Annotated in this window: 204 protein-coding genes, 17 tRNA genes, 1 pseudogene, 2 riboswitches and 4 other annotated features (2 of these 228 running past the window's edge); of the genes and pseudogenes, 197 read left to right on the top strand and 25 right to left on the bottom strand. The window is 39.1% G+C overall.

Translation table 11 applies throughout. The features are described 5' to 3' along the window. The 4 genes from TSYNT_RS02730 to TSYNT_RS02715 form a co-directional block, all read left to right on the top strand. On the top strand, window positions 1-917 hold the 3' portion of the coding sequence (locus tag TSYNT_RS02730; protein WP_059031602.1) for a glucose-6-phosphate isomerase. Its footprint begins 388 nt before the window's first position; 917 of the gene's 1,305 nt are visible here — the last part of the coding sequence; the start codon falls outside the window, past its left edge; its stop codon occupies window positions 915-917. 28 nt (window positions 918-945) lie between these two features. Then, window positions 946-1,137, top strand: a complete 192-nt coding sequence (gene dmpI / locus TSYNT_RS02725) for a 4-oxalocrotonate tautomerase DmpI (RefSeq protein ID WP_059031601.1) — start codon at window positions 946-948, stop codon at window positions 1,135-1,137. 118 nt (window positions 1,138-1,255) lie between these two features. Then, the gene (locus TSYNT_RS02720; protein ID WP_059031600.1) at window positions 1,256-1,783 is read left to right on the top strand and encodes an O-acetyl-ADP-ribose deacetylase; all 528 of its coding nucleotides are present in this window, start codon (window positions 1,256-1,258) and stop codon (window positions 1,781-1,783) included. Then, complete coding sequence (locus tag TSYNT_RS02715) at window positions 1,780-2,859, top strand: mannose-1-phosphate guanylyltransferase (protein ID WP_059031599.1); 1,080 nt, start codon at window positions 1,780-1,782, stop codon at window positions 2,857-2,859. The genes TSYNT_RS02720 and TSYNT_RS02715 overlap by 4 nt, the downstream gene beginning before the upstream one ends. Here TSYNT_RS02715 and TSYNT_RS02710 read toward each other — a convergent pair. Together TSYNT_RS02710 and TSYNT_RS02705 are read right to left on the bottom strand one after the other, a co-directional pair. After that, entirely contained in the window at window positions 2,856-3,812 is a 957-nt protein-coding gene (locus tag TSYNT_RS02710) for a PucR family transcriptional regulator (protein ID WP_059031598.1), read from the bottom strand. The two genes, TSYNT_RS02715 and TSYNT_RS02710, sit on opposite strands and share 4 nt — an antisense overlap. Beyond that, on the bottom strand, window positions 3,809-4,918 hold the full coding sequence (locus TSYNT_RS02705; RefSeq protein WP_059031597.1) for an ABC transporter ATP-binding protein: 1,110 nt from the start codon (window positions 4,916-4,918) through the stop codon (window positions 3,809-3,811). Before TSYNT_RS02705 ends, TSYNT_RS02710 begins: the two co-directional genes overlap by 4 nt. A 179-nt stretch (window positions 4,919-5,097) precedes the next feature. Between TSYNT_RS02705 and TSYNT_RS02700 the strand changes: the two genes are divergently transcribed. The 7 genes and pseudogenes from TSYNT_RS02700 to TSYNT_RS02670 form a co-directional block, all read left to right on the top strand. Next, on the top strand, window positions 5,098-6,297 hold the full coding sequence (locus tag TSYNT_RS02700; RefSeq protein WP_059031596.1) for a CapA family protein: 1,200 nt from the start codon (window positions 5,098-5,100) through the stop codon (window positions 6,295-6,297). A 113-nt stretch (window positions 6,298-6,410) separates the two neighbouring features. Beyond that, window positions 6,411-6,935 carry a signal peptidase I gene (lepB, locus tag TSYNT_RS02695; RefSeq protein ID WP_059031595.1) on the top strand — a complete coding sequence of 175 codons (525 nt, stop codon included), beginning with the start codon at window positions 6,411-6,413 and terminating at the stop codon, window positions 6,933-6,935. 644 nt (window positions 6,936-7,579) lie between these two features. After that, window positions 7,580-8,017, top strand: a complete 438-nt coding sequence (locus TSYNT_RS02690; protein ID WP_059031703.1) for a hypothetical protein — start codon at window positions 7,580-7,582, stop codon at window positions 8,015-8,017. Window positions 8,018-8,219: 202 nt separating this feature from the next. Next, the gene (locus TSYNT_RS02685; RefSeq protein WP_059031594.1) at window positions 8,220-9,236 is read left to right on the top strand and encodes an Rpn family recombination-promoting nuclease/putative transposase; all 1,017 of its coding nucleotides are present in this window, start codon (window positions 8,220-8,222) and stop codon (window positions 9,234-9,236) included. A gap of 307 nt (window positions 9,237-9,543) precedes the next feature. Further along, window positions 9,544-9,858, top strand: coding sequence for a DUF4258 domain-containing protein (locus tag TSYNT_RS02680; protein WP_059031593.1), 315 nt, complete (start codon window positions 9,544-9,546; stop codon window positions 9,856-9,858). A 5-nt stretch (window positions 9,859-9,863) separates the two neighbouring features. Further along, the gene (locus TSYNT_RS02675; RefSeq protein WP_059031592.1) at window positions 9,864-10,094 is read left to right on the top strand and encodes a type II toxin-antitoxin system MqsA family antitoxin; all 231 of its coding nucleotides are present in this window, start codon (window positions 9,864-9,866) and stop codon (window positions 10,092-10,094) included. 27 nt (window positions 10,095-10,121) lie between these two features. After that, window positions 10,122-10,340 (top strand): annotated as a pseudogene (locus TSYNT_RS02670) (Rpn family recombination-promoting nuclease/putative transposase); the annotation flags it as partial. A gap of 50 nt (window positions 10,341-10,390) precedes the next feature. Here the strand turns inward: TSYNT_RS02670 and TSYNT_RS02665 are convergent. The 3 genes from TSYNT_RS02665 to TSYNT_RS02655 all read right to left on the bottom strand — a co-directional run bounded on the left by TSYNT_RS02665 (window position 10,391) and on the right by TSYNT_RS02655 (window position 10,724). Beyond that, a tRNA-Ala gene (locus tag TSYNT_RS02665) sits at window positions 10,391-10,466 on the bottom strand. A gap of 102 nt (window positions 10,467-10,568) precedes the next feature. Next, window positions 10,569-10,643 (bottom strand) — tRNA-Val (locus tag TSYNT_RS02660). 5 nt (window positions 10,644-10,648) lie between these two features. Next, a tRNA-Ala gene (locus tag TSYNT_RS02655) sits at window positions 10,649-10,724 on the bottom strand. Between the two features lie 157 nt (window positions 10,725-10,881). On the opposite strand from TSYNT_RS02655, the gene TSYNT_RS02650 reads away from it, so the two are divergent. The 41 genes from TSYNT_RS02650 (at window position 10,882) to iolO (ending at window position 48,121) form a co-directional block, all read left to right on the top strand. Then, the gene (locus tag TSYNT_RS02650; protein ID WP_059031591.1) at window positions 10,882-11,358 is read left to right on the top strand and encodes an aspartate/glutamate racemase family protein; all 477 of its coding nucleotides are present in this window, start codon (window positions 10,882-10,884) and stop codon (window positions 11,356-11,358) included. A 21-nt stretch (window positions 11,359-11,379) separates the two neighbouring features. Beyond that, the gene (ychF, locus tag TSYNT_RS02645) at window positions 11,380-12,459 is read left to right on the top strand and encodes a redox-regulated ATPase YchF (RefSeq protein ID WP_059031590.1); all 1,080 of its coding nucleotides are present in this window, start codon (window positions 11,380-11,382) and stop codon (window positions 12,457-12,459) included. Between the two features lie 63 nt (window positions 12,460-12,522). Continuing rightward, window positions 12,523-13,215 (top strand): redox-sensing transcriptional repressor Rex, encoded by a 693-nt coding sequence (locus TSYNT_RS02640; RefSeq protein ID WP_059031589.1) that lies wholly within the window; start codon window positions 12,523-12,525, stop codon window positions 13,213-13,215. Window positions 13,216-13,275: 60 nt separating this feature from the next. Next, entirely contained in the window at window positions 13,276-14,208 is a 933-nt protein-coding gene (locus tag TSYNT_RS02635) for a GerMN domain-containing protein (RefSeq protein ID WP_059031588.1), read from the top strand. Window positions 14,209-14,403: 195 nt separating this feature from the next. Continuing rightward, window positions 14,404-16,347, top strand: coding sequence for an N-acetylmuramoyl-L-alanine amidase family protein (locus TSYNT_RS02630; protein WP_059031587.1), 1,944 nt, complete (start codon window positions 14,404-14,406; stop codon window positions 16,345-16,347). 57 nt (window positions 16,348-16,404) lie between these two features. Beyond that, the gene (locus TSYNT_RS02625; RefSeq protein WP_059031586.1) at window positions 16,405-16,926 is read left to right on the top strand and encodes a DUF2179 domain-containing protein; all 522 of its coding nucleotides are present in this window, start codon (window positions 16,405-16,407) and stop codon (window positions 16,924-16,926) included. A gap of 34 nt (window positions 16,927-16,960) precedes the next feature. After that, entirely contained in the window at window positions 16,961-17,677 is a 717-nt protein-coding gene (rph, locus tag TSYNT_RS02620; RefSeq protein WP_059031585.1) for a ribonuclease PH, read from the top strand. 11 nt (window positions 17,678-17,688) lie between these two features. After that, a complete protein-coding gene (locus TSYNT_RS02615; RefSeq protein ID WP_059031584.1) occupies window positions 17,689-18,291 on the top strand; it encodes an XTP/dITP diphosphatase in 603 nt (200 codons plus the stop codon). Next, window positions 18,288-18,773 (top strand): metallophosphoesterase family protein, encoded by a 486-nt coding sequence (locus TSYNT_RS02610; RefSeq protein ID WP_059031583.1) that lies wholly within the window; start codon window positions 18,288-18,290, stop codon window positions 18,771-18,773. Before TSYNT_RS02615 ends, TSYNT_RS02610 begins: the two co-directional genes overlap by 4 nt. A gap of 87 nt (window positions 18,774-18,860) precedes the next feature. Further along, window positions 18,861-18,937: transfer RNA gene (locus TSYNT_RS02605), tRNA-Pro, on the top strand. Window position 18,938: 1 nt separating this feature from the next. Continuing rightward, window positions 18,939-19,015, top strand: a tRNA-Gly gene (locus TSYNT_RS02600). Window positions 19,016-19,025: 10 nt separating this feature from the next. Then, window positions 19,026-19,102: transfer RNA gene (locus TSYNT_RS02595), tRNA-Arg, on the top strand. 5 nt (window positions 19,103-19,107) lie between these two features. After that, window positions 19,108-19,185: transfer RNA gene (locus TSYNT_RS02590), tRNA-His, on the top strand. A 36-nt stretch (window positions 19,186-19,221) separates the two neighbouring features. Next, a tRNA-Gln gene (locus TSYNT_RS02585) sits at window positions 19,222-19,295 on the top strand. Between the two features lies 1 nt (window position 19,296). Further along, window positions 19,297-19,372: transfer RNA gene (locus TSYNT_RS02580), tRNA-Lys, on the top strand. A gap of 1 nt (window position 19,373) precedes the next feature. Further along, window positions 19,374-19,459: transfer RNA gene (locus tag TSYNT_RS02575), tRNA-Leu, on the top strand. 173 nt (window positions 19,460-19,632) lie between these two features. After that, a complete protein-coding gene (gene tig / locus TSYNT_RS02570; protein ID WP_059031582.1) occupies window positions 19,633-21,051 on the top strand; it encodes a trigger factor in 1,419 nt (472 codons plus the stop codon). A gap of 15 nt (window positions 21,052-21,066) precedes the next feature. After that, window positions 21,067-21,651: an ATP-dependent Clp endopeptidase proteolytic subunit ClpP gene (clpP, locus tag TSYNT_RS02565; protein WP_083497612.1), complete on the top strand. Its 585-nt coding sequence runs from the start codon at window positions 21,067-21,069 to the stop codon at window positions 21,649-21,651. Between the two features lie 24 nt (window positions 21,652-21,675). Further along, window positions 21,676-22,941, top strand: coding sequence for an ATP-dependent Clp protease ATP-binding subunit ClpX (gene clpX, locus TSYNT_RS02560; protein WP_059031580.1), 1,266 nt, complete (start codon window positions 21,676-21,678; stop codon window positions 22,939-22,941). 120 nt (window positions 22,942-23,061) lie between these two features. Continuing rightward, window positions 23,062-23,475, top strand: a complete 414-nt coding sequence (locus TSYNT_RS02555) for an adenine nucleotide alpha hydrolase family protein (RefSeq protein WP_059031579.1) — start codon at window positions 23,062-23,064, stop codon at window positions 23,473-23,475. Between the two features lie 127 nt (window positions 23,476-23,602). After that, window positions 23,603-24,982: a dipeptidase PepV gene (gene pepV, locus TSYNT_RS02550; RefSeq protein WP_059031578.1), complete on the top strand. Its 1,380-nt coding sequence runs from the start codon at window positions 23,603-23,605 to the stop codon at window positions 24,980-24,982. Between the two features lie 40 nt (window positions 24,983-25,022). Continuing rightward, the gene (locus tag TSYNT_RS02545; protein ID WP_059031577.1) at window positions 25,023-25,331 is read left to right on the top strand and encodes a YerC/YecD family TrpR-related protein; all 309 of its coding nucleotides are present in this window, start codon (window positions 25,023-25,025) and stop codon (window positions 25,329-25,331) included. A gap of 38 nt (window positions 25,332-25,369) precedes the next feature. After that, window positions 25,370-27,523 carry a DNA helicase PcrA gene (gene pcrA, locus TSYNT_RS02540; protein ID WP_059031576.1) on the top strand — a complete coding sequence of 718 codons (2,154 nt, stop codon included), beginning with the start codon at window positions 25,370-25,372 and terminating at the stop codon, window positions 27,521-27,523. Between the two features lie 25 nt (window positions 27,524-27,548). Next, a complete protein-coding gene (gene ligA / locus TSYNT_RS02535) occupies window positions 27,549-29,558 on the top strand; it encodes an NAD-dependent DNA ligase LigA (RefSeq protein ID WP_059031575.1) in 2,010 nt (669 codons plus the stop codon). A 21-nt stretch (window positions 29,559-29,579) separates the two neighbouring features. Beyond that, complete coding sequence (locus TSYNT_RS02530) at window positions 29,580-30,203, top strand: class II aldolase/adducin family protein (RefSeq protein ID WP_059031574.1); 624 nt, start codon at window positions 29,580-29,582, stop codon at window positions 30,201-30,203. A 252-nt stretch (window positions 30,204-30,455) separates the two neighbouring features. Continuing rightward, window positions 30,456-33,428, top strand: a complete 2,973-nt coding sequence (locus TSYNT_RS02525; protein ID WP_059031573.1) for a sigma 54-interacting transcriptional regulator — start codon at window positions 30,456-30,458, stop codon at window positions 33,426-33,428. Window positions 33,429-33,550: 122 nt separating this feature from the next. After that, complete coding sequence (locus tag TSYNT_RS02520; RefSeq protein WP_059031572.1) at window positions 33,551-34,054, top strand: PTS sugar transporter subunit IIA; 504 nt, start codon at window positions 33,551-33,553, stop codon at window positions 34,052-34,054. Between the two features lie 10 nt (window positions 34,055-34,064). Then, entirely contained in the window at window positions 34,065-34,349 is a 285-nt protein-coding gene (locus TSYNT_RS02515) for a PTS sugar transporter subunit IIB (RefSeq protein WP_059031571.1), read from the top strand. Window positions 34,350-34,422: 73 nt separating this feature from the next. Then, the gene (locus tag TSYNT_RS02510; RefSeq protein ID WP_059031570.1) at window positions 34,423-35,673 is read left to right on the top strand and encodes a PTS galactitol transporter subunit IIC; all 1,251 of its coding nucleotides are present in this window, start codon (window positions 34,423-34,425) and stop codon (window positions 35,671-35,673) included. 278 nt (window positions 35,674-35,951) lie between these two features. Next, entirely contained in the window at window positions 35,952-36,911 is a 960-nt protein-coding gene (locus TSYNT_RS02505) for a sugar-binding transcriptional regulator (RefSeq protein ID WP_059031569.1), read from the top strand. Beyond that, window positions 36,901-37,293 carry a transcriptional regulator GutM gene (locus tag TSYNT_RS02500; RefSeq protein ID WP_059031568.1) on the top strand — a complete coding sequence of 131 codons (393 nt, stop codon included), beginning with the start codon at window positions 36,901-36,903 and terminating at the stop codon, window positions 37,291-37,293. The genes TSYNT_RS02505 and TSYNT_RS02500 overlap by 11 nt, the downstream gene beginning before the upstream one ends. A gap of 54 nt (window positions 37,294-37,347) precedes the next feature. Then, window positions 37,348-37,875, top strand: a complete 528-nt coding sequence (gene srlA, locus TSYNT_RS11965; RefSeq protein ID WP_059031567.1) for a PTS glucitol/sorbitol transporter subunit IIC — start codon at window positions 37,348-37,350, stop codon at window positions 37,873-37,875. Between the two features lie 15 nt (window positions 37,876-37,890). Further along, entirely contained in the window at window positions 37,891-38,886 is a 996-nt protein-coding gene (gene srlE / locus TSYNT_RS11960) for a PTS glucitol/sorbitol transporter subunit IIB (protein WP_059031566.1), read from the top strand. A gap of 80 nt (window positions 38,887-38,966) precedes the next feature. Beyond that, window positions 38,967-39,338 carry a PTS glucitol/sorbitol transporter subunit IIA gene (locus TSYNT_RS02485; protein ID WP_059031565.1) on the top strand — a complete coding sequence of 124 codons (372 nt, stop codon included), beginning with the start codon at window positions 38,967-38,969 and terminating at the stop codon, window positions 39,336-39,338. Between the two features lie 44 nt (window positions 39,339-39,382). Continuing rightward, on the top strand, window positions 39,383-40,672 hold the full coding sequence (locus TSYNT_RS02480; protein WP_059031564.1) for an NAD(P)H-dependent oxidoreductase: 1,290 nt from the start codon (window positions 39,383-39,385) through the stop codon (window positions 40,670-40,672). A 115-nt stretch (window positions 40,673-40,787) separates the two neighbouring features. Continuing rightward, window positions 40,788-41,747 carry a thiamine pyrophosphate-dependent dehydrogenase E1 component subunit alpha gene (locus tag TSYNT_RS02475; protein ID WP_059031563.1) on the top strand — a complete coding sequence of 320 codons (960 nt, stop codon included), beginning with the start codon at window positions 40,788-40,790 and terminating at the stop codon, window positions 41,745-41,747. 32 nt (window positions 41,748-41,779) lie between these two features. Further along, window positions 41,780-42,757, top strand: a complete 978-nt coding sequence (locus TSYNT_RS02470; RefSeq protein ID WP_059031562.1) for an alpha-ketoacid dehydrogenase subunit beta — start codon at window positions 41,780-41,782, stop codon at window positions 42,755-42,757. 12 nt (window positions 42,758-42,769) lie between these two features. After that, window positions 42,770-44,023, top strand: coding sequence for a dihydrolipoamide acetyltransferase family protein (locus tag TSYNT_RS02465; RefSeq protein WP_059031561.1), 1,254 nt, complete (start codon window positions 42,770-42,772; stop codon window positions 44,021-44,023). Between the two features lie 217 nt (window positions 44,024-44,240). Further along, complete coding sequence (aspA, locus tag TSYNT_RS02460; protein ID WP_059031560.1) at window positions 44,241-45,641, top strand: aspartate ammonia-lyase; 1,401 nt, start codon at window positions 44,241-44,243, stop codon at window positions 45,639-45,641. A gap of 278 nt (window positions 45,642-45,919) precedes the next feature. Next, window positions 45,920-47,308 (top strand): glycine--tRNA ligase, encoded by a 1,389-nt coding sequence (locus tag TSYNT_RS02455; RefSeq protein WP_059031559.1) that lies wholly within the window; start codon window positions 45,920-45,922, stop codon window positions 47,306-47,308. A 6-nt stretch (window positions 47,309-47,314) separates the two neighbouring features. Then, complete coding sequence (gene iolO, locus TSYNT_RS02450; protein ID WP_059031558.1) at window positions 47,315-48,121, top strand: 5-keto-L-gluconate epimerase; 807 nt, start codon at window positions 47,315-47,317, stop codon at window positions 48,119-48,121. Between the two features lie 165 nt (window positions 48,122-48,286). On the opposite strand, the gene TSYNT_RS02445 is transcribed toward iolO, so the two are convergent. Then, window positions 48,287-49,645, bottom strand: a complete 1,359-nt coding sequence (locus tag TSYNT_RS02445) for a phosphomannomutase/phosphoglucomutase (RefSeq protein WP_059031557.1) — start codon at window positions 49,643-49,645, stop codon at window positions 48,287-48,289. A gap of 149 nt (window positions 49,646-49,794) precedes the next feature. Between TSYNT_RS02445 and hisZ the strand changes: the two genes are divergently transcribed. From hisZ to TSYNT_RS02300, 28 genes are all read left to right on the top strand, one after another. Further along, window positions 49,795-50,901: an ATP phosphoribosyltransferase regulatory subunit gene (gene hisZ / locus TSYNT_RS02440; protein ID WP_059031556.1), complete on the top strand. Its 1,107-nt coding sequence runs from the start codon at window positions 49,795-49,797 to the stop codon at window positions 50,899-50,901. 28 nt (window positions 50,902-50,929) lie between these two features. Then, on the top strand, window positions 50,930-51,550 hold the full coding sequence (gene hisG / locus TSYNT_RS02435) for an ATP phosphoribosyltransferase (protein WP_059031555.1): 621 nt from the start codon (window positions 50,930-50,932) through the stop codon (window positions 51,548-51,550). Window positions 51,551-51,595: 45 nt separating this feature from the next. Further along, the gene (hisC, locus tag TSYNT_RS02430; RefSeq protein ID WP_059031554.1) at window positions 51,596-52,717 is read left to right on the top strand and encodes a histidinol-phosphate transaminase; all 1,122 of its coding nucleotides are present in this window, start codon (window positions 51,596-51,598) and stop codon (window positions 52,715-52,717) included. A 15-nt stretch (window positions 52,718-52,732) separates the two neighbouring features. Continuing rightward, complete coding sequence (gene hisB, locus TSYNT_RS02425; RefSeq protein ID WP_059031553.1) at window positions 52,733-53,317, top strand: imidazoleglycerol-phosphate dehydratase HisB; 585 nt, start codon at window positions 52,733-52,735, stop codon at window positions 53,315-53,317. Window positions 53,318-53,345: 28 nt separating this feature from the next. Then, window positions 53,346-54,098: a 1-(5-phosphoribosyl)-5-[(5-phosphoribosylamino)methylideneamino]imidazole-4-carboxamide isomerase gene (gene hisA / locus TSYNT_RS02420; RefSeq protein WP_059031552.1), complete on the top strand. Its 753-nt coding sequence runs from the start codon at window positions 53,346-53,348 to the stop codon at window positions 54,096-54,098. Further along, window positions 54,091-54,840, top strand: coding sequence for an imidazole glycerol phosphate synthase subunit HisF (gene hisF / locus TSYNT_RS02415; protein WP_059031551.1), 750 nt, complete (start codon window positions 54,091-54,093; stop codon window positions 54,838-54,840). The genes hisA and hisF overlap by 8 nt, the downstream gene beginning before the upstream one ends. Window positions 54,841-54,842: 2 nt before the next feature. Then, window positions 54,843-55,487 carry a bifunctional phosphoribosyl-AMP cyclohydrolase/phosphoribosyl-ATP diphosphatase HisIE gene (gene hisIE, locus TSYNT_RS02410; RefSeq protein WP_059031550.1) on the top strand — a complete coding sequence of 215 codons (645 nt, stop codon included), beginning with the start codon at window positions 54,843-54,845 and terminating at the stop codon, window positions 55,485-55,487. A 197-nt stretch (window positions 55,488-55,684) separates the two neighbouring features. Further along, window positions 55,685-55,760: transfer RNA gene (locus TSYNT_RS02405), tRNA-Val, on the top strand. A 7-nt stretch (window positions 55,761-55,767) separates the two neighbouring features. Then, a tRNA-Asp gene (locus TSYNT_RS02400) sits at window positions 55,768-55,845 on the top strand. 8 nt (window positions 55,846-55,853) lie between these two features. Further along, window positions 55,854-55,929, top strand: a tRNA-Phe gene (locus tag TSYNT_RS02395). A gap of 7 nt (window positions 55,930-55,936) precedes the next feature. Then, window positions 55,937-56,011, top strand: a tRNA-Gly gene (locus TSYNT_RS02390). A 42-nt stretch (window positions 56,012-56,053) separates the two neighbouring features. Continuing rightward, a tRNA-Cys gene (locus TSYNT_RS02385) sits at window positions 56,054-56,127 on the top strand. Window positions 56,128-56,138: 11 nt separating this feature from the next. Next, window positions 56,139-56,227: transfer RNA gene (locus TSYNT_RS02380), tRNA-Leu, on the top strand. Between the two features lie 29 nt (window positions 56,228-56,256). After that, window positions 56,257-56,331: transfer RNA gene (locus tag TSYNT_RS02375), tRNA-Val, on the top strand. Between the two features lie 206 nt (window positions 56,332-56,537). Continuing rightward, window positions 56,538-57,146, top strand: a complete 609-nt coding sequence (locus TSYNT_RS02370) for a DUF445 domain-containing protein (RefSeq protein ID WP_059031702.1) — start codon at window positions 56,538-56,540, stop codon at window positions 57,144-57,146. Window positions 57,147-57,472: 326 nt separating this feature from the next. Beyond that, window positions 57,473-59,374 carry a threonine--tRNA ligase gene (gene thrS, locus TSYNT_RS02365; RefSeq protein ID WP_059031701.1) on the top strand — a complete coding sequence of 634 codons (1,902 nt, stop codon included), beginning with the start codon at window positions 57,473-57,475 and terminating at the stop codon, window positions 59,372-59,374. A gap of 199 nt (window positions 59,375-59,573) precedes the next feature. Beyond that, entirely contained in the window at window positions 59,574-60,086 is a 513-nt protein-coding gene (gene infC, locus TSYNT_RS02360) for a translation initiation factor IF-3 (protein ID WP_059031700.1), read from the top strand. Window positions 60,087-60,091: 5 nt separating this feature from the next. Continuing rightward, window positions 60,092-60,289, top strand: a complete 198-nt coding sequence (gene rpmI, locus TSYNT_RS02355; protein WP_059031549.1) for a 50S ribosomal protein L35 — start codon at window positions 60,092-60,094, stop codon at window positions 60,287-60,289. Window positions 60,290-60,310: 21 nt separating this feature from the next. Next, complete coding sequence (gene rplT / locus TSYNT_RS02350; protein ID WP_059031548.1) at window positions 60,311-60,667, top strand: 50S ribosomal protein L20; 357 nt, start codon at window positions 60,311-60,313, stop codon at window positions 60,665-60,667. A gap of 53 nt (window positions 60,668-60,720) precedes the next feature. Further along, a complete protein-coding gene (locus TSYNT_RS02345; RefSeq protein WP_174221075.1) occupies window positions 60,721-62,058 on the top strand; it encodes a TrkH family potassium uptake protein in 1,338 nt (445 codons plus the stop codon). Window positions 62,059-62,075: 17 nt separating this feature from the next. Beyond that, on the top strand, window positions 62,076-62,726 hold the full coding sequence (locus TSYNT_RS02340; protein WP_059031546.1) for a potassium channel family protein: 651 nt from the start codon (window positions 62,076-62,078) through the stop codon (window positions 62,724-62,726). An 18-nt stretch (window positions 62,727-62,744) separates the two neighbouring features. Beyond that, the gene (locus TSYNT_RS02335; RefSeq protein WP_059031545.1) at window positions 62,745-63,542 is read left to right on the top strand and encodes a TrmH family RNA methyltransferase; all 798 of its coding nucleotides are present in this window, start codon (window positions 62,745-62,747) and stop codon (window positions 63,540-63,542) included. Window positions 63,543-63,701: 159 nt separating this feature from the next. After that, window positions 63,702-63,914 (top strand) — a binding site (T-box leader). A 48-nt stretch (window positions 63,915-63,962) separates the two neighbouring features. Next, window positions 63,963-64,979 carry a phenylalanine--tRNA ligase subunit alpha gene (gene pheS, locus TSYNT_RS02325; RefSeq protein ID WP_059031544.1) on the top strand — a complete coding sequence of 339 codons (1,017 nt, stop codon included), beginning with the start codon at window positions 63,963-63,965 and terminating at the stop codon, window positions 64,977-64,979. 15 nt (window positions 64,980-64,994) lie between these two features. Further along, a complete protein-coding gene (gene pheT, locus TSYNT_RS02320) occupies window positions 64,995-67,391 on the top strand; it encodes a phenylalanine--tRNA ligase subunit beta (RefSeq protein WP_059031543.1) in 2,397 nt (798 codons plus the stop codon). Between the two features lie 84 nt (window positions 67,392-67,475). After that, on the top strand, window positions 67,476-67,748 hold the full coding sequence (locus TSYNT_RS02315; protein ID WP_059031542.1) for a cell division protein ZapA: 273 nt from the start codon (window positions 67,476-67,478) through the stop codon (window positions 67,746-67,748). Between the two features lie 6 nt (window positions 67,749-67,754). Next, entirely contained in the window at window positions 67,755-69,476 is a 1,722-nt protein-coding gene (gene polX, locus TSYNT_RS02310; protein WP_059031541.1) for a DNA polymerase/3'-5' exonuclease PolX, read from the top strand. Continuing rightward, window positions 69,473-71,836 carry an endonuclease MutS2 gene (locus tag TSYNT_RS02305; protein ID WP_059031540.1) on the top strand — a complete coding sequence of 788 codons (2,364 nt, stop codon included), beginning with the start codon at window positions 69,473-69,475 and terminating at the stop codon, window positions 71,834-71,836. The genes polX and TSYNT_RS02305 overlap by 4 nt, the downstream gene beginning before the upstream one ends. Window positions 71,837-71,838: 2 nt before the next feature. Then, window positions 71,839-72,303 (top strand): 2-thiouracil desulfurase family protein, encoded by a 465-nt coding sequence (locus tag TSYNT_RS02300; protein ID WP_174221066.1) that lies wholly within the window; start codon window positions 71,839-71,841, stop codon window positions 72,301-72,303. A 254-nt stretch (window positions 72,304-72,557) separates the two neighbouring features. On the opposite strand, the gene TSYNT_RS02295 is transcribed toward TSYNT_RS02300, so the two are convergent. After that, window positions 72,558-74,993: a transglycosylase domain-containing protein gene (locus TSYNT_RS02295; protein ID WP_083497610.1), complete on the bottom strand. Its 2,436-nt coding sequence runs from the start codon at window positions 74,991-74,993 to the stop codon at window positions 72,558-72,560. Between the two features lie 252 nt (window positions 74,994-75,245). Beyond that, window positions 75,246-75,469 (top strand) — a binding site (T-box leader). Between the two features lie 65 nt (window positions 75,470-75,534). Between TSYNT_RS02295 and ileS the strand changes: the two genes are divergently transcribed. The 21 genes from ileS to mgtE (TSYNT_RS02195) all read left to right on the top strand — a co-directional run bounded on the left by ileS (window position 75,535) and on the right by mgtE (TSYNT_RS02195) (window position 100,979). Next, on the top strand, window positions 75,535-78,672 hold the full coding sequence (ileS, locus tag TSYNT_RS02290; protein ID WP_059031538.1) for an isoleucine--tRNA ligase: 3,138 nt from the start codon (window positions 75,535-75,537) through the stop codon (window positions 78,670-78,672). Window positions 78,673-78,691: 19 nt separating this feature from the next. After that, a complete protein-coding gene (locus tag TSYNT_RS02285; protein ID WP_059031699.1) occupies window positions 78,692-79,192 on the top strand; it encodes a nitroreductase family protein in 501 nt (166 codons plus the stop codon). Next, window positions 79,177-80,079, top strand: a complete 903-nt coding sequence (locus TSYNT_RS02280; RefSeq protein ID WP_238142620.1) for a DNA-3-methyladenine glycosylase family protein — start codon at window positions 79,177-79,179, stop codon at window positions 80,077-80,079. The genes TSYNT_RS02285 and TSYNT_RS02280 overlap by 16 nt, the downstream gene beginning before the upstream one ends. 105 nt (window positions 80,080-80,184) lie before the next feature. Beyond that, window positions 80,185-80,358 carry a hypothetical protein gene (locus TSYNT_RS11860; RefSeq protein ID WP_174221065.1) on the top strand — a complete coding sequence of 58 codons (174 nt, stop codon included), beginning with the start codon at window positions 80,185-80,187 and terminating at the stop codon, window positions 80,356-80,358. Between the two features lie 236 nt (window positions 80,359-80,594). Beyond that, the gene (locus TSYNT_RS02275) at window positions 80,595-81,611 is read left to right on the top strand and encodes an ABC transporter ATP-binding protein (RefSeq protein ID WP_114272584.1); all 1,017 of its coding nucleotides are present in this window, start codon (window positions 80,595-80,597) and stop codon (window positions 81,609-81,611) included. Next, window positions 81,574-82,563, top strand: a complete 990-nt coding sequence (locus tag TSYNT_RS02270) for an ABC transporter ATP-binding protein (RefSeq protein WP_059031537.1) — start codon at window positions 81,574-81,576, stop codon at window positions 82,561-82,563. Before TSYNT_RS02275 ends, TSYNT_RS02270 begins: the two co-directional genes overlap by 38 nt. Continuing rightward, window positions 82,563-83,525: an ABC transporter permease gene (locus TSYNT_RS02265; protein ID WP_059031536.1), complete on the top strand. Its 963-nt coding sequence runs from the start codon at window positions 82,563-82,565 to the stop codon at window positions 83,523-83,525. Before TSYNT_RS02270 ends, TSYNT_RS02265 begins: the two co-directional genes overlap by 1 nt. Window positions 83,526-83,530: 5 nt before the next feature. Then, the gene (locus tag TSYNT_RS02260) at window positions 83,531-84,379 is read left to right on the top strand and encodes an ABC transporter permease (protein ID WP_059031535.1); all 849 of its coding nucleotides are present in this window, start codon (window positions 83,531-83,533) and stop codon (window positions 84,377-84,379) included. A 16-nt stretch (window positions 84,380-84,395) separates the two neighbouring features. Further along, window positions 84,396-86,006, top strand: coding sequence for an N-acyl-D-amino-acid deacylase family protein (locus TSYNT_RS02255; RefSeq protein ID WP_059031534.1), 1,611 nt, complete (start codon window positions 84,396-84,398; stop codon window positions 86,004-86,006). Between the two features lie 22 nt (window positions 86,007-86,028). Then, window positions 86,029-87,669 carry an ABC transporter substrate-binding protein gene (locus TSYNT_RS02250; RefSeq protein WP_059031533.1) on the top strand — a complete coding sequence of 547 codons (1,641 nt, stop codon included), beginning with the start codon at window positions 86,029-86,031 and terminating at the stop codon, window positions 87,667-87,669. Window positions 87,670-87,692: 23 nt separating this feature from the next. Next, complete coding sequence (locus TSYNT_RS02245; RefSeq protein WP_059031696.1) at window positions 87,693-88,889, top strand: dipeptidase; 1,197 nt, start codon at window positions 87,693-87,695, stop codon at window positions 88,887-88,889. Window positions 88,890-89,009: 120 nt separating this feature from the next. Next, window positions 89,010-89,990 (top strand): 3'-5' exoribonuclease YhaM family protein, encoded by a 981-nt coding sequence (locus TSYNT_RS02240; protein WP_059031532.1) that lies wholly within the window; start codon window positions 89,010-89,012, stop codon window positions 89,988-89,990. Between the two features lie 43 nt (window positions 89,991-90,033). Then, the gene (gene hprK / locus TSYNT_RS02235; protein WP_059031531.1) at window positions 90,034-90,975 is read left to right on the top strand and encodes an HPr(Ser) kinase/phosphatase; all 942 of its coding nucleotides are present in this window, start codon (window positions 90,034-90,036) and stop codon (window positions 90,973-90,975) included. Window positions 90,976-90,997: 22 nt separating this feature from the next. Then, window positions 90,998-92,053 carry a bifunctional phosphoglucose/phosphomannose isomerase gene (locus TSYNT_RS02230; RefSeq protein WP_059031530.1) on the top strand — a complete coding sequence of 352 codons (1,056 nt, stop codon included), beginning with the start codon at window positions 90,998-91,000 and terminating at the stop codon, window positions 92,051-92,053. A gap of 24 nt (window positions 92,054-92,077) precedes the next feature. Next, window positions 92,078-92,806 carry a phosphatase gene (locus TSYNT_RS02225; protein WP_059031529.1) on the top strand — a complete coding sequence of 243 codons (729 nt, stop codon included), beginning with the start codon at window positions 92,078-92,080 and terminating at the stop codon, window positions 92,804-92,806. A gap of 51 nt (window positions 92,807-92,857) precedes the next feature. Then, on the top strand, window positions 92,858-93,712 hold the full coding sequence (gene dat, locus TSYNT_RS02220) for a D-amino-acid transaminase (RefSeq protein ID WP_059031528.1): 855 nt from the start codon (window positions 92,858-92,860) through the stop codon (window positions 93,710-93,712). A 211-nt stretch (window positions 93,713-93,923) separates the two neighbouring features. Beyond that, window positions 93,924-94,847: a UDP-N-acetylmuramate dehydrogenase gene (gene murB / locus TSYNT_RS02215; RefSeq protein WP_059031695.1), complete on the top strand. Its 924-nt coding sequence runs from the start codon at window positions 93,924-93,926 to the stop codon at window positions 94,845-94,847. Window positions 94,848-94,861: 14 nt separating this feature from the next. Then, window positions 94,862-96,535, top strand: coding sequence for a hydantoinase/oxoprolinase family protein (locus tag TSYNT_RS02210; protein ID WP_059031527.1), 1,674 nt, complete (start codon window positions 94,862-94,864; stop codon window positions 96,533-96,535). Then, window positions 96,528-97,844: a histone deacetylase family protein gene (locus TSYNT_RS02205; protein WP_059031526.1), complete on the top strand. Its 1,317-nt coding sequence runs from the start codon at window positions 96,528-96,530 to the stop codon at window positions 97,842-97,844. The genes TSYNT_RS02210 and TSYNT_RS02205 overlap by 8 nt, the downstream gene beginning before the upstream one ends. 69 nt (window positions 97,845-97,913) lie before the next feature. After that, window positions 97,914-98,082, top strand: a riboswitch (M-box (ykoK) riboswitch). A 171-nt stretch (window positions 98,083-98,253) separates the two neighbouring features. Then, window positions 98,254-99,642: a magnesium transporter gene (gene mgtE / locus TSYNT_RS02200; RefSeq protein ID WP_059031525.1), complete on the top strand. Its 1,389-nt coding sequence runs from the start codon at window positions 98,254-98,256 to the stop codon at window positions 99,640-99,642. Beyond that, on the top strand, window positions 99,639-100,979 hold the full coding sequence (gene mgtE / locus TSYNT_RS02195; RefSeq protein ID WP_059031524.1) for a magnesium transporter: 1,341 nt from the start codon (window positions 99,639-99,641) through the stop codon (window positions 100,977-100,979). The genes mgtE (TSYNT_RS02200) and mgtE (TSYNT_RS02195) overlap by 4 nt, the downstream gene beginning before the upstream one ends. Window positions 100,980-101,043: 64 nt before the next feature. Here mgtE (TSYNT_RS02195) and TSYNT_RS02190 read toward each other — a convergent pair whose 3' ends face one another. Beyond that, complete coding sequence (locus TSYNT_RS02190) at window positions 101,044-101,388, bottom strand: YlbF/YmcA family competence regulator (protein ID WP_059031523.1); 345 nt, start codon at window positions 101,386-101,388, stop codon at window positions 101,044-101,046. A 145-nt stretch (window positions 101,389-101,533) separates the two neighbouring features. Between TSYNT_RS02190 and rapZ the strand changes: the two genes are divergently transcribed. From rapZ to ilvE, 19 genes are all read left to right on the top strand, one after another. Next, window positions 101,534-102,382: an RNase adapter RapZ gene (rapZ, locus tag TSYNT_RS02185; RefSeq protein ID WP_059031694.1), complete on the top strand. Its 849-nt coding sequence runs from the start codon at window positions 101,534-101,536 to the stop codon at window positions 102,380-102,382. A gap of 26 nt (window positions 102,383-102,408) precedes the next feature. Continuing rightward, the gene (locus tag TSYNT_RS02180; RefSeq protein WP_059031522.1) at window positions 102,409-103,365 is read left to right on the top strand and encodes a gluconeogenesis factor YvcK family protein; all 957 of its coding nucleotides are present in this window, start codon (window positions 102,409-102,411) and stop codon (window positions 103,363-103,365) included. A 46-nt stretch (window positions 103,366-103,411) separates the two neighbouring features. Further along, window positions 103,412-104,350, top strand: a complete 939-nt coding sequence (gene whiA / locus TSYNT_RS02175) for a DNA-binding protein WhiA (RefSeq protein ID WP_059031521.1) — start codon at window positions 103,412-103,414, stop codon at window positions 104,348-104,350. 4 nt (window positions 104,351-104,354) lie between these two features. After that, on the top strand, window positions 104,355-104,621 hold the full coding sequence (locus TSYNT_RS02170; protein ID WP_059031520.1) for an HPr family phosphocarrier protein: 267 nt from the start codon (window positions 104,355-104,357) through the stop codon (window positions 104,619-104,621). Window positions 104,622-104,679: 58 nt separating this feature from the next. Continuing rightward, a complete protein-coding gene (locus TSYNT_RS02165; protein WP_059031519.1) occupies window positions 104,680-105,978 on the top strand; it encodes a DRTGG domain-containing protein in 1,299 nt (432 codons plus the stop codon). Window positions 105,979-105,987: 9 nt separating this feature from the next. Further along, a complete protein-coding gene (locus TSYNT_RS02160; protein ID WP_059031518.1) occupies window positions 105,988-109,422 on the top strand; it encodes a DNA polymerase III subunit alpha in 3,435 nt (1,144 codons plus the stop codon). Between the two features lie 41 nt (window positions 109,423-109,463). Continuing rightward, entirely contained in the window at window positions 109,464-109,658 is a 195-nt protein-coding gene (locus TSYNT_RS02155) for a hypothetical protein (RefSeq protein ID WP_059031517.1), read from the top strand. 18 nt (window positions 109,659-109,676) lie between these two features. Further along, window positions 109,677-110,636 carry a 6-phosphofructokinase gene (pfkA, locus tag TSYNT_RS02150; RefSeq protein ID WP_059031516.1) on the top strand — a complete coding sequence of 320 codons (960 nt, stop codon included), beginning with the start codon at window positions 109,677-109,679 and terminating at the stop codon, window positions 110,634-110,636. A gap of 12 nt (window positions 110,637-110,648) precedes the next feature. Continuing rightward, window positions 110,649-112,091 carry a pyruvate kinase gene (gene pyk / locus TSYNT_RS02145; RefSeq protein WP_059031515.1) on the top strand — a complete coding sequence of 481 codons (1,443 nt, stop codon included), beginning with the start codon at window positions 110,649-110,651 and terminating at the stop codon, window positions 112,089-112,091. Between the two features lie 77 nt (window positions 112,092-112,168). After that, window positions 112,169-112,401 (top strand) — a binding site (T-box leader). A 59-nt stretch (window positions 112,402-112,460) separates the two neighbouring features. Then, window positions 112,461-114,128, top strand: a complete 1,668-nt coding sequence (gene ilvB / locus TSYNT_RS02140; protein ID WP_059031514.1) for a biosynthetic-type acetolactate synthase large subunit — start codon at window positions 112,461-112,463, stop codon at window positions 114,126-114,128. A 4-nt stretch (window positions 114,129-114,132) separates the two neighbouring features. After that, window positions 114,133-114,636: an acetolactate synthase small subunit gene (gene ilvN, locus TSYNT_RS02135; RefSeq protein ID WP_059031513.1), complete on the top strand. Its 504-nt coding sequence runs from the start codon at window positions 114,133-114,135 to the stop codon at window positions 114,634-114,636. A gap of 2 nt (window positions 114,637-114,638) precedes the next feature. Further along, window positions 114,639-115,637: a ketol-acid reductoisomerase gene (gene ilvC / locus TSYNT_RS02130; protein WP_059031512.1), complete on the top strand. Its 999-nt coding sequence runs from the start codon at window positions 114,639-114,641 to the stop codon at window positions 115,635-115,637. A 112-nt stretch (window positions 115,638-115,749) separates the two neighbouring features. Further along, on the top strand, window positions 115,750-117,276 hold the full coding sequence (locus TSYNT_RS02125) for a 2-isopropylmalate synthase (RefSeq protein ID WP_059031511.1): 1,527 nt from the start codon (window positions 115,750-115,752) through the stop codon (window positions 117,274-117,276). 15 nt (window positions 117,277-117,291) lie between these two features. Beyond that, entirely contained in the window at window positions 117,292-118,566 is a 1,275-nt protein-coding gene (gene leuC, locus TSYNT_RS02120; RefSeq protein WP_059031510.1) for a 3-isopropylmalate dehydratase large subunit, read from the top strand. Then, complete coding sequence (gene leuD / locus TSYNT_RS02115; protein WP_059031509.1) at window positions 118,556-119,047, top strand: 3-isopropylmalate dehydratase small subunit; 492 nt, start codon at window positions 118,556-118,558, stop codon at window positions 119,045-119,047. The genes leuC and leuD overlap by 11 nt, the downstream gene beginning before the upstream one ends. Next, window positions 119,044-120,117 (top strand): 3-isopropylmalate dehydrogenase, encoded by a 1,074-nt coding sequence (gene leuB, locus TSYNT_RS02110; protein ID WP_059031508.1) that lies wholly within the window; start codon window positions 119,044-119,046, stop codon window positions 120,115-120,117. The genes leuD and leuB overlap by 4 nt, the downstream gene beginning before the upstream one ends. Before the next feature lie 303 nt (window positions 120,118-120,420). Next, a complete protein-coding gene (locus TSYNT_RS02105) occupies window positions 120,421-122,355 on the top strand; it encodes an oxidoreductase (RefSeq protein WP_059031507.1) in 1,935 nt (644 codons plus the stop codon). 163 nt (window positions 122,356-122,518) lie between these two features. Continuing rightward, window positions 122,519-122,782: a binding site (T-box leader), on the top strand. A 97-nt stretch (window positions 122,783-122,879) separates the two neighbouring features. After that, the gene (gene ilvB, locus TSYNT_RS02100; protein WP_083497607.1) at window positions 122,880-124,562 is read left to right on the top strand and encodes a biosynthetic-type acetolactate synthase large subunit; all 1,683 of its coding nucleotides are present in this window, start codon (window positions 122,880-122,882) and stop codon (window positions 124,560-124,562) included. Between the two features lie 111 nt (window positions 124,563-124,673). After that, window positions 124,674-125,552 carry a branched-chain-amino-acid transaminase gene (gene ilvE, locus TSYNT_RS02095; protein ID WP_059031505.1) on the top strand — a complete coding sequence of 293 codons (879 nt, stop codon included), beginning with the start codon at window positions 124,674-124,676 and terminating at the stop codon, window positions 125,550-125,552. Window positions 125,553-125,704: 152 nt separating this feature from the next. Here ilvE and TSYNT_RS02090 read toward each other — a convergent pair whose 3' ends face one another. From TSYNT_RS02090 to steA, 5 genes are read right to left on the bottom strand one after another with little or no spacing between them, the layout of a single operon-like run. Then, entirely contained in the window at window positions 125,705-126,778 is a 1,074-nt protein-coding gene (locus tag TSYNT_RS02090; RefSeq protein WP_059031504.1) for a DUF3866 family protein, read from the bottom strand. Window positions 126,779-126,790: 12 nt separating this feature from the next. After that, on the bottom strand, window positions 126,791-127,618 hold the full coding sequence (locus tag TSYNT_RS02085; protein ID WP_083497606.1) for an MraY family glycosyltransferase: 828 nt from the start codon (window positions 127,616-127,618) through the stop codon (window positions 126,791-126,793). Continuing rightward, window positions 127,618-128,310: a glycosyltransferase family 2 protein gene (locus TSYNT_RS02080; protein WP_059031503.1), complete on the bottom strand. Its 693-nt coding sequence runs from the start codon at window positions 128,308-128,310 to the stop codon at window positions 127,618-127,620. Before TSYNT_RS02080 ends, TSYNT_RS02085 begins: the two co-directional genes overlap by 1 nt. Beyond that, a complete protein-coding gene (locus TSYNT_RS02075; protein ID WP_059031502.1) occupies window positions 128,307-129,197 on the bottom strand; it encodes a copper transporter in 891 nt (296 codons plus the stop codon). The genes TSYNT_RS02080 and TSYNT_RS02075 overlap by 4 nt, the downstream gene beginning before the upstream one ends. A 12-nt stretch (window positions 129,198-129,209) precedes the next feature. Then, a complete protein-coding gene (gene steA, locus TSYNT_RS02070; RefSeq protein WP_059031501.1) occupies window positions 129,210-130,334 on the bottom strand; it encodes a putative cytokinetic ring protein SteA in 1,125 nt (374 codons plus the stop codon). A 178-nt stretch (window positions 130,335-130,512) separates the two neighbouring features. On the opposite strand from steA, the gene TSYNT_RS02065 reads away from it, so the two are divergent. After that, window positions 130,513-132,723: an alkaline phosphatase family protein gene (locus tag TSYNT_RS02065; protein ID WP_059031500.1), complete on the top strand. Its 2,211-nt coding sequence runs from the start codon at window positions 130,513-130,515 to the stop codon at window positions 132,721-132,723. Between the two features lie 2 nt (window positions 132,724-132,725). Further along, on the top strand, window positions 132,726-134,063 hold the full coding sequence (gene hisS / locus TSYNT_RS02060) for a histidine--tRNA ligase (protein WP_059031499.1): 1,338 nt from the start codon (window positions 132,726-132,728) through the stop codon (window positions 134,061-134,063). Between the two features lie 114 nt (window positions 134,064-134,177). Here hisS and TSYNT_RS02055 read toward each other — a convergent pair whose 3' ends face one another. Further along, window positions 134,178-135,893 (bottom strand): ABC transporter ATP-binding protein, encoded by a 1,716-nt coding sequence (locus tag TSYNT_RS02055; RefSeq protein ID WP_059031692.1) that lies wholly within the window; start codon window positions 135,891-135,893, stop codon window positions 134,178-134,180. A gap of 169 nt (window positions 135,894-136,062) precedes the next feature. On the opposite strand from TSYNT_RS02055, the gene TSYNT_RS02050 reads away from it, so the two are divergent. The 10 genes from TSYNT_RS02050 to TSYNT_RS02005 all read left to right on the top strand — a co-directional run bounded on the left by TSYNT_RS02050 (window position 136,063) and on the right by TSYNT_RS02005 (window position 145,785). Then, window positions 136,063-137,349, top strand: a complete 1,287-nt coding sequence (locus tag TSYNT_RS02050) for an amidohydrolase (RefSeq protein ID WP_059031498.1) — start codon at window positions 136,063-136,065, stop codon at window positions 137,347-137,349. Window positions 137,350-137,371: 22 nt separating this feature from the next. After that, window positions 137,372-138,142: an MTAP family purine nucleoside phosphorylase gene (locus tag TSYNT_RS02045; protein WP_059031497.1), complete on the top strand. Its 771-nt coding sequence runs from the start codon at window positions 137,372-137,374 to the stop codon at window positions 138,140-138,142. A gap of 41 nt (window positions 138,143-138,183) precedes the next feature. Further along, the gene (locus tag TSYNT_RS02040; protein WP_083497605.1) at window positions 138,184-139,371 is read left to right on the top strand and encodes a trans-sulfuration enzyme family protein; all 1,188 of its coding nucleotides are present in this window, start codon (window positions 138,184-138,186) and stop codon (window positions 139,369-139,371) included. 24 nt (window positions 139,372-139,395) lie between these two features. Beyond that, complete coding sequence (locus TSYNT_RS02035) at window positions 139,396-140,211, top strand: sugar phosphate isomerase/epimerase family protein (protein ID WP_059031495.1); 816 nt, start codon at window positions 139,396-139,398, stop codon at window positions 140,209-140,211. After that, complete coding sequence (pcrB, locus tag TSYNT_RS02030; protein ID WP_059031494.1) at window positions 140,201-140,908, top strand: heptaprenylglyceryl phosphate synthase; 708 nt, start codon at window positions 140,201-140,203, stop codon at window positions 140,906-140,908. Before TSYNT_RS02035 ends, pcrB begins: the two co-directional genes overlap by 11 nt. Window positions 140,909-140,981: 73 nt before the next feature. Next, entirely contained in the window at window positions 140,982-141,287 is a 306-nt protein-coding gene (locus TSYNT_RS02025) for a hypothetical protein (RefSeq protein ID WP_059031493.1), read from the top strand. 150 nt (window positions 141,288-141,437) lie between these two features. Continuing rightward, the gene (locus TSYNT_RS02020; protein WP_059031492.1) at window positions 141,438-142,328 is read left to right on the top strand and encodes an MBL fold metallo-hydrolase; all 891 of its coding nucleotides are present in this window, start codon (window positions 141,438-141,440) and stop codon (window positions 142,326-142,328) included. Window positions 142,329-142,352: 24 nt separating this feature from the next. Continuing rightward, on the top strand, window positions 142,353-144,185 hold the full coding sequence (gene typA, locus TSYNT_RS02015; RefSeq protein ID WP_059031491.1) for a translational GTPase TypA: 1,833 nt from the start codon (window positions 142,353-142,355) through the stop codon (window positions 144,183-144,185). Window positions 144,186-144,257: 72 nt separating this feature from the next. Further along, window positions 144,258-144,698 carry an OsmC family protein gene (locus TSYNT_RS02010; protein WP_059031490.1) on the top strand — a complete coding sequence of 147 codons (441 nt, stop codon included), beginning with the start codon at window positions 144,258-144,260 and terminating at the stop codon, window positions 144,696-144,698. A gap of 133 nt (window positions 144,699-144,831) precedes the next feature. Further along, window positions 144,832-145,785 (top strand): biotin--[acetyl-CoA-carboxylase] ligase, encoded by a 954-nt coding sequence (locus TSYNT_RS02005; protein WP_174221074.1) that lies wholly within the window; start codon window positions 144,832-144,834, stop codon window positions 145,783-145,785. Here TSYNT_RS02005 and TSYNT_RS02000 read toward each other — a convergent pair. Further along, the gene (locus tag TSYNT_RS02000; RefSeq protein ID WP_059031488.1) at window positions 145,782-147,107 is read right to left on the bottom strand and encodes a CCA tRNA nucleotidyltransferase; all 1,326 of its coding nucleotides are present in this window, start codon (window positions 147,105-147,107) and stop codon (window positions 145,782-145,784) included. The two genes, TSYNT_RS02005 and TSYNT_RS02000, sit on opposite strands and share 4 nt — an antisense overlap. A 286-nt stretch (window positions 147,108-147,393) precedes the next feature. Between TSYNT_RS02000 and TSYNT_RS01995 the strand changes: the two genes are divergently transcribed. Genes TSYNT_RS01995 through TSYNT_RS01985 form a run of 3 tightly spaced genes read left to right on the top strand, consistent with a single transcriptional unit; the run spans window position 147,394 to window position 149,273 of the window. Continuing rightward, complete coding sequence (locus tag TSYNT_RS01995; RefSeq protein ID WP_059031487.1) at window positions 147,394-147,771, top strand: GntR family transcriptional regulator; 378 nt, start codon at window positions 147,394-147,396, stop codon at window positions 147,769-147,771. Continuing rightward, the gene (locus TSYNT_RS01990) at window positions 147,771-148,631 is read left to right on the top strand and encodes an ABC transporter ATP-binding protein (protein ID WP_059031486.1); all 861 of its coding nucleotides are present in this window, start codon (window positions 147,771-147,773) and stop codon (window positions 148,629-148,631) included. Before TSYNT_RS01995 ends, TSYNT_RS01990 begins: the two co-directional genes overlap by 1 nt. A gap of 3 nt (window positions 148,632-148,634) precedes the next feature. Next, window positions 148,635-149,273: an ABC-2 transporter permease gene (locus tag TSYNT_RS01985; protein ID WP_059031485.1), complete on the top strand. Its 639-nt coding sequence runs from the start codon at window positions 148,635-148,637 to the stop codon at window positions 149,271-149,273. A gap of 208 nt (window positions 149,274-149,481) precedes the next feature. On the opposite strand, the gene hcp is transcribed toward TSYNT_RS01985, so the two are convergent. After that, a complete protein-coding gene (gene hcp, locus TSYNT_RS01980) occupies window positions 149,482-151,038 on the bottom strand; it encodes a hydroxylamine reductase (protein ID WP_059031484.1) in 1,557 nt (518 codons plus the stop codon). Window positions 151,039-151,275: 237 nt separating this feature from the next. Between hcp and TSYNT_RS01975 the strand changes: the two genes are divergently transcribed. The 5 genes from TSYNT_RS01975 to TSYNT_RS01955 all read left to right on the top strand — a co-directional run bounded on the left by TSYNT_RS01975 (window position 151,276) and on the right by TSYNT_RS01955 (window position 156,219). After that, entirely contained in the window at window positions 151,276-152,250 is a 975-nt protein-coding gene (locus TSYNT_RS01975) for an SIS domain-containing protein (protein WP_059031483.1), read from the top strand. A 27-nt stretch (window positions 152,251-152,277) separates the two neighbouring features. Next, window positions 152,278-153,573 carry an ABC transporter substrate-binding protein gene (locus TSYNT_RS01970; RefSeq protein ID WP_059031482.1) on the top strand — a complete coding sequence of 432 codons (1,296 nt, stop codon included), beginning with the start codon at window positions 152,278-152,280 and terminating at the stop codon, window positions 153,571-153,573. A 69-nt stretch (window positions 153,574-153,642) separates the two neighbouring features. Then, window positions 153,643-154,530 (top strand): carbohydrate ABC transporter permease, encoded by an 888-nt coding sequence (locus TSYNT_RS01965; protein WP_059031481.1) that lies wholly within the window; start codon window positions 153,643-153,645, stop codon window positions 154,528-154,530. Between the two features lie 3 nt (window positions 154,531-154,533). Continuing rightward, window positions 154,534-155,388, top strand: coding sequence for a carbohydrate ABC transporter permease (locus TSYNT_RS01960; RefSeq protein WP_059031480.1), 855 nt, complete (start codon window positions 154,534-154,536; stop codon window positions 155,386-155,388). A gap of 6 nt (window positions 155,389-155,394) precedes the next feature. Further along, complete coding sequence (locus TSYNT_RS01955) at window positions 155,395-156,219, top strand: PfkB family carbohydrate kinase (RefSeq protein WP_059031479.1); 825 nt, start codon at window positions 155,395-155,397, stop codon at window positions 156,217-156,219. A gap of 6 nt (window positions 156,220-156,225) precedes the next feature. On the opposite strand, the gene TSYNT_RS01950 is transcribed toward TSYNT_RS01955, so the two are convergent. Next, window positions 156,226-156,996, bottom strand: coding sequence for a GntR family transcriptional regulator (locus tag TSYNT_RS01950; protein ID WP_059031478.1), 771 nt, complete (start codon window positions 156,994-156,996; stop codon window positions 156,226-156,228). Window positions 156,997-157,084: 88 nt separating this feature from the next. Beyond that, the gene (gene cysK / locus TSYNT_RS01945) at window positions 157,085-158,020 is read right to left on the bottom strand and encodes a cysteine synthase A (RefSeq protein ID WP_059031477.1); all 936 of its coding nucleotides are present in this window, start codon (window positions 158,018-158,020) and stop codon (window positions 157,085-157,087) included. Between the two features lie 321 nt (window positions 158,021-158,341). On the opposite strand from cysK, the gene hutH reads away from it, so the two are divergent. From hutH to TSYNT_RS01725, 45 genes are all read left to right on the top strand, one after another. Continuing rightward, entirely contained in the window at window positions 158,342-159,850 is a 1,509-nt protein-coding gene (hutH, locus tag TSYNT_RS01940; protein WP_174221064.1) for a histidine ammonia-lyase, read from the top strand. A gap of 81 nt (window positions 159,851-159,931) precedes the next feature. After that, window positions 159,932-161,266 carry an APC family permease gene (locus TSYNT_RS01935; protein ID WP_059031475.1) on the top strand — a complete coding sequence of 445 codons (1,335 nt, stop codon included), beginning with the start codon at window positions 159,932-159,934 and terminating at the stop codon, window positions 161,264-161,266. A gap of 58 nt (window positions 161,267-161,324) precedes the next feature. After that, window positions 161,325-163,280, top strand: coding sequence for an oxidoreductase (locus TSYNT_RS01930; RefSeq protein ID WP_059031474.1), 1,956 nt, complete (start codon window positions 161,325-161,327; stop codon window positions 163,278-163,280). A 151-nt stretch (window positions 163,281-163,431) separates the two neighbouring features. Beyond that, window positions 163,432-164,664, top strand: coding sequence for a helix-turn-helix domain-containing protein (locus TSYNT_RS01925; protein WP_059031473.1), 1,233 nt, complete (start codon window positions 163,432-163,434; stop codon window positions 164,662-164,664). A 56-nt stretch (window positions 164,665-164,720) separates the two neighbouring features. Beyond that, window positions 164,721-166,742: a urocanate hydratase gene (locus TSYNT_RS01920; RefSeq protein WP_059031472.1), complete on the top strand. Its 2,022-nt coding sequence runs from the start codon at window positions 164,721-164,723 to the stop codon at window positions 166,740-166,742. A gap of 12 nt (window positions 166,743-166,754) precedes the next feature. Beyond that, window positions 166,755-167,654: a glutamate formimidoyltransferase gene (ftcD, locus tag TSYNT_RS01915; RefSeq protein ID WP_059031471.1), complete on the top strand. Its 900-nt coding sequence runs from the start codon at window positions 166,755-166,757 to the stop codon at window positions 167,652-167,654. 101 nt (window positions 167,655-167,755) lie between these two features. Then, window positions 167,756-169,024, top strand: a complete 1,269-nt coding sequence (gene hutI, locus TSYNT_RS01910) for an imidazolonepropionase (RefSeq protein ID WP_059031691.1) — start codon at window positions 167,756-167,758, stop codon at window positions 169,022-169,024. A gap of 5 nt (window positions 169,025-169,029) precedes the next feature. After that, complete coding sequence (locus tag TSYNT_RS01905) at window positions 169,030-170,703, top strand: formate--tetrahydrofolate ligase (RefSeq protein ID WP_059031470.1); 1,674 nt, start codon at window positions 169,030-169,032, stop codon at window positions 170,701-170,703. 38 nt (window positions 170,704-170,741) lie between these two features. After that, entirely contained in the window at window positions 170,742-171,368 is a 627-nt protein-coding gene (locus TSYNT_RS01900; RefSeq protein ID WP_083497603.1) for a cyclodeaminase/cyclohydrolase family protein, read from the top strand. Between the two features lie 95 nt (window positions 171,369-171,463). Further along, window positions 171,464-171,558, top strand: a riboswitch (THF riboswitch). Between the two features lie 80 nt (window positions 171,559-171,638). Further along, a complete protein-coding gene (locus TSYNT_RS01895; protein ID WP_059031468.1) occupies window positions 171,639-172,175 on the top strand; it encodes a folate family ECF transporter S component in 537 nt (178 codons plus the stop codon). A gap of 90 nt (window positions 172,176-172,265) precedes the next feature. Then, window positions 172,266-173,354 carry a dipeptide epimerase gene (locus TSYNT_RS01890; RefSeq protein ID WP_059031467.1) on the top strand — a complete coding sequence of 363 codons (1,089 nt, stop codon included), beginning with the start codon at window positions 172,266-172,268 and terminating at the stop codon, window positions 173,352-173,354. A 19-nt stretch (window positions 173,355-173,373) separates the two neighbouring features. Next, a complete protein-coding gene (locus tag TSYNT_RS01885) occupies window positions 173,374-175,227 on the top strand; it encodes a sigma-54 interaction domain-containing protein (RefSeq protein ID WP_059031466.1) in 1,854 nt (617 codons plus the stop codon). Window positions 175,228-175,582: 355 nt separating this feature from the next. Further along, window positions 175,583-177,364, top strand: coding sequence for a peptide ABC transporter substrate-binding protein (locus TSYNT_RS01880; protein ID WP_083497602.1), 1,782 nt, complete (start codon window positions 175,583-175,585; stop codon window positions 177,362-177,364). A gap of 125 nt (window positions 177,365-177,489) precedes the next feature. Beyond that, window positions 177,490-178,434: an ABC transporter permease gene (locus tag TSYNT_RS01875; protein WP_059031465.1), complete on the top strand. Its 945-nt coding sequence runs from the start codon at window positions 177,490-177,492 to the stop codon at window positions 178,432-178,434. Further along, window positions 178,434-179,399, top strand: coding sequence for an ABC transporter permease (locus TSYNT_RS01870; RefSeq protein ID WP_059031464.1), 966 nt, complete (start codon window positions 178,434-178,436; stop codon window positions 179,397-179,399). Before TSYNT_RS01875 ends, TSYNT_RS01870 begins: the two co-directional genes overlap by 1 nt. Window positions 179,400-179,410: 11 nt before the next feature. Next, complete coding sequence (locus tag TSYNT_RS01865) at window positions 179,411-180,460, top strand: ABC transporter ATP-binding protein (protein ID WP_059031463.1); 1,050 nt, start codon at window positions 179,411-179,413, stop codon at window positions 180,458-180,460. Next, the gene (locus TSYNT_RS01860; protein ID WP_059031462.1) at window positions 180,453-181,394 is read left to right on the top strand and encodes an ATP-binding cassette domain-containing protein; all 942 of its coding nucleotides are present in this window, start codon (window positions 180,453-180,455) and stop codon (window positions 181,392-181,394) included. The genes TSYNT_RS01865 and TSYNT_RS01860 overlap by 8 nt, the downstream gene beginning before the upstream one ends. A gap of 13 nt (window positions 181,395-181,407) precedes the next feature. Further along, complete coding sequence (locus TSYNT_RS01855) at window positions 181,408-182,223, top strand: C40 family peptidase (protein WP_059031461.1); 816 nt, start codon at window positions 181,408-181,410, stop codon at window positions 182,221-182,223. A gap of 126 nt (window positions 182,224-182,349) precedes the next feature. Then, window positions 182,350-182,928 (top strand): LemA family protein, encoded by a 579-nt coding sequence (locus tag TSYNT_RS01850; protein WP_059031460.1) that lies wholly within the window; start codon window positions 182,350-182,352, stop codon window positions 182,926-182,928. A 39-nt stretch (window positions 182,929-182,967) separates the two neighbouring features. After that, on the top strand, window positions 182,968-183,786 hold the full coding sequence (locus TSYNT_RS01845) for a TPM domain-containing protein (RefSeq protein WP_059031459.1): 819 nt from the start codon (window positions 182,968-182,970) through the stop codon (window positions 183,784-183,786). 33 nt (window positions 183,787-183,819) lie between these two features. Then, window positions 183,820-185,472, top strand: a complete 1,653-nt coding sequence (locus tag TSYNT_RS01840) for a nucleoside kinase (protein ID WP_059031458.1) — start codon at window positions 183,820-183,822, stop codon at window positions 185,470-185,472. A gap of 110 nt (window positions 185,473-185,582) precedes the next feature. Then, window positions 185,583-185,783, top strand: a complete 201-nt coding sequence (locus TSYNT_RS01835; RefSeq protein ID WP_059031457.1) for a cold-shock protein — start codon at window positions 185,583-185,585, stop codon at window positions 185,781-185,783. A gap of 182 nt (window positions 185,784-185,965) precedes the next feature. Beyond that, a complete protein-coding gene (hpf, locus tag TSYNT_RS01830) occupies window positions 185,966-186,508 on the top strand; it encodes a ribosome hibernation-promoting factor, HPF/YfiA family (protein WP_059031456.1) in 543 nt (180 codons plus the stop codon). 72 nt (window positions 186,509-186,580) lie between these two features. Then, window positions 186,581-187,324: a hypothetical protein gene (locus tag TSYNT_RS01825; protein ID WP_238142619.1), complete on the top strand. Its 744-nt coding sequence runs from the start codon at window positions 186,581-186,583 to the stop codon at window positions 187,322-187,324. 87 nt (window positions 187,325-187,411) lie between these two features. Next, window positions 187,412-189,922 (top strand): preprotein translocase subunit SecA, encoded by a 2,511-nt coding sequence (gene secA / locus TSYNT_RS01820; protein ID WP_059031455.1) that lies wholly within the window; start codon window positions 187,412-187,414, stop codon window positions 189,920-189,922. 25 nt (window positions 189,923-189,947) lie between these two features. Beyond that, a protein-coding gene (prfB, locus tag TSYNT_RS01815) for a peptide chain release factor 2 (protein WP_114272590.1) occupies window positions 189,948-191,046 on the top strand; the annotation gives its coding sequence in 2 pieces (ribosomal slippage) (window positions 189,948-190,016 and window positions 190,018-191,046; 1,098 coding nt in all). A 141-nt stretch (window positions 191,047-191,187) separates the two neighbouring features. Continuing rightward, window positions 191,188-191,931 (top strand): ZIP family metal transporter, encoded by a 744-nt coding sequence (locus TSYNT_RS01810; protein WP_059031453.1) that lies wholly within the window; start codon window positions 191,188-191,190, stop codon window positions 191,929-191,931. A gap of 89 nt (window positions 191,932-192,020) precedes the next feature. Beyond that, window positions 192,021-192,737 (top strand): ComF family protein, encoded by a 717-nt coding sequence (locus TSYNT_RS01805; RefSeq protein ID WP_083497600.1) that lies wholly within the window; start codon window positions 192,021-192,023, stop codon window positions 192,735-192,737. Between the two features lie 64 nt (window positions 192,738-192,801). Beyond that, window positions 192,802-193,215 carry a TIGR03826 family flagellar region protein gene (locus tag TSYNT_RS01800; protein ID WP_059031451.1) on the top strand — a complete coding sequence of 138 codons (414 nt, stop codon included), beginning with the start codon at window positions 192,802-192,804 and terminating at the stop codon, window positions 193,213-193,215. A 150-nt stretch (window positions 193,216-193,365) separates the two neighbouring features. Continuing rightward, the gene (gene flgM / locus TSYNT_RS01795; RefSeq protein WP_059031450.1) at window positions 193,366-193,662 is read left to right on the top strand and encodes a flagellar biosynthesis anti-sigma factor FlgM; all 297 of its coding nucleotides are present in this window, start codon (window positions 193,366-193,368) and stop codon (window positions 193,660-193,662) included. Window positions 193,663-193,688: 26 nt separating this feature from the next. Further along, a complete protein-coding gene (locus TSYNT_RS01790; RefSeq protein ID WP_059031449.1) occupies window positions 193,689-194,189 on the top strand; it encodes a flagellar protein FlgN in 501 nt (166 codons plus the stop codon). Between the two features lie 12 nt (window positions 194,190-194,201). Further along, window positions 194,202-195,581 carry a flagellar hook-associated protein FlgK gene (gene flgK / locus TSYNT_RS01785; RefSeq protein ID WP_059031448.1) on the top strand — a complete coding sequence of 460 codons (1,380 nt, stop codon included), beginning with the start codon at window positions 194,202-194,204 and terminating at the stop codon, window positions 195,579-195,581. An 18-nt stretch (window positions 195,582-195,599) separates the two neighbouring features. Continuing rightward, window positions 195,600-196,490, top strand: a complete 891-nt coding sequence (gene flgL, locus TSYNT_RS01780; protein ID WP_059031447.1) for a flagellar hook-associated protein FlgL — start codon at window positions 195,600-195,602, stop codon at window positions 196,488-196,490. Window positions 196,491-196,512: 22 nt separating this feature from the next. Further along, the gene (locus TSYNT_RS01775; protein WP_187694950.1) at window positions 196,513-196,905 is read left to right on the top strand and encodes a DUF6470 family protein; all 393 of its coding nucleotides are present in this window, start codon (window positions 196,513-196,515) and stop codon (window positions 196,903-196,905) included. A 14-nt stretch (window positions 196,906-196,919) separates the two neighbouring features. Next, the gene (gene fliW / locus TSYNT_RS01770; protein ID WP_059031446.1) at window positions 196,920-197,369 is read left to right on the top strand and encodes a flagellar assembly protein FliW; all 450 of its coding nucleotides are present in this window, start codon (window positions 196,920-196,922) and stop codon (window positions 197,367-197,369) included. Continuing rightward, complete coding sequence (csrA, locus tag TSYNT_RS01765; RefSeq protein ID WP_059031445.1) at window positions 197,363-197,608, top strand: carbon storage regulator CsrA; 246 nt, start codon at window positions 197,363-197,365, stop codon at window positions 197,606-197,608. The genes fliW and csrA overlap by 7 nt, the downstream gene beginning before the upstream one ends. A gap of 109 nt (window positions 197,609-197,717) precedes the next feature. Continuing rightward, window positions 197,718-198,944, top strand: coding sequence for a DNA methyltransferase (locus tag TSYNT_RS01760; protein ID WP_059031444.1), 1,227 nt, complete (start codon window positions 197,718-197,720; stop codon window positions 198,942-198,944). Window positions 198,945-198,965: 21 nt separating this feature from the next. Continuing rightward, window positions 198,966-200,504: a site-specific DNA-methyltransferase gene (locus TSYNT_RS11855; protein WP_059031443.1), complete on the top strand. Its 1,539-nt coding sequence runs from the start codon at window positions 198,966-198,968 to the stop codon at window positions 200,502-200,504. Window positions 200,505-200,582: 78 nt separating this feature from the next. Further along, on the top strand, window positions 200,583-203,831 hold the full coding sequence (locus tag TSYNT_RS01755; RefSeq protein WP_059031442.1) for a helicase-related protein: 3,249 nt from the start codon (window positions 200,583-200,585) through the stop codon (window positions 203,829-203,831). A gap of 4 nt (window positions 203,832-203,835) precedes the next feature. Continuing rightward, the gene (locus TSYNT_RS01750) at window positions 203,836-204,507 is read left to right on the top strand and encodes a DUF4391 domain-containing protein (protein WP_059031441.1); all 672 of its coding nucleotides are present in this window, start codon (window positions 203,836-203,838) and stop codon (window positions 204,505-204,507) included. Further along, complete coding sequence (locus tag TSYNT_RS01745) at window positions 204,504-206,366, top strand: site-specific DNA-methyltransferase (protein WP_059031440.1); 1,863 nt, start codon at window positions 204,504-204,506, stop codon at window positions 206,364-206,366. Before TSYNT_RS01750 ends, TSYNT_RS01745 begins: the two co-directional genes overlap by 4 nt. Before the next feature lie 11 nt (window positions 206,367-206,377). After that, window positions 206,378-209,416 carry a type III restriction-modification system endonuclease gene (locus tag TSYNT_RS01740; protein WP_059031689.1) on the top strand — a complete coding sequence of 1,013 codons (3,039 nt, stop codon included), beginning with the start codon at window positions 206,378-206,380 and terminating at the stop codon, window positions 209,414-209,416. Between the two features lie 318 nt (window positions 209,417-209,734). After that, window positions 209,735-210,697: a DNA adenine methylase gene (locus TSYNT_RS01735; protein ID WP_059031439.1), complete on the top strand. Its 963-nt coding sequence runs from the start codon at window positions 209,735-209,737 to the stop codon at window positions 210,695-210,697. Window positions 210,698-210,713: 16 nt separating this feature from the next. Beyond that, the gene (locus TSYNT_RS01730) at window positions 210,714-211,637 is read left to right on the top strand and encodes a type II restriction endonuclease (protein ID WP_059031438.1); all 924 of its coding nucleotides are present in this window, start codon (window positions 210,714-210,716) and stop codon (window positions 211,635-211,637) included. Beyond that, window positions 211,625-212,404 (top strand): TRM11 family SAM-dependent methyltransferase, encoded by a 780-nt coding sequence (locus TSYNT_RS01725; protein WP_059031437.1) that lies wholly within the window; start codon window positions 211,625-211,627, stop codon window positions 212,402-212,404. Before TSYNT_RS01730 ends, TSYNT_RS01725 begins: the two co-directional genes overlap by 13 nt. 27 nt (window positions 212,405-212,431) lie before the next feature. Here the strand turns inward: TSYNT_RS01725 and TSYNT_RS01720 are convergent, their stop codons facing one another. From TSYNT_RS01720 to TSYNT_RS01695, 6 genes are all read right to left on the bottom strand, one after another. Then, window positions 212,432-212,659, bottom strand: coding sequence for a type II toxin-antitoxin system HicA family toxin (locus TSYNT_RS01720; protein WP_059031436.1), 228 nt, complete (start codon window positions 212,657-212,659; stop codon window positions 212,432-212,434). Then, the gene (locus TSYNT_RS01715; RefSeq protein ID WP_059031435.1) at window positions 212,656-212,880 is read right to left on the bottom strand and encodes a type II toxin-antitoxin system HicB family antitoxin; all 225 of its coding nucleotides are present in this window, start codon (window positions 212,878-212,880) and stop codon (window positions 212,656-212,658) included. The genes TSYNT_RS01720 and TSYNT_RS01715 overlap by 4 nt, the downstream gene beginning before the upstream one ends. 112 nt (window positions 212,881-212,992) lie before the next feature. Then, complete coding sequence (locus tag TSYNT_RS01710) at window positions 212,993-215,776, bottom strand: DEAD/DEAH box helicase (protein ID WP_059031434.1); 2,784 nt, start codon at window positions 215,774-215,776, stop codon at window positions 212,993-212,995. Beyond that, window positions 215,757-217,007 (bottom strand): hypothetical protein, encoded by a 1,251-nt coding sequence (locus tag TSYNT_RS01705; protein WP_059031433.1) that lies wholly within the window; start codon window positions 217,005-217,007, stop codon window positions 215,757-215,759. Before TSYNT_RS01705 ends, TSYNT_RS01710 begins: the two co-directional genes overlap by 20 nt. Further along, entirely contained in the window at window positions 217,004-217,693 is a 690-nt protein-coding gene (locus tag TSYNT_RS01700; protein WP_059031432.1) for an OmpA family protein, read from the bottom strand. The genes TSYNT_RS01705 and TSYNT_RS01700 overlap by 4 nt, the downstream gene beginning before the upstream one ends. Before the next feature lie 11 nt (window positions 217,694-217,704). After that, a complete protein-coding gene (locus TSYNT_RS01695; protein WP_059031431.1) occupies window positions 217,705-219,318 on the bottom strand; it encodes a hypothetical protein in 1,614 nt (537 codons plus the stop codon). A 288-nt stretch (window positions 219,319-219,606) separates the two neighbouring features. Here TSYNT_RS01695 and TSYNT_RS11820 point away from each other — a divergent pair, with 288 nt between their 5' ends. Beyond that, window positions 219,607-219,762 carry a hypothetical protein gene (locus TSYNT_RS11820; protein ID WP_162780979.1) on the top strand — a complete coding sequence of 52 codons (156 nt, stop codon included), beginning with the start codon at window positions 219,607-219,609 and terminating at the stop codon, window positions 219,760-219,762. A gap of 277 nt (window positions 219,763-220,039) precedes the next feature. Here TSYNT_RS11820 and TSYNT_RS01690 read toward each other — a convergent pair whose 3' ends face one another. Next, on the bottom strand, window positions 220,040-221,803 hold the full coding sequence (locus tag TSYNT_RS01690; RefSeq protein ID WP_059031430.1) for a GmrSD restriction endonuclease domain-containing protein: 1,764 nt from the start codon (window positions 221,801-221,803) through the stop codon (window positions 220,040-220,042). A 377-nt stretch (window positions 221,804-222,180) separates the two neighbouring features. On the opposite strand from TSYNT_RS01690, the gene TSYNT_RS01685 reads away from it, so the two are divergent. From TSYNT_RS01685 to TSYNT_RS01635, 11 genes are all read left to right on the top strand, one after another. Beyond that, a complete protein-coding gene (locus TSYNT_RS01685) occupies window positions 222,181-222,537 on the top strand; it encodes a hypothetical protein (RefSeq protein ID WP_059031429.1) in 357 nt (118 codons plus the stop codon). After that, complete coding sequence (locus tag TSYNT_RS12145) at window positions 222,440-222,769, top strand: DUF1998 domain-containing protein (RefSeq protein WP_337589716.1); 330 nt, start codon at window positions 222,440-222,442, stop codon at window positions 222,767-222,769. Before TSYNT_RS01685 ends, TSYNT_RS12145 begins: the two co-directional genes overlap by 98 nt. A gap of 80 nt (window positions 222,770-222,849) precedes the next feature. Next, complete coding sequence (locus tag TSYNT_RS01675) at window positions 222,850-223,035, top strand: glycosyltransferase (protein ID WP_059031427.1); 186 nt, start codon at window positions 222,850-222,852, stop codon at window positions 223,033-223,035. Between the two features lie 41 nt (window positions 223,036-223,076). After that, the gene (locus TSYNT_RS01670) at window positions 223,077-225,056 is read left to right on the top strand and encodes a tetratricopeptide repeat-containing glycosyltransferase family 2 protein (protein ID WP_059031426.1); all 1,980 of its coding nucleotides are present in this window, start codon (window positions 223,077-223,079) and stop codon (window positions 225,054-225,056) included. 238 nt (window positions 225,057-225,294) lie between these two features. After that, window positions 225,295-226,803: a flagellin N-terminal helical domain-containing protein gene (locus TSYNT_RS12030; protein WP_059031425.1), complete on the top strand. Its 1,509-nt coding sequence runs from the start codon at window positions 225,295-225,297 to the stop codon at window positions 226,801-226,803. Window positions 226,804-226,877: 74 nt separating this feature from the next. Next, entirely contained in the window at window positions 226,878-227,204 is a 327-nt protein-coding gene (locus TSYNT_RS01660) for a flagellar protein FlaG (RefSeq protein WP_238142618.1), read from the top strand. Window positions 227,205-227,226: 22 nt separating this feature from the next. Further along, window positions 227,227-229,098 (top strand): flagellar filament capping protein FliD, encoded by a 1,872-nt coding sequence (fliD, locus tag TSYNT_RS01655; protein WP_059031424.1) that lies wholly within the window; start codon window positions 227,227-227,229, stop codon window positions 229,096-229,098. Between the two features lie 31 nt (window positions 229,099-229,129). Then, on the top strand, window positions 229,130-229,510 hold the full coding sequence (gene fliS, locus TSYNT_RS01650; RefSeq protein ID WP_059031423.1) for a flagellar export chaperone FliS: 381 nt from the start codon (window positions 229,130-229,132) through the stop codon (window positions 229,508-229,510). 30 nt (window positions 229,511-229,540) lie between these two features. After that, a complete protein-coding gene (gene flgN / locus TSYNT_RS01645; protein WP_059031422.1) occupies window positions 229,541-229,987 on the top strand; it encodes a flagellar export chaperone FlgN in 447 nt (148 codons plus the stop codon). Between the two features lie 222 nt (window positions 229,988-230,209). Beyond that, window positions 230,210-230,518, top strand: a complete 309-nt coding sequence (locus TSYNT_RS01640; protein ID WP_059031688.1) for a zinc-ribbon domain containing protein — start codon at window positions 230,210-230,212, stop codon at window positions 230,516-230,518. Window positions 230,519-230,594: 76 nt separating this feature from the next. Then, on the top strand, window positions 230,595-230,686 hold the start of the coding sequence (locus tag TSYNT_RS01635) for a sigma 54-interacting transcriptional regulator (RefSeq protein ID WP_059031421.1). Its footprint extends 1,471 nt past the window's final position; only the first 92 of its 1,563 coding nucleotides appear in the window; the start codon lies at window positions 230,595-230,597; its stop codon lies beyond the right edge, outside the window.

The raw sequence follows: 230,686 nt of genomic DNA, 5'->3' as shown, positions 1-230,686 counted from the left end.
GGAAAGATATTTCAGTAAATGTTATATCAAAATCCGGAACTACCACAGAGCCTGCCATAGCTTTTAGGGTTTTTAAAGAGTATATGGAAGAAAAATACGGCAGAGAAGAAGCCTCAAAGCGGATATATGCGACAACGGACAAAAACAAAGGCGCATTAAAATCCCTTGCAGAAAGCCAAGGCTACGAAAGCTTCGTAATCCCGGATGATGTAGGCGGAAGATACTCAGTGCTGACACCGGTGGGCCTTTTCCCCATGGCAGCGGGAGGTATTGATATAGACAAGGTAATGGAAGGGGCAAGGGATGCGGCAGAGGATTTAAAATCAGAAAGCCTAAAAGACAACTTCTCCTACCAATATGCCGCTATAAGGAATATAATGTATCTTAAAGGGAAACTCATAGAAATAATGGTAAATTACGAGCCGAGCCTTTTTTACTTCGGAGAGTGGTACAAGCAGCTTTTCGGAGAATCCGAAGGAAAGGATATGAAAGGAATATTTCCCACGGCATTAAATTTCACCACAGACCTGCACTCAATGGGCCAGTATATTCAAGAGGGAAGAAAGCATATATTCGAAACAGTGCTTAACGTAGAAAAGCCTGCCTGGGAAATTACAATAAAACCCGACAAAGACGACCTGGACGGCCTTAACTACATAAGCGGCAAAACAATAGACTATGTAAACAAGATGGCCATGGAAGGCAGCATAGAGGCACATGTGGACGGAGGGGTGCCCAACCTTATAGTCAACATCCCCGAGATTTCGCCTTATTACTTTGGCTACATGGCCTACTTTTTCGAAAAGGCCTGCGGCATGAGCGGGTATCTTTTGGGAGTAAACCCCTTCGATCAGCCGGGCGTTGAAGCTTACAAGACAAATATGTTCAAACTCCTGGGGAAACCGGGATATAAATAATAATTTTTAAAGGAAGGGAAGGATTTTTATGCCGGTTATAACGATAGACGGAGGCAAAATGACAAAAGAGCAAAAAGCCGCCTTAGTAAAGGAGCTGGTGTCTGCTGCAAGCAAAATACTTGAAATCCCTGAACAAGCCTTTACAACGATTATAAGAGAAAATGATTTTGACAACATAGGAAGCGGCAAGACGCTGCTTTCAGAAAAACACAATAAATAACTTAAAATGCTCCGGAACCCCGGAGCTGTTTTTGTATACAACGAAAATTTTATGCTATAATTATGAATAGAAGGTCTATTTTAACCAGAATATCAAATAAAATCAGGAGGCGGTGACAGTGGATAGAATCGAAATTGTCCAAGGGGACATTACCAAGATGGAAACAGATGCCATAGTAAATGCCGCAAACAACACACTTCTCGGCGGAGGAGGAGTGGACGGCGCCATACATCGGGCGGCAGGACCGGGACTTTTGGAGGAGTGCAGGAAACTTGGAGGCTGCGAGACAGGCGGGGCAAAGATTACAAAAGGCTATAATCTGCCTGCAAAATATGTCATACACACAGTAGGACCGGTGTGGCATGGAGGAGTAACAGGAGAAGACGAGCTTCTTGCATCCTGCTACAAAAACTCCCTAAAACTTGCAGTAGAGCACGGCATAAAAACCATCGCCTTTCCATCGATAAGCACAGGAGCATATAGGTTTCCGGTAGACAGGGCGGCAAGGATTGCGGTAAGGGAGATAGTAAATTTTCTAAAAAACGACGGCAACATCGAAAAAGTCTATATAGTTTGCTTTGACAAAAGAACCAGGGAGGCATACGAAAAAGCCCTGGAAGAAATCGAAAAAGGGGGGATTATATGAGATACGGAGTAATAATGGCAGGCGGCGGAGGAACAAGATTTTGGCCGCTGAGCAGAATTAATACGCCTAAGCAGTTTTTGCACATAGCAGGCGAAGACACAATGATAAACAACACTATAAAGAGAATCAAAGAAATCGTGCCGGTGGATAACATAATGATAGTTGCCAACAAGGCCCAAGAAAATACACTGCAGGAGGCGGTTTCAGAGGAGATAAAAGACGAGAACATACTGCTGGAGCCGGTGGGGCGAAATACTGCGGCATGTATAGGATATGCGGCAATGACTATCAAAAAGCGGCATGGAGATGCTGTGATGGGCGTATTTCCCTCGGATCACTATATAAAGAATGTGACTGAATTTAGAAGGATTTTAGAGGCGGCTTACGAAATTGCCGAAAGCACGGATAAACTGGTGACGATAGGCATAAAACCTACATTTGCATCTACCGGATACGGCTATATCAGATATAATAGGGATAACTTTATATCCAGCGATGGAAGACTTGCCTACGAGGTAGTGGATTTTGTAGAAAAACCGCCTTTTTCAAAGGCTAAACAATACCTTGAAAGCGGAAATTACCTTTGGAACAGCGGTATGTTTATATGGAAGGTATCAGTTATATTAAAAAGTTTCGAAAGATTTTTACCAAAGCTTTACAGAAGCTTAATGGAATTGGAGCCCTATATTGACACAGAAGAAGAATGGAGCCAAATAGAAAAAATATATCCTACAATGCAGAGCATATCCATAGACTACGGAATAATGGAAAGATCCGATGAGGTAGTGGTGATACCGGGGGATTTCGGATGGAGCGACGTGGGATCATGGGATTCACTGGGAGAAGTGTTCCCGCCTGATGAAAACGGAAACATCATGAGGGGCGATATAATAGAGATAGATACCCGCAACTCTGTCATATATACGAACAGCCACCTGGTGGCGGCGGTAGGCTTGGAAAACATGATTGTTGTAGAGACCGCTGATGCGCTTTTAGTATGTGCAAAAGAAAGAGCCCAAGACGTAAAGCGGGTTGTGGACAAACTAAAGGAAATGGGCAGGAAAGAACTTCTCTAGAAAAATTCATGAAGTATAAGATAGATTTTCATCTTTAGCGCATCATTAAAATCCCTTAAATCAAGGCCTGTCATGGCGCAAATTTTGTCAAGACGATAAATCAGGGTATTCCTGTGAATATAAAGCTTTCTGGCTGCTTCTGCAATGTGCAGGTTGCAGTCTAAGAAGACCCGGATAGTGCTGAGCGTATCTATATCAAAACTTTCAAAATCTATCTCGTTTTTATACTCGCTTCGTATTTCAGGAGAAAGTTGGGAAATAATGAGCTCCAAAGGCATTTCGGCATAGGACATCACCCCGAACCTCTTGCCGCAGGCAAACTCCAAGGCCTTTTGGGCGTTGACAAAAGCTCTGCAGAGCTCAGCTTGAGAACCTGCTATACCCCCCAGACTGATGGCGGTTTTTTCCGATACTTCCTCTGCCAGAGTCTGATAAAGGGCCTCTGCCGCCTCCCGAAGCTCATTCCTGTCTTCTGTGGGCAGAATAAGTGCCAGAATATTGTCTATATGTACAACAATGCCTTCCTCAAAGGCTTCTTCAACAAATTCCCTGGTCTTATCCGTAAGATTACTGTTTACAGCTACATCGCCGCCCTGAAAACTGCTGTCATTTGGAGTGCAGCAGAAAACCTCATTTTGTATAAGAATAAGGCCTGAAGGAAAAGGAAAATCCGATACAAGAGAAGGCTTGCCGCGGATAAAAGCGGCAAGCTCCATATCATATCTTGACTTTACGATGCTTTCAATAAAAAAACAAAAATCCTCTAGCCGCTCCTTTGAAAGAGCAGCTTTTAATGTATAGCTTTTTCCTGCCAGCAAAATGCTTTTCTCATTGGCATTTTTACCAAAAGACTCCCTACCGAAAACCATCTCTCCATTTTCGTCAAACAGCACAAAATCAGCCCTTATATTAGCATTTATTTCAGATAAAACTTGTATTAGCAAATCATTCATTCCAGAATCCTCTTTGTTGTTTCTTTATCAAAAAGATGAAGTTTGTTCATATCAAAGCCGATCTTGATATTATCTCCCACCTTGGCGGTGCTGCGGGGATCCACTCTTGCAATAAGAGAATACTGGCCTAAGGTAAGATATAAGAAGGTTTCAGAACCTAAAAGCTCAATAATATCCACCAAAACACTAAAGCAGTAATCGGGGAAATAGTCCAAAAATGCCGGCTCATCGTGGATATCCTCCGGCCGTATGCCTAAGACTACCTCTTTGCCTACATAAGAAAGATCTAGTTTTTTAGCTACTCCGTCAGGTATTGGCAGCTTTATCCCTTCAAAGGCAACATAAATAGTGTCACCTTCCCTTGTAAGAGCCGCATCTATAAAGTTCATCTGAGGGCTGCCGATAAATCCTGCCACAAAAGTGTTTGCAGGATGATCATATATATTTTGCGGAGTATCCACTTGCTGAATATAGCCGTCTTTCATAACAACTATCCTGCTGCCCATAGTCATTGCCTCAGTCTGATCGTGGGTGACATAGATAAACGTGGTCTGAAGCCTGTCGTGGAGCTTTGCGATTTCAGTACGCATCTTTACGCGAAGTTTTGCATCAAGGTTTGACAAAGGCTCGTCCATTAAGAATACCTGAGGCTCCCGGACTATGGCTCTTCCCAAAGCCACACGCTGCCTCTGACCTCCGGACAGCGCCTTAGGCTTTCTGTCCAACAGGTTTTCGATACCCAGTATATTGGCAGCTTCCTTCACACGCCTGTCGATTTCCGACTTTGGAATTTTCCTAAGCTTAAGGCCGAAAGCCATGTTGTCATACACATTCATATGAGGATAGAGGGCATAGTTCTGAAAAACCATAGCAATATCCCTGTCTTTTGGAGATACGTCATTTACCAATTTATCCCCGATATAAAGCTCGCCTGAGGAAATTTCCTCAAGCCCTGCCACCATTCGAAGAGTTGTAGACTTGCCACAGCCGGAAGGACCTACCAAGACCACAAACTCCTTGTCCTTAATTTCCATATCAAAATCTACAACAGCCTTCACCCCGCCGGGGTAAACCTTATTTATGTGTTTGAATATTACTCCTGCCATTAAGATCTTCTCCTTCGATTATATAATATATTAATTCCAAAATCATTATATCCATTGTAATATATTTGCCGATTTTATTGAATTGAAAAAATAACAGAAGATTGCGCTGTAACTTCTACATTTTAAACAAAAATTATATGGTATAATATTTCTATAATACCTTGAAGAAAGGACCTTATATGGCGAAAAAACTGTTTAAAGCGGCGCTTGTATTTGCTATTTGCAGTATCTTAATAGGAGCGGTGTTTTATCATACTGCCACCCGGCCGGCTGTTTTAAAGGAAGCGAGTGGAGAGAGCAGGGATTTCCTCGATGAGGAAGCGGTAAAAAGCGAAAGGGGAGCAAATACTTTTGCCACTTTTCTTGCGGTAGGAGATGTGATGATGCATGAAGGACAAATATGGGCCGGCTATAATGACGCAGCGGGTAGTTTTGATTACTCGGAGTTTTTTCATGTAGTAAAAGACCAGATCTCCGGGGCGGATATAGCCATGGCAGACCTTGAGACAACCCTTGGCGGAAAAGAAAAAGAGTATACCGGTTACCCTATGTTCAACAGCCCTGACGAAATTGCAGATGCACTGCGGGATGCAGGCTTTGACATAATAGTGACGTCCAACAACCACAGCCTTGACAGGGGCGCGGAGGGGGCGCTTAGGACTATAAGGGTCTTAAAAGAAAAAGGACTTATTCCTATAGGGACATATGAGTCAGAGGAAGCCAGAAACCAAATTGCCGTAGAGAATGTAAATGGAATCAATATGGCGTTTTTGTCCTACACCTATGGCACAAACGGCATACCGATACCAAAGGGCAAAGAATATCTGGTAAACCTTATAGATAAAGATTTGATAGCAGGAGACCTTCAAAAAGCAAGACAGATGGCAGATGTAGTAATAGTGTATCTGCATTTTGGGGAGGAATACCAAAGGATGCCGTCGAGTGCCCAAAGAGAGCTGGCCCATTTCGTGCTGGAAAACGGGGCGGATGTGATAGTGGCAAGCCATCCCCATGTGACACAGCCCAGCCAGTGGGTAGAGGTCAGCGATTCTGACGAAGAAAATGAGATCCCCGGCACAGAGCAGTCAAGTCCGACAGAATCCGGCAGCACTGATAGCGGCAACACCGGAGAATCGGTTTTCCCCGGCACAGCTCAGCCCGGCCGAAAGTATATCATATATTCTATGGGCAACTTTATATCGGCACAAAGATTTCCTCATACAGAAGAAGGGCTTATGATAAAGGTAACTTTTGAAAAAGATGCAGAAAGCGGCAAAACCCATATATTAGATGTAAAAGAAATTGATACATGGGTGGACAAATTTGTAAGAGACGGCAGAATGAGGTATGTAGTAAGATATGGCAAAAAGCCGGCGTAAAGATAGAGCAAAGGTAGTAGTTTGCCAAAAATATAGGACCGGGTACTTTGCGGCAAATTTTATGATATAATAACGAAAGTAAATAAATTGATTAAGGTTCGGTGAGGACATATATGCCAAAAGAGATGAAGTCTGAGATAAAAGAGTGGATTAAGGCTATCGGGTTTGCGCTGATTCTTGCTCTGCTTGTGCGGGGCTTTATTTTTGAACCCATGATAGTGCCAACAGGTTCTATGATACCTACTATTCAAATAAACGACAGGATTCTTGTAAATAAGTTTATTTATAGATTTCAAGAGTCGCAGTATAATGATATTGTGGTTTTCAGGTATCCCGACGACCACCGGCAGATTTTTGTAAAGCGGTTGATAGGCAAGGGTGGGGATACTATAGAGATAAAGAACGGCGTGCTTTACAGAAACGACATACCCCTAGATGAGCCTTACATAAAAGAGGCGATGTGGGGGGATTTTGAAAAACACACAGTGCCGGAAGGGCATTATTTTATGATGGGAGACAACCGAAACAACTCTAAAGACAGCAGATTTTGGAACAACAGCTACGTTTCCAGAAAAGAAATCATCGGCAAAGCCACCTACAGAATCTGGCCCCTAAACCGCGCCGGCCGCCTAGAATAAGGAGAACACATGGGGACGGTTCTTTTGTGTTCTTTTGTGTTGCTTTCACGCTGTTTGGGAGGATAACACAAGGGGTCAGTCCCTCTGGGAGAACACATGGGGACGGTTCTTTTGTGTTGTTCCTTTTGGGAGAACACATGGGGACGGTTCTTTTGTGTTATTGCGCACCACCACGGGAGAACACGCGGAGGAACACGCAACACAAGGGGTCAGTCCCTCTGTGCTACCTCCGTGCTCTGCGAAGCCCTATGTTCCGTTGCGGCAAAAAGGCGGTCAGCGGCTTCAGGAGAACACGCGGGGACGGTTCTTTTGTGTTCTTTTGTGTTGCTTTCACGCTGTTTGGGAATGACGAGCTGCTGACAACACAAGGGGTCAGTCCCTCTGTGCTATTACGCGCCGCCATGCCAGCAGAACACAAGGGGTCAGTCCCTCTGCGTTATTCGTACCACCGTCAGCATAAAAGGCTGCCTTCCCGAGGGCCCATTCTGTTTACCCCACCCGCCACTTCTTGACACGTCATGCTAAATTTTCTTTATATCTAAACCATGAGTCGGTTTTAAAAAGCAGAAAAACGGAGGTTTTATGGAAAATTGCGGTTATTCATGGTATACTTGTCTTAAGCAAGAGGAGGGAAGGTGACGGATATGGCGGAAAAGGAAATTAATGCCGGAGGCACAGGAAACGACGGACAAAACACAAAAGGGCCTGTTGAGCCAAAAATATATGAATCCGGATATTTTTATCTGTCACAGCAAATAAACGATTTGAGAAATCATATGGATGCAAAATTTGACAGATTAGATGCAAAGTTTGAGTCCATGAAAAAAGAAATGGATTCAAGATTTGATAAAGTAGATGCAAAGTTTGATATGGTCCATAAGGAAATAAAAGATTTATCCGATAAAATCGATGCAAAGTTTGAAGCAGTCCATAAAGAAATTAAAGATTTATCCGGCAAAACCGATGCTAGGTTTGATAGAATAGAGGATAAGGTTGATAATTCCAATAAATGGGCTATTGGTTCTGTAATAGCAGTACTTATCGGGACTATTAGTGTAATTGTAACTTTACTGTTGAAATAGCCTTAAAGGTGGGAGCTGTCCCACCTTATTTATATAGGTAAACCATAGGAAACCCTCGAAATTTCATTCCATGGAGGAAAGCGTATGCTACGCAGCACAAGGGGTCAGTCCCTCTGCGCTCATCCGTCCTACTTGTTTCTTAAAATCTTAACCCTACTATCTTCTTAAATTATAAGGTATAATAAGGTAAAGAGGTGATAAAATGGGAATACAAAACCCCCATGACAAATTCTTTAAAGAAATATTCGGCAATGTAGAAGTAGCAGAGGACTTTTTTACTAACTACTTGCCTCAAAGCGTATTAGATATTATAGACCTTAAAACTATTGAACTTCAAAAAGACAGCTTTATCAACAAGGACTTAGAAGAAAGCTTTTCAGATCTTTTATTTAAAGTAAACATAAATAATACACAAGGCTATATCTACTTTCTCTTTGAACATAAAAGCTATCCATCAAAGGACATAGCATTTCAACTCTTAAAGTATATGATAGAAATCTGGGAATCAAAGGTTAGAAAGGAACAGCTAAATAAACTTCCAATAATAATACCTCTTGTAATATACCACGGAAAAGAAAGATGGAAAGCAAGCACCGCTCTTAAAGAGATGATAACCGGATATGATAAGCTTCCCGAAGATGTAAAGATATACATACCAAACTATGAATATTTACTTTATGATATATCAAGATTTACAGATGAAGAAATAAAAGGAAAAGCGCAACTTAAAATATTCTTTACCACAGTAAGAGACATATTTACTAAAAGCGGTAAAGGAGCATGGGATTCTATTGATAGAGCAATAGCATATCTAAAAGAACTTGAAGACAAACAAACAGCAACCGAATACTTTGAAACACTTATGCGCTATATATTCAGTGTAGACAAGAGCTTAACAAGCTCGGATGTTAGCAAGATAGTTAAGAAAATCGAAACTACTTACCCCGAAGGGAGTGAAGTTGTGATGACACTTGCTGAAAAACTTAGAGAAGAAGGTTTAAAAGAAGGCCTAGAAAAAGGACTTGAAGAAGGGCTGGAAAAAGGTCAAGTAACAGCTCTTGCGAAAACTGCACTAAAACTACTTAGCAGAAAGTTCGGCCCTTTGCCGGAAGAACTTAAATCCAAGATATCAAAATTAGATGCAGTTACCCTAGAAGTTATAATTGATGGCATCTTTGACTATGAAAGCTTAGATGATGTGAAAAAGTATATAAAATAAAGGCGTCAAGCACTCACTTATACACTTATTAAGTAACTGATACACAAGAGAACTGACCTTAGCTGGTTGGTTCTTCTTTTTTTAACCAGCCAATTAGGTAGGCTTAAAAAGTATTAGCTTACCTGGAGGCGTCTTTCTTATCATTATATCGTTATTTTTATCTACTCTCGGGAAACGTAGTATTTTTAAATGCTCTGAAGATGTCCTTTTTGTGCCTTAAATCAAACATGGTATATTATTATTGTTTACTGTATAATATAATTAAAAGCAATCTAAGCAGTAAAAGGATAGGCGCACGGAGGTAAATATGGCATTTAATATGGATAGCATTAAAGAGGCTTTGAAAAAAGATAAGATAAAGTGGAGTGGACATATTTTAACTAGAATGCAGCAAAGAGGAATAAAGATTAAAGATATTATAAATTGCCTTTCAAACGGAGAAATTATAGAGTATTATGAAGATGACTATCCTTATCCAAGTTGCCTTATACTAGGCAATACAGTTGATAATAAAAGTATTCATGTGGTATGTGCCTTGGAAGAGGACAATATTTGGATGATAACGGCATACTACCCGAGTAAAAGCGAATGGTTAGATGATTTAAAAACTAGAAGGAGGTAGGTACCATGAATTGCATTATTTGCAAAGCTAATTTGACAGAGGGAAAAGTAAATCACATTGTTGATTTTGGAGAAGGAATAATAATTATAAAAAATGTGCCTGCAAATATCTGCAAGCAGTGTGGAGAGTATTATCTAGATACCAAAACAGCCTTAAAATTAGAATCCATTGTGGAAGAAATAAAGAAAAACAAAGCAGAAGTATTTATTGTAAACTACAGTGAAATGGTAGCTTAATAATGGCATCAGGCACTCACTTATGCACTTATTAGCAAGACACGGCACATTAAAAGAAGAATTGATCTTAATCGGTTGGTTCTTCTTTTTTTTTTAGAAATCTGGGAATCAAAGGTTAGAAAGGAACAGCTAAATAAACTTCCAATAATAATACCTCTTGTAATATACCACGGAAAAGAAAGATGGAAAGCAAGCGCCGCTCTTAAAGAGATGAAACAGCACAGAGGGACTGACTCCTTGTGTTAAATACAAAAAACCCTTGCGAGTTTAATCACAAGGGTTTTAGATTTCTTATTTGGTGGAGATAAGGGGATTCGAACCCCTGGCCTCTTGAATGCCATTCAAGCGCTCTCCCAGCTGAGCTATATCCCCGGAAACTTTTACAGACGCTTATCAGTATACCACTTTTGCAGGATATGTCAAGACAAAAAACCAAGTAGTCAGTTCTTGCTGAACGCCTTGATATATATGGTATGGTGGGCGCGGCAGGTTTCGAACCTGCGACCTCTTGAATGTGAGTCAAGCGCTCTCCCCCTGAGCTACGTGCCCATATATGGTGGAGATAAGGGGGATCGAACCCCTGACCTTCTGATTGCGAACCAGACGCTCTCCCAGCTGAGCTATATCCCCAATTTCCAAAATTTAAGTGCGACAGCAAATTTATTATAATATAAAACGTGACAAAATTCAAGAGCCGCAATTTCCCATTTTAGCGGCGAGATTTTATTGAGTTTTGCTCGCCTCTTTGTTATATTGATGGTAAGGCAAATAATAGGAGATGAATTTCGTGAAATTCAAAGGCGGATATACTAATTACGGCCAAACTATTGGTATACTAATGCTTGACACGATTTTCCCAAGGCTCCCGGGCGATATAGGAAACGCTGAAACATTTGATTTTCCGGTGAAATACAAAATAGTTAAAGGCGCCCAGCCAAACAAAATAATGGGAATAGGTGTGGGATGGTCTTCTTACGATATTCCTGTTATAATAAAGGGGATGAAAGAAGACGCGATATTTCCGTCGGTTTTTATAGGGAACAAGCCTGACCTAGATTTGGAAATATTAAATTATGAAATCAAGGAAATGACAGAAGAATTTATCACCGAAAATCCCGACGCCGGAGCTATTATTTTGGAATGCACTAACATGTGTCCTTTTACCCGGATGATACATGATATATCAGGCCTTCCTGTTTTTGACATAAACAATCTTGTAAACTTCATTCATTATTCAGTAAAGCCAAGAAAATATATTATTTAAATAATGGAGGCGAATGTTAAAGTGAAAGTTGGGTTAATTGGTTTACCTACAGTGGGGAAGACCACTTTTTTTAATTTACTTACACATGCAGGAATTGAGACCAGCGCTTTCCAAAGCGGAAAACTGGATGCGAATTTTGGCCTTGCAAAAGTTCCGGACGAAAGGGTGGATTTTCTAGCCGAAATCTACAAGCCGAAAAAGGTTACATATGCACAGATAGAAGTTACAGACATACCGGGCCTTACAAGAGGAGAAGGGAAAGGCGGCAACCAGTTTCTGGATAATATAAGGAAGGTGGACTGCCTGGTTCACATAGTAAGGGCATTCAAGGACGAAAATGTAATACACCCGGAAGGCTCCATAGATGTTTTAAGGGATATAGAAAATATTAATTTGGAACTTCTTTTAGCAGACCTGCAGCTTGTGGAAACAAGGCTTGAACGAATAAATACCAGTAAAAAGATTACCAAAGAGGCCGAAGCCGAAAGAGAAATCTTGAAAAAACTTCGGGAGCCACTGGAAAATGAGATAGGAGTTTCTGATATAGAACTTTCCGATGAAGAGAAAAAAATGATAGAACATCTGGATTTTTTTACTGCAAAACCGATGATAATAGTGGTAAATATTGACGAAGACCAGCTGGTAAACGGGTGGGAGCAAAGAGAAGAAGTACTCAGATACTGTAAAGAGAAAAATCTTCCGGTGCTTGAAATAAGCGCAAAGACAGAGGTAGAGCTCAGCGAGCTTGACGAAGGAGACAGGGCTGAGTTTATGAAGGAACTGAATATTAAGGAGTCTGGAATAGATATGCTGGCAAAGGCTATTTACGAGAAATTGGATCTCATATCCTTTTTGACTGCCGGCGAAGATGAGGTCAAAGCATGGACAATAAAGAAAGGAACAAATGCGAAGGCTGCTGCAGGCAAGATCCATTCTGATATAGAGCGGGGATTTATAAGGGCAGAGGTAATCAACTTTAAGGATTTTAAAGAATGCGGCGGAAGTATGGCAAAAGCTCGGGAACTTGGAAAACTCAGGCTTGAAGGCAAAGAATATATCGTTCAGGACGGCGACATTATCAATTTCCGATTTAATGTTTGATTTGACTGAAAAAATCCCTTGTGATATATTTATGACAAAGCAAACTCAAACGGGGTGATATTTTTGGACCAACCCGATGAAATAAAAAGGGTTTCAGTAGCTGTTATAAAGCGGCTTCCTAAATACTATGAGTGCTTGGGGAATTTGTTAAAGAACAACGTGGAGCGGGTTTCATCCCAAGAACTTAGTAAAATTTTAGGTTTTACCGCATCCCAAATAAGACAGGATTTAAACAATTTCGGCGAATTTGGCCAGCAAGGCTATGGCTACAATGTTCAACAGCTTTATCTTGAAATATCTAAAATTTTAGGTTTAGATACAGTGCATAAGATGGTTCTTATAGGAGCGGGGAATCTTGGCCAGGCTTTGGTAAATTATGGCGAGTTTAGAACCCATGGCTTTGATATAGTGGCGGTTTTTGATACAAATCCTGCTTTGATAGGCCGTAAAATTAATAATGTCCCTATATATTCGACAGAAGAGATTGAATATTTTATTAAAGAGAACGAGATAGATATTGCGGTAATGACAGTGCCAAAAGGCGAAGCTGAAAAAGTCGCAGGTATCCTTGAAAAAACTCGCATTCGAGGCATTTGGAATTTTACACCGGTAGAAATCAAACTTGAAAATGAAGATATTCTTATAGAAAATGTGCATTTAATCGACAGCCTCTTTACTTTAAGCTATCGAATAAACGAAAATAAGCTTCAGAAAAGGCTTTTAAAGCAAAAACGAAAAATCTTTCCAAGGCCGTAGATAAACAGCCGCTTATGTGATAGAATAAAGTTAATATGAAGCATAAAGAAGGTAATGGGCTTGAAAAAAACACTCAACCTCATATTAATTTTATTTATGATTTTTGTGCTTGCAGGCTGCAGCGGCAATTCACCGGGAGCAGAGCCTTTAGGTCAAGCTGCAGAGCCTCCTGCGGAAAATATGGCTTTTATATATTATATAAAGTCGGGCTTTCTTGTGCCGGTAAGCTATAATATCGATGTAAATTCAGACAATTATATAGAAAAGGTCAGCACTACCATTAATTTGCTGTTTTCAGGCGATGTGCCGGAAGGATTTGAAAGCGGCGTATCAGATGTAAAGATAAATAGTTTGAATATAAATCAGGATATTGTATCAGTGGATGTTTCCAGGGAATTAACTGAACTTGCAGTAAAACAAATCGTCTATACCCTTACAGAGTGTGACAATATCCTTCATATAAATATCAGCGTAAATGGCAAACCTTTTGCGAGCATGCTGGAAAGACCTAAGTTCATAAACCCGGTAAACCCGGAGCAATACGCACAAGACAAGGACAATCCGGCAGAACTTAGTAAATACATTACTGTCTATTATACCGATAGTAACAAAAAATATTTAATTCCTTTGACTATCAAGACCGATAAAACATCGGCGGAAGACAGGGCAAAAGAAGCACTAAGATATTTGTCAGAAGGTATAGAGGGAATAGAGGGCATAAGTGTTTTTCCAAACAAAATGAAAATCAGGGAATTTCAAATAAAAGACGGAACAGCGGAGATTGACCTGGATTTAGATGCGCTTTTTGCATTTAATGATGAAGTTCAGTATGCCGAAATTGCAATAGATTCTGTAGTGCGAACCCTTACTTCTATCGACGGCATTGACCAGGTTCAGCTTTTAGTAAATGGCAAGAAGCTAGATTACGTTACGAGCAATATGAGCATTAAAGACCCGATCAAACCTGAAAAATGGTATAATAAGGTAAAATAGGAAATTCAGCGCCTTGAGAGGAAGGCTGTTTTGAGCGGTAAAGCTTTAAACAGTCTTTATTTGTCTTTTTCATATTTTACAATTTGATTACACTTATTTTTTTATAGAGGATTTTAAGCTATAGAGTCGAAGTTATTAATATGTGATTTATTATTACTAGACTAACTGCAGCTATCATAGGAGGTTTTCAAAGACATGCTAAAGAAAATATTTGCCGCAGCCGCAATCTTTCTTTTATTTATAGGCCTTCCCGCATACGCTCTTGCAGATGCAAAGCCTATCGAAATTTACATAAATGGACAAAAAGTTGATTCCGATGTGCCGCCGGTTATAGTAAATGATCGGACACTGGCACCTGTGCGAGTTATTTCTGAAAACCTGGGGGCACAGGTTGCCTGGGACAATACAAACAGGCTGGTGAAAGTTGCCACAGCTTCCAAAAATATTACACTAAAGATTGATGATAAAAAAGCAGTAGTAGATGGGCAAGAAATCACCCTTGACGCCCCTGCCACAATAGTAAACGACAGGACGCTGGTACCCCTGCGATTTTTAAGCGAATCCCTAGGAGCTGATGTAACTTGGGACAATGATCAGCGCAGAGTCGTAATAAACAGCGGCAAAACTAAGATAACGGGTTTTTCCTATGAAGTAGTGGATGGCAAACCTGCAGTTGTAATTATGGGAGACGGACCGCTGAACTACAGTGAAGTAAATACTGATATTGAGGGTAAGTTTGCAATCGACGTTGAGGCGAACCTTGGAACAAAGGAAAACGTTTTTGATGTGGACAGTGAATTTTTAGATAAGGCAATTGCAGGGGAAATATCAGTGGATCCTCCTACTGCACGAATTGTTTTAAATCTAAAATCTGCAGCTAGTCCTAAAATAAGCAGCTCATCAGATAAAAAGAACTTGTATTTGACTTTTGATACCGTTTTAAAAGATGTGACGGCAAAGAAAGACGACGGAGATTTAAAGGTAAATATAGAAGCAGCAGACAGCTGTACCATAAATTATTTTCTCCTTTCAAACCCCGACAGACTGGTGCTTGATATCAAAAATATCAAACTGGGAGAGAAAACCTCGGTGGATACACCGGACAACGATTTCGTAGAAAATATAAGGCTGGGGCAATTTTCCGATGATACCGTGCGCGTAGTTTTTGACTTAAAGAAGGACGCTGCTTATCAAGTAAGTCAAAACAGCAGCGATATATCGGTTGTTTTTTCTAAAATTGATACCATCACGAATATTGAGGTTACAAATCAAGGTGGAGTAGCATTTATAGATATTGATGCTGACGGCAAAATCAATTATGAATTTACCGAAGGAAAAAATAAGAAGAAGTTTAAACTTACTGCGTATAATGCAGGACTTGGAGAAGATTTGGCAAACAGCGGAACAATAAATGTAAACAATGGAGTAATAGACAGGATAGAGTTTTCAAAGATAAAAGACGGAAATGCCAGCAATCTTGAAATCACATTCTATGCTGCTTCTTACTCTACGGGGCAGCTGCTGTCAAATTCTCCATCATCCCTTATAAGGCTTGAAATGTACCCATCACAAACAGCTGCCGAAGGCCTGCTTACAGGAAAGAAAATAGTAGTGGACCCCGGCCATGGCGGCAGCGAGTGCGGAGCTTTGGCAAATGGCGTGCAGGAAAAGGACATTAATCTGGGAATTGGCCTTAAGCTTGCAAAAGTTCTTGAAGATAACGGCGCCGAAGTCTATATGACAAGAGATGATGATACATACGTGGGCTTGTATGAAAGAGCGAATATGGCAAATGATTTAAACGCCGACCTGTTTATAAGCATACACAGTAATGCCACAACCGGTTCCACTCCTTCCGGAACCGAAACCCTATATTATCCCACGGCAGAAAAGAAACTTCTTGCCCAGGCGGTGCAAAAAGCTTTGATAAGTGCCATAAATTTAAACAATAGAGGAATAGTAGAGCGCCCGGGCCTTGTAGTCACCAGAGAGACAAAGATGCCCTCAGTACTGGTGGAAGTCGGCTTCATGACAAATCCTAACGATTTTGCGCTTTTAATGGATGACAGCTTCAGACAAAGAGCCGCCGAAGGGATATGCCAGGGGATAATCGACTATTTCAGCCAAAAGACTGATTGACACCAAAATTAGGGTCTGATATGATATGTTTGATTTTTACATGTGGGGGGAGATGCTTTGTTAGCTTCAATCGGCGGGTATCTGCTGATCTTTCTTGCTCGTGTGTCTGATGTTTCCCTGTCAACCGTCAGAACACTGATGATTGTCAGAGGAAAGGGAGTCATAGCAGGCTGCATAGGATTTTGCGAAGTTATCATATACATAACCGCGCTTAACAAAGTGGTAAATAGCCTGGACAATCCTTTAAACCTTCTGGCTTATGCATTGGGTTTTGCGACAGGAAATGTGGTAGGAAGTTTTATCGAAGAAAAACTGGCAATAGGCTTGATGACAGTTCAGGTTATTACAGAACGCGAGGATCTTTGTTTACTGATTCGAAATATGAATTTTGGTGTTACAGTTTTGGAAGGCAAAGGAAAAGAAGGGCCAAAAAAGGTCCTTATTGTATCTTTACCGAGGAAGGACCTTGACAGCCTTTTGAAGGTCATAGAGGAAAATGACAATTCCGCCTTTGTTACCGTTATGGATACCAGAGCGACAAAAGGCGGATATTTTAGGCGTACCATCAAAGAAAAATAGGACTGTTGAAAGATTTAGAGAGGATGATATTTTTTTGCAAAGAGCAGATGGAAGGGCTTATGACGAAATAAGGCCCATAACTATAACAAGACATTTTAACAAATATGCAGAGGGTTCAGTGCTTATCGAAGCCGGAGATACGAAAGTAGTCTGCACAGCTACGGTAGAGGATAAAGTTCCTCATTTTCTCAGAGGAAAGGGGCAAGGCTGGATAACTGCCGAGTACTCTATGCTTCCCAGGGCCACAGGTGTTCGAAATGTGCGGGAGACACTAAGACCCAGCGGCAGAACTATGGAAATCCAAAGACTTATAGGCAGGGCACTGCGGTCAGTAGTTGATCTTACTGCATTAGGCGAAAGAACTATATGGCTTGATTGCGATGTACTTCAAGCTGACGGAGGTACGCGAACGCTTTCAATAACCGGGGCGTTTATTGCTATGGCAGATGCCGTAAAGACCTTGATTGACAGTAAAACAATTGAGGCAAGTCCCATCAGAAGCCATGTGGCGGCTATTAGTGCCGGCATTGTAAATGGCTATAAGATGCTTGATTTGAATTTTGAAGAGGATTCATGCGCCCAAGTAGATATGAACATGGTTATGACCGATAAGGGGCAGATAGTAGAGATACAGGGAACGGGAGAGGCATTTCCTTTTACTAGGGAAGAATTAAATGATCTGATGGATCTTTCATTTAAAGGCATCTCTGAACTTATAAGGATACAAAAACGGATACTGGAGGATATTTAGAGAAAAGGCCTATGGAACTGGTGATTGCTACAAAAAACAAAGGCAAATTTTTAGAGTTTCAAAGAATGCTGGAGGATATTCCTGTAAAGCTCATGTCGCTGGAGGATTTTCCGGAGATTGAAATTACCGAAGATGGCGCAACTTTTGAGGAAAACGCCCTTTTAAAAGCTAAAATAACTTGCACAAAAACCGGGATGCCGGCATTGGGAGATGATTCCGGCCTTAGAGTGCAAGCACTTTCGGGAAGGCCCGGGGTTTTTACGGCCCGGTATGCGGGGCAGGGGGCCTCTGACAAAGATAATATTGAAAAACTCCTTAACGAACTTAAGGATGTACCTTTCGAAAAAAGGCAAGCTGAATTTGTATGCGTGCTGGCTCTTGTGCTGCCTGATGGAGGGACCTTTATTGAGGAAGGAAAGTTGGAAGGATACATAGCTTTGGAGCCTGCAGGGTGCGACGGATTTGGTTATGATCCGATTTTCTTTGTCCCACAGTTGGAGAAAACCCTTGCTGAAGCAGGACCTCAAGCAAAGGATGCAATTAGTCATAGGGCAAAGGCCATAAAGAAAATGAAGACACACCTTATAAATATATCTCAAGGAGGCAAAGCTTGAAAATAGGAGTGCTTAGCGACACTCATGGCATGAAGAACGCTACACAAAAAGTCTTGGAATACATGAGTGAAACGAATAAAGAAATTGATACCATAATTCATGCAGGCGATTTAGTATCTGATGCAAAATTTATTGAAAGATTGGGATACAAGGTATACTGTGTTGCGGGAAATTGCGATCCCATAGGTATAGCACCTGCTGAAAGACTTATAGAAATTGAAGGAAAAAAGATTTTTCTGGCTCATGGCCATACTTATCAGGTAAAATATGGCGTAAATAAGCTTTTGGAGCGAGCAAAGAATCTTTCAGCCGAAATCGTTATATTTGGCCATACTCATATTCCCGAAAACTTAAAAGTTGCCGGAGTGCTGCTGTTTAACCCCGGCAGCGTAACTTTGCCAAAGCAAGGCGGACCGGGGACTTTCGGGATTTTGGAAATTGCCAGAAAAGATGTTTTTGCGCACCATGTGCAGGTCAAATAACGGGTTTGAAATACCGGAGAAATTATGTTAAAATTATCTTGACGCAAAAAGTTATTTAATGTATACTATAGATTGTCTCAAAGATGACGGGGCATAGCGCAGTTTGGTAGCGCACATGGTTTGGGACCATGGAGTCGGGGGTTCAAATCCCTCTGCCCCGACCATGCGGGAATAGCTCAGCTGGCTAGAGCGTCAGCCTTCCAAGCTGAATGTCGCGGGTTCGAATCCCGTTTCCCGCTCCATCTTATCAATGCGCCCGTAGCTCAGCTGGATAGAGCAACGGACTTCTAATCCGTGGGTCGGAGGTTCGAATCCTCTCGGGTGCGCCATTGTGGTGGGTATAGCTCAGCTTGGTTAGAGCGCCAGATTGTGGCTCTGGAGGCCGTGGGTTCGAATCCCACTATCCACCCCATAATTTTATCGCAAGTTATTAAATTTTATTTTTTAATGGGGCGTAGCCAAGCGGTAAGGCACAGGACTTTGGCTCCTGCATCGTAGGTTCGAATCCTGCCGCCCCAGCCAAGGGTCATTAGCTCAGGCGGCAGAGCACCTGACTTTTAATCAGGGTGTCGGAGGTTCGAGTCCTCCATGACCCACCATGCGGGCATGGCGGAACTGGCAGACGCGCCAGACTTAGGATCTGGTGGATTTATCCCATGGAGGTTCAAATCCTCTTGCCCGCACCATTTTATTACATTTTAAAATTTGCGGGTTTAATACCTCGGTTTTCAAACGCCGAGGTGTTGTTTTATTAAAAATTGTTCTTGGAATGCACAATTTTTTTATGCTATAATATAGCTAATTGCACAAATGAAAGATAAAATCTTATATTTTTTTGGCGATCGCAAGGAGGAGCATAATGAAGGTTAATCTGGAAAAGATAGAAAAAAATACTGCTTACTTGAGCTTTGAAGTAGATGCAGACAAACTTGAAGAGGCAATCGAGCAAGCATATCGAAAGAATGCTAAGCGTTTTGCAGTTCCCGGTTTTAGAAAGGGAAAGGCTCCAAGAAAGCTTATCGAAAGACACTATGGCGTAGAAGTGTTTTATGAAGATGCACTACAAATTCTACTGCCTAAAGCTTACGAAAAAGGCATTGAGGAATACAACCTTGAGCCGGTAGACGAGCCCAAGTTCGATGTTCAGCAGATCGAAGCCGGAAAGCCGGTGCTTGCTACGGCAGAAGTTGTGGTAAAGCCGGAAGCCAAGGTTAATAAATACAAAGGCCTTGAAGTAGAAAAGACTGTTTACGAAGTAACCGAGGAAGAAGTGGAAGAACGGCTCAAAATGATGCAGGAACAAAATGCACGTCTTGTGGCTGTTGAAGACAGACCGGCTCAAGATGGAGATATAGTTACTATAGACTTTAAAGGTTATATAGACAATGAGCCTTTTGAAGGCGGAAGTGCGGAAAACTATGTTCTAAAATTAGGTTCCGGTTCATTTATTAAGGGTTTTGAGGAACAAATCATCGGAATGAAGCCCGGCGAAACCAAAGACATAACCGTTACATTTCCTGAGGATTACGGCTCAAAAGAACTTGCCGGCAAAGAGGCAGTTTTTAATGTAACCTTAAAAGAAATAAAAGTAAAAGAACTTCTTCCGCTAGACGATGATTTTGCAAGTGATGTCAGCGAATTTGATACATTAGAAGAACTGAAAGAAGACATCAAAAAGAAACTTCAAGAGGATGCAAAATCCAAAGAAGAAAGATCCCTTAGAACCTCTATTATAGATAAACTAATAGAAGAAACAGAAGTTGAGATTCCTGACGTAATGATAGACCATGAAACTGACAATATTATTTTAAGGCTTGCAATAAACTTAAGGGATACCTTCGGATATGACCTTTCCACATATCTTGAGTCTACAGGCATGAGCCTTGAAGACTTAAGAGAACGTTACAGAGATGCGGCAGTGCGCAATGTAAAAACATCTCTGATATTTGAAGAAATAAGAAAAGCAGAAAATATTACTGTAAGCGATGAAGAGTTGGAAGAGAAAATAAAGGAATTTGCTGAGTCTTCCAAGACGCCTGTGGAAGAATATAAGAAGTCGCTAACTCCTCAGGGCATCGCACAGATAAAGGATATGATTTTAACAGATAAGATTTTCGATCTAGTTATAGAAAACGCTGTTATAACTGAAAAAGTGGAAGATAAAATAAAAAATGATATAATAGAATCAGAAGAAGTAAAAGATGAAGTAAATACTGAAGATGAAAATGCAGCAGCCGAAACTGAAAATGAAAGCATCCCGGAGAAGACGGAAGAATAAAGGAGGTTGGTTAAATTGAGTTTAGTACCTATGGTTGTTGAGCAAACAAGTCGCGGCGAAAGAGCTTACGATATCTATTCACGGCTTTTAAAAGAGAGAATTATATTCTTAGGGTCAGCAATTGATGATACAGTGGCCAGCCTTACCATAGCCCAGCTATTGTATTTGGAATCAGAAGACCCGGATAAGGATGTGCGCCTTTACATTAACAGCCCCGGCGGTTCTGTAACGGCAGGACTTGCTATTTATGATACAATGCAGTATATTAAACCTGATGTGTCTACTATCTGTATGGGACTTGCCGCCAGTATGGGAGCAGTGCTGCTTGCGGCAGGAGCTGAAGGCAAGCGCTTTGCACTGCCTAATTCAAGAATCATGATTCACCAGCCCTGGGGCGGAGTCGAAGGGAAGGCGGTTGATATAGAAACACATGCAAGGGAAATTTTGCGCTTAAGAGAATTACTAAACGAAATCCTTGCAAAACATACGAAACAGAGCATTGAAAAAATTCAAAGTGATACAGACAGAGACTATTTTATGTCGTCAAGTGAAGCTCTTGATTACGGCTTAATTGACGAGGTGATTAGTAAGAGGAGTTAAAAGCCGGAAAGGAGTGAACAGATTATGTTTAAATTTACCGATGAGAAAGGGCAGCTTAAATGCTCGTTTTGCGGCAAAACCCAAGATCAGGTAAGAAAGTTAGTAGCAGGTCCCGGTGTATATATTTGTGATGAATGCATCGAACTTTGCAATGAAATAATCGAAGAGGAATTTGGCGAGGAGACCGAGATAAATTTTACAGATGTTCCTAAACCTCATGAAATCAAAAGCATCCTGGACCAATATGTAATAGGGCAGGAGCAGGCGAAAAAGACGCTTTCCGTAGCAGTATACAACCACTATAAGAGGATAAACTATCAGAACAAGACGGATGATGTGGAACTTCAAAAAAGCAATATAGTGATGTTGGGACCTACCGGAAGCGGCAAAACCCTTCTGGCCCAGACCCTTGCAAAAATACTAAATGTGCCTTTTGCCATAGCTGACGCTACAACTCTCACAGAGGCAGGCTATGTAGGCGAAGATGTGGAAAATATCCTCTTAAAGTTGATTCAAGCAGCGGACTACGACGTAGAAAGAGCAGAAAGGGGCATCGTCTATATTGACGAGATAGATAAGATAGCGCGCAAATCCGAGAATCCCTCTATAACCCGGGATGTATCCGGGGAAGGCGTGCAGCAGGCCCTACTAAAGATATTGGAAGGTACGGTAGCCAGCGTTCCGCCTCAGGGAGGACGCAAACATCCGCACCAGGAATTTATCCAAATAGATACTACCAATATATTGTTCATATGCGGCGGTGCCTTTGAGGGTATCACCGATATTATTCAAAACAGAACAGGTAAGAAGTCTATGGGATTTGGAGCTGAGATTCACAGCAAGAAGGATATGGAGGTAGGAGAAATCCTGCAGCAGATAATGCCGGAAGACTTGCTGAAATACGGCATGATACCTGAGTTTGTAGGTAGGCTTCCCATAATTGTGACACTTTCCGCCCTTGATGAAGCTGCGCTTATAAAGATACTGACAGAACCAAAGAACGCACTTGTCAAACAGTATCAAAAACTTTTTGAAATGGATAACTCGCAGTTAGAATTTACTGATGAAGCCTTAGAAGTTATAGCAAAAGAAGCCATAAGAAGAAAAACAGGAGCAAGAGGCCTAAGAGCAATACTTGAAGAAGTTATGATGGATGTTATGTATGAACTTCCATCGAGAAGCGATATTGCAAAATGCGTCATAACTAAAGAAGTAATACTCAATAGAGATGAACCTATTATTGTTACATCAGATAGAAAAAAGGGCAAAAAGAAAGAAGTAACGGCATAAGTGAATAGAACCTAAAGGGGCGGGCAAATGCTGTCGCCCCTATTTTATTGCGAAAATTTGCCGTTTCAGTTATAATAAAATTAAAAGAATAGAGAGCAAGGGTGAGAGAGGAGATTTGCCATGATGGTCGTTTTTGACCCTGAGATAGAGCACAGGGTTATGGTCTGCGTAACGCCCCAAAAAAGTTGTGAAAGATTGATAAAGCGAGGCGCTGAAAGGGCGCGTGAGTGCAACGGCCAATTCGTAGTAATATATGTAAATAAAAAACAAGCCCTCAATAAAGACTTGAAAGATCATAAGATTTTACTGGAGCTTTTTGAGCTTGCAAAAAAGCTGGGAGGCACAGTTTCCATCCTCACCGGCGAAGAAGTATATACAACACTTGCAAACTTTTCGAAAGAAAATAAAATCACACATATAATCGTGGGTAAATCCTTAGGATCTGCTTTTGATGCGCAAAAAAGCGGTGAAGTCATAAATCCGCTGCGCAGCGCTGTTGAAAAAAATGGAATTACGGTAGAAGTCGTAGACTGAGTTTTTGGCGAATATTCAGGCACACCTTGTTTATTCGCTTATTTTTTTACATTAAAAGAGGATTTAGCAGTTCGAAGTTGAAATAATATATACTAGATTACTCGATTTTGCGACAGGAGGATATGAAATGGATGATTTTATAAAAGCTAACGAAGAGGAACTTGTAAAAGCTGTTTGCAATATCATAAAAATAAAAAGCGTAAAAGAAGAGCCAAAAGAAGGCATGCCCTTTGGAGAGGGTCCGGCAAAAGCTTTACAGTATGCCTTAGGTCTTGCGGAAGGCTTCGGCCTTGAGACTAAAAATCTTGACAACTATGCAGGATGGGCGCAGCTGGGAAGCGGAGACGAAATAGTTGGGGTACTGGTGCATCTTGACGTAGTGCCAGAAGGCAGCGGTTGGTCCTATCCCCCTTACGGCGGCGAAATATGTGATGGTAAAATATATGGAAGAGGCGCCATCGATAACAAAGGGCCTACCATGACAGCGCTTTTTGCTTTAAAAACACTTAAAGATGCCGGAGTAATCCTTAATAAAAGGGTTCGCGTAATTTTTGGCACTGATGAAGAAAGCGATTTTGAATGCATGAAATACTATAAAACTCATGACGAACCTATAACCATGGGATTTTCGCCAGATGCTTCCTATCCTATAATAAACGGTGAAAAAGGCATTTTAACGTTTTCTTTTGCCGCATCCCTTGAAAGCAAAGAAGAGGGTGACGGCATAAAAATACTTTCAATAAAAGGCGGAACCAGACCTAATATGGTGCCGGATTATGCAGAAGCCGTGATATTAGGCGATATAGATGAAGTCAAAAATGCTATCGATACTATAGGTAAACAAATAGGAGGAAACTTTGAGGTAGCCCAGGAAGGCGACAAGATAATCATAAACTCCTATGGCATCTCTGCCCATGCCAGCAGACCCGAAACCGGCAAAAACGCCATTATGCTGCTTGTAAGGCTTCTTGGAAGTATGAATATATGCGGTCCAAAGGCCCCTTTTGTAAGATTTTTAGATGATAAAATAGGTCTTGACACCACAGGATGCGGTTTAGGTGTAGATTTTAAGGACGAAATCTCAGGTCCCCTTACACTAAATGTGGGCATCGCTGATATAGGGGCAGAAAATGCCGCAGTCACCATAAATATTCGCTATCCTATTAAATATACCGGCGATATGGTAATCAGTGAAATTAGAGAACATACTCCGGAGCCTATACAAATTACCGATATTCACAACAAAGAGCCCCATTACGTGCCGGAAGACAACATATTAATACAAAAGCTGAAAAAGGCTTATGAGAAAGTTACCGGGGAAAAGGCCTACTGCTTTACTATAGGCGGGGGCACATATGCCAGGATGTTTGACAACTGCGTGGCATTTGGTCCCAGCTTTCCAGATGATGAGGATTTAGCACACCAGAAGGACGAATACATAAAAATAGACACATTATTTAAAAACTTACGTATTTACACATATGTGTTAAAAGAGCTTGCCGAATAAGGCGGCGGGCAGGCTCCTATGCGCAAGGAGGCATATAAAAATGAAAGTAAGGAAAGTAGACGACCCATATATCGACCAACTTTTTGAGGCCATATTGCTTTTGGAAGACAAAGACGAATGCTACCGATTTTTTCAGGATATATGCACGGTAGGAGAACTGCAGGCCATGGCCCAGAGGCTGCAGGTTGCAATCATGCTCAAAGAGGGCCGCACATATACCGATATTGCCGAAGCCACAGGAGCCAGCACTGCCACTATAAGCCGCGTAAAGCGTTTTTTGCACTATGGTTCGGACGGCTACAATCTTGTACTCGAAAGACTTGAAAAGTCGCGTAAGCAAGAAAATTAACGTGGTCGTCACGTTTCTTTTTTATCAGGAGGTTTTCAATGAATTTTTTAGATAATTTAAATCCGCAGCAGAAAAAAGCGGTTACACATACAGGAGGGCCTCTCTTGGTTCTTGCAGGAGCAGGCAGCGGCAAGACTAGAGTTCTTACTTACAGGATAGTTTATCTTGTAAATAATCTTGGCGCAGACCCCAAAAACATAATTGCTATAACCTTTACAAACAAGGCTGCTCAAGAAATGAAAGAAAGAGTAAATTCAATGCTTCCCCAAAGCGATGACATACTAATTAGCACATTTCACTCCGCTTGTGTGCGGTTTTTGCGCGGGGATATCGATAAGCTGGGTTACAAAAGAAACTTTATAATTTTTGATACTCAAGACCAGCAGGCACTTATGAAACAATGCCTTAAAGCACTGAATATCGACGACAAAAAATTTCCGCCTTCCGCAGTCCTAAACTATATAGGAAGGGCAAAGGATCGCCTAATGGAACCTGCAAAATGCGTAGACAAGGCAGAAAACTTTCGTGAAAGCACCATGGCAAAAATATATATGCTCTATCAAAAAAAGCTCCAGGAAAACAATGCCTTAGATTTTGACGATATCATAATGAAGACCGTAGAGCTTTTTAGGACATTTCCACAAGTACTTGATTACTACCAGAATCGATTCAAATATATCTTGGTCGATGAGTATCAGGATACAAACATGGCTCAGTATGAGCTGATAAAACTAATGGCGGCAAAGCACAGAAATCTTTGTGTTGTAGGCGATGATGACCAGAGTATATACAGCTTTCGAGGAGCCGATATTAGAAATATATTAGAATTTGAAAAAGACTTTCCCGATGCGACAGTAATAAGGCTTGAGCAAAACTACCGGTCAACCCAAACCATCCTGGATGCGGCAAACGAAGTTATAGATCACAATTACAGCAGAAAAAAGAAGAAGCTTTGGACACAAAACAACAAAGGCGAAAAAATCACCCTGGCAGAACTTGATAATGAGCTTGAAGAAGCGTATTTCGTTGCTTCAAAGATCAAAGAACTGACATTTGAAAGCGGCATGAACTTTAAAGATATAGCGGTGCTTTATAGGACTAACGCTCAATCTCGAGTTTTGGAAGATGCTTTTGTGAAAACCGGTATTCCTTATAAGATAATCGGTGGATTAAAGTTCTATCAGCGAAAAGAAGTAAAGGATATCTTGGCATATGTAAGACTTGCAGCAAATCCCTCTGATGATGTAAGCCTTACAAGAATAATAAATGTCCCGAAGCGAGGAATAGGAGAGGCTACAGTTGCAAAAGTGAGAGCTGTGGCAGAAGAAAATGGAATGAGCATATTTGATGCCATAAAGAATATAGATGAGCTGCCGATTTCGGCATCTATTAAATCCAAGCTTTCTAAATTCCTTGCAATGATAGAAGACTTTATAAACACCTCAAAGGAAATGAGTATAGCAGGGCTAATGGAATATATTCTAGAGAAAACCGGCTATATGAAAGAATTAGAAAACGAAAACACACCTGATGCAATAAGCCGTGTAGAAAACCTTCAAGAAATGATAGGCGCCGCAAGAGAGTTCGAAGAAAGAATGCCTGATGCTCATCTGGAAGATTTTCTAGCAGAGCTTGCACTGGTATCTGATGTGGATAATATGCAAGATGAAGAAAATACAGTAGTCTTGATGACGCTGCATAGTGCAAAGGGGCTAGAATTTCCTGTGGTTTTTCTAACAGGAATGGATGAAGGCATATTTCCCCATTCCAGGTCACTTACAGAAAGCAGCCAGTTGGAAGAAGAGCGCAGGCTTTGCTATGTAGGTATTACCAGAGCAAAACAAAAGCTTTATATAACAAGGGCATGGAGCCGAAATCTCTACGGCAACACCTCTTATTACATGGCATCAAGGTTTTTAAAGGAAATTTCACCGGAGTATTTAGATACCGGTGAAAGCAAAGAAGAAGAGAGCAAACCTGCCAAATCTTATTTTAAATCTGGCGAAGTTTACGAAAAGCCCAAGCCTGTGGGAACATTAAAACCGGGCGATAAGGTAAAGCATGCAAAATGGGGAGAAGGCGTAGTTGTTGATATAGAAGGCATGGATGAGGATGCAGAGGTTTTCATTAATTTTCCTGATATAGGCGAAAAGCACCTTATTTTAAAGTATGCGCCGATAACCAAGGCGTAAATCGGAAAAAGGAAGGGTGAATCTTTTGGACATAAAAGAGGCCGAAAAACGGATAAAGGAACTGAGAGAGCAAATCAACTACCACAACTACCGCTATTATGTGTTGGATAGTCCTGAAATTACCGATGCCGAATATGATAAACTCATGAGAGAGCTAATTGCCTTAGAAAAAAAGTTTCCTGAACTTATAACCCCTGACTCACCTTCTCAGCGAGTGGGCGGCGAGCCCCTGCCTTATTTTGAACGTGTAACCCACAGGGAGCCCATGATAAGCCTTGCCGATGCTTTTGACGAAGGAGAGCTTCGGGATTTTCACAGGCGGGTTACGGAAACAGTAGGCGATAATGTAGAATATGTAGTTGAACTTAAAATTGACGGCCTTGCAATTTCCCTTACCTACGAAAATGGCCTTCTTGCGACGGCAGCCACCAGGGGAGACGGCATAGTAGGTGAAAATGTAACTCAAAATGTAAAGACAATAAAAAGCGTGCCTCTTCGGCTTCGGGTGCCGCCGGAGAAGACGCCTGCCATAATAGAGGTTCGAGGCGAAGTTTATCTTTCAAAAGAAGGCTTTAAAAAGCTTAATGAGGAAAGAGAGGAAGCAGGACTTGCGCCCTTTGCAAACCCCCGCAATGCGGCAGCAGGTTCCATACGGCAGCTTGACCCGAAAATTACTGCTCAAAGACCCCTTTCTACCTTTATGTACGCCCTGGGATATGTAGAGGGAATAGAATTTACCACACATCTTGAGGTACTGGAATATTATAAGGAGTGCGGTTTTAGAGTAAATGAACATATAAGGCTTTTTAATAATTTTGATGATGTAGTAAACTATTGTATGAGCTGGCAGGAAAAGCGGCATTCACTGCCCTATGAAATAGATGGTATGGTGATCAAGGTAAATTCCTTAGAATTCCAAAGGATACTTGGATCTACCGCCAAAACACCCCGTTGGGCCATAGCCTATAAATTTCCAGCGGAACAAAAGGAATCTGTAATCAAGGATATCATTGTAACAGTTGGAAGAACGGGAGTTCTAACACCTAACGCAGTGCTGACTCCTGTGCGGATAGCAGGCTCTACCGTCAGCAAAGCTACATTGCACAATGAAGACTATATAAAGGAAAAAGATATACGGATAGGCGATCATGTCATAGTTCAAAAGGCAGGAGACATCATTCCGGAGGTCGTGGCAGTAATTAAAGAAAAGCGAACAGGAAATGAAAAGGAATTTAAAATGCCGACACATTGCCCGGAGTGCGGAGCTGAAGTTATAAGGCTACCGGATGAAGTTGCATATAGATGTACCGGCGTTGCCTGCCCTGCCCAGATACGCCGGCGAATTATACATTTTGCATCAAGGGATGCCATGGATATCCGAGGACTGGGGCCTGCCATTGTTTCACTTCTTCTTTCTGCAAATCTTATAAAAGACCCCTCTGACTTATATTTTCTAAAGAAAGAAGATTTGGTTTCGCTGGAGCGGATGGGCGAGAAATCCGCAAGCAATCTTATTGAAGCGATTCAAAACAGCAAAAAGCAGCCCTTGAACCGGCTTATATATGCACTGGGTATACCCCTTATCGGCTCAAAAGCAAGCCTTACACTGGCACAGGAATTTAAAACGATGGACAGACTTCAAAATGCCACTCACGAAGAGCTGACACAAATTCCTGAAATCGGGGACAAAATGGCTCAGAGCATAATTGCTTTTTTTGCGCAAGAGCAGACAAAGCGAATGATACAGCGGCTAAAAGAGGCCGGTGTAAATATGACGTATGAAGAAAAAGCCGGTCCAAAGCCTCTTGAAAACCTTACATTTGTCTTAACCGGAGCCCTTGAAAAATACAGCCGCGCCGAAGCCCAGGCCATTATTGAAAGTCTTGGAGGCAATGTGACAAGCAGTGTCAGCAAGAAAACAGATTATGTAGTAGTTGGAAAAGACCCCGGATCAAAATATACCAAAGCATTGGAACTAGGAGTTAAAATATTAAATGAAGAGGAATTTGAAGAATTAATTTCGAAGGCTAAATAAAAATTGCGGGAGGGCGAAGCTATGAAAGAAATAGAACTTAAAGAAGAAGTTGTCCGCACTGCCAAGAAAGCGGAAGAAATCGGTTTGTTCAAACATAAATCCGGCAATGTCAGTGCGATTGACAGGGAAAAAGGAGTAGTCTACATAACTCCTTCAGGGATATCAAGGCAGGAGCTCAGAAGCGATATGATTGCAGCAGTAGATTTGGAGGGGAATATAATCGATGCCCCTTATAAGCCGTCTATCGAAACTCAAATGCATGTTAGGGCATATAAGATTAAAGAAAAGGCATCAGGAATCGTCCATTCGCATTCCCGGTACGCCACGCTTTTTGCCTGTATGCCAAAAGAAATCCTGCCTGTTACTGTTGAGGCGATTCACTACGGCGGAAATATAGTAGAAGTAGCGGAGTATGCCCCGCCGGGCACTTGCGATCTTGCTGAGTGCATGGAAGATGTTATGAAGGATTCCGATGTGTGCCTTTTAAAATACCACGGGGTATTAGCCGTAGGCCAAACCCTGGAAAAAGCTTTACTCAATGCCATGTATGTGGAAGAAGTTGCGTTTTTATATTATCATATGCTGGCACTTGGACAAACAGAGTTCATGCCAATAAATCTACTGGAAAACCTTAAAAATGGCTAGGCACAATACCAAGTAGTTCACTTAAAACATTAAGACCTTATACAGTCAGCTCGAAAAAAGCGACTGCATAAGGTCTTTTGTTTTATAATGCTATATTCAAATGGTAGGTTTTGTGGTATATAATGTTGAATAGAGATATTGGAAAATTAGGTAAAGCAGGTGTGATATGCAACAACAAAATCTTCAAATAATTTGGTACAAGAATTGCATAAAATGTGTTAAGAGAGAAGAAAATTGAAAGGTGGTGAATTTGTGGAGGATAAAATTAGAAAACTTATTGAATCGGAAGACAAGAAAAACCCCTATACTGATGAACAACTGGCCGATATGCTTAGTATGCGAAGAGATGCGGTAACTACGCTGCGAAGCGAACTTAATATTCCGGATTCTAGGGAACGGCGCAAGCCTTATCTGGTGCAGGAGATAAAGGAGATCTTATCAAAAAACAAAGATATATCTAACCGGCAGCTTACCAAAATTATTCAAGAACGAGGATTTGAAGTATCAAGATTTCTTGTGTCTTCTACAAGAGAAGAAATTGAAAAAGAGTCGAGTGATTTTGACAGGAAAGAAGAAATGACGGAACAAGGTCAGGAGGAAAATCTTCAGAATACGCAAAAATCGCGATATCCTGAAGAATCAACAGCCTTTAAAAACATAGTGGGTTCTGAAGGCAGCTTAAAACCCCAGATTCAGCAGGCTAAGGCCGCAATTCTCTATCCGCCCCATGGGCTTCATACATTAATTTTAGGACCCAGCGGAGTAGGGAAAAGCAACTTGGCAGAGGCTATGTATGATTATGCGGTAGAGGTAGGCGTTCTTCCTGACGGCGCTCCTTTTATCATTTTCAACTGCGCAGATTATGCGGAGAACCCCCAGCTTCTCTTATCTCAACTTTTCGGCCATGCGAAGGGCGCATATACCGGGGCGGTAGGTCCGAAAGAAGGTTTAGTGGAAAAAGCCGATGGAGGTATTTTGTTTTTGGATGAGGTCCACCGTCTTCCTCCTGAAGGCCAGGAGCTTCTTTATTACCTTATGGATAAAGGAAAATTTAGGCGGATGGGCGAAACCGATGCCGAGCGAAGTGCAAATGTGCTGATAATTGCAGCAACTACCGAAGATATTGAATCTGTTCTCCTTTTGACTTTTAGGCGAAGAATACCGATGATTATTGAACTTCCGCCGCTTTCAGCAAGACCTCTTGATGAAAGATACGAGATTATCAGAAATTTTTTTAGCCAGGAAGCAAACAGGATAGATGTCAGGATAAAGGTGACCCAGGAAGCACTGAGAGCTTTACTTCTATACGATTGCCCGGGAAATATCGGACAGCTTAGAAGCGATATTCAGGTGGCGTGCGCCAGAAGTTTTTTGACATATGTAGGCGACCAAAAAGACTATTTAAAGGTTGATTTAATTGATTTGCCGGCACATGTTCGAAGAGGACTGCTGAAAATAGAAAGCCGAAAGCCTGAAGTGGAGAGCTTTTTAAGAGGGGATTTACTGGTAGTGCCGGGCAAGATCGATATTAAGGCAGGGCCTAAAGACGACCTATATGAATTACCCCGCGAAATATACCAATACATCGAGGAAAGATTTCAGGAACTTGAAAAGCAAGGCTTAAAACAGGATGTAATAAACAGGGTAATTGGTGGGGAGCTTGAGATAAAATTTCAGCAATTAATAAGACAGGTTGAAACCAGCCATCAAACCCTTGCAAAACAGGATTTGGTAGGAATAGTCGGACAAAAAGTAGTAGATATGGCTGAGGAAATTACAAAAATTGCGGAAAAACGATTAGGCAAAGCTGATGAGCATTTGTTTTACTGTTTGGCTATTCATTTAAGCGCAACTCTTGAAAGAATTGAGATGGGAAAACCCATTGTAAATCCACAGCTTGAGAAAATTAGGAATGAATACAAACTGGAATACAGCATAGCCGAAGAAATGGTAAAGCGTGTAGAGATATTATCAGGATACAAACTGCCGCCTGACGAAATCGGATTTGTAGCAATGTATATCAGGACTGTTACAAAGCCTATGGATATGAAGAGGGGACGGGTAGGCGTGGTAGTTTTATCCCATGGCAGGGTGGCCCAAGGAATGGCTGATGTTGCCAACCGGCTTTTAGGCGTAAATCACGCAGTAGGTATAGAGATGTCCCTTGATGAAAAACCTGAGTCAGCACTTGAAAGAACTATTGAAACGGTGAAAAAGGCAGATGAAGGAAAAGGCGTGCTTTTGTTAGTGGACATGGGATCTTTGATAACATTTGGAGAAATAATCACTAAAAGAACCGGAATTCCCACAAAAACAGTGGGCAGAGTTGATACAGTTATGGTTTTGGAGGCAACGCGCAGAGCGATTCTACCGGATGCTCAGCTGGACGAAATTGTTGAAATAATCGATAAAGACAAGACGGGGCTGGGGAGATTTGTGCCGCAAGATTCAGAGCCAAAAGAAAAAAGAGCTATTATAACATTGTGTATAACGGGAGAGGGAACTGCGGTAAGGATAAAAAGACTTATAGAAAAAATGCTGCCGGGTATTGAGGAAAAAGCGGAAATCATCCCTGTTGGCATCGCGGGAGATGAGGATGTCTTGGAGAAGATCAAGAAATTAAAATCGGAATACGATGTGGCTGCAATTGTTGGAAGTATAAACCCTCATGATAATTCAACACCGTTTATTTCATTGGAGGAAGTAGTGGATGGCAGTGCCGCGAAAAAATTACAAAATATTCTTGGAGGCAATTTGCCGCTAAAAAATATACCGGCCGATGTTAAAATCCATTCTCCCCTTGCAGATGTTATACATGAGGAACTTATTTTGGTGGAACCTGATTACAGCAGCAAGAATGAAGTTTTAGATGGCCTTGCTGATCTTCTCACAAAAGGCGGATATGTTAAAAATGGATTTCTCCTGGATATATACAAAAGGGAAATCATGGGACCGACCCTTATAGAAGGAAAATACGCCATTCCCCACGGAAACCCTGAAAACGTCATAAAGCCTGCCATAGCCATAGCAATATTAAAGGAACCCATAGATTGGTGGGAGAAAAATGCGGTAGATTTAGTTTTCATGCTGGCATTAAATGAGGAGTCAAAGGAAATGGTTTTAGAGCTTTATGATTTATTTAAAAAACCCGACTTCATCGCAAAGCTAAGAAATTCAAAGACTCCAGCGGATGTAAAAGGCATAATGCTAGAACTTCTCCTATAAAAAACATAAACTTCCAAAATGTTGGCACGGAACTTGCGAGAATAGAAACCAGAAGTCCAATTGAAATTTCAGATTAAATATAATATAAGATTTATACGAGAACAAGAAATAGGAGGAAAATTATGCAGGAAGTAAAATTAATCGATCCATCGCTTATTATGCTAAACGTTGAAGCAACTGAAAAAGAAGAAGTAATAACATTAATGGCAAAAAAGCTTATTTCAGAAGGATATGTAAAAAGCAGTTATTTAAACGCTATTTTGCAAAGAGAAAAAGAATACCCCACAGGACTGCCAACTAATGGAGTAGGCGTAGCTATTCCACATACCGATATAGAACATGTAATAAAACCAGGAATTGCAGTTGCGACCTTAAAGAACCCGGTAAAATTTAATGTAATGGGAAATCCAGACGAAGAAGTTGATGTAAAGCTTATTTTTATGCTAGCAATTACTGATCCAAACACCCAAATTAATTTACTTAAAAAATTAGTAGATATTTTTCAAAAAAAACGATTTTTGATTAAACTAATAAGCATTGAAAATAAAGAAGAATTTGCCAAAGAATTGAATTCTGCAATTAGCAATGCAACAGATGAGTTAAATAATAATATAAATTCTATATAGAGGTGGACTTATGAAAAGTAAAAAGATAGTAATTGCGTGTGGCACAGGGATAGCTACATCTACAGTAGTTGCTGAAAAAGTTGAAGAGGCATGTAGAAAGGAGGGAATTAAGGCAGATATATCGCAATGTAAAGTTACAGAATTAAACAGTTATTCTAATGGAGCAGATCTTATAATATCAACAACATTTGTAAGCGGTAATTATGATGTTCCTGTCATTAGTGGTTTGCCTTTTATAACAGGGGTAGGAGAAGAAGAAACTATAAAAAAAATTATAGACGAACTAAAAAAGTAAAAACACCTAAACCTAGACATGTTATTAATTGCAAAATATACAAATTAATTAGAAATGAAGGGAGAGTGTAAATTTGTCTATTATAAATGCAATATTAGATTTAGGCGCTGTTGTTATGCTACCGATATTAATTTTTATATTAAGCTTAATTTTTGGAGAAAAGCCAGGAAGGGCTTTGAGATCAGGCATCATAATCGGAATAGGTTTTATAGGCATAAATCTGGTAATTGGTTTACTGTCTAATAATCTTGGTCCTGCCGCTGAAGCATTAGTAAAGAACAGTGGACTTAAGTTAGATGTTATCGACGTGGGTTGGCCTGCTGCTGCGGCAATTGCTTTCGCATCAAAGGTTGGTGCATTTGTTATACCTATAGGACTTGTAGTCAATGTAATTATGTTAGTAACGAGAACTACAAAAACTGTTAATGTGGACTTGTGGAACTATTGGCATTTCGCATTTACCGGGGCTTTAGTTTCAGCAGCTACAAATAACTTAACACTCGGCATGATTGCAGCCGCTATAAATGCTGCTATAGTCTTGAAACTTGCAGATTGGACAGCGCCCATAGTCCAAGAATTTTACGGTTTACCAGGTATTTCATTGCCTCATGGATTTTCACTGGCATATGTTCCTGTTGCAATACCATTAAATAAAATTTTTGATAAAATCCCAGGTATTAATAAAATAGATATAAATCCAGATAGTATAAGTAAAAGATTTGGTGTGCTTGGCGAACCTATGATGGTTGGCCTGATTTTGGGAATTGTCTTAGGCCTAATCGCGAAATATGATATCAAGGATTCTTTAAATCTTGGCATGTCAATGGCAGGAGTTATGTTTTTGATGCCTAGAATGGTTCGCATACTTATGGAAGGTCTGATACCGGTATCTGAAGCAGCAAAGAAGTTTATGCAGAAAAGATTTGCAGGAAACGAATTCTATATAGGTTTGGATTCGGCTGTGGCTATAGGACATCCCGCAGCTATCGCAACGGCTCTAATATTAGTTCCGGTTACTATTTTATTAGCTTTAGTGGTCCCTGGAAACAGGGTTCTACCCTTCGGAGATCTTGCTACAATACCTTTTATGGTAGCTATGATAGCCCCAATATGCAGAGGCAATGTTTTTAGATCTGTTATAATCGGGACGTTAGTAATAGCTGTAGGATTATTGATAGCCACAAACGTATCTCCTCTCCATACTCAAGCAGCGATTGATGCAGCCTTCCAGTTCCCGGAGGGGGCGACTACAATTTCGAGTATATGTGATGGGGCTAACCCGCTAACATGGATTATTCTTAAAGTTATGCAATTATTTGGCTAGCCTTCGCTGATCTTAATCAACTATATGCAAATAAGGTCTTTAGTTAACTAAAGACCTTATTTGCATATAGTTGATTAATGTCTACAAAAAACTTATACTTAAATACTTTGGAAAACTAACATTTACAAGAATGACTTTATATTGATAAAGTACCGGATAAAACAAACGAATTTATTGATAAATGTTAGACAATTATTGACAAACCAAAAAATCTAAGTTAAACTACAATTGAACAAAAGATTATTGTGTGAACAAATGTTCAAAGCGGAGAGATAAAAATGGCGAGTAATGATAAGAGAATCCTGACAAAGGTAGCTCACATGTACTATGATGAGAGTATGACACAGCAAGAAATTGCGAATAAGTTAGGGATTTCACGTCCTTCTGTATCAAGATTGCTTCAAAGAGCAAGAGATGAAGGTATTGTAGAAATAAAAATTCGCTATGAAGGAAGTTATGCAAAGCTGGAAAATATATTGGAAAAAACTTTTGGGCTGCGGGAGGTTATAGTTACTCCGCCTGAAGAAGGAGAGGGGCTAAAGCACAGGTTAGCTGAAGCTACTGCAGAATACTTAGAAAGGACAATAAAAGAAGGAGATATTGTCGGTGTTTCGTGGGGTACTACGCTTGTTCATATTCCTAAATACATTGATACTAAAGTAAAAAATGTAACATTTGTGCCTCTAGTGGGCGGGGCGGGACAAACAAAATTAGATATACATTCAAATGCAATTGTTATAAATTTTGCCAGGGCTTTTGGAGGAAAAGGACGCCTTTTACATGCTCCGGTTACCGTCAGCAGCATTGAAGTAAGAGAATCTTTAGTATCTGACAGAAGTATAAAGCAAATTTTAGACCTTGCCGCAAAATCTACTATTGCAGTAGTAGGTATCGGCTCACCGACGGACCCGGAGTCAACCATAAGGCAAACCGGCTACTATAGTGGATCGGAGTTAAATCATCTGAAAGAGGCAGGGGCTGTATGCGATATTTCTTGGATATTCTTAGATAAAGAAGGAAATTTATGTCCAATAGAACTCAACGAACGAGTGATAGGAATATCTATAGAAGACCTAGATAAAATACCGACCGTGGTTGGAGTGGCAGGTGGAAAAGCAAAGCATGAAGCCGTCTTGGCAGCTGTTAAAGGACGCCATCTTGATATACTTGTTACAGATGAAGAAACTGCCGAATTTTTATTAAAAAATTCTGAGAGGATAGAAGTTTATGGGATTTGAAATAGCCATTATCGTTTTTGCGCTTTGGATTGTGCAGGGAATTTTATCCTACTTTCAAATAAAAAACTTCAACGGCAAACTTGCAAAGTTTAAAAATTATCATAAATATGGCATTGGGCAGGTTAAAGGTTGGCTCGGAAAAGGCGCAATCGCTATTTTAGGGATCGATTCATACAACAATATTGTTGATGCAGAAATAATGTCAGGCATAAGCGTATTTGCAAGATTTCGGTCACTAGATCTTTTAAAAGGCAAGAATATACAAGAGATAGATTCAATACTTGACGGAATAGACAAACCTGTGAAAACCGCTATATTAAAAGCCGCAGAATCGGCGCAGCAGGTAAAAAAGTCAGAAAAGGAGGTTGAAAGCTCCATGTAATTATTAAATTATTTTTTTTATTAATAGAATAAAAAAATAGGAGGGAAATTGTAGATGGATGCATTAGCAAGTTTTGCACAAACCTTTATCGGGTTATTTCAAGAAGGCGGCAAACAATTTCTAGGTTTGGCAGGCGGAATTTTACCCACACTTATATGTTTAATGACGGCAATAAATGCTTTAATCAAATTTATAGGTCAAGAAAATATTGATAGAGTTGCACAATCTGCAGCAAAATATACTATTCTGCGCTATACTGTAATGCCGGTTATGGCTGTGTTTTTCTTGACAAATCCTATGGCTTATACTTTTGGAAGATTTTTACCTGAAAAGTATAAACCGGCATTTTATGATGCGGCCGTTTCCTTTGTACACCCTATAGTAGGATTATTTCCTCATGCAAATCCTGCGGAGCTTTTTGTTTACATGGGAATTGCCCAAGGCATTGAGCAGCTCGGATTACCTCTGGGACAACTGGCAATACGGTATTTTCTAGTTGGTGTAATAGTTATTTTTATAAGAGGTATCGTTACAGAAAGATTAACCCTAAGAATGATGAGACAAAGAGATCTTGCGATCTAATAGGGAGGGTGAAAAATGGGATATAGAGCAGTTAAAGTTGAAAAAGGACCCAGCGGCTGGGGAGGACCTTTGATAATAAAACCCGAAGAAGGCAAAGATAAAATAGTTTCAATTACCGGTGGCGGCATAGATGCAGTAACCCGTAAGATTGCAGAAATGACAGGCGGAACACCGGTTGACGGTTTCAAAACTTCTGTGCCGGATGATCAAATATGCTGCGTAGTTATTGATTGCGGAGGGACTGCAAGGTGCGGCGTTTATCCTAAAAAGCGAATTCCCACAATAAATTTGACTCCGGTTGGTCAGGTGGGACCACTGGCGAAATACATCGAGGCAGATATATATGTTTCCGGCGTAAAGCCTGAAAATATCCATTTTGTATCTGAAGAAGAGGCGGCAAGCTATGCCGGAACAGAAGGAATATCAAAAGACATAGAAACTCAAGATGTCAAAACCGCAAAAATTGAATATGAAAGAAAACCCGGTATTATCGAAAAAATTGGCAGAGGAATGGGCGGAGTCGTAGGTATATTTTATCAATCCGGCCGCGAAACTATTGATCAAGTTATAAAGAATGTGCTTCCGTTTATAGCATTTGTGGCAACGCTAATAGGTATTATCTTAAAATCTGGTGTAGGTGATTGGATAGCAAATATAATTGCTCCCCTTGCCGGAACATTGCCGGGACTTCTACTTATTTCAATAGTATGCGCAATACCTGTTTTATCGCCGCTTTTGGGACCGGGAGCTGTTATAGCTCAAGTCGTAGGTGTTTTGGTAGGCGTTGAAATTGGTAAGGGCAATATACCTCCACAATTTGCTTTACCTGCACTCTTTGCTATCAATCCGCAAGTAGGATGCGACTTTATTCCGGTGGGTCTAAGCCTTGGAGAAGCAAAACCTGAGACGGTGGAAATCGGCGTAGGTGCGATTCTTATTTCGAGACTAATAACAGGACCGATTGCTGTTCTAATAGCTTATCTTTTTAGTATCGGATTATATGCAGGTTAACATTTAAATTAAAGAAAAGCGCTGCCGCAATGGGCTATTGCGGCAGACGCATTTCGAACTGTATCCGAAGGAGTGGAAATATGACAAAGTACGAAGCTGCGATCATTGAAATAGGTGTAATGGTAGACGAACTGCTGCGTCAAGGAATACTTATATTGTTTGACAAAACAGCGCCGCCGGAGCTTCAAGAAATATCTGTTGTGCATACAGGTGCCAGCCTTGAAGAGGATGTTGAGGTTGGGGATTTGGTAGTTCTTGGAGATTTTTCATACAAAGTTACGGCTGTAGGAGAAATAGCAAATAGAAACTTAAGAAACATTGGTCACGCGTGTCTTAAATTCGATGGCAGAAACTTGCCTGAATTACCGGGGGATATTCACCTACATGGAGATGAACTTCCTTTCTCTTTAAAAAAAGGAGACATAATAATTATTAAAGATGAGAAAAAATAGTATTTTTATTGCTATTTTATAAATTAATTGGGAGATGAAGATAGATGTTAAATTTAAACACAAAACTTAAAGAGCTTGATGAGCAAGGAAAGAAGATAAGGGCCGGTATAGTAGGTGCAGGACAGATGGGGCGAGGCATGGTAAGCCAGATGTTTTGCATGAAAGGTATTTTGCCTGCGATAATTTCGGATATAGACATAGAAAGAGCAAAGAATGCATATCTTTTAGCAGGCATAAGCAGTGATGACATTGCAGTTGCAAATAAGGCTGTAGAAGCAGAGACTGCTATACAAAAGGGCAAATATGTAATAACAGAGGACTTTAACGTAATTACAAGCACGCTTCCTATCGATGTAGTTTTAGATCTTACCGGAGTGCCTGATGTTGGCGCACGCATAGCTTTTGATTCTATTTATAACGGCAAAAATATAGTGATGCTTAATGTAGAAACCGATGTTACAGTAGGACCGCTACTTAAGAAGATGGCAGACAGTGCCGGCGTCGTATACACAGTATCAGCAGGCGATGAACCCGGAGCCGTAAAAGAACTTTATGATTTTGCAGATGCTATGGGCTTTAAGATACTTGTGGCAGGAAAAGGCAAAAACAATCCTTTAGACATCGAAGCTAATCCTGATACCGTTAGGGAAAAAGCTCAGGCAAGTAATATGAATCCCAAAATGCTTGCTTCCTTTGTCGATGGGACCAAAACTATGGTCGAAATGACATGTGTTTCAAACGCAACCGGTTTCGTACCAACAAAAAGAGGAATGATTGGACCTGAGTCTACAGTTAAAGAGCTTCCAAAGCTTTTAAGCTTAAAGGAGCAGGGAGGAATTCTAGACAGATATCAAGTGGTAGAATTTGTTAAAGGAATAGCCCCGGGAGTTTTTGTCATAATAACTACAGATCTTCCGGCGGTAAAAGAAGAAATGGCATATCTTTCTATGGGTGAAGGTCCTAACTATATTTTGTATAGACCATACCATCTTACAAGCATCGAAACACCTTTGTCTGCAGCAAGGGCTTGCATATATCATGAGCCAACAATAGTGCCAAAAGGAGCTCCGGTTTCTGAGACAGTAGCGGTAGCCAAGAAAGACTTGAAGGCGGGAGAATACCTTGATAGCATTGGAGGTTATACAGTATACGGAGTAATTGACACCTTTGAAAATGCCAAAAAAGATAACGCTCTTCCGATAGGATTGGTAAGCCCTAAAGTAAAAGTTAAAACTGATATTAAAAAAGGAGAAACCTTAACATATGATGCAGTAGAACTAGACGAGAATTCGTTTATCTTACAGTTGCGCAAATTACAAGATATGACTTTTTAGTTTGGTTTGAATCATGTAACACAAAATATTCCATAGAAACTGGTGTTAAGTATAAAAATAAAGAGCATTAGAATTTGTTAAAATTCTTGAGTCATTATCCAAAGGAGCTGGTTTAATGAATTTGACCAAGGATAAGAAATTGTGGATGTATCAAAAGATGTGTGAAATAAGGAATTTTGAGTTGGAAGTGGATAGGCTTTTTAAGGCAAATCTTATATGGGGAACCTGCCATCTTTCGGTGGGAGAAGAGGCATCGGCGGTGGGATCAATAGCCGCCTTAGAAAAAGATGACATGATTACAAGCACCCATAGAGGCCATGGCCACTGCATAGCAAAAGGCGGCAAACTTCCTCAAATGTTTGCCGAACTTTTAGGAAAAGAGACAGGATACTGCAGGGGACGCGGCGGTTCTATGCACATAGCGGACCTTACAATGGGAAACTTAGGTGCAAACGGGATAGTAGGCGGCGGCATACCAATAGCAACCGGTGCTGCCCTTGCTTCTAAATTGAGAAATGACGGAAAAGTGACGCTGTGCTTTTTTGGAGATGGAGCTACAAATCAGGGAGCATTTCATGAAGCAGTAAATTTTGGTGCAGTTAAAAAATTGCCGGTAGTATATCTTTGTGAAAACAATCTATATGGAATGTCTGTTCCTTTCGAAAAGGCAAGTGCCGCAAAGGACGTGGCAGACAGGGCAGCAGCATACAATATACCGGGCGTTATAGTCGACGGTAATGACGTAGAGGCGGTATACGAGGTGACAAAAGCAGCAGTAGAACGAGCAAGACAAGGTCAGGGCCCATCTATTATAGAAGCTAAAACCTATCGTTGGCTAGGGCATTCAAAAAGCGACCCGAGAGTTTACAGGACAAGAGAAGAAGAAGAGGCATGGAAACAAAAATGCCCCATAAAAAGATATCGACAGAAATTAATAAGTGAAGGCGTTGCTACAGAAGAAGAACTTGACCAAATAGAAAAATCAGTAGAAAAAGCTATTCAAGAAGCCTTAGAGTATGCAAAAAACAGTCCCGAGCCCAAAGTCGAAGAAATTATGGAAGGCGTATATGCATGAAAACAAGGAAAATGGAATCGGAGGCGATATAATTGGCTGAAAAACTTTATATTGAGGCCTTGAGAGAAGGGCTGCGGGAAGAACTTATAAGGGACAAAAATGTTTTTATTTTAGGAGAAGACGTAGGACTTTATGGCGGTGCATTTGGAGTTACCAAGGGGCTTTTTGAGGAATTTGGCGAAGACAGGATAATTGACACGCCTATATCTGAAGCTGCAATAGCCGGGGCTTCAGTAGGAGCGGCACTGTGCGGTATGCGGCCGGTAGCGGAGATCATGTTCTTTGACTTTTTTACAATCGCCATGGACCAACTAGTAAACCAAGGCGCGAAGATAAGGTACATGTTTGGCGGAAAAGCACAAGTGCCTATGGTTATTCGAGGACCTATGGGTTGTGGCACAGGAGCTGCTGCTCAGCACTCTCAAAGCTTTCCGGCTGTATTTGCCCATTTTCCCGGTCTAAAGGTGGTAATGCCATCAACGGCATATGACGCAAAAGGTCTAATAAAAGCTTCCATAAGAGATAACAATCCTGTGGTTTTTGCCGAACATAAATTACTTTATTGGACAAAAGGAGAGGTGCCGGAGGAAGATTACATCGTGCCGATAGGAAAGGCCGATATAAAACGGCAGGGTAAAGACATTACCGTAGTTGCAGGTTCCATAATGGTGCAAAGAGCTTTAGAAGCCGCTAAGGAACTAGAAAAAGAAGGAATAGATATAGAAGTAGTAGATCCCAGAACTTTAAAGCCCTTAGATCTTCCAACCATAGCAAATTCAGTCAAAAAAACCGGCAGGGTAATGATAGTTGAAGATGATCCCATATACTATGGCTGGGGAGCGGAAATAGCTGCTCAGATTGCAGGAAGCGAAGCATTTGACTACCTCGATGCGCCGATAAAGCGATTGGCGGGACTTGATATACCAATTCCCTATAATCCGAATCTTGAAAGACATGCAGTACCTCAAGTAGAAAACATTATCCAGGGCGTAAAAGAAGTGCTGGCGTAAAGGAGGATACCCATGGCTACCATAGTTACCATGCCAAAACTTGGCACTACAATGACCGAAGGGTCAATTACAAAATGGCTGAAAAAAGAAGGCGACCCTATTCAAGAAGGCGAGGTATATGCAGAAATTCAAACAGACAAAGTAAATATCGAAGATGAAGCACCGGCCTCTGGAATACTTAGAAAAATTCTCGTAAAAGAAGGAGAAATCGTTCATATCGGGGAGCCTATAGCCATAATAGCAGATAAAAACGAAGATATTTCCCAATACCTTAGCGGACAAAAGGAAAAAATCGAAGCAAAGGAAACGGAGCAGAAAAAACAAGAAGAAAAACCTTCTGCTGAAGAGACCGGACCTTTGAGAAAAATTAAAGCATCTCCTGCCGCAAGAAGAATTGCAAAAGAAAACAACATAGATTTATCTAAACTGATAGGCACAGGTCCCGGAGGCAGGATAGTAGAAAAAGATGTAACGTCTTATATTGAAAGAACCAAATCTGAATCTGCTCCGCCTGAAAGAGAAGTAGAGCAAGCAAAGCAAATAGATAAGCAGCTTAAACCTGCTGAGTTTACTATAAAAAGAACAATTCCCGTAACAGGTATGAGAAAAATAATCGCAGAAAAAATGGCTGCCAGCAAAAAACTTGCACCTCACATTTATCTATCTTTAGATGCTGATATGACAAAAGTTATAGAACTTAGGGAAAAATTACTTCCATCTGTTATAGAAAAGCACAATGTTAAGCTCTCGTATAACGATATATTAATTAAAGCTGCGGCAGTGGCACTAAAGCAAAACCCGATAATAAATTCTAGTTTCACAGAAGAAGAGATAATTTTAAAAGAAGAAATAAATATAGGTCTTGCAGTAGCATTAGATGATGGTTTAATCGTTCCTGTAATCAAGAATGCCGACAAAAAAGGTCTGATAGAAATAGCAAAAGAAACTTCAGAACTTATCGCAAAGGCGAGGGATAGAAAATTACTGCCTGACGATTATTATGGAGGTACATTTACCATATCTAATCTGGGCATGTATGATATAGAAAACTTTAGCGCAATAATCAATCAACCTGAAACAGCCATACTTGCAGTAGGAAAGATGATGAAAAAACCGGTGGCAGCGGAAAACGATGAAATTGTCGTAAAACCCATGATGAACCTGACGCTTTCCTGTGATCATCGAGTGATAGACGGCGCAGCAGGAGCAAAATTCCTTCAGAACCTAAAGCAAATTCTTGAGGAACCTATTAATATGATACTTTAAAATTTAATTCTAATATTTAAAAACTCACAGGTTAAATAATGAAACACTTACCCAATCCCAATAAGGCAAATCTTTCTAAAGAGAGATGCTGCAGGGATTGGGTTTTTATTTGCAAGAGTTATTGTGCATAAAACTTAAGTATGATAAAATATGTATACAATACACAGAATACAACTTTAAGCTCTTTTAAAGATTTTAAAAAGGAGAAGGATAATAAATGAGCGGATTTAGGATTGAGCATGATTTATTGGGAGACAAAGAAGTTCCAAAGGATGCTTATTACGGAATACAAACCCTGCGGGCCGTAGAAAACTTCAATATAACGGGGCATAAGCCTCATCCGGAACTGTTTTTAGCAGTTGCCATGGTAAAAAAAGCGGCGGCAATGGCGAATATGGAACTTGGCCTTTTAGATGAAAGAAAAGGCAAGGCTATTATTTACGCTGCTGACGAAATACTAGCCGGAAAACTTGCCGACCAATTTGTGGTTGATGCAATTCAAGGCGGGGCAGGCACCTCTATAAACATGAATGTAAATGAAGTCATAGCTAACCGGGCAATCGAAATTTTAGGCGGCGAAAAAGGGGATTACACGATAATTTCACCAAATACAGATGTAAATATGTCGCAGTCGACAAATGATGTGTTTCCCACAGCTATACGCATTGCAACGATAAAACTTACAAAAAATCTTCTTGATGAAATAAAATTACTACAAAATGCCTTACTAAAAAAGGCTAAAGAATTAGATGATGTAGTAAAAATAGGCCGCACCCATCTGCAGGATGCTGTTCCTATTAGAATGGGGCAAGAATTCGAGGCATATTCAAGAGCAATCGGACGAGATGTAAATAGAATAAAAACTTCACTTAAAGCTCTTCATGAGATAAATTTAGGAGCAACTGCCGTAGGCACAGGTCTTAACGCAAAGGTGGAGTATATAGAGCTTGCTGTAAAATATCTTAAAGACATCTCAGGCCTTCCCTTAAAAAAGACAGAAAGCTTAGTTGACGCTACTCAAAATACAGATGCTCTGGCAGACTTTTCGTCGACGCTGAAGATATTAGCTTTGAATTTATCAAAAATCGCTAATGATTTACGCCTAATGGCTTCAGGGCCAAGAGCCGGTATTGCGGAAATCAAGCTTCCTCCGATGCAGCCGGGTTCTTCCATAATGCCAGGCAAAGTAAATCCCGTAATCCCTGAGGTTGTAAACCAAGTCGCATTTCAGGTAATGGGCAATGATCATACAATAAGCCTTGCAGCCGGTGCAGGCCAACTGGAGTTAAATGTAATGGAACCTGTCATCGTTTATAATCTGCTTCAATCTGTAGAGATTTTAACAAATGCTATAAGGACATTTAGAGAAAAATGTATAGTTGGAATAACAGCCAACAAGGAACACTGCAGGGAAATGGTAGAAAAAAGCATCGGCATAATAACAGCTTTACTTCCTCATATCGGATATGAAAAAGCATCGCAAATTGCAAAAGAGCTATCAGAAAGCGATGAAACAGTTCAGGAAATACTTTTGAGAAAAAAGATTTTACCCGAAGACATAATAGAAGAAATTCTCTCACCAAAGGCCATGACAGAACCCGGCATTTTATGTGAATAAAGAGTCTTGACTTGGCATAAACAATAGTATATATTTTATCTAAGCGTCTGGTGACCTTTTTCAATGCCTTAAAGCGAGCAGAGGATGGTGCAAGCTCTGCGTTAAAAAGGGTCTGGCAACAGAATGCGGTAGTTTAAAAACTTATAGTAAGTTCCAAAAAGTGGCAGGAGATTCCTGCAACTAGGGTGGAACCGTCCGGCAACAAAGGACCCCTAGACCATTAAAGTGGTTTAGGGGTTTTAGTATTTTAACTATTATTTAACGGGAGGAAATTTGTAATGATTAAGGATACTGAAAAAAATATGAACAAGATAGTTTCACTTTGTAAGAAGAGAGGATTCATTTTCCAAAGTTCGGCTATATACGGAGGGCTTGCCAATACTTGGGATTATGGACCACTAGGAACAGAACTTAAAAGAAATGTGAAGAATTTTTGGTGGAAAAAAGTAGTTCATGAAAGAGATGACGTAGTAGGTCTGGATAGTGCAATTTTGATGCACCCTAAGGTTTGGGAGGCCTCCGGCCATGTGGCAGGCTTTAATGATGCTTTAATAGATTGCAAGCAGTGCAAATCCAGATTTCGAGCGGATCATCTTATAGAAGATGCACTTGATATGCATGTTGAGGGTAAAAAAGTTGACGAACTTACAAAAATAATTCATGAAAACAACATAAAATGCCCAGTATGCGGCAGCGTAGCATGGACAGAAGCCAGGGTATTTAACTTAATGTTTAAAACATATCAAGGGGTTACAGAGGATTCAAGCTCGGTAGTTTACCTTCGTCCCGAAACAGCCCAAGGCATATTTGTAAACTTCAAAAATGTTTTGGACTCTTGCCGCATGAAACTGCCATTTGGCATTGCTCAGATAGGAAAATCTTTTAGAAATGAAATAACACCAGGTAATTTTATCTTTAGAACAAGGGAATTCGAGCAGATGGAGTTGGAGTTTTTCGTAAAACCCGGAGATGACCAAGAATGGTTCGAATACTGGCGCAAGTTTACAATGGAATTTTTTACATTGCTCGGAGTAAGGAAGGAAAATTTGAGACTAAGAGATCACTCACCTGAAGAACTTTCACATTATTCTAAAGCCACAACCGATCTTGAATATAAATTCCCCTTTGGTTGGGGTGAATTGTGGGGCGTTGCAAACAGAACCGATTATGACTTAACACGCCATATGGAATATTCAGGTAAATCTCTAACATATTTTGATCCTGTAGAAAATAAACAAATAGTTCCATATGTAATTGAGCCTTCAGTTGGAGTAGACAGAACAATTTTAGCTGTTTTGTGCGATGCATATGACGAAGAAGAAGTCGAAGGCGAAACTCGAGTAGTGCTTCACCTAAAGCCAAGTCTTGCACCTATCAAGTGCGCCGTGCTTCCGCTTTTAAGGAAAGAACCGCTGGAAGAACTTGCATTAAAAATTTATCATGACCTAAAAAAACATTACAATGTTGAGTATGATAACACAGGCAGTATAGGTAAACGCTACCGCAGACAGGATGAAATCGGGACCCCCTTTGCTATTACCATAGACTTTGACAGCTTGGAAGATAATAAAGTTACAATAAGAGACAGAGATACCATGCAGCAGGACAGGGTAGAAATAGAAAAAGTGAAGGATTACTTAAAAGAAAAACTAAATCTTGAGCGGTGACCACAAATGAAACTCAGTATTACAATAGTAGAGTCAGCAGCTGAAAATGCGCCGATTGTTTTAAGAGGAAGCTATACCGAAAATATCCAAAAAGCGGCACAGATGGGATATGATGCGGTAGAAATCCATGTAAAAGACCCAAATACGTTAGATATCAAGGAGATACAAAAGGCATGTGATAAAAACAATATTGCAGTTTCTACTATCGGAACAGGTATGGGTTATGGGATCGATGGATTAAGTTTTACAGATCCGGATGATGATGTAAGAGAAAGAGCCGTAAAAAGAATATTTGATCATATTTCTGCTGCAAAAAAGCTTAACGCGAAGGTAATAATAGGTTCAATGAGAGGCACTATTATAAATACAAATGACCGCAAAAAATACGAAAATTATGCTCTTGAATGTTTCTATAAGGTAATTAATTTTGCAGAAAAAAACAATGTCACTATCTTAAATGAGGCAATAAATAGGTACGAAACAAATTTCATTAACAATGTTGAAGAAAGCCTGAAGTTTATCAAAAAAATAAATTCACCGCATCTTAAAATACATCTAGACACGTTTCATATGAATATAGAAGAACCCGATATGAGAAAAAGCATACTTAAAGCAAGAGAATTCTTAGGACATTTTCATTTTGCCGACAGCGATAGATGGTATCCCGGCCATGGCCATATTGACTTTAGAAGTATCATCGAAGCATTAAAAGATATAAAGTATGATGGTTTCATAGCTTTTGAATGTCTGCCATTTCCTACACCTGATGTGGCTGCAGAAAAATCAATAAAAAACATCAAACCTTTATTATAAGCAAATTTAAAGCTTATTTTGTATGTCTGGAATGGGCGTCATTCTAAGCGGGAACAGCAGAAAAAGTGCGATTAGAATTAGATTTATTGCGAAAAATTAGTAGAGAAATACGATAGAAGGCTACTTATAGTTAAGTAGCCTTCTATACATATAGAAATTCACTAATCACTCAAATACTTTTAAAGGTGCCAGGGCTTCCTGAATTTCCTTTTTGATTTTCTCCAAACCCTCAGGTGTTTTTGATTCACATCTTACTATAAGCTCGGGGCCGGTATTTGAACTTCTAACAAGTCCCCAGCCGTCAGGAAAAACTATTCTTGCTCCGTCTACATCGATTATGGGGTATTTGTCTTTGAAGAAGTTTTTTACGGCCTCCACTTTACCCAACTTTTCTTCATCAGGACACGGGACCCGAATTTCCGGTGTGGAATAGTATTTAGGAACATCAGCCAGCAGCTCAGAAAGTTTTTTGTCGGCGTTGGATAAAATCCTCAGCAGTCTTGCTGCGGCATAAAACGCATCGTCAAAACCATAGTATTCATCTGCAAAAAACATATGCCCGGACATTTCACCGGTAAATATAGCTCCAACTTCCCGCATTTTTGCCTTTATCAGTGAATGACCTGTTTTATAGAACATAGGCTTGCCGCCTAGTTTTTTTATTTCATCTACCAAAGCTTGAGAACATTTTACCTCTACAATTGCTATGGCACCGGGGTATTTTGGCATTATCTCCCGCCAAAATAATATCATCAGCATATCGCCGTAAATTATATTTCCTTTATCATCTACAACGCCGATTCTGTCACCGTCACCGTCGAATCCAATACCTACATCCAGTTTTTCTTTCAAAACTAATTCTTTAAGATCTGCTAAATTTTCGGGTTTAACCGGATCGGGAAAGTGATTTGGAAAAGTAGGATCAGATTCGCAGTATAAAGGATATACATCGACACCTAAACGAGTAAAAAGCTTTTCAGCAAAAAGAGATGCAGTGCCGTTTCCACAATCTATGCCGACCCTTAGACTTTTTGAAAGCTTTACTTTTTCACAAATCATATTTATGTAATCTTCGCAAGGATCTTTGCAGCTCAAAGAGCCGTTTCCTGAAATAAAGTCATCCTTTTCCATCATTACCCTAAGCCTTTGAATATCATCTCCATAAAGCGTCGCCGGGCCGTATGCCACCTTAAAGCCATTAAACTCCGGAGGGTTATGACTTGCAGTTACCATAATACCCGGATTTATATCATAATGCACACGCGCAAAATAAAATATTGGAGTCGTAACCGTCCCTATGTCTACCACATCGCATCCTGAAGAAAGCAGCCCTTCAATGACAGCTTTTTTGAGTGCCGGCGAAGATTCTCGGTTATCACATCCTACAATTGCGCAGTGATGGCCTCCTCTTTGCGCAAATGTTCCAAAGGCCCGGCCCAGCCCCCTTGCAAATTCTTCATCCAGTTCCTTTCCTACAATACCTCTGATATCGTACTGCCGGAATACATATGGATTCAGCTTCATAATATTGCCCCCTTAACCCTAAACCATACTTGTGTCTAAAGTTGTTATAATCTTTTTGTAATATAAATTATAACATATTCCTATTGATTATTCCAAATTGTTATGTTAATATTCCTTTAACGATTTAATATACTAAAGGATGTGCAGCAATGCCAAGATATTTCAGAAAACCGGCAGGGGTAAAAGATTACTTGCCTCCCCAAGTCCGCAAAAAAAATCGCATCGAAAGCGCAGCTGCTGAAATTTTAAACAGTTGGGGTTATGAAGAGATAACAGCACCTTCTTTTGAATACTTAGAGACATTTGCGCGGAGCGGTCAGCATGGCTTTGCCGAAAAGGTGTTTAAATTTTTTGACAGACAAGGCAGCGTTATGGCGCTAAGACCGGATATTACCACATCTATTGCAAGAATGGTGGCAACTCACTACAGCGATCACAACTTGCCTTTAAGATTTTGCTATATGTCTAACGTTTTTAGATTCCAGGAGATGCAAAAAGGAAAAGACCAGGAGTTTTATCAAATAGGCGCTGAGCTGATAGGTATCCCGGGTATTGAGGCTGATATTGAAATTATACTTCTTGCATCTTCAATCTTAGAGAAAGCGGGAATAAGTGACTTTATAATAAATGTTGGACACACGAAGTTTTTAGAAGGCCTTTTAGATGAAGTAGAAGGAGACTCTTCTTTAAAAGATAATATAGCATGGGCGATTAAAAATAAAAATTTTGTTCTGTTAAAAGAACTAGTTGAATCTAATGAGCTTGAGACTTCGGCGAAGGAAATATTTTTATCTCTTCCGTATTTCTATGGAGGCCCAAAAATATTGCAGGAGATTAGAAAGTTTTCTCTTAATGATAAATGTAAAATGGCAATATATGAGCTTGAGGAGCTTTGGAAGATAGTAAGAAAATTTGACAACATAAGTATAACCTTTGACCCGGGGCTTGCCCGAGGAATGGATTACTATACCGGAATAGTGTTTGAAATATATTCACCGGAAGCCGGATTTCCATTAGGGGGAGGCGGCAGGTACGATAATCTTTTGGACAAGTTTAACGGCTCAAGGCCTGCTACTGGTTTTGCCCTTTCAGAAAACAGTATTCTTACTATAATTGACAAAAAAGTTGAAGATGATTATAAACCTTTCTATCTTTTCTATATGCCGGAAAAATTTGCCGATGCCCTAAATAAAGCAGAAGAAATGAGAAATCAGGGCATGATAGTTAAAATGGTCTCTGTAGAAAAAGATCACTGAAATATTAATTTAGTAAGGAGAGTTTTCTTTGGAACTACTTAAAATCGCATTTTCAAAAGGGAGAATTTTAGAAGAAAGCCTGGAGCTCTTTAAAAAGATACAAATGAACTTAGAGGAGATTAGCGAAAGCTCGCGGCGGCTGTTTTTTGATTTTGAAGATTATGGGCTAAGGATAATCTTAGCAAAACCGTCAGATGTTTCTACGTATGTAGAACACGGCGTAGCCGACGTGGGAATTGCCGGCAAAGACATACTATTGGAAAACAAAAATGAGGTATTCGAGCTCCTAGATTTAAATATAGGAAAGTGCCGGATGGTAGTAGCAGCTCCGTCCGATATGCCAGAAGGTGCGCCGATTTACCGAGTTGCCACAAGCTACCCGAACATAGCAGAAGAACATTTTATAAAGCAAGGATTTCCGGTAGAAATAATAAAGCTTCACGGCTCTGTTGAGCTTGGACCGATATTGGGACTTTCTGACGCTATTGTGGATATTGTTTCAACAGGGATGACACTTAAAAAAAATAATTTGAAAATAGTTGAAGAAATATGTCCGATAAGCAGCAGACTTATTGCAAATCAGGTTAGCTTTAGGATAAAATCTGATATGATATTGAGCTTAATGGAGAAATTGAACAAGATTGCATGATTTTACAGTAGAATATTAGTCTTCAAAGGTGTATAATTATGCAATATGGAAACTGTTAAGGAGGAGATTACTATTACAGCACAAATTACGCGTTTTGTGCGCGAAGATATATTAAATCTTGTTCCGTATATGCCGTCAAATGAACCCTGCAAGATAAAACTTGACGCAAATGAAAGTCCATATGACGTGCCTCTTGAAATAAAAGAACGGATATGGAAAAGGCTTATGGATGAGCACTTTAATTACTATTATGATCCCACCTGTGACGAAGTCAGAGAAAACCTTTCAAAATATACAGGTGCAAAGTTTGATCAAATATTTGTAGGCAGTGGTGGCGACGAGGTAATCTATGACATAATTATGGCCTTTGCAGGCCCCGGTCGCGATGTTATAATTCCATTTCCTACATTTTCAAGCTATGAAATCTTTTCAACAATTGCCGGATCCAATGTCATCAAAGTTCCCCTATTAAAAAAACAAGAAAAGGGTAAATGCTTTTGGGATATCCCAATTGATGATATAAAAAAGCATTTCACAAAAGATAAACCTCAATTGATGTTTTTGTGTCATCCCAACAACCCGACGGGTGATTATTTCGATGACGACAAATTAGAAGACCTGATAAGAGATTTTAACGGAATAGTGGCAATAGACGAAGCTTATTTTGAATTTGGGGGCAAGACATTTGCCGACAGTATTTCAAAATATCCAAACATCATAGTCATTCGCACGTTCTCCAAGATATTTTCCTTGGCAGGGCTGCGAGTAGGATACGCTATAGGCCATGAGGATGCGATAGCTCAGCTGTTTAAGGTAAAAATGCCTTACAATGTCAGTCTTTTTTCGCAAATTGCAGCAGTAGAAATGTTAAGGCAAACCGATTGGCTTAAAAAAGTGCAGCAAGAATTTATAAAAGAAAGAGAGCGGCTGCAAAATGGCTTAGAAAAGATTGACGGTGTAACGGTATATCCGAGTTCCGCAAACTTTTTCTTATGCGAGCTTAAAAAACCCAGGGATATGGTATATGAGGAACTACTAAAGAAAGGCATACTTACTCGCCGCTTTGGCGATGATGTGCTTAAAGATTGTCTGCGCTTTTGCATAGGTACCCCTGAGCAAAATGATTTGCTTTTAGCATCCTTGAAAGAAATAATGAGCTCTAAGTAAAAAGGTGGGTTTTAGATGCGAATTGCTGAAAGTATAAGAAATACAAAGGAAACACAAATAAAACTTAAGATAAACTTAGACGGAGAAGGAAAAAGCTCTATTCAAACACCGGCCTTTTTTCTAAATCACATGCTGACGCTTTTTTCACGTCATTCTCTTTTTGACTTGGATATTGAAGCTAAAGGCGATGTGGAAGTAGATTTTCATCACATAACAGAAGATATTGGAATAGTGTTGGGAGAGACTTTTGCTAAAGCATTAGGGAAAAAAGAAGGCATTGGCCGATATGGAAGCTTTTATGTGCCCATGGATGAAGCCCTGGCTTTTTGTGCTGTGGATATTAGCGGCAGGCCGTTTTTATTTTTTAATGCAGATTTTAGCAAAGATAAAGTAGGAGATTTTGATGTGGAGCTTGTAGAGGAGTTTTTCAGAGCTTTTGCAAGTAGTGCCTGTATTACCCTTCATTTAGATGCGATAAGAGGCCAAAACACCCATCATATAATCGAAGCCCTTTTTAAGGCATTTGGAAGAGCATTAAAAGATGCAGTGCGTGTCGATCCAAGAGAAAAGGGAGTCCCGTCTACTAAAGGCGTCCTTTAAAAAACCGTGAATTTTGCGAGGTGAACCGATGAACATATACCCGGCCGTAGATATTATGGGAGGCAAGTGCGTAAGACTTGCCCAAGGTGATTTTTCAAAGGAAACCGTTTATTTCGAGAATCCCGTTGATGCTGCAAAGCACTGGCAAAGCCAAGGAGCGCAGTGGATTCATATAGTAGACTTAGATGGTGCAAAAACCGCTTGTCCTGTTAATTTTGATATAATAGAAAAAATACGCAAAGATGTTTGCATAAATATTCAACTTGGCGGCGGCATAAGACATAAAGAAACAGTTGAAAGATATTTAAACCTCGGAATAAACCGCCTGGTTTTCGGGACCTCAGCCGTTAATAATCTAAAGCTTATAGAAGAAACTATATCAGAATCTGGGCCTGATAAAGTGGCAGTTGGCATAGATGCGCGAGGCGATGAAGTAGCTGTTGAGGGCTGGATAAAGGATTCCGGCATAAAGGTGGAAGAATTACTTAAAACCCTTAAAAATATTGGTGTAAAAACCATTATTTATACTGATATTTCCAGAGATGGCATGATGCGGGGACCGAATATTGCGGCCATCGAAAAAATTTTGGACTTTGGTGGTTTTTCTGTAATTGCCTCCGGAGGTATTTCCTCTATAAAAGATTTAGAAAAGCTTGCAAAATTAGAAGGGCATGGCCTGGATGGGGCGATTATAGGAAGGGCACTGTATGATGGCACTCTGGATTTAAAGTCAGTATTAAAGAAGTTTTATTTTAAAAAGGGAGTGTGCCAAAATGAGTAAGAAAAAAATCATTGCCTGCCTTGACATGAAAGATGGAAGAGTAGTAAAAGGTATCAATTTTGAAAATGTGGAGGATATGGGAGACCCTGTAGAAATGGCAGCCTTTTATGATAAAGAAGGTGCCGATGAAATAGTATTTTTGGATATATCGGCAACAGTGGAAGGCAGAAAAACCATGGTTGATTTGGCAAGGAAAGTTGCAGAGAAAGTAAATGTGCCCTTTACAGTAGGCGGTGGGATATCTACACTAGAAGATATTGAAAAATTACTGGAAGCAGGAGTTACAAAGGTTTCTATAGGAACTGCAGCAGTTAGGAATCCTCAACTTATAAGTGAAAGCGCTAAGAAATTTGGAAGTGAACATATCGTTTTGGCATGTGACGCAAAAAAGAATAATGGAGGCTGGGAAGTTTACATATATGGAGGAAAAGAGCCAACAGGGCTTGATGCAGTCGAGTGGTGCAAAAAAGCTGCAGAACTTGGAGCAGGAGAAATTCTTCTTACAAGCATAGATGCAGACGGTGCTCAAAATGGTTATGACATACCACTGACTCGGGCAGTAGCAGAGGCGGTAAACGTGCCGGTCGTAGCTTCCGGAGGGGCCGGGAAGCTGGAGCATTTTAAAGATGTGTTAGTAGAGGGTAAAGCGGCAGGAGCTTTAGGGGCATCAGTTTTTCATAAGGGAATCCTAAAGATTAGCGAAATCAAAGAATATTTAAGGTCTCAAGGAGTAGATGTGTAGAAATGATCGATATAAAGTACGGCGAGAATGGTCTTGTGCCTGCGATAGTCCAGGATTACAAAACAAAAGAAGTGCTGATGCTGGCATACATGAATGAGGAATCGCTGATGAAGACTTTAGAAACAGGAACGGCTTGGTTTTACAGCCGCAAGAGAAAAAGCCTTTGGCAAAAAGGCGAGACCAGCGGTAATTTTCTCTATGTAAAAAGTATTTTTTATGACTGCGACGAGGATGCTCTTCTTCTAAAAGTAGATGCAGCCGGACCAGCCTGTCATACAGGAAATGTTTCTTGCTTTTACCGGAGCTTAAAGGATGCAAAAGAAGCTGAAGAAACTGAAGAAGAAAACTCTTCCGGCACGCTGGAATTCTTAGATGAGCTTGCCGAAATAATAGACTCGAGATTTTCCGAAAAGCCTGAGGCATCTTATGTAGCGAAGCTTTACAAAGGCGGCAGAGAGAGAATATTAAAAAAGGTAGGGGAAGAGGCAGCGGAGGTAATTATAGCTTCTATGAGTCAAAAGAAAGATGATATAGTATATGAATCAGCCGACTTAATTTTTCACTTGCTTGTTGCACTGCGCTATGACGGGATATCATTAGAAGAAATTGCAGATGAGCTTGAGAAGCGGCACAAGCAGCGTTCTTGACAAAAAGCCTAAAAATTTGTATAATAAAAACAGTCGACGAAGCTTACAAGGCTGATGGTTTCAGAAATACAGGAGATATAGTAGATAAACATAGCAAGCGAGAGATACAACTCGCAAGAAAGAAAAAACATTTAATAATCACTGTTCCTGGTTTTTGACACCAAATTGATTCTCAGGTATACTAAATATTGTCTTTAGGGCGGATAGCTCAGCTGGGAGAGCACGTGCCTTACACGCACGGGGTCACAGGTTCGAGCCCTGTTTCGCCCACCAAATATGCGGCCCAGTAGTTCAGTTGGTTTAGAACGCCAGCCTGTCACGTTGGAGGTCGTGGGTTCGAATCCCATCTGGGTCGCCATTATATTAGCCTTGGTAGCTCAGTCGGTAGAGCAGAGGACTGAAAATCCTCGTGTCGGTGGTTCGATTCCGCCCCAAGGCACCATAGATGTGCGGAAGTGGCTCAGTGGTAGAGCATCGCCTTGCCAAGGCGAGGGTCGCGGGTTCAAATCCCGTCTTCCGCTCCATTTTTCTATTATAATTGTATAATTGTTTTAAGGATTTACTTTGGCGGCATAGCCAAGTGGTAAGGCAGAGGTCTGCAAAACCTTTACCCCCAGTTCGAATCTGGGTGCCGCCTCCAAAATAGATTACGCCGGGGTGGCGGAACAGGCAGACGCACAGGACTTAAAATCCTGCGGGAGTTAAACCCCGTACCGGTTCGATTCCGGTCCCCGGCACCATTCGAAATCATAATATTATCAGATAATTTGGGCGCTTAGCTCAGTGGGAGAGCACTTCCTTGACGCGGAAGGGGTCGTAAGTTCAATCCTTACAGCGCCCACCATTGATTTAAATAATTTCATATAAGTTTTGACAGATATCGGCGCGGAGTATTTTGGACTTTTTGCGGCGGTTTTTTTATTCTACAATAAGCCTTCTCTCTTGAAGGAAAGGTGTATATATGCTATCATATTAGCGATGGACTAATTTAATATATAAATGAGCTTAATTACACAAATTTAACAAAAAGGAGAAACGGTGATAAGTTCTATGAGCCAATATGTTCAACTGGCATTAATGCCTTTAATCGGAGCGCTTATAGGATGGGGCACTAATCTTTTTGCAGTAAAGCTTATTTTTAGGCCGCTAAACCCTATCAAAGTTCCCGTTTTTGGTATCGAGATTCAGGGCTTGATTCCAAAACGCAGGCTCGATATATCAAAAAGCATTGGTGAAGCCCTGGAAAAAGAAATCATATCCACAGAAGAAATTATAGAAAATCTTGCCTCTGAAAAAAACAAAACTGAGTTTATGGAGTATATTAAAAATCTGATAGCAGCAAAAATCACAGCTAAACTTCCGGCTATTATACCTACAGGGTTGCGAAATTCCATAGCAACACATATAAGTAGTGTCATAGGGCAAAATGGGAATGATATTTTCGAGGAAATAAAATCTAATCTTGTTACTAAAGCAAAAGAAGAACTAAATTTGAAAGAAATGGTAGAAGAGAAGATTAACTCTTTTGATTTAAAGGAATTAGAAGATCTTATTATCCAACTTGCAAACAGAGAGCTAAGGCAGATTGAAGTACTTGGCGGAGTGATGGGGTTTTTAGTAGGCATTTTTCAAGCAGGTATTACCTATGTCCTGATGTAAGAATAATGCTTTATACCTTGACAATATAAGCTTTTAAGATTTATAATTATGAAAATCACTAGACAAGCAAACCAAATAATTGATTGTGAAGCAATGACGAGAAGAGTAAGTTTGCAAAGTTCCAAAGAGAGGGGCCGGCAGCTGGAAAGGTCCTGGAAACAGCAAGCTGAAAACCAACTCTGAGCCTTTCACGGCACAGGCCTTATAAAAATGAGTTTAAATTAGGGTGGAACCGCGGGAAAACCTCTCGTCCTTAAACGGATAGAGAGGTTTTTATTTTTCACTGCTCAAAAGATAAAAGAAAGGACAGTTGTGTAATGGATGAAATTAAAGTAACTTTAAAAGGCGGAGTTGAAAAACTCTACAAAAAAGGCATTTCGCTTTTGGAAATTGCCCAGGATATAAGCCCGAGACTTGCTAAAGAGGCCCTGATAGCAAAAGTCGACGGCAAAGCAAAGGATCTTAGCGTGAAAGTAGACGAAGATTGTAATGTCGAGATACTAACATTTGAAGATGAGGAGGGCCGAAAGGCTTTCTGGCACAGCACTTCACATGTTATGGCGCAAGCCGTAAAAAGGCTTTTCCCCGAAACTAAGCTTGCTATAGGTCCGGCCATCGATGAGGGATTTTACTATGATTTCGATAGAGATGAAAGCTTTACACCTTCGGATCTTGAAAAAATAGAAAACGAGATGGCGAAAATAGTCGCCGAAGATTACCCCTTTTGCCGCATAGATGTTACAAAAGAAGAAGCTTTATCGGAATTTAAAAAGATGGGTGAGCCTTATAAGGTAGAACTCATTGAGGCACTGCCGGAAGATGCGCCGATAAGCTTTTATCAGCAGGGAGAGTTTAAGGATTTATGCGCAGGTCCCCATATTCCATCTACCGGCAAGATAAAGGCATTTAAGCTTACAAGTCTTGCAGGGGCATACTGGAGAGGCGATGAGCGCAATAAAATGCTTCAGCGTATTTATGGCATTTCTTTCCCCAAAAAATCTATGCTGGATGAATACCTAAAAAGAATAGAAGAGGCAAAAAAGCGAGACCACAGAAAACTAGGAAGAGAATTAGACATTTTTAGTCTTCATGAAGAGGGTCCGGGGTTTCCCTTCTTTCATCCGAATGGTATGGTGATTTGGAATCTGCTTACGGATTTTTGGCGCAAAGAGCATACAAAAAGAGGCTATAAAGAGATAAAAACGCCTATAATATTAAACGAAGAGCTTTGGAGGAGATCCGGCCACTGGGATCACTACAAGGAAAATATGTATTTTACTCAAATAGATGGAGAAAATTATGCCGTAAAGCCGATGAATTGCCCGGGAGGCATTCTTATGTACAAGACAGATTCTCACAGCTACAGAGACCTGCCGATAAGGCTGGGAGAGCTGGGGTTAGTGCATCGGCATGAACTATCAGGGGTACTTCATGGCCTTATGAGGGTCAGATGTTTTACCCAGGATGATGCTCATATATTCATGACGCCTTCCCAGATTGAAGATGAAATAATCGGTGTTATAGATTTGGTAGACTATTTCTATCAAATATTTGGTTTTGAATATAATGTAGAACTTTCCACAAGACCGGAAAATTCCATGGGGTCAGATGAACTGTGGGAGCAGGCAACCTCAGCGCTTCAAGGAGCTCTTGAGAAAAAAGGGATGCCTTATAAGATTAACGAAGGGGACGGAGCATTTTACGGCCCAAAAATCGATTTTCACTTAAAAGACAGCTTAGGCAGGACATGGCAGTGTGGCACTATTCAATTAGATTTTCAAATGCCGGAGCGTTTTGATTTGACATATATCGGACAAGATGGCGAAAAACATAGACCGGTTATGATTCACCGTGTGATATTCGGAAGCATTGAGCGTTTTATAGGAATTTTAATCGAGCACTATGGAGGAGCTTTCCCTGTTTGGCTTGCTCCCGTTCAGGCAAAAATTCTTCCTATAAGTGAAAAACATTTAGATTACGCCTATAAAGTGAAAAAGCAACTGGATGCAGCCGGCATTCGAGCCGAAGTTGATGAGAGAAATGAAAAGATAGGCTATAAGGTAAGAGATGCCCAGATGAAAAGGATTCCTTTTATGCTGGTTACAGGTGATAAAGAAGCCAGTGAAAATACAGTTTCTGTCAGAACCAGAGAAAAAGGGGATACAGGCTCAAAGTCTATTGAAGAATTTATAAATGAAGTTAATGAACTTGTTTCAAAATTTAATTGACTATAAATGTAACATGTGATATATTTACGAAGGTAACAAAATAAAAACTTTTGCAAAGTAGAAGAGACTTCTCACCTTGTGGCGAAAGCTTACAAGGTTGCTATCCGTAAGATTATTATTTCTTGGGGCGAGAAGATTCTTCTTGCCCCTTTAGTTTTAAAAATTTTTGGAGGTGAATAGTATTAGCAAAGACAAAGAAATTCAGGTGAACCACGATATAAGAGATCGAGAAGTGAGAGTGATTGCGCCTGATGGCAAGCAGCTTGGAGTCATGTCAACAAAAGATGCGTTGCGCTATGCTCAGGAAGCACAGTTGGATTTAGTAAAAATTGCGCCGGATGCGAAACCGCCCGTGTGCAAGATTATGGACTTTGGTAAGTATAAATATGAGCAGAGTAAGCGGGATAAAGAGGCCCGTAAGAAACAAAAAATAATAAACATAAAAGAAATCAGAATGAATCCGACCATAGATGAACATGATTTTCAAGTCAGACTAAAAAACGCTATTAAGTTTTTACAAGATGGTGACAAAGTAAAAGTAAGCATCAAATTCCGCGGCAGACAGATGACTCACACAAAATTAGGTGAAGAAGTTTTGAATAAGTTTGTCGAAGGAGTAAAAGATTATGGTTTTGCCGAAAAAGAACCAAAAATGGAAGGCCGAAATATGGTGGTTGTAATTTCGCCTAAGGAAACAACTGAAAAGGAGTGATTTTGGTGCCAAAGGTTAAAACACACAGAGGCGCGGCTAAGAGATTTAAAGTTACAAAGACAGGGAAAATAAAAAGATTTAAGGCTTACAAAAGCCATATACTTACCAAAAAAAGCTCAAAGAGAAAGAGACATTTGAGAAAGCCTGCTATTTTGACAAAAGCTGATCACAAGAGAATAAAACAGGTAATACCATACATGTAATACCATCAGAGGAGGATGATTATGGCACGAGTGAAAAGAGGAGTTACAGCTCGCCACAGACATAAAAAAATTATTAAATTAGCAAAGGGTTATAAAGGATCTTTGAGCAGACTTTACAGACCTGCAAATCAAGCAGTTTTAAAAGCCCAGGCCCATGCTTATACAGGAAGAAAGCTCAAAAAGAGAGATTTTAGGAAACTTTGGATTGCAAGAATCAATGCGGCAGCAAGGGCAAATGGTCTTTCTTACAGCAAACTTATATACGGTCTGAAAAAAGCAGGCGTGCAAATTAACCGTAAAATGCTGTCGGAAATGGCGATAAATGATGGAAACGGTTTTGCACAATTAGTTGACATTGCTAAAGCAAACGTGAAATAAAAGCGGCATATACAGTCGCTTTTTTAGACTTTTCGGGGGCGGTTAAAATTAAGATACTTGACGTAGGACTTAGGAGGTTAAAGCCGACCCAAATTTTGGCTGTCGGCTTTGCTTTGCTAATACTTACAGGTGCGGTTTTATTGACATTGCCAATATCGGCAAGTGATGGTAAAAGCGTAGGTTTTTTAGATGCTTTATTTACCTCCACATCTGCTGTATGCGTGACAGGACTTGTGGTTGTAGATACCGGTACACGATATTCGCTTTTCGGACAAATAGTAATTATGTGTCTGATTCAAATGGGCGGCCTAGGCATAATGACTATGACTACAACGGTCTTTTTACTGCTGGGGAAAAAGATAACACTTAGAGAGCGCATGGTGATGCAGGAGGCCCTTAATCAATCGACACTATCCGGGCTTGTAAAACTTTCTCGTAATATACTTATTACGACTTTAATATTTGAGGGGACAGGCGCTGCTCTTTTGGCTCTTCGATTTTCTCAGATATATGGTCCGACAAGAGGAATATATTACGGTATATTCCACGCTGTTTCGGCATTTAACAATGCCGGTTTTGATGTTATAGGAAACTTTAAAAGCTTAACGCAATTTGCCGAAGATCCTTTAATAAACTGTGTTATAATGGGATTAATAATATTTGGCGGATTGGGTTTTTCAGTAATTCAGGATATAATTGCACGGAAAAAGTTTAAGCATTTTTCTTTGCATTCAAAGGTTGTCATTGTTACAACGCTATTGCTTTTGGTTTCCGGATTTTTGGCATTTTACGCTATTGAAAGGTCAAACCCTTATACACTAGGCGGTCTTTCGAGAAAGGGTAAAATTCTAGCGGCTGCCTTCCAGTCCGTTACACCGAGAACGGCAGGTTTTAACACAATTAGTATTACGGATTTAAAGATGCCTTCAAAATATCTCACAATTCTTTTGATGTATATTGGCGCGTCACCGGCTTCTACCGGCGGCGGTATAAAAACATCTACTTTTGCTGTTATTATCATGATGATATATACGATACTTGTTTCAAAAGAAGATGTAGAAATTTCGGGCAGGAGAATTCCGTATGATAATATATTTAAAGCGGCAGTTATTGGAGTTATAGCTTTACTATTGATTTTTACAAGTTCCTTTATTTTAACCATAACAGAAAATACGGATTTCATGTCTATTCTATTTGAAACCACATCGGCCTTTGGCACTGTGGGTTTAAGCTTGGGACTGACGCCAAATCTTACGGATATTGGCAAAGTAGTGATAATATTAACCATGTTTGCCGGCCGAGTAGGGCCTTTGACCCTTGCAATGGCGCTTGGGGGACGGACAAACAAAGCAATGATTAGATTTCCAGAAGAAAGAGTTCTTGTCGGATAATATCGGAGGCGATTTTGATGAAACAGTTTGTTGTAATAGGCCTTGGCCGTTTTGGATTTAGTCTGGCTAAGACATTGTATGAATTAGGTCATGATGTACTAGGGATTGATAACGATGAGGAAATTGTTCAAAGCGTAGCTGAAAGTATAACACACGCGGTCAAGGCAGATGCAACAGATGAAAACGCCCTCAAAGCGTTAGGCGTTAGAAACTTTGATGTGGCGGTAGTCAGTATAGGAAATGATATTCAATCTAGTATACTGGTAACCCTTATACTCAAAGAAATGGGTATAAAATATGTAGTTGCAAAAGCAAACAGTGAACTGCACGGCAGAGTACTGAAAAAGATAGGCGCAGATAGAATAGTTTTTCCTGAACGAGATATGGGAATCAGAGTTGCGCATAACCTGACACTGTCCAATATACTAGAGTATATTGAACTTTCACCTGAATACTCTATCATAGAAATAAGTGCACTGCCGGCTTGGTATGATAAGAGCTTAAGACAGCTCAATATGCGCACTAAATACGGGCTAAATGTCATTGCGATAAAGCGCAACGGCAATATTATAATATCCCCTAACGGCGATGATATGATTTTAAGAGGAGACATATTAGCTGTGGTGGGTCATAAGGACGATATTGAAAATATAGAAAAGCACTTTTAGAAACGGATGAATACTGATATGCCGGATGAACTTTCCAAAAACCAGCAGCGGCTAATTAAAAACCTTATTCAATCCAAGAAGGCAAGGATAAAAAATCGCTGTTTTATTGTAGAAGGCACAAGAAATGTTGGTGAACTTTTAAATTCAGATTATACAATAAAGCTTGTAGCAATTACAAAAGAGTTTTTAGTATCAAATCCCGATTTTATAAAGCTACTTTATAAAAAGGTTCCACAGGGCAGTATTTACCAACTCAAAACCGATGAGCTTGATAAACTAACTGATACTGTTACACCTCAGGGCATATTGGCAGTAGCAGAGTTTAAGAAAACTGATTTAAAAGATGTAATCCATGGTGATTTTTTAGTAATTGCACTAGATAAAGTTAAAGATCCGGGCAATACAGGTACAATTATAAGGATAGCTGATGCAGCGGCTGCAGATGCAGTGATAGTCGGCAAGGGGTGTGTTGACATTTATAACCCAAAGGTTGTGCGGGCTGCTATGGGATCCATTTTTCATGTGCCGGTAATAGAAAGCGAAGATCTTGCCAAGACACTGAAAGATTTACAGGCGGCAGGAGCTGCTATAGTAACAACCTATCTTGGGGCAACAAGATTTTATTTTGATGTAAATTATAAAAGAGCGTCAGTGATTATAATGGGCTCAGAAGACGAAGGAGTCTCAAAGGATATAGTTGGGATTTCAGACGAAATAGTCAAAATCCCAATGCCGGGTAAAGCCGAGTCCTTGAATGTAGCTGTTTCCTGCGGAGTAATAGTTTTCGAAGCAGTAAAACAGCGGATCAACTCGTGACAAGTCAGTTGTAAAAAGCCCTAGGCTGTGCTATAATATTGGTGTGTAAACCTTAGGAAAGGGTGGAGCACGATGCCTGAGGCGGAACTTTTTTGGAACATTTTTGAGACTACCGGTTCTATTGTAGCTTATCTTATTTATAGACAATTTTTAACTTCGTAAAATGCTATGAAAGAGAGAGTAGACGGACGTACCTTTTCAGGGAACACAGGCCACGGACTGCAAGCCTTTGTATGGGAAGCCGTTGAAGTTCACTCTGAAGCTGAGAGGTTGAAATTGAAGTAGGCCTCCCCGGTTTTTGCCGTTATAAATTTCGAGGGTTTGTGAAACTAAAAAAGGGTGGTACCACGGAAGAAGGCTTTCGTCCCTAGTGTATAGGACGGAAGCTTTTTATTATCTAATGACAGGAGGCAAGTTAAGTTGAAAGACGATTTGATAAACTTAAGAGAAAGAGCTTTAAAAGCCTTATCTGAAGCTGATAGTATCGACAAATTAAATGACTTGAGAATTAAAATTTTAGGTAAAAAAGGAGAGCTAACCCAGATTTTAAAAGGAATGGGCAAGCTTTCCGATAAGGAACGACCCGAGATAGGAAAACTCGCAAACGAAATAAAAACAGAGCTTGAACAGAAGATTGCCGAAAAAGAGCTAGAATTAAAGAAGGCGTTAAAAGAAGAAAGAATGCGCCGGGAATTTATAGATGTTACAATTCCTACTAAGGTTTTACTGGGAGCAAAACATCCCCTCACCCTTGTTATGGATGAAATAAGGGATATATTTATAGGTCTTGGATACAAAGTAGTGGAAGGACCTGAGATAGAGCTTGAATATTATAACTTTGAGGCATTAAATACTCCGGCGGATCATCCGGCACGGGACATGCAGGACACCTTTTACATAAGCGACGAAATACTTCTTCGGACCCAGACCTCGCCGGTTCAAATACGGACAATGGAAAAAGAGCAGCCGCCCCTTAAAATAATTGCACCGGGCAGGGTTTTTAGATCTGACACCGTAGACGCCACACACTCACCGATGTTTCATCAGGTAGAAGGACTTGCAGTAGGTGAGGGTTTTACAATGGGAGATTTAAAGGGAACCCTTGTTACCTTCGTGCATGAAATGTTCGGACAAGATAGAAAATCACGGTTTCGACCTCATTTTTTCCCTTTTACAGAGCCTAGTGCCGAAATGGATATTTCCTGCATAGCCTGCCACGGAAAAGGCTGCCGAGTTTGTTCATATACCGGTTGGCTGGAAATATTAGGCTGCGGCATGGTACACCCTAATGTGCTTCGAAATGTAGGTCACGATCCTGAGAAAATTAATGGTTTTGCATTCGGCATGGGAGTCGAGCGGATAGCAATGCTAAAATATGGGATTAATGATTTAAGACTTTTTTACGAAAATGATCTGCGCTTTTTAAAACAGTTTTGAGAGGAGGATTTTTAAGTGCTGGTACCTATGAGATGGTTAAAAGAATTTGTTAAAATAAATGAAGAGCCTGAAGAGCTTGCCCAAAAACTTACAATGTCAGGCTCAAATGTTGAGGGCATAGAGTATTGGGGAAAGGATATTAAAGGCATAATAATAGGCGAGATTGAAAAAATAGAAAAACACCCTGATGCCGACAAATTGTTAATTGTATATGTAAATACAGGGAATGAAACTATACAGATAGTAACAGGAGCTACAAATGTTAGAGAAAAAAACAAAGTGCCTGTAGCCTTAAATGGTTCAATAATTGCCGGTGGCAAGAAAATCAGAAAATCCAAGTTCCGCGGAGTAGATTCATGGGGAATGCTTTGTTCTGCAGAAGAACTGGGGCTAGATGACCACGGTTTACCCCCCGAGATACAGGAAGGTATATTGATACTTCCTGAGGATGCGCCGGTTGGCACGGATATAAAAGATTATCTTCCCTTAGAAGATGCGGTTATCGATTTTGAGATAACACCCAACAGACCGGATTGTCTGAGCATTATCGGAATGGCTAGAGAAACGGCGGCTACATTGAAATCAGAGCTTACTATTCCCAAGATAGCTTTAAATGAAGAAGGAGAAGAATTTGTAAAAGACAAGGTTACAATTAAAATCGAAGCAGAAGATTTGTGCAAAAGATATACGGCGCGAATCATAAAAGATATAAAAATAGAGCCATCGCCTTTATGGATGCAGCGCAGATTACAGACCTGCGGAATCCGTTCCATAAACAACATCGTGGATATTACAAACTATGTAATGCTAGAGACAGGCCAGCCTTTGCACGCATTTGATTATGACAAGATTAGAGGAAATTCGATTATCGTAAGACGGGCAAGACCCTCGGAGGAACTTGAAACACTTGATGGAAATATAAGAGAGCTAAATGAAGATATGTTGGTAATTGCAGATAAATCAAGGGCATTAGGCCTTGCAGGAGTTATGGGCGGAGCAGATTCCGAGATAACATCTTCTACCAGAAACGTGTTAATAGAATCTGCTAACTTTTTTGGTCCAAATATCCGCAGGACTTCAAGACAGCTTGGTCTAAGATCAGAGTCGTCCATGAGATTTGAAAAGGGCCTTGACCCCAATATTTGTCTTATGGCTGCAGATAGAGCCTGCCAGCTTATTGAACAATTAGGAGCGGGGAAAGTCTTAAAAGGGTGTGTAGATGTATTTCCCGCAAAACCTGCGCCAAGAGAGATTGCATTCAGTCCAGATAGAATAAACAAAGTTTTAGGCACTTCTATACCCCAAGATGAAATGATAGATATATTAAGGAGACTTGAAATCGATGTAAGGCATGACTCAGGTATACTAAAGGCCATCGTTCCTACTTTCAGGCAGGATTTAGTAGAAGAAGCTGACCTTGTAGAAGAAATCGGCAGAATGTATGGCTATGACAAGCTACCAACAACTTTGCCCTATGGCAATGTAACCCAAGGCAAACTTGATGATTATCAAAAATATATAGATGATATAAAGGATGTACTGGTTTATAACGGTTATTTCGAAACATATACGTATTCCTTTGTAAGTCCCAAAGTATTTGACATCATAAAGACTCCTAATGACAGTCCGCTTAGAAAAGCCATCGAACTCCTAAATCCTTTAGGGGAAGAAAGAAGTATTATGAGGACTACGCTTTTGCCAAATATGCTTGACACCATAAGTTTTAATTTGAATCATAAGGCGGAAGAACTCAGGTTTTTTGAAATAAGTTCCGTATATCTGCCCAAACAGCTTCCGCTTAAAGAGTTACCCGTGGAAAATAAGCGAATTGTTATGGGGCTTTGCGGCGAATCAATGAACTATTATGATTTAAAGAAAGCAATAGAGACAATCTTTACAAAACTGCGCATAAAAAACTGGGATTTTATTCCAGCCAGTCATTTTGCTTTTCATACAAGTCGCTGCGCTAAGATTTTAATCGGAGATAAGGAAATCGGGTTTGTAGGCGAAGTGCATCCTGATGTCTTGGAAAACTATGAAATTAATAAAAAAGTCTATGCTGCGGAGCTAGACCTGGATACCATACTTGAAAATGCATCAAATAAGGTAATATTTAAACCGCTGCCTAAATTTCCGGCTTCAGAGCGGGATCTTGCAATTGTTGTCGATGAAAGAGTGCTTGCGCGGGATATTATAAAGGAAATTTGCGAAAGCGGAAAGCCGCTGTTGGAAAGCGTTGAGCTTTTTGATGTGTATCAAGGAGGCCAAATAGCAAAAGGCTATAAGAGCATGGCATTTTCACTGGTTTTTAGAGCACCTGATAGGACACTTACAGATATTGAGGTAAATGAAGTCTTTGAAAAAATAGAAAAAAGTCTTAAAGATAAATTTAATGCTTCCCTGAGAGAATAAAGGATTTTTTAAAAAATTAGAGAATAAATAATATATAAGATGAAGCGGTGCCAGCGGCGCAAATAAAGATTGAGGGTGATGGATATGCCTAATGAAAATAGGCCGATAAGCAAAGTCAAAGTCAATATAAGCGGCGAAGACTATTGCATAAAGGGAGCAGCATCCCAAGAATACATTAAAAAAGTTGCAAAACACGTGGACGATGAAATGTATAAGCTCTCCCAAACCTACCCGAACCTTAGCCGAACGCGAATCGCAGTATTGGCAGCCCTTAATATTACCGATGAACTTTTTAGGCTCAGGGAAGAATATGAGGAGTTCTTGTCGACATTTGATTCAGATGATACGAAGGATTGACGAGAGATGAGAAATTTTGAAGTAGCCTTTATTTTTAATGATATAGCAGATATGCTGGAAATCAAAGGCGAGAATTTTTTTAAAATAAGGGCATACAGAAAAGCAGCTCGCACAATTGAAAATCTCCCGGTAGAGATTGAAGAAATGGCAAAAGAAGGACGCTTACAAGAAATTGAAGGTATAGGAAAAGCCTTATCTGATAAAATTTATGAGATTTTAGAAACCGGCACCTGTCATTACTATGAAAATCTTAAAAAAGAAATTCCACCGGGTCTTGTAGAGATGCTTAAAATACCAGGTTTAGGTGCAAAAAAGATAAAAGTTATCCATGATACTTTAGGAATTTCATCTATTGAAGAACTGGAAAAGGCAGCTCGTACTAAAAAACTTAGAACGGTCCCGGGCATAGGCACAAAAACTGAGCTTTCTATATTAAAAGGCGTTGAAGCTCTGAAAAACCGAGCAGGGAGGGTTTTGCTTGCAACTGCTCTCTTAGTGGCCGATCAGGTAATATCTTCTCTGTCGAGCATGAAAGAAGTTACTGATGCAGAGGTAGTAGGCAGCCTGCGGCGAAAAAAAGAGATGGTGGGAGACATAGATATAATTGCAGCGACAGCGGCTCCGGAGACGGTTTTAAACGATTTTTCAAAAATACCTCATATAAGCGAAATTACAGAGCGCGGCGCTACAACTGTTAGCGCAATACATGACATGGGAGCTAAAATAGATTTAATACTTGTAACTCCGCAAGAGTTCTATCCTGCACTAAGGTTTTTTACAGGAAGCGTAGATCATAATACTGAGCTGCAAAGTTTAGCCCAAACTATGGGATATGATTTAGATGAAACAAAAATTTTAAATAAAAATAGCAACGAAATATTTTATCCGGAAAGCGAAATACAAATTTATGAAAAACTCGGCCTTCCCTATATAATACCGGAATTGAGAGAGGGCAGGGGAGAAATCAAAGCCGCAAGATGCGGCAAATTGCCTGAAGTAGTGGAACTCGAAGATATTAAAGGAGATCTCCACATTCACAGCAATTTCAGCGATGGTATAAGCTCCATAAAAGAAATTGCCAAAAAGGCTAAATCATTAGGATATGAGTATATTGCAATAACAGATCATTCAAAGTCATTAAAAATAGCAGGCGGAATAGATGAAGAAAAACTAAAAGAACAGATTGCCGCAATCAAAGAAATAAACAAAAAAAGCGATGAAGTTTATATTTTGACAGGTATAGAGGTAGATATACTAAGCGATGGGACATTAGATTTCAGCGATGATGTCTTAAGCAAGCTTGATATTGTCATAGCTTCTATTCACAGCGGATTTAAACAGGATACCGATACCATTACAAATAGAATAATTACCGCTTGCCAAAATCCTCATGTGGATATAATTGCCCACCCTACAGGCAGGATTTTGGGAAGACGCGATCCGTATGCAGCAGATATGGACAAAATCCTTGAAGCGGCAGCTGCAACCAATACAGTGCTTGAAATAAATTCATCACCGGACAGGCTTGATTTAAATGATTTGATGGCACAAAAGGCAAAAGAGATGGGGATAAAAATGGTTATAGATACTGACGCTCACGACAAGGAAGCATTGGAGGATATAAAATACGGAGTTTGGACGGCAAGACGCGGCTGGCTTGAAGAAAAGGATATTGCAAATACCATGCCTCTTGATGAGCTTTTAAAATTTTTTAAGGTGAAGAAATGAATAAAAAAGTTGAAACAATACTAGAGTATGATAAAATCAAAAAAATATTGAGCGAATATGCTATGTCAGATATTGCAAAGGAAGAAATAGAAAAACTTGCTCCCTATTCAGATGAACAAGTCGTAAAAAGACTCCAACAAGAGACAAGCGAAGGGTCGGCGGTTACAAGGTCCGGCATTGATTTGCCTTTGGATGGTATAAGAGATATACGTGGAAGCCTTAACCTTGCAAAGGTCGGTGGGATGCTTTCGCCAAAAGAGCTCCTTGATATAGCATCAGTCATGGAAACATCTAGACTGGTAAAATCTATTTGGAACAAGAAAAAATTAGAAGATACCCCTATTATCGATGAGATAGTAAACTCGCTTCATACATTTTTGTCATTGGAAGAAAAAATAAAACGAGCGATAATCAGTGAAGATGAAATAGCTGACGATGCAAGCCCGAAGTTAAATTCAATCAGGAGACAGAAAAAGAATCTTTCACAAAACATCCGGAACAAGTTAAACGAGATTATCTCATCTCCTTACTATCAAAAAGCACTGCAGGATTCTATCGTTACAGTAAGACAGGACAGATATGTGGTTCCGGTAAAACAAGAATTTCGAAGCAGTATTCCCGGCGTCATTCACGACCAATCTGCCAGCGGCGCTACTTTATATATAGAGCCCATGGCGGTAATGAAGATGAACAATGAACTTAGACAGCTTGAAGCAGAAGAAAAAAATGAAATAGAACGAATCTTGATGGATTTTTCTGAAAAAATACAGGAAAATGCCGATTTTCTCTATGATACCTTATATGCTCTTGCCCACCTTGATTTTATTATGGCAAAAGCAAGATACAGCTTAGCCCTAAAAGGCGTAGAGCCCATATTTAACAATAGAGGCTATATAAATATATTGCAGGGTAGACATCCTTTGCTAAAAGGCGATCCGGTTCCTCTTGACATATTTTTAGGGGATAAATTCAATATATTAATTATAACGGGCCCTAATACAGGCGGAAAAACGGTTGCACTTAAAACTGTAGGACTTTTCGTCTTAATGGCCCAATCGGGACTTCATTTGCCTGCCAAAGAAGGCACTGAGATTTCTATATTTGAAGAGGTTTTTGCAGATATAGGCGACGAACAGAGCATTGAGCAAAGCCTTAGCACCTTTTCCTCACATATGAAAAACATAAAGGAAATTATTGATTTGGCAAACGATAAAAGCCTTGTTATTCTTGATGAACTGGGAGCCGGAACTGATCCCACAGAAGGGGCTGCCCTTGCCATGGCTATTTTAAACTACCTTTATAAAAAGGGAAGTAAAGTGCTGGCGACCACCCATTACAGCGAACTTAAAGCCTTTGCATTTTCAACAGAAGGCGTAGAAAATGCCAGTATGGAGTTTGACCTTGCCACGCTCAGCCCTACTTATAAAATGACTATCGGGATTCCGGGTAAAAGCAATGCCTTCGAGATAGCAAAACGCTTGGGTTTAAAGGAAGAAGTTGTTAACCTTGCAAAGAGCCTGGTGGCTGAAGAAAATCTTAAGCTGGAAGATTTGCTTACACATATAGAACAAGAAAAAAGCAGGGCTGAATTAGAAACAGAAGAACTTAAGGCATTAAAAGCAGAATACGCTAGAAAACTCGAAAAGCTTGAAGAAGAACAGCAAAAACTTAAGATACAAGAAGAAAAAATACTTGAGAGCGCCAGAAAAAAAGCCCGCTTGATGCTTGATAAGACCGAGAGAGAAGCTGAGCAGATTATCAGGAGCCTAAAAGAGGCCGAAGCCGAAAGGCAACTCCACATCAAAAGCCAAGCAGCTGAAGAAGCTCGGACATGGCTTAGGGAAATGGGCGAAGAATTACAAGATTCAAAGATCGAGGTTATAGAAAGCAACGGCAAAAACTACAGAAAATTATTAAAACCGGGTCAAAAAGTGAGGATATCAAATTTAGGGCAAGAAGGTTATATATTATCTCTTGATGAGTCATCAAAATCTGCTATGGTGCAGGTAGGAGTTATGAAGGTAAGTGTCCCGACGGCAAGCCTTATCCCTGTTAAAGAGCGAGAAATGGAAGAAGAAAAATCCCGCTATTCGTCAATTGCAATGGATAAAGCTCGCCAAATTTCAACCGAAATAGATCTAAGGGGCTTAACTTTGGATGAGGCGCTTATAAAAGTGGACCGTTATCTTGATGATGCAAAAATTGCCGGAATTCCAAGAGTAACCTTGATACACGGAAAAGGAACCGGCGCACTTCGCAAAGGAATAACAGAGATGCTGAGAAATCGGCGGGATATAAAATCATTTAGACTAGGAAATATTGATGAGGGCGGCTCCGGAGTAACGGTGGTGGAGTTGTGAAAATGATTCTTGTAAGTGCGTGTCTAATAGGACTAAATACTCGATATGATGGAAAGAATAATTTTCATCAGGTTTTCTGTGATATGGTAAAAAATAAAATTGCAGTTCCTTTTTGTCCCGAACAGGCAGGAGGTCTTGCAACACCGCGCTGCCCATCAGAAATATTGGGCGGAGACGGCACAGATGTTTTAGATGGGAACGCAAAAGTTATTACAAGGGAAGGCTTAGATGTAACAGAAAATTTTTTAAAAGGTGCTTTCGAAACTCTAAAACTTGCGGAAATTATAGGGGCAAAAGAAGCCATACTAAAATCCAAGAGTCCATCATGCGGCTCAAAATGTATATATGATGGGACTTTTAGCAAAAAACTTATAAATGGAATGGGAGTTACTGCAGCATATCTTTATCAACATAATATATCTGTAATAGACTCAGATGAATACCTTAAGCAAAGGCAGCGCAGCTGACAATGTCTGAAGTAAACCTTTAAAAGGCTTACTGCCGATAACCGTTTTACGCTCAGAAAAATTGCCAACCGCAAAACTTTTTGGCGGCCACCATCGCGGGTGGCTTATTTTTTTGCCATTCTTTACAAACTTATCGGTAAACGGGTACTGAAGTTATTTTTTATCCATCAGCTATGCGGGTAGATAGCGATAAAAATAAAGAGCCCAAACATTTCAAATGATATGCTTGGGCTCTTTAGAAAATCTAAACAAATTTAGTTTTTCTTTTCAGGTGACTGGACTGTATCTTCTGTTTCGTTTTTGTTATTTCCATTCTTGCCTCCACTGCCATTTTTGTCAGTGGGCCTTGAGGGCAGTATCCCCTCCAAACCTCCTCCTGAGCTGTTATTATCTTCGGAATCCGGTGGCGTCTCCTCTGAGCCATTTTCTTCAGGCGGTACAGGCGCCGATGTGTGCACATTGCAGGACTCAGTTGGCGGCTGATATTTTGCGTCAAGAGGAATTTGCCCTGTTGGAGATGCTGAATATGGCGGCCTTTTTATAAATACCTTCCGCACAACCAATTCTTCAGGGCAAAACTGTGTTGCTAAAAGGCCGGTAGAGCTATCAACAAATTCTTCCACATGAACATCACAAGTCTGCGTTGGTTCGGTGCCTTTTATAAAATATTCATTGCGTATCCTGCTTCCTCGCGGATCTTTTGCACAAAATTCACCGGGCAATTTGCCTGAATCTACACATACAGCTATGGGCCCCACGATACCTGACGGCTTTGTAAACTGGGTTTTTGCAAGGCCTTCGTGAGCAACTGCCATTATTTGTTTCCACATAAGAGCCGGCTGATAACCACCTGCCACATTAGACATAGTTGTAGGCTGATCATGGCCCATCCATACTACACCTGCAAGATGCGGTGTGTAGCCTACCCACCATACATCCTTATCATCGGAGGTAGTGCCGGTTTTTCCGGCTACCGGGTAAGGAAAGTTTGCAAGACGCGTTCCTGTGCCTTCCTTTACAACGCTTCGAAGCATATCAGTCATAATAAAAGCTGTCTGCTCGCTTACCGCTACTTCTTGCTTAGGTTTATTTTCATATATAACTCGGCCGGTTTTGTCTGTTACTTTTAAGATTGCAACAGGTTCTACGTGAATACCCCCGTTTGCAAGAGTTCCAAAAGCAGAAACAAGCTCCAGTGGTGTTACACCCTTCGTTATACCGCCAAGAGCTGAAGAAAGCTGTCTGTCATTTTTGCTGCCGGTTAAGACAAGGCTTTTTATACCAAGCTTCTGAGCATATTCGATACCCTTATCAACACCTATTTGATTAAAAACTTTTACTGCGACAACGTTTACCGAATCTGCTATGGCTTTTCTTATAGTTGTAAGACCTCTAAAAGTATTTGTGTAGTTTTTAGGAGACCATATTCCCCCTGAACCTGACGAAAAAGATACAGGCGAATCATCGATTACAGTTGCCGGCGTATAACCCATGTCTATGGCAGCGGTATAAACCATAATTGGTTTAAAAGTTGAACCGGGCTGCCTATATGCTTGCGAGGCCCTGTTAAAGCCTAATTTTTTCTCATGCTCTCGCCCGCCTACCAGCGCCCTTATATATCCTGTATGAGGATCTATTATCACCGCTGCAGCCTGGGGCTGAACTACACCATTTGAATCTTCTTTAGAATAGGGGTAGTTCTTGGGGTTTGCCAACACCTTTTCAGCTGCTTCCTGAACCTTCATATCCACAGTTGTATAAATTTGCAGGCCTCCCGTATAAATTTTGTTATAAGCATCTGCTTCGGAAAGCCCTTCTTCTTCCTCTAAGTATGAAGCAAGCTGCTGTATTACATAATCGGTGAAATACGGCGCCTTGTAATCTGCCTCTGATTCCTTAATACCCGCAAGCTTTATATCTTCATTTTTTGCTGCTTCGGCTTCTTCCTGTGTTATAAATCCCAATTCGGCCATTTTGTTTAGTATAATTTCCTGACGCTCTTTAGCCCTTTCAAAATTAAGATAGGGGGAATAATAAGAAGGTCCCTTAGGTATGCCGGCAAGCATGGCTGCCTCCGCCAAATCTATATCCTCCACGCTTTTCCCGAAATAAACCTCAGCTGCTGACTCAACACCGTAAGCTGAGTGACCGAAATAGATTTGATTTAAATAAAATTCCATAATTTCATCTTTGGTAAAACGCCGTTCCAGTTGAATAGCAAGCCACGCTTCTTGAGCTTTGCGCTTAAGAGATTGTTCCGGAGACAAGAAAGCGCTTTTTACCAGCTGCTGAGTTATAGTGCTGGCGCCTCGCTTGATAGTTCCGTGGGTTAAATTTGTAAAAAGAGAACCTATAATTGAACGGATATTTATGCCTTTGTGTGAATAAAAATACTGGTCTTCAATTGCTATAAAAGCGTTTACAAGATCCTTTGGTATTTTTTCAAGCGGCACCTGTATTCGATTTTGCTCCCCGTGCAGCTCTGCTATTACATTGTTATCTTTGTCATATACCAGCGATGTTTCACTGGGTTTTAATTTACTGGGGTCAAATTCAGGAGCATCTTTTACATATGCGGCAAAAACCCCCACACCTGTTCCAAATACTGCAATAAGCAGGACCAGAAAAAAAATAAACAGGTTGCGCAGAGTAAGAACCTTCCGCTTTTTTGCCCTTTTCTTGTTTGACATAGCAACCTCCCTTTGCTTTCTGCCTTAAATAAATCAGTTATAAATGTCTGATTTAAGGCTGTGAATGGTAGGTCAAATTTATATTTGTTTGTAAAATAGATAAAAATATTATACCACACAAAAAACTATAAAGAAACTTTTCCATGGAATCCAGCCCAATCCTTTCATCGAGCAGGCGAGAATACAAGGATTATTGACATTGTATATAAAATATTATATCATAAAAAACAAGTGAATATGCAATTAAAGCAAGGTAAAGCGATGAAGGGGACAGTAAGCGCCGAAAAGCCTTTTAGCGAGCCGGAGAGGGTGGAAGTCCGGCAGGCTCAAGCGTCCGAACATCACCCCTGAGTGCGGTTGTGAAACAATAAGGAGTAATAACTGCCGGCATATGTGCCGTTATTTAAAATAAGAGGAAAAGAGGAAAAGCCTTTTTTCTAGTTGGGTGGTAACGCGGGAGAAATCTCGTCCCTTTGCGGACGGGGTTTCTTTTTTGATATTGAAGCACACAAAATCTAATAGCTAAGACAGGAGGATATGAATGTTTAAAAAAGTAGAACCTACAATGAATTTTGTTCCAATCGAAGAAAAGGTTCTTGATTTTTGGAATAAAGAAGAGATATTCAAAAAGAGCATCGAAAATAGAAAAGATGCTCCTAACTATGTGTTTTATGAGGGACCGCCTACTGCAAACGGTATGCCTCATGCAGGCCACGTGCTTACGCGAGTTATAAAAGACCTCATACCGCGCTACAAGACAATGACCGGTTACAGAGTGGATAGAAAAGCCGGCTGGGATACCCATGGATTGCCGGTGGAACTGGAAGTCGAGAAACAATTGGGCATAAGCGGCAAACCGCAAATTGAAAGCTATGGCGTAGAAAATTTCATAAAAAAATGCAAAGAAAGCGTTTTTACTTATGAAAATGAATGGCGCAAAATGACAGAACGGGTAGGCTTTTGGATAGACATGGACAACCCTTATGTCACCTATCACAATACCTATATTGAGTCTGTGTGGTGGGCGCTTAAGGAAATTTGGAAAAAAGGCCTCCTATATAAAGGAAATAAAGTGGTTCCTTATTGTCCGAGATGCGGAACTTCGCTTTCAAGCCATGAAGTAGCCCAAGGCTACAAAGAAGTGGAAGACCCATCGGTTTTTGTCAAATTTCCCGTAGCCGGCAAAGAAGACACCTATTTTCTTGTTTGGACTACTACACCCTGGACACTGCCATCTAATGCGGCACTTGCCGTAAAAGATAATTACACATATGTTTTAGTAGAACAAAACGGTGAAAAATATATTCTGGCAGAAGGCAGACTAGAAGTTTTAGATGGCGAATACAAGATTTTAGACAGATTTGCCGGAAAAGAACTGGCATCACTTAAATACGAACCAATATTTCCGTTTTTCGAAAAAGAAAAAGAGCGGGCTTTTTATGTTGTAACGGCAGACTTCGTAACCTTAGAGGATGGCACCGGCATAGTCCACATAGCCCCGGCTTTTGGTGAAGATGACTCAAGAATCGGACATGAATATGGATTGCCTACTCTGCAGCCGGTAGATACCCAGGGAAGGTTTACTGAGGAAGTAGTGCCGTGGGCGGGCATATTTGTAAAAGATGCAGATAAGGGCATTATCAAAGACCTAAAAAATCGCAACATATTATATAAAGCAGAAAAATACAAGCACAGCTATCCCTTTTGCTGGCGGTGTGATACCCCGCTTTTGTATTATGGCCGCAGCAGCTGGTTTATCGAGACTACAGCAATAAGGGAACGACTTATTGAAATTAACAAGGAAATAAATTGGCATCCGGAGCACATCCGAGACGGCAGATTTGGCAATTTCCTTGAAAATGTCATTGACTGGTGTCTCAGCCGGGAAAGGTATTGGGGCACTCCGCTAAATATTTGGATTTGTGATGAATGCGGCTCCCAGCACGCAGTTGGAGGCATACAAGAACTCAAAGAAATGAGCAAAACACCTATCGGGGATATCGAACTTCACAAGCCCTATGTGGATGAAGTTATTTTAAAATGCCCCAAATGCGGTGGTGATATGAAGCGTGTGCCTGAAGTAATCGACTGCTGGTTTGATTCAGGTTCAATGCCCTTTGCCCAATTCCATTATCCATTTGAAAATCAATACTATTTCAAGACACATTTTCCGGCAGACTTTATATCAGAAGCCATTGACCAAACTCGCGGTTGGTTTTACAGTCTTTTAGTAATTTCTACCCTGCTTTTTGATAAATCCCCCTATAAAAATGTTCTTGTAATGGGTCATATCTTAGATGAACAGGGCATAAAAATGAGCAAACATAAGGGGAATATATTAGATCCTTGGAAAGTGCTCAATGAGCAGGGCGCAGATGCAATGCGCTGGTATCTGTACGTAGCAAGTCCACCCTGGAGCCCCAGCAGATTTTATCAAGATGCGGTAAGCGAAGCCCAACGGCGCTTTTTAGGCACCCTTTGGAATGTATATTCGTTCTTTGTACTTTATGCTAATATAGACGAGTTCGATCCTACAAAGTATTCTTCTTGCCCCGAAAACAGAGCAGAAATTGATCGCTGGCTGCTATCAAGAATTAATACGGTAAATAAACAGGTGCGCCAGAACTTAGATGATTTGGACATAACCGATGCGGCAAGAACATTAGAAGCTCTTGTGGATGATATCAGCAACTGGTATGTGCGGCGCTGCCGGGAACGCTACTGGAAGTCTGGTATGGACGATGATAAAATAGCTGCATATATGACGCTTTATGAGGCACTGGTAACGTTTATAAAGATTGCAGCACCCTTTGTGCCGTTCATGACAGAGGAAATTTATCAAAATTTGGTGTTGACGCCGTATCCCGACGAACCGATAAGCATTCATCTTTGCGATTTTCCACAAGTTAAAGAAGAGCTTATAGATGAAGCTCTTGAACACAAGATGGAACTTGCGCGAAAGATTGTGGAATTAGGCAGGGCTGCGCGAAATAAAGGGAAAATAAAGAACCGACAGCCCCTGCAAAAGATGATGGTTCAGCTGAGAAATCCGGCTGATAAAACACTAATTGAAGATTTATCGGATATCATCAAGGATGAGCTGAATATCAAAGAGATAGAATATATTGATGTAGCAGAAGAATACTTTACCTATACTGTAAAGCCGCGCTTTGATTTGTTAGGACCCAAATATGGAAAACTCATGTCTAAAATATCAAAAGAACTTTCAACTGCCGAGCCCTTAGAGCTTATAAGGAAGGCTAGGGCGGAGGGCCAAGTAGTGCTAAATATAGACGGCCAGGATATAACCATCCTAGAAAACGAACTTGATGTACGAGCCCAGGACAAAGAAGGTTTCTGTGCGGAAGGCGAAGGCGGTTATTATGTAGTATTAGATACAACTATAACGCCGGAATTAATGCTGGAAGGTATCGCCCGGGAACTTGTAAGCAAGGTACAGAATATGAGAAAAGAAGCGGGTTTTGCAGTAGAGGACAAGATTTGCCTATATTGCGTTGGAGATGATATAATAAATAAGGCAATTGAAGTACATGGAGAAGAAATAAAAAGCGATACACTCTCAGTTGCTATTGAAAAAATAGTACCGCCGGCAGATAGTTTTGCAAAAGAGCAGGATATCAATGGCCATAAGGCTAATATCGGTGTTAAAAAAATTTAGCAAAGGGTGTGTGATATCTTTGACGAATGAAGCGATTCGCGTAATAAAAGAGCGAAGGAGTGTTCGCGAGTATCTTCCTAAACCTATACCTAAGGAGATATTAGAGGATATAGTAGACTGCGGTCGACTTGCCCCTAGTGCAAATAATATCCAGCCGTGGCTTTTTGTGGTAACCACTGAAAAGCCGATAAAAGAAAAAATAGCTAGCCTTGCCACATATGGCAAATTTATTGCAAATGCCGGTGCCTGTATCAGTGTTTTTTGCAGGAAGGATGCTTATCATGCAATAGAAGACGGCTGCGCCGCAACCGAAAATATTTTGCTTGCCGCAAAGGCTTATGATATAGCTTCTTGCTGGGTGGCAGGATACAATAGACCATACAGCGAAGCTATCAGAGAGCTTTTAAATGTGCCGGAGGATTACATGCTTATATCCCTTTTATCTCTTGGGTATTCCGATAAAGTTGTTACAAGGAACAAAAAACCGTTAAAGGAAGTAATGCGGTGGGAGAAATACTAGATAGAAGCGAACTTACGATAGAAAACATTATGCCATTTAATATCAAAATAATCGCGGAAGGCGGCCAGGCCTTCCGCTGGAATTATATTAAAGATTGTAATTACATCGGTGTAGTGGGAGACCGGGTTCTGCAAGTTTGTCAGGATGGAGATAAACTCATAGTAAGATCAAACAAAAACGAAGAAGTAAAAGATTTTCTTATTGATTACTTTGATCTTGCGCGAGATTATAAAAAAATAGAAAATGAGCTTTTAAAATACAAAGAAATAGCCGATGCGGTCTTATACTGCAGCGGCTATAGAATTTTATTCCAAGACCCTTGGGAGACCATCATCTCTTTTATAATTTCTGCCAATAATCAAATAAGAAATATAAAAAATACTATAGAAAATATATGTCAAAAATATGGAAATCCTTTAGAATTTCAGGGAAAAACCTATTATTCTTTTCCCGGACCCGAAATATTGGCGAGCCTTTCTTGTGATGAACTTAAGGAAACCAGATGCGGCTATAGGGCAAAATACATTATAGAGACTGCAAAAATGGTAACAAATAAAGAAGTTGATATATATAGTTTAGGTAAACTTTCCACAGATGAGGCAAGAAAAGAGCTTTTACGGTTTCCGGGTGTCGGCAGAAAAGTAGCCGATTGTATATTGCTATATTCCATGAGAAAATTTGATGCCTTCCCCATAGATGTATGGATAAAAAGAGTGCTGGAACATATATATTTTAATGGCAAAGAAGTGCCTATAAGGAAACTTCAAAATTTCGCTGAGTCAAAGTTTGGCAATTTAGCAGGATTTGCGCAACAATATTTGTTTTATTACGCTAGAAATCACCTTAGATCCTTTGCTAATGCTCAGGATGACAGGCGAGAGACATGAGATAGCTCAAAATGATGGCAAAGATGGTTTACTAGAAAAAGTGTTACATTATTATAATGAATGTGCTATAATAATAGTATCAAAAACCTAATGGAGGAGATACTCATGAGTCCTGAACAAACTATTATTATAGCAAATATGTGTAAAGACTATCAGGAAGGTAACACATTTAAGTACCCTCCTGAATATATTATGCAGTATAAATCATGCAAAAGTTGTTCGAATTGGAAAGTCGGAAAATGCGAAAGAGCGTATAATATCTTAAAAGCCATTGACTAAACGATACTGCCAAACCTACATAAGCAAAAGCGCCGGTTCAAAAAAGTATGAGCGGCGCTTATTTTTTTAAGCCCTTGAGTCCATATCCAAAACAATGCAACCCTTGACAAATACTATAAAAAAGCGTAATATTTTAGTTAAAATGCCGAATAGATTAAAGAGCACTTGAAATACTAATTGATTGAATAGCATAAATAATATATAATTATTCAATTAATTCAGGAGGTTAGTAAAGTTTGTCTAAACTTATTGAGTTTAAAAACTACAGCATGGGTTTTAGAAACGAAAAAGGACAGATTAATAATTTATTAGACAATATTTGCTTTAGCATTGAAGAAGGTAAAGCAGTAGGCGTTGTTGGCGAATCTGGCTGCGGCAAAAGTATGACTAGCCTTTCTATCATGGGCCTCCTGCCGACTTCTGCCGTTATTCAAGGAGGAGAAATCCTTTATAAAGGAACTGATCTACTTAAAAAGAGCGAAATAGAAATGCAAAAAATCAGAGGTAGAGAAATTGCAATGATTTTTCAAGAACCAATGACGGCTTTAAACCCCGTATTAACTATCGGGTTTCAAATTGGAGAAGTTCTAAAGATCCATTTTCCAAATCTTAAGGAAGAAGACATCAAAAAAGAGGTAATTCAGCAACTTGAGCTAGTCGGTATACCTAATCCGGAAGCAAGGGTTAATCAATATCCCCATCAATTCTCCGGAGGGATGAGACAGAGGGTAATGATTGCAATGGCACTTATTTGTAAGCCTAAATTGCTTATTGCAGATGAAGCAACTACCGCTTTGGATGTAACTATTCAGGCTCAAGTGTTAGATTTAATGAAACGACTTAAAGAAAATGGCTCATTGATGGTTGTAACCCATAATCTGGGCGTAGTTGCAGAAATATGCGATAAAGTTGTAGTTATGTACGCTGGCAGGGTAGTAGAACAAGGGAGATTAGAGGCGATTCTAGAAAATCCGAAGCATCCCTATACCAGGGGGTTGATGGCAGCTATACCAACGATGGTTTCCAGCGATAAAGAGTTATATACTATACCAGGCACTGTGCCCAACATCGAAGACTTTGAAAAAGGTTGTCGGTTTTTTCCAAGATGTGAATATAGATTAGATATATGTAAAGATAATATCCCGCCGACTAAACGTTTAATGAATAATCATTATGTGCAGTGCTGGCTTGAATTTGAAGGTGAGGAGGCTAATGATGACTTCAACAATTCTCAAAGTAGAAAATCTGACTAAATATTTTGATTTAGGCACAAAATGGCTTCAGCCTTCAAAATATGTACATGCAGTAGAGAATGTGTCTTTTGAATTACTTCAATCGGAAACTTTAGGAATTGTAGGCGAATCCGGTTCCGGAAAATCAACACTTGCAAGATTGATATTGGGATTAATAGAACCTACCGGTGGAAAGGTTATTTACAAAGATAAAGATATTACTGGATGGCAGAAATCAACGCTTAACAAAGTTTCTAGGGAAATTCAAATGGTATTCCAGGATCCTTATGCTTCTTTAAATCCAAGAATTAAAATAGGAGATGCTATAGCAGAACCTATTATAGCTCATAAAATTATTAAAGGGCAAAGTGAAATTAGATCAGAAGTTGAAAGATTGCTAAAAATAGTTGGCCTGCAACCTGAGATGTATGAAAGGTATCCCCATGAGTTTTCTGGAGGTCAGCGCCAACGTGTAGGAATAGCAAGAGCTTTGTCATTAAGACCTAATGTTTTAATTTGTGATGAAGCTGTATCAGCCTTAGATGTTTCTGTTCAAGCTCAAGTCTTAAACTTGTTTAATCACTTAAAGAAACAGCTGAATTTGACTTATATTTTTATAGGACATGACTTATCTGTAGTAAAGTATATAAGTAACAGAATTATGGTTATGTATTTAGGCGAAATTATGGAAATGGCTCCCTCAAAATTTCTCTTCGAAAATACTTTACATCCCTATACCCAAGCCCTCATTTCGGCTATACCAGAAATCACAACCAAAGCATCAAAAAAACGAATTATATTAGAGGGCGACATTCCAAGTCCAGTTAATCCGCCTTCTGGTTGTAGATTTTCCACCAGATGTTTTAAAGTTCAAGATATATGCAAAGAAAAGCATCCGGAACTTAAGGAAGTAATGCCAAACCATTATGTTCGCTGCCATTTTATCGAGGGTAGTCAAGGGAGAGGTGAATAATGGGAAGTTTTTTATTTAGACGAATGTCTAAAGGCCTTTTGACAATAATAGTGTCTGTTACAATAACATTTTTCATTTTGCGTCTTATGCCTGCTGACCCAGTTTCCATACTAATCGATCCAAAGATGGGTCCTGAAGTTCAGGCTCAAATGATCAAACGCTTTGGACTCGACAAGTCTTTACCTGAGCAATATTTCATGTTTCTAAAAGGACTAATTCATGGTGATCTAGGATTGTCATTCAAAAATCAACAACCAGTTATTGATGTTTTAATGCAAAAATTGCCCTGGACTTTATTACTGCTGTTCGTGGTGGTCATTCTTTCTCTTGCTATAGGAATACCAATTGGAGTGTATGCAGCTAGAAAGCAAGGCAAATTTGCAGACAAATTAATAAATTTTTTAGTAACCTTGGGTATTTCGGTATTTGTCCCATTTCTGGCTTTTGGATTTTTATACATCTTTGCTTATTTTCTTAAATTGTTTCCCACAGGAGGTGCTTATACACCTCCTCCAAAACAGGGTATTACTTATTATATAGATGTGGCTAGACATTCCGTTCTTCCTTCTCTTACGCTTTTTTGTTCTAATGTAGCTAGCATAGTATTATATATGAGAAATAGCATGATTGATGTACTTGGTGAAGATTATATAAGAACCGCTTATGCAAAAGGCCTAAATGAACCTCTGGTTATAAAGCACCATGCTTTAAAAAATGCACTTATTCCTACGGTTACTGTAACAGGTCTTATGATGGGTACGATGGTAGGCGGTGCCGTAATGACAGAAACTATTTTTGCTTGGCCGGGGGTAGGACGCTTGATTTACGATTCTGTTTCTGCTATGGATTATCCTGTATTGCAGGGGGCCTTCCTAATACTTGCAGTAAGCGTAGTTTTTATGAACATAATTACAGATCTTATAATTGCCTGGCTAGATCCGCGCATTAAGTTGGGAGGTTAAGAATTGTGGAGAATAGAAGGAGTTTTTTTAAATATTTCATTTCAAATCGCTTAGCACTAGCTGGCCTTATCGGCGTTGCTATTATTATAATTCTAGGTTTGTTTGCCCCTGCTATTATCGAACAACCAAAAGGCTACGGTCCGGATATTCTTTTACCTCCTTCAATAAATTATCCCTTTGGAACTGACAATCTTGGTTTAAATATATTGGCAGAAGTAATATGGGGAGCAAGAACTTCACTTTACGTATCAGCAATAGCAGTAGGTGTAGCTATAATTATTGGCGTTCCGGCAGGACTGATTTCAGGTTATAAAAAGGGCTTTATTGGTTCTATAATAGACAGCATTATTGATATATTCCTTACTCTTCCGGTTCTGCCTTTGATGATAGTAATAGCAGCAGTTGTTGGTTCTTCCATCACTAATGTAGCAATAGTAATAGGAATATTTTCATGGCCTTCTCTAGCTAGAGTAACCAGAAATTCAACATTAAAGATTTCAGAAATGCAGTTTATTGAGGCTGCGAAGTGCCTGGGCATACCCCAATATAGTATAATATTTAAACATATATTACTAAATGTTATGGGGCCGGTGCTGGTAAATATTACACTTGTTATGGCAACTGCGGTGCTGTCTGAATCCGGTTTAAGCTTTTTAGGATTAGGAGATCCGACAACATGGTCATGGGGTACCATTCTAAAAAAGGCATGGGATGCGGGAGCAGTTATTGACACTCCGAATCCATGGTGGTGGTGGTTTTGGCCTAGCGTGTTCATAGTTTTTTATGTGGTTAGCTTTAATATTTTAGGCACAGGTATTAATGAGATTTTAAATCCCAAAATTAATAAAAAGTAGATAAGGGGGCATAAAGTTGTATGATGTAATAATTAGAAATGGCTTAGTAGTTGACGGAAGTGGTAGAGAGGCTTTTAAAAGCGACATAGGTGTAATCGGAGAGAAGATTTGCAAAATAGAAGCAGAAATTAATGAAAAAGGATTAACTGAGATTGATGCAAAAGGTAAAATAGTTATCCCCGGTTTCATAGATCCTCATGTTCATGAGGAATGGGTATGTTTTATAGATGGGTCCTACGAATTGTTCTTAAGACAAGGGGTTACCACAGTGGTCAATGGAAATTGCGGTCATTCAATAGTTCCGGGTCCCAGGGAAAATATTTTAAACTATTATTGGGGAAATGGATTAATTAGCACAAAACAAAGAAATGATTATTTAACTAGGTTTCCTGAGTGGCAAGATTTTGATGGTTATGCAAAAGCAGTAGAGGAAAAAGGTACGAATATAAATTTTGCGACACTTTTGGGACATGGTACGATACGATGGTCGGTGATGAATGGAGCTCATGACAGACCGCCGACTGAAGAAGAAGCGGCAATGATAGAGAATATAATGCGGCACAATCTAGAACAAGGCATGTGGGGCATATCATTTGGCTTGGATTACGTGCCTAGCAGGTATGCTGATTTAGACGAATTAGTATCAGTAGCTAAAATTGTAAGAGATTACGACGGTGTTGCAGCTGCACATCTTCGCCACTATATAGGGATAAAAGAAGCAACTGAAGAATTCATAGAGGTGGGAAGGCGATCCGGAGTAAAAATACAGGTTTCTCACTTGAAACCTACATGTCCGGAAGCATTTGAGCTGGTTAGAAAAGCGGCTGAAGAAGAAGGAATGAGAATTTTAGCAGACACTATCCCAAGAAGCACAGGACATTGTACTAGCAAATCGCGATTGCTGCAATTTGTTATGGCGGTTTCCGATGAACTTTTCGCAAGCGGCATAGAAGGAGTAAAAGCTGCTTTAAAAACACCTGAAGGCCGAGAAATGATAAAAAAAGATGCTTATATTTTTGCAGGAGATAAATCAGACAAATTTGTAATATTGTCAGAAGATCCCAGCCTTGAAGGAAGATCTGTAGCAGATATTGCAAAGGAAAGAAACCAAGATCCAGATGAAACTATGCTAGATTTGTTGGCAGATGATAAAAACTATGTATTCTGGCTTGGAGGACCATCAAGAACTGATTTTCCTGCCGACGGACATTGCGAAACAATCGTAAAAAATCCTTATGTTTGCGTAGGCACAGATGAAATTATGGGAGATATAGAAGATCCTTACGATTGGTATGAACTTCAGAGAAGAGGTGGTTTCCCAATATTTATGAAAATGTATCTTAAAAAGAATGTACCTCTCGAAGAAATTGTCCGCAGAAATACTTCAATGGTTGCAAAACATTTTGATATCAAGAAAAGAGGTGAATTAAAAGAAGGAAATTTTGCAGACATAGCTGTAATTGATTTAGATTCCTATAGCTATCCTTCTCCAGAAGAGATAGATTATCGAAAACCTCTTACCATGGCTTCAGGTGTTGACAGCGTAATTGTAAACGGGAAGCTTGCATTAGACAAAGGAGAGCTAAAACGGCCTTTTGCAGGCAAGGTGTTAAGAAGAAACAATTAAAATAATTTTTAGGAGGAAGAAGATGAAAAAAGGTAAATTAGTTTCTTTATTGGTTTTTACCATTGTTTTGGCAATACTTGTCACAGCATGCGGAGGCGGCCAATCTCAACCGGCAGAAAAAACAGGTGGTAGCGAAACAGAAAAGTCAGAACCAAAAGTTGGCGGCGATTTAGTTGTCGGACTTGCAGGAGATCCTTATAGTATTGCGCCATGGGTTTCAAATGACTTAAATTCCGCTTTGATAGCAAATCTAATCGTACCGCCTATTATGGTTACAGACGATCAAGCAAGAAAGGTTCCGTATATATTGAAAGATTATGAAGTAAGCGATGATGCCAAGGTTTACACTGTAACAATTCATGACGGTCTTACATGGCATGATGGAACACCATTTACCGCAGAAGATCTTGCTTTTACATGCGAGTATACAAGAGAGAAGTCTCTTGGACATGGGGCGGATATGTTCGCAGCTGTAGAAAAAGTCGAAGTTATAGATGATACCACAGTAAAATATTACTTATCTAAACCACAGGTGAATTTTCTCAGCCAGACGGGTTTTTGGATTAACATAATGCCAAAGCATATATTCGAAAACGTGGAAGATCCAATGAACTTTGATTATGATGGGACCGGTTATGGACCTTTTAAGTTGAAAGAATATAAAAAAGGTGAATATTATACCTTTGAACGAGTTCCTAATTGGCCGCTTGCAAATGATGGCCTTGGAGCATATCTCGAAACTATAACTTTCAGAATTTTTCCGGATCCAAATGCACTTGTGCTTGCCATGAAAAATGGCGAAGTTCACGTATCCGGCTCTGCAATGCCAATAGCATCACAAAAACAATTGGAGGCATCACCTGATAAGTTTGGCATAATGAAGGTTAACTCCCTAGGTTATGGCTATATAAGCTTTAACTATAAGAATGAACTATTAGCAGATAAAAATGTAAGAAAAGCTTTTGCAATGACAATTGACCGCGATGCGCTTGTTAATACTGCATTGCAAGGCGGCGCAATAAAGATGGAAACACCTATTTCACCTGTATATAAGGATTTGGTAAAATCAAATATTAAATTTCCGGCATTTGATATCGAAGGTGCAAAAAAAGTCTTAACAGATGCAGGCTATACAATGAACAAAGACGGCGTAATGGAGAAAAATGGAAAAAAACTCGAATTTGAGCTTATTTACAGAACTACTACAGCAAACGTAGATGCTATGGTAAATATAGTTAAGGCAAATGCTGAAAAAGCCGGATTTGCTATTAACCTTAAACCTGTAGATCCTGCAACGTATACAGATAGAGTGGTAAAGCAACGCAATTTCGATATTAATCTAATTGAGTGGGGCGTAATCGACGATCCGGATTCCTCTTTAGGTACAATCTACAGATCAGATGCGGCACTAAACTTTATGGGTTATAAGAATGAGAGAATTGATGAGCTGCTTGACATGTCTGAGAGGGAAATCAGTTACGAAAAGCGCATAGAAATTATGAATGAGTTTCAAAAAGAATTTGTAGAAGAACTGCCGTCAATAAACCTGTTTGTAAGAACTAATGCTTATGGTTATTCAAAAGATTTTGAAGGCTGGGATCTGACACCGGGTCTTTATGGCTTGTTGGCAGCAAAAGATATTGTTAAAGTTTACAAAAAATAATAAGAGGTGACTTGCAATTGGGAATAAAAACAGCATATAAGGGTTATAAGGCTTATTCTTATTTAGAGCCAGGCAAGGATTATCAAGATTTCGAGTTTGTTGATTGGAATTGGACAGGCGGTTATTTAGTGCCACTCGATGAAACCCAGGAAGAAAGAGTTCAAAGGTTAGCAAAAGAAAAGATTTTTATTGCTTTGCATGAACATCCTACTTTATTTCCAAAGGATATGTCGAAAACTCCGGAGTATAATACAGCAGGAAGAGAGTTTTGCGCATATGAAGCATTATCTCATTCTTGCATAGACTGTGTTTTTGATAATATGATGGATGGAACAAATACAATTTCATCCAAAGCGGGTTGGAAATGGCAAGACATAATTCACGATTTAGGAATGCGATTATGTGATATCGCCCATCAAGATTTTTTAATTCATTGCAAACGAGTTGAAGATATCTATAAGGCGCATGAAGAAGGAAAAATTGCATGGGTCGCCGTAGTTGAAGGCGCTGCTCCTATTGAAAACGAGTTAGACAGGATTGATATTCTTTATGGCCTTGGTGTAAGGCAACTAGGAATTACTTATTCTGAGTCAAATGCTCTTGGTAATGGTCTTAAAGAAGATAATGATGGTGGTCTAACAAAATTTGGCAAAGCAGCCGTGGAACGTATGAATAAAGTGGGAATGCTCATTGACGTATCTCATTGCGGACCAAAAACTGCTTACGACGCAGTTACGTATTCTCAAAAGCCTATAATCGCCAGTCATTGCGGGGCAAGAGCATTATGGGACAGTAAAAGACTTTTTCATGATGATTTAATAAAAGCTATTGCAGAAAAAGGTGGAGTTGTCGGAGTGGAAGCCGCACCGCATACCACAATGACAAAAACGCATATGACACATGATATTGAATCAGTAATGGAGCACTTTGAGTATATCGCAAATCTTGTTGGAATTGAGCACGTATCTTTTGGAACAGATTCTCTATATGGAGACCACGTAGCTTTGCATAATGTTTACTCCGCAAATCTATCCAAGAAAGAGACGAGTAATATTAATGCAGAATATGAAGAAGTAAAATATGTTAAAGGTCTCGAAAATCCAACAGAAGGATCTTGGAATATTATAAGGTGGCTAGTAAAACACGGGTATTCTGACGAAGATATAGAAAAAGTTATCAGCGGGAATGCTCTCAGGGTCTTAAAACAGGTTTGGAGTTAATTAAAGAAAAAGTCGAAGCGAAATGTAATCGCTTCGACTTTTTCTTTTTAAATAAACTAACTTGTGCTATAATCTTATTGTATCAAGCGGCACACTTCTTATGTGCCTTCGGAGGTTGAAATGGAAAAACAGTTCATAAAAGATCTAAAGGTTGGAGATAAAGTAAAAGATTTGTTCGGTGTGGTAAAGAAAAGTTTAGCGAATTACTCTTCTTCAAGTTCAAAAGCCCCTGGCCAGTTTATGAAATTAGTTTTAGGTGACTGCACAGGCACTATTGAAGCAAGACTTTGGGAAGGCGTCGAGGATGTAATTGATTTATTTAATGAAGGGGATGTGGTACTGGTCGAGGGTTATATAACAGAATATAACGGTCTTCAAATAAACATAACAAGCATAGAAAAATACGAAGGAGCTGTTGACCTTACTCTGTTTCAACAAACAACTGGGAAAGACCGCAGGGAAATGGCAAAGAGGCTTAATGCAATTGTCCAATCTATTGGAAATTCATATCTTAAAAAACTTCTGATATCAATTTTTAGCGACAGAAAAATATACTCTGCTTTTATAAATTGCCCAGCGGCACAAACAATTCATCATGCCTATATTGGCGGCCTTCTAGAACATAGTCTGGAAGTCGTTCAAATTTGCGAGCTTATCGCATCGAATTATAAGGATACAATAAACAGAGATCTTTTAATTACAGGCGCCCTGCTTCATGATATCGGCAAGATTAAAGAGTATAACTTCTCCAGCATTTCTTTTAATATGACAGATATTGGCAAACTTATCGGCCATTTGGTTATTGGAAAAGAAATGATAGATGAAAAAATTCGCGAAATACCTAACTTCCCACCGGAGCTTCAACTAGCACTAAGTCATATGATAATTTCTCATCATGGTGAAAGAGAATGGGGAAGCCCTGAAGTTCCAAAGACGATAGAAGCTTTTGCACTCTTTTATGGGGATCTGGTGAGCGCTAAGTTAAACCAATTTTACAACCTCCTTAACAAAGGAGTTGATTCAGAATCCGGCTGGACCCCGTGGGATAAATTTTTGGAACGCAGTGCCTACCTTATAAACTACAGCGAAAATGGCGACTAGATATATAATAGTATTTAAAAATTTGTAAATCAGGAGCAAAACAGTGGACGACACAAGACAAAAGATAAACCTGAAAAACATTATAGAAAAATTAAAACTGGATATTATTGTAAATACGACAAAAATGCCCGATATTACAGTAGCAGACTTAAACCGACCGGGTTTAGAGCTTACCGGCTATTTTGATTATTTTGCTTATGACAGGGTGCAGATTTTGGGCAGAACTGAGATATCCTATCTTGAAGGCTTGCCTGAGGATGTTCGAAAAAGTCGTTTAGAGAAATTTTTTTCATATGATATACCTTGCGTTATAATAACACGCAGTCTTGTTCCGCCTCCTGAGCTTATTACAATTGCTGAAAAAAGTAATAAGCCGGTACTCGGAACCCGCACTGCCACCACTTTATTTATGAGTAGGCTGACAGATTTTCTTGAAAGCGAACTTGCGCCGCGCACTACTATGCACGGGGTATTAGTTGACATATACGGAATTGGCATATTAATTATCGGCGAAAGCGGCATAGGTAAAAGCGAGACGGCTGTAGAACTTATAAAACGAGGACATCGTTTGGTAGCAGATGATGCCGTAGAAATAAAACAATCAACTGAAGGGGTTTTAATAGGTACGGCGCCAAAACTTATAAGACACTTCTTGGAAGTGCGGGGACTCGGAGTTATTGATGTAAGAACTATTTTTGGAGCAGGCAGCATACGAAACGATATAAAAATTGAAATGGTAATCGAATTAGTGGAATGGGAGAAATACCAAGAAGGAGATAGACTGGGACTTGAAGAAGAAAAAACAAAGATTTTAGATTCATACATAACAAAGAAAACAATTCCAATCAGGCCGGGAAGAAATCTTGCCGCTATTTTGGAAGTAGCCGCAATGGACTTTCGTTTAAAGGCATTGGGATACAACGCCGCTTTGGAATTTAGTAAGCGGCTTATAGAAGAAATCAGCAAGAATAAACAAGAAGATTAAGAACCAAAGGAGGTACAAAGTTATGTTGGATGATTTAAAAATTATAGGCGAATTAGATAAAGGCGGGATGTTTGACCTTATATACAAATTTCCTGATCATTGTTTGGAAGCTGTAAATATTGCAAAGGACGTTACTTCCAAGATTCAGTTTGAGAATATTTTAAATGTAGTCATAACGGGAATGGGAGGTTCTGCCATTGGCGGAGATTTGGTAAGGATGCTTGCTTTTAAAAAATCTTCTATTCCTATAATCGTAAACAGAGATTATACTATGCCAAGTTTCGTAGGAAACAAGACCTTTGTTATTGCATCGAGTTATTCGGGCAATACCGAAGAAACGCTGGCTGCATATGATGAGGCAAAAGCAAAAGGAGCTCAAATTGCAGTAATTACAACAGGCGGAAAGCTAAAGGAAAAGGCTGATGCAGACAACATCCCTGCAATTGTAGTCCCGGCAGGCCTTCCTCCAAGAGCTGCTTTAGGATTTTCTCTCTTTCCAATTTTAATGTTGTTTCAAGCTATGGGTATAGAAATTGACGGGGCTGCGAATGTTGAAAAGCCAATAAGTCTTTTGAAAAAAATGCGAGACGATTATTCCCCAAAAACGCCAGAAAAAAATAATCCTGCAAAACAATTGGCAAGAAAATTATTTGGCAAGATTCCTGTGATCTATGGCACTGCAAATTTGACAGATGTTGTTGCGGCAAGATGGAAAGGGCAGATGAATGAAAACGCAAAACATCCGGCCTTCTTCAATGCGTTTCCCGAGCTGGATCACAATGAAATTATGGGATATGAAGGCGATATAGATCTTTTAAAGATGCTTGAAATAATAATATTAAGGTCTCCTAATGAAAGCGAGCGCATGAAAAAGCGTATAGAAATAACAAGAGATATTCTAAAGGAAAAAGTAGCAGGAGTTACAGAAATTTGGCCACAAGGCGATTCGTTCCTTGAGCACACACTTTCGCATATAATGCTGGGAGATTATGCAAGTGCTTATCTTGCAATCCTTAACAACAAAGATCCAAAGGAAATAGATTTTATCGATAAATTAAAAGAACAAATGGGCGACTGAAGCCCATTGTATGAGGTGATTTATTTGAAATGGGAAGTTGATACCCACTGCCACACCATAGCCAGTGGCCATGCTTACAGCACAATAGCCGAAAATGCGGAGGCTGCCTCAAAAAAAGGCGTTAAAATGATTGCAATAACGGACCACGGGCCGGCTATGGGAGAAGGTGGAATTAATAAATATTATTTTTGGAATATGAGAGTAATTCCGCGGACAATAAACGGAGTTTATATACTTAGAGGAGTAGAGGCAAATATTTTAGATACAAGAGGAACCTTAGATCTTCCTGAGGAATTCCTTCAAAGATTAGATATAGTTTTAGCAGGTCTTCATGTAGGATGTTTTCCCCAGGGACTTAGTGTAGAGGAAAACACTCAAGCAATTATAGAAGCGATAAAAAATCCATATGTGGATATTATTGTCCATCCGGGAAACCCCGAATTTCCGATAAATATTGATAGATTTGTAGAAGCTGCCCATGCATACAATGTGTCAATAGAAATAAATAACAGCTCTTTTATAAGCCGACAAGGCAGCGAGAAAAATTGTTCTCTGATTGCAAAAAAAGCAGCAGAGTTAGGAGCGACAGTTTCTTTAGGAAGCGATGCGCATATCTGTTTTGACATAGCAAATTTTGCAAAGGCCGAAAAATTAATAGAAGATGCAAAGGTTCCACAAGAAAATATATTGAATACTTCTGCAGAAAAGGTTATAGATTTCTTAAAATTAAAAGGCAAAGAGATCACTTTATAACCCTGGACAATATATAAATTTTTAATTATCAAAAAGGGAGGCATCATCAATATGTCATCAACAATAGTTTATTTAAACGGCCAGAAGGTTGATTACGAAAATGCAAAAATTCCGGTAGAAGACAGAGGGTTTCTCTTTGGCGATGGTCTGTATGAGGTAATTCATGCTTATGACGGCAGATTCTTTTATATGGACCGCCACTTGGCCAGGCTTCAAGACGGAGCAAAAGAAATATACCTGAATCTCGATTTTGGTATTGACAACCTTGAGAAAATTTGCCGACAAGCTGTAGATGAGTGTGGTTTTGCCGATACATCGGTATATATACAGGTGACACGCGGAGCAGCTGAAAGGCAGCATGTCTTCCCTGAAAACATTCCCTGCACTTGGGTTGTTATAGCAAGAGAGTCCAAAGGAAATCCGGAGGAATTTTATGAAACCGGCATAACTTGCATAACAGTGCCTGATGAACGCTGGAATCGATGCAATATAAAGACAGTTCAGCTCCTGGCAAATTGTATCGCAAAGGAAAAAGCAAAACGAGCCGGTTCTTATGAAGCAATTTTTCACAGAGGTGGAACAGTAAACGAAGGAGCAAGCAGCAATGTATTTATTGTAAAAGGCGGCAAGCTTTTTACCCATCCTGCCGACAACAGGATATTAAATGGCATAACCCGAGGAATTGTTCTGGAAATTGCAGATGCAAATAACATACCATATTCTGAAGAAGTATTTAATATTAACCAGCTTCTTGATGCCGACGAGGTTTTTCTTACGGGAACTACCACGGAAATAATGCCTGTTGTAAAAGTGGACGGAAAGATTATAGGTGACGGTATACCGGGCAAGATAACCAGGATGCTGCAAGAGAAGTATAATAACTTGAAACAAACTGTTAATCGCTGACATAACATGCACTTTTTACCAGGATAAAGGATGATGGATTCCTTTATCCTATTTTTGTGATGGCGCAATGCTTTTAAGATTTTTCAAAATTACTGATAAAGCGATAAAAAAATTTGACTTTATTTGCAAAGAAGGAATTAACAGGACAATTATAGAAGTAATCATTAATAACTACTTTACCTTAGACAATATCAAGGCGAGGAGTAAAGATATGGATTCCATTAAAATAGTAGAAATTTTAAACAAGATATTAAAGCCTGATCAAATAAAGATAAATGAACCGATGAAATATCATACATCTTTTCGTATCGGGGGACCTTGCGATATTATGGTACTTCCGGAGGATGAAGAAGACGTATTAGAAGTCATCAAAATATGCGCTCAAAACAGTATCCCCTTTTTTATAATGGGAAATGGCACTAATTTATTGGTAAAAGACGGCGGTATAAGAGGGGTAGTTATTAAGCTTGCTCAAAACTTTAGTGAAGCTGTTGTAGATAAAGATGTTATAAGATGCAAGGCAGGGCTGCCTCTATCAAATCTTTCAAAATTAGCCCTTGAAAACAGTTTAAAAGGCCTGGAATTTGCCGGAGGCATCCCTGGTACAGTAGGTGGGGCCGTTGTAATGAATGCAGGAGCCTATGACGGCCAAATGGCAGAAATTGTCGAAAGCGTAAAAGTTATGGAACAAGATGGCGATATATATGAAATAAAAAATAAGGAGTTAGGCTATTCATACCGCACCTCTGTTCTTCAAAACAGCGGCAAAATCGTTTTGGAAGCTTTGATAAAACTAGAGCCCGGAAGCTACGGTGAAATAAAAAGTAGAATGGAAAAATATTCAGTCCTTCGCAGACAAAAACAGCCCCTTAATCTTCCCAGCGCAGGCAGCGTATTTAAAAGACCGCCGGGGAATTTTGCCGGTGCCCTTATAGAAAAAGCAGGGCTTAAAGGCTATAAAATAGGCGGAGCCATGGTATCTGAAAAGCACGCCGGCTTTATAGTGAATACCGGCGGCGCGACTGCAAGAGATGTAATTGAGCTAATAGAATATATACAGCAGGAAGTACAAAGAAAATTTGATGTATTGCTGGAACCTGAAATAAAAATTATTGGCGAAGATGAACTCGAATAAAGGGGGAAATAAAAGTGATTATAGGGCTTGACATGGGAGGGACGCACGTTGATGCGGTTCTCATTGACCATGGCAAGATTATAAAAACGTCAAAGATACCAACTGAACCGAATAATCTTTTAGAATCTGTGTGGAAAACACTAAAGCCTCTAATTGCCGGAGTAAAGCCTGATGAAATAGAACGAGTCATTTTAAGCACTACTATCTGTACCAATGCTATTGTGGAAGAAAAGACAGCCCCTGTAGGCATGATAATCGAAAGCGGTCCGGGCCTTCCTTGTGATTTTTTGGCTTGTGGGCAGGAAAACATTTTCACAGAAGGTTATATAGACCATAGAGGCCGAGAGGTAAGCCCAATTAACCCTGCTGAGATAAATCGCGCGTCAAATGCATTTAAAAACAAAAATATTTCAGCCTGTGCCGTTGTTGGAAAGTTCTCAGTTAGAAATCCTGACCACGAAATAAAAATTTATGATATGTTAAAAAATGATTTTTCACCTGTAACATTAGGGCATACTGTTTCGGGAAAGCTAAATTTTCCCCGCAGAGTTTTTACATCTTATTTCAACTCGGCGGTGTATTCTACATTTTCTAGATTTAGCAACAGCATAGTTGATGCCCTTAAACGCGAAAAAATTAATGCAAAGCTTTATGTCCTAAAAGCTGACGGCGGTACAATGGGTCTTGAAAGCGCAGAAAAATTTCCGGTAAATACGATATTATCCGGCCCTGCAGCAAGTATAATGGGCGGTCAAGCGTTTTTTAATACATCAAAAGACGGGGTATTTTTGGATATAGGAGGAACAACTACAGATATCGCATTTCTGGCAGATGGTGTGCCGCTGTTTGAACCCCTTGGAATAAAAATTGGCGAGTACCCTACTTTGGTAAGGGCGCTTTACAGCGTTTCCATGGGATTAGGCGGAGACAGCGAGGTTAGAGTAGAAAATGGCATACTGCATATCGGGCCTTATAGAAAGGGGAGCCCGATGGCTTTAGGCGGTCCCTGCCCTACTCCTACAGATGCCATGATTGCCCAAGGGCTTCTTGATATAGGAAGCAAGGAAAAGGCTGTAGATGCTATGAAAGACATAGCAGGGCCTCTGGATTTAAATATACAAGAAGCGGCATCACTGGTTCTACAAACAATGGCGAATATGATAAAAGAAAAAGTGGATAAGTTGCTTTTTGAGATAAATTCCCATCCGGTGTATACAGTAAAAGAACTGCTGTATGGCAAGAAAATCAATCCGGAATTTGTCCAGGCAATTGGCGGACCGGCGAAGATACTCGCCCCTATTTTGGAAAATAGCTTTAAAATTCCCTGCTTTTATCCTAAATTTTATGAAGCTGCAAATGCTGTGGGAGCTGCTCTTGCTAAAACTACTGCAGAGATTACCGTATTTGTTGATACTGCCCAGGGAACCCTTTTGGTGCCTGAAATCGGTCTATGCAAAAAAATAGAACGAAATTATACTTTAGAAGATGCAAAACTTTTGGCTGTTGAGCTTTTAAGTAAACAATTGTCTATTTTAGGGGCTGAGGCCGGCGAAATACAGCCTGAAATAGTAGAAGAAAGTGTTTTTAATATAGTCAGGGGTTTTTATACAAGCGGTAAAAATATGAGGATAAGAGTGCAAGCAAAACCCGGACTACTTTATGAAATGTGGGGCGATAAAGATGCTTAAAGCGAAAAACCGGCTTGGCCTTGTGTTCTTTCCTGCTTTTGACTGGGCAATAAGCCCAACACATCCGGAAAGGGAAGAACGGCTTCTATATACGCAAGATCAGATATTTGAAGAAGGCATAAATGATATCGAAGGTATAAAGTTTTATAATCCTAACATAGCGTCAAATAAAGACATAGAGCGAGTGCATTTTTGTGTTCCGAGCGTAGAAGACAGAGCAACGACTTCCCACATGATTTCAGCAGGAGGAGCAATCAAGGCTGCAGAGGCGGTGATGGAAGGTGAAGCGGATAAAGCTTTTGCTCTTGTGCGTCCGCCGGGACATCACGCCCAGCGCGTCGTTTATGGCGACAGAGGTTTTTGCATAATAAATATTGAAGCCATAATGTTGGAAAATCTCAGGGCCCGATATGGCCACCGGCGGGTTGCTATAATAGATACTGACTGCCATCACGGCGATGGGACCCAGGACATTTACTGGAATGACAGGGATACACTGTTTATTTCTTTTCATCAGGACGGAAGAACGCTTTACCCCGGCACCGGTTTTATCGATGAGTTTGGAGGCCCCGGAGCAATTGGATATAACATAAATGTGCCTCTGCCTCCGGGAACCGGCCAGGAAGGTTTTCTGTATGTGCTTGACAATCTTGTTTTACCGATTCTTGATGAATACAAGCCGGAACTTATAGTAAATTCTGCCGGACAGGACAACCACTATACCGACCCCCTTACGAATATGAATTTTACAGCATGGGGTTATGCTGAGCTAAATCACAGATTAAATCCTGATATTGCAGTCCTGGAAGGCGGATACTCAATAGAAGGCGCACTTCCCTATGTTAATCTTGGGATAATTTTGGCAATGGCAGGACTGGATTATTCCCATGTAAGAGAGCCGGATTATGATCCTGCAAAACTTAAACAGCCGCAAAAAATAACAGAGTATATCAAAGAACTGTGTGAGACAATTTATAAACGCTGGCGCAATAAAGAGTCAATTGCTCAAGAAATAATAAAAGGTAAAGAAGAAATTATAAGAAAACGGAATGTCTACTATGATACTGACGGCATAATGGAATATCAGACCCAAAGATTTAAGGTCTGCAATAAGTGTTCAGGTGTAAATATGATAGAATCTACCAGTGATAGAGGTATGCCTATTTTTGCGGTAACGATACCGCAAGATGCCTGTCCTTCCTGCATAGATGAAGGATACAAAATGTATAAAGAAGCCGATGCGCAAAATTACTTCAGAATTTACCTTCAAGACCGAAAAAATGATATTTTCTTCAAAAGACACCTTTAATTATAACTTTTCCTTGACATCTCGCCTGTAAAGATATTAAAATAAGGTGGATGCAAAATTAAAATTCATCTAACTTCCCGTTAGGTGAGGCTCCTGTGCGAATACAGGCCACTGCCCGGAAATGTCGAGAGACACCAATGGGTTAGCAGGTTTTGCCGGATTAAGGTAAAATCTAATGTGGCTGGAACAAGATTCCAAAGTCGCACAGTGCTAAAACCGATGACGAGGGGAAAGTATTTTGTTGTACCCTTTCGTCCGGAAGGGTTTTTGTTTTTATATATAAAAAATTAAGGGGGCGGTAAGGTGGACCCGGATCCTAGCCATAGTCCGAAAAACAAAATAATATCATGGGAGGTGTGCCCTACCGCCCTTAAGGCCGGGCAGACCTCCTAGAAAAGGAGGAAATGTGATGCTGCCAAAAAAAGATATAGTGCTTTTAAAACATTTGGTGCTTAACAAAAGCGAAGAAGCCCAAAAAATACTTGCAAATCTGCATCCGGCAGATATTGCCGAAATACTTGATGAAATAAAAAACGGAAATAAAAAGCAATTTCTTCAAATGCTCAGCAGCTCCAAAATTGCAGAAGTATTAGAGGAACTTGACCCATCTGAAAGTGTTGAGATATTAGAAGAACTGCCGGAGGAAGAGATAGTAAAAATACTGGAAAATATGTCTGTTGATGAAATTATAGACCTTTTCCAAGAAATGCCTACAACTCAGGCAGAACATCTCCTGGCAAAGCTTCCCAAAGAAGATTATGAAGAACTAAAAGAGCTTTTAAAAATGGCCGAAGATACAGCCGGCGGCTTAATGACTACAGATTATGTATATATTTTTGCAGATGAAACTGTAAACCAGGCTATTGAAGATGCAAGAAAATTTGGCCAGGAGGCTGAAACAATATACTATCTCTATGTGGTAGATAACAAAAAGCACTTACAGGGAGTTTTATCACTTAGAGAACTTATTGCTGCGCCTCGAGATAAAAAGATAAAAGATATAATGCATACGAATGTTATATCTGTTAAAGTAGACGATGACCAAGAAGAAGTTGCCAAAATCATTTCAAGATACGGTTTGCTGGCTGTGCCTGTTGTAGATGACAACAATCGCTTATTGGGTATAGTTACCGTAGATGATGCGATGGAGGTTTTGGAAGCAGAAAACACAGAAGATATCCATAAAATGGCAGGTATAACTACTGAAGAGGATGTTCTTTTAAATTCATCAGTGTGGGAAGCGTCAAAACGAAGAATCTTTTGGCTAATAGTTTGCCTTTTCGGAGACATGATCTCAGGTAAGGTTATCGATGGCTATTCAAGCGTTATTCAATCTGTTGTCGCTGTCGCATTTTTTATACCGGTTCTGATGGCTACCGGCGGGAATATAGGCACCCAGTCACTGGCCTTGACAGTTCGCGGTATAGCCACTGAGGAATTGAATAAAAAGAACTTATTCAAGTTTATTTTAGGAGAGACTTTAGCAGGACTGCAGCTGGGGATAATATGCGGCGCAATTATATCGCTTGTTGCTTATACGTGGCAGCAAGATATTAAACTGAGCGCAGCCGTTGGGCTTGCCATGTGCTTTTCTCTGACAGTTGCCTCTCTTGTAGGTGTCCTTATACCTCTTTTATTTAATTTAATGAGCATTGATCCCGCTGTAGCGTCAGGCCCTTTTATAACCACTGTAGTCGATATAATCACACTTTTAATCTATTTTACACTTTCTGTAAATTTGATAGAAATCTTTAACGTACAAAACTCTATAGTGCAGCAGATAGGGGTGATAGTATGATCGAGATAGAAAAAATTTATGGCATAATAAATGAAGGCGATATAGATAAATTGAAAAATGAGCTTAAGAACTATCATCCTGTAGATATAGCGGAACTGCTTGATGAACTTTTGCCTGAGCAATGCATAACATTGTTTGGCGCCTTGGAATTTGACGATGCTGTTCAAGTCTTAGAGGAGATTGACACCGATAAAAGATATTTTATTTTGACTAATATTGACCCCGATTACGCATCTAAATTGATTTCTGAGATGTCCTCTGATATTCTAGCGGATTTTTTAGGAGAGCTGAAAAACGGGGAACGTAAGAAGATATTGTCTCTTATGAAAGAAGAAGACAAAAAAGAGCTGAAAAACCTCTTGGCCTACGACGAAGATACAGCCGGCGGTCGTATGACCACAGATTATATTGCGTTTCCCCAGCATTTAAAGGCAAAGGATGTCTTAGATAGACTTGCGGAAATTGCGCCGGATGCAGAAACTATTTACTATCTTTATGTAATTGATTCTCAAGGAAAGCTAGTTGGCGTTATATCATTAAGAGATCTGATTTTAGCACCTGAGGATGCGCCTATAAAAGAATTTATGAAAACAGACGTAAAAAAGATAAACGTTTCGGCACCCCAAGAAGAAGCGGCACAAATGATTCAAAAATATGGACTTTTAGCCTTGCCGGTTGTAGATGACAATGATGTTCTACTTGGAATAGTAACAGTTGACGATGCAATGACAGTAACCGAAGAAGAAACCACTGAAGATATATTAAAATTTTCTGGCTCAGATATTGATAAAACGATAAATTTTGAGGAAATTTCACCCTGGTCCAGAGCCAAGAGGAGATTGCCATGGATTTTAGTGGCAATAGCCGGTGAAATCATTTCCGGTCGCGTTATCAATAATTTTTCGGAAGCACTGCAGACGATTGTAGCCCTATCATTTTTCATACCGGTGCTCATGGATATGGGGGGCAACGTAGGCACCCAGTCTGCAGCTATTGTGATAAGGGGTCTTGCAACAGGAACACTGACTACTGCTTCAATGATAAAAAATATTCTTCGCGAAGCTGTCATAGGAGCTATTTTAGGACTTATAAACGGACTGGTGGTCGCTGCTGTGACCTATGTCTGGCAGGGCGAAATACTGTTAGGTGTTACAGTAGGAATAGCAATGGCAATAAATCTTACAATCGCAGCAGCGCTAGGCACTTTCATGCCGCTATTTTGGCACAAAATGGGGCGCGATCCGGCTGTAGCTTCCGGACCTTTTGTAACTACGCTGCTTGATGTTTTAGGCCTTTTCATTTACTTTTCAACAGCGGCTAAGATTTTAAAACTATAAATACAAAATCAACCGCTTATTCACTGTCTGTTTTACAGGATAAAGCGGTTGATTTATTCAAGAATCACTTTTCTTCACTATCCAAAGTAAAGTCAATGTTTCTTACTATGATATTTTGAATATCAGTAAATAAGACCGCAAAACGCTCCTCTGCATCTAAAAATTCCTTTATTAGTGAATTATTAATAGCAATATTATATAAGCTTTCCAGACTTTTTTGAGCTTCGGCATTTGGCTTCCCTGAAAGTGTCAGAGCCTGAACCTCAAGTTGTTTTGCTCTTAAATCCTTTAACATTTTTAAAACCTGCGGATCTTGCTTAACCTTCTCTTTAGCCTTTTTATATTCCACATACTCAACGGATTCTTCTAGACTGCGGGCAAGCTGGTGAGCAGCATCATAGGCATTCATTTTACCGACCTCCTTAGTTCTTTTATAAAACCTCAAATCCTATTATAGCAAATATTTTAGGTTTTCCAAGGTTTGTTTTTACTAATTGTAGATTTTAATCGTAATTTGTATTATACTGTCAATGAGGTGAGAGTATTTGGACGAGATGGACGTTGTAATTATTACAGGACTTTCAGGTGCCGGAAAAACTCAGGCAATGAGGGTTTTTGAAGATTACGGATATTTTTGCGTAGATAACCTGCCGCCGGCTCTTCTGCCTACATTTATGGAACTTTGTAGGCAAAGCGTAAAAAAAATAGATAAGATAGCCCTGGTTATAGATTTAAGGGGCGGAGGCTTTTTTGACAAACTTTTTGAGAGTCTAAACGAATTAAAAGCAGAAGGATATAAATATAGAATACTTTTCCTGGAAGCTTCCGACGAGGCTCTAGTTAAAAGATATAAAGAAAGCCGCCACCGCCATCCCTTAGCTTTTGAAGGCAGAATCGTGGAAGGTATAAACTTTGAAAGGGAGAAGATGTCAAAGCTTAGGGAAGCAGCTGATTATATAATAGACACTTCCTCTTTGAAACCTTCGGAACTTAAAGAAGAAATAGTGCTTAGATTTATCAAAAACGAAAAGGAAGATCAGTTTTTAATAAACATAGTTTCCTTCGGATTTAAGCAGGGGATACCACTTGATGCTGATTTAGTTTTTGATGTAAGGTTTTTACCGAATCCTTATTATATTGAAGAACTAAAGGAATTTACAGGCAAAGATAAAAAGGTCAAGGACTTTGTAATGAAGTGGCCGGAGAGCAAGAAGTTTTTGGAAAAACTGACAGATATGGTAGAATTTCTAATACCCTACTATATCCGAGAGGGTAAAACCCAGCTAATAATAGGGATAGGCTGCACCGGCGGCAAGCACAGGTCCGTAGTTTTGGCAGACGAACTGGCTGCCAAGCTTAAGACTGACCGATGTCGCGTGATAACGGATCACAGGGATTTATAAAGAAAGGAAATGGAGCTGAAAGCTGTATGGGTTCAGATTTAAACATAGTATGTTTGGGAGGGGGAACGGGCCTACCTAATCTTTTAAGGGGCCTTAAACCATACTCTAATTATATTACTGCCATTGTAACCATGGCAGATGATGGGGGAAGCTCCGGAGTTATAAGAAGCGAGCTTAAAATGCCGCCTCCGGGGGATATCAGAAACTGTCTTTTGGCTTTGGCATATACAGAGCCGCTTATGGAACGTTTGTTTCAATACCGATTCAGCAGCGGAACTCTAAAAGGACACAGTTTTGGAAACTTGTTTATAGCTGCAATGACTGAGATGCTGGGCAATTTTGAACTTGCTATAAAAGAATCCAGTAAAATTTTGGCAGTGAAGGGAACAGTTTTACCTTCTACATTGGAGGATGTGGTATTAGAGGCGGTTTATGAAGATGGAGATGTGGTAAGGGGACAGTCTTTTATTACCCATTCACAAAAAAGGATATCCCAGGTTATGCTAAGACCTGCCGATGCCAAACCTTTAGATGAGGCACTGGAAGCCATAGAGAAAGCTGATTTAATTGTCTTAGGCCCCGGCAGCCTTTATACCAGTCTAATTCCGAATTTGCTGGTAAAAGATATAACTGAAGCTATAGTAAGGTCAAAAGCCAAAAAAGTCTATGTGGTAAATGTGATGACACAGCCCGGAGAAACTCCGGATTATAAAGCATCAGATCATGTCAAGGCTGTTATAAAACACTCTCACCCAAATGTAATGGAATATGTTATAATAAATACCGGCGAAATTCCCGAAGAGGTTCTGGCACGCTATAAAGCAGAGGGTTCGACTTATGTAGAGTGTGATAAAGAAGTTATCGAAGCTATGGGTTACAAGGTTGTGACAGAATCTGTTGTAAATACGGCAAATGTTGCCCACCATCATCCTGAAAAACTTTCTCAGGCAATTATGAAGCTGGTTTATGAAAATTCCAATTGAAGGTTTTTAAAATTTAATGTAGAATAAATTGAAACGAGGCAGAGAAGTGTCTTTTTCGTATGAAGTTAAGGAAGAATTGGCGAATTTGCCTTCAAAAATCTGCTGCAGCCGGGCTGAACTTGCTGCATTTATCCGAATGGCCGGTACAATTCAAATACAAGGCGGCCGCAAAAAAAGAATACTGCTTCAAATTCAGACCATCCATGCTCCAACAGCTCGAAGGGTTTATAAGCTTTTAAAGAAAAATATTGCAACCCCTGAGCGAATTGCTGTAAAGCGAAATAATTTCTTAAAAGACAAAAGCATGTATGTAATTAGTGTTGATGCTAACGAGTGCAAAGAATTTCTAGAAGAGGCCGGCATAATACCCGTGCAAAAAGGCAGAATTAATCCAGACCTTATTAAAAAAAAGTGCTGCAAAAAAGCATATCTGCGCGGTGCGTTTTTAGGTAGTGGGTCAATTAGCAATCCAAAAGGACCTTATCATATGGAATTTGTAACCCAAGATAAAGAATCAGCACAGCTTTTACTCAAGCTTATCGAAGATTTTGGGCTTAAAGCAAATATTACAGAACGAAAAAATAACTATATGGTGTATTTAAAAAATGGAGACCATATCGCTGATATGCTTGGAATTATGGGAGCGCATACCAGCCTTTTAAAATATGAAGATATAAGAGTGCTCAAAGAGATGCGCAACAGCGTAAATCGAATTGTAAATTGCGAGACAGCCAATATAAATAAAACTATAGACGCATCTGTAAGGCAGAGCGAAAGCATCAACTATTTAAAAAAAACCAAAAAATTTAGTGAGTTACCGGATAATTTAAAGCAAATTGCAGAGCTTCGACTCAAACATCCAGATTTGAGCCTAAAAGAATTGGGGCAGATGTTGGATCCCGTATTAGGCAAATCCGGTGTGAGTTATAGATTAAAAAAAATTGAAAAAATAGCTGATAAGCTACAGTCGATGGAAGGAGAATAACTAAATGATTCAACAAACTGTAACAGTCAAAAACAAAACGGGTCTGCATGCAAGGCCTGCAGCGTTATTTGTCCAAGCAGCAAACAAATTCAAATCTGAAATATTTATTGAAAAGGAAGGAAAAAAGGTTAACGCGAAAAGCATAATGGGTGTTATGTCACTTGCGGTAAGCCAAGGCACCCAAATTACAATTTCAGCTGAAGGCGAAGACGAAAAAGAAGCCGTAGAAAAATTAGTAGAATTAATAGAAAGCAAATTTGGTGAAGAATAATTTAAAAGCTACCGTGATGGTAGCTTTTAAATTCAAAAAATAAGTCAGGGTGGAGATTATGACAAAGCATGCTCGTATCATGGAGTATATAAAAAAACTTGAAGTCGGCTCAAAAATATCCGTACGCCAGCTTGCAAATGATCTTAATGTTAGCGAAGGAACGGCATACCGGGCAATCAAAGATGCTCAACTTGCAGGCTATGTTTATACGATGCCCCGGGTAGGCACAATCAGAATCGAAAAAAAAGAGGATGAGATAATAGAGCGCTTGTCCTTTGCCGAAGTGGTAAATATTGTGGAAGGTAGTGTGCTTGGCGGTAGATCAGGCCTTCATAAGCCTTTAAGTAAATTTTTAATAGGGGCTATGGAGGTAAAAGAGATGCCGAAATTTATTGAGCCGGGCAGTCTTTTAATAGTCGGCAATCGGAAAGATGCCCAAATCCTTGCACTAGAGCGCAAAGCGGCGGTGCTTGTCACAGGCGGTTTTGAAGTGGACAGCGAAGTGATCGAGCTTGCAGATAAAGTAGAAATGCCTTTGCTTTCTTCATCTTATGACACATTTACTGTTGCAACTATTATTAATCGTGCTATCTATAAAAGACTTGTGCGTAAAGAAGTGGCAAGAGTCAAAGATGCCATGGTGACAAACCCTGACTATTTAACTATTGATGCGACTATAGGTGATTGGCGAAAGCTTTATAAAATGACCCAGCATAGCAAGTTTCCTGTTGTAGATAAGGATATGAAGGTTTGCGGTATTGTTACCATAAATGATATATCAAGCCTTGAAGATGATGTGCCGATAAAAGATGTAATGAGCAAAGATCCTATCACACTTACAAAGGATACTCCCGTAGCTCATGCAGCGCAGCTAATGGTTTGGGAAGGTATAAAACTGATACCGGTGGTGGAAGATAAGAAGCTCGTTGGCATCTTGACCCGAAAAGATGCAATAAAGGCACTGCAGCATCTAAGCTTTCAACCCCAACTGGGAGAGACTGCAGATGCCATAATAATGAATCGATTTTCAATGCTTAAGACAGAAGACGGGATAAAACTTCGAGGCAAAACAGACCCTGTGATGCTAAATCCATACGGTGTTGCAAGCAGTGGGGCTCTTATGACGATAATGGCAAATGCGGGTTTTGAGGCATTCAGGGCTCAAAAAAAACTGGAGACAGTTTTAGATAGCTTTACCGTGTATTTTTCCAAACCGGTGCAGCTGGAAGAAGAAATTGAGGTTGAAGCTAAAATAATAGACATCGGACGCAAATCCGGAAAAGCCGAAGTAAACCTTATCCACGAAGGAAAGCTAGTTGCAAAGGCGATTATTTCAGCAAGGGTTATAGAGAGGTAGGCGAGTTTAATGAGTGAGTTTGTCCACCTACATGTGCACACAAACTACAGCCTTTTAGACGGTGCATGCGAAATAGAAAGACTTGCCAAGCATTTATCTGATCTTAAAATGAAAAGCGTTGCAATTACAGATCACGGCGTGATGTATGGTGTCGTGGATTTTTATAAAACCATGCTATCATATGGTATAAAGCCGATAATAGGTTGTGAAGTCTATATGGCAGCAAGAACTATGCAAGATCGCGAACCCGGCATAGACGACAATCTATACCATTTGGTTCTTCTTGCAAAAGATGAAACGGGCTATAAAAATTTAATGAAACTTGTTTCCCTAGGATTTATAGAAGGATTCTATTACAAGCCCAGGGTCGATATAGAAGTTCTTAAAAACCATTCAGAGGGCCTTATTGCTTTAAGCGCCTGTCTTGCCGGCAAAATACCTTCACAACTTTTAGCGGGCAATTATGATGAAGCCAAAAAAACTGCTGAAAATTTCAATGAAATATTTGGTAATGGCAATTTTTATTTGGAATTACAAGATCACGGCATATTAGAACAAAGAAAGATAATCAAAGACATTTTGCGATTAAGCAAGGAAACAGGTATTCCACTGGTTGCAACAAATGATATTCATTATATCGATAAAGAAGATGCCATGGTGCAAGATGCACTGCTGTGCATACAAACAGGCAAAACCCTTGATGATGAAAACAGAATGAAGTTTCAGACCTCAGAGTTTTACTTAAAATCAGCACAGGAAATGTCCAATCTTTTTGCCTATGCGCCTGATGCTATAAAAAATACAGTTGAAATTGCAGAAAAGTGCAATGTAAAACTGGATTTTAATACAATTCATCTTCCCACCTTTGATGTGCCGGAAGGGTATACTCAAGATGATTACTTGGAAAAACTTTGCTATGAAGGTGCCCATGACAGATATCCGGTTATAACGGAAAAAATTAAAGAACGCCTAGATTATGAACTTGATACAATTAAAAAGATGGGCTATTCCAGCTATTTTTTGATAGTGTGGGACTTTATAAACTATGCAAGGCAAAACGGAATAATGGTGGGGCCCGGAAGGGGATCTGCCGCAGGAAGCCTTGTGGCATATTGTTTGCATATAACAAATATCGATCCACTGAAATATAATCTTTTATTTGAACGCTTTCTCAATCCCGAAAGAGTTTCAATGCCTGATATTGATGTGGACTTCTGTTTCGAAAGACGTCAAGAAGTTATAGATTATGTTGTAAAGAAATATGGCGAAAATAGAGTGGCACAAATCGTCACGTTCGGAACTATGGCGGCAAGAGCTGCCATACGAGATGTGGGCAGAGTTATGGGCTATCCTTACGGTGAGGTAGACACGATTGCAAAAATGATACCTCAGGAAATAGGCATAACAATTAAACAGGCATTGGAAATGAATCCCGAACTAAATAAAATGTATAATGAAAATGAAAGAGTAAAGAGACTTTTGGATGTAGCAAAGGCTCTTGAAGGATTTCCACGCCACGCATCAACCCATGCTGCAGGTGTTGTTATTTCAAAAGATCCTATTGTAGAGCATGTGCCGCTTCATAAAATCGGTGATGCAGATAGCGTTATAGCTACTCAATATACGATGACGGCTCTTGAAGAACTGGGACTTCTAAAGATGGACTTTTTAGGACTTCGAACCCTTACGGTCATTAGAGATGCCATAAATATAGTGCGCCACACAAAGAATATTGAGATAGACCTTGATAAACTACCGTTAGACGACAAAAAGGTTTATGAAATGCTAAGCCGTGGGAATACAGCAGGTGTATTTCAACTTGAAAGTGCCGGCATGAGAAACTTACTTACAGAGCTTCAGCCTGAATCTTTTCAGGATGTAGCTGCAATAATCGGACTTTATAGGCCTGGCCCCTTAGGAAGCGGAGCAGCCGAGGAATTTATAAAAAGTAAAAATGGCCAAAAAGAGATTCATTATTTGCATCCCGCACTAAAACCCATACTTGATGAAACATATGGAATTATCCTTTATCAGGAACAGGCAATGCAGATTGCCCAGCAGCTGGCAGGCTTTTCCCTTGCTCAAGCAGATATCCTGCGCAAAGCCATGGGAAAGAAAAAACAAGATGTTATGGCAGCTCAGCGGGAGTCTTTCATACAGGGATGCGTGAAAAACGGAATCGATAAAATAACAGCAGGCAAAATCTTTGACGAAATATCCTATTTTGCAGGTTATGGTTTCAACAAAGCACATACAGCAGCTTATGCGGTTATAGCATACCAAACCGCATATCTTAAAGCCCATTTTCCGGTAGAATTTATGGCGGCTCTCCTGACTAGTGTGATTGACAATGCAGATAAAGTTGCTTATTATATAAGCGAATGCAGTAGAATGGGAATAGAGGTTCTGCCTCCTGATATAAATGAAAGCTATGAAAATTTTACTGTTGTTTCCAATAAAATAAGATTTGGGCTTACTGCCGTAAAAAATGTCGGCCAAAATGTGGCAAGGGCAATTATCAAAGCGCGAAAAGAAAAAGGTAAATTTGTGTCTTTTACTGACTTTGCTGAAAAAGTTTCCGGAGATTTAAATAAAAAAGCAGTAGAAAGCCTAATAAAAAGTGGTGCATTTTCATCAATCGGAGCAAAAAGATCTCAATTATTGGCAATTTATGAAACTACTTTGACAAATATTCAAAAACAACAAAAACAGAATATGAAAAATCAAATTTCAATTTTTGACATACTAGATGATACCCCGTCATTTAAAGAAACCTTACCTGACATGCCGGAATATCCAAAAGTAGAACTTCTTGCAATGGAAAAAGAAATGTTGGGTATTTATTTAAGCGGCCATCCGCTCTTAGAACACGAAGAAGAATTGGCAAGGAATGTTACATTTTACAGCAAAGATAAGAACGATCCTACTACTGTTCAAGACAATATGGCAGTGACTATAGGGGGACTTTTAACAGAAATCAAGACAAAGGTTACAAAGAATAATAATTTAATGGCCTTTGCAACACTTGAAGACTTAACCGGAACGATAGAGATTATAATTTTCCCAACGATTTTTGAAAAGTACAAATCATATCTGTTTACGGACTCAAAAATTTATGTAAAGGGCAGGCTAAGCTATAAAGAGGACGAATCTTTAAAGGTTATTGCCGAGGAAATAATTCCTCTAAAAGAAAATAACTCTGCAAAACCGGTAGTATTTTCTGTATCAGAAAATGAAGATATAAACCTGGACGGCGTAAGGGAATTTTCGGCGATGTACCCCGGCGATACCCCTGTAGTGATACACCTTTCAGACAGCGGAAGGAGCTTTATTTTAAAGGATAAATTAGGAATTTCTTCAGATAATCTAAGTATATTTTCTAAAATGACCGGCCTAAAAAATTACATGTTTTTAGATAGATTATCAGTAAAAGAGAATCAATGACTTGGTTGCATTGGCAAAATCGAGAAAAGGAGGCCGTAACTTTGTGGACTGTTGTATACATAGCCTCAGATGAAGATACCGCTTATAAAGTGGCAGAGGCTATAAAAAACGAAGGTTTCCTAGTGACAACAAGAGAGGTAATGAAAAGTAAGAAACACGGCTGCTATATCGAAATATTGGTTCCTGAATCAGAGGCTGAAGAAGTTCAAAATTTTATATTAGAAAAGAACTTATAATCGAGAGGAGAAATAATCATGAACAGAATTGGCATACTTACAAGTGGCGGCGATGCACCCGGAATGAATGCAGCTATAAGAGCAGTTGTCAGAAAGGCTCTTCATAACGGAATCGAAGTTTATGGGATACACCGGGGATTTTTAGGCCTTATAAATTCGGATTTTGTAAAGCTTGATCTCAGGTCTGTAGGCGATATAATACATCGGGGCGGCACAATGCTTCTTACGGCAAGATGTGAAGAATTTAAGACTAAAGAGGGTCAGGAAAAGGGACTTAAAAACCTGGAAGCCTTTGGCATAGAGGGACTTGTGGTGATCGGCGGCGATGGCTCTTTAAGAGGCGCTAATGCTCTATCAAAACTTGGAATGCCAACTATTGGGATACCCGCAACGATAGATAATGACATAGCATATACTGACAATTGCATAGGGTTTGATACCGCGGCAAATACAGTGGTAGATGCTCTAAACAAAGTCAGAGATACAGCCACTTCCCATGAACGCACTTTTGTCATAGAAGTTATGGGAAGAAGAGCCGGACATTTAGCCTTGTATACAGGCATCGCAAGCGGTGCTGAGACAATTTTGGTGCCGGAAATTCCCTTTGAACTGGATGCAATTTGCGAAAAAATAAAACAAGGGTATGTTAGAGGCAAACTCCACAGCATAATTATTGTAGCTGAAGGCGCGGGAAACAGCATAGAAATTGGCAAAACCATACAAGAAAAAACCGGTCTTGAAACAAGGGCGATTATTTTAGGCCACCTGCAAAGAGGCGGGAACCCATCAGCCTACGACAGAATACTTGCAAGCAGCATGGGAGGCAAGGCCGTGGATCTTATTACGCAGAATGTAAAAGACAAGATGGTCGGAGTTGTTAACGGGGAATTTGTTGCAACAGATATCGAAAAAGTGCTAAGCGTTTCAAAACCATTGAATATGCAGCTATATGAACTTGCAGATATTTTATCACTGTGAGGATGTGATTTTATGCTCAGGACGAAAATAATTTGCACTCTCGGGCCCTCAAGTCAGGATAAAGAGACGATAACCCGGCTTATTCAAGCAGGCATGAATATTGCCCGAGTAAACCTGTCTCACGGAGATTATGAAGAACATGCGAAAAAGATTGTTGCCCTAAGGGAAGCATGCAGCGAACTTAATGCAAATGTAGCACTGCTTCTTGACACCAAGGGGCCGGAGATTCGCCTGGGTAATTTCGAAGGCGGAAAGACTGTCCTTGAAACCGGACAGGATTTCATACTTACAACAGCACCTGTGATAGGTGATAGAGAACAGGCCTTTATAAATTACGAGAAATTAGCTAAAACGGTTGTCCCCGGTGATAAAATACTGCTTTCAGATGGTTTGATAGAACTTTGTGTTAAGGAAATAATAGGAGAAAAAGTTGTGTGCAGGGTTGTAAACGGGGGCGTTCTAACTGATAGACAAGGTGTAAATATCCCGGGCAAATCCTTGGACTTACCTGCCTTATCTAAAAAAGACATTGAAGATATTATATTCGGAATAAATATGGGAATTGATTTTGTCGCAGCATCCTTTGTCAGAAAAGCTTCCGATGTGAAAGATATCCGAAAAGTTCTCAATTCCAACGGTGGAGAAGAAGTTCACATAATCGCAAAAATAGAAAATGGTGAAGGAGTCCAAAACATAGATGAAATAATAAATGCTGCTGATGGGATAATGGTGGCTCGGGGCGACTTAGGAGTCGAAATACCTGTACAAGAGATACCCCTTGTACAAAAGAAAATTATAGCTAAATGCAACGCAGCAGGAAAGCCTGTCGTCACCGCAACTCAGATGTTGGATTCCATGATTAGAAATCCTCGTCCTACCAGAGCTGAAGTGACCGATGTGGCAAATGCTATTTTTGATGGAACCGATGCGATTATGCTGTCCGGTGAAACGGCATCCGGAAAGTATCCTGTGGAGGCTGTCAGAATGATGGCAAGTATAGCACAGAAAGCCGATGATGCCCTTGTAGAAAGAGCAAAACACAGAACACAAAATCCAAGACCGATAATCGCAAAATCGGTCACGGATGCCATAAGCCATGCTACATGTTCCATAGCTGCAGAAATTAAGGCGGCAGCAATTATCACATCTACTAAATCAGGATACACAGCCAGGGCTGTTGCAAAGTACAGGCCGACTGCTCCGATAATCGCAGTCACTTTCAGAAAAAAAACCTTACAAACACTTCAAATTGTTTATGGTGTAATCCCGGTGCTGGTTCGCGAAACATCTTCAACTGATGAAATGTTTTCTGAAGCAGTAAGGGGTGCTTTAGATACCGGAATAGTAAAGAATGGAGACATGGTTGTTATAACTGCAGGGGTTCCTATAAATGTAACAGGCACTACCAATCTTATACGTGTCCATGAGGTAGAAAACGACATTATTGCAGAATAAGACACAAATCAAAAATAACTCTTGACATAATTGAAAATCGTGATAAAATACATAACAATACCAAGAAATTTATACTATCAATTGTAATGATGGAGAGGATAATGAGGAAAGCGGCAAAGAGAGCCGGGTAAGGTGCAATCCGGTCCGCCTATTCATTAGATGCTCGCTCCTGAACAGCTCGGGCGAAACAGCAGTAGTCCGATGCCGCAGTATTGCGTTAAAATGAAGTAGTTTTCTACTTCATAAGGCTTATACCGCAAGGTATGGCAAAACAGGGTGGTACCACGGGAAAAGACCCCTCGTCCCTGAGATAATATCTCAAGGCGAGGGGTTAATTTTATATACAGCTTAAGAAAGGTGGTGTGGTAGATGAAAATGACAGGAGCAGAGGCCCTTGTAAAATCGCTGGAAATTGAGAAGGTAGAATACATTTTCGGATATCCGGGAGGAGCTATACTGCCGGTATATGATGCTTTAAAAGATTCATCGATACGACACATTTTAACACGCTGCGAGCAAGGAGCTGCTCATGCGGCCAGCGGCTATGCAAGAGTCTCGCGAAAAGTAGGAGTATGTATGGCGACATCAGGTCCCGGGGCAACTAATCTTGTTACGGGGATTGCGACAGCTTATATGGACTCTATTCCGATAGTAGCTATTACCGGTCAGGTGGCAACATCTGTAATCGGTAAAGATGTTTTTCAAGAAGTTGACATAACCGGGGCAACTGCACCGTTTACAAAACACAACTATCTTGTTAAAAATCCCAACGACATTCCAAAGATAGTAAAAGAGGCTTTTTATATTGCATCTACAGGCAGGCCCGGGCCGGTGCTGATAGATTTACCTAAAGATGTAGCCGAGGCTAAAATAAATTTCAAATATCCTGAAAAAGTCGTATTGCGCGGATATAAGCCAAATGTTGTGGGACATCCGAAACAAATACAAAAAGCTGCAGAATTAATCAACAAAGCACGCTGCCCTGTTATTTGCGCAGGCGGCGGTATAAACATGGCAGGAGCCGAAGATATACTTTTTGAGCTTGCAACAAAGGCTAATATTCCGGTTGTGACAACACTAATGGGCATAGGCTCTTTTCCATCCGATCATCCGCTTTATATGGGAATGCTTGGCATGCATGGCCTGGCATCGGCTAATAAGATCGTTACCGACTCAGATTTGCTAATTGCGGCAGGAGCAAGATTTGCCGACAGGAGCGTAGGCAAAATTGACGGTTTTGCTCCAAAGGCTAAAATAATACACATTGACATCGACCCTGCAGAAATAGGAAAAAACGTTAAACCGGATATTCCTATAGTGGGAGATGTAAAGCAGGTTTTAGGAGAAATAGCTAAAAATGTTCAGCCCAAGGCACCTTCAACATGGAATAAATATGCGGCAAATCTTAAAAAGGAAGCCGAATACAAGGGCCTTGAAGACAAAGATAAATTAGATCCAATTGAAATAATTCGCACACTTTCTGACAAAACTAAAGGAAAAGCCATAATCACAACTGAAGTTGGTATGCATCAGATGTGGACTGCTCAGCATTATGAATTTATAAAGCCCAGAACTTTTATTTCATCAGGCGGCTTAGGCACCATGGGCTATGGTTTACCTGCGGCTATGGGAGTTCAGATTGCAAACAGGGATGCCTTAGTTATTAATATATGCGGTGATGGAAGTATCCAAATGAACTTGAACGAGATGGCTACGATTGTAGAAAATGATCTTCCTGTAAAAATGATTTTATTTAATAATTCCGGATTAGGCCTTGTAAGACAGCTTCAAGAATTTTACTGTGATAAGCGCTATAATCAAGTATTTTTCAAATTTGTTCCTGATTTTACGAAAATTACAGAAGGCTATAACATAAAATCCATGAGAATTGAGAAGCAGGACGAAGTATCTGATGCTATAGATACTATGCTATCCCATGATGGTCCGTTTTTATTAGAGTGCATTATTGATATTCATAAAAATGTATACCCAATGGTGCTGACCGGTTCTCCTATCAATGAAATGATTGGAGGGTAATAACATGAAAACAACACTTTCAGTGCTTGTAGAAAACCAACCCGGCGTATTATTCAGGATAGCAGGTCTTTTTAGCAGGCGAGGCTTTAACATTGACAGTCTTGCGGTAGGGACCACAGAAAATCCTGATATTTCCAGAATGACCATAGTCGTTGACGGAGATGAAAATGTAGTTGAACAAGTAAAAAAACAGCTAAACAAGCTAATTGATGTTATTAAGGTAAGTAAAATTGTTCCAGAGGATTCTGTGACACGGGAATTAGTGCTTATAAAAGTTGATGCAGATTCGCATATGAGGTCAGAGATAATTCAGATTGCAGAAATCTTTAGAGCGAGCATAGTTGATGTCAGCCAAAAGTCTCTTACGATAGAGCTTACCGGTGACAAGGACAAAGTATCCGCATTCGAAGAGCTTTTAAGGCCCTTTGGCATAAAAGAACTTGTTAGAACCGGCGTTATTGCCGTAAATAGAGGTTCTAATACCATAAAAATTGAGGAGGAAGCTTAATAATGGCAAAAATGTATTATGACAGCGATGCTGATTTACAATTATTAGAAGGGAAAACCGTAGCAGTTATAGGTTATGGGAGTCAAGGCCATGGACATGCATTAAACTTGAAGGAAAGTGGAGTTAATGTGGTTGTGGGACTGTATGAAGGAAGCAAATCCTGGAAAATCGCCGAAGAGGCAGGCCTTACAGTAAAGACAGTAAGCGAAGCAGCCAAAGCGGCTGATATTATAATGATGCTAATTCCAGACCACATTCAGGGTAAGGTTTATGAAGAAGAAATTAAACCTTATCTAAAACCCGGAAATGCCCTTGCATTTGCTCATGGTTTTGCAATTGTATACAGTCAGGTAATACCACCGGAATATGTTGACGTATTTATGGTGGCACCTAAAGGTCCCGGGCATCTTGTAAGAAGAACATATCAGGAAGGGGCTGGCGTTCCCTGCCTCGTAGCAGTTGAGCAAGACTATACAGGCAGAGCAAAAGATATTGCTTTAGCATATGCAAGAGGTATAGGCGGCACACGTGCCGGCGTTATAGAGACCACTTTTGCAGAAGAAACCCAGACTGACTTATTCGGCGAGCAGTGCGTGCTTTGCGGCGGCGTTTCAGAGCTTATAAAAGCCGGTTTTGAAACCCTTGTGGAAGCAGGATACCAGCCTGAGATAGCATATTTTGAGTGTTTACATGAGATGAAACTTATAGTGGACTTAATATATGAAGGCGGTTTAAGCTGGATGAGATATTCCGTAAGCGATACCGCAAAATATGGAGATTTTATGGTGGGCAAGCGCATCATAAACGAAGATACCCGCAAGGAAATGAAAAAGGTGCTAGATGAGATAGTGACAGGGCAATTTACCAAGAACTGGATATTGGAAAATCAAAGTGGAAGACCTGTCTATAGAGCAATTCAGGCAAAGGAAGCGGAGCACCAAATAGAAAAAGTAGGGGCAGAGCTAAGAAGCATGATGCCCTGGCTTAAGAAAAAGAAATAAACATATTAACAGACAATCGTAAAATGCAAGGCGGCTTTACGCCGCCTTCCTAAAAATACCAGCCTTAAGAACAATAAAATAAATCAGAATTATCAAAAAAGGTGGAATGTGTATGACTAGGAAAGTTGAAATTTTTGATACAACCTTAAGAGATGGCGAACAAACACCAGGCATTTCCTTAAATGCAAAAGAGAAACTTGAAATAGCAAAACAGCTTGAAAAACTGTCGGTGGATGTGATAGAAGCAGGCTTTCCTATAGCTTCTAACGGAGATTTTAATGCGGTCAAAGCGATTGCTGAAGAAGTAAGGGGTCCGATTATTGCAGGTCTTGCAAGAGCTACATCTAAGGATATAGATAGAGCTGCAGAGGCCTTAAAACCTGCGGAAAGACCCAGAATCCATACATTCATAGCTTCATCACCTATTCATATGAAATATAAATTAAAGATGACTGAAGATGAGGTTTTGGAAGCTGCAGTTGCTGCAGTAAAAAGAGCTAAATCTTATGTTGAGGATGTGGAATTTTCAGCAGAGGACGCATCCAGGTCTGACATAGAATTTCTATGCAGATTGTATTCGGAAGCAATTAAAGCAGGCGCTACGGTCATTAATATCCCGGATACGGTAGGCTACGCGACACCCAGAGAGTTTGCTAATTTAGTAACTACATTAATGGAAAGGGTTCCCGAAATAGATAAAGCAAAAGTCAGCGTCCACTGCCATGACGATCTTGGAATGGCGGTAGCAAATTCGTTAGAGGCTGTGCTGTGTGGAGTAACTCAAATCGAATGCGCTGTGAACGGATTAGGAGAGAGAGCGGGAAATGCTGCATTAGAAGAAATCGTAATGGCACTTAATACCCGCAAAGATTTTTATAAGGTGGAGCATAGTATTAATACACGGCAAATTTATCGTACCAGCAAGCTTGTAAGCACAATTACAGGAATAGCCATACAACCGAATAAAGCAGTCGTAGGTGCAAACGCTTTTGCTCATGAAGCGGGAATTCACCAGCATGGGGTTTTGGCCGAAAAGTCTACCTATGAAATAATGACTCCTGAGTCCATAGGCCTTGCAACAAATACTTTAGTTCTCGGTAAACATTCGGGAAGGCATGCTTTTGCCGAAAGACTTAAAGAACTAGGGTATGAACTGCCGCAAGATGAACTTGATAAGGCATTTGAAAGATTCAAAGAACTAGCCGATAAAAAGAAAGAAGTCACAGATCTGGATATTGAAGCAATTGTAGAAGATCAAGCGGTTAAGCTTCCGCAAAGCATAGAAGTCGAATGCTTCCAAGTGTCGACGGGGAACAAGGCAATGGCTACTGCTAGCGTTAGAGTTAACATAAATGGCGAGATTGTGGAAGAAGCAGCTACAGGCAGTGGCCCTATTGATGCACTATACAGAGCTCTTGAACGTGCTTGTAATATTGATTGCAAGCTAGTTGATTACTCCATAAAATCAGTTACCGGCGGAAAAGATGCGTTAGGTGAAGTTACCGTAAAAGTAGATAAAGATGGCAAGATATTCTTGGGCAGGGGTCTGAGCACTGATATTATTGAAGCCAGTGTTATGGCATATGCCAATGCAATGAATAAAACACTTTGGAATAATGGCAATGGTAAATCGTCTTAGGGAGGTGGCTTTTTAATGGGAATGACCATTACTGAAAAAATCCTTGCAAATCACGCAGGAAAGAATTTTGTAGAGCCCGGCGAGCTTATTATGGCAGATGTAGATCTTGCCTTAGCAAATGATATTACCGGACCTGTTGCAATAGAAGAATTTAAAAAAGCAGGAGGGGAAAAAGTTTTTAATCAAGAAAAGGTTGCCCTTATACCTGATCATTTTGCCCCTAATAAAGATATAAAATCAGCAGAACTATGCAAGTCTTTGAGAGAGTTTGCAAAAGAACAAAATATACTCCATTATTACGAAGTAGGCCGCATGGGAATTGAACATGCGCTTTTGCCGGAGCAGGGAATTGTGCTGCCGGGAGATCTTGTAATCGGGGCAGATTCTCACACATGCACATATGGCGCCCTTGGAGCATTTTCTACAGGAGTGGGATCTACTGACTTGGCGTTTGCTATGATGACAGGCCAATGCTGGTTTAAAGTTCCCGAGACAATAAAATTTGTCTATTACGGCAAATTGAATAAATGGATTACAGGCAAAGACTTGATTTTGCACACCATAGGAGATATCGGTGTTGACGGAGCCCTTTATAAAGCCATGGAGTTTACAGGAGATGCCATCAGCTCCCTTAGTATGGACGGAAGACTGACCATGGCAAATATGGCCATTGAAGCAGGGGCTAAAAACGGCATAATAAACTCGGATGATATAACGCTGGAATATATTAGAAGTCGAGCTAAAAGACCTTACAATATATTCAAAAGCGATGAAAATGCTAAATATGCAGATATAATCGAGTATAACGTAGAAAATATGCAGCCAAAAGTTGCCCTGCCTCACCTTCCTGAAAATGTGGTAGATGTTGATGAGGCTTCTAATATCCAAATAGATCAAGTTGTAATAGGTTCGTGCACCAATGGCAGGTTAGAAGATATGAGGCTTGCCGCAAGTGTCATAAAAGGCCATAAGGTTCACCCTTATGTGCGCATGATAGTAATTCCTGCAACGCAGCAAGTTTATCAGGAAATGATGCGTGAAGGGATAACCGAGATTTTCATTGAAGCCGGTGCGGCCGTAAGCACACCTACATGCGGACCCTGCCTTGGCGGCCACATGGGGGTTCTTGCAAAAGGAGAAAAAGCTGTTTCCACTACAAACAGGAACTTTGTCGGAAGAATGGGTCATCCGGAAAGCGAAGTTTACCTTGCAAGTCCTTTGGTAGCAGCGGCATCTGCAATAAAAGGAAGGATTGCCCATCCGAAGGAGGTTGTTGGCGATGATTTTTAAAGGCAAAGCATGGGTCTTTGGCGACAATATAGATACTGATGTAATAATACCCGCACGTTATCTAAATACAACTGACCCCAAAGAATTAGCGGCACATTGCATGGAAGATATAATCCCTGACTTTACTCAAAAAATTAAACCCGGCGATATTATCGTAGCAGGAAATAATTTTGGCTGCGGTAGTTCAAGAGAGCATGCGCCTCTTGCGATAAAATCGGCAGGTATAAGCTGTGTTGTGGCATCGTCTTTTGCCCGCATATTTTATAGAAACTCTATAAATATCGGTCTTCCGATATTAGAGTGTCCGGGGTGCAGTGAGAAAATAAAGACAGGCGATGAATTAGAAATAGATACAGACAGTGGAACTATAAAGAATATAACATCTGGCGAAATCTTTTATGCAAGGCCCTTCCCTGAATTTATTAAGGGGATAATAAGCGCAGGCGGTCTTATGAATTATGCAAAAGAGGTGAAGAAATAGTGTATAAAGTAGCCCTTTTGCCGGGAGACGGCATAGGTCCCGAAATAATTGCCGAAGCGGTAAAGATCTTAAAAGCGGTAGGGGAAAAATATAATATAGACTTTCAGTTTGAAGAAGGAATTGTAGGAGGAGCCGCAGTAGATGCATATGGCACGCCCTTGCCGGATAAAGTCATAGAACTTTGCAAAAGCTCTGATGGGATTTTATTTGGTGCAGTAGGAGGACCGAAGTGGGATGCGCTGCCGAAAGAAAAGCGGCCGGAGCAGGCAATTTTAGGACTTAGAAAAAGTCTTGACCTTTATGCAAATTTGCGCTCAGTAATTTTATTTAAAGCATTAGCCGATGCTTCGCCGATTAAAAGGGAAATTATTGGCGATGAACTTGACATAATGATAGTTCGAGAACTTACAGGGGGACTTTATTTTGGCAAACCTAGAGGCATTGAAAAGACAGCAGATGGTGTAAGAGGATTTGACACTATGGAGTATACCGACAAAGAAATTAAGCGAGTAGCCCGCATAGCCTTTGAAGCGGCGCAACGAAGGAAAAAACACCTAACTTCAGTAGATAAAGCTAATGTTTTAGAGACTTCAAGACTATGGAGAAGTATTGTTACGGAAATGGCAAAAGATTATCCTGATGTCACTCTTTCCCACATGTATGTCGATAATTGCTCGATGCAGCTTATATTAAACCCTCGTCAATTTGATGTTATTTTAACGGAAAACACCTTTGGAGATATACTAAGCGATGAAGCTTCAGTGCTTACGGGCTCTATTGGAATGCTGCCTTCTGCAAGCCTTGGAGACAGCAAACCGTATCTTTACGAGCCTATACACGGCTCAGCCCCGGATATTGCAGGTTTTGGAAAGGCGAACCCCGTTGCATGCATTCTATCAGCAGCTATGATGCTGGAATATTCCTTTGATAAAAAAGAGGCTGCTGCTTCAGTGCAAAATGCAGTCGAAAAAACACTCAATGAAGGATACAGGACATTTGACATACAAGCAGGCGCAAAAAAAGTAGTGTCAACTTCGGAAATGGGAGACATAATTAAAGGCTATATTTAATTCCATTCTAAAAGTGATACCTTTTTAAAATCTTGACAACGCCAATCATGATCTTGCGATTGGTGTTGTTTTTATATGTTTTATAAAACTAAAATAAATAAACCGGTGGGAAGTATAGCGACCCAAATACTTCGCACAGTTTTTTGCACAATACCGGCATTTTTACCAAAATGACTATCTGCAAAAATGCAATTAAAAAAATTCGCAAAAGCAAATAAATAATTGCAGGATTTTTAAGATAAATGTAGAAATTATATAATATGAAAGTTTATTAATTTTTTAAATTATGAGAGGAGTTTTGACATGAAATTTCCGGTATTAATGTCACCAATTAAAATAGGGTCTATGGAGTTGAAAAATCGCTTTGTTATTCCTCCTATGGGTACAAAGTTTGGAAATTTAGACAGTACTGTATCACAGCAACTTATTGATTATTGGAAACTAAGAGCCCAAGGGGGTTATGGCCTTTTAATTTTAGAAGTGGCAGCAATTGATCCTTTGGGTAAGGCGATACCAGGACAATTGGGATTATGGGATGATAAATTCATTCCCGGACTTAAGCAGTTGGTAGATGAGGTACATAAACACGGCGATGTCAAAATGGCAGTTCAGCTTCACCATGCAGGCAGACAAACAATGAGCGCGGTTATTGGTGCTCAACCGGTAGCACCGTCTCCTATTCCTTGTCCCGTTGACAAAGAAATGCCTAGAGAACTCACGACCGAGGAAGTATATGACCTTATAGAAAAATTTGGGGATGCTGCAAAAAGAGCCAAAGAAATAGGATTTGACGCAGTTGAAGTTCATGGTGCTCATGGATATTTAGTTGCTCAATTTATGTCTGCTTATTCAAATAAGAGAAGCGATGAATTTGGTGGGGATTTTAATAGTAGAATGAAATTCCCTGTAGAAATCATAAAAAATATTAGAAGGAAAGTTGGAAATGGCTTACCAATATTATTTAGAATCAGCGGCGATGAGGATATGCCTGAGGCAAGAACGATAACAGAGTCCAGGATGGCAGCACGAGTCCTGGAAAGCGTCGGCGTAAATGCTATCCATGTGTCACGATGCGTTTACGGCAGTGTTCCGGGTGCTATTGCGCCAGCTGCAGTTCCTGCCGGATTTAATGTATATGCCGCAGAGGAAATTAAAAAATCTGTAAGCATTCCCGTTATAGCAGTGGGCAGAATAAATGATCCCTTATTAGCTGAAGATATATTGGAAACTGGGAAAGCCGATTTAGTTGCCTTAGGAAGAGAATCCTTGACTGACCCTGAGCTTCCCAATAAAGTTGCAGCGGGACAGCTCGAGGAAATAGCTCCATGCATAAGCTGTATGCAAGCTTGCGTCGGCTACTTATTTGATCCTACCAAACCTTATATTTCATGCTTGGTTAACCCTTTTACCGGTAGGGAAGGTGAATTGAAAGTAGAAAAAACAGATAATCCAAAAAAAGTAATAGTAATAGGCGGCGGCCCCGGAGGGCTTGAAGCTGCATGGATAGCTGCAAAAAGAGGTCATAAAGTTACACTATATGAGAAGGAAAAGAAACTTGGCGGACAATACAGAATAGGAGCCATACCTCCTACAAAACAAGAAATTATAAAGGCTCTAAAATATTACGAGACTATGGGTAAAAAATACGGGGTAGAATATAAAATGGAGACAGAGGCTACAGAAGAAACAATTGCATCTGAAAATGCCGATGTAGTAATTCTTGCTACAGGTGGTGTACCGCTAGTACCAGATATAAAAGGAATAGAGAACCCTAAATTTGTAAAGGCTATTGACTTACTTGATGGGAAGAAAGAAGTCGGACAAAACGTTTTAGTAGTAGGCGGTGGCATGGTAGGTTCTGAAACAGCAGATTATCTGGGCGAACATTTCCACAATGTAACGATAATAGAAATGCTTCCTGAAATTGCAATGGATGAGCAAGATGACGTGAAATACTACTTATTAGAAAGATTAAAAAAGTGGGGAGTTAAGGCAATTACGAATGCGACTGTTAAAGAATTCCTTGATGATGGAGTAGTATATGAGAAAGACGGAAAAGATGAAAAAATTACCGGCTTTGATTCTATAGTTCTTGCAATGGGAGCCAAAGCTTATAATCCCTTGGAAGAAAAAATCAAGGGGAAAGTCCCTGAAATATATGTTATAGGAGATGCTGTTAAAGCTAGAAAAGCCCTAGAGGCAATAGAAGAAGCAGCAAGGATAGCAGTAAAAATATAATAAAGGAACTAAAAATAGGCAGTTCATCGATAAAATCTTTGAACTGCCTTGTTACTTTTTTTAAAATAGGGGCATACGAGTAGAAATTTTTATAAAACTTTTATAAAACCATAGTTGAATTTTCTAAACTCAGGTGTTATAATATAAAACAATATATTGGTTTTTAAAAGCTGTGAAGAGAAGAGTAGCGATTATTTCAAGCTAAAGAGAGTCGGATAAGGTGAAAGCCGATGCTTGAAGCAGTCAGCGAAAATCGTCTCGGAGCTGCCAGAGTGAACTTATAGTAATTCTGGCCGGGTTCCTTATAAGGAAATTGGCCCCCGTTAGAAAGGCCGGGTATCGGGCAAGGCGCCCCGTACCTACTGAGATTTATACCGCAAGGTATAAATGAACTAGGGTGGTAACGCGAAGATCTTTCGCCCCTTTTATAAGGTTAGGCGGAAGGTCTTTTTATTTTACCTCCATACTGAAGTTATCTTTAAACGATGTAAAAATTTATTATTAAATAGAAGAAGGGGATAATTATGACTGGTGCTGAACTCTTACTAAAAACATTAAGCGAATTAGGTGTTAATACTATCTTTGGTTTCCCAGGCGGTTCAGCGCTGCCGATTTACGATGCTCTGTACAGCTGCAAGGAAATCAGACACATAAGGACTGTGCATGAACAAGGAGCAGCCCATGCAGCAGACGGCTACGCCAGAGCAACTGGTAAGGTAGGGGTAGTCTTGAGCACTTCCGGCCCCGGAGCTACGAATTTAGTGACAGGAATTGCAAACGCATATATGGATTCAGTGCCCCTTCTTGCCTTTACCGGTCAGGTCGCACTGGATCTTTTGGGCAGAGATTCCTTTCAAGAAGTTGATATTACAGGGATCACTTTGCCTATTACGAAACACAGTTTTTTAATAAGAAACAAAAATGAAATCGTAAAAAAGGTCAAAGAAGCGTATACGATTGCAACTAGCGGCAGACCCGGTCCAGTGCTCATAGATTTGCCAAAAGATGTGATGGCAGGCGAAGTAAACTACAACGAGGTAGAAAAGGAAGTAAACGGTTTTGTAAGGACATACCTTACCAAACTTGAACCTTCCAGCGGTTTTAATAAATTAGTAGAAAAAGCAGCTGAAATGATTGAAAGAGCAAAAAAACCGGTTATTTATGCAGGCGGTGGAATTGTGACATCTGACGCCGCCGAGGAGCTTCTAAAGCTTGCCGAAAAAATCAATGCACCGGTTACAACAACCTTAATGGGTCTTTCGTCCTTTCCAGCTGACCATCCCCTTGCCCTTGGCATGCTTGGCATGCATGGCACGGCCTATGCAAACATGGCTGTAACTGAATGCGATCTTTTGATAGCTTTAGGTGCCAGGTTTGACGACAGGGTTACGGGAGATGTTAAAAAATTTGCTCCTAATGCAAAAATTATACATGTTGATATTGATAGAGCAGAAATAGGCAAAAATGTTGACGTGGATTTAGGAATAAAAGCAGATGTGAAACAATTTTTAATTAATTTGCTTGATATCTTGCCGTCTGTAAAAAACGAGGATTGGGTAAACGAAGTAGCCCGCATGAAAAATCTCTATCCTCTCAAATATTCCGAAGAGGGACTTAAGCCTCAGTATGTAATAGAAGAAATTTACAGACAGAGTAAAGGTGAAGCAATTATTGTGACAGAAGTAGGCCAGCATCAAATGTGGGCTGCCCAGTATTACAAATTTAAAGAGCCGAGAACCTTCATATCTTCCGGCGGATTAGGGACCATGGGCTTCGGCCTTCCGGCAGCTCTTGGAGCAAAAGTTGGAAGGAAAGATAAAATAGTTTTCAATATCGCAGGGGATGGCAGTTTTGAAATGAATTGCCATGAACTTATAACCGCGTCCAGGCACAAAATCCCGGTTATTACGGTGATATTTAACAACCGGACCTTAGGTATGGTAAGACAATGGCAGGAACTGTTTTTTGACAAAAGATATTCCCAGGTATCTCTTGAAGGCGCAGACGTAAATTACGCAAAACTTGCAGAAGCATGTGGAGTGCAGGGATTTGAAGTCGATGATAAGAATGAGCTTCCAAAAATTATCCACAACGCAATCCAGCTTAATGCACCTGTGGTTATAGATGTTAAAATAGACGCAGAAGAAAATGTTATGCCGATGGTACCTGCAGGAAAACCTATCAGTGAAATGTTAGGGATTGATTAATTAATGCAAATAGATGTATATTAATATATGTAAGTGCAAAGACTATTTGTGTTATACTTTTATCAGGAAACAAGCACTAATTTATAAAACTTTGAGGGAGGAAATTTCTAGATGAGTATTCAAATTTACGTAGATGGCAAGTACTATCCAAAGGAAGAAGCCAAAATTTCCGTTTTTGACCACGGTTTTTTATATGGCGATGGCGTTTTTGAAGGTATTAGAGCCTATAACGGCAGAGTGTTCAAATTAAAAGAGCATATTGACAGGTTATACAACGGCGCTCGCGGCATAATGATTAACGTTCCCCTTACCAAAGAAGAAATGACTGAAGTTGTTCTGGAAACATTGAGAAGAAACCAGCTGCAGGATGCATATATAAGACTGGTAATATCTAGAGGAGCAGGAGACCTGGGTCTTGACCCGAAAAAGTGCAGCAAGCCTACCGTTGTATGTATTGCCGATAAAATAGTGCTATATCCTGAAGAACTTTACGAAAAGGGTATGGAAATTATTACAGCGGCAACTAGGAGAAACAGGCCGGAAGGTGTAAATCCTCAAATGAAGTCGCTAAACTACTTAAATAACATAATGGCAAAGCTAGAGGCAAACTTAGCAGGGGCACCTGAAGCTTTATTATTAAACAACGAAGATTATGTGGCAGAATGTACCGGCGATAATATCTTTATTGTGAAAAACGGTGTTCTCATAACTCCGCCGCCCTATGTAGGCATTTTAGTCGGAATAACCAGAAATGCAATAATAGAAGCCGCAGAAAGACTTGGAATAAAAGTAGAAGAAAAGGTATTTACCAGATACGAGGTCTTTACAGCAGATGAATGTTTCCTTTCCGGAACAGCAGCTGAAGCAGTTCCTGTAGTTAAAGTTGACGGACGTCCTATTGCAGACGGCAAACCCGGTCCGATAACAAAGCAAATAATAAAAGAGTTTAAGGAATTAATTAAAACAGAAGGAACGGAAATCTACAAATAATTTTTTAACCCTCTATTGACCAAGAAACTCCCACTTCAACGAATGAATGAGTAAGTGGTGAGTGGTTCACGGGTATAAAAAGAGGCATCTTAGAATTATTTCTTTAAATAATTCTAAGATGCCTCTTTTTTGCTTACAATAGTAAACTTTTATCAAATACTTGATGCATAATATCCCGCCGCGGCAGCTGTTATAAAAAATTCCGCATCCTTATCAATTCCTCTTCCCATGGTAGACAGTTTAAAATCAAAAGATAAAAGGTCTTGTGTGAGCTTTTCTAATTCATCAACATAGATAATTTTATGTTTTTGATTTAAGGTATTTTCATCTATTTGTTTTTGTATGCAATCGAACTTATTTCCTGAAAACTTAGGAACAACAATATTTGCGCTGCTCATTGCGACTTTATTAAGCACCGTAATACTGTGATGGCTTATCCCACAATGCCGCTTTCTTTTGTCGGCAAAACTTATTCTTGGAATAAAAATTGGCAGACCTCCCAGATTATTTACCGCATCTATGATAGGTCCTTGCTCAATACCCGAAAAACCATATTCGGTTCCTGTGCCGGTTATACCGGGGCCCATTGCGACAACAGCTACATCAGAATGCAAGATTTCAAAAGCCGATATTAAAGCAGTATAAATATTTACAGACTCAATATCTCCCCCAAAAGCCTGACCGTATGTAACAGTTCCATCAATTAGATTATTCTCTTTTAAATATTTGACGGTTTTACTAAAGCTTAAGGGCAATGCTCCGCCGTCTGTCATAATATATGAGACCTTTAACTTCGGTCTATTTCGCTTTACACCGAAAACCGCCGGTGCAACCATACTGTGCAGCTCACCGATAATTACGGGTTTTCTGCCAAGGCCGGAGAAATTATTAAAAATGCTATGATAAGGGCTATCTTCTTCCTCGGCACTTAAAACTGCAAATTGAAGCGGGGTATACCTAAGCTTCATTATATGGCCCGGGGCATTTTTAGCTACAAAACCTTCCCCACAATTTACAGATACTACAAAATGATACCCGCCACTGCCTAATTTTAAATCCTGTGCTGTTGTATTTAAAAGCACACTATCTCCAACGGCTACCTGACCTGTCAAGAAATCATAGTTTATTGCTTTAAAGTTTTCTCTGCCAATTTCAACTTCTATCTCAGTTACGCCTTTTCTTGCCGATAAAATGCTTTTCACTATTCCCTTTGCATAAGAAATCATTGAATTTCTCCTTTATCTGCCAAGTTCGTCTAAAAAACTTAAAAAACGGTTTTTATTAATCAAGTCTGTCAGCGAATATTTTTCTGTATAGATATGCACTGCTATAAGAAGTATCAGAATCAAAATCTTCGTATAAACTTCAAAAGCAGAGGCAGCAAGAATCCCCATTGACATTCCGATAACATTTGAACCTGCATCGCCCATCATGCACTTGGCACTTAAATCATAAGGGAAATAACCTAAAATAATTCCCACCAAAGGAAGATATGGCAGAGCATAAGATAATTTTTGCCCAAATGCAAGCCCTAGAAGAAAAACTATAAATAAAATAAGGAAAAATTTTATAGAACGGCCCGGCCTTAAATCCAGTAAGTTAAATAGATTTGTAAAAAGTGCTATGACAAGAGTGTTTAAAATAACTTCAAAAATAGCATCCGGTGCAATAACCGCACTTATAACGAAGGCAGCAAGCAAACCCGAAATAGCCTTTAATCCTCCGGTTGTAAGTTTACCCTGCAGCAGCTTGCCAAAGTGCCCCTTAAAACCTAAAACATTTCTTGCGCCCAGCATATCATCTATAAAGCCAATAAAACTTGCTGAAAAAACAGCAAGTAAAATCAAAAATATATCCATCGGAAATTTGCCGAAAATTAATCCAAATAGAGCAGACCAAGCAAGATAAAAAATAGGGAAAATAATGCCGATTCCCTGAGGTATTAAAACCCCTTTATAGTTTTTTACAAGTGCTTTCCCTTCTTCAAAAATACTAATAAACTGTGGAGTCGCAAGATAAGTTGCCGCTAAAAAAAGCAAAAAAGTAATAACATAAAATGTAGACATTATCGACCCCCCTTTTTTCGAACAAGAACTTTTAAAATATCTAAAAACTGCTTGCCTCTATGAACAAAACCACTAAAATCTCTACCTGTTACATCATGACTCATATCCACGTCTACTTCCTGCACTCTATAGCCTTTCCTGAGTATATCTACCAACATGCCGACTTCTATGCCAAAGCCTTCAGGTATCCCCTGGATATCATTTAAGACTTGCCTCTTGAAGGCTCGCTGACCTGAAAGTGCTGTTGTAATTTCTCTACCTGTAAGGGATTTAACCCCGTAAAAAGCCAATGCTTTTACAAGGCCAAACCCTTTTTTACCGGCCACCGGCTTAAATTTGGCAATGGTTACATCGGCACTATCCTCTAGAATAGGAAGCAGCAATTTGGATACCTCTTGCGAAGTTTCCTGTAAATCTGCGTCTAAAAAGACTATGATATCACCCTCTGCATACTTGAGTCCCTCCCGAAGGGCCCCGCCTTTTCCGGTGTTTGAGACAAGCTTTATAACTTTTGCCCCCTTCTCTGCCGCAATCGCTGCGGTTCGGTCAGAGGATCCGTCATCAATTACCAATACCTGCAATTCTATTTGGCGTTCCTTGCAAAATTTATCTTTAAATTCCGCTAAACCATCAAGAGTTTTTGCAATGTTTTTTTCTTCATTAAAAGCTGGGATTAGTATGCTTACTTTCACTGGGTCTTTTCCTCCTCGCTCAAGAAAGGCATAAGTGAATTAGCACTGTTTTTGACTCCGTAATGGCCTTCTTTTCCAGTCATAACAAGTATCAACGAAGTTTGTCCGATTACAGTATCTACATTGTCGACGGTAGAGATATTTTGCTTTTTATACATTTCAATATAGGAAATTTTTGCATCCGTAGTTTCTACGCCGATAACCGGTAGGGAATATTTTTTAAGTTCTCTTATCAAAGGGATATCAATGGCTTCATATCTGTTATCGCCTTCGTCTCGGCTGCTTCCTCCGGCAATAACCACATAGTTTGCAGGAGTTTCCAAATTACCGCTAACATATAATATACCTTTTTCTATTAGAAAAGCTAAGTTCTCCTTATTTGCTTTGCCATAAGCTGCATCTGAAACATTTTTGACAATGGCAGGAATGATGTTTTCCTTGCTTGCAAGCTTGAAATATGCCATCAATTCGCTTTCGTCTTCTTCGGTCATATTAAAAAGTTTATCATTATCAAAACTTATAGATACAACATCGGCACCTGCTGTTTTAAGAGCTTGACGCATCTCGGTATAGACGTAGTCTCCGGATGTTTCAACAACTACAACGTGCATTCCTGCAAGTTTACCCTTTATATAGTCGGGAAAAATATTTTTTATATAAGTCTCGCTTAATTGGTTTGCATCAGAGAGCTTCTGGATCTGGTTTTTAAGTTCCTCGTTGGTTTGATTGAGTTCACTAAACTTTTCTTCCATTTTTTGAAGCGTAATTTCCTGCTGCTCAACTATAATTTCTTCAGAATCCATCTGAACTCCTACAAGTATACCAATACCCAGTGCTAAAAAAATCGATATTACAGTAATGACTAAATATTTTATGTTAATCAGCATATTTTTGCTCCTTTAAGGTAAAAGCATTTTTAATCTAAGTTCCAAGAGTTTTAATGCATGCTTAATAGGCGGAGAAATATTAAAAATTACAAGAATCGGCACCAAAGCGGCAGCAAAAATTCCCAGCATGTAGGAAGGACGCAATCTTTGGTTGTAAAGCTTACTGACACCTTTTGCGTCTACTAAGATTGACCCGACCTTCAGCCTGACTAAAAAAGTGCTCCCCATGCCCTTACGGCCCTTTTCTAAAAAATCTATCATACTTGAATGAGTGCCTACAGCTACTATTAAATCTGCGCCTTTTTCATACGCTAAAAGCATTGCTATGTCTTCACTAGTGCCGGGAGATGTGAAAATTTTTGCATCAAGGCCTAATTTCTTTATTCTTTCAAGCCCCGGTGATCTGCCGTCTGGATATGCATGAACTACAATATCTTTTTCTTTGCAAATTCTTAAAGTGTTATCTGATACGCTGTCCATATCACCGATAATAATGTCAGGGGTATAGCCGTACTCCAAAAGCGCATCAGCTCCGCCGTCAACTCCTATAAGTACGGGTCTGACTTCATCAATGTAAGTTTTAATTGCGGCAAGATCTTCTTTATAGTTGTTGCCCCTTACAACGATTAAAACATGCCGTCCGTTAATTGGAGTATTTATATCGGGTATTGAGACACCGCCCATTATTAAGTATTTTTCTTTTTTTGCATAGTCCAAAGTATTGTTTATAAACTCATCAAGGGAATTTTCAATGTTTCGTTTTGCATCTTCCATTTTTGATTTAATAATCTCGGGAGTCAAAAATACCCCTTCGCCTATAAGTTTGTTTTCGCAATAAATTTTGCCGTCATCCTCGATTGTAATGACAGAGCCCTCTTCAAGCGACATTATATCTTCGCCTACATCATCTAAAATCGGAATATTGGCATTTGCCAGTATCTCAGGACCGGGATTAGGATAACGGCCCGTTATTGATTTTTGCGCATTAATAACAGCCTTAACCTTGCAATTTACTAGACCCAGCGCTCCTACTTCATCTAAGTCTTCATGATGGATTATGGCAATATCTCCCGGCTTTAAGCGCTTGATCAGGTTTTTGGTTCTATAATCAATCTTTGCAGTGCCGGTAATAGGCATATAAACTTCACACCTTCGAAAATTAATATACGGTTTAGAAAAATCTATCCTCCTATAATTTAGCACAATGAAAGAGCCATCTCAACTATTTGAAAATTTCAATTTTGTTGCAAGGTTGGCATCCTATTGATATAATAGCGATGTATAATATGAAAACACGATTATTTTTGGAGGATATATGAAAAAAGGCATCGTAATTTTTATGATACTTATAATGTTTGTAATGATTATACCACATTATGGATATGCAAAACCAATTTCAGAGAAAAAGGTCATAATGGTTATTCTTGATGACACAAATTATGAAGAAATGGTTACATATGGCGGGAAAAATATTGAGTATTTACTTAAAAACGGTGCACTTGGCCTTATGAATGTAAACTCCGCCAGCTCTTTTACATCTGCTAACTCATACGCGACTATCGGAGCAGGGGCGTATGCTACAAGTGCAAACTATGCAGCTTATGCAGGAGGTTATTATGATCTATTTCATAATGAACCCATAAATGTGGTTTATAAGCGAAATACAGGCAATGATATGAGTTTGGAAAACATCGCAAATGTGGGAATTACAGAACTTAATTTACAGAATAAAAAATTAAACCGCATTGCAAAACCTGCGCTTTTGGGAACACTGCTTCATGAAAATGGTTATAAGACAGCAATAATAGGGAATGAAGACACAGACTTTGATGATATAAAAATAAATGCATCACTTATAACCACAGATGAAAATGGGATAACAGATTTTGGAGTTGTAAATCAGACTTTGCTTGCACATGATCCTATGAGTCCTTACGGGATACGAAGTGATTATGATAAATTGTATACGGCTTTTTGCGATATAAAGGATAAGGCTGATTTTATCGTAATTCAACCCGGGGATATGTCAAGACTAAACAAATATATGGATATTGCCGAGGATAGATATAATGGAATAAAGTCTGAAATTTTCAGTCAGACAGATAAACTTATTGGAAAACTGTTTTCCCAAATTGATGATAATACCCTATTCTTGCTGGTTGTCCCCTTCCCCTCGACAGAAGATTCATCAGCCGGTAAAAGGCTTACTCCGATTATAGCTTTAAATAAAAATATCCCTTGCGGAACCTTAACGTCGGCCACTACAAAAAGAGATGGAATTGTAACTAACACAGATATTGCAGCATGTATTCTTGACTATTTTGGTATTCCAAAGGATGCTTCTATGACAGGACATAAATTGACTGCAAAAAACATAGAAAATCCATTAGGATATTTAGAAGAGCTTAATAGAATTGTAATTTTTAACTACAAAATACGTTCATCGGTTGTAAAGACATACATCGGATTCATTATAGGAGTCCTTATACTATTTCTAATATCTATAAAGTATTTTGAAAAATATTTAACCTATGTAAAATTCCTGTTAATAGGAGTTCTAATAACCCCGACAATGCTGCTGCTTTTACCTCTGGCAAGCCCCTGGAGCGTACCTAAGTTTGTTTTATGCCTTATAGGCAGCGTACTTTTAGTAAGCTTACTAGTTTTTTATTTCTTAAAAGACAACTTAAAGATTTTTATAGCAACTTGCCTTCCACCGGTGCTTATAATACTTATAGATACATTTTTAGAAAATCCTCTAATGAGGGTTTCGATTTTAGGATATGATCCTATAGTAGGAGCAAGATTTTATGGAATCGGCAATGAATATATGGGATTTTTGATAGGCGCAGCCATAATCGGCATCGCTGCTATTATGGACCGGGCAGGGGGCAAGCAGAAAATTATAAAGATATTAAGCATGGTTTTTTACTTAGTAATCCTGCTTACACTTATGGCACCTTCATTAGGGACAAATGTAGGAGGCTCGATGGCAGCGTTTATCGGTTTTGGTGTATCAGTTATCTTAAATACAAGGGGAAAACTTACAAAAAAAGACTTTTTAGTACTTATTTGCCTTTTAGTAGTATCTATTTTAGCCTTATTTATATATGATGGCATGCGGCCGTCTTCTAATGCCCAATCTCATATCGGACAGACCACTGAGCTTATAAAGCACAATAGCTTTTTTGCCTTGTTTCAGATATTCGCAAGAAAGCTATCGATGAACTACAAACTCATAAGGTATTCATCCTGGGTCTGGGTGCTTTTTGGCACTGTGGCTACTTTATGCATACTTTTTGCAAGGCCTGTGGGCATCTTGAAAGAAATATTTAGAAAACATGTTTATCTTTATTTTGGATTTATAGCAGGCATTATAGCTACGCTTGCTGCCCTTGCCTTTAATGATTCAGGAGTTGTGGCAGCTGCTACTATGATGATACCGCTTACGATACCCTTAATTATGATGTGCATTGACGAAATAGAGAACAACAAACAAATGACCAAAAATGGAACGGAGGTATGATTTTGAGCAAAGATATTGTAAAGCCTGCAACATTACCGGGCTTTTTAGAACTTTTACCGCAAGATCAAATACTTTTTAACGAGATTAAAGATGTGATAAGAAAAACATATGAAAATTACGGTTTTGTGCCGATTGAAACCCCTCTTATCGAAAGGTCCGAAATACTTCTTGCAAAGGGCGGAGGAGAAACTGAGAAGCAGATATATCGGTTTACCAAAGGCGATACAGATATGGCATTAAGGTTTGATCTTACAGTGCCTCTTGCAAGGTATGTGGCACAGCATTTTTCAGAACTAAATTTTCCGTTTAGAAGATACCATATCGGCAAGGTTTACAGAGGAGAAAAGAGCCAGAGGGGAAGATTTAGAGAATTTTATCAATGCGATGTAGATATTATAGGCAATGGAAGATTAAGCGTAATTTATGATGCTGAGATTGTAAGCATAATATACTCCACGTTTAAAAATCTGGGCTTTGGTAATTTTACAATACGGATAAACAATAGAAAAATCTTAAACGGCTTTTTTGGCTCGTTAAATATAGAAGATACAACTGAAGTTTTAAGGGCAGTTGATAAACTGGAAAAAATAGGAGAAAAGGGTGTTATCAGCGAACTTTCGAAACTAGGACTTTCGAATGATACATCGCATGAGATATTAAAATTTGTCAAAATAAAAGGAACAAATGAGGAAAAACTTGCATCGCTTAAAGCACTTAATCTTACATCTGCAATGTTTAAAGAAGGTATAGAGGAACTGGAAAAGGTCACAGAATATGCTGAAGCATTTGGCGTTCCGCCTGCAAATTACTCCATTGACTTGACTATTGCAAGGGGGCTGGACTATTACACCGGCACGGTATATGAAACCTTTCTTGATGATTATCCGGAAATTGGCAGTGTCTGTTCAGGAGGCAGATATGAGAATCTGGCAGAATATTATACAACTCAAAAGCTGCCGGGAGTAGGAGTTTCAATAGGACTTACTCGCCTTTTTTATCAACTAAAAGAAGCGGGCCTTCTTAAAGAAGATTCTCCAATAACTTTTACAAAGGTTTTAGTGATACCCATGGAAGAAAAATTCAACCTGAATGCTATAAAAGTTGCAAATACCCTCAGAGCAAATGGCATTGTCTCCGAAATACACTTTGAAGATGTAAAAATAAGCAAAAAACTAAGTTATGCCAACAACCTTAAAATCCCTTACGTGATATTTATAGGCGAAGAAGAAACAGAAAACAATAAGGTCTCCCTAAAAGACATGAAGTCAGGTGTTCAAAAACTTCTAGAGCTGGAAGAAGCGGTTAAAATCATACAAGAACAACTTGCTCAGAATTCCTGAAATCCTTGAATCAGATGCGCCAATATCATTTATGATAATAATATAACTGACAAAATTATACTATTAGAAATAATAAACTGAGCCTGCGCAATTATTAGCGCAGGCACCTTTAATTTAACTTCCGAATTGAGCATTGTAAAGCCTATAGTATAGTCCTTGCTTGCTGATGAGTTCCTGATGGCTTCCTTCCTCGACTATTCCATCTTTAGTCAAAACAAATATACGCCCTGCGTGCCTTATAGTGGCCAGTCTATGTGCTATTATTAATGTGGTCCGGTTTTTTGAAAGTGCAAATAATGACTCTTGAATAATTTGTTCAGTTTCATTATCCAAAGCAGATGTAGCTTCATCTAAGATTAAAATAGGCGGGTCTTTCAAAAATATCCTTGCAATAGCCAGCCGCTGTTTTTGACCGCCGGAAAGCTTAACCCCCCGTTCGCCTATATAGGTATCGTATCCGTTTTCAAGTTCCATTATAAAGTCATGGGCATTGGCTTTTTTGGCAGCCTTTATTATTTCTTCATCTGATGCATCCGGCTTTCCATAAGCTATGTTATCCCGAACGGTGCCGGTAAACAAAAATACATTTTGTTGAACTATACCTATATTTTGTCTTAATGATTTTTGAGTGACATTTCGGATATCTATTCCATCGATGTAGATTGCCCCTTCTTCGATTTCGTAAAACCTGGGAATAAGGCTTGCTAGCGTTGTTTTTCCGGCGCCGGAAGGCCCAACAAAAGCCACAGTTTCTCCGGCGTTTATTTTAAAGCTTATATTTGAAAAAACCTCTGTCTTATTATCATAGCTAAATGCCACATTATCAAAAACTATATTTCCCCTAACCTTGTCCAGCGGTATTGCACCGGGTTTATCGACTATCTCCGGTTCAATTTCCATAATCTCCCTAAATCTTCTAAAACCTGCCATACCGCTTTGATATATCTCAAGCAGAGACATTATGCGCCGCAGAGGCTGCAAAAACATAGATACATAAAGGAGAAAACCCACCAGCTCGCCTGTTGTCATCATATTGCTGTAGCAAAGCCATCCACCGGCGATTAGCACCACAAGGTTTATAAAATTCGAAAGAAAATCCATTCCCGAAAAGAACTCGGCCATTGTTTTATATGCTTTTTGTTTTGCCTGTCTAAAACCTTCATTTCCAAATTGAAATTTTATTTTTTCATAGTCTTCATTTGTAAATGCCTTTACTTCTCTGATGCCCGATATACTGTCTTCTAGTTGGGCATTTATGTCAGCGATTTTCAGCCGCGTATTCCTAAAAGCCTGCTCCATTTGCTGGTTTTTGCTTATAGAAAACCAAGCCATAAAAGGCATTATGGCAAAAATCAATAGTGTTAGCTGCCAATTTGTATTTAAAAGAATAAAAAAGGTGCCAATCAATGTAACTGATGCGATAAATAAGTCTTCGGGACCGTGATGCGCCAGTTCCGATATCTCGTTTAGGTCATTGACGATCCTGGACATTATATGTCCGGTTTTATTATTGTCAAAATAAGTAAAGGAGAGTTTTTGTATGTGGTTAAAAAGGTCTTGGCGCATATCATATTCAATTTTGGTTCCAAGGGTATGACCATAATAATGGACGATATATCCTAATATATACCTTATAATATAAAGGAAAAATAGGAATATTCCGATTCTAATTACCAATTGAATATTTCTCTGAGGCAGCAGATCATCTATAACAATATTAACAACCTTTGGAAAAACTAAATCCAGAAGAGATGCAAGAAAAGCACTGCCGAAGTCCAATAAAAATAGCGGCACATGGGCCCTGTAATATTTTGTAAATTCCCGTATCATTTTTTCACCCTCAAGAATAATTCCAGCTAAAACCATTATAAGAAAATAAAAGGATAAAATCAATGGAAGTATATCTTATGGAATTTTGTTTATTTGCCCTGCATAATATGTTAAACTGTATTTATAGTGTGATATATTCAGATATTTGTTGAAGGGGAGGTAATATATCTTGAAGTTAATTATAAAAAATGGCCGGGTTTTGCTCTTTGAAAAAGATAAGGCAGTAGTTAAAAAAGTTGATATAGGTATAGAGAATTCAAAAATTGTTCAGGTTGGAGAAATTAGCGAAGGTTTTGGTGCTGATAAAATCATTGATGCAAATAATATGTTAGTTATGCCGGGCTTTATAAACACTCACACACACCTTGCAATGAATCTTTTTAGAAATTATGCAGATGATATGCTGCTCCAGGATTGGCTTACGAAGAAGATATGGCCTCTTGAGAAAAAACTGACTGCTGAAGCCGTTTATTGGGCATCTGTCCTAGGAATCGCAGAACTTATAAAAAGCGGCGTAACCGGATTTCTTGATATGTATTTTTTTGTAGAAGAAACCATTAAAGTCGCCCTGGAAACAGGAGTTAGGGCGTATATTGCAAGAGGACTTACTGATGAACCGTTAGGTATGGAATTTCAATTAAAAGAAACAAAAGAGCTTTATAGAAAATTTGACGGCAAGGATGGAAGAATTAAGATTTTTGCCGGTCCCCATGCTCCTTATACCTGCAGTCCGCGCTATCTCAAGAAGGTAAAGGCACTGGCGGATGAATTGGGGATAGGAATTCATATTCATCTTTCGGAAACGCGGCAAGAAGTAAATGACAGTATAAAACAATGGCGAAAGACACCGATAAAACATGTATATGATCTGGGAATTTTTGAAAGACCCACCATTGCAGCTCACTGTGTCCATGTTGATGACGACGATATCCAGATACTTAAAGAATGCAATGTAAGCGTAGCCTATAACCCTACCAGCAATTTAAAGCTTGCCAGCGGTTTTGCGCCTGTTGAAAAGATGGTAAAAGCCGGAGTAAATGTATCCCTTGGCACTGATGGGGCTTCATCTAACAACAACCTTAATATGTTTGAAGAAATTCACCTTGCATCAATAGTAAATAAATGCGTAAACAATGATGCTGTATCAATTCCTGCAGAAACTGCTATAAAGATGGCAACAATAAATGGAGCTAAAGCGCTTGGAGTCGATGGTGAACTTGGAAGCATAGATGTTGGAAAGAAGGCAGATATTATACTCATCGACCTAAATAAGCCTCATTTATGTCCTCTACACAACCCTCTATCCGCTGTATGCTACTGCGCCCAAGCATCTGATGTACACACTGTAATTGTAGATGGAAAGATACTTATGGAAAATTATGAACTTAAAACAATAGACTTAGAGAAGGCCATGTACAATACGGCGCGCTGCGCTCAAAAGCTAACAGGAGCTTAAAGCTGAAGGGATGTGAAAATATATGGAAAAAGCAATAATAGGCGGAACCGGAGTTTACGATATAGGCGAAGCCTGCTCTCGAGAAATCGAAACCGAATACGGATCAGTTACAATTGATGTGGTAAAAACAAAAAGTGGCGAAGAAGTCGCATTTCTTGCAAGACATGGGAAGGGACATTCGGTGCCGCCTCATTTAATAAATTACAGGGCAAATATCAAGGCACTAAAAGACATAGGTGTAAAATACATATATACCACCTGCGCCGTAGGTTCATGCAATGAAAACTTTGCCCCGGCAGATGTTGTAGTATTAAAGGATTTCCTTGATTTTACTAAGACGCGCCCTCTTACATTTTATGAAGGTGGAGAAAAGGGCGTTGTCCATGTTGCCATGGATGCCCCGTATTGCCCGAATCTTGGAAGAAAGTTTAAAGAATACGCCAAAACCATGGGTCTTAACATAAAAGGCGATGCAGTCTATGCATGCACTGAAGGCCCGAGATTTGAAACCGCCAGCGAAATCAAAATGTATAAAATGCTGGGAGCAGATGTAGTCGGTATGACAAACGTGCCTGAAGTGGTCCTTGCCAAAGAGCTGGGCATGTGCTATCAGGCAATAGGAATTGTTACTAATTGGTGCACCGGAATAAAGGGCGATGTGGCAGGTCATGATATTAAAGGTGCAGTGGAGAGCAATAAGGCGCTTATTTCGGAAATATTTATGACAGTTTTTACCGAAGAAGAACTTTCCCAAGATGATTGCAAATGTAATGCTTCTTTAATCAAGCTATAATATGAATAAAAAATGATTGTTACTAAAACGGAGGAATAAAAATGAACGACGATTATGGTTTTGATACCCTTTCAATACATGGTAAAAATGAAGAAAATAATCCTGCAAATGCTTTGAATCCGCCGATATTCATGACATCTACGTACGTGTTTGATGATGTGCAAGATGCCGAAGATATAATGAATTTTAGAAAAGAGGGGTATTTATACACAAGAGGTAATAACCCTACTTTAAGGCTGTTTGAAAAGAGGATGGCAGGCCTTGAAGATGGCAGAGACGCTGTAGCATTTGCCTCAGGAATGTCTGCTATTACATCGGTTCTCTTTTCATTTCTTTCCCCGGGCGACACCTTACTTACCCATACAGTTCTTTATGGTTCCAGCTATACCGCAACCCATAAATTGCTTACAAAATATAAAATTAACTGCAAGAGCGTAGATTTTACGGACCTTGAAGCGGTAAAAGCTGCGATAGATGCAAATACCAAAGTCCTCTATTTTGAAACGCCGGCAAATCCGAGCCTTGACATCATAGATATTCGCAAGGTTTCAGAGATAGCGAAGGCTCACAATGCAAAAGTTGTAGTCGATAACACATTTGCGACTCCGTATTTTCAAAAACCACTTTCCCTAGGCGCAGATGTGGCAGTTCACAGCGCAACTAAGTATATTTGCGGCCATGGTGATGCGCTGGGAGGAGTAGCGGTTTCCAAAGATGTAGATTATATACGGGATTTGAAATTCGAGTATATGTGTGAATTTGGGGGAGTCATGAGTCCGTTTAATGCTTGGCTCATGCTGCGAGGCTTAAAAACTCTAGGTCTTAGAATGCGCCAACACGAGGCCAATGCAATTGCTATTGCAAAGTTTCTTAAAGGCCACCCAAAAATCGAATCTGTGATATATCCCGGACTTGAAACCGCGAAGGGTCACCTTTTAGCAAAAGAGCAAATGAGCGGCTTTGGAGCTATGATAAGTTTTGAGGTAAAAGGTGGTCTTGAAGCTGCAAAAAAATTCGTGAATAATGTGAAATTGGCTAAGCTTGCAGTAAGTCTTGGAGATTGCGAGACCCTTATTGAGCTTCCGGCAGCAATGACTCATGCCGGCTATCCAAAAGAAAAGTTAAGAGAGTTTGGACTTACCGAAAGTATGGTTCGACTTTCGGTTGGGATAGAAGACGTAAAAGATATTATTGGCGACCTTTCAAGAGCTCTTGACACCTTAAACTAAAGTTTTGCAAGGAGATTTTAAGCAATGACACTAAAATTGGGCATATTTTCATGGTTTGGTTTTGTCATGCCTATATTCGAAAGACTTGATCTCATAAAAAGCGCCGGTTTTGAGGCAACTTCACTATGGTGGGAAGACGAAGAGGGAACACCTTGTATTCCTAAAAATGCAATGCCGGAAATGGTTAGAGAGGCAGGACTGTATCTGGAAAACATTCATGCCCCTTTTACTGATTCCGCTGATTTATGGAGCGAGAGCAAGTCCGCTCGACAAAAAATTCTAAAAGAGCATACGGCATGGCTTGAAGATTGCGCAAAACATGAGATACCTATTATGGTAATGCATATTGTAGAAGGAGATAAAATCCCAACTATAAATAAATATGGAATCGAAAGCTTATCTTACCTTACAAAAAAAGCCGAGGAATATAATGTAAAAATTGCGCTGGAAAATACAAAGATGACCGGAGGAATACCTTTTATATTATCAGAAATAGAATCGCCAAATCTAGGACTTTGCTATGATACTTCTCATGCAGTGCTAAATCACGAGGAAAACCTATTAGAAGACTTTGGTGAAAAATTAATAGCCTTACATATTTCGGATAATGATGGAAAGCGGGACAGACATTGGCTTCCCGGAGGTGGCACAATTAACTGGAATAAATTTACGGATAAATTTCCCGCCAAAACGTTTCATGGAGGCTTAACCCTTGAGGTATATCCGACAGATGAAGAAAGTAAAGCAGGAGCAGATACTTTTTTGCTAAAGGCATTTAAAAGTATTTCGCGATTAGCTGCAATGATTGATTATAAGAGGGAGGATATTGGTGTTTCCTGAGTGGAAAAATTGGCGACATGTTGTAAAACTTGATCCGGACAAACCGGCAGATGAATGGTTGGTACAGAAAGTTGTAGAAAGCGGTACTGATGCTATTGTTGTAGGAGGGACTCAAAATATTACACGACAAAATGTCCTAAAGCTTTTCAAACTATTAAAACCATATCCACTGCCTAAGGTTTTAGAAGTTTCTACGATAAATGCTATAACGTTTGGCTTTGATGGTTACTTAATACCCATTGTTTTAAATTCCAATGATCCTCGGTGGATTATAGGGGCGCATAAGGAAGCTGTCAAACTTGTAGGCGACCTTATGGAGTGGGATGAAATTCTTCCCGAAGGTTATATCATACTCAATCCTGACTGTGCTGCTGCAAAACTTAGTAAAGCACTTTGCCCTTTAGGAAAAGAAGATGCCTTAGCATACGCAAATTGCGCAGAGCACCTTTTCTCCCTTCCACTGATTTACATAGAATACAGCGGAACCTTTGGCGATACTGAACTTATTTCTCATATCAAAAAAGGAACTAATAAAGCGAAAATATTCTATGGTGGCGGGATTGATGATGCTAAAAAAGCAGAAATCGCAAGCAAATTTGCGGATACCATTGTAGTTGGAAACATGATTTATACTGACTCGATAAAAAATTTAAAGGACACGGTGAAAGCGGCAAAATCCACGAACCTAGAATTATGAAAAATATATGAAGGATTTTGCAAATTTTTGTGGAATAATATATTCACAAGACTTCATTCCGGGAGGTTGAAAAATGTCACAAAACCTGGATTTTAATATTAATCTTTATACAGATGGCGAAATGCTTTTCAATATTTTAAAGGTGTTTATAAGGGATTACAAAAATTCTACTTGGCCCCATGAAATTGAACGCGTCGAATTTGCAAAAAAATTGTTGGCGGATGCCCTAAGGGCTTATGAAGAAGGGATTAAAGCTAAAGAAGAGCGTATCCAACAAGGATTTTACATCGACCAGGACCTTAAGATTGTGGAGGATATGAAGGCTCGTCTTGATTATTGGAAGAATAAATACTATGAATTAGTTGGAGAGCAATTGTGATTAAGTTTTTTATCTAGTTTTAACGGTTTTTAAGCCTGCCTGTTTTTTGGCAGGTTTTTTACATTTTACAAGTTTCTTGATTTTAGTAGGCAAACATATGTATAATATTAATAGTGCTTATGTTAATTGTTTTAATATGGAGGAAATTAGATGGAACTTACAAAACTTAGGGGACGCACTTACTATATCCAGGCACCTACCAATGTTGGTGTTTATAGATATAAAAACGGGTTATGCGCCCTGATAGACACGGGACTTGATAATACAACAGGCAGAAAACTTTTAGAAACATTGGAAGAAAACGGACTTAAGGTAAAGTATATCTTAAATACCCATGCACATCCTGATCACTTTGGGGCGGATAATTTTATAAAAGAAAATCAGCCTGCTTCGATTATAGGAGCATCACCACTAGAAAAGGTGTTTATGGAAAACAGCAATATGGAAAATATTATATTATATGGCGCTGCGCCGATGCCGGGACTTTCCACGCGAGTCTTGAAGGCTAAAGATACAGCAGTAGACATAGAACTTACGGAGGGTTTTGTTGAACTTGGCGACAAGAAATTTGAGATAGTGCCTCTTGAAGGCCATACAATCGGCCAAATAGGAATCGTTACCGAAGATGGGGTTATTTTTTGCGGAGACGCCTTTTTTAGCGAGGATAAAATGGAAAAATATCCTCTGCCCTTTGTCTTTGATGTGGGAGCGCATTTGAAGACATTGGAGTTTTTACTTGAATCTAACTATGATTGCTACGTAATTTCTCACTGCGACGGACCGGTAGAAAACCCAAAGTCTTTAATACAAAAAAATATTGACAATATAAATGAGAATCTTGGATTGATAACCGATATTCTTTCTCAGCCTCAAACTAGAGAAGACTTGACAGAACTAATAATAAAAAAGTATGATATACCAATGAATATATCTCAGTACTTTATAACAATAACCTCTGTGAGTGCTTTTTTAACCTTTCTTCTTGAAAAACAATCAATAAGTATGGATATAATAGATGGGAAGATGTATTTTTATGTTTAAATCCCCGAGGGAGATGCAGTAAAGATGAATACTAAAAGAAATGATATAAGAAATATAGCTATTATAGCTCACGTAGACCACGGCAAGACGACACTTGTTGACGGAATGCTAAAACAAAGTGGTATATTTCGCCAGAACCAAAAAGTTGAAGAGCGAATAATGGACTCAAACGAAATTGAACGTGAGCGCGGCATAACTATTTTAGCAAAGAACACAGCAGTAACATATAACGGAATAAAAATAAATATTATTGACACCCCCGGCCACGCTGATTTTGGCGGAGAGGTAGAGCGGGTTTTAAAGATGGTGGACGGTGTTCTTTTGCTGGTCGATGCTTTTGAAGGTCCCATGCCTCAAACGCGTTTTGTGCTGAAAAAAGCGCTGGCGCTAGATTTGCCGGCAATTGTTGTGATAAATAAGATTGATAGACCTGATGCCAGGGTAAACCAAGTATTAGATGAGATACTAGAGCTTTTTATTGATTTAGGTGCAAATGACTCACAGATAGAGTTTCCCGTAATATATGCTTCTGCAAGAGACGGGTATGCGAAACTTGATTTAAACGACACGTCAAATGATTTAAAACCTCTATTTGAAGCTATAATAAACTATGTGCCAGCTCCTGTGGGGGACCCAGATGCTCCTGTCCAGGTGCTGATTACCACCCTTGATTATGATGAATATGTAGGCAGAATCGCTATTGGCAGAGTATTTCGCGGCACGATTATAGTTGGACAAGAATATGCGGTATGCAAAAAAGACGGGTCGATTGAAAAAGTTAAGATAAGCAATCTTTTTGAATTTAACGGCTTAAAAAGAGAACCTGCTGAATCTGCTACAGTCGGAGATATTATAGCTGTTACCGGCATCGAAGATATCGAAATAGGGGAAACTATTGCAGATGCGGAAAAACCTGAACCGGTGCCTTATGTAAATATAGATGAGCCGACTCTTTCTATGATATTTAGTGTTAATAATAGTCCTTTTGCAGGCAAGGAAGGGGAATACATTACTTCTCGGCACCTGAGAGACAGACTTTTTAAAGAAGCCAGAAGCAATGTAAGCCTTAGAGTTGAAGAAACAGATAGTCCCGATAAATTCAAGGTTTCCGGCAGAGGAGAACTGCATCTTTCTGTGCTGATAGAGACCATGAGGCGAGAGGGTTTTGAATTTCAGGTATCAAAGCCCACCGTAATCATGAAAGAAGTAAACGGCAAGATTATGGAACCTATTGAATCTGTTGTTATAGATGTTCCTGAAGCCTATGTAGGAATTGTTATGGAAAAAATGGGTATGCGGCGCGGCCAGCTCCTTAGCATGGAAAATCTCAGCGGCAACTCCGTAAGGCTTGAATTCGAAATTCCCACAAGAGGTCTTTTAGGCTATCGGTCTGAATTCATAACTGATACCAAGGGTGAAGGTATTATCAACTCGGTTTTTGCAGGCTTTGCTCCCTACAAAGGCGATATACCTACAAGAAACAGAGGATCCCTTATAGCCTTTGAAACTGGAGAAAGCAACACCTACGGTCTTTACAACGCCCAGGAGCGAGGAACGCTTTTTATCGGTCCCCAGACAAAAGTCTATGAGGGGATGATAGTGGGCGAAAACTCAAGACCAGATGACCTGGATATCAATGTTTGCAAGAAAAAGCATATTACAAATTTGCGTTCTTCAACTGCTGAAGAGACTTTAAGACTGACTCCTCCAAAAGAAATGACCCTCGAAAAGTGCCTCGAATTTATCGCAGATGACGAGCTTCTAGAAGTGACGCCGAAAAGCCTCAGGATGAGAAAGGCAGTGCTCTCCCGCCAAGATCGGCAGAAAATGAAAGGAAGAACAAGTAAAGTAAATTAACTAAACCCGTGACAATAAGCAGAAAAAGCGGTATAATTTAATTGTAGTAAATTTCACATGGAGGTGTCGACAATGGCGGTAAATACAGTAAAAGCAAAAGCTGATTGGAAAAGTGGCACTTTAGTGGAATGTGCGGCCAGAAACTTTAAGGTTACAGTTGATGAGCCTATAAGCGATGGCGGCACAGACACAGCTATGAATCCTGTTGAATTATTGTTATGTGCCCTAGGCGGCTGCATGAGTATTGTAGCAAGTTCCTTTGCTCCAAAATTTAATGTAGATCTTAAGGGTTTTTCAGTGGAGCTGGAAGGCGACATAGACCCTGACGGTTTTACAGGCAAAAATCCTAATGTAAGAAAGGGTTTTTCGGAAATCCGCTATAAAATGCATATAGTATCCGACTCTCCAAAAGAGAATATAGATAGATTGTATAAATTTATCGAGACACACTGTCCTGTAAAAGATACCTTGGCAGGAGTGCCGGTAGTTGGGACATATGAGGTTAAAGCTTAGTTAAATTTCTTCATAATGCCGCCGGAATCAGTTTCCGGCGGCATTATAGTATATTACCGAAACAAGAGGTGCTGTAATAGTGAACGAAAATCTTACATTAGTATCTAATAAATCACAGCCGAATGAACTTTTAATGTTACTTCTTGAAAATAGAGGAAGATATATTTCAGGCGAAAAAATCAGCAAAGACTTTGGTATAAGCCGCACAGCAGTATGGAAGCAAATAAATACATTAAGAGAGTGGGGTTATAAAATAAAATCCTCATCGCGCTTAGGCTATTGTATCGAAGAGTCGCCGGACCTCTTGCTTCCTGAAGAGATATGGTCGTCCTGCGATTTATCTATTTTGGGGAGCGAAATTTATTATTATTCACTTATCGACTCAACTAATAATGCGGCAAAAAAAATAGCTCAAGAAGGGGCGCCTGAGGGAACATTAGTGATAGCGGAAAGACAAAACAGAGGCAGGGGACGTATAGAAAGACAGTGGCAGTCGCCGCTGGGCGGAATTTGGCTTTCTGTGATTCTAAGACCTTATTTATTACCCCAAGACGCTCCAAAGCTTACCATTATGACGGCAGTTGCGGTAGCTGAAGCTATTAGGTCTGAAATAGAAATTGAAGCAGACATAAAATGGCCTAATGACATTTTAATTCACGGCAAAAAAGTATGCGGCATCCTCACTGAAATGAGCGCTGAATTAGATGCCGTAAATTATGTGGTAATCGGTGTTGGGATTAATGCAAATAACGACAGTTTTTCCGAAGAGCTAAAGGATATCGCTGTCTCCTTGAAGGAAGTAAAAGGACAGAAGATAAATAGATTAAAGTTATTGTGTGCAGTTCTCAGTAAACTTGAGGATTATTACGAAAAAGCTGAGACAGAAGGGTTTTACGAGATACTTGAAAGATGGAAATCATTATGTGTAAATCTGGGCAAAAAAGTAAACATAAAAAGCATAAACGGCAGCTTTGAAGGAACTGCCGTAGATATTGATGAGTTCGGAGCTTTATTAGTTAAAAAACAGGATGGGGATATTGCAAGGGTATTAAGCGGAGATGTATCTTTGAGACAAAACGAAGATTAAGATTTAGCAGCTGCATATGTTTTTGCAAGTTCAAGAAGAGTATCCCTGTTATTCAAAGAAGGGTCTTCCAAAACTTTATCCAGCAAAAAATTTAGGATTTCACCTATTTGCGGACCTGCTGGCATTTTTAGTTCTGTCATGATGTCTTTACCGGTAACTGCAAGATCCTTTATTTGATAGTCGCTGTTCTCTTCTTTAATAACTTCAAGATCCATAATCAGCTTTTTAAGTCCGGGAGAATAAATCGTATCGAACCCGCTGGCTATCTTGTCTGCTACACGCAGATCTATCAAGTCGTATATATTTTCCCAGCCCACTTTTGACACAAGCCTTCTTGCATCTGCCAAAGAAGAATCTTTAGTATAGTAAAACATGTGGTTTTCAATCAAGAGAACCACTTTTTTTATTGTTTTGTTGTCAAACCGAAGCCTTTGAAGGATTTTCTTTGCAACAGCTGCTGATTTGATTTGGTGTTTGGGGAATTTTATGCCATCCTCCCCGTTTACCGCTGTTGCGGGTTTTGCAATATCATGGAGAAGAGCAGCGAGCCTCAACGACAATGTGTTTCTTATTATTTTACACGCTATAAGGTTATGCTCTAAGACATCGACAGGCTTGTTTGAATGCATAACTCCCATGCCCGCCATAAGTTCTGGTATTATATAGTTCATGAGATCAGTTATCACGAGAGTTATTAGACCTTCGAAATTATAATCCGCCGTCAAGATTTTTGAAAGCTCATCTCGTATTCGCTCCCAAGAAACAGTAGCCAGTTCGCAAGATTGTGCTTTTAAAGCATAAAGCGTAGAAGCTTCGATTGAAAAGCCAAGCTGTGCCTGAAATCTTGCTGCGCGCATGGCTCTCAACGGATCTTCCCAGATTCTCCTAGTTGAACCGGTGCACCTGATAACCCTCTTTTCAATATCGTCGATTCCGCCAAATGGATCTATAAGCTTATCTTCTATTGGGTCATAGGCAATAGAATTAATGGTAAAGTCCCGACGGGAAAGGTCGGTATATATAGTGCCGCCAAAAGTATAGTTAGGCTTGCGCCCTGGTGCGTCGTTTCTATATGGGGTTATTTCTACCTTTATGCCATCTTCTACTATAAGCATAGTGCCAAAATCGCCATAAGGTTTTGCATTTGGGAAAACTGACTTAATTTCATCTGGGAATGCATTAGTCGTTATATCAAAGTCGGAAATTTCTCTATTTATTATTATATCCCTTATTGTTCCCCCCACAACATAAGCTTCAAATCCTGCAGACTTAAGCTTAAGGCATATCTCTTTGATTTTAAACGGCAAATTAAACTGAATCATAGCAAAACCCCAAATCGAGTATTTTTATTTATATTATACACTAATATGTATGCTTAACAAAGCAAAAAAAGGAACAGAGAAGCAAGCATAGCACAGAGGGAACAAGAACAGAAGGAACAGGAACAGGGGTGAACACAGGAGGCAGGAATAACACACAGGGACGGTTCTTTTGTGTTGTCTGACAACACAAAAGAACCGTCCCTGTGTGTTCTGTAAAATAATGTTGACATAAATAAATTTTGTATATATACTGTATATATACTATATACACAGATAAGGAGGAATTATGTTTATACCTATCTCTAACAATGATCCAAGACCCCTTTATGAGCAAATTTTTGAAGGTATAAAAAATAAAATCTTAACCGGTGAACTTGCGCCTGGAGATGCCCTGCCATCAATAAGACAGTTGGCTCAAGACTTAAAGACAAGCGTCATAACTACAAAGCGAGCCTATTTTGAACTCGAACAGCAAAAACTTATTGTTACACGGCCGGGCAAAGGAAGTTTCGTGGCTGATTATGATGCAGATAAAATTGCGTCTATGCGAAGGGCTGAAATCGAGCAGCAAATGCGGGAGATAATTACCGAAGCTAAGAAAAACGGAGTTTTGAAAAAAGAGCTGGAAGAGATGTTTCGTAAAATTCTTGAGGAGGAGTATTGATGGAAAATATACTAGAAGTAATAAATCTGAACAAACGTTTTAATAGTTTTGCGTTGTCTGATATAAACATTACGCTGCCAAAAGGCTACATAATGGGATTTATCGGTGCAAACGGCGCAGGAAAAACCACAACGATAAAATTAATAATGAATATGATAAGACGCGATTCGGGCAAAATAAATATTTTTGGAAAAGACAACATAAAATACGAAATCCCAATAAAAAACAAAATAGGGTACGTGCATGAGCAGCCAATTTTTTACGATGATTTGACGGTGGGATGGACGGGAAATTTTGCAGGAAAATTTTATTCAGATTGGGATGATGAGAGATTTAATGAGCTTCTTGAAAAGTTTTGTATAAAAAAATCACAAATAGTAAAGCAGCTTTCAAAAGGGACAAAAATGAAAACAGCGTTAGCCCTAGCACTTTCTCATAAACCAGAGCTGCTTATATTAGATGAACCAACCTCGGGCTTAGATCCTGTGATAAGAGATGAACTACTAGATATCCTAATGGAATTTATTCAAAACGAAGAGCATGGCGTGTTTTTTTCATCACATATTACCTCGGACATAGAAAAAATTGCAGACTATATAACATTAATTAATGAAGGAAGAATAATTTTTTCAGAGGAAAAGGACAAAATATTAAATTCATGGAAGCTGGTCAAAGGTGATGTTAGGAAGATAGAAGAATATAAAGATGATTTAATGGGCATAAAGATATCAAGAACCGGCTTTAGCGGCATAGTAGAAGACATTGAATCTTTTAAATCACGTCATGATGTTTCTTCGCTTGTAATAGATAGAACAACCCTTGATGATATCCTTATTCATCTTACAAAAAAGGAGAATTGACATATGATACACCTTGTTATGAAAGACTTTTATGTTAATAGAAAATATTTGTTATTAATTTCAATGCTTGTTTGTTTTATCTTAATTCTTAGCGGACCATCGTCTTCTGTCGCTATTTTTGCAGGAGGCTTTGCATCATACAGCATGCTTATAAGGAGCTGCTTTTACGATGATAAAGATAAGGGTGACATATTTTTAAGAACACTGCCGATAAAAGCATCTGTAATCGTTTTAAGCAAATATATATTTCTATTGTCGATGCTTATTATTGTTGCTGTAGTTTCTTTACTGTTTAGTTTATTAATTAAAGAAGATTTTCGCGCTTATTACATGAGTTTTATGTTTTTTGTTCCAATTATATGCTTTATCAATGCCATCTACCTTCCTGCATTTTTTAAATATGGTTATGAAAAGGCGACAACATACCAGACCCTATTATTTCTTGTAATGATATTTCTGCCATTTGGGTTCGAGAAGATAGGAAGTTTGATGCAAATGCAGGATTTTAATTTCTTGTCTTCTATTATATCTCTTATCACCTCAAGCAGCATTTATACAACATTTCTTGTAGTTTGTGCATTATCCCTTGCTTTGCTTGCTATATCTTACAAATTTTCTTTGAAGCTATATCTTGCCCGGTGACTTTTATCTGTCACACACTTGCTTATTCATTTGCGAAAAAGGTGCGGCAATTGCCGAAAGGCAAGGACGGTTCGAAAGGTGGGAAAGGGGGGAAAGGGGGAACACACAGGGACGGTTCTTTTGTGTTGTCAGACAACACAAAAGAACCGTCCCTGTGTGTTATTCCCTGTGTGTTATTCTTGTGACAAAGATGTCGCACCTAATTTAGTTATCCTAAAATTTTCTTCAAGTCTTCATCAGGGGTGCTGATTTGAGTAATATTAAATTTTTCTACTAGAACATTTAACACATCTTGAGACAGGAATGCCGGCAATGTAGGTCCAAGATATATATTCTTGATATTAAGCGCTAAAAGCGTAAGGAGAATACATACCGCTTTTTGTTCATACCATGATAAAACAAGAGTTAGGGGAAGATCGTTTACGCTGCAGTTAAATGCTTTTGCAAGTTCTGTTGCTACCACAATAGCGGAATATGCATCATTGCACTGACCCATGTCCATAATCCTTGGAAGACCGCCTATTTTCCCTAAATCAAGGTCATTGAAGCGGTATTTACCACAAGCAAGGGTGAGAACCACCGAATCCTTGGGTGTCTTTTTAACAAACTCGGTATAATAATTTCGCCCTGGCCTTGCTCCATCGCATCCGCCCACTAAGAATATATGCTTTATATCTCCGGCCTTTACGGCTTCTATCACTTTGTCCGCAACACCTAAAACAGCGTTTCTTGCAAACCCGGTCATGACTTCGGTTCCGCCGTTAATTCCGGTAAATATTTTATCCTCAGGATATCCGCCAAGCTCCAAAGCCTTGTTTATTACAGGTGAAAAATCCTTTATACCATTCTTACCTTCACTAATGTGCTGTGTTTGGGGATAGCCTACCACGCCTGTAGTAAAAACTCTATCTGCATAACTTGCCTTCGGCGGCATTAGGCAATTTGTTGTAAATAAAATCGGAGCCGGAACCCCGTCGAATTCTCTTTGCTGATTTTGCCAAGCAGTCCCAAAATTGCCCTTGAGATGAGGGTATTTTTTAAGCTCAGGATAACCGTGAGCCGGCAGCATTTCGCCGTGGGTGTATATATTAATTCCTTTTCCTTCCGTCTGCTCCAGCAGCTGTTTTAAGTCCAGAAGGTCATGGCCTGTAATGATTATAAACGGTCCTTTTTCTACCTTCATAGGAACCGTTGTAGGAACGGGGTGGCCGAAAGCAGAGGTATTTGCTTCATCTAAAAGCGCCATACACTGCAAGTTTACGTTGCCAAACTCCATCAAAAGATTTAACGCTTCATCCGTGGAATGATCTTCCCCAATCGCCTTCATTCCTTTATAAAACCAATTTATAATATCCTTGTCTTCTTTTCCGAGAATATGAGCATGCCATGCATAGGCTGCCATGCCTCGCATTCCAAAGAGCAGCGTTGACCGCAGTGAACGCGCATTTACATCGTCATCCCATAATTTATCTTGAGGAAAATCTTCAGCTCCGCCAAGTTTTTCCTTTTCTGTTTTTACAAGCTCTATTAACTCCTGGATTCTATTTGGATCAAAGTTGACATTTGTAACGGTTGCAAATAATCCTTCCATCATTAATTTGTCAGCTTCCGGCCCGGGGCTTTTACCATCTGCAGCTCTTGCAAGCTCGATAAGCGCGCAAGTAAGTTCATCTTGCTTTTGCGCAACGCTTGCATCTTTACCGCAAACCCCGACTTTGGTGCAGCCTTTGCCGCCTGCAGTTTGTTCACATTGAAAACAAAACATTGTCCAACACCTCTTTCTTTATGTTTTTTCTATTCTTAGAATACAATACCTGAAACAAAATTTCGGTAGCTATAGCTACAAAAAGAATTTCCTGAAAATCGATTACAGAGTAATTTAACTCCTAACAATAATAAAATAATCAAAAAAGTCTATTGATTTTTTTAAAAGATAGTTATATAATCTAAACATGACATCATATGAGGTCATATAAAATTTCGTCAGGGAGGAATTATAAATATGAACCAGGAACATGTAACACAATTAAACGATGCTATTCGTGCAGTTAAATCAACGGATTTGAAGAACTTTTATTTTGTAGCATGCGGCGGGTCTATGGCAAATTTATATCCGGCACATTACATATTTGATAGAGAGATAGAAACTCCGTCTGCAATTTATTCATCAAACGAATTTGTTCACAGGGAACCGAAAGCACTAGGTAAAGGCAGTGTTGTAATTTTGTGTTCGCACTCAGGCAATACTCCTGAAACTGCAAAAGCCGCGGAATTCGCAAGGAAAAAAGGAGCTGTAACAATAGCTTTTTCAAATGTGGTTGATTCACCGCTTTGGAAAGCTGCAGAATTTCCGATTCACTATGATTATGGTGTCGAAGCCACGGCAAAAGAAGGAAATAGCGGGATGCTCTACAGATTAATTTTTGGTATTTTAAATGAAATTGCAGCAAATGAAAAATACGAAAAGGCCATCGGCTCGATAGATAATTTGCAAAAATTATATGATGTCAATAAGGAAATGACCTTTGATGCGGCAGATGAGTTCGGCAAGAAATATAAGAGAGAAAAACTTATATATACTATGGCTAGCGGTCCTAATTACGGTGTTGCATATTCATTTACAAGCTGCTTGCTAATGGAAATGCTATGGATTAATTCTAACGCCATTCATGCAGGAGAATATTTCCATGGTCCTTTTGAAGTTACAGATTTTGATGTGCCTTTTCTTCTTATTAAAGGGTTGGGAGAGACAAGACCTCTGGACGAAAGAGCTCACGACTTTGTTAAAAAGTTCAGTGAAAAACTGACTGTAGTAGATGCAAAAGACTTTAATATGGACGGAATAGATGAAGATTTAAAGAGTTATTTTACTCCGCTTATTGCCGGCGTAGTTTTGAGACAGTATGCAGACAGGCTTGCAGAGCACACAGGCCATCCGCTTTCTGTTCGCCGCTATATGTGGAAAATGGAATATTAATAAAATTTTAAAGGGGGTTACGCATCAATGAAACGTTTAATTATTTTAGCACTTTGTTTGGTTATGGTTGTGACTGTTGCAGCTTGCGGCACAAGTTCAAACCAGCAAGCATCAAAACCGGCCGAAAGCGATGGCCAAAAAGTAGAAATCAAGTTTTTTCACCGCTGGCCAAATGAGCCAAGAAATACGTTCTTTAAAGAAGCGGTAGCAGAGTTTGAAGCACAGCACCCAAATGTAAAAATTAATATGGACTGTGTTTTAAATGATTCCTACAAGGAAAAAATTCGTGTTTTAGTTTCTAACGAAGATTTACCTGATATATTTTCTTCCTGGTCAGATTCATTTGCTGAAAATATTGTATCATCAGGCAAGGTTAAACCATTAGACGAGCTTTTTGCACAAGACAAGGAATGGTCAAGCAATATTTTGGAATCTCAGCTTGGAGCATTTACTTTTGACGGCAAACTTTACGGAGTTCCCCTTACAATTGATGGCAAAGCTTTTGCTTACAACACGAAAATATTCGAGGATAATAATATAGAACCGCCAAAAACCTTTGAAGAATTTGTACAGATTCTTGATAAACTAAAAAAAGCAGGCTATGAAACCCCGATAATCGAAGGACTGTCAGATGCTTGGGCGATATCGCATTATATCGGTACGATAAATCAAAGATTAATAGATCCTCAAATTCTAGAAAAGGACTACAATCCAAAGACCGGGGAATTTACCGATCCATCATATGTTACGGCATTAAAAGCCTTTAAAACTCTTACAGACTACATGGGAGAGGTTGCAACTGCAATAGATCATGAAACTGCAAGAAATATGTTTGCAAACGGGGAAGTGCCAATAATATATATGCAGTTTGCAGAGATAAAATACGTGGAAGATGCAGGAATGAAAGATTTTGCCTTCTTTGATTTTCCGCCCTTTGAAAATGGAAAAGGCGATCCTCATGCACTGACCGGCGCACCGGAAGGGTTTATGTTAAGTAAAAATGCGCCAAAAGAGGCTGAAGAGTTTCTAAAATTCCTCACCTCTAAAGAAATGGCATTCAAATTTACAAAGGACTGTGGACAGCTCAATGCCATTAAAGGAGCTGTGACATCGGAAAATGCATCAGATAAGTCTTTAGCAGCATACGATGTAATACTCAATGCTACAAGAACTGTTCCCTGGTTTGACAATGCAGTAAATATCAATATAGCAGATGCATTTATGAGAGGATGCCAATCAATGGTTATAGGCGAGATGACACCTGAGGATGTAATTAAGTCAGTGCAACAAGAAGCTGCAAAATTGAGAAATAGTGCTAAATAAGAGCTTTTCGGGACGGGAAGACATGCGCCTTCCCTCTCCCCATTTTTACAAAAGGAGCGAGTGATATATATGAAACAACTTAAAAAGCAGATAACGCCATATCTCTTTATGCTGCCGTGCTTTATTCTGCTTTTTGTATTCATTTTCTTGCCGCTAATTCAAAACTTTATTTACAGTTTATATGATTTTGCAGCTTTTTCTCCAACAAAAACATTTGTCGGCTTAGCTAATTTTAAAGCTTTATTAAAAGATAAGGTTGTTGTTACAGGATTAACAAATAATGTTCGATATGCTATAATTTCTGTCATATGTCAGGTATTTGGCGGTTTGATTCTGGCTGCGATATTAGAGGATAAGCTTTTCAGAAGAATTGCCCCATTTTTTAGAGTGGTATATTTTATGCCGGTAGTTATCTCGATTTCCGTAATCTGCCTTTTGTTTAGCTTCATCTACCATCCTCAAATTGGATTATTAAACAATTTCTTAAAATTAATAGGTTTAGGCCATTTAGCAAAGCCTTGGCTGGGATTGTCTAAAACAGCACCTTATGCAGTTATAGCAGTATCTCAATGGCAGAGCATAGGCTACATAATGATGCTGTTTATTGTAGCAATTCAAAAAATACCTCAAGAGCTATACGAGGCTGCAGAAATTGACGGAGCAAGCAAAATAAGACGTTTTTTTAGTATAACCGTACCTCAGGTTAAAGAAACTATTTTCGTGACAACCCTAATAACAATAACGGGCTCAATGCTGGTTTTCAACGAACCTTATATATTGACCAAGGGCGGGGGTCCGGGCACAAGCTCTATAACTTTAGCCGTGCATATGTATTTATCTGGCTTTTTTAAAGACAAAATGGGTTATGCCTCAACTATTGCCATAGTAATATTTGTAATTACAGCGTTACTTGCTGTAATACAGTTTAAGCTATTTGGCGGCGGGGAGGAGGATTAACAAATGGCGAATAAAAAAATGAAAAGCTCACATAGACAAAAATTAGGATTAAGCGGCAGCTTCATTATGGTTTTACTAATACTTTGGGCAGTTATTATTCTTTACCCTCTTTTTTGGATGATTATGTCATCTTTTAAAAGTTATGATGAAATATATAGTAATGTATGGAGCCTGCCGGGCCAATGGCTTATCTCTAATTATGCAACTGCATGGGAAAAGGGAATATCAAGCTACTTTGTCAACAGTGTAATCGTCACAGCGGCAACAATAGCAGGAGTTGTCATAATCGCGTCGCTATGTGCTTACGGACTTAGCAGGTATAAATCTCGCGGAATCGATATAGCATTAATGCTTTGTACGGCAGGTATGATGGTGAATCCTCAGGTATGCCTTATTCCTCTTTATGTTTTATTGCAAAAGCTCGGAATACATAATACAAGATTAGGCCTCATTCTCCCGTATATTACTTTTAGACTGCCGCTTTCTGTCCTGCTTATCCGATCTTATTTTTTAAGCATTCCGAAGGAAATAGAAGAATCTGCCATAATAGACGGGTGCTCAGAGCTTGGCATTTATTCAAGAATATATATGCCTATGTCAAAGCCGATAATATTCACCACTATTATGCTTACTGCATACTATGCATGGAATGAATTCTTGTTTGCTATAATTTTTATAGACTCGGATAAATTAAAAACAATTCCATCTGGTTTAATGAATTTCAGGGATGCACTTCAAACCAATTGGGGCGTCCTGCTTGCAGGAATGGTAATTTCTGCCATACCAATGATTATTTTGCTAATCGCTCTTCAAAAGCATCTTGTAAGAGGAATGTCTGAAGGGGCACTGAAAGGATGATGAAAAATGAAGATGATTGCGGTAGGAGATAATGTAGCAGATTGTTACATAGACCAGGGACTTTATTATCCCGGCGGAAACTGTGTGAATGTGGCAGTAAACTGTAAACGCAACGGATTCCGGGAAAGTGCTTATATAGGCATTTTTGGAAATGACGACAAGGCACAACATATAAAGTGGGCGCTTGCTCAGGAAGGCGTAAGTTATGAGAGATCCAGAACAATGATAGGAATTAGCGGTCAGCCCAGAGTAAATCTTACACCGGAGAAAGATAGGGTATTTATAGGCGGGCCAAAGGATACTGTGCAGCATGTTGTAAGATTAAAAATAACGCCTAACGACTTGGAATATATATCAAAATTCGATATATGCCATACAAGCTGTTATTCGAGCTTGGAACCGGAACTTGAAGCTATTAAGAAATGCTGTGATATTTCCTTTGATTTTTCTGATATGAAAGATAATAAATATTTAGAGGCAGTGTGCCCTCATGTAAAATATGCCTTTTTGTCAGGCTCAGACATGAGCTTGAGCAAAGTGAAAGAACTTATAAATAAGTGCCATATGCTTGGCGCGGAAATTGTGGGAATAACCAGAGGGTCTAAAGGGGCTATTTTTTCCAAAGAAGGGAAAATATTCGAGCAGGATATAGTGCCTGTGAAAGTGGTTGATACAATGGGAGCCGGAGACAGCTTTATAGCAGGATTTTTAACCTACTATATTCAAAGCGGTGATATGGCTGCCGCGCTAAAATATGCAGCAAAATGCGCAGCAAAGACATGCACTTTTTACGGGGGATTTGGGTATCCTCATCAGCTGGAAAGTGAATAGACCTTATTACTGAGTAATCGCTTTTTTCTCTGCGCCTTGCTCGTAAGGTATGTCTACATTTATAACATACTTTACTCGACTTGCAAGTATATAGTTTAAAGAATAGTGAACCGGTATCTCATGAGGATCATATATTACTTTTTTTATAAAAAACAGAGGCTCGCTAGGGGTGCAATCCAGCAGCTTGCTGTAATCGCTTTGGGCGGTAACAACGCTAAATTCCTTATATGCTTTAGCCATGACAATTCCGTAATCTTTTTGAATTAGATTGAAAGTGGAGGTATTGTCGTGGATTTTTTCATGTATACCGGGATAAATATTAAGAGGAAAATAAGCAATATCGATACCCAGCGGTTCTCCTTCATCTATTATAAGACGCGTAAGCTCTAATACCTTAGAGCTTCCTTTAGTTTTCATTTTAAATATATTACACAGGTGATCATCTGCGTTAATTAATTTTTTTTCTAAAACCTTTGATAAGAAAGAGCGATTTTTGCTTACTAAATTTTCCGCATAACCTCCTAGATCTAATATCTTTATACTCAGCTTTTCCTTGCTTACAAAAGTTCCCTTGCCGTGTTTTACTTCAATAAGCCCTTCTTTGGCAAGCTCCTTTATTGCCCTTCTTACGGTTATTCGGCTTACGCCGTATTGCTCGCACAGCTGCTTTTCGTTTGGGAGTCTGTCTCCTTCTTTGTAAATTCCATTTAAAATGTCATTTTTTATCGCTAACTTTAGCTGTTCATACAAATTAACTTTGCTTGAATTATCCAGCATACCTTAAATAGCCTCCTTTTCCTAATATATTTTACAATAATCAAACAAATAAATCCACCTTAATATTCGCTAAGGTGGATTTAAGATTCTAATACTCAGGGAATAGACCTTCCGTGCTTAGATATCGCTCTCCGGTATCAGGAAGTATAGTTACTACTAGTTTACTCGGCTCTAAATCCGCTGCAATTTTCTGCGCTGCCCACACCGCGGCTCCTGATGAAATGCCGGCAAGGATTCCTTCTATAGTGGAAAGCTTTCGCGTCATTTCGTAGGCATCTTCATCTGTGACAGTGATAATTTCATCAATTAAATCAATATCCAAAACTTTTGGGATAAACCCTGCACCAATGCCCTGAATCTTATGAGGACCCGCCGCGCCTTTGGATAAAACAGCAGAAGATGACGGCTCCACTGCAATTGCTTTTATATTAGGCAATTCGGCCTTTAATTTTCTTGCAACTCCGGTAAATGTACCGCCTGTCCCGACTGTTGCAACAAAAGCATCTAGTTTGCCCTTTGTCTGATTCAAAATTTCCTTTGCTGTAGTTACTTCATGAGCGAAAGAATTGACAGGGTTGTCAAACTGCATCGGCATAAAGTATCTATTGGTTTTTGCAAGTTCTTCAGCCTTTCTTATCGCGCCATCCATGCCTTCTTCAGGAGGCGTAAGTATGAACTCGGCGCCATACGCCTTTAAAAGCTTTCTTCGTTCAATACTCATAGATGCAGGCATAACTAAAATAAGCCGGTATCCTTTTACTGCGCACACCATGGCAAGGCCTATCCCGGTATTGCCGCTGGTAGGCTCTATGACCGTGGAACCGGTTTTAAGAAGTCCTTTATCTTCAGCATCATTTATCATAGAAAGGGCAATACGATCTTTTATGCTGCCTCCCGGATTAAAAGACTCAATCTTAGCTGTTATACTTGCTCCTTTTTCAGGGGAAAGCTTGCTTAATTTTACCATAGGAGTCATTCCAATAGTTTCCAAGATGGAATCATAGATTATATTGTCAATGCCCATTTTACAAAACTCCTTTGACTTCTTGATTTATTTAAATTATAACGCTCAGAGAGGTTTTGTCAATTAACTGTTGAGTTTTGTTTAACATATTAAAACGTTAATACGTTAATACAGAAAATTAGGAAGAAACAAAAAAATCCGGTAAATTATAGTTTTTTGCGAAGGAATTAAAGTTAAGATGTTGAATATAGTATATAACATAACAAATTAAAAAATCTTGCAAAAAGCATAATAACTACTTTATCGCAAAATCGGCTTATAGCGAAATGGCTAGTGGTAATAGTAATTATCCATATGCTGCATATTTAACAAAAACTTGAGGTGATGGTGTTGATAATAGACGGAGAAAGTTTGAGGCTGGAAGATATTATAAAAGTTGCAGTTGAAAAAGAATCAATTGAGCTATCTTCAATATCAAAAGAAAAAGTTGAAGTATCAAGAGAATATGTAAACAAAATCATTGAAAATAATGAGGTGGTATATGGCGTAACTACCGGTTTTGGAAAGTTTTGCAATGTAAATATTTCATCTCAAGATACCCGGGATCTGCAGGTGAACTTAATTCGAAGCCACTCAGCCGGGGTTGGCGAGTATCTTTCCGAAGATGCGGTAAGAGCTATGATGCTGCTTAGGGCAAATGCGCTTGCCAAAGGATATTCGGGAATAAGATATTCCACACTTCAAACCCTTATCGATATGTTAAATAAAGGAGTAATCCCCAGGGTTCCATCGCAAGGCTCTCTAGGAGCCAGCGGAGACTTGGTTCCCTTAGCCCATATGGTTCTCGTTATGATAGGTGAGGGTGAGGCTTTATACAAAGGAAGAGTTATGCCGGGTAAAGAAGCTATGCAGCTGGCAGGAATAATGCCTGTAACACTTGAAGCAAAGGAAGGACTTGCCCTTATAAATGGTACACAAGCCATGACAGCCATAGGAAGCCTAGCTCTTGCTGAAGCAATAAATTTGTCAAGAATTGCTGATATATCTGCGGCACTGACTTTTGAAGCTTTAAATGGTGTGATAGATGCCTTTGACGAAAATGTTAATTTAGTAAGACCTCACAAAGGGCAGATAGAATGCGCAAGAAACATGAGAAAACTTTTAGAAGGAAGCAAATTTGTAACACATCAAGGTAATCCAAAAGTGCAAGACGCATATACACTAAGATGTATTCCACAGGTGCATGGTGCCGTAAGAGACGCATTAGAACATATTAAAGAGATAGTTGAAATTGAAATGAATTCGGCAACAGATAATCCCTTAATTTTCCCTGAAAGCGATGTGGTTATTTCCGGCGGCAATTTCCATGGGGAGCCCATAGCTATAAACATGGATTATATGGGGATAGCGGTTTCGGAGCTTGCAAGCATTGCGGAACGTCGGATTGAGCGCCTTGTAAATCCTAGCCTAAACGAGGGACTGCCTGCATTCTTGGTAGACAATGGCGGCTTAAATTCAGGCCTTATGATAGCTCAATATACTGCAGCATCACTGGTATCGGAAAATAAAACCCTTGCAACTCCGGCAAGCGTAGATTCCATCCCATCTTCAGCAAACCAGGAAGACCATGTAAGCATGGGAACCATTGCAGCAAGAAAAGCAAGAAGAATAGTTGAAAACACGAGAAACGTTTTAGCTATCGAGCTTTTATGCGCAGCACAAGCAATAGATTTGCGGCTAAAAGAAAATAAAGGAAAGGAGATGGGGAAGGGGACAAAAGAGGCATATAGGTTAATAAGGGAAAAAGTTGGTACATTGTCACATGACAGAGTTTTGTCAAACGAAATAAGCACAATTTCAAATCTAATTTTGACAAATGAACTTATATAAATAGAAAGTATAAAAAAGGAAGTGGTAAATATATATCTAATTTACTATTCTGTTTAAAAAATTCTTAAAAGGAGGATAACTATGCCAGAACTGACTTCAACAAAAGAACTTAAGCGAGTGCTTGGAAGAAAAGAACTTTTGTCTATTGCAATAGGGCAGACAATAGGCGCCGGCGTCTTTGCTCTGACAGGAGTTGCTATTGGAATGACCGGCAGATCTGCAAATATCGCAATGATAATTGCTGCACTCTTCACTCTTGCTATGACAGTTCCTATGATTTTTGTAAGCGGAACTATAAGGTTAAGAGGAGGATTTTATACTCAATTGGCTTTACTGGTCCATGAAGGTGCTGCAGGATTTTTTATAATTATCCATATAATTGCTTGGTGTACTTTGTCGATGTATGCAATAAGCTTTGCGGATTATACCCTGGCACTTATACCTGGATTAAATCACACCTTAGTGGCATTTGCTATGTTAACGATTTTTTATTTAATAAATTTGATGGGAATAGAAGCAGCAGCAAAGCTGCAGAACCTTATGGCGGTGATTATGGCGGTAGCACTAACCATATTTATTGTTTATGGTATGCCCAATATACAGCCAAATTTCTTTGGAGAGGGTTTTATGACACATGGATGGCGGGGATTGTTTTCTGCAGCTGCCTTAATGACATGGGCTACAGGAGGCGCAAATGTAGTTATACATCTTGGAGCTGAAGCCAAGAACCCCACAAAAGATATTCCTTTTGCTATAATAACAGGCACTCTTGTTATAGCTGCATTCTATGCTCTTATGGCAACAGTAGCTGCCGGAGTGTTGCCCGTAGAACAAGTGGCAAACAAACCCTTAACACTTGTAGCTCAAGAAATACTGCCATGGCCTTTGTATATCTTTTTTGTAGTTGGCGGTGCCATGTTTGCGCTTACAACAACACTAAATTCGTGTCTTGGCTGGATACCAAAACCAATACTTCAAGCATGCGTTGATGGATGGCTTCCTAGGGGTTTAGGAAAGTTAAACAAAAACAAGGTTCCATACATTATCCTTACTCTACTTTATATTGAAAGTTTAATACCTATATTTTTTAAAGTTAATATATCAACACTTGGAAATATGGCTGTCATTCTAAACAATCTATTTTTTGCCTTAGTTTGTTATTCTGCAATGAATATGCCAAAAGTTATCCCTGACCTTTGGGAGAAATCAAAATACCATGTTTCTTATGGTTCTTTAGTATTTTTCAGTCTTCTGGGAACTGCTTCGACAGTTGCTCAGATAGGTCTGCTTCTTGGAAATTTAACAAAAGCAGAGTTTATAGGCAATATTGCTGTAGCAGTATTTGCAACGCTGTATTCTGTGATTATGTTAAGAAGTGGGAAGGTACATATGGAAGTGAGCTATGAAGAAGCTTAAAGTTTAATTTTTATGATTTGCTATAAATGGAAATTAAAAGTTGAAGGAGGAATTTTTAATGAAAGTCTATCCGAATTTATTTAGCCCCCTGCAAATCGGGCCGCTAACCTTTAAAAATAGAATAGAAGCGGCACCGGGAAATACAGGGTATAATACAGAAGAGGGTTTTTTAACACCTGAGACAGTTGCGTATTTTGAAATGAAGGCAAAGGGTGGCGCAGCTCTTGTTGTAATAGGAGAAAGCAATGTTCATACAAAGACTGGCGTAGCTCACGGAAGGATGCCATGTCTTGACAACCCTGATATCTTACCCTCATTAATTCGTACTACTGATGCTATTAAACGCCATGGAGCTTTTTCATCAATTCAATTAGTTCACCCCGGAAGAAGAGCGAATGCTGATTACTATAAAGGTACAATATACGGTCCTAGCGCAGCGCCGCCTCTATTTGGAGGACCTATTGTAGAAATGGATGAAGATATTATAGCTGAAGTCGTTGAAGCTTTTGGAGATGCCGCAGAAATGGCAAAATTAGGTGGATGCGATATGTGCATGGTTCATGGTTCACATGGATGGCTTTTGCATCAGTTTTTATCACCACTTACAAACCATCGCAAGGATCGATTTGGCGGAAGCATTGAAAACCGTGCACGTATTTCTTTAATGGTCGTAGAAAATATAAGAAAGAAGTGTGGTCCGGGTTTTCCGATTGAATTTAGGCTAAGTGGAACGGAGCATACGGAAGGCGGTTATACTATTGAAGATATGGTAGAATTTTCCAAGATGCTCGACGGCAAAGTTGATATAATACATGTTTCGTGCGGAACATTTCATGATCCAAAAACAAATGTAAAAATGTTTTCATCACCCTTTTGCGAGCGAGGATTGAACGTCCCGCTTGCCGCAGCCATTAAAAACGCAGTAAAAACAAGTAAAGTTGCTGTCGTAGGTGGTTTAAACGATCCGGCTATGATGGACGAAATAATAGCAAGTGGGAAAGCTGATATTGTAGCGATAGGCCGCGGGTTACTTGCAGATCCTTATTTACCTAAAAAGGCAAAGATGAGAAAAGCGAATGATATTACCCCATGCCAGCGTTGTCTTGTTTGTTTAAGCGGAGATTTTGTACCTTATGTAAAGTATCCAACTCGAAGCCTTAGATGCACTGTTAATCCAATTATTGGCAGAGAACAAGAAGCGATGGTCGTAAAACCGTTCGAAGGACGTAAAAAAGTGCTGGTTATTGGCGGTGGACCTGCCGGGATGGAAGCCGCAATAACTGCAGCAGATATGGGGCATGAAGTTGTTCTTTGTGAAAAAGAGGATAAATTAGGAGGCCTTATTAACTTTTCAGAGCATGTCCCATTTAAAATTGACTTAATGAAGTTTAAAGATCTTCTTATTCAACGTGTAAATGAGAGAGCAATAAAAGTAATGCTTAATACAGAAGCTACACCTGAAGTTGTTGAATATATCTCGCCGGACGTTATCATTGCAGCAGTTGGGGCCCACCCAATAATTCCAAATATTCCCGGGATCGATAGTGAAAAAGTCGTTTTAGCCGCTGATATTTACAATAAAAATGTGAATATTGGTGATAATGTAGTGGTAGTAGGAGGCGGCCTGGTGGGATGCGAAGAAGCGCTTTATTTTGCCCAGCACGGTAAAAAAGTAAAAGTGCTGGAAATGAAGCCCGAAGTTATACCGGACGGGGCATATTTATATCGAGAAGCGCTTCTTTTAGAAATAGCAAAATACCCGATAGAGCTTTTAACCAATACTATATGTAAAGAAATTAAAAATGAAGGTGTAATTGCAGTAACGGCAAACGGCGAAGAAAAGCTATACGAAGCTGATAATGTAATAATAGCCGTAGGATTAAAGGCTGATCCAAATGATACTAATAAATTTAGAAAATATGCACCAGAATTTTATCTTATTGGCGACTGTTTAAAACCAAAAAGGGTATTAGAAGCAATTCGAAGCGGCTATGATGCAGCAATGAGCATATAGTGCAGTAATAATCTTTGCATAAGCCCTACAAAATTTTGTAGGGCTTATGCAAGTAAAAAAATCAAAGGTAAAGTCGGGCATAAAAATAACCAGACAAAACCCACCTACAATTCTATGAATCGACTAAAAATTTATAGGAGGTATGCCATTAATGGAAAAAGATCTTTTTACAGAATATGCCCGACTAGGTTTTTTCAGAGACCTTCTTTGCAACAATATTAAATACGAGGAGGAAATTTTAGAATTTGAGAAAGAAATTGCTGCAGACTTTAGACCTAATATAGTTATGGTCGCAGCTATTGACAACTATCACTTGCAATTTGGCAATAAGAGCGAGATACAGCGGCAGAATTTAAGACTTGCTGTATTGGAAAGCCTTAAAGAAGCAGTTGAAAATCTTTATACCTTAGTAGTGCCTATGGAGGAAGATTTATATGCACTACTTTTTCAACTCAATAATAAAGAAGAAACAAGAGAGAAAGCCTTAGATATCGGCCAAAATTTGCAAAGATACATCGAAGACGAAACGGGTATATCCATAACAATAGGAATAGGCCTTCCTTGTAAAAATATTTTCGATCTACATCTTTCATATAAAGATGCACTTCGGGCATGTCGCCATAAATTTTACACTGGCACCGGACAAGCAATTCATATTGCAAACACTATTCCTTTTATAACAGACCCTAATATCTTTTCTATAGAAATTGAATCTCAGTTTTCTGTAAAAATACTCAGCTGTGATAAGAAAGCTGCTTTTAAGATTTTAGATGATTTTATAAGCTCAATCACTAACAAAACGCCAAACATCGATCCTGTAATTGTTAAAGCAAGATTTAATGAAATTGCCTTGATAATTATAAGGGCGGGAATAGAGGCGGGAATTCGATCGGAAAAGCTTGGAATATTAAGCCGTAGGTTTTTAAAGAGAATAGCAGAAAGCGATACATTCTTAGAATTAGAAAATCAGACCAAAGAACTTGTCTCGCAAATAATCGATGAGATATCTAGACGTAGGAAACACATGAATACCAAACTATTTGAAGAAGCTATCGAGTATATTAATGATAATTTTGCAAGTAATATAACCTTAGAAGATGTATCAGAACACGTTCACATAAGTCCATATCATTTTAGTCATGAGTTCAAGAGATTTACAAGCATGAATTTTATAGAATACTTAACAAAAGTTAGAATAAATGAGGCTAAAAAGCTTCTTTTGACAACAGATTTGAGTATAAAGGAAGTAAGCAGCCAAGTAGGATACCAAGATTCAAGTTATTTCGGTAGAGTTTTTAAGAATGTTGAAGGTGTGCCGCCGAGCAAATTTAAAATAGATAATCAAGTATATAAAGAAGAAAAAATAAAGAGTAGTGGAAAATAAAATCAGACTTAAATCAAAGCATATCCAAACATTATTACAAAAAGGAGAGAGATAAAATGCTTAACAATTATGATATTTCAAAGGCAATGAAAATAAAGCTTGATGATGAATTGCCGGAAATGCCGAAATTTGTGGAGGGCATTAGAAGAGCTCCTAGCCGGGGGTTTAATCTGACAAAGGAACAGACCAAAACTGCACTAAAGAATGCCTTGAGATATATACCGGAGCAGTACCATGAAAAACTTGCACCTGAGTTTTTAGATGAGCTTTTAACTTATGGCAGAATTTATGGCTATCGTTATAGGCCTCAGGGGAGAATATATGGAAGGCCTATCGACGAATATAAAGGCAAATGCCTTGCCGGAAAAGCCTTTCAAGTTATGATAGACAACAATCTGGATTTTGAAGTAGCGCTTTACCCTTATGAGCTTGTAACATATGGTGAAACCGGCAGCGTATGCCAAAATTGGATGCAGTATAGATTAATTAAAAAATACCTTGAGGTAATGACTGAGGATCAGACGCTTGTAGTTATGTCAGGGCATCCCCTTGGTCTTTTCCCCTCAAAGCCGGAAGCTCCAAGAGTAATTATAACAAATGCCTTAATGGTAGGCATGTTCGACAACCATGATGACTGGGAAATTGCCGAAGAGATGGGAGTTGCCAATTATGGACAGATGACAGCGGGAGGCTGGATGTACATCGGGCCCCAGGGAATAGTTCACGGAACCTTCAATACACTATTAAATGCCGGGAGATTAAAACTTGGTATTCCCCATGATGAAGACTTGAAAGGCTATCTATTTGTCTCGTCAGGTCTTGGCGGAATGAGTGGAGCACAACCCAAGGCAGTAGAGATTGCCGGTGGTGTTGGAATTATAGCCGAGGTCGACTATTCCCGTATTAAAACGCGCTACGACCAGGGATGGGTGAAAAAAGTATCGTCAGATTTAAAAGAAGTATTTGATACTGCTCATGAATATATGAAAAAGAAAGAACCTATGTCTATTGCCTATCACGGCAACATAGTTGATTTACTGGAATATGCAGTAAAAAATAACATTCATATTGACCTATTATCAGACCAAACCTCATGCCATGCAGCATATGACGGCGGATATTGCCCTCAAGGCCTGACTTTTGAGGAGCGCACCAAGCTGCTTGCAACAGATAGAGAAAAATTCAAACAGCTTGTTGATAAAAGTTTGAGAAGGCATTTTGAACTTATAAAAACCTTGGTTGATCGCGGCGCTTACTTCTTTGATTATGGAAATTCCTTTATGAAGGCAGTGTTCGACGCAGGCGTAAAAGAAATATCAAAGAATGGCAAAGATGAGAAAGATGGCTTTATATTCCCTTCCTATGTTGAAGACATAATGGGACCGGAACTTTTTGACTATGGTTACGGACCCTTCCGCTGGGTTTGCCTAAGCGGCAAGAAAGAGGATTTAAGAAAAACAGATAAAGCAGCTATGGAATGCATTGATCCAAACCGCAGAGGCCAAGATAGGGACAACTATATCTGGATTCGCGATGCGGAAAAAAATAAGCTGGTAGTAGGCACACAGGCAAGGATACTTTATCAAGATGCCGAAGGGAGAATGAAAATAGCCCTTAAATTCAATGATATGGTAAGAAAAGGAGAAATCGGGCCTGTGATGCTTGGAAGAGACCACCATGATGTGAGCGGAACCGATTCACCCTTTAGAGAAACAGCTAATATAAAAGACGGCAGTAATGTAATGGCAGACATGGCTACACAGTGCTTTGCCGGCAATGCCGCAAGGGGTATGAGCCTTGTAGCCCTTCACAACGGCGGAGGCGTAGGCATAAGTAAAGCCATAAACGGGGGCTTCGGACTGCTGCTAGATGGAAGCAAAAAGACCGATGATATTATAAAGTCCGCCCTATTATGGGATGTAATGTGCGGCGTTGCAAGACGCTCCTGGGCACGAAATCAAAACTCTATTGAAACAGGTGTAGATTTTAATAAAAATTATGATAGCCTTGGTCATATTACACTTCCGTATATACCAAAACAAGAACTGATAGATGAAGTAGTAGACAAAACTTTATAAGGAGGAACCACCTTGAATCCAATTGTTGAATGTATTCCAAATTTCAGTGAAGGCAGACGCCAAGAGGTCGTTGAAGCTATTGCTGATACAATAAGATCTGTAGAAGGCGTAAGGCTTCTAGACTATTCTGCTGATAAAAACCATAATCGCAGTGTTTTTACATTTATTGGCAATCCGAAAGCAGTAGCAGAAGCGGCTTTTCTTTCCTGCAAAAAAGCAGCTGAATTAATCGATATGACAAAACACAAAGGGGAACATCCAAGGATGGGCGCTACCGATGTAATACCTTTTGTACCTGTGAGAGACATCACTGTAGAAGAATGTATAGAGCTTTCTAAGAAAGTTGGAGAAAGAATTGCGGAGGAACTTTCAATTCCCGTCTTTTTATATGAAGATTCAGCTACAAAGCCTGAGCGGAAAAACCTTGCAGATATAAGAAAAGGCCAGTTTGAAAAAATGGCAGAAAAATTAAAGGACCCTCAATGGGCTCCTGATTTTGGAAAACCGGAAATTCACCCTACGGCAGGGGTAGTAGCTGTTGGAGCGCGCAAGCCACTTATAGCTTACAATATCAATCTTGACACATCAGACATAAAAATTGCCGATACGATTGCAAAACTCATCCGCGAAAGAAGTGGAGGGCTAAAAAATGTAAGGGCTATCGGGGTAATGTTAGAAGATAGAAACCTGGCCCAGGTGTCAATTAACATGGTAGACTATGAAAGAACAGCTCTTTACAGAGCCTTTGAGATGGTCAAAATGGAGGCAAGGCGTTATGGAGTCAATATAGTAGGCAGTGAAATAGTAGGCCTTACTCCTATGAAAGCCCTTATAGATGTAGCTGAATACTATTTGCAATTGGAAAACTTTGATTCCAATAAACAGATATTGGAGAATTACTTGCTACAGTAATTGATTCATTATATAGATTGCGGGCGGTCAAAGACCGTGATAAAACAGCAAGGGGCATTAAGCTTTTGCCCCTAATCTTTGATAAAAATAGAGGTGAAGTTTTGAAAGACACTGGACAACTTGTTATAAAAAATATTGGCATGCTTGCAACCCCAGAAGGGACAAGCTGTTTGAAAGGCGAGGAACAGGGAAATATAAAAATACTTAAAAATGCATTTATTGCAGCCTCCGAAGGTAGAATTACTGCCATAGGCGAAGATAAGGAACTTAAAGATATCCCTATAAATGATGATACTGTTGTTATCGATGCCGAAAGCTGCCTTGCAACTCCAGGCCTTGTAGATCCACATACACACCTGGTTTTTGGAGGGTGGAGGCAAAAAGAGCTTTCATTAAAGCTAAAAGGTGCCGGCTACCTTGATATATTGAGCATGGGAGGAGGAATACTAAGCACCGTAGAGCATACGCGCAAGGCAAGTTTTGAAGAGCTGGTGCAAAAAGGCAAAAAATCCCTTGATATAATGCTAAGCTATGGAACAACCACCTGTGAGGCGAAAAGCGGATATGGTTTAAATGTAAAAGATGAGATTAAATCCTTAAATGTAATTAAAGAGCTAAATAAATTACATGCAGTTGACTTAGTCCCTACATTTATGGGAGCACATGCTATTCCAAAGGAATATCAAGGAAGAGCTGATGATTATATAAAATTAATAAAGGAAGAAATGATTCCAAAGGTTGCAAAAGAAAATCTGGCAGAGTTTTGTGATGTATTTTGCGAGGATAGGGTTTTTGATGTAGAGCAGTCAAGGGATATCCTCGAAACAGGCAAAAGACATGGTCTCATTCCTAAAGTCCATGCCGATGAGATAACGCCCTTAGGAGGCGCATCGCTTGCCGCTGAAGTTAAGGCTATTTCTGCTGAACATCTGATTCATGCATCAGATAAAGGTATTGATGATATGGCAAAGGCAGGTACTATAGCAATCCTTTTGCCGGGAACATCTCTCTATTTAGATGAATCCTTTGCAAGAGCGAAAACCATGATAGAAAAAGGCATTCCGGTAGCCTTGGCTTCTGACTTCAATCCCGGTTCATGCCCTACAGAATCACTGCAGCTTATCTTAAATCTTGCCTGTATAAAATACAAGATGACGCCTGAAGAAGTATTAACGGCTGCAACACTAAACGCCGCTGCGGCTATTAACAGGTCATCTGTTGTAGGAAGCTTAGAAGTTGGAAAACAGGCGGATATCCTGCTTTGGGATTCGCCTGATTTAGACTTTATAGTATATCATTTTGGTGTAAATTTAGTAAAAACCGTTGTTAAGCAGGGTAAAATAGTAGTGGATAAACATACAATGAGGTGAAGTATATGAAAACTGATATCGAAATAGCTCAAGAAGCTAAAATCAAGCCGATTAAGGAAATAGCCGAATCTGTCGGACTTGAAGAAAAAGATATATATTATTATGGACCATATAAGGCAAAGGTTAATATTGATGTATATAACAGATTAAAAGATAAAAAGGATGGAAAATTAATCCTTGTAACTGCCATAACCCCTACACCTGCAGGCGAGGGAAAGACCACAACAACAGTAGGATTGGGCGATGCGCTAAATAAATTAGGCAAAAAGACCATGATAGCCTTAAGAGAACCCTCCCTTGGACCTGTATTCGGCATAAAAGGAGGGGCGGCAGGCGGAGGGTACGCCCAGGTTGTTCCAATGGAAGATATAAATCTGCATTTTACAGGTGATTTCCATGCAATTGGAGCTGCAAATAATCTCTTGGCAGCTATGATAGATAATCACATTTATCAAGGAAATGCATTAAAAATAGATCCTCGTAGGATTGCCTGGCGCCGCTGTGTAGATATGAACGACCGTCAGCTTAGATTTGTAGTTGACGGCTTAGGAGGAAAAGCAAACGGCGTTCCAAGAGAAGATGGATATGATATCACCGTGGCTTCCGAGGTAATGGCTGCTTTTTGTCTTTCGCAAAATCTTACAGACTTAAAAGAAAGACTTTCAAAAATAATTATAGGCTATACATACGACGGAAAACCTGTGACTGCCGGGGACCTTAAAACTCACGGCGCTATGGCTGTTCTTTTGAAGGAAGCTCTAAATCCAAACCTAGTCCAGACAATTGAGGGCACACCTGCTTTTGTTCATGGAGGACCCTTTGCTAATATAGCTCACGGTTGCAACAGCCTTATTGCAACAAAAACTGCTTTAAAACTTTCGGATTACTGCGTAACCGAGGCAGGCTTTGGGGCAGATTTGGGCGCAGAAAAATTTGTCGATATCAAGTGCCGGCAGGGAGGATTAAAGCCTGATGCGGCAGTATTGGTAGCAAGCGTTAGGGCATTAAAGCTTCATGGAGGTGTAGACAAACGCAATTTAGGCGAAGAAAACCTCGAAGCACTGGAAAAAGGTATGGATAACCTTCAAAAACATATTGAAAACATTACTGAGAAGTTTGGATTGCCTTTAGTTGTAGCCGTAAACCGCTTCCCGGGTGATACTGAAGCTGAGCTCAATATGGTGCTTGATGTGTGCAACAAGGCTAAAGTGCCTGTAGCCCTCTCGGAGGTTTTTTCAAAGGGATCAGAAGGTGGCATAGATTTGGCTGAGAAAGTAGTTCGGGCAGCAGAAAAAGGTAAGAATCACTTTAAATTTGTGTATCCCTTAGAAGCCGGCATCAAGCAAAAAATTGAAATTATAGCTCATGAAATATACGGAGCTGATGGTGCGGATTTTACAAAAGAAGCAGAAAAGGAGATTGCAAATCTTGAAACATTAGGATATAAGAATTTGCCTATATGTATGGCCAAAACTCAATATTCGCTTTCGGATAATCCTAAGCTCTTAGGAAGACCCAAAGATTTTAAAATAACTGTAAGGCAGGTAAAGGTATCGGCAAGCGCGGGATTTATTGTGGCACTAACCGGTGAGATTATGACACTACCGGGACTTCCTAAAGCACCTGCAGCGGAAAGAATTGATATCGATGAGTCTGGAAGGATTACCGGTCTGTTTTAGAAAAGGTATACCTTTAACAAAGGAGTGGTAAAATAAAAGTGATCAACAGCAGCATAAGCATAAAAGAATTTTTGGATGTTTTAGCTTCCAAGGAGCCTACTCCGGGAGGAGGTGCTGCTTCAGCACTGGTTGGAGCTATAGGAACGGCTTTGATGTCAATGGTTGCGAACCTGACAGTTGGAAAACAAAAATACAAAGAAAGCGAACCTCTTATGAAAGAATTGCTTGAGGAAGCTGCAAGACTTCAAAAGGATTTAATAAAATTAATGGAAGAAGACACCGAAGCATTTAACAAAGTTACTGCAGCTTTTAAAATGCCAAAAAACAATGAAGAAGAAAAGGCAAAACGAAAAGAAAAAGTACAAGAAGCTCTTAAAGGTGCAGTTGAGGCTCCTTATGAGATTATGGAAAAAGCTGTAAAAGCATTGCATTTATACGAAAAGTCTTTAGGCCATACAAACACTTCTACAATTAGCGATACAGGAGTTGGCGCTTTGTGCTTAAAAACTGCCCTTTGCGGTGCGTGGCTTAATGTAAAAATAAATCTTGGCAACATTGATGATGATGACTTCGTACAAAAATACAACGAAAAAGTCCAACAACTTTTAAATGAAGGAGTAACGTTGGCAGATGCAGTGTACGAAGCAGTATTAGAGAGCTTATGAAAGATAAACTGCTGCAAATATGTATTAAGGTAAAATAAGATAACATATTTACTGGCAAAAGAACGAAAATTTTGATAAAATATAGCTAATATTAAGGCAGAGTAGGTAACTTGCGTCAAGTGCCAAGGGATGGGACGTTGCCCTTGGACGAAAAGCTTTTCGCTTGCGGTAAGTTATCGCGTTCGCTGCCACATCAGAGGAACAAAGCCTTTTTCCGTTGGTGTGGCAGAATAACATACTGCCATTAAAAATGGAAGGAGGCTTATTTTAATGAAAAAAATTTCTACCAGAGAAATGGTGTATTTATCCTTTCTTGTTGCTCTAAATATCGTACTGTCAAGGGTGGCAAGCATCAGGATAAACATTGGAACAGTTGAGGGTATAAGGATAGGTTTTGGAGCTTTTCCGACTATCTTTGCAGGCATCATGTTTGGCCCTCTTGCCGGTGGGATAGTAGGTGCATTAGGAGATTTCTTGGGATTCTTCATAAACCCCAGCGGTTTTTACTTTCCTCCAATTACGCTTTCAGCGGCATTAGGCGGCATGATTCCCGCTTTCATTCTCCAAACCTTTTTCAAAAACCAACCTGACACCCTATGGCAATATATTATAGCTATTGGTATCGGCCAAGTTATAACATCAGTTATCTTAACACCATACTTTTTACAGCTTGGCTTTAACATACCATTTCTTGTTACGCTGCCGGCGAGAATAGTCGCTCAGTGTATCAACGTCCCCCTCTATTCTTTTTTGACGCTGGCAATTAAGAAAAAAACAGGTTCAATCCTTACTTACAGCCCCAAATAGGGGCTTTTTTACTTTCTGTTTACATTTGCACATAGTTTGCTTCAAGTGATATAATTTATTTAATTAAAACTTCAAAAGGTGTGATTTTTCTTGAGAATAAATGATATTGAAGTGGGGAAGATAAAGATTCCTTTGAAAAAGCCGTTTAAAACTGCCTTGCGCGAAGTCTATGAACTAGAGAATATGATTGTTAAGATTACCACTGATACAGACAGCATTGGTTATGGGGAAGCGGCTGTGACTCCTGTGATTACAGGAGATACCATAGGCTCTATAAAGTGTGCCATAACAGACTATATAAAACCAAAGATTATCGGCATGGAAGTAGAAAACCTAGAATCGATAATGACAGAAATAGATGCATCACTTGTACATAACGAAAATGCAAAAGCTTCGGTTGATATGGCAATATATGATTTGTTCGGACAGTTTTATGGCGCGCCGGTTTTTAAGCTTCTTGGCGGATTTAGAAATAAAGTAGTGACAGATATAACAATCAGTGTGAACGAGCCGGAAGATATGGCAAAAGATGCAATAGAAGCTGTTGAAAAAGGTTATGAGACACTTAAAGTGAAAGTAGGAAAAAATCCTTCCAAAGACTTGGAAAGGTTAAAAGCTATAAGAGCAGCAATTGGCTATGATATTGATATCCGCATAGATGCAAATCAAGGTTGGACGCCAAAAGAAGCGGTTAAGATATTAAGAAAAATGGAAGATGACGGGCTTTGCATAGAACTTGTGGAACAGCCGGTAAAGGCTTCTGATATAATAGGGCTTAAGTATGTTGCCGATAATGTGGAAATTCCCGTATTAGCCGATGAAAGTGTTTTTTCACCTCTTGATGCAGCAAATATTATTCAAAATAGGGCAGCAGACTTAATAAATATCAAGCTTATGAAAACAGGAGGGATTCACAATGCACTGAAAATATGCGATCTTGCAGAAACATATGGTATTGAGTGTATGCTTGGGTGTATGATGGAAAGCAAGATTGGTCTTACTGCGGCGTGCCATCTTGCGTGTGCAAAAAGTATAATAACCCGCTTTGATTTAGATGGGCCCAACCTATGTGCCGAAGATCCGGTTATAGGAGGAGCAAACTATGATGAATATGTGATAACATTAGATAATAAACCGGGGCTAGGCTTTAAAGAAATAAACAGTGTCGAGTACTACTAATTTTATTAAGGGTGAGTTTATGTTTGAAAGCACTGAGCACTTAGAACTTTTTACCGATATGATGTCGGAAGGCTTTATAGTTATTGACAATAATGGCACCATACAGATATATAACAATAAGGCAAAAGAGATATTTGGCATCCTGCACAACCAGCAGATAAGCCATCTAAAGGGGAAAATTAACGATGGCGACATAGTTATTATAGGCGATAACGCAGTAGGAAAAGACGACGGCGGTCTTGATTCAGAATCCCTTGAATATATAGGTGTTCGTGATAAGAGAATAAGAGAAGACGATGTTTTGATTGCCGTAGGGGCTTATAAGGATAGCAGTGTTAAGCCTGTGTATATATGTAAAGGCAGTGATGAAGTAAAAAATGCCCTTAAAATGGAAACTAAATTTCTAGGTATCGACATTAAAGTTGTTATAGATCTTGTAAATAAAATAATAACTATCGAAGCAGACGGCGAAAAATACAGCATGAACTATGTCAGATACATTGGGCATCTTGTAATTTTAGACAGAGCAACAAAGAAAATGAAATTCTATCAGGCTCAGGGCTATACGGCAAGAGGCGAAGGATTAAAGGATATATTGGACGGCAAAGAATATATGGCAAAAGGTGAAAACTCTGAGTTCCTGAATGTTATTGGAAAAAATGTTTTTGAAATTCACAAAGGATGCAAGACTATTAAGGAGTTTTACGATGTAGCGAAAGGCGAAAATATAAGCTATATAGATGAATTCAAGGAAATAAACGGTTTTCCCACGATGTGCACATTGATACCCGTTGATAAAGACGGTAAAAGAATCGGAGCAGCACTTAAGGTTGAGGATATTTCCGAAATTAAGCGAGTCATACGAGAAAGAGATGATGCACTATTCAACCTTGAAAAAGTTGAAAAAGAATTGCATGAAGAAAAGATGCTAAAGGAACTTTTCCCAAATATAATTGGTGAAAGCAAAAAAATGAATTACGTCAAGAAGCTTGCCCTAAAGGCTGCAAATACAAATTCTACAGTCTTAATTTTAGGTGAAAGCGGCACAGGCAAGACGCTTATAGCAAAAGCTATCCATGAACGAAGCAGAGGGGATAAGCCTTTTGTCCATGTAAACTGCGGCACTATACCGGATACCCTTCTTGAAAGTGAGTTATTTGGCTATGAGCGCGGAGCTTTTACAGGAGCTAGAGCTGAAGGAAAAAAAGGCTTTTTTGAAATGGCAAATGGCGGCACGATACTTTTAGATGAGATTGGAGAAATATCGCCACCCCTGCAAGTAAAATTGCTCCAAGTCCTTCAAGATAGAAGTTTTTACAAAATCGGCGGCCAAGAAAAAATAAAGGTCGACGTTAGGGTTATAGCAGCATCTAACAGAAATCTGGAGGAAGAGATACTTAAAGGCAATTTCAGAGAAGACTTGTACTACAGAATAAATGTGTTTCCGATATGGATACCGCCACTTAGAGAAAGAAAAGAGGATATATATCCCCTAGTAGAGGCTCTCCTGCCGGCAATATGTGAAAAAGTAGGCTGTGGCAGAAAAACCCTTTCAGTTGAAGCTCTTAATATGCTTTTAAACTATGACTGGCCGGGAAATGTACGAGAACTGGAAAACATCCTTGAACGAGCAGTTAATCTGTGTGATGGAAATTCTATTTTTTCAAAACATCTAGTATTAAAACCAAATAACAATGAAAACTTTGAAATAAGCGACATAGTCCCTCTGAAACAATCGGTTGCAGAATTTGAAAAAGACACTATAAAAAGAACCTTAAAACTGCATAAAGGCGACAAAAAGAAGACTATGAAGAGTCTTGGTATGAGCAAAACGGCTTTTTATGAAAGACTTAAAAAATATGATATCCAGTAAGTCCGGATAACCGGAATTAGTTCTATTTATGGGAAAGACTGTTTCAAGGTATCTAAATCGATGTAATTCAAGTATTACATCTTTTTACACATAAAAAGTATTCCTGAAAATAGGAAATTAAGTGTTTATGTTCAAAAATTACTTACGAAAATTCAGTATTTTTGGTTGGCATGTTTTTTGCTGAGATATAAAGTAATATATTTTAACGGCGTCAGCGTTTATTATATAAACGATATAAATAACCAATATCTATTATTATTAAGGGGGTTTTAAAGTATGTTCAAAAAGAAAGGAATAGCATTACTTACAATTACCTTGTTGGTTTTATCACTTATTGTAACAGGTTGTTCATCAGGTGGCGGCAAAAACGAGGGAACCGGGTCAAAAAAAAGATGAGTACTCAACAGCTTATTCCGGAGAAATTTCTACAATTAATTATTTAACTACGGCCACCACTTCGGAATTTGCCCTTGCAGCAAATTTAGTAGACACTTTAATTGATTATGATAAGTATGGCGTAGTGCAGCCCTGCCTTGCTACAGAATGGAGCGTATCCGAAGACAAACTTGTTTGGACATTTAAACTTCGCCAAGGCGTCAAGTGGTATACCTATGAAGGTAAGGAGTATGCAGAGGTAAAAGCACAAGACTTTGTTGATTCAATAAAGTACATACTGAACCCTGATAATGGGTCCAAAACTTCGAATATAGTTTATGGAGTTATTAAAAACGCCGAAAAATACTACAATGGAGAAATTACAGATTTTAGCCAAGTCGGCGTAAAAGCTATTGATGATTATACCCTTCAATATACACTGGAAAAACCAATACCATATTTTCTATCTATGTTGACATATGTATGTTTCTTTCCTGTTAACGGGCAATTTTTAGAAGAAGTCGGCGACAAATTCGGCACCGACAACGTTAATTTTCTTTACAATGGTGCATATATAATGCAGACATTTGAGCCTCAGACAAGAAGAGTACTTGTGGCAAACGAGAATTATTGGGACAAAGAACATGTGTATATTAAAAAACTGAACTATATTTACAACAAAGAAGCGGCAACACTGGCACCAGAGCTATTTTTGCGTGGCGATATTGACTATGCGGATATTCCAGCATCAGTTCTTGATGAATGGATGAAAGACCCTGAGAAAAAGGACTTAATTCGCCCAAATAGGACAAATTTCTATACATATTTTTATGCTTTCAACTTTAATCCGCATTTTGCGGCAGAACACGAGCCTGATAATTGGAAAATAGCGGTTAATAATGCAAATTTCCGTAAGTCGATTTTCCATGCGCTTGACAGGAAAGCGGCAATGCTTACTGCAGAACCTTATAACCCTGAATACAGACTAAACAACACAATAACCCCTAAAAATTTTGTAGACTTAAACGGAACTGATTACACCTTATTAAATGGCCTTGCAGAATTTTCGAACACCGATTCCTTTAATAAAGATTTAGCACTTAGCTACAAAGAAAAAGCCATAGCTGAATTGCAGGGAAAGGCAAAATTTCCTGTAAAAGTTTTAATGCCTTACAATACAGGTCTTACTGATTGGATAAATCGTGCTCAAGTAATAGAACAGCAGCTGGAAAACCTTCTCGGCGCCGATTACATCGATGTTGTAATAGAGGCCTACCCGCCAACAGGATTTTTGGATGCTACACGGCGCGCAGGAAATTATGCTTTAATGGAATGCAACTGGGGTCCGGATTATGCAGATCCGGAGACGTATACAGATCCCTTTGTTCCTGACAGCAACTATAATTGGCCTCATATGGCAGAAGGTTATACCGAAACAAATGGCAAAACCAAATATGAAAACATGGTAAATGCTGCAAAGTCTGAATATCTTGACCTTGAAAAACGCTATACTTTATTTGCTGAAGCTGAAGCATTTTTGATAGATCAAGCCTTTGTAATACCGTATTCAGTGGGCGGTGGAGGCTACTCAGCATCAAGGCTTAATCCTTTTGAATCACCATATTCGCCTTTTGGTGTTTCCAGCGAGAGATTTAAAGGACAAAAGATACTTGATAAGCCCATGAATACCGAAGAATTTAATGAAGCGCTCAAACAATGGGAGAAAGAGCGTGCTGAAGCATTAAAGAAAGCGGCGCAATAGGAATAAGTATTGAAGGACTATTTTAAAATAGTCCTTCAATCATAAATTATATAAAATTTGCTAACAATTATTAAATCAACTTCTGCACAAAAGGCGGACTTTTAAAACAAGGGAGGTTGAAGATATTGCTAAAATATTCACTAAAAAGGCTGCTGCGCTCACTGCTCACCTTGATAATCGTAATAACTGTTGTTTTTCTCCTGATGCGTCTGATGCCTGAGGAAGGTTATTTTGGCGACAACTATGAAAAACTTGACGAGGCGCAAAGGGAAGCCATATTAACCAGCATGGGACTCAGAGATCCTATACACATTCAACTTAAAAATTTTTATCTTTCGATTTTATCCGGGGATTTAGGAACTTCGATAATATATAGGCCAAAAATGCCGATAGTTGATATCATAAAAGCTAAAATACCTTATTCGGTGTATTTTGGACTTGCTGCAATGGCACTATCCCTTGTATTTGGAATAACTCTTGGGATTGCAATGGCCAGAAGTAAAAACAGATTTTGGGATAAATTAGGAACCGGCTATATAGTCATTATAAATGCAGTACCTGCTGCAGTTTATTATCTGTTCTTACAGCTGTACTGTTCAAATATCTTCAAGCTTCCTATCCTTTTTAACATTGACAATCCAAGAAGTTGGATACTCCCAGCCATTTCTATGTCCCTGGGCGGGTCAGCATCTTATGCGATGTGGATGAGACGGTATATGGTAGATGAAATGAACAAAGACTATGTAAAGCTTGCGCGAGCTAAAGGGCTTGCAAGCGCTAAAATAATGACTCGGCACGTTTTAAAAAATGCCTTTGTTCCAATGGCACAGTATTTGCCGGCGTCTATCTTATTTACGATATCCGGTTCCATATATATTGAATCGCTTTATTCTATTCCCGGCATGGGCGGCTTGCTTGTAGATGCTATCCAAAGGCAGGACAATCCGCTTGTGCAAGCCCTTGTCTTGATTTATTCCTCCATTGGCATAATCGGGCTTTTTTTAGGCGATATACTTATGGCATCACTGGATCCACGAATAAAACTGGATAAAGGGGAGGGTGCCAGATAATGAGCAGAAAAATCGATAACTTAGAAGACAGCATAGATGAATCTTTGTTTACTTTTGCAGAATATGACGAAGCAGAGGCAGAACGTATCGGATATTCCAATTATTCTTACTGGCGTTCCACCTTCCAAGTATTTAAAAAAAATAAAACGGCAATGTTATTTTTAACAATAATGATAATCCTCATTACTTTTACGGTTGTGCAACCATATTTGCCAAACCAAAAATCCCCTACCAAAATCTATATAGATCCGGCAACAAATATGCAGCTGAGAAACCATCCTCCAAGCCGAGAGTTTTGGTTCGGAACAAATTCTATAGGTCAGGACTTATGGTCCCGTATATGGAGCGGAACCCGAACTTCACTTTTTATAGGCCTGCTTGTAGCGATTTGGGATGCTCTTATAGGAATTACGGTAGGTGCGTTATGGGGATATGTGCGGCGGTTGGAGGCACTTATTACGGAAATTTATAATGTGCTGGACAACATTCCTACTACCATAATCCAAGTTTTATTTGCCTATATTTTGCGGCCTAGCATTCAGACGCTTGTCATTGCTATGTGTATAACAGGTTGGCTTGGTACTGCTCGCTTTATTCGCAATCAGATAGTAATTATCAGGGACAGAGAATACAACCTTGCTTCCAGGTGTCTCGGAACGCCTACAATGAGAATTATTACAAGGAATTTATTACCATATCTTGTTTCCGTAATCATGCTTCGAATGTCACTAGCCATACCGGCAGCCATTGGCTCTGAGGTTTTTTTGACATATATCGGCTTAGGGCTTCCTGTGAGCATACCATCTTTGGGCAATTTGGTAAATGAAGGCAGACTGGTGATGATGGTGCCTTCGCTAAGGTATCAGCTAATATTTCCTGCAATAGTCCTTTCCCTAATAACAATATCATTTTACGTAATCGGTAACGCTTTCGCAGATGCCGCCGATCCAAAGACTCATGTTTAGGAGGTATCCATATGGCAGATAAAGAGATAATAATGTCAGTAAAAGACCTGGTAGTTAAATTTGAACTTAGAGGAAGGACCTTGACTGCTATAAGAGAAGCATCACTGGATCTTTATAAAGGCGAAAGTCTGGCGATAGTAGGTGAGTCAGGAGCCGGCAAATCTGTATTTACAAAGGCATTTATGGGGCTACTTGACGATAACGGATGGATAGATTCAGGAAACATCATCTACAAAGGAGAAGATCTGGCAAAATATGAGACAGAAAAGGATTGGCTCAAAATCCGAGGTAAAGAAATTGCCATGGTTTTTCAAGAACCCATGACTTCACTAAATCCCCTTAGGACCATAGGCAGTCAAATTGAAGAATCTATAGAACTGCACAGGGGACTAAAAGGAAGAGCAGCAAAAAAACTTGTCCTGGAAATCCTAAATGATGTAGGAATAACAGAGCCTGAAAGAAGATATTATCAGTACCCCCACGAGTTTTCTGGCGGTATGAGACAAAGAGTGGTTATTGCAATTGCGATAGCGTGCAATCCACAGATACTTATTTGCGATGAACCGACCACTGCCCTTGATGTAACGATTCAAGCTCAAATTCTTCGACTTCTAAAAAACTTAAGAGAAAAGTATGATTTGACTATAATCTATATTACCCACGATTTGGGAGTAGTTGCGAATGTGGCAGATAGGGTAGCTGTTATGTATGCAGGTGATGTAATTGAGATAGGAACATGTGAAGAGATTTTTTACGATCCCCGCCATCCTTATACATGGGCACTTCTTTCTTCGCTTCCCCAGCTGGGGGTAAAGGGAGAAAAGCTGCATTCCATAAAAGGAACACCGCCAAATCTTTTTACCGAAATAAAAGGCGATGCATTTGCCCCAAGAAATCCGAAGGCGCTGAAAATCGACTTTGTAAAAAGACCGCCGTATTTTTCTGTAAGCCCTACTCATAAAGCAAAAACCTGGTTACTTGATCCCAGAGCTCCTAAAGTCGAGCCTCCGGAATCTATTAAAAAACTTCGCTCCCAGTGGAAGGTGAGTGCCAATGAATAATGCGACTAAAGAAGTTTTGTTGGAGATAAAAAATCTTCGAGTAGAGTTTGGGATAAAAAAGAAAAAATTTGCAGCGGTGGACGATGTGAGTTTTTTTATCTACAAAGGAGAGACCTTTGGCCTTGTAGGTGAGTCTGGTTCCGGTAAAACCACCATAGGCAGGGCGATAATGAGGATAAACGAGGCTGCAGGGGGAGAAATCTTATTTCATGGGCAGAAAATAAGCGGTAAAATAAGCAAGGAGTTAGACAAAGAACTGACTAGAAAAATACAAATGATATTTCAAGATCCTATTGCGTCTTTAAACGAAAGAGCAAAGGTTGATTATATAGTTTCAGAAGGACTATATAATATAAAAAACTATAAAAATGAAGAAGAGCGAAAGCAAAAAGTTGCAAAAGCGCTTTTGGACGTAGGACTGCTGCCGGAATTTGCCGATAGGTTTCCTCATGAATTTTCCGGCGGCCAGCGGCAGCGCATAGGTATTGCCAGGGCTCTTGTTATGGAACCTGAATTTATTGTGGCAGATGAACCCATATCGGCGCTTGATGTTTCCATTCGCGCACAAGTACTAAACCTGCTTTCTGAACTGCAGGAGAAAAAAGGGCTTACTTATTTATTTATTACACATGACCTGTCCGTTGCAAGATTTATAACAGACAGAATAGCGGTTATACGTAAGGGGAAGATAGTGGAACTGGCCGATACCGAGAAATTATTTGCACATCCGTATCACCCTTATACCAAAGCATTGCTTTCGGCCATACCTATTCCGGATCCTATAAGAGAAAAACAAAAAACGCTTCAGGTATATGATCCAAGCTGCCATGATTATAAAAACGATCCTCCGGCATGGGTAGAAATTGAGCCAGAACATTTTGTTCTTGCAAACAAAAAAGAGCTTGAAGAATACAAGACTGCATCGAGAGTCTAAGGAGGATATATACATGGAAGATTATGCGGTAGTCGTTTCAACTATAGGGACTTTAAAAAAGGAGCCTGATTTTAAGAGTGAAACAGTAGATGAAGCCTTGTTCGGGATGGTTGTTAAGCTGCTTAAGAAGGCTTCGGACAATTGGTATTATATCACCACAAGTTATGATTATGAGGGATATATTCATGACAGCCAGATTCATATTTGCGGCGATGAAGCCTTAAATTGGGACCGGAATGCAAATCATATGATAAAATTCGGTATCATAGATATAATGGCAGAACCCAGTTTTCAAAGTTATCAATTGCTTGAGCTGACAAGGGGAGCGGTAGTTAAACTTTCGGGAAAAACCAATGAAAAATGGAGTGAAATAATTTTACCTACCAAAACTATGGGGTGGGTTAGAACGGAATTTATTGCAGACAGGATAAGACCGCAAGATAGCAAACCAAATGAAGATATCTTGCGTAAAAATATAATAAACACAGCTCTATCGTATCTTGGAAGCCAGTACAGATGGGGCGGAAAGACGCCCTACGGCATAGATTGCTCCGGCCTTTGCTCTATTTCGTATTTAATAAACGGTATTGTGATTTATAGGGATGCACATATTAAGGAAGAATTTCACATGCGCAAAATAACAAGAGAAGAAATAAAACCTGCCGATCTTCTTTACTGGCCGGGTCATGTAGCCATGTATCTTGGAAATGATAAATATATACATTCCACCGGGGCATCGAGTTCGGTTGTAATAAACAGCCTAAACCCTAAAGATCGGGATTTTCGCGAAGACCTTGCAAACATCCAAGAAATAGGAACAGTTTTTTAGAAAGCTTCCCGGCCAAAAGCCGGGATAAATTTTTATAAATCAATAAAACTACTGCATTATATGTGTTTTTCATGTATAATATGTATTAACACCGATTTTAAATACCGAAATACAGGAGGGAGATTCTTGAAAAACGCTCTTAAGATATTAATTGTTTTAGTTGTGCTACTAGCAGTAATCGCATTACCCCTTTTGACTTCTTACAACAGTTTAGTGGCTGCTGAAGAAACAGTAAATAGCGCCTGGAGTCAAGTTGAAAACCAGCTGCAAAGGCGCACGGATTTGATTCCGAATTTAGTAAACACAGTAAAAGGTTATGCATCTCATGAAGAAACGGTATTTACCGAGGTCACAAAAGCCAGAGAAAAACTAATTGCAGCAGGAACTGTGGCGGAAAAAGCCGAAGCTGACCAAGAGCTTTCTTCTGCTGTGTCAAGACTTCTTGCTATAGCTGAAAACTATCCGGAACTAAAAGCTGATGCTAATTTTAGACAGCTGGCAGATGAGCTTGCAGGCACTGAAAACCGAATAGCTACAGCCAGAATGGACTACAACAATGCGGTTCAGGCTTACAATACAAAGATAAGGAAGTTCCCGACGGTTATCATTGCTAAGATTTTCGGCTTTGAACCCAAGGAATACTTTAAAGCCGAGGAGAATGCAAACAAGGTTCCGACTGTTGATTTCGGAAATGCTAATGAATAATCCGCTCTAAAAGCTGCAAGAGGGGAAGTGGTCAGCTAAATGAGTAATAAAACAAAAAAACCCGCACAAATATTCATTCCCGCAATTGTAATTTTGCTGTTTGCCTTAAGTTTCATCCTTATAAGACCCGGCTTTACTTTCGCAGAGCCTGTGCCTTCTAAGCCTGCAGTAAATCTTTATGTATTCGATTATGCAAATATAATAGATGAGATAGACGAGACTAAAATGCAAAAGATTGCCAAGGCAATAGATGATAAAACAACGGCGCAGGTAGTTGTAGTTACAGTAAATGATCTTAATAATATGGAAATCGAAGATTATGCGCTTCAGCTGTTCAGAAGCTGGGGAATAGGCGATAAAGAAAAAAATAACGGCGTCTTAATTCTTGTAAACAGAGAAAGCATTGTAAATAATCAAAGAGGCCGCATCCGAATAGAGGTGGGATACGGTCTTGAAGGCGCCATAAATGACGCGAAAGCAGGTGCTATTCTAGATAACTATGCTATACCTGCTTTTGAATCAGAAAACTATTCAAAGGGAATCTATGACACCTTTATGGCAGTCTGTTCCGAAGTTGCAAAAGAATACGGTTTGAATTTATCAGATGAAGAATTTTCCCAGCTTAGCGACTATTCAACTTCAACAGAAAGCAATGGCATACCGTTCATAGATATACTTATAATTTTCATTATACTAGTTGTGATCCTGACGCTTTTGCCGCCAAGCAGCCGCAGAGGAAGGAGTCCTAGAACCTATAGAGGCGGAGGCTTTGGAGGCGGTGGGTTCGGCGGAGGAGGCGGTTTTGGCGGAGGCGGATTTGGAGGCGGAAGAAGCGGAGGCGGAGGCGCAAGCCGATAGCAAATTTACCACCTGATAGAAAGAAGGAAGATAATGGAAATAACAATCAGAGATTTTGATAAAATAACAGTTGAAGAACCGATAGCACTTAAAAAGCTTGCACAAAAATACCGGCAAGAATTTGCTTCCCCGATTATTGCAGCCATAGTCGACGGCGAACTTCGAGAATTAAATCATGTTATTAAAAAAGATTGCAGCGTCGAATTTGTAGATATGTCAACAGATGTAGGAATGGAAATATACATCAGATCCCTTACCTTCCTATTTATAAAAGCATGTCATGATGTAATTTACGATTGCCAAGTCCGTGTTGAGCATTCATTGGGAGACGGTCTTTATTCTGAAATTATCGCAAAAGAGCCTATAGATGAGGAAGACGTGGAAGCCATAGAAAGTCGCATGAGCCGACTTGTTGAGGCGGATATTCCCATTGATAAATATGAAATGGCGCTCCCTGATGCAATAGAAATGTTCAAAGAAGCAGGTATGGATGACAAAGTAAGACTGCTAAAGTATCGAAAAGAAAAATTTATAAACATATATGAACTTGATGGAATGAAAGATTATTTTTACGGCTATATGGTGCCTTCAACAGGTTATTTAAGGTGGTTCAAGCTTAGATTTTATCTACCCGGCATAATTTTACAGCATCCAAATAAGACAAATCCCACATCCTTAGCGCCTTATAAAGAGCAGCCAAAGCTTGCCGGGATTTTCAGAGAGTCTAACCGCTGGGCACAAATTTTAGGGATACCTGATGTAGGCGCTTTAAATGATCAAATAGTTGCAGGAAAAAGCGGCCAGATTATAAGGATAGCAGAAGCCCTACATGAAAAAAAGATAGCTCAAATCGCTGATATGATTTATAAAGACAGTGATCATTTAAGAATTATTTTAATTGCTGGTCCCTCATCGTCAGGCAAAACCACCTTTGCTCAGCGCCTTATAGTACAGCTTATGGTAAACGGCTTAAGGCCGATTTCAATATCTTTGGACGATTACTTTTTAGACAGAGACAAGACACCTCTTGGCGAAGACGGAAAGCCAAATTTTGAAGCCCTTGAAGCCATTGACTTAAAACTCTTCAATCAGCATCTTGCTAAGCTGATTCAAGGTAAAGAAGTAATTTTGCCCCGCTTTAATTTCCAGACTGGCAAAAGAGAATATCAAGAATCCGCCACCAGAATAGAAAAAGACCAACCAATAATTATAGAAGGTATACATGGGTTAAATGAAAAGCTAACCTCCTCAATACCTAAAGAAAATAAGTTTAAGATATACGTAAGCGCTTTAACACAGATTAACTTGGATAATCACAATCGGATTTCTACTACCGACACCCGGCTTTTAAGGAGAATAGTCCGGGACAGCCGATGCAGGGGGGCCGACGCAAAAAGGACAATTGCTATATGGCCGTCGGTTATGAAGGGTGCTCAGGAAAATATTTTTGTCTATCAGGAAGAAGCGGATGTAATGTTTAATTCTGCCTTAGTTTATGAAATATCGGTTTTAAAAAAATATGCCACACCCCTCCTTCAAGAAATTAAACCACCGGATCCGGAATATATTGAAGCAAATCACCTATTAAAATTTCTTGAGTATTTTGAGCCCATAGAAGACGAGACGGAAATCCCGCTGACTTCGATTATCCGTGAGTTTATAGGAAATAGCTGTTTTCATGAGTAGGTAAAATACCGCCGGAAGTTTTAAAGTTTAGTTTGACTTTGCTATTCTGGTGTGGTATATTTGAACAAGAAATATTATATTTTTATTGAGTTCTTAGGAGGAATGAATAATTGCAAGGTAAAGTTAAGTGGTTCAATCAAGAAAAAGGCTATGGTTTTATTGAAGTCGAAGGCGACAAAGACGTATTTGTCCATTATTCGGCAATTCAGCAGGACGGTTTCAAGACCTTAAAAGAGGGCGACACTGTAGAGTTTGACGTAGTTGAAGGCCAGAAGGGTCCTCAAGCCGAGAATGTGACAGTAATCCAATAGCTGAAAAAAACAGCCTGGGCTATTTACCCAGGCTTTTAATGTCTCATGGGATCGAAAAACCAATTGAATAACTTAGGAATTTTGGATATAATAATATAAAGCATACTCACAAAACCAAATATTAACAAAGATACCTAACGCTTTACGCGTTTAAAAAAATTCCCAGAAGGGAGTTGAGCTTAATGAAGCTAAACATCAGCGGCAAGAACTTTGCAGTAACCGAAGCTTTAAAAAATTACACTGAAAAGAAGTTAGGAAAGCTCGAAAGGTTTTTCGACAAGGAAGTAGAAGCACAAGTAACGTTAAGCGTTGAGAAAAGTAGGCATATAGTAGAAGTGACTATGCCCCTTAACGGAATGATTTTAAGGGGCGAAACAGAAAGCTACGATATGTATACATCCATCGATGCAGTGGTAGACAAACTGGAAAAACAAATAGAAAAGTACAAGACCAAGATGATCAAAAACAAAAAGAGGGCTCCTGAATATGTTGGTAACGGCAGAAAGACACTGCCTGAAGAGGAAGTGCTAATCGAAGATGAGCCCAAGATTGTAAAGGTCAAAAAGTTTTCATTGAAACCTATGGACATAGAAGAGGCAATAATGCAAATGGAACTTCTTGGTCACGATTTCTTTGTTTTTTCAAATGCTGAAACCGATGGAGTAAATGTAGTTTACAAGCGCCGTGACGGCAATTACGGTTTGATAGAACCGGAACTTTTATAGATCTTGACGTAAAAAGCCCGCTTAAAAGCGGGCTTTACTGCGATTTGAAACGTAAAATCCACCGGAGGGTCGGTGGATTTTTTACATATAAATACTTTTATAATCAGAAGGATTTTAGCGATAAAAGTTGAATTTAAAGCAGTAGAACAGCGAGGTGACATAGCAATGAATGATTTTTTGGAAGAAGACAGATTAATTTCCACATGTGAAGATATGATAAGGAAAATAAAAGATGTGATTTCCGCTAAAATTCTCGTGGATCCGGATGGAGAAATATCAGAAATCCATGTTATCTCAAAATCCTCAAGAAGTCCAAAACATATCGCAAGGGACATAGAATCTGCACTGGTGACTATACTAGGCAAAGAAATTGATCACAAGAAAATCAGCATAGCACAGATAGATGAAGATGATGAGATAGAAATTCCTCAGGTAAGACTTAGGATTGATAAGATTTGTATAACAAAAAAGACAGGCAGCCTTGAAGTGAGAGTCTTGTTGATAAATCCTCAAGGCCAGATACTCGAAGGCACATCTGAAGGAGTCGCCTCAGCTCAAAATCGTATAAAAACAATAGCTGCAGCAACGCTGAATGCAGTTCAGCTTTTTATTGATGAAAAATATAAAATTTCTTTAGAAGATACCTTTACGTATCCAATAGGACAGTATGATGCTGTTTCAGTTCTGATTGTGCTTTTAAAGGGCAAAAAAGAAGAATATCTTTTAGGCAGTGCCTTAGTAAGGGATGACATTTATGAGACAAGTGCCGCAGCAGTATTGGATGCAATAAATAGGAGAATCAGTATGCTCCTTTAAAAAGGTGACATAATCCTTAAAATGTAATATAATTTACAAGGAACCATTATTTAGTTTTGTTTTAATAAATCCGAGGTGGTAGCATTTATGTTGAACATATTTAATAAAATTTTAGGAAACAGTAACGAGAAGGAGATTCACAAACTTCAAAAAATCGTAGACGAAGTCAATGCCTTCGAACCTTCTATAGAAAAACTGTCAGATATTGATCTTAGAAATAAAACAGATGAATTTAAAGAGAGGCTTTCAAAGGGAGAAACCCTTGACGATATTTTACCGGAGGCTTTTGCTGTAGTAAGAGAAGCGGCAAAAAGAACCCTAAACATGAGACCCTTTGATGTCCAAGTACTGGGTGCAATAGTGCTTCATCAGGGCAGGATTGCTGAAATGAAAACAGGTGAAGGGAAAACCCTGGTAGCTACCATGCCCGTCTATTTGAATGCCTTAACCGGGGAAGGCGTCCATGTCGTCACGGTGAATGATTATCTTGCAAAACGTGACAGTGAATGGATGGGGCAAATCTATGAATTTTTAGGCCTTGAAGTGGGCCTGATAGTTCACGATTTAGATTTCGAGGCCCGCAAAAGAGCGTATAATGCAGATATAACTTATGGAACAAATAACGAATTCGGCTTTGACTATTTAAGAGACAACATGGTGATGTATAAAGAACATATGGTTCAACGGCCGCTAAATTATGCTATTGTTGACGAAGTAGACAGTATTTTAATTGATGAGGCCAGGACTCCTCTTATAATTTCCGGTCAAGCCGAAGAATCAACAGAAATATATTATAAATTTGCGCGCTTTGTACCAAAACTTATAGAAAACGAAGACTACACAGTTGACGAGAAAGCGCACAGCGTAATGCCTACAGAAAAAGGCATAAAGAAAGTTGAAAACTTTTTAGGCGTAGACAATCTTTATGACGAAGAAAACATAGAACTTTTACACCACCTGCAGCAGGCGCTAAAAGCCCATGCACTGATGAAGCTTGATAGAGATTATGTGGTAAAAGACGGCCAGGTAATAATAGTTGATGAATTTACGGGCCGGCTAATGTTTGGCAGAAGGTATAGTGATGGCTTGCACCAGGCAATCGAAGCAAAAGAAGGCGTAAAAGTAGAAAATGAAAGCAAGACACTTGCGACAATTACGTTTCAAAATTATTTCCGCATGTATAAGAAACTTGCCGGTATGACAGGCACAGCAGCTACAGAAGAAGAAGAGTTCAGACAAATTTATGGTTTAGACGTAGTTGTTATACCTACTAATAAGCCGATGATAAGAGTAGATTATCCTGACGCAGTTTATAAAACCGAAAAAGGGAAGTTTAATGCAGTAGTCAGAGAAATCGAAGAATGCCATAAAAAAGGACAGCCTGTGCTTGTAGGCACGGTTTCCATAGAAAAGTCAGAGCTGCTAAGCGAAATGTTAAAACGCCGCGGCATTCCCCACCAAGTGCTAAATGCCAAATATCATGAAAAAGAAGCCCAAATAATTGCTAAAGCAGGTCAAAAAGGCGCAGTTACAATTGCCACGAATATGGCAGGACGCGGCACTGATATAGTGCTGGGAGAAGGAGTAGCAGAGCTTGGAGGGCTTCATATAATAGGCACCGAAAGACACGAAGCCCGCAGAATTGACAATCAGCTTAGAGGTCGTGCCGGCCGTCAGGGCGATCCGGGATCTTCTAGGTTTTACATTTCCATGGAAGATGATTTGATGCGGCTGTTTGGAGCAGACAATATAAAAGGGCTTATGGAAAAACTTGGATTTGAAGATGATCAACCAATCGAACATCCTTTGATAACCAAGTCGATCGAAAACGCCCAAAAGAAAGTGGAAGCTCACAACTTTGATATAAGAAAACATGTATTAGAATACGATGATGTAATGAATACCCAGCGTGAGGTAATTTATTCGCAGCGAAGACATGTACTGGAAAGCGAAGATCTTAGCGAAAGTATTCAACAGATGATTTCTGAGGTAGTAAACAGAATCTTAGATATTTACATGCCAAAAGATATTCACCCGGAAGAGTGGGATATAAAAGGTCTTGAAGAATATGTCAAAGACATATTCCCGGTAAACCTTAGCATGGATCAACTAAATGTTGAAGAAGTATCTCGAGAAAATATTGCAAATACCCTTGTACAAAAAGCCCAAGAAGCTTATAAGCAAAAAGAAGCGGAGCTTGGCAGTGAGGTTATGCGCGAGCTGGAGCGCTATATTATGCTCAAAACCGTAGACCAAAAGTGGATGGATCATCTGGATGCAATGGATCAGCTAAGGGACGGAATAGGGCTTAGAGCCTATGGCCAGCGGGATCCGGTTATAGAGTATAAGTTTGAAGGCTATGAGATGTTCCAGGAAATGATAAAAAGCATCCAAGAAGATACACTAAGATATCTGTTTAGGGTGAAGGTAAAAGCAGCCCCGGAAAGACAGGAGAAAAACTATAATGTGTCTTATTCCCACAGTGGCGGCAACGAAAAACCTCAACCGATAAAGAAGCAGAAAAAAGTCGGCCGCAATGATCCATGTCCGTGCGGCAGTGGAAAGAAATACAAAAAGTGCTGCGGCAGAACTGCTTAAAATAATAAATGAGATGAGTGATAGAATGATTGATGAATACAGACTTGAAATAGAATCTCTTGAACCAATTTTAACCGAATTAAGGGATTCACTTTGAAATCGACAAAATTAAATCAAAAATAGATGAACTTGAGAAAAAAACCCTTGTTCCCGACTTTTGGGATGATCAAGAAGAAGCACAGAAGATTCTTCAGGAGCTTAACAATTTAAAAGATAAATTTGAAAGCTTTACATCCCTGGAAAAAAAATATGAGGACATCCTAGTTTTGCTGGAGCTGTGCTCCGAAAGTCCTGACGCAGAGCTGGAACAGGAGCTTTTAAACGAAGTAAAAGATTTTAAAAAACAGCTGGATAAGTTTAAATTGGAAACACTTCTTTCCGGAAAATATGACAGCAAAAATGCTATCCTGACATTGCACGCAGGCGCCGGAGGCACAGAGGCTCAGGACTGGGTCAGCATGCTTCTTCGCATGTATACCCGATGGGCCGAGGATAAGGGCTATAAAGTCACCGTGCTGGATATGCTGGCAGGAGATGAAGCAGGCATAAAGAGCGTAACCATACTTGTTGAAGGTCCCAATGCTTACGGTTACTTGAAATCCGAAAAAGGCGTACACCGTCTCGTTAGGATATCACCTTTTGATGCCGCCGGAAGGCGCCACACATCCTTTGCTTCGGTAGATGTTATGCCGGAGATTGACGACGATGTGGAAATAGAAATTAAACCTGAGGATCTAAAGATAGATACCTTTAGGTCAAGCGGCGCAGGCGGCCAGCATGTAAATAAAACTGAGTCGGCAATAAGGATAACGCATATTCCCACCGGAATAGTAGTATCTTGCCAAAATGAGCGGTCCCAGCAGAGCAACCGAAATACCGCAATGAAGATTTTAAAAGCAAAGCTCTTTGAAATTTATCAGGAAGAGCAGCAAAAAGAACTTGATAAAATAAGAGGAGTGCAGAAGGAAATAGGGTGGGGAAGCCAGATACGCTCATATATTTTTCATCCCTACAGTCTTGTAAAAGATCATAGAACTAATGTGGAGGTAGGCGATGTCCAGGCGGTAATGGACGGCGAAATAGATGAATTTATTAACGCATATCTTAAGTATGCCGCAAAGTAAAGAATTCCAAAGAAACAAAGCCAACTGCGATTTAAAAATTAGCCTCTTTTAGCTGTATAAAGAGGCTAATTTTATAACAGTTTCAGAAACAACATTAAGCAAAATTTATCAATGATTTGGTAAAACGGAGGCAAATATTTCATGCATATACTAGATGTCACACTAATAGGAACTTTTGCAGGTGTCTTAGGAACTGCTATGGGTGGACTTATTATAGTTCTTTTAGGAAAACCTGAGGCAACTGTTTTAAGCTCTGTCCTTGCTCTGGCAGGAGGGATAATGCTTTCCGTGGTTTTCTCGGATTTACTTCCCGAAGCCATTAAAGCTGCAGGGCCGGTCTATGCATTTATTGGCTTGGTGATAGGCGTTGCATTTTTGCTGCTGTTGGATTTTTATTTGCCCCATTCCCACCTTCAAAAAGGCACAGACAGTGATTTTAAAAGGGCTAAATATTTACATACAGGTATCCTTATAGGAATTGGAATAGCAATGCATAATTTCCCGGAAGGTCTTGCAATTGGAAGCGGTTATACAGTTTCCGAACATTTCGGTGTTTCTCTGGCATTTGTAATATTCCTTCAGAATATACCTGAAGGAATGGCCATGGCTGCTCCTATGAAAGCCGGTTATGCGAGAAATTGGAACATACTGCTTTGGACCGGACTTGCCGGGATTCCAATGGGAATAGGCGCATTTTTTGGAGTAATAGCCGGAGGGATTTCAAATGTCATACTTTCACTTGCCTTAGGCTTTGCTGCGGGAGCCATGCTTTATATAGTCTTTGATGAACTTTTACCTGAGGCAAACGAGTTATCGGCCGGACATTCAGCGACTTTTGGAAGTATTTTAGGTATAATTTTAGGTCTTGTCGTTTCCTTATTTTAATCTGTTTTGTGATGTTTTTATATGTTTCATTTTATAGATAAATAATATACAATAGTAATTGGAAAATAAATGAAAAAATGAGTGATTTTGTGAATGAAAAGAAAACAGTCTGGGACACTTTTTTAGATATTCTTTTTCCGCCGTCTCCATACTGCCTTACATGTAAAAGCACTTTAACCGCCGCCGATTTTATAATATGCAGCAACTGCAGAAACAAAATCGAACCTATAAAAGGTGCATTATGCAATAAGTGTGGAAAACCACTGCCTGATGATTCTGCTTTATGCTATGATTGTATATCCACAGACTACGATTTTATCAAGGCACGCTCTTATGGGATATACAGTGGGATACTAAAAAAACTGATTTATGAATTCAAATATAGAGGCAGACAGGAAATTGCAGAAATTCTCGGCAGGCTAATATATGATCTATTTGCAGCCCTTTCATGGCCGAATTTTGATTATATAGTTCCTGTTCCCCTTCATCCGCAAAGACAAAGAGAAAGGGGATTTAACCAGTCATACTTGCTGGGAAAATTCTTATCTTCCAAAACAAACATTCCTATATTTGCCGGCTTAAAGAGAATAAAGCCTACAAAGCACCAGACTCTTCTTGATAAACAGCTTCGATATAAAAACCTTGCCGGAGCATTTGCCGTAAATTCCAAAGATAAAATTTACGGCAAAACCCTGCTCTTAATAGATGATGTGTATACTACAGGCGCAACAACCGGAGAGTGTTCAAAAGCACTGATAGAATCAGGAGCAAAAGGGGTTTATGTATTAACATGCGCTAGAGGTTAAGATAGGATAAAGATACAAAAACTTCAAACTTTATAGAGAATATTTTACGGAAAGGGGTGCAAAAATGGAACTTAGAAATTGCCCTGAATGCGGAAAATTGTTTGTATATGTTCGCAGAAATTTGTGTCCGGATTGCTTGAAAAAGGATGAGGAAAATTATGAAAAAGTCAAGACATATCTTTCCGAAAATCCTAAGGCAACAATCGACGAGATATCAGACGCAACACAGGTTCCCGCCAAAAACATACTCGAATATTTAAAAGAAGGCAGACTTATGTTAAGTCCAGGCAATGTTAATATAATACTTAACTGTGAAATCTGCGGAACCCCTATTTTATATGGAAGAGTATGCGAAGAATGCTCAAAAAAGCTAAAGAGCGGATTTGTATCCCAAAATGAACCAATTCCGACAAAAGAAGATATGACAGGCAAGATTCACATTACAAAACTCATAAAATATAAAAAAGAAACTAAATAGCTGTGATAAAGAGCATAAAATGAAGATAAATTCATTTAATCAGCCTTAATCTTAATTTTGACGGCTTATATATCTTTGAACTTTGCTCGATATAAAAATTGAAGGATATCAGTAAGCCAAGTATAAGCTTTAAAAAAGGGGGCTGCGAAGTTGAACATTTCAAAAAGCCAGTTAAACGACATAATGAAGACATATCTTGAAAAACCTGCTCAAACCGAAAACAGGGCTCATATAAAAGCAAAAGAAACAAAAAAAGACGAGGTTGTCCTCTCTGAAGATGCTCTAAAGTTTGCAAAATTAGTTAAAGAAGCATCTAAAGCTGAAGATATAAGAGCGGAGAAGGTAAATGAGCTGAAATCTAAAATAAACAGCGGAACTTACAATATCGATGGCAAACTTATAGCAGATAAGATCATTGAAGAAGCATCTGCAGAAAAACTCATTTAATAGTCAAGGTAATGGGGGCTTTTAGTATGAAAGAAGAATCGATTGGGTTTGCTCTAATTGAAAATTTAAAAAATCAACTCCAAGCTTATAAAGAGTTGACAGATCTTGCAGAGGAAAAGTCGAATATTCTTGTAAAGGGAAACATAGAGCTTTTAGAAGATATAACAGAAGTTGAGCAAATGCTTATTTTAAAACTGGGTAAATTAGAAAAAGAAAGATTCGCTTTGATGAATCAGATTGCCGAAAAGACAGGTAAAAATGTTTCAGAGATTAAAAATAATATTTTAAGGGACTTTTTGAGCAGCGAAGAAATAGGGGCATTTTCTGCAGTTTCCGATGAACTAAAAACAGTTTTACTGTACCTTAGCGAGAAAAACGAAACCAATGAAAAACTTATAAGAAACACACTTGACTATATTGATTTTTCAATTAAACTTTTAACTGATGCAGGCGAGGTACCAACTAATTACAGTTCTGAAGGAACCAACAACAAGGAAGCATTTCACTTTATTGACAAGAAAGCATAAGGCGGTGGTTAAATGTCATCTGGTTTTTTAGGGATTGAAATTGCAAAATCAGCCCTTTTCGCAAATCAACAAGCTCAACAAACGGTGGCTCATAATGTAGCAAACGCAAATACAGATGGTTATTCCAGACAAAGAGTGATTTTGGAGTCCACATATACTCCATATGGAATGGGATCCAAATGGCAGATAGGAACAGGAGTCAAAGTAGCTGATGTAGATAGGATTCGCGATGAATTTACCGATAGACAGTATAGGAACGAAAATGCAAGTTTAGGTGAGTGGGATATACAAAGCAATATTTTAAAACAGGTAGAGGCGGTTTTTAACGAACCTTCCGATATCGGCATATCATCTGTGCTCAACGAGTTTTGGGAAAGCCTTGAAACCCTTTCACAGGATGCATCATCTCAAGAAGCCCGGGAGACCGTAAAAGAACAAGGAGTTACCCTGGCAAATACAATAAACCATGCGGCAGCTCAGCTTTATGAGATGGTAAGCGATATTAATTACAGGATTTCAATACAGGTAGACGAGGTAAACAGTATCGGTTCACAAATCGCCCAGCTAAATCTCCAAATACAGCAGGCACAGGCGGACGGAACATCTGCGGCAGATCTAAAAGACAAGCGAGACCTTCTTTTAGACCAGCTTTCTCAAATAGTGCAGTTTGAGTCATACGAAGACGAAAACGGGATTTTTTCAGTAAATATCGGCGGCGCAATACTTGTAAAGGGACCTGAAAGCGCTCATTTGGAGTTTGACACATCCACATCAAACGGGAAAATTAAATGGAAAGAATATGGCTCTGATGCTCGAATACTTAAGGGAGAACTAAAGGGCCTATTTGAGTTAAGGGATAATAAAGTAAATTCATATATAGAGCAGCTAAAAACTTTCACATCTACTTTTGCAGAAAAATTTAACGAAATACATAGAACCGGTTATAATTTAGACGGTGAAACGAATGTAGACTTTTTTAAATATGATACCGGAATTTTATCAGTAAATCAGGATATCGTGGACGATCCGTCGAAAATAGCGGCTGCCAAGACAAAGGAAGGAATTCCAAGCGACAACGAGATAGCCCTGGAACTTGCAAATTTTAGAAGCAAGGTTTTTACTATAGGAGATAGGAATTGCACTATTGACGACTATTATGGTTCGCTGGTGGCAAAAATCGGCGTTGATTCTCAGGAAGCTACCAGAATGGCAGACAGCCAGCTTTTTATGGTAAGCCAGCTCAATGAGCGCAGACAAATGACATCAGGGGTTTCGTTAGATGAAGAAATGACTAAAATGATTCAATATCTCCACGGCTACAACGCAGCAAGCAGGGTAGTAACTACAATAGACGAAATGCTTGATACTGTAATCAATCGCATGGGCGTATAATAAAGGCAGGGATAAAAAATGAGAGTAACTCAGTCAATGATAGCTGAAAATTTTACGCGAAACTTGATGCAAAATTTAAAGCGTTTAGATGATATAAATAGCCAAATATCCTCTGAAAAGAGAATAAACCGTCCTTCTGATGATCCGGTAGGAGCTGCCATGGCTATTAAACTCCGCAGACAACTGAGCGCCATAAAGCAGTACAACAGCAATGCCCAGCAGGCACTTACATGGATGAAAGACACAGAGACAGCCCTTACGAATGCAGGCGATGTAATCCAGAGGCTGAGCGAACTTGCGGTAGAGGCGGCAAACGGCACGCAAACCGATGAAGATAAGGGGAAAATATTAGATGAAGTTAAAGAATTGAAAGACCAGCTTTTAAAAGAGGCAAATTCTACAAGCCTTGACAGATACTTATTCAGCGGTTATTCTACAGACAAAGCCCCTTTTATAAAAGATGATGCGACAGGGAATATACAAGCAAATCCTGATATTGTAGACGGAGCCATAAACTATAATGTAGGCCAGTCTGAGACAATACCTGTAAACCTTAAAGGGAGCGAAGTGTTTGGAGATATTTTTGAAGCAGTGGAAAAGTTTGAGACAGCCCTTGAAAATAACGATGGTGAAACGATTTCTAATGAAGTAATAAGCGATATTAAGGGAGCATTAAATACAGTACTAAAATACAGATCCCAGATAGGAGCGCGGACAAATCGCCTTGAGGCTACGGTTTCAAGACTAGAGGCAAATGAAGTAGATTACAAGGCACAACTTTCAAGCATAGAGGATGTGGATTTAGCCCAGGCGATAACAGATTTAAAAATGGAAGAAAGCGTATATAGAGCAGCCCTTGCAGTAGGCGCAAGAATTATTCAGCCTACACTGGTTGACTTTCTAAGTTAACCCCCTAAGGAGAAGACCGCAAATGAGTTCTTCAATTACTTTTTGCCGAATTCAAAATATCGACTATTCCGCTTGCCGAGCCGAGATGGGGTACCCATCGCCTCTTACGGCATCGATGATGTGGAAAGATGAGGCAGAACAGTCGGTACTAAATTATTTAGAGGCTAAATCCGCATCAGGAGATGCTTTAGGAGCGATAGAAAAAGGCTCTGTGTCTATAGGTGATGTAGCAGAAAGTGAGTCGTTTACCGAACCTCCTGAAGTAAACATTGATGCGGTTCCAAAAACACCACCGCGAATTACCTTTGAATATGGAGAAGTAAATTTTGAATTTACGCCTCTTACCATCGGAACAAATTTTTACATCTCTACTGACATACCGCAAAAAGGCGAGAGTATAAATCAAATTGTATAGGATGTGCCTTAAAAATGACGATTAATGCTTGTTTGAACAATTTAAACGATGAAAAGGTAATAACTTTTCTTAATGGGATATTGGGCCTTGAGGATTATAAGAAATATATAATATTGGATCATCCCGAAAGTGATGTTATAAAATGGATACAATCAGTAGATGAACCTCAGATAGCACTGCCGGTAGTAAATCCCTATAGTTTCTATCCTGACTATGCGCCTGAAATATCCGAAGAAGACCTTAAAAGATTAAAAATATCATCAGCTGAAGAAGCATTGGCGCTCTGCGTAATTACTATATCCCAAGATACAAGCACAATTACAGTAAACTTGAAAGCACCGATAATCATAAATGTTTCAGAACGCCTGGCAGATCAGCTAATTGCAGAAAATGCCGATTACAGCATCCGCCAACCTCTTGATATTCGCCGAATACACGACGATAGGCGGTGCAAGTCTTGCTGATTCTTACAAGAAAGAGCGGAGAAGGCATACTTATAGGAAACGATATCGTCATTAAGATTTTTGAAATAGAAGGCGATAGAGTAAAAATAGGAATAGATGCCCCTAAATCTATGAAAGTGCTCAGACAAGAGCTTTACGAGGATATCAGCCGCGAAAACAAAATGGCCGCAAGCGCTGGGAAAGCAGCCTTCGATAAGCTGTTAAAGAACCTTAAAGAAGAAAATTCCCATAATGGGTGATTTTAAACCGCCGCATTTAATGCCAGCGGTTTTTAATTGTACTTTTTGTCATATAAAATAATCTAAAAACCAGTATAATAAATGTAATAAACCTAGCGAGGTGAAATAATTGTCACATAGCCCCCGTGATGCAGCGCGATATATTAAAGATTTTGTTTTAACCTCAAAAACAAAAACCGAATATATAAATATTAATGGCAATAAAATACCTGTTTATACAAACGAATTCTGGACATCTAAGCAAAGACAGGCGTCTTCTATTCATGAAATATCCTATAGGGCATGTTTTAAGCCGCAGCTGCCCCGGTTTTTTATAAATCTTCTTACACAAGAAGGCGACATTGTCTACGATCCCTTTTCCGGAAGAGGAACTACAGCAATTGAAGCAGGGATTTTGGGCAGAAATATCGTTTCAAATGACATAAACCCTTTAAGCCGAATCCTTACACTGCCGCGTTTTTTTGTGCCGAATGTTATAGAAGTAAAAGAAAGGCTTGAAAATATCACATATGACACGAAACTTCGTGCAGATATCGATCTTTCGATGTTTTACCATCCAAAAACAGAGGCAGAAATTGTGTCACTTAAAAACTATTTAAAACAAAGAGAATCAGAGAAGAAGGAAGATATTGTCGACTTATGGATAAGAATGGTGGCTACAAACCGGCTGACAGGACATTCCCCCGGTTTTTTCTCTGTTTACACCCTACCGCCCAATCAAGCTGTAACTGCCGAAAGACAGCAACTTATAAACGCAAAGAGGAATCAAAAACCGGAATATAGAGATACAAAAAAACTCATAATGAAAAAAACCAAAAGCCTGATTCGAAATATAAAGGAACAAGAAATACTAAATTTACGAAAAACAGGCAATAGCGCTCTTTTCCTCAGCGAAGATGCAAGGCGCACCCCGCAAATTCCTAATGAGTCAGTAAGCCTTACGGTTACATCTCCGCCCTTTTTAGATGTGGTCCAATATGACAGCGACAATTGGCTTCGGTGCTGGTTTAATGGTATAGATGCAAAAAAGGTTGCAAATACTATTACTATGTCAAAAAATATTCAAGAATGGTCTTGCGTAATGGAAGAAGTTTTTTACGAGCTTTACCGCATAACAAAAAAAGGCGGATGGGTGGCCTTTGAAGTTGGCGAAGTAAAGGGCGGCAAGATAAAACTTGATGAATATGTGGTGCCCCTCGGACAGAAGGCCGGCTTTTGCTGTCAAGGTATATTAATAAACCTTCAAGAGTTTACAAAGACATCGAATATCTGGGGAATCGGAAATAATAAATCGGGAACTAACACCAATAGAATTGTACTTTTTGTTAAAGATTAGATGACATAGGGGGTTTAACGCTTGAAAAAGCTTGATATAACAGGAGATGAAGAAATAAATTTCAAGATAGAAAAGCTAGGGAAACTTTTTCCAAATGTTGTTGAAAAGGTAAAAGATGAAGAAGGCAGTATAAGACAAGTTATAGATTTTGAAAAGCTTAGAGAAGAACTGGGGGATACGGTAGTAAAAAGCGATAGCAAAAGATACCTTTTGACGTGGCCCGGAAGAGAAGAAGCACTTACTATTGCAAACAGTCCTGCAGATAAGATGCTAAGACCTATAAAAGAAGACAGCCTAAATTGGGAAGCCACAGAAAATATTTATATAGAAGGAGACAATCTGGAAACCTTGAAGCTCCTACAAAAGTCGCATGCAGGTAAAATAAAGTTCATTTATATTGACCCGCCTTACAATACCGGCAAAGATTTTATATATAAAGACAAATTTATATTAGGAAAAGAGGAGTATGCACAAAAAGCCGGAAAAACTAGGGGCGAAGATGATACACAAAACGCCGATCGCGACGGCAGGTATCACAGCAGCTGGCTTACCATGATATACCCTAGGCTAAAAGTGGCTCGAGCCTTACTTAAAAACGATGGAGTAATTTTTATAAGCATTGACGACAAAGAGGAGTGCAACTTGCGCAAAATCTGCAATGAAATTTTCGGCGAGAAAAACTTTATAGCAAATTTCATTTGGCGAAAATCAAAAGGCTCAGGCAATGACTCTAAATATGTGATTATAGAAACTGAATACATTTTAGCCTATGCGAAAAATGTGGAAGATGTAAGGTTTAACAATAAAGAGATAGACGCTTATGATGGAAAATTTAAATACAAAGATGAACATTTTAAAGAAAGAGGGGGCTACAAGCTTGAAAAACTGGATAGAGGCAGCAAGGGATATGTGGAAAGTATGGATTTTGGCATAAAAGCACCTGATGGGACTTTAGTTTTTCCAAATGGCCGCACAAAACAGTCTAATGACGGGTGGCGGTGGGTGTGGAGCAAAGCAAAAGTAGAGTGGGGAATTAAAAACGGATACATAGTGGTGAAGAAGGGGCGGGGCGGCAGGTGGAATGTATATAACAAAGTATATGAAAAACTAGACAATAAGGGCAACAAAATTACAAGAACTAAGCCTTATAAAAATCATATCGGGTTCGAGGAGAGCATTCTCAATATTCATGCAAATCGAGAGATGCGAAAATTATTCGGCAAAGCCGTGTTTTCTTTTCCAAAACCTGTGGCACTGCTAAAATATCTATTAAAGATGTTTTATCTTGAAAACGAAATCGTCCTCGACTTCTTCTCCGGCTCTGCCACCACTGCCCATGCGGTGATGGAGCTTAATGCAGAGGATGGCGGATGCCGCAAATACATAATGGTGCAGCTGCCTGAGCCTTGTGACGAAAAATCCGAGGCCTATAAAGCAGGTTACGAAACAATAGCCGAAATAGGCAAAGAACGTATTCGCCGTGCAGGAAAGAAGATAAAGGAAGAAACCGGCGCAGATATAGATTATGGTTTTAGGGTATATAGAATTACCACAGACTAAAATTTAACATGACTGAAGGAAAAAGCTACTCAATTGTAGAATAAAATATATGAATTGAATTGCATGAGGTGTTTACACGTGGAGGTCATTAATAATATAAAGAAACTACTCGGTGATGATTTAAAACATACCATCAAAAGAGGTTCAAAAGTATCAATTGCTGCTTCATGTTTTTCCATATATGCCTATGAGTCACTAAAAAAAGAATTGGAGCAGATAGAGGAGTTAAGATTTATATTCAATTCTCCCACCTTTATAAAAGATAAAATAGAAAAAGAACAGCGGGAGTTTTACATACCGAAACTAAACAGGGAAAGAAGTATATATGGTACAGAATATGAAATAAAGCTAAAGAATGAACTCGCACAAAAAGCCATAGCACGAGAATGCAGTGATTGGATAAGGCGAAAAGTAATTTTTAAATCAAATAAAACAAATGCTTTTTTGCAAGGTTTTATGAATATCGAAAATGATGATGGAAAAATAACATATATGCCAATTCAGGGCTTTACTACAGTAGATTTGGGATTTGAACGGGGGAATAATTTATCAAATATTGTCACTAAGATTGATGATTATTCTGCTACAAAAGCTTACCTGGATTTGTTTGAACAGGTTTGGAACGATGATGATAAAATGGAAGATATAACAGAGGAAGTGGTGGAATACATATCGACGGTGTATAAAGAAAATCCTCCGGAATTTATTTATTTTGTAATATTATATAATATCTTCAATGAATTTTTGGAAGATATTACCGAAGACTTACTCCCGAATGAATCTACCGGATTCAAAGAAACAGAAATTTGGAATAGACTTTATAATTTCCAAAAAGATGCCGTTATAGGTATTATCAATAAACTGCAAAAATACCATGGATGTATATTGGCTGATAGTGTAGGTTTGGGCAAGACCTTTACTGCTTTAGGAGTTATAAAATATTATGAACTGCGAAATAAAAATGTATTGGTGCTATGTCCTAAAAAAATTGCGGAAAACTGGCTTACCTACAGAGAAAACTATACCAATAATATATTACACAAAGACAGATTCAACTATGATGTTCTCTATCATACAGATTTGTCTAGAGATGGCGGCTACACTAACGGCATTAGTCTTGAAAGACTTAATTGGGGCAATTATGATTTATTGGTAATTGACGAATCCCACAACTTTAGAAACAATGACCCCATAAAAGGCAGGGAAACCAGATACCAAAGACTTATGAGAAAAGTAATCAAAACCGGTGTTAAAACTGATGTCTTAATGCTTTCGGCAACACCTGTCAACAATAGGTTCAATGATTTAAAAAACCAACTAGCCTTGGTCTATGAAGGGAACCCTTCAAATATAAATGCGAAGTTAAATACGAAACGCGACATTGATGACATTTTTAAAAGAGCCCAGTACTCTTTTAATAAATGGTCAAAGATGCCTACTTCCGAAAGAACTACAGAGACCCTTTTGAGTATGCTAGATTTTGATTTTTTCGAACTACTGGACAGTCTTACAATAGCACGATCTCGAAAGCATATTCAAAAATACTATAATGTAGACGAAATAGGCAGATTTCCCAAGCGTCTAAAGCCCATATCTCATTTTTGCAATCTCACACAACGCTCGGATGTCATAAGCTATAATGAAATATACAAGGAATTATCAAAGTTAAATTTAAGTTTTTATGCACCATTTAATTATATTTTACCCAGCAAAATGTCTTTTTATGAAAGCATATATGATACTATTGTCAAAGGCGGCTTAGGCAGTTTAAAACAATCAGACAGAGAGCGAAGCCTGCAGACCTTAATGAGAATAAATTTACTAAAAAGGCTGGAAAGTTCAGTGGACGCCTTTAGAATTACATTGTCCAAAATGCTGAATAACATCGATACAACAATTGAAGAAATCGATAAATTTGACAGCTATGCATCAAAGGAAATTACGACGTATAAAGAAATAGAGAATATCAACCTTGATGAAGATGATTGGCTCGATGAGGAATACAGTATTGGGGACAAAGTAAAAATTAACCTTTCGGATATGGACAGGATTTCATGGCGAGAAGATTTAATTCATGACAGAGAGATAATAAGCTACTTGCTGGAAGAAATGAGCAAAATAACCCCGCCTCATGACCTAAAATTATCCACTTTAAAATACATAATAAAAGAAAAAATCACTAATCCAATAAATAAAGGCAACAAAAAAATAATCATTTTTACCGCTTTTGCCGATACGGCCGATTATTTATACGAAGAAATAGCTCCATATGTTCTGGAGAAGTTTAATCTTCACACTGCAAAAGTCGTTGGCTCCGATGCAAACAAAAACACTCTAAAACTAAAAAACGATTTTCATACTATCATCACTTGCTTTTCCCCTATATCCAAAGAAAAAAATCTAGTTATGCCCCATATAAGAGGAGAAATAGACATCCTAATAGCCACCGATTGCATATCTGAAGGCCAAAACCTTCAGGATTGTGATTACCTTGTTAACTATGACATCCACTGGAATCCGGTTCGGATAACTCAAAGATTTGGAAGAATTGACCGCATTGGCTCAAAAAACGATGTAATACAACTAGTAAATTTTTGGCCTAATATGAGCTTAGATGAATATATAAATCTTAGAGAACGAGTAGAAAACCGAATGGTCATAGTTAATATGACGGCAACCGGAGATGACAACTATTTGTCTAATCAATCCACAGACCTAGAATATAGAAAAGAACAGTTAAAAAAACTTCAGGAGGAAGTTTTGGATTTAGAAGATATCAACACAGGGATATCTATTACGGATTTGGGCTTAAATGATTTTAGGATGGATTTAGTGAGTTTTGTAAAAGAAAACGGAGATTTAGATAAGGTTCCTAATGGTCTTCATACGGTTATAAAAGCTGATGAAGAAAAAGGGATAAGCCCAGGGGTAATCTTTGTCTTGAAAAATATAAATGATGATATAGATGTAAATAAACAAAATGTTCTATATCCCTTTTATTTAGTATATATAGATTATGAGGGGGAAGTGGTCGTTAACCACCTAAAGGTGAAGAAAATATTAGATGTACTGCGCAGCGGATGTAAAGGCAAAAACAAACCCATTAAAGAAGTATATAGACCTTTTAACAAAGAAACAAGAGATGGTAAGAAAATGGATAAGTATTCCAGACTACTAGAAGATGCTATAAAATCCATAATCGATGTAAACCAAGAATCCGATATAGACAGCCTTTTTAGTTCAGGAGGCACCACAGCGCTGTTAGATTCCATAAAAGGGCTGGATGATTTTGAACTTATATCCTTTGTAGTCATAAGGAAGATGTGAATTCATGCTGAATATACCTGATAAAGCCTTGTACAATCGCCGAATACCGAAAAACAAATTTTATCAGCAGATAGGAACAGATACGAAGCTGGAAAAGAAATTCACAGATGAAATAGAAAGAATAACATGGAAGTATAAGCTATCTAAGGATACGGTAAATTTGGGTCCCACAGAAGATGTGGAAGAAATCCAGATATTTGAAATAAGCCTAAAAGAAAAATACATTTCACAGGAAATTCTTGAAAACATAGACAGGGCAATCCCGTATCCCATAATATATATTTTAAGATACGATGATAATGTAAAGCTTGCCATAGCGTATAAAGAAAGAAATAAAATTGATGAGAATAAAATGGTGGTCCATTCCTATTATCAATCAGACTGGATAAAGGAAGATGAATTAAAAATAGATATACTCAAAGGGCTTGATTTAAAGGATGTCTACGATAACATCATAAGACAGCTGCTTCCTATCGAGAGCACACCCGAAGATGATATAGAAGAACTAATAGAGTTAAATCAAATCCGAGAACAATTAGAAAAAGAAATATCAAAGCTGGAAGGCAAAATAAAAAGGGAAAAACAATTTAATAAAAAAGTGGATTTAAACATACAGCTTCAAAAAAAGAAAAAAGAGTTAAAAGAACTCAGAAATAACCTAGGAGGTCCCAGATGAAGAAACTAAAAATGAGATCAAAAGATATTACTAAAGAAAATGTAGAAAAAATAGGTAAACTCTTTCCTAATGTAATCACAGAAATAAAAGATGAAGATGGCAATATAACCCATGCCATAGACTTTGAACTTTTGCAGCAGGAGTTAAGCGATGAAATAGTTGAAGGCAGCAAGGAGAGATATCAACTAACCTGGCCGGGGAAAAAAGAAGCTGTTGTTAGAGCTAATACCCCCATAGATAAAACCCTAAGACCGGTAAAAGAAGACAGCGTAAGCTGGGAAGATACAGAGAATCTATATATAGAAGGAGACAACCTGGAAGTCCTAAAACTACTTCAAGAATCCTACCTAAACAAGATAAAATGCATATACATAGACCCGCCTTACAATACCGGTAAAGATTTTATATATAAGGACAATTTTACCCAGGACAAAGATGAATACGCAGAAGAATCGGGCCAAGTAGATGAAGACGGCAACAGGCTCTTTCAAAACACCGAATACAACGGAAGATTTCACAGCGACTGGCTGACAATGATGTATCCAAGATTAAAACTTGCCAGAAACCTGCTATCCGAAGACGGAGTAATATTTATATCTATAGATGACAATGAAGTGCATAATCTCAGGAAGATTTGCGATGAGATATTTGGGGAGAGGAATTTTGTCGCAACGGTGGTATGGGAAAGAGCGTATGCTCCGGTAAACCTGAAAAAACATTTTTCTGAAAATCATGATTATATGGTGTCATATGCTAAAAACATAGATCAACTTGTTTGCAATGGCTTGGAAAGAAGCGGAGAAGCCGATAAAAGATACAAAAATCCAGATAATGATCCAAGAGGTCCTTGGAAATCTAGCGATTTATCTGTTGGACCGATAGTTCCGGAAAAAGTTTATGAAATAACTACTCCAAGTGGCAGAAAAGTATTGCCACCTGAAGGATACTGCTGGAGATATACTAAAGAAAGATTTGAAGAAATGGTTAAAGACAATAGAATTTGGTTTGGGGAGGATGGCAATAATGTGCCTAGTATAAAAAGATTCTTATCAGAAGTAAAAAGCACAATGACGCCTCTAACAATTTGGAAGTATGAAGAAGTAGGTCATTCTCAAGAAGCAAAGCAAGAATTAAATAAATTGTTTGATGGTAAAGCATTTTATGATTATCCCAAGTCAGTAAAATTGATAAAAAGAGTTATAGAACTTTATACAAGTAACGATTGTTTCATCCTCGACTTCTTCTCCGGCTCCGCCACCACTGCCCATGCAGTGATGGAGCTTAATGCAGAGGATGGGGGAGGTCGCAAATACATCATGGTTCAACTGCCTGAGCCTTGTGACGAAAAATCCGAGGCCTATAAAGCAGGCTTTAAAAACATCGCCGAAATAGGCAAAGAACGTATTCGCCGTGCAGGAAAGAAGATAAAGGAAGAAACTGGCGCAGATATAGATTATGGTTTTAGGGTATATAGAGTAGATTCTTCAAACATGAAGGATGTATATTACAGGCCTGATGAACTTGACCAAAATCTTTTGGACCAATTAGAATCCAATATAAAAGAAGATAGAACCGGCTTGGATCTGCTAACGCAAGTAATGCTTGAGGCAGGCCTTGAGCTGTCGCTGCCGATTGAAACAAAAAAGATTTACGGCAAAGAAGTTCATTTTGTAGCAGGTGATTCACTTGTGGCATGTTTTGATGAAGATGTAGATGAAAAATTAGTTAAAGAGATAGCTAAAACTAAGCCGCTAAAGGTAGTATTTAGAGATAACTCCTTTAAATCCTGTCCTGACAGAATAAACCTGGAAGAAATATTTAAAGCCATATCTCCCGGCACGGAGATTAAAGTTTTATGAGGGGTGATTTGATGAAGCTTAAATTTAAACAGCAGAAGTTTCAAATAGATGCGGTAGAATCTGTCGTGGATTGTTTTAGAGGACAGTCAAATCATGTTTCCCATTTTCAACTGGATACTGGTAGGGTAAAGGGAGAAATAGAAGGTCAAGTAAGTTTTATAGATGAAATTGGTTTCAGGAACAATCCCATAGGATTGGCAGAAGATGATGTATTAAAAAACATCAGAAAAGTTCAATTAAGAAATGGCCTAAAACCCTCGGACAGATTAGAGGGCAGATATAATCTGACAATTGAAATGGAAACAGGAACAGGAAAAACCTATACATATATTCGAACTATGTATGAACTGTATCGAGCCTATAGTTGGAAAAAATTCATAATAGTAGTGCCTTCTATTGCAATTAGAGAAGGAGTATATAAATCTTTTCAAATAACTGAAGACCATTTTATGGATTTATATGGTACAAAAATCCGATATTTTATATATGATTCCAAACAACTTCATAAAATAGATCAATTTGCCTCTGATTCCGGTATCAATGCTATGATAATAAATTCCCAAGCCTTTAATGCACGGGGTAAAGATGCTCGAAAGATATATGAGGAACTGGACGATTTTGGTACCAGAAGACCCATAGACGTTCTTGCCCAGACCAATCCCATCCTTATAATAGATGAGCCTCAATCCGTAGAAGGCAAGAAAACCAAAGAAGCGTTAAAGCTTTTCAAGCCATTATTTACCTTAAGATATTCGGCAACTCACAAGGAAGATTACAATAAGATATATAGATTAGATGCTCTGGATGCTTATAATATGAAACTCGTAAAGAAAATCAAGGTGAAAGGAATTACAGTAAAAGGACTGACCGGAACCAATAGCTACATTTATTTTGAAGGAATAGATGTAAGCACCAAGAGCAAGCCGGTAGCCAGGATAGAATTCGAAGTTAAACAAAAGAATGGAATTAAAAGAGTTACCAGAAATGTGGATGAAGGATTTGATTTATATACTCATTCCAATTATATGGAGCAATATAAGGGATACACCTTATCCGAGATAAACGGCTATAAAAACATCATAAGCTTTACAAACGGAGTTACGCTTAATGCTGGCGATGTCCAAGGCGACATCAGTGAAACTAATTTAAGAAGAATCCAGATTCGTGAAGCGATAAAGTCTCACTTTGAAAGGGAAAAATCACTCTATAACAAGGGAATAAAGGTGCTTACTCTCTTTTTTATAGATGAGGTGGCAAAATACAGGCAATATGATGAAAGTGGAAATCAAGTAAATGGGGAATATGGAGAAATTTTTGAAGAAGAATATATGAACGTACTAAATGAATACATAACCCTATTTGATGATTCATATGTAAAATACCTAAAATCCATTGATGTGGAAGATACTCATAAAGGATATTTTTCCATAGATAGCAAGGGGAGAATGGTAGACCCATCAGCTAAAGGCAAAGAGAAGATTTCCGAGGATGAATCTGCCTATGATTTGATAATGAAGGATAAGGAAAGGCTGCTGAGCTTTGATGAACCAACCAGATTTATTTTTTCCCACTCTGCCTTAAGGGAAGGCTGGGACAACCCGAATGTATTTCAGATATGCACTTTAAAGCACAGCGATTCTATCATAAGAAAAAGACAGGAAGTAGGGAGAGGCCTCAGGCTTTGTGTAGACCAAGATGGTAATAGGATAGACGGAGAAACTCCGGGAATAGATGTCCATGATATAAATGTACTTACAGTAATAGCCAGTGAATCTTATGAATCCTTTGCAAAAAGCTTGCAGTCGGAAATTGCAGAAACCTTATCCGACAGACCTCAAAAAGCAAATGCAGAGTTTTTCTTAAACAATGTAGTTAAAAATGCCAAAGGAGAAGAATTATTTATAGATGAAAGCCTAGCGAATACCCTTCACCGCTCATTTATACGAAATATGTATGTAGATGATAATGATATTTTAACTGAAAAATACTATAAGGCTCTGGAAGAAAATAAGATAAATTTACCGGAGGAAGTAAATGATTTCAAGGAAGGGATTATTCAATTAGTAGGTAAAATATATAGTGAAGGCGTTACACCTCTTGTGGAAAATAGCAGAGAAGAAAATATTAAAGAACTAAAAGTCAATGAGAATTTTAAGAAAAGGGAATTTCAAGAACTGTGGAATAAGATAAATGTAAAAACTGCATATTATGTTGACTTTGATACGAAGGAATTGATTAAAAACTGTATTATTGCATTAGACAGAGATTTAAAAGTATCTGATATAACCTATCAGGTAAAGACAGGGGAAATGAAATCTATATCCTCAAAAGAAGAGCTGGAAAGAGGAGAAGCGTTTAAAGTCAAGGAAACAGCTATAGATAAAGATTATTCAGCAGTAACCCCTGCTATAAGATATGATTTGGTAGGAAAAATGGTAGATGAAACCAAACTAACAAGAAATGCGATAGTTAACATTCTTAAAGGCATTAAGCCGATGACCTTTTACTTATTCCGGAAAAATCCCGAAGAATTTATCATAAAAACTGCAAGGATTATAAATGAACAAAAGGCTGCCATGATAATACAGCATATTGCTTATAATCCAATAGATGAAGTTTTTGATACAACCATCTTCACTGAAAACACTTTAACCGGAACTATAGGCAAAAATGCTTGGGAAGTAAAAAAACACGTTTACGATTATGTAGTCACTGATTCCGATGTTGAAAAACGATTTGCCGAAGAACTGGACAGCAGTGCTGAGGTATGCGTATACGCCAAGCTTCCCAGAGGATTCTTCATACCAACTCCGGTAGGGAACTACAGTCCGGACTGGGCCATTGTATTCAACGAAGGCAAGGTAAGACATATATACTTTATCGCCGAAACCAAAGGGAAACTAGAATCATTAAAATTTGACACGAGAGGTATAGAAGAAGCCAAAATTCACTGTGCGGGAGAACATTTCAAAAAAATTAGCAACGATACAGTCAAATACGATGTGGTAGACAGCTACGAAATGCTGATGGATAAAGTCATGGGGAAATAAATTTAATTGTGAAATTAAATTTATTCAAATCCATCACCTCAATTAGAAATAATTTGAATTACAAACTTTCAGTGGGAATATAGCCCTTATATATTAATTATAACATTTTTTATTGGCTTTTTTAATGAATATTTACCTCCGTCCCTAAAAATGGGCAGCATAGAATTTTATTCGCTCCTTATAAAGATCTTTCACTGCGTTTAGGATGACAAGTCGTTTTCAACCTTTGAGCAGTAACCGGTATTCTTTTTGTGATATACAATAATTTCATGATATAATGATAAAAATACTAATATAAAATTAGGATGAGATAAGAACATGCAAAACAGTGAATTAATTTTATGCCAAAATACAGGGAATATATTTGAAAAAGAAGCCAAGCCGTTTGTAAAGTGGGCAGGGGGCAAAACACAGTTGTTAAACGAGTTATCTGACAGACTACCACTTAAAATAAAGATGTCTAAAACTGTTCAAAGATATGTGGAACCCTTTGTAGGTGGTGGCGCTTTTTTCTTTTTTTTAAAAAGTAATTATGAGGTGAAAGAGTCATTTCTCTATGATATAAACAAGGAATTAATTATCGGGTATAAAGTTATTCAAAAGGATGTTCAAGAATTAATGTACGAACTTGAAAGAATTGAAGATGAATATATAAACCTACCTGAAATTGATAGAAAAGAATATTACTACAAAACAAGAGATGAATACAATAATCAGCAGGATAATTTTAATTATGAAACATATAACAGCGATTGGATAAAAAGAGCAGCATATTTAATATTTTTAAATAAAACCTGTTTTAACGGCTTATTCAGACAAAATAAAAGAGGAAAGTTCAATGTGCCTTTTGGCAGATATAAAAATCCTACTATTTGTGATAAGGAAAATCTGTTAAGAGTTAATGAGGCGCTTAAAAACACATATGTATTTTCGACAGATTTCGAAGAAAGCAAAAAATTTATCGATGCTAATACCTTAGTGTATCTTGATCCACCATATAGACCTTTAAACAAAACATCTTATTTTACAAGTTATGATAAAGATGGTTTTAACGATGAGGATCAAATCAGATTGGCTAATTATTACAAAGAAATGGATAAAAAAGGCGCTTTTTTAATCCTAAGCAATTCCGATCCCAAAAATGAAGACATAAACGACGATTTTTTTGATGTTCTTTATTCCGGTTTCAAAATCGAGCGAGTAAATGCCAAAAGATCTATTAATTGCGATGGCAAAAAGCGAGGCAGTATTAAAGAACTGGTTATAAGAAATTATGATTGATTGTGGGGGTCAGCACATGGACTCATCCTATTTTGCAAGACTAAAAGTTGACAGCGCAGAAGCTGTGATAGACAAATTTTATGATACATTGATTGATACTAATAGAGGTTATAATTTTTTCGTCGATTGGGACAAGGTTAAAAGAAATGTAGAGGAGTACAAAATCGAATTTAATATATTAAACACCCTAATCGGCAGTAAAAATTTTGATTCGGATTTGAGGAAGATTTTAATAGAATATCCACAGGTTATTCCGGCAATTCCAATTCTCTTGGCGATAAGAGAACGAAAATTCAAAGTGGTTAAGGATTTTATAGATGATAGTTCCGATACGGTAACTTATGATTTTAGCAAGAGGAAATTAACTTCTAATGATATTGATGCTATCACAGAGTTTTTTAATAAGACGGGTTTAAAGAGATTCTTCCTTGAGCTGTCGTCAAATAGCATACAGGATTATGTAACAGGTATAGAAGTTGGAATGGATACTAATGCAAGGAAGAATAGAAGCGGCCATGCCATGGAGATGGTTTTAAAACCTATCATAGAAGATATAATTGCAAAGCAAAGGGCTTCATATACAATGCTGTATCAAAAGCAATTTAAATATCTTGAGGATAATTTTGACTTTAAGGTAAACTCTTCTATAAAAAATAGAAAGGCGGATTTTATAATTATTAAGGATAATCGTAAAGTGATTAACATTGAAGTCAACTTTTTTTCCGGGTCTGGCTCAAAGCCCCAAGAAATAGTGGATTCTTATATAGAAAGACAAAATGAATTGCGAGAAAACGGTTTTGAATTTATTTGGGTTACAGACGGTATCGGATGGAAGGATCAAAAGAACCAGATAGAAAAAGGATTTGAAAGAGTAGATTATTTATTAAATCTTCATTTTGTTCGTACGGGGTTATTGGAGGAAATATTATGGAAAATATAAATTTTAAGAAAGAAATAACTACTGTTTGGTCCTTTCCCGATAGGGGTAAATGGAAAACACACAACGGAAATTATCGAGGCAATTTTGCACCACAGATACCCAGAAATCTTATATTGAGATATTCTCAAGAGGGAGATGTAGTGCTCGATCCAATGGTAGGAAGCGGAACAACCCTTATAGAGACCAAACTGCTAAATAGGCAGGGCATAGGTTTTGATATAAATCCTCAAGCGGTTGAAATAGCCAAGAAAAACCTGGAATTTGAAGGTGATTATAAATACAACCCTATTGTAAAAGTAGGCGACATAAGAAACTTACGTGAAATAAGTGATGGAAGCATAGATCTGATAATAACACATCCTCCATACCTGAATATAATAGAATATTCAAAAGGCATTGACGGAGATTTATCAAATATATCAGGAGTTAAAAAGTTTTGTGGTGAATTAGAAAAAGGGATTATAGAACTGCGGAGAGTATTAAAAGAAAATAAGTATTGTGGGATATTGATAGGAGATACAAGAAAAAGCTCTCATTATGTGCCGTTAGCTTTTTATGTAATGGACCTTTTTCTAAAAAACGGATTCATATTAAAAGAGGATATCATAAAAGTTCAGCATAATTGTAAATCTACGCCATACTGGGAAAGACAAGTTGAGAAATATAACTTTTATCTGATAATGCATGAGCATTTGTTTGTTTTTAGAAAACCTAAAAAAGGAGAAGACTTAAGCAGGGTAAGATACAGTATGGGCCTGAGTAAATAATACACCTCCGTTCCCAAATATTCAAAATCATGATTTTCTAAGTGCCTCATATTCGTCAACAGAAATTTCTATATCACTTAATATTTTTCTTATTAAGCCTCTTCCCAGATCTTCTCCATGGAATGGAACTATAGTTGTTCTTCCGTCTTTGTGTCTAAAGAATTTGTGACTGCCTTTTTGCCGGATCTCCTCAAACCCTAAGATCTTAAGGATTTGTATCATCTCCACTGATGAAATAATACTTAATTTACTCATATAGAAACCTCTACCTGCTGAACACCGATGAATTCATTTGTTGTAACTTCGCTGTTATTCACTTCTAGATAAAGCTCTATAGCCTCTTTTATTCTTGGCAGCAATTCTTCAACGGTTTTAGCTTGTGTATGACATCCTCTCAATGCAGGCACTGATGCTATATATAATCCATCTTCGTCCTTTTCTATAAGAATTGTGAAATTAAATTTTTTCAAATCCATCACCTCAATTAGAAATAATTTGAATTACAAACTTTCAGTGGGAATATAGCCCTTATATGTTAATTATAACATTTTTTATTGGCTTTTTAACGAATAATCTACCTACAGATTTTTACTTTTCAAAGCTGTATGCATCTTGCAGTAGGTATTCGATATCTTGTTTTCCAACTTTGATATATTTGGAGGGAATTACGATATCACGTGCCAAAATGCGCTTTTGCTGCAATATCTCATCTAGCCTTTCATCTACTGTACTTCCGCGGCTGCTTACGGAAATCGGGTAATATATATTTACATCTCTTTTCTGTCCTATTCGGTATACCCTATCAGTAGCTTGATTTTCTACCGCAGGGTTCCAGCTTCGGGTATAATGGATTACGTTGTTTGCCTCAGTGATAGTTATGCCAAGTCCGGCAGCTCTTGTGGAGAGAATTATCACGGAAAAACCAGGAGTGTTTTGAAAGTGGTCGATTATTTGTATCCTGTTTTGCTTAACATCTCCATTTATTACTGAACAATTTATACCATATTTATCTAATAAAACCTTTTTGAGTATTGCCTGCATTTTTTTGTAATGGGTAAAAATTACAGCTTTTTCTCCCCGCTGCTGTATCTCATCTAATATATTCAATGTAAGTTTCAGCTTACCTGATTCATCAATTAACTGCTTTGTAGAAACTAATTCATTTCCTGATACTAAGCGAGGATGAGCACAAACTTGAATAAGTTTCTGAATTACTGCCAGAGCCATGCCTTTTTGTTCTTTTCTGCCTGCCTTATATTCTTGTATAAGGCAGCTGTAAATCTTTTCTTGAACAGATGAGAGATCTACCGCTAAAGAATGCTCGTGTTTTTTCGGCAAATCTAAAATATCCTCTTTTTCTCTTCTGATATATACCGGCTTTATTGTATTTAAAAGTTCATCTCTTGCTTGTCTTGAGCGATCACCTTTTTCTATATTGTTTTCAATAGGTTTTTGAAAACGGTTCCTAAATTCGTTATAACTATTCAGCAGCCCCGGCTGCACAAAATCTACTATACACCATAATTCTCCCAGATTATTTTCCACAGGCGTACCGGTAACGGCAAGTTTGGTCTTTGCTTTTAAAGCCTTAACAGCTATGGTGCTTAATGTCGTACTGTTTTTTATCTTCTGAGCCTCATCACATGCTACTACCTGCCAGTCGATTTGTCCTAATATCAGCTGATCTTTTACCAGCGTTTCATATGTAGTAAGCACTACATCATAGTTTTTTATCATTTCTATATTCTTATATCGATTAAGACCTCGATGCTGATAGACGGAGGTTATTTTTGAAAAATTGCCTATTTCCCTTTCCCATACATCAAGTAGTGTGGAAGGTGCAATTACTAAGGATGGGCTTAAAGCATCATTATCCTTCAAAAAACACATAAAAGCTATTACCTGCAAAGTCTTACCTAGCCCCATATCATCAGCTAAAAGTCCTCCCAGCAGATTTTGCCTCAAGTTTCGCATCCAAAGATAGCCTTCCTTTTGATGCTTAAAGAGGTTACAGTTAGCAAGATTAGCAGGAGCCTCAAAATCCGATACATCAAATCTTCTGGTGAGCTGATTTTTAATTTTAAATGCGGTTTCGTTATACTCTAATGAGTCAATATTCTCAAAAATTTTCAAAACATAAGGAAGCTTGGATAAATAAATTTTTTTCTTAGCTCCCAATTCTCTTTCCCATGTTGCGATGAAATTTTCAGTTTTGTCAACATCGATATTTATCCATTGACCATCATAATAAATATGATCTTCGCCTTGCTCTTTGGCTTTTTCTGCAAGCATTTTTAATTCTTCTAGATTAATTTTTTTTACATCTGCGGCTTTCTCTACTTCTTGCTCATCTTTATCAAAATCATTCCCATACATTATGGGCTCTACAATGCCACCGGAGTCAAAATCAAACCATCCGGAAGAATTTTTATCGGGGGTTACACTAACATATGGGTTTGCTCTATACACTCTAAGACCTAACTCTTTTACCCTTTGGCCAAACTTTGAAATATCTATTTCCTCCGGAAGGACAGAGTAAGGGTTTGTTAAAAATTTAGGAACATCTGCGCCTTTAATATCTTTCTTTTCGATGATTTTGTTGTAACTTTGCTTTACATTATCTTCAAGAAAAATCCTTCTTCGATTTATGCCTTCGCCGCGAAGGGTGTTGTAAGATGCCAATGGTCTTTGCACATCTTTTATGATTTCGTCAATTTCTTCTCCCAACTTTGGGAAAAGCTCTAAATGTTCATCAGAGTGTTTTTTTATTTCTACATCCAGTTTATCAGGGAAATAAACTTCTTCTGCTTGGAGGATTTTATCAAGCTCCGCGCCGGCAAGTTTTGCCTTATATTTAATCTTAGCGACAAACTTTGCCTGCTCTACAGGATTATCAGTAGTTGAATACTTTTCAATTTCTGAAAGCAGATCATAAATCTCTTTAGGCAGCAGTATATATTCTTTTCCGAAATAAACTATATTTTTATGCCGCCTAAAAAGTTTTCCCAATGGTTCATGGTTTAAATATAACTGAGCTGTTACATTAAAATTTGATCTATATAAGATACCCTTGGATCTAACCTTTGCAGTAATATCCCTCTCTATAGGAAGACCAAGGATTTTGCGATCCATTTCCGGTATTTCATATAATGAATCATAGAACATGAAGCAGCAATCATTGTCTTTTCCTTCTGCTACCAGGCTCTTTTGCCAAAATGAATCTAATAAATTGAGCTTTTCAAAATCTCTGGTAGAAAGATCTTTTAGCTTTTCCTTTGAATTTAAAAAGAGAGGTATTTTGATAATACCTGACGGTGAAAAACACATGATTTTGATGCCATTTTCTTCTAATTCATAAGTAATATCTAGCATAGTGTCCTCCTACTGTCAATTTGGTATCTGTATATATCCATTGACCGGAAGTTTTAACTGTGACATTCGGAATAAAATTTCCTTTAAAGATTTGCGACATAGCATTATCAGCAGCCTGCTGCCAATTGTACCCTCTGTGAGGGATGCGCATGGCCTTTTCAGGCATTTTAAAGAAACTGTCATTTTTTGGATCAGTATTGTTGGCAAAACGCTGAAATTGCTTTTTAAATTCCTCTTTTTGATATACATGTACCGCACCAGATGCGCCGAATTCGACTACTACACAATTTTCAAAGTACATAAAAAGCTGACTGTATTTTTTCACATACGTCATATCTTCAAACAAGTCTATGTATCGTAACCAAAACTCTCTGCGATCATCGTTAAAGGCGATTTTAAGAGTATTTATGTATATCCATTTACAAAACTTTTTAAAGCTGCTATCAGATATGTTGCTCCAGAAAAAATCCAATTCCTTTTCTCGAGGTTTTTTCTTGTGCTTTGCCAAAAACTCCATTACATCTCTTTGAAAATTAACAAAGGATACTTTGCTTAAATAATTCTCTGTAAATAAAATTAATTCTTCGTTATTATATTGCTCGATTATACTTCTTAAATTCTCTCCACCGGTTTTAAGATAAAAGTCCTCATTACAATATAAATACACATGTTTCTTAATATCTTTTGCTAATAAAGTATCATCTTCTATCTTGAATATAGTAAAGAAATCATCCAAGCTTATGCCCTGCCTGTTCAAATACTTGAAAATAGAAGATGTTACTTGCTCGCTGGCTACCCAATTCTTGGCTAAATTATAGACCGTTGGGTTTCTAAAATAACTTACAAAAAGCTCCCCTTTTTGCGCTAAGATTTCCGAAAAGAGTAAGCAAAACTTTCTATTAATATAATTTTTTTGAAAGCCAGTCCAGAGCAGTTCAACAAATTCATCTTTGAACCTTAATTTTATAATTTCACATATTTTTCTGGCATGAGATTCTATGTCAGCAGTGGGGAAATAATATACCAGCTGGTAAAGTTCCCGCAAAGTCAAGGAAAAGGCAAACTGGCGGATTTCATCAAAGGGTATTTTTTCTATTTTTGCAAGCAGCTTAAGAATATCTTCTTTTTGTGGATTTCTAATACTATTTTTAATTTCTACGTCTTTTTGGACAAGCTCTTTTCGGGTCAAAATCAAATTTGTAGGCGTAAAACAAAAGGTATGCCATCTCATTTTTCCCTCTGCCCTTCAAGAATGTTTTGCATTTCAGTTATCATTTCCTCATCTTTCAATCGAAACTTAAATTCTACCCTCCGGGACTTGTCTAAATCTATAGTACTTCCATTATACATGGGCTGACTGTACGACCTACCGTTTGCCGTCAAAAAAACTTGAAGATCCTGCTTCATATCAGGATTTATTCCAGGTATATTTTCAAGAAGTATGTACGAAACAACTGCAAAAGCACGCTTTTGGGATAGCTCTAGATTGTACATATAACTGCCTCGATTGTCTGTATGACCCTCAATTATTATTTGAGATACAAATTTTTTATACTTAGGATCTAGCAACACATTGAGATATCTGGGTAAAAATTCATTTAAGTATTTCTTACCCTCGGGTTTCAGCACAGATTCGGCCGTATCAAAAAATACCCCATCACTAAACCGAATAGCTCCCGACTGGGAGTCAATATTGAGGGATAGCTCTGTAGCATCAAATTCTTCTAAAAGCTCCTTAATAATCATAGATCTAATTCCGATTAACTCGTCGACCTTAGATTTTTGTTGCTTTAATTCGGCTGCCATGCCATTGTATTTATACATCATTATGCTTATCAACAGTACAAAAACTAAAAGTACTGCTGCCATAAGATCTGAATAGGATTGCCAATAATCATGATTTGTTTCATTATCCATCTAAATCCTCCTTAATTGGCTACATCCAATGATTTTTTAAATTCAGAAATAACAATTGGTAGTTCGGCAACAGAAGATCTTATTTCAGAAATGGTGCCATCCAAATATCTTGCTATTAATGCAAGCTCTCTGTCAAAGATTTCAAAGCTCTGCTTTAGACTGCTGTGGGTTTTCTCGCCAAATTCGCCCATGGATTGTTGAAGGCTTGAATTTAAGTTGTATAAATTTTTACTTACCTGATTCCAATTTTGCTGTAACTCTGCTATTTTTTGACTGACTTGTGCCGTATAACTTTCCATAAGCTTTACATAATTATCCTTTTGAGTCTCAAATAAGCCTTTTTCTTCATTCAACTCTTTAAATATTTGAGATGCCTCTGTGATGAATCTAGCTATATTCTGTGATGTAGATTCAATAAGATTGATATTTTCTATTAGTTTTTCATTTGCATTGTTAACCTTGTCAAAATAATTGGAAAACCGTAATATGGTATCTTCTACGCTGCTGTTTATCTCTTTTATATTGAGGCTTGTATCCGCTATATCTGCTAGCAGCTTTCCCACATTGTTTGTCATGCTGCTCTGCCATGAGATCATTTCATCGATAGAGTGAGCCAAAGCTTCAAATCTACCTTCCAAAGCACCATTCATATTATTGATAAACTCTTGGACAATTTTATTTAATCCCTCGATCTGATTTGTCGAAGCAGTATCAACAAATTTTTCTAAGAGAAGGTTTGAATTTTCCGAGGCGGTCTTAACCTCGCCTAAAACCTTTCCGAATGATTGATCTATTTTAGATACCACGCCATCATCCAGGACCTTAACTAAGGCACCTGCAAATTGAGGCATTACTATACTCTGCATTATATTTTGAACTTCAAGGCTAATATCTGACGCCAAAGTATTTATGGAACTTCTCTGTTCTTCTTCAAGTTCTACAATTTTAGCCAAAAAATCGTGCAGCTTGGGCTTTTCTAAATATTTTTCAAACATATTATTAAAAACATCCACGCGACTTTTATACTTAGCAATTCGATTTCTATCTATAATTGACCACGAAATGGATAAGATAATTCCTACTACTGATGTCACAAAAGCTAAATACATACCAGAAATAAGTATATTTATTCCACCTTCTAAAGCCGAGGGATTGGAAAAATCCAAACCTTTGAGCCCTCCTACAAGGCCTAGAAATGTTCCTAAAATTCCAAGACCTGTAAAAATACCCGGCATAAGGCCTGCAAAAGAACGATATCCATGCTTTGCAATAATCGTGTCATAATTTACAACTTCGGAAATACTGGAAAAATCGCCATTATATAAACGGGATTTTATCTTCTCTAATAGATTCAAAAAATAGAGCTTGTCCTCTCCTTTTAAATGAGGATCTGAAAGCTTTTTTTGTTTTTCAATTTCTTTTTCCAAGACTTCTACCGCGTGACTTGCTTTACTATGAATATCCCCTTCGATTTTAAATGCCCTTGATAAGACAGTCAGAGTTTCTGAGTATTTCTTCGGCAGACGATGAAAGTACCACATAGCTATAATAAAGATTGCCACCATTAAGCTACAATAAATATCAGTGGGTATTTTAGAAAAAGCAGTAACTAAGCTTATAAACATACCGCAACCTCCGCGAATCTCATAACTTTAGATTTATACAATATTATATAATATTTACAATGCAATAACTAGACGATTTTGATAATCGGATATAGTATTCTTTTTGTGATATGCAACAATTTCATGATATAATGATAAAAATACTAATATAAAATTAGGATGAGATAAGAACATGCAAAACAGTGAATTAATTTTATGCCAAAAGATCTATTAATTGCGATGGCAAAAAGCGAGGCAGTATTAAAGAACTTGTTATAAGAAATTATGATTGATTATGGGGGTCAGCACATGGACTCATTGTATTTTGCGAGACTAAAAGTTAACAGTGCGGAAGCTGTGATAGACAAGTTTTATGATACATTGATTGATACTGATAGAGGTTATAATTTTTTCGTCGATTTTATTGGCTTTTTTAATATTATCCCCTCTACGAATCTACGATAAAACCAAAGAGAAACTAAAAAGTTTTTGCGACTTTCTTATAAACATGTAAAGAAACTCTTAACCGCACTGCTGCGGTTTTTTCTCTTTCCAGGCATCACGGTGCAAGGAAGCCTCTGAAAAAGTGAAACAATATTACAAATAACAAAAACTGTCATCCTGAGCGTCAGCGAAGGATCTTTCGTCGAAGCGGCTTTAAGATTCTTCATTCCACCTCGTTTCATTCAGCATGACATAAACCCGAGATTTTCAGAGGCTTCCCTAGCATACACTTATTTACTTATTGACCCATTGCTTCTAAAATTTTGTTGTATAACGCTTCCTTTCGCTTTTCGAAAAAGGTATTAAAATCATCAGACCGTATAGCGTCAACATCTATTAGGTGAGTTTCTAAAATTTTGTTTAAGGTATCAGCATCAATATTTTTTTCTTTTTCAATGAAATCCAGATAAATACTTGGTGGATTTCCTCCTATTGAGCGGTTTGTTAAAGCTGAAAGCGGTGATTTGTTAATTATAGAATTGTATAGATCTTTAGGTATTCCCTGCTTAGCACAATAAGCTGTAGGAAATATATGATGAATGTCTATACTGTCATTGTAGTATGTCTGAAGATCAATGGGAACGCCTGATATAAAATCCCTACACCCTTCTCTCATTAAAAGAACATGCACACCTTTATATGCAGCACTGTTTCTAGTGCGCATAGTCAAAAGCCTGTCGGAATCGAAGGTTGCTTCACTTATCGTATCCGGCTTGCTTTTACCATCTAACCAATCTAAAACCTGTGGCAAGTCTTTTGCGAACCGAGTCTCAGTAGCAGCACCATACAATTCACCAAAAACACCGCACCAATACCATTGTGCTAGTTTCTGCCTTGTTGTGTGATTGTGGGCTTTCGGTCCTAATTCAACTAAGATTGCAGTTAAAGGTATCATTTGTGAGGGATATGGTATATCTTGATGTGAGAAGATTTTTTGTTCCATTAAAAATTTAGCAGCCTCATAAAACCCTTCAGTAACTTTGCCGCTCCATGCCTTGTATTCTTCTACCGTTAAATTTAAAATATCTCTGCGCTTACAGCCTACTGCAGCTCCAGGATTATCTTTCTTTCTATTATAAGTTACTAATAGCGCAATAGTCTGCAGAAAATCTGTATTTTCTAATATCGATAAAATAGGATTATTCTTAAATGCTTTAACATCTTCACTATTGCTTGGATTGCCTTCATATCTTAATTTCCAATCATCCCTTAGTGAAAAATTATCTGCTGCAAAAGAAGCTGTCAGTAATTCAAACACCGTCAAAGTTACACCGCCGGTGTTTACGTTTTCAAATACTTGGCATACAGCTTCTTTTGGTGTTGTATTCAAAAGTGTTATTACCGGTAATTGATAATTATTAAATGCTGAAAACGCCTCTGCCATGAACTTACTCCATCGCAAAGAGCGTTCTTGGGACATGTCAATGCTAAAATATTGATTTTGCCACTGTAAAAGTTTATCAGGTTTAAATAAATAATGTACTGGAAGCAGTCCGGCTTCACATTCTTTTTCCATAGTTGAAAAATCAGCTATTACTACATTGCCCTTGCCCCTTAATATTTTGTCCTCCGGCAGCGAAATTATAGCATCATCCTTATCTGAATTTACATCTGTTGCCATATTTATATCTAAATAATACCATCTCCTGATTTCTTTTCCGCGAACATCAGTAGTTTTAACCGGCTCATCTAAGTAAAGAGCTTGATACAAAGATGTTATGCGCTGCTGTCCATCTAATATAAGCCTTTGAGGTTCTGGCAGCTGCGGTAAGCAGACTCCCTCAACTAAGCGAGGCTTAAACCTTACATCAGGGTTTCCTGTTTCAAGCAGCATAACTGCTCCGATAGGAAACGACTTTAGAACACTTACAAGCAATTTGCGAATCCGTTCATTATCCCACACCCAACCCCTTTGAAAATCCGGAAGTTGTGTTCTTCCGTCTTGCACAGAATCAAGCAAACTTTTTAACATTTCCGATGTACTGTGAAATATAGTCGGCATTTGTTGAAACCCCCTGCTAATTATTTAGTAGCTTAGTTATAAATAAATTTTTTAAATTTTTACTTTAACTATAACTATATAAATTCGCCACCTTATGCGATTTTCCTTCTTACTTCTGCGGAGCACAGAGTCAGGCACTTGCTTATACACATATAAAAACCTTTGCGAATTAAACTTTCGTCCCTCTCGTGTGCCGCAGTGCCTGGGAAAATCCCTGGTTTATGTCATTCCGCATGAAACGAAGTGCAATGAATAATTCACCTCCGTCCCCAAAAATGGATCGTCCTCAAATATTCACTGCAAGGGAGGATTTTAGGTATAATTGTAGAAATATATAAATATTTGTATTTTTTGGTATAGAAAAGGAGTAGGAGATAATGAAAACTATTCAGGATTTAGATTTATTGGTTGAGAAATACAAGCGAAATTCAAAGCTAGGTTTAAATAATTCGGAAGCTGCGATGGAAGGAATTCAATTTTTACTTAGAGGTGACACACAATCTAGAGGCAAAGGCATGAAATATGTTTTTGAATTTCCTAATGATATTGGAGTTAATGCTTTTTTTAATTACTATAGGGTGCTGGATGAAGAAGAAAAAAATAAGACTATACAGGAACTCATGACTTGTAAAGAATATGAAAGAGAATATGGAAATGGCAGGCATTTTGATATACACAGCTTCCCCCGACTCAGAAGGAAGCCTTGGGGGACTTGTCCGGCAAGGAGAGCCTGAGCGCTTTCAGGAAATATTAGACAATATGTTAGAAGAAGCAAAATGGTGTTCATTAGATCCGCTCTGCATTAATATGAAAGGCCAAGGCACCTTTTCCCTAAATTACGCCGCATGCCACAGCTGCGCCCTTCTTCCGGAAACAAGCTGCGAAATTTCAAATTCATTTTTAGACAGAGCGGCCGTCGTAGGAACTCTTGAAGACAGAAACCTTGGGTTTTTGGAAGGAATATAACAAAGCGTAGAAGCGCTACATCTGCCACATTATGTAGAAGACAAAAATGCTCATTACTTGCGTGAAGATTTAACATAAGAATGTTACTAGTTGAACCAGGAGATATTGATTCCTTAGCGTATGGAATAATCGAATTAATCTCCAACAGAAAATTAAGAAAATTATTATCGGAACGAGGCAGGCAAACAGCACTGGATTTTGATGCAAAAATTATAGCGAAGAAATGGGAAGAATACTTATATAATATTGTTGAAGCAAATAAGTAGCTTGATAAACTCTTAAATAATTATTTAGGGAGACAGCGTATATGAATGAAAATACTGATATTAAGAAACAGTTGGCTTTATTAAACAGCGAACTAAAGCCTTCCACCCTCTCACTCTGCATCATTACAAAGGATGAAGAAAAGAATATTTCCCGATGTATAAATAGCGTTAAAGATATAGTGGATGAGATTGTGGTGGTGGATACAGGTTCAAAGGATAGGACGGTGGAGATAGCTGAAAGCCTTGGCGCAAAAGTGATACACGAAAAGTGGCAGGATGATTTCAGCAAAGCGCGAAATACTGCTATAGAACATGCCAAATCTGATTGGATATTGTTCCTAGATGGGGATGAAGAAGTTAAAAAGGAAGATGTTGCAAAAATTCTGCCCTTGCTAAACGACGATACCGTAGAAGCTTATATATTTAAATTTATAAACTATAGCGGAAGTAATGCTTCAGACGATCTTGCCCAGATTCACTATAATTTTAAGTTATTTAGAAATAATGGAAAGCTAAAATACGTATATCCTATTCATGAAAATTTAAAAAACGTGGCAGATGGCAGTGAGCCTATATTTAAAAAAGCAGATGTAACAATCTTACACTATGGATACTTGAGCGAAATAAGAATTGAAAAGAATAAGACACAGCGGTATATAAAAATGATTTCAGATTATCTTTTAGAACATCCCAACGATATGTTCCAGCATGTCAACCTAGGAGTAGAATACTGCAATGCAAGAGAGTATCAAAAAGCACTTAAACATTTAATGATTGCCCAAAAATCTTTATCTTCTAATTCATCTTTAATGATAAGAACATTAATATATCTAATATCTGCACATACTGAGTTAAAGGAGTATGAGCAGGCGCTAAATATTATTGAGCAGGCCGCATCAATATACCCGCAACTGCCGGATTTCAGATTTCTTGAGGCAAGCATATACGTGGAGCAAAAGCGGTATCAAAAAGCTATTGAAATGTTTACAGAATGTTTGTCTATAGGTGAATACAGCGGAGTTGCAAATACTATAGCAGGCGCTGGAAGCTACAAAGCAAGATATATGATCGCTTTTTGCTATGAAAAATTAGGCCAACTGCATAATGCCGTCAAAGAATACACCAAGCTGCTCGTAATAAAACCAGGATACGGTCAGGTTTTCAAAAAACTTTTCGAGATTCTTGTTAAAAATGAAACACCTGAAGCGGTAAGAGAATTCTTTGATAAGTACGTGGAAAAAACAAATTCTAACAACTTTGCTATATTGGCACAACTATACTTGGATATTGGAGAATTCAACGTAGTACTGCAATATCTTGAAGAAATTAATGTTGAAATTGGAGGATTAAATAATTTAAAGGGCATTGCATACATGGGCCTAAAAAAATATGAAGATGCCTTGAAATGCTTTGAAGCAGAATTCGGTAAATCAAAAAGTATGTCAGTTTACTATACATCCTTATGCTATATGATACTAAAAAATCTTGATCGCGCAAAAGACATATTGTGGGAACTGGAAGATTCAGCAGATAAAAAACTGTTCTTGAGTTTAATAGGCGATATGAGAGCAAAGTTTGATGATATAAGAGAATCGTTTTTCCAATTATTGAGTTTCTTATTGAAAATAAATGAATTTGAACTGCTAAATGATGCACTAAACATTTACAACATAGATTTTGGAAGAGACGACTATGCAAGATACGGTAAAATGATGCAGGAAAAGGGTTTTGAGGAGCAAGCACTTCAAGCCTATATTATAGCGGCAGACCGCAACTGCCAAGATCCGGGAGTTTACAGATATCTTGCACAAAAAGCAATTGAAAAAGGAATGAATGATGATGCACTTGTCATGGCCTCAAACGCGCTTAATTTAGATAAAACAGATATTGACAATTATATGCTGATATACCAATTGTATACCATTATGAATAAAAATGATGAAGCAGAATCAATCGGCGAGATTGTAAAAGAAATATATCCGGAGATAAATCTGGAAGAACTTTTAGCTATTTATCAGTAAAACAATTAGTTACCGCAAAGTATCAAAGCGAAAAATAGCGCAAAAAAGCTAAATGACATACTAATTGTGAGATTTATGAAGTAAAACGTGTAAAATGATATATAAAAGCCGAATTTCAAAATTAACTCTATTTCATATCTACCGATAATAAAAGTGAAAAGATGATTTCGATCCGGCCGGTCGAAAAAAATTTACCTGCAGGGATGCGGGAAAATAAAAAATCAGGGAGGAATAATTAATGAGAATTAACAACAACATTATGGCGCTAAACACTCACCGCCAGCTTTCAATCAACAATTCAAATATGCAGAAATCACTTGAAAAATTGTCATCCGGTTATAGAATAAACAGAGCCGGCGACGATGCTGCAGGACTTGCAATCTCTGAAAAGATGAGAGCACAGATAAGAGGGCTTAATATGGCATCAAAGAATGCCCAAGACGGTATTTCCCTTATTCAGACTGCAGAAGGCGGACTTAACGAAACCCACTCTATTCTGCAGAAGATGAGAGAACTTGCCGTTCAGTCATCAAGCGATACCAACATCGAAGTTGACAGAGGCGAGATTCAAAAAGAAGTCGACCAATTGGCAGCTGAGATAACAAGAATTTCTAATAATACCGAATTTAACACACAAAAGCTCTTAAACGGCGGAATCAAAGACATTAAGTTCCATATCGGCGCAAACGAAGGGCAGAACATTTCTCTAGGTATAAATGCGATGGATGCTTACTCATTAGGCGTAGCTCGAGACAGCGTAGAAGCAAGTATAGCAAGCGGAGCAACAAATATATCTTCCGTAAAACTTGGAGATACACTTGGCACAGGTATCGTAAACGGAGCCGCGATAGAAATTTCGGCAACAGATAATACAGGAACCGAAGCTACCGGGACACTTAGTACAACAGGTGCAAATGGTACCATAACAGCAAGTGCCGGATCAGTTGGGACGGCCCTTAATGGTGTAAAAATTGTTTTTGGAGATGATAGCGATGCCGCTTTAGCAGCAGCATGGGATGATACTACAAAGACAGTAACCATAACAGGAGATTGGGATAATAGTGCAACAGCAGCACCGGCTGATCTTAGCGCTATTGAGACAGCGATTCAAGGAGCAAACACGTCTTTAAGCAGTATATCGCTTTCGCTGGACGGCACATTTACCGCGTCGGGTTTGGTAAATGCCGGAACTATTGAATTAGCAGGTGGTGCTGATGCAAACCCAGATGAAACAATTGTAACATTTAGTGATGGCACTAATACTGAGACAGTAGTTGTTGCAGATTCGGCAAAAAGTGTTGCGGGAACCGGCGCTTTTGAAGGCCTTACATTTGAAACATCTGATGTGACAGCAGCCGCCGGCACTATTAACATTACTACTGTAGAAGCAGCGGCAGCTGACGTTAGCGATCCAAACAACATTATAGAGGCTGTGGCACCGAAGGGTATTGATGTATCCACTCAGGCAGCGGCTGATAAGGCAATTACAGTAATAAATAAAGCTATTGAAACGGTTTCTGCCGAGCGCTCCAAACTTGGTGCTATGCAGAACCGTTTAGAGCACACCATCAACAACCTAGATGCATCTGCAGAAAACCTGCAGGCTGCAGAATCCCGTATCCGTGATGTGGATATGGCGAAGGAAATGATGGAATTCACTAAGCAGAATATCCTGACTCAGGCTGCAACCGCTATGCTGGCTCAAGCTAATGCAGCTCCTCAGACTGTGCTTAAGCTTTTAGGTTAAACTCTGCATTATTTCTATAATCTTGCATGCCCGGCGGAATCCGCCGGGCTGTGTATTATGCGGGGTGATATTATTTGAGGATAGATTCATCTTATTTTAGCAATATAGATATGAGCTTTGCACAAAACCTTTCAAAAACCACAGGAGAAGCTGCTGATCTTAGGGGCGGGCAGGAAAATAAGGATTTTGAGCTTGACATAAAAAGCTTGAGAAGTTTATCAAATGAATATACATCTACGCGAATGGAGTTTAAAATCCATGACGGAACCAAAAGAGTGATGGTTAGAATAGTTGACAGGATAACCAGCGACGTAATAGCGGAGATTCCCCCGGAAAAGTTCCTCGATCTTTTAGCGGGGCTCTGGAAACAGGCAGGCCTTATAGTAGATGAGAAGGCATAAGCCTTAGGAGGAGGTGAGAAAAATGGCCTCAAGTTCAATGAGAATAGGCGGCTTGGTCTCAGGTATGGACATAGACCAAATTGTATCAGACCTGATGAAAGCTGAAAGGACAAAAGTCGACAAACTCTACCAGCAAAAGCAAATTCTAGAATGGCAAAAATCAGACTACCGGGATATAAACCTAAAGCTAAAGTCCTTTTACGACAGCACATTTAATATGAAGCTTGCAGGTTCATATTTGAAATATAAAGCAGTAGGGACAATGAACGATGGTGCAGACTTTAGCAAGTATTTTTCAGTGGCGCCGGGTGCCGCAGCCGTTCCCGGAAATTATACTGTTAAAGTTGAACAGATAGCAAGCTATGCAAAGCTTGAAAGCGCATCTGGCCTTGCAAAACCATTAACAGGACAGGAGCTTTCCGGCCAGATAGAAATTACAGAAGGCAGCAGATTTTCTGTAACAATAAATGGAGTAAAAAAGACTGTTGAACTAAACGCCGGAACATATGACACGTCAAATGCCGACGATATGAAGGCTCTGGCACAAGACCTGGAGGCGGCTATAAATACAGCCTTCGGCTGGCAGGGCGACAGTAATGGAGATACCATCAGCGGGATAAAGCGGGTGCAGGTAAACATTCAGAATAATAAGCTTACATTACAACCTGCAGAAAACTACAACAAAGTCCCGATAACCTTAAATGCAGTTGAAAATGACACAACCCTTTCAAAGATCGGATTTAGCGACGGCGCAGCTTACAGCCCGCTAAATCTAAACACATCTCTAAAGTCTCAGATATCAGGCAGTATTGGAGATACAAATATATCCTTTAAGATAAACGGAAAAGCCTTTGAATTTGATTCTAATGCAAGCTTGCAGACTATCCTTGATAAAATAAATACAACAGCGGATTTAGGTGCTACAGCACGCTACGATGCGCTAACAGACAAACTTGTAATATCATCAAAAGAAACAAGTCTTGGCGCAAAGGTAGAAATAACTGATGACAGCGGATTTTTCACGGCTCTCGGGTTTAATGCAGCCGAGGCTTCAGGGGAAAACGCCAGAATAGTTTTAAACGGCACCATTGTTGAAAAATCTACAAATGATTTTACTGCTTTAGGTATGAGATTTACCCTAAAAGAAACCATGGAAGTTGGCAAAACCGCGTCCTTTCATTTGGAAAATGATGTGGACAGCGTAGTAGACAATATAAAAAAGTACGTTGACCTTTATAACGAAACCATCGACTTAATAAACGGAAAACTTTCTGAGCAGCGCTACAAAGATTACACTCCTCTTACCCAAGAACAAAGAAGTGCCATGAGTGAAGATGAGATAAAGCTGTGGGAAGAAAAGGCGAAAAGCGGCCTCCTCAGATCTGACTCGATATTAAACAATATAGTAAATAATCTTCGCTCGGCGGTATCCACACCGGTTGCAGGACTGCCGAAAGGTCTAAATTCTCTTTCTTCCATAGGTATCACCACAAGTAATTGGAAAGAAAAAGGCAAACTATATGTTGATGAGGACAAACTTCGAGCGGCTATCACCCAAGATCCTGACAGCATTACAAAGCTTTTCAACAGCTCAGGCGATAATTACAGCAGCCAAGGAGTTGCGACCCGCGTATATGATATACTAAAGAGCGGTATAAATGATATTACTCAAAAAGCCGGCGGCGGAGAATATCAGATATATGATGACAGCGTACTTGGAAAAAAGATTACCGAGACAGAGGACCGTATTTCAGCATTAGAAGAACAACTGAAACAGACAGAAGATCGCTACTGGAGCAAATTTACCGCAATGGAACAAGCCGTCCAGTATGCAAACCAGCAGAGCATGTGGATAAGTATGCAGTTTGGAACATATTCGGGCAGCAGCTCTTAGATTTTATAGCAGATGCAAAGGGGGTCTATAGATGATAAACGCCAACGGTTATCAACAGTACCGTTATAACTCCATAATGTCAGCCTCTCCTGAACGATTAATGATTATGCTGTTTGAGGGAGCGATAAAATTTGTAAGGCTTGCAAAAAAAGCCGTGGATGAAAAGGATATTGAGAGCGCCAACTACAATATTGCAAGAGCCGAGGACATAATTGCCGAGCTTGAAGCAAGCCTTGACATGAGCTACGAAGTGTCAGAAGACCTTGTAAAAATCTACGATTTTTTGTATAGACAGCTTATTGAAGCAAATATCAAGAAAGATGTAAATATACTCGATACAGTAGAGTCAATGCTAACAGATTTAAAAGATACATGGAGCGAAGCCTGCATTAGATTAAAAAAGAATGCCTGATTTATCAAAAAAGGCAGCAGGAGAAATACAATGGAAAAAGATGTATTGAAATTGCTTGAAGATAAATTAAGCTATATGAAAAAACTTTATAGCAGCACAGAGAAAATTTCCGGCGCACTGCAAAAAGACGATGCTGAAGACTTGCTAAATGCCATGAGCGGCAGGCAGCAGCTTATAAGTGAAATCGATCTTACAGACAGCCGCCTGTCTGCGCTTTTTAAAGGCGATATCGCAGCTATGAGGGAGTATATGCTCAACCATTCAGACCCTAAAATCAGGCAGTTATACAATACTATAGGAGAATGGCTTAAAAAAATAAAAAAACTTGATGATGAAAATCGAAGCTCTATTGAAAAGATGTTCTTAAAACTAAAAGATGATATTGAAAATTTAAATAGCATGAAAAGCGCTCTCAAAGGATACGGAGTTATCGGGAAAACCTCGCGGGGCGGGGCTTTTATTGACACAAAAAAATAAAGTGGCGAAGTATGAATAACAAATTATTTTTCTTGCTTTTTTCAAGAATTGCGTTTATAATTAGGCTTGAGGCATAACTTAGGTCTGTGGTTGAAAGTCGATGCTACGGCCGTAGGCGAAACGACTCCCAGAGTGGCGTTCCACTCGCAGTATACGGCGTTTTGGGGAAAAACCAGGTCAGCTAAGATGCCAATACAACTTTTCAAAGTGAGGGGTTTTTTAATGGCATTTCAGGACAAAACATTAGTGTGTAAAGAGTGTGGCAAGGAATTTGTCTTCACTGCAGGCGAACAAGAATTTTACGCAGAGAAGGGTTTCGAGAACGAACCCATCAGATGCAAAGACTGCCGCGACGCACGCAAAAAGAAAATGAACGGCAATGGCCAAAGAAAGCAGAACAGACAAATGTATGAAGCAGTTTGCGCCGACTGTGGAGCGACCACACAAGTTCCCTTTAAGCCCAGAAATGATAGACCCGTATACTGCAGCGAATGCTACCAGAACCATCATACGGCCCAAAACGGATATTAATAGGGGAAGTAAAGCCTGGATTTTAAAAGTCCGGGCTTTTTCTATTTGTGATATAATAAAAGACGGAGGTGGGAAGTTGAGCAGCATAAGACTTCAAATATACACAAGAGACAGAATTGGCATGGCTTTAGATATTTTAAGAATACTCTATCGATATGATGTAAACCT

Origin of the sequence: Tepidanaerobacter syntrophicus, from assembly GCF_001485475.2 — a bacterium.
GTDB classification, from domain to species: Bacteria; Bacillota; Thermosediminibacteria; order Thermosediminibacterales; family Tepidanaerobacteraceae; genus Tepidanaerobacter; species Tepidanaerobacter syntrophicus.
The sequence above is the reverse complement of the archived record's forward strand: the minus strand, read 5'-3'. Positions and strand labels throughout refer to the sequence as shown.

Coding starts and splice junctions, on each gene's coding strand:
- TSYNT_RS02545 (WP_059031577.1), top strand. CDS start 25,023: ATGAAAGTAAGGAAAGTAGACGACCCATATATCGACCAACTTTTTGAG.
- TSYNT_RS01740 (WP_059031689.1), top strand. CDS start 206,378: ATGAAGCTTAAATTTAAACAGCAGAAGTTTCAAATAGATGCGGTAGAA.
- hisC (WP_059031554.1), top strand. CDS start 51,596: ATGGAAACTGTTAAGGAGGAGATTACTATTACAGCACAAATTACGCGT.
- TSYNT_RS02125 (WP_059031511.1), top strand. CDS start 115,750: ATGACTAGGAAAGTTGAAATTTTTGATACAACCTTAAGAGATGGCGAA.
- TSYNT_RS01790 (WP_059031449.1), top strand. CDS start 193,689: ATGAAAGAAGAATCGATTGGGTTTGCTCTAATTGAAAATTTAAAAAAT.
- TSYNT_RS01995 (WP_059031487.1), top strand. CDS start 147,394: ATGTTTATACCTATCTCTAACAATGATCCAAGACCCCTTTATGAGCAA.
- TSYNT_RS01735 (WP_059031439.1), top strand. CDS start 209,735: ATGCAAAACAGTGAATTAATTTTATGCCAAAATACAGGGAATATATTT.
- TSYNT_RS02685 (WP_059031594.1), top strand. CDS start 8,220: ATGGGAATACAAAACCCCCATGACAAATTCTTTAAAGAAATATTCGGC.
- pfkA (WP_059031516.1), top strand. CDS start 109,677: ATGAACAGAATTGGCATACTTACAAGTGGCGGCGATGCACCCGGAATG.
- TSYNT_RS02055 (WP_059031692.1), bottom strand. CDS start 135,893: ATGATACGGGAATTTACAAAATATTACAGGGCCCATGTGCCGCTATTT.
- TSYNT_RS01950 (WP_059031478.1), bottom strand. CDS start 156,996: ATGCTGGATAATTCAAGCAAAGTTAATTTGTATGAACAGCTAAAGTTA.
- hisIE (WP_059031550.1), top strand. CDS start 54,843: ATGATCGATATAAAGTACGGCGAGAATGGTCTTGTGCCTGCGATAGTC.
- TSYNT_RS02700 (WP_059031596.1), top strand. CDS start 5,098: ATGGCGAAAAAACTGTTTAAAGCGGCGCTTGTATTTGCTATTTGCAGT.
- secA (WP_059031455.1), top strand. CDS start 187,412: ATGTTGAACATATTTAATAAAATTTTAGGAAACAGTAACGAGAAGGAG.
- leuD (WP_059031509.1), top strand. CDS start 118,556: ATGATTTTTAAAGGCAAAGCATGGGTCTTTGGCGACAATATAGATACT.
- leuC (WP_059031510.1), top strand. CDS start 117,292: ATGGGAATGACCATTACTGAAAAAATCCTTGCAAATCACGCAGGAAAG.
- TSYNT_RS02205 (WP_059031526.1), top strand. CDS start 96,528: ATGCTTAAAGCGAAAAACCGGCTTGGCCTTGTGTTCTTTCCTGCTTTT.
- ilvB (WP_059031514.1), top strand. CDS start 112,461: ATGAAAATGACAGGAGCAGAGGCCCTTGTAAAATCGCTGGAAATTGAG.
- TSYNT_RS01725 (WP_059031437.1), top strand. CDS start 211,625: ATGGAAAATATAAATTTTAAGAAAGAAATAACTACTGTTTGGTCCTTT.
- ilvC (WP_059031512.1), top strand. CDS start 114,639: ATGGCAAAAATGTATTATGACAGCGATGCTGATTTACAATTATTAGAA.
- cysK (WP_059031477.1), bottom strand. CDS start 158,020: ATGGGCATTGACAATATAATCTATGATTCCATCTTGGAAACTATTGGA.
- TSYNT_RS02710 (WP_059031598.1), bottom strand. CDS start 3,812: ATGAATGATTTGCTAATACAAGTTTTATCTGAAATAAATGCTAATATA.
- hisF (WP_059031551.1), top strand. CDS start 54,091: ATGAGTAAGAAAAAAATCATTGCCTGCCTTGACATGAAAGATGGAAGA.
- TSYNT_RS02485 (WP_059031565.1), top strand. CDS start 38,967: ATGACAAAGTACGAAGCTGCGATCATTGAAATAGGTGTAATGGTAGAC.
- TSYNT_RS02160 (WP_059031518.1), top strand. CDS start 105,988: ATGAGTGAGTTTGTCCACCTACATGTGCACACAAACTACAGCCTTTTA.
- TSYNT_RS01975 (WP_059031483.1), top strand. CDS start 151,276: ATGAACCAGGAACATGTAACACAATTAAACGATGCTATTCGTGCAGTT.
- TSYNT_RS01675 (WP_059031427.1), top strand. CDS start 222,850: ATGTTACTAGTTGAACCAGGAGATATTGATTCCTTAGCGTATGGAATA.
- fliD (WP_059031424.1), top strand. CDS start 227,227: ATGGCCTCAAGTTCAATGAGAATAGGCGGCTTGGTCTCAGGTATGGAC.
- typA (WP_059031491.1), top strand. CDS start 142,353: ATGAATACTAAAAGAAATGATATAAGAAATATAGCTATTATAGCTCAC.
- TSYNT_RS01640 (WP_059031688.1), top strand. CDS start 230,210: ATGGCATTTCAGGACAAAACATTAGTGTGTAAAGAGTGTGGCAAGGAA.
- TSYNT_RS02025 (WP_059031493.1), top strand. CDS start 140,982: ATGTCACAAAACCTGGATTTTAATATTAATCTTTATACAGATGGCGAA.
- TSYNT_RS02335 (WP_059031545.1), top strand. CDS start 62,745: ATGCCGGATGAACTTTCCAAAAACCAGCAGCGGCTAATTAAAAACCTT.
- mgtE (WP_059031524.1), top strand. CDS start 99,639: ATGATCGAGATAGAAAAAATTTATGGCATAATAAATGAAGGCGATATA.
- TSYNT_RS02010 (WP_059031490.1), top strand. CDS start 144,258: ATGGCGGTAAATACAGTAAAAGCAAAAGCTGATTGGAAAAGTGGCACT.
- TSYNT_RS01935 (WP_059031475.1), top strand. CDS start 159,932: ATGCCAGAACTGACTTCAACAAAAGAACTTAAGCGAGTGCTTGGAAGA.
- TSYNT_RS02455 (WP_059031559.1), top strand. CDS start 45,920: ATGATTAAGGATACTGAAAAAAATATGAACAAGATAGTTTCACTTTGT.
- TSYNT_RS01700 (WP_059031432.1), bottom strand. CDS start 217,693: ATGGATAATGAAACAAATCATGATTATTGGCAATCCTATTCAGATCTT.
- TSYNT_RS02165 (WP_059031519.1), top strand. CDS start 104,680: ATGACAAAGCATGCTCGTATCATGGAGTATATAAAAAAACTTGAAGTC.
- hisZ (WP_059031556.1), top strand. CDS start 49,795: ATGCCAAGATATTTCAGAAAACCGGCAGGGGTAAAAGATTACTTGCCT.
- TSYNT_RS02065 (WP_059031500.1), top strand. CDS start 130,513: ATGAAAAAAGGCATCGTAATTTTTATGATACTTATAATGTTTGTAATG.
- tig (WP_059031582.1), top strand. CDS start 19,633: ATGAAGGTTAATCTGGAAAAGATAGAAAAAAATACTGCTTACTTGAGC.
- polX (WP_059031541.1), top strand. CDS start 67,755: ATGAGAAATTTTGAAGTAGCCTTTATTTTTAATGATATAGCAGATATG.
- TSYNT_RS02240 (WP_059031532.1), top strand. CDS start 89,010: ATGGAAAAACAGTTCATAAAAGATCTAAAGGTTGGAGATAAAGTAAAA.
- dmpI (WP_059031601.1), top strand. CDS start 946: ATGCCGGTTATAACGATAGACGGAGGCAAAATGACAAAAGAGCAAAAA.
- TSYNT_RS01855 (WP_059031461.1), top strand. CDS start 181,408: ATGGAAGATTATGCGGTAGTCGTTTCAACTATAGGGACTTTAAAAAAG.
- TSYNT_RS01705 (WP_059031433.1), bottom strand. CDS start 217,007: ATGAGATGGCATACCTTTTGTTTTACGCCTACAAATTTGATTTTGACC.
- TSYNT_RS01750 (WP_059031441.1), top strand. CDS start 203,836: ATGCTGAATATACCTGATAAAGCCTTGTACAATCGCCGAATACCGAAA.
- TSYNT_RS02690 (WP_059031703.1), top strand. CDS start 7,580: ATGGCGGAAAAGGAAATTAATGCCGGAGGCACAGGAAACGACGGACAA.
- TSYNT_RS02715 (WP_059031599.1), top strand. CDS start 1,780: ATGAGATACGGAGTAATAATGGCAGGCGGCGGAGGAACAAGATTTTGG.
- iolO (WP_059031558.1), top strand. CDS start 47,315: ATGAAACTCAGTATTACAATAGTAGAGTCAGCAGCTGAAAATGCGCCG.
- TSYNT_RS02090 (WP_059031504.1), bottom strand. CDS start 126,778: ATGATTTCTTATGCAAAGGGAATAGTGAAAAGCATTTTATCGGCAAGA.
- TSYNT_RS02035 (WP_059031495.1), top strand. CDS start 139,396: ATGACACTAAAATTGGGCATATTTTCATGGTTTGGTTTTGTCATGCCT.
- TSYNT_RS01670 (WP_059031426.1), top strand. CDS start 223,077: ATGAATGAAAATACTGATATTAAGAAACAGTTGGCTTTATTAAACAGC.
- TSYNT_RS01990 (WP_059031486.1), top strand. CDS start 147,771: ATGGAAAATATACTAGAAGTAATAAATCTGAACAAACGTTTTAATAGT.
- murB (WP_059031695.1), top strand. CDS start 93,924: ATGGATTCCATTAAAATAGTAGAAATTTTAAACAAGATATTAAAGCCT.
- TSYNT_RS01730 (WP_059031438.1), top strand. CDS start 210,714: ATGGACTCATCCTATTTTGCAAGACTAAAAGTTGACAGCGCAGAAGCT.
- srlE (WP_059031566.1), top strand. CDS start 37,891: ATGGGATATAGAGCAGTTAAAGTTGAAAAAGGACCCAGCGGCTGGGGA.
- TSYNT_RS02680 (WP_059031593.1), top strand. CDS start 9,544: ATGGCATTTAATATGGATAGCATTAAAGAGGCTTTGAAAAAAGATAAG.
- TSYNT_RS02250 (WP_059031533.1), top strand. CDS start 86,029: ATGAAAAAAGGTAAATTAGTTTCTTTATTGGTTTTTACCATTGTTTTG.
- TSYNT_RS02500 (WP_059031568.1), top strand. CDS start 36,901: ATGGGATTTGAAATAGCCATTATCGTTTTTGCGCTTTGGATTGTGCAG.
- TSYNT_RS02340 (WP_059031546.1), top strand. CDS start 62,076: ATGAAACAGTTTGTTGTAATAGGCCTTGGCCGTTTTGGATTTAGTCTG.
- TSYNT_RS01800 (WP_059031451.1), top strand. CDS start 192,802: ATGGAACTTAGAAATTGCCCTGAATGCGGAAAATTGTTTGTATATGTT.
- TSYNT_RS02180 (WP_059031522.1), top strand. CDS start 102,409: ATGGGTTCAGATTTAAACATAGTATGTTTGGGAGGGGGAACGGGCCTA.
- TSYNT_RS02000 (WP_059031488.1), bottom strand. CDS start 147,107: ATGATTCAGTTTAATTTGCCGTTTAAAATCAAAGAGATATGCCTTAAG.
- fliS (WP_059031423.1), top strand. CDS start 229,130: ATGATAAACGCCAACGGTTATCAACAGTACCGTTATAACTCCATAATG.
- TSYNT_RS02445 (WP_059031557.1), bottom strand. CDS start 49,645: ATGAAGCTGAATCCATATGTATTCCGGCAGTACGATATCAGAGGTATT.
- TSYNT_RS02045 (WP_059031497.1), top strand. CDS start 137,372: ATGGAAAAAGCAATAATAGGCGGAACCGGAGTTTACGATATAGGCGAA.
- TSYNT_RS01885 (WP_059031466.1), top strand. CDS start 173,374: ATGTTTGAAAGCACTGAGCACTTAGAACTTTTTACCGATATGATGTCG.
- TSYNT_RS02555 (WP_059031579.1), top strand. CDS start 23,062: ATGATGGTCGTTTTTGACCCTGAGATAGAGCACAGGGTTATGGTCTGC.
- flgK (WP_059031448.1), top strand. CDS start 194,202: ATGTCATCTGGTTTTTTAGGGATTGAAATTGCAAAATCAGCCCTTTTC.
- steA (WP_059031501.1), bottom strand. CDS start 130,334: ATGCCTATTACCGGCACTGCAAAGATTGATTATAGAACCAAAAACCTG.
- TSYNT_RS02270 (WP_059031537.1), top strand. CDS start 81,574: ATGACTTCAACAATTCTCAAAGTAGAAAATCTGACTAAATATTTTGAT.
- rapZ (WP_059031694.1), top strand. CDS start 101,534: ATGGACGTTGTAATTATTACAGGACTTTCAGGTGCCGGAAAAACTCAG.
- hisA (WP_059031552.1), top strand. CDS start 53,346: ATGAACATATACCCGGCCGTAGATATTATGGGAGGCAAGTGCGTAAGA.
- TSYNT_RS01970 (WP_059031482.1), top strand. CDS start 152,278: ATGAAACGTTTAATTATTTTAGCACTTTGTTTGGTTATGGTTGTGACT.
- hcp (WP_059031484.1), bottom strand. CDS start 151,038: ATGTTTTGTTTTCAATGTGAACAAACTGCAGGCGGCAAAGGCTGCACC.
- TSYNT_RS01695 (WP_059031431.1), bottom strand. CDS start 219,318: ATGTTTATAAGCTTAGTTACTGCTTTTTCTAAAATACCCACTGATATT.
- TSYNT_RS02040 (WP_083497605.1), top strand. CDS start 138,184: ATGAACGACGATTATGGTTTTGATACCCTTTCAATACATGGTAAAAAT.
- TSYNT_RS01905 (WP_059031470.1), top strand. CDS start 169,030: ATGAAAACTGATATCGAAATAGCTCAAGAAGCTAAAATCAAGCCGATT.
- srlA (WP_059031567.1), top strand. CDS start 37,348: ATGGATGCATTAGCAAGTTTTGCACAAACCTTTATCGGGTTATTTCAA.
- pcrA (WP_059031576.1), top strand. CDS start 25,370: ATGAATTTTTTAGATAATTTAAATCCGCAGCAGAAAAAAGCGGTTACA.
- TSYNT_RS01895 (WP_059031468.1), top strand. CDS start 171,639: ATGAAAAAAATTTCTACCAGAGAAATGGTGTATTTATCCTTTCTTGTT.
- TSYNT_RS02005 (WP_174221074.1), top strand. CDS start 144,832: ATGTTACTTCTTGAAAATAGAGGAAGATATATTTCAGGCGAAAAAATC.
- TSYNT_RS01845 (WP_059031459.1), top strand. CDS start 182,968: ATGAGTAATAAAACAAAAAAACCCGCACAAATATTCATTCCCGCAATT.
- clpX (WP_059031580.1), top strand. CDS start 21,676: ATGTTTAAATTTACCGATGAGAAAGGGCAGCTTAAATGCTCGTTTTGC.
- flgL (WP_059031447.1), top strand. CDS start 195,600: ATGAGAGTAACTCAGTCAATGATAGCTGAAAATTTTACGCGAAACTTG.
- TSYNT_RS02705 (WP_059031597.1), bottom strand. CDS start 4,918: ATGGCAGGAGTAATATTCAAACACATAAATAAGGTTTACCCCGGCGGG.
- TSYNT_RS02530 (WP_059031574.1), top strand. CDS start 29,580: ATGAAAGAAATAGAACTTAAAGAAGAAGTTGTCCGCACTGCCAAGAAA.
- TSYNT_RS02105 (WP_059031507.1), top strand. CDS start 120,421: ATGAAATTTCCGGTATTAATGTCACCAATTAAAATAGGGTCTATGGAG.
- TSYNT_RS02520 (WP_059031572.1), top strand. CDS start 33,551: ATGCAGGAAGTAAAATTAATCGATCCATCGCTTATTATGCTAAACGTT.
- TSYNT_RS02075 (WP_059031502.1), bottom strand. CDS start 129,197: ATGCTGATTAACATAAAATATTTAGTCATTACTGTAATATCGATTTTT.
- lepB (WP_059031595.1), top strand. CDS start 6,411: ATGCCAAAAGAGATGAAGTCTGAGATAAAAGAGTGGATTAAGGCTATC.
- mgtE (WP_059031525.1), top strand. CDS start 98,254: ATGCTGCCAAAAAAAGATATAGTGCTTTTAAAACATTTGGTGCTTAAC.
- TSYNT_RS02265 (WP_059031536.1), top strand. CDS start 82,563: ATGGGAAGTTTTTTATTTAGACGAATGTCTAAAGGCCTTTTGACAATA.
- TSYNT_RS01685 (WP_059031429.1), top strand. CDS start 222,181: ATGAAAACTATTCAGGATTTAGATTTATTGGTTGAGAAATACAAGCGA.
- rplT (WP_059031548.1), top strand. CDS start 60,311: ATGGCACGAGTGAAAAGAGGAGTTACAGCTCGCCACAGACATAAAAAA.
- TSYNT_RS01840 (WP_059031458.1), top strand. CDS start 183,820: ATGGAAATAACAATCAGAGATTTTGATAAAATAACAGTTGAAGAACCG.
- TSYNT_RS12145 (WP_337589716.1), top strand. CDS start 222,440: ATGAAAGAGAATATGGAAATGGCAGGCATTTTGATATACACAGCTTCC.
- TSYNT_RS02505 (WP_059031569.1), top strand. CDS start 35,952: ATGGCGAGTAATGATAAGAGAATCCTGACAAAGGTAGCTCACATGTAC.
- TSYNT_RS02615 (WP_059031584.1), top strand. CDS start 17,689: ATGGAACTGGTGATTGCTACAAAAAACAAAGGCAAATTTTTAGAGTTT.
- TSYNT_RS01690 (WP_059031430.1), bottom strand. CDS start 221,803: ATGCCGACTATATTTCACAGTACATCGGAAATGTTAAAAAGTTTGCTT.
- TSYNT_RS01985 (WP_059031485.1), top strand. CDS start 148,635: ATGATACACCTTGTTATGAAAGACTTTTATGTTAATAGAAAATATTTG.
- TSYNT_RS02170 (WP_059031520.1), top strand. CDS start 104,355: ATGATTCAACAAACTGTAACAGTCAAAAACAAAACGGGTCTGCATGCA.
- ileS (WP_059031538.1), top strand. CDS start 75,535: ATGTTTAAAAAAGTAGAACCTACAATGAATTTTGTTCCAATCGAAGAA.
- hpf (WP_059031456.1), top strand. CDS start 185,966: ATGAAGCTAAACATCAGCGGCAAGAACTTTGCAGTAACCGAAGCTTTA.
- pyk (WP_059031515.1), top strand. CDS start 110,649: ATGCTCAGGACGAAAATAATTTGCACTCTCGGGCCCTCAAGTCAGGAT.
- TSYNT_RS01865 (WP_059031463.1), top strand. CDS start 179,411: ATGGCAGATAAAGAGATAATAATGTCAGTAAAAGACCTGGTAGTTAAA.
- TSYNT_RS02515 (WP_059031571.1), top strand. CDS start 34,065: ATGAAAAGTAAAAAGATAGTAATTGCGTGTGGCACAGGGATAGCTACA.
- TSYNT_RS02480 (WP_059031564.1), top strand. CDS start 39,383: ATGTTAAATTTAAACACAAAACTTAAAGAGCTTGATGAGCAAGGAAAG.
- TSYNT_RS01960 (WP_059031480.1), top strand. CDS start 154,534: ATGGCGAATAAAAAAATGAAAAGCTCACATAGACAAAAATTAGGATTA.
- TSYNT_RS02475 (WP_059031563.1), top strand. CDS start 40,788: ATGAATTTGACCAAGGATAAGAAATTGTGGATGTATCAAAAGATGTGT.
- TSYNT_RS02300 (WP_174221066.1), top strand. CDS start 71,839: ATGATTCTTGTAAGTGCGTGTCTAATAGGACTAAATACTCGATATGAT.
- TSYNT_RS02020 (WP_059031492.1), top strand. CDS start 141,438: ATGGAACTTACAAAACTTAGGGGACGCACTTACTATATCCAGGCACCT.
- TSYNT_RS12030 (WP_059031425.1), top strand. CDS start 225,295: ATGAGAATTAACAACAACATTATGGCGCTAAACACTCACCGCCAGCTT.
- TSYNT_RS01955 (WP_059031479.1), top strand. CDS start 155,395: ATGAAGATGATTGCGGTAGGAGATAATGTAGCAGATTGTTACATAGAC.
- TSYNT_RS02630 (WP_059031587.1), top strand. CDS start 14,404: ATGCTAAAGAAAATATTTGCCGCAGCCGCAATCTTTCTTTTATTTATA.
- TSYNT_RS02370 (WP_059031702.1), top strand. CDS start 56,538: ATGAGCCAATATGTTCAACTGGCATTAATGCCTTTAATCGGAGCGCTT.
- TSYNT_RS11820 (WP_162780979.1), top strand. CDS start 219,607: ATGGACTCATTGTATTTTGCGAGACTAAAAGTTAACAGTGCGGAAGCT.
- TSYNT_RS02190 (WP_059031523.1), bottom strand. CDS start 101,388: ATGAATGCCTATGATGCTGCTCACCAGCTTGCCCGCAGTCTAGAAGAA.
- TSYNT_RS01810 (WP_059031453.1), top strand. CDS start 191,188: ATGCATATACTAGATGTCACACTAATAGGAACTTTTGCAGGTGTCTTA.
- TSYNT_RS01925 (WP_059031473.1), top strand. CDS start 163,432: ATGGAAAAAGATCTTTTTACAGAATATGCCCGACTAGGTTTTTTCAGA.
- TSYNT_RS01745 (WP_059031440.1), top strand. CDS start 204,504: ATGAAGAAACTAAAAATGAGATCAAAAGATATTACTAAAGAAAATGTA.
- TSYNT_RS01920 (WP_059031472.1), top strand. CDS start 164,721: ATGCTTAACAATTATGATATTTCAAAGGCAATGAAAATAAAGCTTGAT.
- aspA (WP_059031560.1), top strand. CDS start 44,241: ATGAGCGGATTTAGGATTGAGCATGATTTATTGGGAGACAAAGAAGTT.
- TSYNT_RS01965 (WP_059031481.1), top strand. CDS start 153,643: ATGAAACAACTTAAAAAGCAGATAACGCCATATCTCTTTATGCTGCCG.
- TSYNT_RS01870 (WP_059031464.1), top strand. CDS start 178,434: ATGAGCAGAAAAATCGATAACTTAGAAGACAGCATAGATGAATCTTTG.
- TSYNT_RS02305 (WP_059031540.1), top strand. CDS start 69,473: ATGAATAAAAAAGTTGAAACAATACTAGAGTATGATAAAATCAAAAAA.
- TSYNT_RS02465 (WP_059031561.1), top strand. CDS start 42,770: ATGGCTACCATAGTTACCATGCCAAAACTTGGCACTACAATGACCGAA.
- dat (WP_059031528.1), top strand. CDS start 92,858: ATGTCATCAACAATAGTTTATTTAAACGGCCAGAAGGTTGATTACGAA.
- hisB (WP_059031553.1), top strand. CDS start 52,733: ATGCGAATTGCTGAAAGTATAAGAAATACAAAGGAAACACAAATAAAA.
- flgN (WP_059031422.1), top strand. CDS start 229,541: ATGGAAAAAGATGTATTGAAATTGCTTGAAGATAAATTAAGCTATATG.
- TSYNT_RS01860 (WP_059031462.1), top strand. CDS start 180,453: ATGAATAATGCGACTAAAGAAGTTTTGTTGGAGATAAAAAATCTTCGA.
- TSYNT_RS02295 (WP_083497610.1), bottom strand. CDS start 74,993: ATGTCAAACAAGAAAAGGGCAAAAAAGCGGAAGGTTCTTACTCTGCGC.
- TSYNT_RS01710 (WP_059031434.1), bottom strand. CDS start 215,776: ATGCTAGATATTACTTATGAATTAGAAGAAAATGGCATCAAAATCATG.
- ilvE (WP_059031505.1), top strand. CDS start 124,674: ATGAGTATTCAAATTTACGTAGATGGCAAGTACTATCCAAAGGAAGAA.
- ilvN (WP_059031513.1), top strand. CDS start 114,133: ATGAAAACAACACTTTCAGTGCTTGTAGAAAACCAACCCGGCGTATTA.
- TSYNT_RS02230 (WP_059031530.1), top strand. CDS start 90,998: ATGTTGGATGATTTAAAAATTATAGGCGAATTAGATAAAGGCGGGATG.
- TSYNT_RS11860 (WP_174221065.1), top strand. CDS start 80,185: ATGAGTCCTGAACAAACTATTATTATAGCAAATATGTGTAAAGACTAT.
- TSYNT_RS02085 (WP_083497606.1), bottom strand. CDS start 127,618: ATGTCTACATTTTATGTTATTACTTTTTTGCTTTTTTTAGCGGCAACT.
- TSYNT_RS01715 (WP_059031435.1), bottom strand. CDS start 212,880: ATGGATTTGAAAAAATTTAATTTCACAATTCTTATAGAAAAGGACGAA.
- TSYNT_RS02315 (WP_059031542.1), top strand. CDS start 67,476: ATGCCTAATGAAAATAGGCCGATAAGCAAAGTCAAAGTCAATATAAGC.
- ilvB (WP_083497607.1), top strand. CDS start 122,880: ATGACTGGTGCTGAACTCTTACTAAAAACATTAAGCGAATTAGGTGTT.
- fliW (WP_059031446.1), top strand. CDS start 196,920: ATGACGATTAATGCTTGTTTGAACAATTTAAACGATGAAAAGGTAATA.
- TSYNT_RS01720 (WP_059031436.1), bottom strand. CDS start 212,659: ATGAGTAAATTAAGTATTATTTCATCAGTGGAGATGATACAAATCCTT.
- TSYNT_RS01775 (WP_187694950.1), top strand. CDS start 196,513: ATGAGTTCTTCAATTACTTTTTGCCGAATTCAAAATATCGACTATTCC.
- TSYNT_RS01930 (WP_059031474.1), top strand. CDS start 161,325: ATGAAAGTCTATCCGAATTTATTTAGCCCCCTGCAAATCGGGCCGCTA.
- pepV (WP_059031578.1), top strand. CDS start 23,603: ATGGATGATTTTATAAAAGCTAACGAAGAGGAACTTGTAAAAGCTGTT.
- TSYNT_RS02675 (WP_059031592.1), top strand. CDS start 9,864: ATGAATTGCATTATTTGCAAAGCTAATTTGACAGAGGGAAAAGTAAAT.